Origin of the sequence: Aquimarina celericrescens (assembly GCF_042682765.1) — a bacterium.
GTDB classification, from domain to species: Bacteria; Bacteroidota; Bacteroidia; order Flavobacteriales; family Flavobacteriaceae; genus Aquimarina; species Aquimarina celericrescens.
This window is the reverse complement of sequence record NZ_JBHUHY010000002.1, coordinates 173,015-403,700: the sequence shown is the minus strand read 5'-3', so window position 1 is coordinate 403,700 and position 230,686 is coordinate 173,015. Positions and strand designations below refer to the sequence as shown.

Genomic DNA, 230,686 nt, shown 5'->3' with positions numbered 1-230,686 from the left:
CTATCGTAACAGGGGGAGCCCGCGGAATTGGAAAAGCAATTTCAACCTTGTTTGCCAAAGAAGGCGCTTCGGTAATTATCTGGGATTTATTGGATGAAGGAATTGATACGGCCAAAGCAATTAATGCAGATGGCGATACAGCAGAGTTTACCAAAATATCAGTAACCGATAAAGCCGCTATCGAGACGGAAGCCGAAAGAATCCATAAGAAATATGGTAAAATCGATATCCTGATCAACAATGCTGGGATTACCAAGGATCGTACGCTTCATAAAATGAGCGAAGAAGAATGGGATGCGGTGATCGATGTGAATTTGAAAGGGGTATTCTTATGCACCCAAGTAGTCTCAAAATATATGAAGGAAGCAGGATATGGCCGAATTGTGTCTGCAGCCTCTAATGTAGGATTGCGTGGTAATTTTGGACAAACTAATTATTCGGCGACCAAAGCCGGGGTGATTGCTATGTCTAAAACCTGGACGATGGAATTAGGGAAATACGGAATCACAGCCAATGCCCTGGCACCTGGTTTTACCCTTACCGAAATGACTGAGCAAATCCCAAAGGAACATCTAGAAGGTATGAAGAAACAAATACCACTACAAAAAGCAGCTACACCTATGGATATTGCCTACGGATACTTATACCTGGCATCAGATGAAGCATCGTATGTATCTGGAATATGTTTGACGATTGACGGAGGGATATCGAGGTAGGAGTGAGGGATGAGGTTTGAGGTTTGAGGTTTGAGGTTTGAGGTTTGAGGAATGGGAGATTGATATTGAGGAAGAGTGAGCAATTGTGAGGAGTGCAATATCAGTTGTGAGGAATATAATACACAGGGTTCGAGAGCCTCACCCCTCCATAATTACCCGAACCCTAAGGTGCCATACTGAGCTTGTCGAAGTGCTCTCGAACCCTGAGGTTCTCGAAGGGTGAGGTTCTCGAAGGGTGAGATTCTCGAAGGGTGAGGTTCTCGAAGGGTGAGATGCTAGAAGGTTGATATTAATCGAACCCTAAGCGGAGCGGAAGGGTGACTATTTGTAAACCGGGTCTCGACTACGCTCGACCTGACAGAGGATTAATTAATCATAAAGCTATAAAACAATGAACCAACTTATTTGCAAAAACTTTGAAGAGTTTAGAAAACATGAAGGTAAACCATTACCAACCGGCGATTGGCTTACCGTTACACAAGAGATGATCAATGCCTTTGCAGAAGCAACACAGGATTTCCAATGGGTGCATGTTGATCTGGAACGTATCAAAAAAGAATCCCCGTTTAAAAAACCCATCGCACACGGATTTTTATCGGTGTCATTATTGTCTAAAATGTTGATGGATCTTTTGGTGGTAGAAAGCTTTGCGATGGGGGTCAACTACGGACTTAACAAAGTACGTTTCCCACACCCGGTACCCGTAGATTGCCGCTTACGATTACATAGCAGTATCCAAAAGATCGAAGAATATGGGGATAACGGACTAAAAATTACCTGGGATTGCTCTGTAGAGATTGAAGGTATTGAAAAACCCGCTTGTGTTGCCGAGTTTATATCATTGATGTTCGAAAAGTAAGTTTTGAAATAGGAAGACAGCCCGGAAAATATTTCCGAGCCATTTGAATCCAGAATAGGTAGGCAATAGTAATAATACAACTATTCTCCTTTTTTTTCCAACTCATTAATTTTCTGTTCTTGTATTTCTTTTTGTTTCTTCTTGGCCTTTAAGTTTTCATTAAAACGCACTCCATCATCATGCATATCGGCTAGAATAACATCGTTAGTGTTTTTTTTCTTATTCATTTCGTTTTTTGTTTCTAAAATAGAAAAAGTCATTGCATCATGGCGTTAAATATGCGTTAATAAATTCTTGTGTAATTGAGATAGAAATTGACAACCGAAATGATTTTCAATTCTAATTGCTTTATTAGTTGGTCAGAATTGGATTCAAGTATCGTTATAGAATAGTATAATACTCTAAGTCTATTGAAGAGTATGGATAAACGTGTATATTTAACCCATGCAACACCAGGAATTCTTTTTTGAGCATAAAAAACAGCAACTTTTTGGTCAGTATTGGGTGCCTAACGATTGTAAAGCAATGGTGCTATTGGTGCATGGTATGGGGGAGCATTCGTCTCGGTATGCCGATTATGTGATCCCAGAGTTGTTGGCAAAGCATATCGGTGTGATTACTTACGATAATTTTGGACATGGCAAGAGTACTGGTAAAAGAGGGCACTGCCCGAATTATGATGCGCTAATGGAGGTAATGAATGGTATGTTTTCAAAAACAAAAGACCTTGCCAAAGACTTTCCTGTTTTTTTATATGGGCATAGTATGGGCGGTAACCTGGTAATTAATTATGTACTTCGTAATAAGCCAGTGATAGCAGGTTCAATTTTGACCAGTCCGTTTTTGCGATTGGCATTTCAACCCCCAGTCTGGAAAATGACCTTGGGGAAACTAATGCAAAAAATAGCTCCTTCGGTAACATTATCTTCGGGATTAAATGTAAATACCATCTCAAGAATCCCCGAAGAGGTCGAGAAATATCAAAATGATCCGTTGGTGCATGATAAAGTGAGCCCTAATTTTTCTTTTCCGATCATCGAGGCAGGGGAATGGGCGATCGAGAATGCTTCAACACTCGAAACACCCGTATTACTACTTCACGGTACCGACGATCAAATTATAGATTATAAAGGCTCTCAAGAATTTTCAGAAAAAACAAACCAAGCAGAGTTAGTACTTATCAACGGGGGGTATCACGAATTGCATAAAGACCTCGAAAAAGACAAAGTGCTAAAAATCATCACTAAATGGATGCAGAATAAATTATAGCCGAGCCCTTCGAGAACCTCAGGGCTCGGCTATAAATCGAACTCACATTAAAAAATAAATCCAAGATTTTGTGGCTAACTGATATTCATCATATTAATTATGAAAATATGTGTAGATATTAGTAAGGTTAACACAAAATCTATTGATCATGGAAAAACAGGAAAATATTCACTTTATTGATAAAGTAGCAGAAGCACTTAGAAAAGCAGCTGTAGAGTTAGAAGAATTTCAGGTGAAAGCAGCCTTAGGAAAGGCCGAAGCCCAGGATAAATATGAAGAAATCAAGAAGAACCTTGATTCGTTTATCCAGGAAAGTAAATCCAAAGTAAAAACAGGAAAAGAAAAGGTTGACGAAGTGCATACAAAGTTTGATGAGCTTCGCGTTCAGCTAGCGCTTGGGAAAGCAGAAACCTTAGACGCTTTTAAAAACCAAAAAAAGCAGTTGCTTACGGCACTGCATGAGCTCGAAGTAAAAATTAAGAACAATAAGGCGCTTAATGAAATGTATGCTTTTGTATTAATTGAGATCGAAAAATTTAAAGCGCAATTAGAGGTTTTGGAAGAGAAATTTGATAAAGGCAAGGAAGATGCAAAAGCATCCTTTGAAAAACGTAAGCAAGAATTTGATGACTTTATAGAGAAGTTTAAAGCAAAATATGCATCAAAAGAAGAGAGTAGATGGGAACATTTTCAAGACGAAATATCAGAAGCGTTTACTCATTTTAAAAGCGCTTTTAGTAAAGCTTGATAAAAACACTCTTTAACCCGGATTATGTATTAAAACTTCGTCATGAAGGTTGAAAACGCAATAAAACCTGGTATTTTACAAGTTTTTGCATAGCATCGCTCTGGTTAAACTTGAAAATGCAGCGGAGCGTTAGGTTTTGAAGCGGTTTCAAGCTGTAATACCTGCCCGCCTTGATGGTTCGAATAGGCAGGCGGGGATTTTTTAATGCATAATCCGGGTTTAATGTAATTGATGATATTATCTCTCAGGCACTCAATTAAATTTACCTAATGTCACACTGAGCTTGTCGAAGACTATTCAAAACTAATTATTTAAAACTTCTACAAGCTCAGACTGACATCTCTTTGATAATAGTAATTCGTGTTTTCAGTTTACATTCCTGTGTTTACCAATCGTCATAGTCTTTCTTTCTGATATCTCTTATCATTCCTATCGCCAACACTATTGTAATCATTAGTCCGGCTATGCCAATCACAGAAAACTCTTTCCATAGCGGTGGAATTTCAGAAATAATGAATAAAGAGGACCCTACAATTAGTGCAGCCATAATAAAAGCAGAAACCAATTGTTTGGTTACTCTGCGAATCGTATGTACCATAGGGTCGATGCCTTTGTGAGTTAGATCAACTTTTACTTTTCCGCTGTTTATTTTTCGGATGGCATTTTTTAAATCCCGTGGAAACTCTTCCATATAATTTCCCAGCTCATAAATAGAATTCACTGCTTTTTCTCCCATCTTAATGGGGTTGAACGTTTTAGAAACTGCTTTTAGAAGATAAGGGCGCACTATGGCATATTGATCCAAATCGGGGTCGAGTTTTTGAACAACACCTTCGAGAGTAACTAGTGATCGAGCAAATAAGAAAAAATGAGTAGGTACTTTTAGGCCGTGTGCAATGATAATATCTTTTAATTCTAGCAATACAGTACTCATTTCATTTCTATGAACGGATCTCACGTAATGTTTTTCAACAAACTCATTGATATCAAATTCTAAATCCCTCATATTAGTAATGGTCATATCGTTTGATAGTCTTTGTAAAGCCCTAATAATTTTATTAACGTCTCTTCGGGTTATTGCCAGAAAGAGTTTGCCAAAAATCTCTATATCTCTTGGTAGTATGCTACCCATCATTCCGAAATCCAGATAGCAAATATGTCTATTGGGAAGAATTAGTAAGTTACCCGGATGTGGATCGGCATGAAAAAAACCGTATTCAAAGATTTGTTTGTAGTAACTGATCGCTAATCTTTTGGCGATAACCTTGGTGTCGATGCCGTTTTCATGAATTTTTTTGACTCTATCAATTTTAATACCCGAAATAAATTCTAAAGCAAGAATTTTGCCTGTGGTAAAGTCCTGGTATACTTTTGGCGCATAAGCAAATTGATCACTGCCTTCGTCCTGCATAATGTTATTATAAAACCGCTGAACGTTTATGGACTCATTGATAAAATCAAGCTCTTTTTTAATAGATTCTTCAAAATTTTTGACCAGGCCAAAAAGATCAAAACTTTTTATAGAAGGGATTCTCTTTTCTAAGATATCAGCGATAGTGTACATTACCTTGATATCTTCTGAAATAATTTCTTTAACGCCAGGGCGCTGAATTTTTAAAGCGATACGTTTTCCAGAGTGTAAAGTTACTTTATGTACCTGTGCGATAGAAGCTGATGCAAAGGATTTAGGGTCAAACCAAGCAAATAGGTTGTCAACTTTGTCATTAAGTTCAAATTCTACTACCTCTTTGGCTATTTCTTCAGGCATGGGGGGTACATTGTCCTGTAATTTTTCTAGTTCGATCGTTAGGTCTAATGGAATTAAATCAGGGCGATTGCTTAAAATTTGACCAAACTTGATGAAGGTCGGTCCAAGCTCTTCACAAACCAGTCGCATTTTTTCCCATCTTGTATGCAAAGCGGCATGTTTTCTGGATGCCTTAGGAATGAGCTTCTGTACGAAAGTAAATTGCTTTTTTTCCTTAAGATATTGCACCAAGTCTTCGAACCCATATTTTACAAGCACTCGTAAAATTTGGTTATATCTGGTGACAGATTTGTATTTACGGCCTATTTTTGAGAAAATATCCATCTTATTCTTTAGTTTCAAGATGATTTAGCCGAGCTTCTAATAAAGCAATAGCACTATCAGATTTCTCAATCTTTTCATTTAGGGCCCTTATTTCATCTAGGTGAGCAATATTAATTTTTTTATAAAATTTAGCCACCGATTCCTCGATTTTTTGTTCAAGTTCTTCTTTTACCTGACTCGTTTTGTAGATGATTTTATCAATAAGTTCAAGTTCATTTCCATCATCGTCCAATATAGGGTCTGATGCCATTTTGTTAAGATTGTCTTTTCCTTTTTCAGACATTTCGTTGATTCTGTCCAGAAGATGCGTGTCCTTGGCCAAGTGGTATATGGCAGAGGATAGCGTAAGTAGCTCTAGTAACGTTTTAGTTTTCATAAGCTGAATATTTACTTTTCGATCTTTAGTAAATATATTACGAAACTACCTTACGTAAAATGACTTAAATCAGCTAATATTGAATAGATGTAAAAAGGAGGTATTATGATGGTTATGATAAAGATTCCAACTCTAATTCATAATCATACTGTAAATCTTCGTGTAAAAGTTTTACCTTTTTTTTAACGGCTTCTAATTCTCTAAGATAGATGTTTTTGAGCACATTGTTTCTTTGAATAGAAGGTTTGAAGTCCTTAAGTTTTTGACAAAAGTGGAGAAGTAGTTCTATCTCGGTTTCCTTATTTTTAGAATATCGAATATACTTTTTGATCGTTCGCAAGATTTTGCGAATACTCTTTTTGATGTAATAGTACGATACCGTATTAATAGCTTCGAATTGCTCATCAACTTCAGATTTTATATTTTCTATGTACCCTTCTTCGTGGGTAGATTCAAATAATAAATAAGTGAGTAACTCTTTATTTTCTTTTTTAAAGCGTGACAAACGTAAACATAACTCTATGATTTCTTGATGAGTACATTGCGAAAGTTCACTTTTTATCTCTTTTATGGTAGCAGTTTTCATCTGTTATATGTATTGTTATTAAAAGGTCAGATAGAACAGCCAATAACTATATGGGTAAATACAAACTCAATCTACATGGCATATTTCTACACGCAATTTAAATGAAAAAAGTATGCTGATCCAAGGGATAGAATGAAAAGGTGTATCTCAACGAATAGAAAAACTATGATTTTTGCATAATTACAATAGTCTTTCTGGTATTTCTTTGATTTTCACAGGTTATGAATGTGTTTCGGTCATCTAACAATCAGTGTTTATACAGTTTTTCAGAGTTATTAACATAGTTATTAACAATTATAGTAAGTTTTTACTTACTTAAAACTTAGTAATTATATAAATTTGTTATTTATATCGATATAAAATTGTTTTTCAACAAATTATTAACAATTAATAAACAATAAATTTGGTAATATGTTGATAACTTGTTACTTTAGTGTTTAAATAATCCTTAAATCACACAGTCATGAATAATTTAATTTCCATTTTAGGACTAAATTTTGCAAGTGTTGTAAATTTTTTAAGAGAACTCCCTGAAGCTTCGAAGTATGCGATGCGTAAGTAAATTTGTAAGTAATAGAGATATAACCAATTTTGGTTTTGTGTTTTTTAAATCGATTAAAGGGATTATTTTTTGGTAATCCCTTTTTTAGTAACAATCAAAACTTATATTGGATTGTTTTAGGAATTAAACTAAGTTAGCGTTTATCATCGTTTCTGCATTGTGTCGATACTATTTTGTATGTATAGCATAAAAAGAATATGGTATAATAATAAGGCTGGTTTGTACTACTCAACTGATAACCATATCATTATATTATAAGCTATTCTCGCAGCTAATCGTGCAGTACAATTGTCAAGATCGTATTTTGGATTTAGTTCTACAATATCAGCACTGATCATTTTTTTAGATTCACAAATCAATTGAATAGTTTGCATAGCAATATCTATAGAAAAACCAAGTGGGGAAGGAGCACTAACTCCTGGTGCATAGGCTGAAGAAAAACCATCGATATCCATGGTAAGGTATACAAGATCGACAGTAGCAATAAATTCAGATACAGTTTGAGCTACTTTTTCTTTATTTTGAATGGTAAACTCGGTATTGTATAGATACTTGACCTGTAATTGATCTGCTCGATTAAAAAGTTCGCGATGATTTGATTCTTTTTGAATGCCAAGGCACAAATATTGAAAGGAGTCATGTGCTTTCGCAATTTGATAGAACGGGGTTCCAGAGGTACCGCGGTCGATGGTTTCTCGCAAATCAAAATGTGCATCGAGATTAATGATTCCTATTGTTTTATTTGGAAATTGCTTTTTGATACCATTGTAATGCGCATACCCAAGATCATGCCCACCGCCTAAAACCATTGGGAACATTTTGTGCTTTAGCAGCAATGCAATGCTATCGGTAGTTTCATACTGCGTTTCTTCAAGATAATGATCCTTACAAGTTATATTTCCAACATCGAGAATACTAACTTCCTCTGAAAAGTGGTTAGAGAGCGATGATAGCATTTTCCGAATGGCATTTGGACCCTCGACAGCGCCAACTCTTCCTTGATTTCTTTTGACGCCTTCATCACATTCATACCCTAAAAAAGCAAAACTTTTTCCGTTTATTGTTAACAAAGTACTTTCTTCAAGAGTAATACAACGAATCTTTTCGTGCATATACAGTTGCTTTTCAGAAGAACGCCCTGTCCACAGGTCAGGATTTGGTTTTTGGTAGTTTTTCATGTTACAAATAATGAAGTATGTGCAAATTATAGAATTTCATTCAGTACAGAATCTTCAACGATATTTGGCAGGGTAACTTGTAACTCTGGTGTACGTTTCATTTCTCTTTTTATGGCAAAGAGAGCTTCCTTGTTTCTGGCCCAGCTTCTTCGGGATATACCATTGTTTACATCAAAAAACAACATTCGTTTTAGTCTTTCTGATGCATTTTCTGAACCGTCGAGCACTAAACCAAACCCTCCATTAATCACTTCGCCCCAGCCAACACCACCTCCGTTATGAATAGATACCCAAGTTGCTCCTCTAAAGCTATCCCCAATTACATTATGTATCGCCATATCGGCGGTAAATTTACTTCCGTCATAAATATTACTGGTTTCCCTATAGGGTGAATCCGTTCCACTAACATCATGATGGTCTCTTCCTAAAACAACAGGTGCAGAAATATCCCCATGATGTATAGCTTTATTAAAAGCTTCTGCAATTTTGATTCTTCCTTCGGCATCAGCATATAAAATACGAGCCTGCGAACCTACAACGAGCTTATTTTCTTTTGCTTCTTTTATCCAGGTAATGTTATCTTGCATTTGTTGTTGTATCTCTTTGGGAGATACTTTTTTGATAGATTCCATCACTTCTAATGCGATCTGATCCGTTGTATCCAAATCTTCCGATTTCCCTGAAGTACAGACCCATCGAAATGGACCAAATCCATAATCAAAGCACATGGGGCCGAGAATATCTTGTACATAAGATGGATATTTAAAATCGACACCATTTTTGGCCATTATATCCGCTCCGGCACGTGAAGCTTCCAAAAGAAAAGCATTTCCGTAGTCAAAAAAATACGTACCTAGTGCAGTATGTTTATTGATTGCGGCAGCATGTCTGCGCAGTGATTCTTGTACTTTAACTCTAAAGGTTTCGGGATGGTTGCTAATCATAATATTCGATTCTTCATAGCTGAGCCCCGCTGGGTAGTAACCACCCGACCATGGGTTATGTAAGGATGTTTGATCGGATCCCAAATCGACATAAATATTTTCGTCGTAAAATCGTTCCCAAACATCAACGATGTTACCCTGATAGGCTATCGAAACTATTTCTTTTTGATCAACAGCTTTTTTCACTCTGTCGATCAAATCATTCATAGTATCCAGAATTTCATCAACCCAACCTTGTTCGTAACGTTTTTGAGCTGCTTTTGGATTTATTTCAGAACAAACCGTGATACATCCTGCAATAGTACCTGCTTTGGGTTGTGCGCCACTCATGCCACCCAAACCAGAAGTTAGAAAGATTTTACCAGAAGAGGATTCATTAGGTTGCAATGTTTTTCTAAAAGCATTCATTACAGTGATCGTTGTGCCATGAACAATTCCCTGTGGACCGATATACATGTAACTTCCTGCGGTCATTTGTCCGTATTGCGTTACCCCCAGGGCATTATATTTTTCCCAGTCATCGGGTGCCGAATAATTTGGGATCATCATTCCGTTGGTCACCACTACGCTAGGTGCATCCTTTGACGAAGGAAACAATCCCATTGGATGTCCAGAATACATATGTAACGTTTGTGTTTCGGTCATCGTTGCCAGATAATACATGGTAAGTAAATATTGCGCCCAATTTTGAAAAACAGCACCGTTACCCCCATAGGTAATTAATTCATAGGGATGCTGGGCTACTGCTGGATCCAAATTGTTCTGAATCATCAACATAATTGCAGCAGCTGATTTTGCTTTGGCAGGATATTCATCAATAGGCCGAGCATAGATTGGATACGATGGCATAAAACGATACATATAAATACGACCATATTGATTTAGTTCTTCTAAAAACTCTTTAGCAAGTTCATCATGCCAATCTTCAGGGAAATAACGCAGGGCATTTCTTAAAGCTAGTTTTTTTTCTTCAACAGAAAGAATTTGTTTTCGTTTTGGCGCCCGACTTACTTTTGAATCCATAATTTTCTTTGAAGGTAATATTTCTGGAATTCCTTGAAGTATTTGTTCTTTGAAGGTCATGTTTCTTATTCTTTATGCTTTACATTATATTAAATCACCTCGTTTCCATACTTGTGACGGAGTGAGTTTTCCCTGATGATAAAAGATTTCGTTAAAATGATCGGTTTGAAACAAATTGAAATCAGCCAGCATCCCTGAAGAAAGCCGTCCTCGGTCTTTAAGATTAAGTGCTGCTGCAGCTCTAAAAGTTATTCCGGCAAGGATTTCTGCATTAGATAATTTTTCAAAGGTTCCTAAGATACACGCTTGGGTTAGCAGATCTCCCATGGGAGCAGATCCGGGATTCCAATCACTTGCAATTGCAAGGGCTCCACCTGCATTTAATATTTTTCTCGCAGGCGTAAAATCGCACCCTAATCCAATAGAAGCACCTGGTAACGCTACTGAAATTACATCGCTATTGGCTAACATTTCTATTTCATTTTTTGTGCTGGCTTCCAGATGATCGGCGCTAATAGCATTTAGTTTTACGGCTACCTCACTACCTCCTACGCTAAATTGATCGGCATGAACGGTTATGTCAAACCCCATAGCTTTTGCCTTTTTGAAATATGGGTAAATATCAGAAGGAAGAAAAGCACTTTTTTCTATAAAGGCATCAATTCTGTTTGTGAGTTTTTCTTCTTTTAGAACAGGAAATAGTGAATTACTAATCGCATCGAGATATGTTCTATGATCACCATCAAAATCCCTGGGCAGCATGTGTCCTGCAAGACATGTTGAAATAAGATCAGCCTCAGTACTATCTTGGGCATTCTTTATGGCACGTAACATTTTTAACTCTTCTTTGGTAGAAAGACCATATCCGCTTTTCACCTCTATTGTAGTTATTCCTTGGTTTAATAGTGTGTTTGCTCTTTTAATCACTCCATATGTGAGTTCTTGTTGGTCTGATTTTCTTGTTTGGGTTACCGTATCCCATATACCCCCACCAGCTTCTGCAATTTCTAAATATGACTTACCAGCATTGCGCATTGCATAATCTCTTGCTCTGGAACCTGAAAAACAAATGTGAGTATGGGCATCGATAAACCCTGGGACACACACATGATCTGCATGCAATTCTATAATTTCAGCATTTAGATCTTTAGCTTTCTTACCTAATTCTGAAAATATACCAATACTATGAATTCGTTCTCCTTTAATAAGTATACCGGCATTTTCAATACTATGAAGTTCTTCATCTTCAATTGAACCTTTAAGGGAAAGATCTTCCATGGCAAGCAGTTGTTTGATCGGGCCTATTAATTTATATTTCTCCATTGATTATAACACTATAAATTCATTCCTTAATATACTTCAAAATCCTTAGAAAATAAGGTTTCCAGAGATAATTCTTCTCTCTCAGATACTTGATTTACAATATTGATTATTGTTTTTTCTTTGATCATTTTAACACCTTCTTCAATATCATCTGCAAATACTCTATCTTCTTTTGCAAAGGATACTTTGGTTCGAACTTCTTTATAAATTTCATCGAGAATTATTCCTGATTTCAATGGCTTTCTGAATTCAAAAGCTTGTGCTGCGGTTAAAAGCTCAATGGCTAGTATTTTTTCAAGATTTTCAACTACATTAAGAGCTTTTCGACCACCAATAGATCCCATACTAACATGGTCTTCTTGACCTAGAGAAGTTGGTATACTGTCTGCGCTCGAAGGAAAACATAAGCCTTTATTTTCGCTGGCCAATGCAGCGGTTGTATATTGTAGAATCATGTATCCAGAATTGATTCCGGTATTTTCCATCAATAGCTTAGGAACACCAGGGGAGTTGCCTTCTAAAGCCAAATATATTCTACGATCCGAAATATTACCAAGTTCTGAAGCGGCAAGACAGGCATAATCAATTGCCATTGCCAGGGGTTGCCCATGAAAACTACCTCCACTAATAGTCAAATCCTCATTAATAATTATTGGGTTGTCTGTCACAGAGTTGAGTTCGACCTCAAGTAATTCTTTGAGATGCAGCCATGCATTTCTTGATGCACCATGAACCTGTGGAATACATCGTAAAGAATAGGGATCTTGAACACGATCACAATCGATATGATCTTCCATAATTTCTGAACCTTTTAACAAGGATTTTACTCTAGAAGCCACATGAATATTTCCTTTAAAAGGTCTAAGTTGGTGTAGTTCTCTAAAAAAAGGCTTTACAGAACCCTGTAATCCTTCTATCATCATAGCACCAATAATATCGGCTTGAGAGAGGCAACTATGCAACTTTTCGATGATCTTTATAGCATGTGCAGCAATAAATTGAGTGCCATTGATGAGAGCAAGACCTTCTTTAGGCCCTAAATCAAGTGGATTTAGTTTAGTTTTTTTGAAAAGTTCAGCAGTGCTGATCATCTCTTTTTCGTACATCACTTTTCCTAAACCAATAAGCGGCAGGAAGAGATGAGATAGAGGAGCTAAGTCTCCAGAGGCGCCTACAGACCCTTGGCTTGGTACCACAGGGATTGCATCATTATCTATATGCCAGAGAATTCGATCTAACGTTTTTTCAGAGATCCCTGAATAGCCTTTTGATAGTGACTGTAGCTTGAGAATCATCATTAACTTTGCTATTTCTGAATCAATAGGTTCTCCCACACCCACACTATGACTTTGTAAAATGTTGCTTTGAAGAATTTTCGTTTCTTCTTTAGATATTTTAGTGGTGCATAAGGGCCCAAATCCAGTATTAATTCCGTATACCGGATGCCCTTTTTCAACTATATTTTCTACTACTTGTCTGCTTCTAACAATGTTTTTTCGTGATGCTTCAGAAATAATACCTTTTATTTTCCCACGAGCGATTTTTATTGCCAGTCCTGCGGTTAAATAGCCTTCTCCGTATAAAAAATGATCTGATGTAGTGAACATTGGTTTTTTTTATTGATACTACTAAATTAATGCTTACTTTTAATAATTAGAAATACTTATTTAGTCATTAATTAATAACTATGAGTTATAAGTTAGAATTGCGACACTTTACATATTTTTTGGCTGTCGCAGAAGAATTGCACTTTAGGAAAGCAGCAGACAGACTATTCATTTCTCAACCTGGTTTAAGTCGTCAGATAAAGCAAATGGAAGAAATAATAGAGGCAAAATTATTTATCAGAGATAAAAGAAATGTTCGTTTAACTATTGCTGGTCAATATCTTAAAAAAGAACTGGACTATATTTTTAATCATATCAATTTTACCATTAAGCAGACTCGTTTACTTGATTTGGGCAGTGATGGCGAGATACGAATAGGATTTTTAGGATCTGCCATGCAAACTGTAATTCCTGAGCTTCTGGTTAGTGCAAATAACACATTTCCAAACATACGATTTAGTTTGGAGGAGATGTCTAATTATTTGCAGGTAGATGCAATAGAAAAAGACCAATTAGATTTAGGATTTGTGAGATTAGCTAGAGTTCCAAAAGGTGTAAAGATGAAAACCATACATACTGATACTTTTTCTTTGGTTTTACCCAAGACTCACCATCTGGATGTGCAATCATTTAAAAATATTGGCCAAGTATCTAATGAAAATTTCATTCTATTTTCATCTGATTATAGTTCACTCTACTATAATAAGATCATGAGCATTTGTGAGGATAGAGGTTTTAAACCTAAAGTTTCCCATAGGTCTGTTCATGCACAAACTATTTTCAAATTAGTAGAAAGTGGATTGGGAGTTGCAATCGTGCCAACATCCCTACAATTTGGATTTGATCTTGAAGTTAAGTTTCTAGAGATTCCTAAAATTAAACAAACCGCTGTCTTATCTGTAATTTGGAAAGAAAATAATCGTAATCCCGCCTTGCAAAAGATTAGCACCTTGATAGATTTATAGTGAATAGGGATGGCTATAATAGCTTATAAAGGTAGATTTTTTTTTATTTCTGGATACTGTTGTTTACTTTTGGTTGCATAATTTTATCACTTTTTCTGAGTTTTAAACTTTGAAGGACTAATAATATTAGCTTTAAATAGTAATGCTCCAAATTTATAAACTATGATTAAAAAGCTGTTTTTTGTTACCGTATTTATGGGATTGTTTTCTCATGTTTCCAATGCACAGGTTGAAGACTTTGAGATTGGAATCAAATTGGGCCTTAATATCGCAGATGTAAGAGGTGATGAAGTTGATGATTTGGATCCAAGGACCAGTATTCATATAGGTTTGGCGGCAGAAATACCAATTAATGAATACATAGGGCTTCAACCAGAATTATTATATTCTTTTCAAGGATTTAGTGCAGAAAGTCTAGAGCCTAATTTTCAAGAAGAAAACCTAAAATTAGATTACATCTATCTTCCAGTAATGGTTAAATATTACCCATTTTATGTAGTTCCTGGTTTTAGTATAGAAGCTGGTCCTCAAGTTGGATTTTTAACCTCAGCCATTTTAGAACGTAAAAATGTGTTCGAAGGTGGCGTGACGGAGACCTCAGATGTAGATTATGAGGATTTTATATCTAGTGTTGATGTAGCTATAAATATTGGGTTAGGTTATCAATTTGAGATGGGAGCCTTTTTTCAGGCACGTTACAACATCGGGGTTACTGATATTGTTGAGGTAGATGATTTAGAAATTTCCAGACAATTTTCGATTTTTCAGTTCTCTACGGGGATAAAATTTTAATCAAAAAGCTGGTTCTCGATATCCCAAATCAAGTTGGGGATAGACTATTACGTCTCCATTTTATGACAACAAAACACTCTCGAACCTACGTTTTTTAATTTACGAAACCAAAATTTTCAAGGCGTAGTGTAGAAGAATTGCTCCTCTGTAATTTTTCCGTTATTAACGTGATAAACGGCTAATTCCTCTATTTGCATACGGCCTTGTCCTTTGAATGTGCAATCTAATTTCATAGCACAACTAAAATGATTTTCTGCGACTTGAGGATTTGAAATTTCACTCCCATGAAATTCTTCAACAGTAGCGAACCAATCTTCACTTTTTTTAATAACTTTATCTTTACCGATTACTACTGGATTAGGATCTTCAGGCATTTCTTTACTTATTATATTATCGTCATACAGCTCTTTTATGGCTTGCATGTTTTCACCGATACGACATAGTTCTATTAATCGATTTGCAACTTGCTGCGTATTCATTTTGAATATAATTTATTGATTATAATACCATTTCTCACATGAAATTACCGTATAAAATTGTCTCTTTTGACTTGATGCTTCGTTATAAAATTGATCGATAGCTATGGCTATCCATAAATTTTTTGCCTTGCCTAAAATCAAAATAGTTCAATTCGTATATCAGTAACTTCATATAAGAACTGGTATAAAACAATTTCACACTGTAAATTACAAAAATACTTCGACTTGAAATTTTAAAAAATTGTTATAAATGGGGCGTTAAGCTACTGCTTCTTTGTAGGTTTTTAAACAACGTTCACGAGCTTCTTTGTGATCTACCATTTTTTCAGGGTAGTTGTCGGTATCATATTCTGATATCCATTTTTTAATGTATTGCCTATCTTTATCGTATTTTTCAATTTGAGAGGTTGGATTAAATATTCTGAAATAAGGAGCGGCATCAACACCTGAGCCTGCTGCCCATTGCCAATTGCCAACATTTGAAGACATATCATAATCTAGCAATTTTTCAGCAAAATAAGCTTCTCCCCAACGCCAATCAATCAGTAAATGTTTACATAAAAAGCTGGCAACTACCATACGCACTCGATTGTGCATATATCCTGTTTGATTTAATTGACGCATGCCTGCATCTACTAACGGGTATCCTGTTTCGCCATTTTTCCATTTTTCAAACTCATCTTCGTTATTTCTCCATTCAATACGATCATATTTGGATCTAAAGGCTTTGTCTTTGGTTTCAGGATAATGCCATAGAATTTGCATAAAAAACTCCCGCCAGATAAGTTCTGACCAGAAGACTTCGTTTTTCTCGGCAATTGCTTTTTTTACCATTTTTCTTATACTCACTGTTCCGAAACGCAAGTGTGGCCCCAATCGCGAAGTTCCGTTTTCTTTTGCAGGATAATTACGGGTATCTTCGTAGTTTTCAATGAGTGTTGGAGTTACTGTATACTCAGGAATTTTTATGGAAGACTTTTCAAACCCCATATCACTTAGCGAAAGATTAGGAAGTCTTGTGTTTTTAACTAAATTGTGCAGGTACTGAGACGTATAGTGTATCTTTAATTTAGATTCATCAAAAATTTCTTTCCATTTGTTTTTGTAGGGTGTATAAACCACATAAGGGTCTCCATCTGATTTGACCACTTCATCTTTCTCAAAAATTACCTGATCCTTAAAGGTGTTGAAGCGAATATCTTTTTTTTCAAGAAGTTCCTTTATGTTTTTATCTCGATTACGGGCATAGGGTTCATAGTCGTGATTTGTAAAAACATTCTTAATAGAGTATTGAGATATTAAATCTTCAAAAACAGCTTCAGGTTTGCCATAAAAAATCGCAATTGAACTATCATGTTCTTTTTGAAGCTCATTTCGCATTGACTGAATATTTTCAAAGATAAAAGAAACCCTGGCATCATCTTTTGGAAGTTCATCTAGAATATTTTTATCAAAAATAAAAACAGGTAATACGGGAAATTCACTTTTAAGAGCCTGAAGAAACCCGATATTGTCATCTAATCGCAAATCTCTTCTAAACCAAAATATGGATACTTTCTGTGACATTTCAATTCACGTTTAAAGTAGACATTCCGCCATCGACACCAATTACCTGACCCGTTATCCAACTACTATCTTCGCTTAATAAAAATCTCGCAATGTTCGCTATATCTTCTGCCTGACCCACACGTTTAAGAGGATGACGATTATCCATCATTTCTTTCTTCTTTTCGTTTGCCAAAAGTCTTTCGGCTAACGGAGTATCTGTTAATGAAGGAGCAATTACGTTGACCCTGAATTGGGGTGCATATTCTGCGGCTAATGCCTTTGCAAAACCTTCTATAGCGCCTTTGGCCGCGGCTATACTGGTATGAAAAGGCATTCCTACTTTTACTGCAACGGTACTAAAGAAAACGAGACTCGCCTGATCGGCATTTTTCAGTTTAGGAAGTAGACTATGCACAATCTTAACTAAAAACATGAAATTGATCTGCATATCGTCTTCAAACGCTTTTGGACTAAGCATTTTGAAAGGTTTTAGATTGATACTACCCGGGCAATACACAAATCCGTCAATTTTTTCTGGTAATACGGATGCATCAATTTCATCTTTTGAAGCATCATAAGGTATATGGGTTACTTCCAGGTTACCTAAATTTTCTGAAGTTCTTGAGGCAATAAATATGTTATGGTCTTTGTAAAGTTTTAAGGCAATCTCGAAGCCTATTCCATGACTTCCTCCTATAAGTAAAATATTCTTTCTCATCATTATTTATATAAATACAATCTTAGATTTTGTTTCTGTTGCTATTTCTGTTTCAAAATTTCCAAATAACTCGATCAATTTCTTTTCTCGATATTGAAAAATTTCTTTCAATTTAGGCTTTACCAATATGGGGTGTACAAGCTGTCCCAAAATACCAAAAGGTACTTTGTAATCGATAATATCTTCCATTTCAACACCTCCAGGGATTTCTTTTAAAAAATGTTTATGATGCCATAAGGCATATGGCCCAAAACGTTGTTCATCTACGAAGTATTCTTTATCTTGAACATGAGTAATTTCAGTGACCCATTTACTTTTAATACCAGCAACTGGTGTTACAATATATTGTATAATTTGTCCAGAATACATTTCACGGTCGGCACCAGATATGATTTGGAATCCCATATAGTCTGGAGTAATAGTTTTCAGATTTTTGGGATCCGATAAGAATTTCCATGCCTTGTCTACTGTTATGGGAAGTTTTTGCTTTGCTTTCAGCGTATAAATCTTCATTACTTAAACCTATTTTATGTAAAAGTACAATCATTTTGTTTAACTTTAATATTAAAAATGTTAAACAAAAAATAATTTTTAAGAATTAAAAATATCCTTTAGCCCAGGATTTTGCATCTTCAAGGCAAGAAAAAAAGACAAATGATTTCTCATATAGAGGCTGTTCTATAATGGCTTGATCTCGTTCTTCATCGTTACTAGAGACCACTGCAAGTCCTTTCATATTAGGTAGTAAGCCTTGTTTGTAAATTTCTGGAGAAACTTTGTGTTTGTGTTTTCGATAACTGATCATTAAAAAATCGGCAGATTCGTAATAACTGCTAAGTTTATTTCTTACTACTGATGCTTTTTCCAGAGTAAAATTAACATTTTCGTTTACTGTAAGCACAACGAATCGCTCATATAGCTGCATTTGGCAAAATTCGTTAGAGAAGTCCTCCATAGGGGATGATTTATTGAATAATAAAGATATATCAAAAATAATATATTGTGCAAGTTCTGCTAAGATGGAATCTGAATATTAACAATTATCACAGCAATTATCGGACTTTACAATCTTACAGGTTAGCACCGCTAATAATGCGCCAATTATAGGTGCTGTAAAGTATAACCATTGATGTTCCCAGTGACCAGATAAAAGAGCTGGCCCCAGAGATCTGGCAGGATTCATAGATGCTTTGGTAATGGGTCCTGCAAACATAGCTTCTAATAATACCACTCCACCGATTGCAATGCCGGCCATTGTTCCGATTTCTTTAGAACCTGTAGATACATTAATAATAACTACCATAAGAAAGTAGGTGAGAAGTAATTCTAGAACAAAGGCTCTTAAGCTATCCACGGTAGGCAATGTTCCTCCTAAAAATTCACTTTCGGGAAACAGAAACAGCAAAATTGCACTTGCTACTATAGCGCCGAAGCACTGTGCAATAATATATTTAGGAACTTCTTTCCATTTAAATTTCTTTGCATACGCAAAAGCAATGGTTACTGCAGGGTTAAAATGTGCTCCGGATATTTCTCCAAAAGCATAAATCATCGCCATGACAATGAGTCCCCATGTGATCGCAATTCCTACATGGGTGACATCTCCTCCTGTAACTTCATTGACAGTCATTGCTCCAGTACCACAGAATACCAAACTAAAAGTCCCAATACCTTCTGAAATATATTTTCGCATCATCGAATATAATATGTCGGCAAATATACCATTACTTAATTTAAGTTTTTGTTAACTTTTAATGTGTGTGTAATCGTTAATTTCGTTATCACGAATTAAAACAAACTAAATCAAACACAATGAAAAAAATCGTCTTATTTCTTTCTGTGGCTTTACTCTCTTTTGGTATTGAAGCCCAGGTAAAAGCTCCTCAACCTAGTCCAACTTCTAAAATTGAACAGGTGATTGGATTAACGGATGTTTCGGTAGAATATTCTCGCCCTAGTATGCGTGGAAGAACTATTTTTGGAAATTTGGTACCCTATGATAAACTTTGGAGAACTGGTGCTAACAAAAATACCCAGATTAGTTTTAGTGATGATGTGAAAGTTGCGGGTACAGAACTAAAGAAAGGTAGCTATGCTATTTTCACAAAGCCAGGTAAAGAGAATTGGGAAGTTATTTTCTACAGTGATACGAATAACTGGGGTACACCAAGAAAATGGGATGACACAAAAGTTGCAGCAAAGGTCACTGTAAAGGCTACTACTATTCCAATAAATGTTGAAACGTTTACGATCATGTTTAGTGATTTTACGATGGATTCTGCCGTTCTTAGTTTATTATGGTCAAACGTCGAAGCTCCTGTGAAAATAGAAGTTCCTTCTAAAAAGATGGCTTTGGAAAGTATTGAGAAAACAATGGCCGGTCCATCTGATCAAGATCATTATCAGGCAGCAGTATTCTATAAAGATATTGAAGACTATGCTAAGGCAAAGCAACACATTGACAAAGCAATTGCTATGCGCAAAGAGCCTGCTTTTTGGTATCATAGACAACAATCTTTAATTTACGCTAAGACTGGAGATAAGGATGGGGCAATAAAAGCAGCAAAAACTTCGTTAGAATTAGCAGAGAAGGCTAATAATGCCGACTACGTAAAATTAAATAAAGATTCCCTTGCAGAGTGGGGAGCTAAATAGACACTCTTTTTCACACACAAATCATTTGAAAAACGTTCTGATTCTATCAGAGCGTTTTTTGTATCACCTAATAATATAATCCGATTTTTTCTCGAACCGTATCCAGTAAATTGATAAGCTCGAGACTTTTATCAAAAGTCATTATTGTGCTTTCTGTTCGATTTTGCAGTAACATTTGATTTACATGCGTCGCCTCATAACTATATCCATTAGTATCTACTGGGAATTCATATACTTTTGATTTGCCATCTTGGTAAATGGTTATGGAAGTAGGTTCATGAAATCTACTATTAATGTTAATGATACCATTTTCTAATTCAATGGTAGCTTCTGTACTTGTTTTTTTGGTGATGGCACTAAATAAAGAGGCTGTGATTCCATTGTTGTAATGTAAGCCTATAGAACAAGTTTCGTCGACGCCGGTTTTTCCGATTGTAGCTTTTGCTTCAACTTTATCTGGATATCCTAAAATGCTTAAAGCTGCAAAAAGTGGATAGATACCTACATCTAATAGACTTCCTCCACCCAGTTGTTTGTTAAATATTCTACTGGTGGCGTCAAAGTTAGTCATAAAGCCAAAATCTGCTTTCAGACTTCTAATAACGCCTAATTCTTTAGATTCAATTAAATCCAAAACATATTCATAATGAGGTAAAAAATAAGTCCAAAGTGCTTCCATTAGAAAAACTTCATTCTTTTTTGCGGTCTTAATCATTTCCTTTACTTGAAAAGAGTTCATTGCTAATGGTTTTTCACACAAAACAGCCTTTTTATGGGTAAGACACATTAAAGTGTTTTCGTAATGAAAAACGTGAGGGGTTGCAATATATACCACATCAATCTCTACGTCGTTACTTAACTGCATATAGCTTCCATAGTAAAAATCTGCATCATATTTACTTGCAAAATTTTTAGCTTTTTGAATATCCCTACTTCCAACTGCGTGAAGTTTTGCATTGGTAATGGTAGTCAAGTCTTCTGCAAATTTATGAGCGATTTTACCGCAACCTAAAATTCCCCATTTTATAATTTTATGTTGTTCCATACCGTCATTATATTATGATGATTGATTTCAAAAGTAGGTAAAAGACAGGATTTACGAACTTCTCTATGTAGTTTATACAAAGCTTGTCTTTTAAATATATAAATGAATATTATAGACTATTTTTTGATTTTTTATCAGAATAAAATCTTTTTTTTATGATTCTTTAATAAATTAACAATAATAGTATTTTTTCTTGTGTTTATGGGGGTATTTTCTTATATTAAGATACGTACTAATTAGAAACCTGCCACCATGAAAACCAAAAACACCACAAGAACTTCACTAAAGAGACAACCAGATTTTATGAAATTAAGCCTTATGGATAATGAGCTTTCTAGCATGCTTTCTAAGCTACATTCTTATCGCTGCGAACCTTGCACTTCTGAAATGTATGATGAGTATTTAGAATTAAATCATGATGGTCGAGCATTAAAGAAGACTATTGATAAAGCTAAAACAAGAGCCCAGGATCCTGTAAAGATTTCAAAAGGTATTGCAGAAGAAATCAATGAAGTTATGAGAATGTATTACAAATTTCAAAAATCCCTTTCTTCTTATCTTACAGAAGCTATTGCACACCATTAGGTTTACTGAACTTGTTTTGTAATAGTATTATTTGACCCTGATCGAATTATGAGCTGTAAAATCATTGCTATTACTATAACAAGCGAGCATCCAAATAGATTGAGCCATAAGTACGGCATCCAATCATAATACCAACCAATAATTACTATTGCCTGTGTAATGATAGCAGCCACAAAAGTAGCATTACTATGAACAAATTTTATAAAAAATGCCAGCAGAAAAATCCCTAGTACGTTTCCATAGAAAATAGAGCCAATAATATTAACTAATTGAATGAGATTGTCAAAAAGGTCAGCAAAGCAAGCCACCAAAATAGCAAGAACTCCCCAAGCCAACGTAAAAAGTTTTGAGGCATTTACATAATACTTTTCAGTCTTTTCTACATTAATATTTCGCTTGTATAGGTCTACCACTGTAGTAGAGGCCAATGCATTTAATTCTGAAGCTGTAGAAGACATGGCTGCAGATAAAATAACGGCTAATAACAATCCAATTAATCCTCTTGGCAAGTTATTCAATATGAAATGTATAAAAACATAATCCTTATCATTAGTTTCAACGATAGGATCTACTTTTTCGATAAGTGTTTTGGCTGTATTACGTATGTTTACTTCGGAGGCATTTAAGATTTCTAAATTCTTTAACGTTTCGTCACTAAGTTTTGGTTTGTTATTTGATGCAAAACTCTTATTAATGACCTCTTTTTTTTCGTTTTGAATTTTAATCAATTGGTTTTCAAGGGCTTTATATTCTTCGGTGAATTCAGAATTTTGAATTACTTCTTTTGCTTTCGGATTAAAATTTATAGGAGCAGGATTGAATTGATAAAAAACAAAAACCATGACTCCAACTAGAAGAATGAAAAATTGCATGGGTACTTTAAGAAGACCATTAAAAAGTAATCCTAACTGACTTTCTTTTACAGATTTACCTGATAAATATCGTTGCACCTGACTTTGATCTGTGCCAAAATAAGATAATGCCAGGAAGCTTCCGCCTATAATTCCACTCCAAAAGGTATAACGGTTATCCAGGTTAAAAGAAAAGTCTAAAACTTCCATCTTTCCGCTGGCGCCAGCTATATCTAAAGCTTTAGAAAAGGTAATTCCTTCGGGCAAATAACTTATAATTAGAAAGAAAGCTATGAACATACCCGTAAAAATTATAGCCATTTGTTGCTTCTGAGTAACATTTACAGCTTTAGTTCCACCAGAAACCGTGTAGATGATTACCAAAATACCTATGATAATATTTAATTTGGTAAGATTCCAACCTAAAACGGCTGATAGGATAATAGCAGGAGCAAAAATAGTTATTCCAGCAGCTAATCCTCTTTGTATTAGAAATAAAATAGCGGTAAGACTTCTAGTTTTCAGATCGAAGCGGCTTTCGAGATATTCATAAGCTGTATAGACATTTAGTTTGTGATATAACGGAATAAAAACCATGCAAATGATTACCATCGCTATTGGAAGTCCGAAGTAAAACTGTACAAAACCCATACCGCTATGAAAAGCCTGACCTGGAGTAGAAAGAAAAGTAATCGCACTGGCCTGTGTTGCCATGACTGAAAGTCCAACGGTCCACCATTTGGCTTGATTACCTCCTCTGATATAATCCTGCACGTTCTGACTCCCTCGGGTTTTCCATGTTCCGTATAGCACGATAAATAATAGAGTTCCGATAAGTACGATCCAATCAATGGTTTGCATAGGGTATAGTCTGTAAATTAATTTTTAGTACAAAATAGCGGTTGAATAGTTTTGATTATAAGTAAGCAGTGGTGATCAAATAAAATAGTACTATGTAGATAGCATTAGCGATTAAAACTGCGGAATATAATTTTTTCCAAACAAATTTTTCTTTTGAAGCTTCCATAATAATTATCCTTTATTTTCCTAAAGATAGCATATTTGCAAAAAGGCGATAAGCTCCCGGGACTCCTGCAGGGAATTCTCTAAAGAAGCTTAACCCTGTATATACATAGTATCCTTTTCCGTATTGTGCAATAAGTAATGGTCCTTTCTTTTGTGATTCACCTATATCATTTGCGGCCAGAATCGCAGTATATTTCTCTGACCATTCATTTGGGAAATACAAACCACGTTCTTGTACCCATCCTTTAAAGTCATCTTCGGTGATTTTGTTTGGTGAGTTTAGCACTTGGTGATCGGGCACTAGAAATGTGATTTCTGCATTTTCATCGGTCACACGATCTCTGGATAATTTAAAAGGGTAGGGGCCTAAATTATCTTCTACTTTTAGTCTTCGATTCGTATTATACTGAATCACTAAATTCCCTCCATTTTTAACATAATCCAACAAATACTGTTGCTTAAATTTTAATTGCTCCACGGTATTATATGCTCGAATACCAACCACTATTGCATCGTAAGTATTCAAAGTTTCAGCAGAAATAGATTCTGGATCGATAATAGTTACCTTATAACCGATTTGTCGCAAGCTTTCGGGAACTACATCTCCTGCGCCTTCGATATATCCAATATTCTGTCCTTTCTTCTTAATGTCTAGTCGAACCACTTTAGCCTCCGATGGTAATACGACAGTTTGAAAAGGGATATGATCGTAATCGATCGTTATCACTTCTTTAGAATATGTGTTACCGTTAACGGTTATAATTGGCGAAATGTAACCTTCACTTTGACTTTCTGGTGCAGTTAATGTAAATAATACAGTTTTTTCTTCTCCCTTTTGTTTAAGATTAATATTTACACTTTCAGGAGACACCTTCCATTTCTTGGGGTGCGCTAAACTAACAGTGCCATTAACATTAGCTTCTCCTGCTTTTATAGTCACTGGAATTTGTTTTGCGGGACCATTTGCATAGATAATCACTTTGTCCTTAATACTGGCCGAAACTACAGGTACGATCTCGAAAGGTTTATATACTTCACCCTTTACCGGATCGTTGGTTTTATAAATTATTTCCTTTGAAAAGAGAATAATTGTTCCTTCTATATCGACAGAGAAAAGCGCCTTGATTTTACGTTCAGTTTCTGGTTTGCCAATTAATTTTTGATCATCAACGCTATACATACCCAGCGTTCCTTTATTGGTGAGCCAGTACGGATTGGTATCGTCAAAATCTACAGGGATTTTACCTTTACATTCGAAACTTTGTTTTATATTATTTTCTAGCAATTTTTCAGTAGTTTCGTTAATACCAACAGCTCCTATTTTTATAGATTTTAATACCATTTTACTGGTACTTCTGTTAATGGCTTCAATTTTAAGGTATATTTCACTTCCTGTGGTAGAGGTAGGTTCAGAAGAAACGGCCTCAAGATATAAACCAGCCGCAGCGGGGATAATTTTTTTAATTTCATCAGACTTGACAGTTTTCCAGTGATCGTCTTCTAATTGCTGAATACCTTGATATGCCTTTACTAATTGGGGCAGAGAAGCAGCAGGATTTCTAAAATCAAAATCTTTTTCGACTTGATATAAAATGTCTCCTATAGCTTTTCCTCCCTTAATGCGATTCCAGGAAGTGTCTATTCCCTCAAAAATGTTCAATTTATCTTTGGGTAAATCTCCTTTAATCAATTCTATATATTCGCTTTGTTTTCCTCTATTACCAGTGCTGCCAAATCCTTGTGACTTATGCTGACTGCGACTTAGAGATGCTATTTCGGTGTTAGACATCCCAGAAAATGGGTAATATACACCCGTATCAAATTCTAAAAGATTTGACTTATCGGCTTTGTCAAAATTTTCTCTGCTACCATAAAACCACCATGAGGTATTAAAAAACAATCGTTTTGGCTGCCATGTATCAAGATATTTTAGTTGATCTGGATAAACGTTCTTCTTGTTTGCTAAATCAAAAGCTTCTACGCTAAGCATTGCAGATGAAGTATGATGTCCGTGGGTTGATCCCGGGGTTCTATGATTAAAACGGTTAATGATTACATCTGGTCTGAATTTTCGAATAGCCCAAACTACATCACTTAGCACTTCTTTTTTATCCCAAATGGCAAGAGTTTCATCAGGATGTTTTGAATACCCGAAATCGTTTGCACGTGTAAATAGTTGCTCACCACCATCGATTTTACGCGCTGCTAATAACTCTTGTGTTCTTATGACCCCCAAGAGTTCTCTTATTTCTGGTCCTATAAGATTTTGTCCGCCGTCGCCACGTGTCATAGACAAATACGCCGTTCTCGCCTTGACATGATTTGACATATATGATATAAGCCTAGTGTTTTCATCATCAGGGTGAGCAGCAACATATAAAACAGAACCTAAAAAATTAAGTTTTTTAATAGCTTCATGGATTTCAGAAGCATTTGGTTTGTCAGGTTTTTGGGCATTAGAAAGAAAAGGAATTAGCAAACCAAAGCCAACTACAAGAAGTATTTTTCGCATAATATTCGAAGCAATTTTAATGTAATGCCTCAAATATATGAAAGTAATACTCTCACTATTGTGGTTTAAGGATACTTTAACAAGAAGAATTAGCTAAGTAATTAAACAAGGATTACCTCTTTTTTCGTTCTACAAACTCCAGTTGTTCTACGGCCACATTTGTAGTGAAAATACCATAATTGACCACAGCCTTTCCTTTTTCAAGAATGTCTATCGTACCTACTGATTTACCATCAATCATCCGTACACGATCACCAATTTTTAATGCAACTTTTGGTTTTTTCTCTTCTATAAGTTTTTCTTTCTTTTTTTCCTCTTTCTTTTTTTCTCGAATAACCTTTACTTTTTTTTCAACCTCATCAACCACTTTTTTCTTTTTTTCTTTTTGTATCGTTCGTTGTTTTGCAGACTGTTTTTTTCGTTTAGAATTTTCGACTTGTACGATTTTCATAAACTCATCGATCAATTCACGCTTCTTTTTGTTGTTGAAATATTTTTCGTTCAGGTCATCAATTTTTTTTCCGAGATAGATCATACGTTGATTACTATCGTAGAGTTCTTGATAGCTCTCTAGTTTTTGTTGTACACGCTCGTTTATTTTTTCTAATCTCTCTTTTTCTTCTTCGGCTTTTTGCTCCTTTGTTTTTAGGATAGAAGTCGTTTTTTGAAGTTTTGACCGTTCTTTTTGAAGATTAGCAATACTCTTATCGAACCTGATTTTTCCTCGTTCTACCTTTTTCTTTGCTTTATTGATTAGACTATAAGGAATTCCATTTTTCTGAGCAACTTCAAATGTGAATGAACTACCGGCTTCCCCAAGGTATAATTTAAATAAGGGTTCTAGAGTTTTTGCGTCAAATAACATGTTAGCATTAGTCATATTTGGTAGTTCATTAGCAAGCATTTTTAAATTTGCATAATGTGTCGTTATTATACCAAATGATTCACGTTCATAAAAAACCTCGAGAAAGGCCTCGGCAAGAGCACCACCTAGTTCTGGATCGCTACCAGTCCCGAATTCATCTATTAGAAACAATGTTTTATTGTTACATTTCCGTAGGAAATAATTCATGTTTTTTAGACGGTAACTATAGGTGCTTAGATGATTTTCAATAGATTGATTGTCACCAATATCTGTCAATATAATATCAAAAAGGCACATTCTACTATACTCATGAACAGGAATAAGCATGCCACTTTGTAGCATCAGTTGTAATAAGCCTATGGTTTTTAAAGTGATACTTTTCCCCCCGGCATTAGGCCCAGAAATTACAATAATTCTGTTGTTTTGATCTAAACTTATAGTTTGCGGAAATGTTTTTTCTCCTTTATTTTGATTAGAAAGGTAGAGCAGGGGATGATATGCCTCGTTAAGTGTAAGTTCTCTGTTTTTTGTAATCTTCGGAAGAACGGCGTTTAACTTGGTAGCATATTTTGATTTGGCTGAAACCAAATCAATATGACTTAGATATTCTTGATACTGCTGTAACAGTTCTGAGAATGGACGTAATTGATTAGTGAGTTCTTTTAATATTTTTACGATCTCTTCACGCTCTTCATATTGAAGATTACTTAACTCCCGACTAAACTGCAAAGTAGCTTCTGGTTCAATATAGACGATGCTTCCGGTTTTAGAGTTACCCATAATCGCACCCTTTACTTTACGGCGATACATAGATTTAACGGCAAGTACTCTACGATTGTCAACAACACTTTCTTTGATATCATCCAGATAACCAAAACTATTATAGCGAGTAAGATCTTTTCCAAAACTACCGTTTAGCTTACCCTGGACGCTATTAATTTGTTTTCTTAAACTTAATAGGGTAGGAGATGCATTATCTTTTATCTCTCCAAACTTATCCAGTACAGCGTCTATAAGGCTAATGATCCCTTTGGTAAAAGGAACCTTTGTTGAAGTTTGATATAAAATAGGGTACAATTGCTTATTTGCTTTAAAGAAAGCTAACAATTCATTATTCGTGCTACTTATAGCAATCAGTTTTTTCAGATTTGATGCTTCGAGAAACGTATTCTCTATATTCAATAGTTGAATTTCTTTATTAATACTATCAAATCCATGATTAGGAATTTTTGCGTCATTAAGGTAAGAAGACTTATATTCGTATACCTCTTGTAAAGCTATCTCCAGTTCTTGTTTACTTTCAAAAGGAACCACCTGCAGTGCTTTCGATCTTCCATAATCGGTATTGCATAACTCTGCAATATGATTAAGTATAGCATCAAATTCAAGGTCTTTTAGTGTTTTTTCAGAAATACGAATCATACTTTTTTTACCCATTTTTTTGGGTTATATTCCGTCATTTTTAGAACGAGACAAAAGTACATAATTACAGCAATTTTTTGTTAAATATATGAATGTAAATATTGAATCCGGTTGGAAAGAACAACTTAGAGAGGAATTTGAAAAACCATATTTTTCTGAATTGGCTAATTTTGTAAAGCAGGAATACAACAAACATACATGTTATCCCAAAGGATCAGAAATTTTTGCTGCATTTGATCATTGTAGTTTTAATGATGTGCGCGTAGTCATTATTGGTCAGGATCCATATCATGGTGCAGGACAGGCCAATGGATTATGTTTTTCTGTTAATGATGGTATTGCAATGCCACCTTCGCTGATCAATATTTTTAAAGAAATTGAAGCAGATTTAGGAAAACAGTTTCCATCTAACGGAAATCTTAAACGTTGGGCGCAACAAGGGGTCTTGTTATTAAACGCTACTTTAACGGTAAGAGCAAACCAAGCGGGGTCACATCAAAACAAGGGCTGGGAGCGTTTTACTGACGCTGTTATTCAAGCGGTATCCAGTGAAAAAGATAATGTTGTGTTTTTGTTGTGGGGAGGCTTCGCAAAGAAAAAAGGATCGAAGATAGATAAAACCAAGCATCATTTGCTCACAAGTGGACATCCATCGCCTTTAAGTGCCAATAGGGGTTACTGGTTTGGTAACAGACATTTTAGCCAAACCAACAAATACCTGGACGAAAACGGTTATAACAATATTGATTGGTAGTTAGGCCGCGTTAGGTATCTCGGAAGATTTAGACTTTGAGGTAGCTTTCTCAGGCATGTGATTGATCTGAACTTTATTGGTTCTTGACTTCTTCTTAGTATCTACTGATTGCATACTAAATTTTAGCAGAACAAAATTAAAGGCCACCAGACCCAATAGTATTAGTAAAAATGTGATCATAAATAGATTTGTTTGTTTAATTATTAGATGCACTCATAACGATATGGTTGCTTATGCGTTAATAATTAGTTGTGGGGTAGGCTTGGCAAATGTACAAAAATATTTTATTCAGCAAAATACTTCATTAAAGTATCTTCGAGAATTCGTTATTTTATAAATTTTTTAATGTAAAACGCTAACATCCACAGTGTTGATCTTAAATTTTTAAAAGATTCTTTATTATGTAACGTTTTAATTAATGCAAACCCTACCCCACATTTAGAAAAAATCGTGCCAGAAAAATATATAATGAAGTTCTAAACCTTGAAAATCAGATCTTCATAAGCTGCTTTTTTATCGATAATGTTTAGATTATATAGTTGCTCTTGAATGGCATTTAGTGTTTCTTTTTCGATCATAGATTGACCCCATTCTGTAAGTTGTAGCCATTTTTGGATATCTTCAAGTTGTTGGTTATATCTATGGGACAAGGTTTTATCTATGCTTGGTGTTTTTTTAAAATCTATTGTAGTGGCATTAATGATATTAAGGATTGTTTTAATTTCTTTATTGTTAAATTTGAGTATGTCTTCTCTAACCGCTATCACAAAACATGGCCATGGAGTCGGGCAATCTGCGACTCTTCTAAAAATACCATTATCTACAATAGGTTTTGTTGTAAAATGTTCCCACATAAAATAGTCTGCAGTTCCATTTGTTAATGCTTCAATAGCGCCATCAAGGTTTTTAACTACTTCAAAATTCAATTTGGAAGTATCCCAGCCTTGATTTTTGGCGTTAATAAAAGACATTAAATGAGAACCAGAGCCATATCTGCTAATGGCAGCTTTTTTATTTTCTAAATCTGAAATGCTTTCATATTTAGAATTTGCACCTACATGAACACCCCAAATCAAAGGCGTTTGAATATAGGTTTGAACTATTTTACTGGGATTACCCGCAATGATATCCTTAATAATTCCCTCTACTAGAATTATTGCCATATCAATTTCTTGTTTCCTTAGAGCCTCACACATGGCGCCGGTTCCACCGGGATAGTCTTTCCATTCTAACTTAATATTCTTTTTTAAAAAACTTTCACCTTCTATTAGAAGGTGCCAAGGTAGATTAAAATGTTCTGGGACGCCACCAATTTTTATAGTAGTCATGTTTGATAAAAGTTAAAAAAATAAGTATTTCATCGATTATTTATGTTTTTTGGCGACAAAATAAAGTAAAAGTGTTTATATTTGACTTATTATTCTTCCAACTTTACTTATGTTTGAATAATTTTCAACACAAAATAAAAACAATATTGTTATGAAAAAGAATTTTCCCCAAAAAAAGAATGCATTCGTAAAGGTTGCTAAGCTAAAAAACAACCCGATCGAAAACGGAATTGTTGTTTTTATTGTCGTTTTGTTACTAACAAATTTATTGATAAGTCTAAAGATATTGTTTGGATAACTCTATCTTTTGTTTAAAATAGATATCTGCTAAAAATTTTTAATGATACTATACCAAAGGATAAAATCAGCTTTTCATCTTTTTTAAGGTACAACTTTTTATTCTTTCATAGCTATTATTTTATCTAAAGTATATTTTATTAGACGTTCTACAGTTTCTTTTGGGTTTTTACTGAATTTTCCAGTGGCTCGATTGGCTAGAATTCCATTCATGGATACAGCACGATGTCCAAGTAGTTTTGACATTCCATAAATACCTGCGGTTTCCATTTCTAAATTGGTGATTTTCTTTTTTTCATGACTAAAAGAGGCCATCTTGGCATTCAAATCATTGTCCTGCAAAGATAATCTTAAAACTCTACTTTGAGGACCATAAAAGCCTACGTTAGTAACCGTGATTCCTGTTCGTATTGTATCACTTCGCATGAGGTTTACCAAATTATCATCTCCTGAAACTGCATAGGGCGTAGACTTGTTGTGATCCCATTTTAAATGCTGCACCAGATAATCTGAAATTTTATGGGACAGAATATGTTGGCTATCATAAAAATGAAGAAGACTATCAAAGCCAATAGCCATTTCCGAAACAAGAAAACTGTCTATGTCAATATCACTTTGTAATGCTCCTGAAGTACCTATCCTAATAATATTAAGAGAACGATGTTTTTTTTTCACTTCACGTGTTTCAAAATCGATGTTGACCAACGCGTCTAACTCGTTAAGTACAATATCAATATTATCTGTACCAATTCCAGTAGAAATTACAGTAATTCTTTTTCCTTTATAAGATCCTGTTTGTGTCTGAAATTCTCTCTTCTGAATTTTAAATTCAATATGTTCAAAATATTTGGTAACCTGATCAACGCGATCGGGATCACCAACAGTGATTACCGTTTGTGCCAGGTGTTCTGGTTTTAGATGTAGGTGGTAAATACTACCGTCTTCGTTAAGAATAAATTCAGATTCGGCTATTGGCATATCAAAGTTTTAATAAAGTGTGTGATTCATCATTGTATAAGTAATCATACTTTTTGGCGCCTCCGTAATACCAGTCTAAAATCTGGGTGTTGTAAAAATTCTTTTTTTGTTGTAGGGCTAATTTACCTCTTTTTGATAGCGTTAACCGATCTTTTGTTTGATCTAAAAATTGAAAAAGCCTAGCCAATACACGTTTCATTTGCATGTCACCATATCCATAATATCCTTGATATTCTAAGGCATAGCCCATTAATTGTTTTACATTTTTTATCTGATACGTATTTACCATTTCCAGTATATTTTGTTCTAAGACATTGAGCCCTGTTAACATATTGGGGAAACGTTGTAAATGCGCACGAAGACATATAGAAAGATACTCAAAAGAAGAATGCTTTTTGATCTGCCCTGCAATCTTTTTTGGGTTTGATTCACAATATAACGTCCAAATATGTTGTGCCAGCTCCAGATCGTCAATAGTTAATTTAATTTTATTGTTGTAATGTTCTTTTAGTTGAGAATCTGATAGTTCACATAGCCCATAGAGTTTTTTTTCATGTGCAATTCTACCACTACAAACCAGATAAACTGGGGTGTCGTTGATTCCTTTATTTAACAATAAACTAATGGCCGCGATCATATTAATATGACAAAACAAGTCATATTCGAACCAAAGAATTACTTGGTCATACTCTGCCAGATGATCTAGTTTCTTTAGTTCTGAAACAAACTTTTTTTCATAATCTGCGGCACTGATTCGGTAATATTTCTTTAAAAAAGCTTTGCGCTTTTCAATGGAATCTTTGGTTTCTATACGGATTTCTGTAGGACCTTCACATAGCATTTCACGCCAAGTTAGAATTTCTCCTTCTACAAGCTTGAGTTCTGAAATTCTTTGAGTGAGACTATCCCCATTAGTTATATGTAATGTATTTATCCCCAAAATTACTATGAATTAATTAACCCCCTACACGTTTTACATTGAATCCTTTTTCTTTAAGGATGCTCATGATCTGATCTCTATAATCTCCCTGAATAATAATACTGTCATTTTTAAAACTGCCTCCAACACTTAATCGGGTTTTTAGTTCTTTGGCTAATTTTTTAAAATCTGTATCCGCTCCAGTATATCCTTCTAATATTGTAATTGGTTTTCCTTTGCGTTTTTCATATTTACAAATGATTGGATCTTCCTGGATCCATAGTTTTTCTTGACTCTCCTTAGTGTCTGGAGACTCTTCAAATGAATGATCCGGAAATAGATTTTTTAATTGATCTTGTAAATCCATGCGTAAAATCCTATTTTTTAATGAGTCCAATCTCTACCAGTCTTTGATGTAAAAATTCTCCTGCTGTTATATCCTCATAATGTTTAGGGTTATCCTTTGTAATGCACTCTTCAAGACAGTTGAGTTTCATATCACTTCTAGGATGCATAAAGAAAGGGATCGAGTACCTTGGTTTACCCCATTGTTCTTTTGGAGGATTGATTACTCGATGTATCGTTGACCTAAGTTTGTTATTGGTATGACGCTCAAGCATATCACCTACATTAATTACCAGTTCGTCTTCTTGAGGTATGGCATCAATCCATTCCCCATCTTTTCGTTGTACTTGCAATCCTCCGGTTGATGCTCCCATTAACAAGGTGATAAGGTTGATATCGCCATGAGCACCAGCACGAACTGCTCCTTTTGGTTCTTCTGTAATAGGGGGGTAGTGAATAGGTCTAAGAATACTATTGCCATTGCTGGCCCAATGATCAAAATAATGTTCATCTAATCCAATGTATAATGCCAATGCCCGAAGTACGTAAATTCCTGTTTTTTCAAGCATTCTGTAAGCTTTCATGCCAGTTTCGTTAAAATTACTGAGTTCTTTAACAACGACATTAGCAGGATATTCTTCTTCAAGATTGGCATCGGAATCAGGTTCTTGTCCAAAATGCCAAAATTCTTTCAAGTCACCTTCTTTCTTTCCTTTTGCATGTTCTTTTCCAAAAGAGGTGTATCCTCTTTGGCCGCCAAGCCCTTCAATTTCATATTTTTCTTTGGCATCAACCGGTAGTGCAAAAAACGCTTTTACTTCCTTATATAAATCTTCTACGAGCTGATCACTCAAAAAATGATTCTTTAAAGCAACAAAACCAATTTCTTCATAAGCTTTTCCTATTTCGTTGACAAACTTCTGTTTTCGTGACGGATCTTCAGACAAAAAATCTGCCAGATCAACGCTGGGTATGTTATTCATTTGTGTGGTCTTAGAATTGAAGAACTAAAATAGGTGTATTTCAATTAAAAATACCTCATTGTTCTCAAAAAATTTAACAATATTTAATATCAGTCAAATTTATTATTCCAGAATATAAATTCTACTAATAATAGTAAATTTAATTATTTCGCAGAATTGTTTGCGATAAATTAACAACTACTTAATAATATTGTAATTGTTGTTTAGATTCTGAAGTAAAAATAAGTACATTTACCTAACAAATTTTCTTTTATGGAGCACATTTCAAAAGAGAAACCTCAACTAATTTTCGATAGAAAGGATTATAGCGATGATCAGCTTATTTCACTATATGTGAGTATGCTTAAACCTCGTATGATTGAAGAGAAAATGCTTGTTTTATTAAGGCAAGGTAAAATATCCAAATGGTTTAGTGGTATTGGTCAAGAAGCTATATCTGTAGGTGTTACTAAGGCGTTAGAAGAAACCGAGTACATACTACCGATGCATCGTAATCTTGGCGTATTTACAACTAGGGGTATTCCTTTGTATCGACTTTTTGCACAATGGCAGGGGAAGGGAAGTGGATTTACTAATGGTCGTGATCGTTCGTTTCATTTTGGTACTCAAGAATACAATATAGTGGGAATGATTTCTCATTTAGGTCCGCAAATGGGTATTGCCTGTGGCATTGGTTTGGGTAATCTACTAAAGAGAAACGACAAAGTTACCGCTGTTTTTACTGGAGAAGGAGGGACTAGTGAAGGTGATTTTCATGAAGCACTTAATGTTGCTTCGGTATGGGGATTACCTGTTTTATTTTGTATTGAAAATAATGGATTTGGTCTGTCTACACCTACCAATGAACAGTATAACTGTAAAAATCTAGCAGACAGAGGGATTGGTTATGGTATTGAATCACATATTATCGACGGGAATAATGTTCTTGAGGTTTACGATGTAGTATATAAACTTACTCAAAGTATTCGAAAAAACCCAAGACCAATCTTGTTAGAATTTAAGACATTTAGAATGCGTGGTCATGAGGAGGCTAGTGGCACCAAGTATGTTCCTCAAGATTTAATGGATCATTGGGCGGCCAAAGATCCCCTAATGAACTATAAAAAATATCTAATCGATCATGGTATTATTTCTGAAGAGAAAGATTTAAATTTGATATCTACAATTAAAGAAGAAGTAGATACTCACTGGGAGCGCGCAAGTAGTGAAAAAGAGATTGATGTTGATCTGGATAAAGAGTTAGGTGATGTGTATGCAAAATTTGACTTTGAAGAGATTAAACCGATTCAATCTACAAAAGAGCTTAGATTAATAGACGCTATTTCTGAAGGGCTAAATGAATCTATGAAGCGATATAAGGACTTGGTAATTATGGGTCAGGATATTGCAGAATACGGGGGAGTTTTCAAAATAACCGAAGGTTTTTTAGAAGAATTTGGTTGTGATAGGGTAAGAAATACTCCTATATGTGAATCTGGAATTGTTTCTGCGGGATATGGACTTTCGATAAACGATTATAAAGCTGTTATAGAAATGCAGTTTGCTGATTTTGTATCTTCAGGATTTAACCCTATTGTCAATTTATTGGCTAAATCGAATTATCGATGGGGGCAATCTTCAGATGTAGTTATTCGAATGCCTTGTGGGGCAGGTGTTGCTGCTGGACCATTTCATAGTCAGACCAACGAAGCATGGTTTACCAAAACACCTGGTCTTAAAGTAATTTATCCTGCTTTTCCGTATGATGCCAAAGGGTTATTGGCATCAGCAATAGAAGATCCTAATCCTGTGTTATTTTTTGAACATAAGGCATTATATAGAAGTGTAAGGCAAGAAGTTCCCAAAGGGTATTATAATTTGCCCATTGGTGAAGCTTCATTACTAAGAGAGGGAAATGATATAACCATTATTAGCTACGGTGCAGCGGTTCATTGGGTGATAGAAGTATTAGAAAAACATCAACAGGTCTCTGCAGATGTTATTGATTTAAGAACATTGCAACCTTTGGATACAGAGAAGTTATATAATTCGGTTAAGAAGACCGGTAAAGTCATTCTGGTACAAGAAGATTCTATGTTTGGTGGTGTCGCCTCTGATATTTCTGCATTAATTATGGAAAATTGTTTTGAGTCTCTTGATGCGCCAGTAAAAAGAGTCGCCAGTTTAGAAACACCTATTCCATTTGATTCAAATTTGGAGATCCAATATCTAGGTAAAAACAGGTTTGAAGAAGAATTGCTTGCTTTATTACAATATTAATTCTAATGTTAAATTAAGAAAACGTTATAGTTAATAAAAATATATTTAGTATTAAAGTGTTGATATTTAGTTATTTGTTTCTTATTTATTGCGATTATTAAGCTTTTTTAATCAGTTGTTATCAAACGAATGCTAAATAGGGGCAAAATCCCCATGCACTTATGTTGTATGTTCTATAAGTAAATCTTAATTTCGCGCTGTCTATGAAATTTTTATAGGCTTTGGGGGTATAAAATAGGGAATTAAAAAGAATTTATGAACGCTAACCAACTAGAACAACTTCGTTCTTCGAAGATTCTTGTTACCGGTGCTGCTGGTTTTATAGGATCTAATCTATGCGAGGAACTTATAGAGATCGGTAGTACAGTTGTGGCATTGGATAATTTTGCTACAGGGCATAAGAAAAATCTTTCGGCGATAATTGAAAATCCTAATTTTACCTTTATTGAAGGTGACATCAGAAACCTTGATGATTGTCATAAAGCTTGTGACGGTGTAGATTTTGTATTGCATCAGGCGGCATTAGGATCTGTACCAAGATCCATTAATGATCCTATTACAAGCAATGATGTTAACGTGAGCGGGTTTTTGAACATGTTAGTGGCTTCGAGAGATGCAGGTGTTAAACGGTTTATTTATGCGGCTAGTTCTTCTACATATGGGGATTCTAAAGCATTACCAAAGGTTGAAGATAAAATAGGGAGACCTTTATCTCCATATGCGATTACCAAATATGTTAACGAATTATATGCAGGTAATTTTAAAAAGACCTATGATTTAGATACTGTAGGATTGCGTTATTTCAACGTATTTGGTCGCAAACAGGACCCAAATGGTGCATATGCCGCAGTGATTCCTAAATTTGTAATGCAGTTTATGAAACATGAATCTCCGGTCATAAATGGCGATGGCTCATTTTCCAGAGATTTTACGTACATAGATAATGTGATTCAAATGAATTTACGGGCTATCGTTTCAGATAATAAAGATGCTCTTAATACTGTCTATAATACTGCTTTTGGAGAAAGAACTACTTTAAATGAATTAACAACTTTATTAAAAGAATATTTATCTGAGTACGATAATGCCATTGCAAGTGTTAAAGTAAAATTTGGTCCAGAACGTAAAGGTGATGTACCACATTCTTTAGCCTCTGTTGACAAAGCAAAGAGATTACTTGAGTATAATCCTGAATATGACATTAAATCTGGATTAAAAGAAGCCGTTAAATGGTATTGGGAGAACCTAAAATAAATAAGTGAACACCATGCAAAATGTTAGGATTGCTATTATTGGATTAGGATATGTGGGATTACCCTTAGCAAGGTTATTTGCAACTAAGTATTCTGTAATAGGATTTGATATTAATCAAAATAGAATACATGAACTTCGTTCTGGTAAAGACACAACATTAGAAGTCGAAGATGATGTCTTGAAAGATGTCTTAAAAGATTTACCGAATGCAGATATAGGTTTATTTTGTTCTGCTGATCTGGAGGATATAAAAGATTGTAACTATTTCGTAGTAACTGTTCCTACACCAGTAGATAAAAACAATAGACCAGATCTAACTCCTTTGTATAAATCCAGTGAAACTGTTGGTCGGGTTTTAAAGAAAGGAGATATTGTTATATATGAATCAACAGTATATCCTGGAGTTACTGAGGAAGAATGTATTCCCGTATTGGAAAAAACAAGCGGTCTAAAATTTAATAAAGACTTTTATGCAGGATATTCGCCAGAGCGTATTAATCCTGGAGATAAAAAACATACCGTTGAAAAAATTCTTAAAGTAACTGCTGGATCTACTCCTGAAATTGGAAAAAAGGTAGACGCCCTTTATGCTTCAGTTATTACTGCAGGAACGCATTTGGCACCTACAATAAAAGTAGCAGAAGCAGCAAAAGTTATAGAAAATTCACAAAGAGATATTAATATAGCTTTTGTTAATGAACTTGCTAAGATTTTTAATTTGATGAACATAGATACCAGTGCTGTGTTAGAAGCTGCTGGTACAAAGTGGAATTTTTTACCATTTAAACCAGGTCTGGTCGGGGGGCACTGTATAGGGGTTGACCCATATTATTTGGCACAACGTGCACAAGAGTTTGGATACCATCCTGAAATAATTCTTGCAGGTAGAAGATTAAATGACAGTATGGGTCAATATGTAGCTTCAGAAGTTATTAAATTAATGGTAAAGCATGATATACATATAAAGGGTGCTAAAGTATTAGTACTGGGAATTACCTTCAAAGAAAACTGCCCCGATGTCCGTAACACTAGGGCTGTTGATGTAATCAATCATTTGAAGGATTTTGGTACCGATGTTACTGTTTACGATCCGTGGGCTAACTCGCAAGAAGTAAAACATGAATATGACTTGGAAACTTTGACTCAACTACCAAAGGGTACTTTTGACGTCATTGTTTTAACCGTAGCTCATAAAAAATATCTTGATCTGAACCTTAAATCACTATTATCTCCAAACGGAATAGTATATGATGTAAAGGGAATTATTAAAGAAAATGTACACGGAAGATTATAAAATAGCATTGCAATTAAATACCCTGCCAAATTGAGCCAAATAAAAAAAGGAGCGTTTTTAAATTATATTACCATCTTTCTTATCAATACTGTAGGTTTGGTGATGACCCCTTTTATATTAAAAAATTTGGGTAAAGATCAATATGGAATTTATTTAACTATAGGAGCACTAATAGGTACAATATCATTATTAGATTTTGGCCTTAATAACACTATAGTTCGTTTCGTAGCAAAATACAAAGCAGAGAAAGATAAAAAAGGAGAAGAAAATTTTCTAGCTACTACTATGTTAATTTATTCAATGATTTCATTGTTAGTAGTTATAGTGGGAGCAATATTTTATTACGGTTATTTTGATTCCTACTTTACAAAAATGAGTCCCGAACAAATTAAAATTGCGAAAACGATGTTCGTTATTTTAATTTTTAACCTTGCTATTAGTCTACCGGGAGGGGCTTTTACAGGTATATGTTCTGGTTATGAACAATTTGTCTTTCCGAAAACCTTAAAAATAATACGCTATGTGCTACGGTCATTTACAGTCGTTTGTGTACTCTTGATGGGTGGAGAAGCTATTGCGCTTGTTATTGTTGACACAGTGTTTAGTGTAAGCGCTATAGCGATTACCGCATATTATGTATTTATAAAATTGAAAGTAAAATTCAAACTACATTCTTTTAAGAAGAGTTTTATTAAAGAGATTTTAAAATATTCTGTTTGGATTTTTGTATTTGCTTTAACCGGGATTTTTCAATGGAAAGCTGGCCATTGGGTCTTAGGAAGAATAAGCGTACCATCTATACTTGCTATTTATGGTATAGGAATAACTTTAGGTTCGTATTATGGAGCATTTTCTACCGCGATATCAAGTGTTTTTTTACCCAGGGCTACTCAGATGTCGGTAGGAAATGCTACTGGAGAACAGCTTACCGATATGATGATCAAAATTGGTCGAATATCTTTTATTGTATTAATGTACATATTTATCGCATTCACACTTTATGGATATCAATTCGTTTACCTTTGGGTAGGAGATGAATTGGGAAGAGATGGGAGCTTACAATGTTGGATTATAGCCATGATGATTATGATAGCTTACACGTTGCCGTTGGTTCAAAATTTTGGTAATTCTATCTTAGAGGCAAAGAATAAACTGTCTTTTAAAGCAATTTTATATCTTTCTTTTATGATCATTGGTACAATACTGGGAGCTTGGTTGGCCAAAGATTATAGTGCAATAGGGATGATTTCTGGCTCTGTTATAGGTTGGTTGATTGTGCAAAATGTGATGAATTTCTACTATCATAAAGTGATTAGCCTTAACATTTTAAGATTTTTTAAAGAATTGGCCCACAAGATTATTTTTACTTTAATACTTATTTCTATTATGGGATATGGTATTACTCATATTCCAGGGTATGGATGGAGCAACTTTTTGCTGAAATCATCATTATTTACCATTATTTATGGCTTTTTAATATACTATCTGGGAATGATAGAGTTTGAAAAGAACTTAATAAGAAATACGATACAATCTGCTAGTACAAAAATAGCTAAGTTATGGAAAGCATAAGACTCAATAATGTATCATTTGTAGACGATGGGACAAAGATTCATTATGATTATCAGGTTAGCAAGGGTATTAAGAAATATTTTGATTTAGAAAATAAATTTTATGTAAAGTATGGCCAAAAGGTGGAAGATACTCCATTAGGATTAGCGGTAATCCCATTTATTTCCAATATCATGCCTATTGCCTGGTTTTTAGACGCAGACGTAATTATTGAAGAACTTGACACAAAATTTTATGATGCAGTATTAAGTCTCAAGGAAAAATTTAAAGAGTATTTCCCAAATAGGAGATTTAAAGGAGACCTTGAAGTAGAGAATTTAATTAGTGATAATATCGACGGTGAGGAAACAGCTCTTCTTTTTAGTGGCGGTTTAGATTCTTTTGAGTGTTATACTAGGAATTATAATTTAAATCCTTTTCTAATCTCTATACATGGAGCAGACGTTGGGATCGGCGACACCAAACGATGGAATGATTTTGTTCGGTATAATAGTGAAGAAGAAATTGTGAATAATGAACGGCTATTTTATATTGAATCCAATCTTAGAGAATTTTATACCTACCAGGTAGAATTATTGGTAAATCTGGGATGGTGGGGCAAAGTACAACATGGTATGGCTCTTTTAGGTGTCATTGCTCCTTTGGGATATCAATTGGGAATTGATAAGATCTTTATAGCTTCATCGGATACTGAAGGAGAAATAGATTTGAATAGCAGTTGGGGATCAAGCCCTTTTATTGATGAAAAGATGAGATGGGCCAATAGTAAAGTGATTCATGATGGATATCAATTTAGTAGGACAGACAAAACAGATAATTTGGTTTCCTATGTAAAAACCACTGGTATTCCAATTAAACTAAGAGTATGTTATTCTGAAAAGCGAGATGGGTATAATTGTAATGTTTGTGAAAAATGCCAACGAACTATTTTTGGTTTAATCCTTTCGGGAGCTGATCCAAATATATACGGATTTAATGTGCCAGATAATATATATGAGTTGATTTTAGGTAATTTCACAGTTAATCGAACTATGGATACTGCCGTAAAGTACCTTTGGAAAAGCCTTCAGGTAAAAGCAAAAAGTGTCGATTCATTGTTCATTTTAAACAATAAAGAAAAAGAAGAAAAACAAGTCCAAGAATTTATTAATCTTGATCTTGATCAAATTATTAATACCGAAGGAGATGAAGTAACAGGGACACAAAAGATTAAATTTGTTATAAGAAATAGGTTCCCATGGTTGCTTAAATTATACAAGAGCATAAAATAAGACTATAAGCTTTATAAAAGATATTATTTGTTAATGAAATACGCACTACTTAAATACGATGAAAACAAACGGTTTTTTAATGTTGGAGATAACATTCAAAGCTTAGCCGCTAAACAATTCTTGCCAAAAGTTGATGTTTTTTTGAATAGAGAGAGATTGGCCGATTATCAGGGAGATCCGGTGAAGCTTATCATGAATGGATGGTTTACCCATAATATTCATAATTGGGTACCCTCAGAACAAATTGATCCAATATTTGTTTCATTTCACATGAATAATACAGCAGCTCCTGCTATGTTAAGTGAAAAGGGAATTGCTTACTTGAAAAAACACGAACCCATAGGTTGTAGAGATCAGTTTACGGTAGATACTTTAAAAGCTAAAGGGATAGATGCCTATTTTACAGGCTGTTTAACATTGACCCTGGATTCTTATAAAGTAGACGATGCTGAAAGAGGAAATCAAATATATATTGTAGATCCATTGTATAGTTATCCCAGACCAGAAAAAGTGTTTTATAATACTAAGATAACTGTAAAGAATATACTTAACGGAGCCGCTTTTAAGCTAAAGAAGAAAAACAAGCATCTTAAAAACTTTATTAGTGAAGAACTGTGGAATACTGCAGAATTTATTAATCAGGAACCTCCCTCAAATCAATATTCAGATGAAGAGAAGTTTGACATGGCAGAAAGCCTCCTGAAAAAATATGCGAGAGCAAAACTAGTAATTACCTCTCGTATTCATTGCGCTTTGCCTTGTCTGGCACTAGGAACTCCCGTAATTTTTGTAAATGGTTTTGATAGTTTTGTAGATTCCTGTCGTTTTGATGGGATTTTAGAGTTATTTAATCGTATTGATGTCAATAGCAAAACAGGAGAATATACTGCGAATTTTCAGTTAGAGGGAAAAATAGATTATAGTACCATGGTAAAAAACCTTGAAAAGCATCACGAATTAGCATCAGCACTAAAAGAGAAAGTAACCAAAAATATATAGGTAAAAAACAACCAACCATGAAGAACACCATAAAGAAACTTTTTAAGGAAACTTTCTATTCAGCTCCAAAAAAAATGCAGCAAAAGCATACGAAGTTCACAAAGGAGCAATTGGATGAGTTAACCAGTTCTGTTAAAAAGAACTATATAGATAGAGGAAATACTAAAAGCAGATTGTCTCAACAAGAATACGATGAAGCCATTAGCGGCCAACTATATGATCGACTGGCTTATAACAGAAACCGTATTGCGCCCTGGCTTAATCAAGTAAAAGATTTAAACGGCGCACATATTTTGGAGATTGGCTGTGGTACCGGAATTTCAACATTAGCACTATCAGAACAAGGAGCAAAGGTTGTGGGGGTTGATGTAGACGCAGGAGCTCTTGCTGTTGCAAAAGATAGAATGAAGATTGCCGGTTACGAAGCAGAATTACATTTGGTTAATGGTGATGATATCCAAGAAAATTTTAAAGACAAGAAATTTGATTTCATTATATATTATGCAGTACTAGAACACATGACTGTACACGAAAGATTAGCTTCGTTAAAACAGGCTTGGGAAATGCTTCCAAAAGATGGATTTCTAGCGGTAATAGAAACACCAAATAGGTTGTGGTTTTATGACTCACATACTGCAGCATTACCATTTTATGATTGGTTGCCTGATGATCTTGCTTTTTATTATTCTAAATTTTCTGACAGAAAGAACTTTAAAGACTCGTATAGAGAATTAAACGATGATCAACTTAATAAGTTTTTGAGATGGGGTAGAGGAGCCAGTTATCATGAATTTGAAGTTGCTATTGCTCCCCTGAATGAATTAAATGTAGTAAGTAATCTTATAAAATTTGAGAAAACTGCATTTTTAAAGCTTGGTTTCAAAGGATTAAGATACATTAAGTTCTTGAGATCGCTACACAAAAACCTTCCTAAAGGTTTTTGTTATCCGTACTTGGATATTATTATTAAAAAATAGTGTCGATATACCCCGGTAACTTGAATGAGATGATTAAAATATAAAGCTAAGTTAATGGATAAAGGTGTAAGTAATAAAATACGGATTTTATCATTCTACTCCATTTTTATGGTGGTTGTTTGTCATGCTTATAATTTAACAAGTCTTGGTATAGAAAAAGAAAGAAATGTAGTTTATTATATTGAGTATTTGTTTGCTTTAGAAATGTCTAACATTTTTATACCCATGTTTTTTTTCATTTCGGGTTACCTTTTTTTTAACAACCATGATTTATCAGTGTTTACTTTCAAGCGAAAGATTAAAAATAGATTTAAAACACTGGTAATTCCTTATATTTTATGGTGTGGCCTTTGGTTTTTAGTGGTGTATGTTATCCAATTTATTCCTCAGTTATCGCATTTTTTTGACGAACCTTTACATACAATGCCTTTCTGGAAAAAGATCTGGTTAGCTTTTGTAGATCCTATTAATTATACATTCTGGTTTATCAGAGAATTGATTTTTTATGTATGGTTAACGCCTTTAATTTATTTGGGGATTAAATATTTAAAATTTTATTTTTTAATCATCTTGGCGGCTCTTACATTTTTACAACAACCAAGTTTATTATACTTAAATAATATATATTTATTTCAATATCTTGGTTTGTTTTCTTTTTCTTTTGGTGCGTATGCTTCAATTTCAAAATTCAATATAGTTTCAAGTTTTAAAACTTCGACATATTTGTTTTTATTGGTGCTTTGGTCAATTTTTATTCTTTTCAATTTTTATGTTAGGGAAACCTTTGAAGAAAATTATTGGTTGGCAATTTTATGTAGAAGAGTTACTATGTTTATTGGCTTTTTTACAGTTTGGTGTTGGTATGACTTCATAAATAAGAAATATGAGCTTCAGAATAAACATTTGTATGGCTATCGTTTTTTTATATATGCAGCACATGGTGTAGCATTAACTTATTTTACTAAAATATACGTGAAATATATAGGGGAGAATGACGTGATTCTACTACTGTTATTTTTTGTAAGTCCTTTATTAGCAACATGGGCATGTGTAGTTTCTGCAAAGCTACTTCAAAGAATAACTCCGAAAGTGTATGCGCTTTTAACTGGAAGTAGATAGCACCAAACGAATGTGAAAGAATGAAACAACTTAAAGAATGATAAACAACCTCGAAAATAAGAAGATTTGATGAAACTACTTTATATAACAAATAGAGTAAGCGGCCCCGGTGGTCTCGAGCGTGTGTTATCAATTAAGGCTAGCTATTTGGCAGATCATTTAAATTACGAAGTACACATTCTCACCTTAAATCAGAAAGAAACAGAGCTGTTTTATGATTTTAGTACTAACATAAAGTTTCATAACATAAATACCGAAGGAAGATCGATAAAGTCTTTTCCTAAATATGTAAAAGGACTTAAAAAAGTGGTTAAAGATGTTAGGCCGGATGTAATTTCAGTGTGTGATGATGGTTTGAAAGGTTTTTTTGTTCCGTTATGGATAGGTAAACCCTGTCCAATGGTTTATGAAAGACATGTTTCTAAAAATGTCGAGGTTAAAAAAGGAAAAACTTCTTTTTTTAATAAACTGAGTACTGCCATAAAATACCGTTTTATGAATTTTGGGGGTAAATACTATGATTATTTTGTAGTACTTACTAAGGGAAATACCAAAGAATGGAATTTAAACAACTTAAAAGTAATACCAAATCCGCTATCATTTTATCCTGAAGAAGAGAAGGTTAGCAATCTGATGCAAAAAAGAGTCTTGGCGGTAGGTAAGCAAAGCTATCAAAAAGGATATGATCGGTTATTAAAAGCATGGAAACCAGTTACAGAAAAGTATCCTGATTGGACTCTAGATATTTATGGTACATTTAGTGAAAGTGAAAAACTGGAAGAACTGGCAAGCAGATTAAGCATATCTGATAAGGTTAATTTTTATGCACCAGTAAAAAATATAGCAAAAAAATATCAGGAGACTTCGATTTATGTTATGTCCTCTCGCTATGAGGGTTTTGGAATGGTATTAACCGAAGCTATGGCATATGGTGTGCCATGTGTGTCTTTTGATTGCCCTTATGGTCCATCAGATATTATTTCTAGCCAAGAAAATGGTTTATTGGTAGAAAATGGTGACATCGATGGATTATCTACGTCAATCTTATCTCTTATACAAGACGAAAAATCCAGAATAATGATGGGGAAAAATGCACGAAAAGCTGTACAGCGGTATTTTCCTGAAAAAATTGCCATCGAATGGGATGATTTATTCACTAACCTAATACATACAATGTCTACATGAAAATAGTTTTTGTCATTGATCAGGTATATCTGCATGGAGGTATTGAAAGAGTACTTTCTATCAAGGCAAACTATTTTGCTTCACAGCCAGATTATGAAATTTATATTCTAACCACAGAGCAAAAAGATAAATCCCCTTGCTATGAGTTCAGTGCTAAGATTGTTTTTCAGGATTTGGCAATTAATTATAATAGACAAAAATCGTATTTCCATCCCGTAAATTTATTAAAGCTTCCTAAGCATATAGGTAAGACGCGATCAGTCATAAAAAAAATTCGTCCAGACGTGGTAGTTGTTTGTAGTCATAGTATGGACACTTATTTCATTCCTTTTATTAATAGAAAGATTCCAAAGGTAAAGGAATTCCATTATTCAAAATTTATTGAAGAGGATAAACGTAAGAACCCAAGCCTCTTTAAAAGAATATTTTTCAAGTTTACAGATTATGTAGAAAAGAAGTATGATAAACTTGTAATTCTAAATAGAGACGAAGCAGGATATTATAAAAGCAATAATACAGTTGTTATTCCCAACCCTCTGACATTTTCTCCCAAATCAGTTTCAAAATTAACCAATAAGGTTGCGATTACAGCAGGAAGAGTAGCTCATGTAAAAGGATATGACATTTTAATTGATATATGGAAAATCATAAATAAAACAGAAAAAAAATGGCAACTTCATATCTATGGTGATGGAGATTCGAATTATGTGCATAAATTGCAAGATAAAATTAATGAATACGGCCTTCAGGATACTTTAATACTCAAAGGATCTACCAACACTATAGAAGAAGAAATGCTAAATTCATCAATTTTTGTAATGACATCTCATAATGAATGTTTCCCCCTTGTTTTATTAGAAGCACAAGCTTGTGGTTTACCTATTGTTTCATTTGATTGTCCTCATGGTCCAAGAAATATAATTAATGAAGAAAATGGTGTGTTGGTACCTCATTATGATAATGAAACTTTTGCAGAAAAGTTAATCAACTTGATTCAGAATAAAGAAGAATTAAAAAAGAAGGGTAAAAATGCGAAAGAAAATTCTTCAAAATATGAATTGGAGATCATAATGAATCTTTGGAGCAATATGTTTCAGAGTTTACAAGTAAATTAGAAAAATAGGATGAGAGCATTATTTATAAATATTTATAAGATTTTTTTATTACCACATGTTATTCTGTATAAGTTAAGTAAGAATAAAAGTGATATTGATAAAGATATAGATAGATGGGCCATAGCCAAGGGTGTGAATGGTAGTAAAATAAGATTGTTACTTAATTTTCTTGCTAATTCATCTGATTTTAGAACGGTTTTTTATTTCAGAAACAGAGGAATTATTTCAAAAATTCTAAATATATATTGTAGAAGAGAAAAGTACTTTATAATAGACACTACAACAAAATTAGGAGGAGGGATTCTTACAGGACACCCATATAGTACAATTTTAAATGCTGAAAGTATCGGAGAGAATTTTTATGTAAATCATCTGGTTACTGTTGGTGAAGTGGAAGGGAAGCGGCCAACAATTGGTAAAAATGTATCTATTTATACTGGTGCTATAGTTATAGGAAATATCACTATTGGAGATAATTGCATTATTGGCGCAGGTAGTGTTGTCACCAAAAGCATACCAGATAATTGTACAGTTGTAGGTAATCCTGCAAGAATACTTAACACGTAAAGAATGAATTTAAAAGTAAGTTCAAAAATATAACATATGAATACTTTAGTTCCTTTAGAGTTATATTTTCCGGTATACATAAACCTCTTGCTTTTTCTAGCGGTGTTTACATTACTACATACTGGCATATTAAAAATGGAGGATCATAGAAATGTTACTTTTATTAATATTTCAGGATACATCCTTATCGTTTTTTTAATCCTTTATCTGGGACAAAGACCATTAAGTGGTCGGTATTTTGGAGATATGCGTACCTATACCCGGTATTTTGAATGGTATCAAAACGGAGGTGAAATATTGGGTTCAAAAGATATCTTTTTCCATATGTATATGAAAGGATTATCAAGCGTGGTTTCATTACATACATTTTTTACGATTTGTGCTGCTATTTACATATTACCGTTATATAGAGTTTCAAAAAAACTTTTCAATCAATATTGGTACTATGCTTTTGTTATGTTTGTGGTTTCTTTTTCTTTTTACACGTATGGAGTGAATGGTATTAGAAACGGAATGGCTACTTCTCTTTTTTTGTTAGCCATAAGTAATCACAAGAACAAAGTAATTATGGGGCTTTGTTTTTTACTTTCAGTATCATTTCATAAAACCATGTTTTTACCCACAATTGCATTTTTAATCACATATCTCTATAATAACCCAAAAACATATTTAAAAGGATGGTTAGTTTGTATTCCTCTTTCTTTGGTGATGGGTAGTGTTTGGATAGCTTTGTTTAGTAGTCTGGGGTTTGCAGATGACAGGCTTTCTGGGTATTTAACTGCAGAAGTTAAAGAAGGAACTTTTGCTAGTACTGGTTTTCGTTGGGATTTTCTATTTCATAGTGCTTTTGCAGTATTTGCAGGTTGGTATTTTGTTTACAAAAAGAAATACGAAGACAAACTATATTTTCAACTTTTGAATACATATTTGATAAGTAATGGATTTTGGGTTTTAGTTATCAGAGCAAATTACTCGAATAGATTTGCATATTTATCATGGTTTATGATGGGACTGGTAATTATTTATCCTTTTCTTAAAGAACGTTTTTTTAGAAACCATCATTTTATGTTGGGTAAAGTAATATTGGTTTATTTTTCGTTTACGTATCTGATGTTTTATTTATATAGCTAACCGTTATTTAGTACACAAAAATATGAAAACTCTTACTGTATTTACACCAACTTATAATCGTGCTTATTGTTTGCATAAGTGTTATGAGAGTTTAATAAAACAACCAAATCAAGATTTTGTATGGCTTATTATTGATGACGGCTCTACAGATAATACCAAAGAATTAGTTGCTTCCTGGGTTAAAGAAGAGAAAATTGATATCATATACCATTATCAGGAAAATCAAGGGATGCATGGAGGCCATAATGCAGCATATAGACTTACAGAAACGGTATTAAATGTATGTATTGACAGTGATGATTGTATGGGAGAGAATGCTGTTCAAAAAATTCTGGATGCCTGGGAAATTATTAAAGATAAACCCCATTATGCTGGAATTGTAGGATTAGATGCAGACCCAGATGGCAATATTATAGGAACTTCTATTCCTGAAAATATAGAGGAAACCACACTGTATGAATTATATCATACACATAATGTTCTGGGTGATAAAAAATTAGTGTATAGAACAGAGGTGGTAAAAAAATATCCACCGTATCCAATTTTCGAAGGAGAACGTTTCGTACCCTTAGGGTATTTATATCAGCTTATTGATCAGGACTATAAATTGTTGCCGCTTAACGAAGTGTTGTGTGATGTAGAGTATATGCCCGATGGATCCAGCCTGAATATTTTAAAACAATACAGGAGGCATCCAAAAGGTTTTGCGTTTTCAAGAAAAAGTAGAATGCAGTTGGCCAAAAATTTCAAGGATCGCTTTAAGAATGCGATTCATTATGTTTCTAGTGCTATATTTACTAAAAACTTCTCTTTTCTTAAGGAGTCTCCCAAGAAACTTACCACATTTCTTGCAATACCATTTGGGGTATTGTTGAATTTATACATTAGATATAAAACAAAAGACGATTTTTAATGGCGGCAATACGAGTTTTACAAGTTTTTACGATCATGAATCGAGGAGGAGCCGAATCTATGATCATGAATTATTATAGGCAGATTGATCGTGAACAGGTACAGTTTGATTTCTTGGTACACAGGCAAGAAAAAGCTGCTTTTGATGATGAAATTGAAAGCCTTGGAGGTAAGATTTACCGTATGCATCCTATTAACCCATTAATGCCTGGTAAATATTGCAAACAACTAAGAGCTTTTTTTGAAGAGCACAATGAATATAAAATTATACACTCACATCTTAATACTTTTAGTTCTTTTCCTTTAAAAATAGCCAAAGAATTTAAAATTCCATGTCGAATCGCACATGCACATATCGCAATTAATGATATAGGTTTTTCTTCTCTTTTTTCTCAAAAAGAAAGCCTTAAAGAAACTTTTAAGAAGTTGATTAAACTTCACCTAAAAAGAAAAGTAAAGAAAGATGCAACCCATTTTTTCTCTTGTGGAGAAAAAGCAGGAAAATGGCTTTTTGGAGATGATACTTCATTTACAATGATGAATAACGCTATAGATACCAAAAAATTTAGATACGACGTATCTATATCAAGTGCGTATAGAGAACAGTTCTATCTTAAAAACAAGTTGGTAGTAGGGCATGTAGGTCGTTTTGCCAGTCAAAAAAACCATTCCTTTCTATTAAAGGTTTTTGTTAAACTAGTAAAAGAAAAACCCGACTGTGCTCTAGTGATGGTAGGTGACGGCCCATTAAGAAAAGTAATTGAAAACGAAGTTATGGGTTATGGTGTAGAGGATAAAGTACATTTTTTAGGAGTTCGAGCAGATATCCCTCAGCTATTTCAGATGTTTGATGTGTTTGCTTTTCCTTCGTTCTACGAGGGATTACCGGTAACATTAATTGAAGCACAGGCTGCTGGAGTTAAAATTGTAGCATCAGATTCAATCACTAGAGAAGTACATTTAACAAACGATATTCAGTTTCTTTCTATAGATGAATCTCCAGAGTTTTGGGCAAAAGCAATACTGGGAATGGATCTATCAAAAAAAGGGGATAACACCGGTGAAATTGTCAAAGGAAACTACGATATTGTATCTAATACAAAAATGATAGAGGAGTTTTATAAGAAACAAACTTTGATGTAATTATGGGTAAACTACAAGAAAAGATATATAACAGTATGCCTTATGCGTTGAAGTTTATACTATTGAATATAAAAGCATATCAAAATTCTAAACAACGATATACCAAAGAATTTGAACAATATCTAGATGAGTATATTGGTTTGTGGAATGCAAATGCTGAAGTGATCAACAAATATCAAAAGCAACGGCTCATATTACTATTGTCTGAATCCCTGGAATATTCTGACTGGTATAGTCGAATAATGAACGAACTGGGGATCAATAAAGAAGAGATTACAAAAGACCCTTATGCCGTTTTGGGTAAAATGCCTATTCTCGAAAAGATTGACCGAAAAACCAATCCTGAAATAATAGTTAATAAAAAACGAAATACAGATGGTGTGGGCTACACTAGTGGGACTTCAGGTGCTCCAACAATTAATTACTTAGATTCTGAGTCTATACATCGATCTTTTGCATTATGGCGTAGATTTCACAAAGCCATAGGTTTAGAGACGAAAAGAGTAAAACAAGTTCGTTTCTCTGGAAGGTTAATCGTACGACCTGATGCCGAAAAGTCACCATTTTGGGTATATAATTATTTTGAGAACCAATTATTGATGTCTACTTACCATCTGAAAGAAAGTAATCTGAAACATTATATCAAAAAGCTTAATAATTTCAAACCGGTATTATTAGACGGTTACCCGTCTGCCATCTATATAATGAGCAGGTACATTAATGAAAATAATATAACACTGGATTTTACTCCAAAAGCTATCGCAGTAACTGCCGAGACCTTATATGATTATCAACGTTTTGAAATCGAGAAAGCGTTTAATTGTCATGTGTATAACCAATATGCATCTAGTGAAGGAAGTCCTTTTATAACAGAATGTATAAAAGGCAACTTGCATTTAAATACAGATTCAGGAGTATTTGAATTTATAAATACTGTAGGAGAAAAAGCAAAGCCTGGCGAAGTGGCCCAGTTAGTAGTGACCAGCTTCACCAATCTAAAAACACCATTGATTCGATATAGTATTGGTGATACAGTTTTACTTGCCAAAGAAGGGAAAACATGTGACTGTGGATGTGTCATGCCAATAATTGAAAAACTTACAGGTAGGGAGGATGACATTTTATGGACACAAGAAAAGGGGTATGTTGGTCGTATGGATACGGCCTATAAAGGGCTACAAGGAATTGTGAAGAGTCAAATAATACAGGAAAGTCCAAAGGAAATTGTGGTTAATGTCATAGCGAATGATGAATTTAGTTCGGCTATGCAAGAGATGCTGTTACATAACTTAAAAGATAGACTAGGACATAAAATAGATTATCAAATCAATCAAGTCGATGAAATCCCTTTGGGACCTAATGGTAAATTTGATGCAGTGAAAAGAAATTTTCCAATCGAATTGTAATAAAAAGTAAGAGGTGTCTAGATACAAAAAAGCCAGAGAATTGTTGTGTTCTCTGGCTTTTGTTTTATAATTAATCTAAAGATTTAGATACAAGTATTACCACTTTCAGTAATAGCTGAAGGGTTACTAGAATTATTATTGATACATTGATATCTGTCACCACCGGTTGGCTCTGTAATCGAATTATTCAAAATAGATACGTTCGAATTACTACCAAATATTCGTATGCCATCACTACCATTAGGTTGGATTTTTGTATTTGCAGATATAACGATATCATTTGAATCTCCAATTTCGATACCACCTACAACTGAGTTACCACTAAATGTTACTCCATTTACCCTGGAAATAGTGATTTTATTTGCATTTAAGAATGTATTATCAGTTACGGTTGCCTTATACTTTAAAGACTCATCTGTTTGATTTACACCTGTAAAGTACACATGAAATCCACCACTTGCTGTAGTAATTTCATTACCTCTAACTTCACCATTATTGATAAATGTGTTTGTTGCAGTAATTCCTTTTTCGGTAACATTTAATACATTATCGATAACTCGGGTATCATTTGGTTTACTTAATTGTATACCATTATCGGTATTATTGATAATATTATCATGTACATACGCTTCGTTAGAACTAACCACTATTCCGGTTTTGTAACCAGAGATCTCATTACCACCTATTTCATTATTAAAAACAGTCTCACCCCCGCCTGCAGCAAAGATTGCCCAGCTCTCGGTACCAATTCCACCGGCATCAGCGTTGAATCTATTATTAAGAAACTTGGTTCCATTTGTAAGTGAGTATACCGCTCGAGTACCAATGTCGTTATTTTCTACCGTGATATCTTGTCCGATAGTCACAGTGATAAATCCACCTCTACTATTGGTTTCGGTATTTCCTCGAATATATGCATTAAATACTTTCTGTAATTCTAAGAGCTCTCCGGTATTCGCATCTCTTCTTCTGGCAGGCTCGATATTTATAGAATAGCCTACTTCACCTCCATCAGAGTTAGAAGATGGTTGGCCAGAGTTGATAAACGTATTATTTTCGATAAAAATTTCTCTACCATCTGTAAGAGAAATACCCATTCTTCTACTGTCTTCAAACAGACAATTTTTTATGGTCACATTTGTTGAAGGTTTATAATCTGCGGGATTTGTTGAAAAACCTTTAGAGTATATGGTAAGTCCACCTTTAGATCCTTCTATAAATTTAACACCGTCGACAACTACATTTCTTCCAGATTGGATATGCATACAATGACTTCCTTCTAGGCCTACATCATTAGGAGAATATTCACGTAGATCTCTATCGCCAATAAGATTCCCTCCTCGAACGACAACATTATCCACATCATTGATTGCTATAATTGCTCCGTTTTCTACTCCAGCTTCAGCCGGAAATGTTCTAAGGTATGTATTATCGGTCATCTCCATAGTAAAGTTCGAGGGTACATTGATTCCTTCTTTACTTGCTCTAAATGTTGTTATAGCCGGAGGGGTAATTTTAGTTATTTCGAAATAGGCGTCAAACTTGTCGATTTTAAAAGTATCTCCTCCTAACTCCTTTATAAAGAACATGAGATCTTCTAACTTTTTATTATTCTCTAAAGCGATGTCTGAAGTTGTAGTACCTTCTACAATATCCCATCGAGAGGCAAAAAACTTGAAAGTTGGACTAATTAATTGTATATCACCTTCTACTTTAAGTGTAGAATTAAGTAATTGTCCTGCAATTTTACCACCAGTACCAAAGTTGATGGTTCCGTTGATAATATCTCCTTTATCAAACTCAAGGGTAACGTTTTCAGGAACAGTAAAAGTTTCTCCTTCTAGATCTAAAACACAGTCGATAACTTTTGTTTCGTTAGCTGTAAGATCAGATAGTTTAAAATCACACGGCGTTGTTGCTGTATTATCCGGCGTGTCTGGATCTGGGTCTGGATTGGGATCCGGGTCTGGATCAGGATTTTCAATTCCATCAGGAACGACTTCTTCAAAATTTTCGTTGCTGCAGGATATGAAACAAAATGTCAAAAAAACAACAATGAGGTAATTGGGGGGCATAATCCTCTTCATAATACTAATAAATTTGGTTATAGAATTTAGTTTAAAAGTAGTACTCCTGCCATATATTATTTTTTGGTATTTGCAAATAAACGTAATTTCATCGGTACTATTGTGTGTTATATCGATAAAAATATGTTAAATAATTATTAAAAATAGTTATTTAACTGCCAATATACCAGCAAATTACGGAATAACCGTAAAATTTATACCAATTAAGGGGTTTTTCCCCGTATTCTTTCAATTCATTTAAGTTTATTTTTGAAATTCAATAATTCTTGATTTTTTATATGATAAAAGGTTATAGACTTCATGACAACTAGAAGTTATATCTATATTTGCAAACGAATTATTAGCGCAAAGATTATTTATACCGTTTGATTATTAATATGTACAAAATTATTCGTGTAACTACGATTCCCAAATCATTAGGAGGATTACTTAAGGGGCAACTTAAATTTATATCTCAGTATTATGAAGTATTGGGAATCTCTGGCAAAGGTGGAGACCGGTTAGAAAGAATCTCTAAAGAGGAAGGGATCAAAGTAATACCTGTAGAGATGACACGTAAAATAACTCCTATTCAAGATCTTAAGGCGGTCTATCAATTGTACAAGATTTTCAGAAAAGAAAGGCCAGATATTGTTCATAGTCATACTCCAAAAGCGGGAACTCTATCCATGATTGCTGCCAAATTAGCGGGCGTTCCTCATCGACTACATACCATTGCGGGACTACCTTTACTAGAAGCCAGAGGTAGTAAAAGAAAATTATTAGACGTTGTAGAGAAAGTTACGTATCGATGTGCTACCATGATTTATCCAAATTCATTTGGTTTAAAAGATATTATTATTCAAAATAAGTATACAAAAAAAGAAAAACTAAAAGTTATTGCCAATGGCAGTTCTAATGGAATAGATACTTCATTTTTTGATCCAGCAAAATATTCTAATGAGGAGAATCTTAAATTGCGAAAAGAACTCAACATATCATCAAGCGACATTGTCTTTATTTTTTTAGGTAGATTAGTAAAAGATAAGGGGATTAACGAATTAATAGTGGCGTTCAAAGAATTAAACCAAGAACATTCTAATTGTAAACTTCTATTGGTGGGTATCTTCGAAAATGAACTGGATCCTCTACTACCAGAAACAAATCACGAAATAGAAACCAATCCTAATATTATCTTTGCGGGATGGCAAAATGATGTAAGACCTTATTTTGCAATATCAGATATTTTAACCTTTCCAAGTTATAGAGAAGGTTTTCCGAATGTTGTTATGCAAGCAGCTTCTATGGGGTTGGCAAGTATTGTTACCGATATTAATGGATGTAATGAGATTATTAGAGAAGGAGAAAATGGGTTGATTGTACCTGTTAAGGATGAAAGGGCTCTATTAGAGAGTTTAAGGAGATTGGTAAATGACAGGGAATATAGAGATTCATTGGCTGCAAATGCAAGGGAATCTATTGTTAATAGATATAAGAATGACTATGTCTGGAACGAATTATTAAAAGAATATAAGTCACTTACAGACTAATACATTTATATCCTTGGGTATGAAAAGAAAATTAAAGTCGCTAAAAAACAGAATTGCAATTGTTATTAGTGATGATGATAAAAAGGGAGGTTTTCAAATTTTGAGGGAAGCTATTAATTTTTGGATTGTTAAGGGTGAGTTTCCCTACTTTTATTTTGGTAAATTTTTGTATCGAAAAGAGGTAAAGAATTATAAGGAGTATCTAAGTAGCAAAGAAGTAGATAAAATAACACTTTCTAAAAATCTTCACCATTTTCAATACGCGTCTCTTTTGAGAAATAAATTAGCTTTTGCCCTTCATATGGAAAGGAATAAAGTAGCTATTCCTTTATTGATCAGTTATAATTTGGGTCATAGGTTTTTCTATCAATCCAGTATGCACATTGTTAAAAATGTACCTAGTCTTATAAGTTATTTTGAGGGTATTTTCGATAAGACTGGAAAACATAAGGTTTTTGTCAAGATAATGGCCGAAATGGGAGGTAAGGGAGCTTATTTGATTACCAAAGAAAATCTAAAAAAAGAAATAAACGCTTATGCAGATCATATATTAAACAATGATTGTATTCATCAAGATGTTATTGAACAACACCAAGATATTAATGTCATCTATCCCCATAGCATAAATACAATAAGATTTGATAGTTATCTTGATAAAAAGGGCACTATTCATATACTTTCAGCATTTATGCGTTTTGGGGCTGGTGGCGCTGTGGTTGACAATAGTAGCTCTGGTGGGATGTTTGTTCGCGTGAATCTTGCAACTGGAAAATTACAAGGTAAAAGCTATCGACAATTGAAATATGGAGGTAGAAGATTAGCAGCGCATCCCGACACAAATATGGTGTTTAACGATTTTCAAATACCATATTTTCTTGAAGCATGTGAGCTTGTAAAAAATGCTGTTTCTGTAATTCCTGATCGATATATTGGCTGGGATATTGCTATTACACCTTCAGGTCCTGTGATCGTAGAAGGAAATGATAATAATTCGCTAATTGCACCAGATATTGCATACGGTGGATATTTAGGACATCCCTTATATGCAGAAATCATGGATGAAGCTTGATAAATAAAAAAAACCAAAATGAATTTTTTTGAATTACTAAGAAATAAAATGTTCTGGTGGATCGACAGAATAAAAGGAGGTAAGAAACGAAATCATTATGATGATATTAAGTTCATTAATGAAAACCCTACATCTTCAGAAGCAATCGATCTTAAAAAGAAAAGACTACAAAATATCTTAAATCATGCGGTGAGATCTACATTGCATTATAGAGAATTACAAAACTTTGATTCTATTCAGGATTTTCCGGTAGTAAATAAAAATATAATTAGAGATAATTTTGAGAGATTTCAGTCAGAATTGTATAAAGATAAACCAAAATTTACTGTTAGTACAAGTGGGTCTACAGGTACGCCATTTAAAGTGCATCAAAATATAGACAAACGTATTCGTAATATGGCAGATACCATATACTTTTCAGAAAAGGCGGGATTTACTATTGGCAATCGACTTACATATTTCAGGATGTGGAATGCATTTGAAAAGAAAGGGTTTATCACGCAGATGTTACAGAATATTGTACCCGTTGATGTGTTCGAAATGAAAGAAAAGAACCTGATCGATGGCATTGTAAGGGATTTGTCAAAAAGTAAGTCTACCAATAGTTGGTTAGGATATGCATCTGCGTATGAAGAAATATGTAAACACTTAGATCGCAAAAAATCGTCTTCAATCTCGTGTAATCTCAAATCTGTCATAGCAATGTCAGAACGGTTGAATGATTATACCAAGGAAAGTATATATAAATATTTTAGTGCCGAAGTAGTTTCGAGATATTCTAATGTAGAAAACGGAATTTTGGCACAGCAACCGCTGGGAAATAAAAGGCATTTTGAAATCAATGAAGCGAGCTATTTCATAGAAATTCTAGAAGTAGACTCAAATAAAAGGGTAGAAGATGGCAAATCCGGAAGAATAGTAATTACCGATTTGTTTAACTACAGTGTGCCAATGATACGATATGATACTGGGGATATTGGAGTTAAAGACACTTTGGACTCTAAGAATATATTGAAGGAAGTAAATGGTAGAAAAATAGATCAAATCTACAATACAAAAGGAGAGATCATATCTATTAATCTTGTTTTGTTGGTCAACAATTATCCAGAGTTAAAACAATGTCAACTTATTCAAAAAGCGGCTGGTACATATCACTTTAAACTGAATACTGACCATAAATTTGAGAGGGAATATGAGTTTATTAACGAATTTAAGGAGTATTTGGGCGAAGATGCTCAAATCACTATAGAATATGTTGATGAAATTCCGTTACTTGCATCGGGAAAAAGAAGGGTTATGGTCAACGAAATGATAAATTCATAAGTAAGTAAATAGTTCAAGTTGTGTATAGATTATTTATCAAAAGGAGTTTGGATTTTTGTATATCATTAATTTTATTAATTATTATTTCTCCTATATTTGTACTTCTTATTATTTTTCTTGCTTTTGCCAATAAAGGAAAACCATTTTTTATTCAAAAAAGACCAGGCAAAGACGAAAAGATATTCAGTATAGTAAAGTTCAAGACCATGAATGATAAAAAAGACAAGCATGGAAACTTACTCCCTGATAAAGAAAGGTTTACAACTGTGGGAAATTTTATAAGAAAAACATCGTTAGATGAAATCCCCCAATTGATTAATGTATTAAAAGGCGATATGTCTTTAATTGGTCCCCGCCCATTAATCATAGAATATCTCCCCATTTATAATAAAACACAAAAAAAACGTCATAATGTGCGACCTGGTATTACGGGTTGGGCCCAGGTTAATGGTCGTAATTCTATAGCCTGGAAAAAAAAATTCGAATATGATGTGTGGTATGTAGAACATTTCAACTTTTTGCTTGATCTTAAAATAATAGGCTTGACACTTAAAAAAGTTTTGCAAAAAGAGGATGTAAATCTTTCTGAAGAACAAACTTCAGAATATTTTAATGGTAATAATTAGTGTATTGTAGATTAAATAAATGGCAAACCTTGAAGTAATTGGCTTGACAAAAAAAATGTTACGCCAGGCAATCGACCAAAATACATATTGGGAAGATACCCTTGCTCCTATGCCAAAGAGCAAAGCATTGTGGTTAATTTCTAATAATCGTATAGAAGATAATGATTATTGCGGTGTGATAGGGTACGAAGACAAAAAAATGATCTCTTTTATCTTTATGTTTCCGGATATAGTGAATACAGGCTTTAATAAAACCAATAAGGCATACTGGATGATCGCTTGGTGGGTGCATCCTAAATTTAAAGATACCGTATTGGGAACCTACATCTATAATGAAGCGGTAAATTTTGCAGATCAACAAATACTTATAAAATCATATGCAGAAAATGTAACTACTTTTTATCAAAAACAACCGTTTACAGTAATAGCTTCCAGATTGAGACATACTATATTTTTTAGTCTGGATTCAACAATGCTTATAGGAAGATTTAGATTCCTAAAATCTTTCAAGTTTCTATTGGAAAGAGTAGATGCATTGACTTACTCTATGATAAAATTACTTAATAAATCTAGATTTAAGAAAAACACAAAGACCCTTTCTTATGATTATATGTCTCATATAAATAATGATACTTGGGAATTCATAGAACCTCTTTGTAAAAAAGATCTGATCCATAAAACCAAAGATTATATCAACTGGCAAATTGATAATAGTCAGTATATGCAAACTCCTGTTTCTAGTAAATTTCCTTATAAAGCATTACAAACCGGGATTAGTAATAACATACACATTCATAATTTAAATGTGATTAAAGACAGTGAGATCATCGCTTTTATCTCTTACATCATTAATTTTAATGAATTCAATGTGAAGTATTTTCTGGTAAAGGAAGAGGATAACTATGACCTTTGTGTTGACGCGTTGATGGAGAATTTTTATAAGGTAAAAACAAAGTTTATCTTCACAGATGACACCACACTATCAGACAATATAACTAAAAGATATAAAACCATTTTTACACATAGAGTTCTTAAAAAAGGATTAGCGCATAACAAAACTAGATTAGATCCTGAGAATTATACAATGTTGAATAGAGATGGACATTTTTATTAAACCAATTGTTGAACCAACCACACTATGAAATTTGTAAAGAAACTACAAGAATCTATAGAAAAACATTATGATCATAATGTTTTATGCATTAATAATACATTTTATACGTACAGAGATTTTGCTCTCGAGGTATCTAAGATTAGGAACGAGGTCGATAGAACAACTAATGATTCTGCAAAATTAATTGGTTTGGTAACCAATGACGATATTCAAACATATGCTAGCATTATTGCACTGTGGTTAGAAGGAAAAGCCTATGTGCCTGTTAATCCAGATACACCAGTAGAGCGTAACACGAAGATTTTTGAACTGACAGAAACCAAATATGTTATAGACTCATCTAAAACATCGGTTTATAATGAGTACGAAGTTATTGTTTCTCATTCTATTCCAGAAACAACCATAAATTTAGAACCTAAGAATATTTCTGGTGATGATTTGGCCTATATTTTATTTACTTCTGGTACCACTGGTTTGCCAAAAGGAGTGCCTATTACATTCAATAATGTTGCTGGTCTTGTAGATGCAATAGAGGCTGAACCTGAATTTAATTTGGTTCCTTCAGACCGCTGTTTACAAATGTTCGAGCTTACCTTTGATTTTTCGGTGGTTACTTATTTATTTCCGTTGTTAGCGGGCTCATGTATCTATACAATACCCAAGGGAGCAATCAAGTACTTTTATATTTTTAAATTGATAAAAGAGCAAAAACTTACGGTACTTACCATGGTGCCATCAATTATCAATTATTTACGTCCGTATTTTCCCGAGATTGATGCTCCAGATGTAAGATATTGTAGTTTTGGAGGAGGAGCATTGCATAGTGATATAGCAAAAGAGTGGAGTAACTGTCTTCCAAATTGTAAGATCTTTAATTATTATGGCCCTACAGAATTTACAGTGTATAGTGGATTTTATCCTTATCATAAAGAAACACATACAAAAGCACACAACGGTATAATAGCAATTGGTACACCACAAAAAAATACGTCATATCTTGTTGTAAATGAAAATAATGAAGAAGTACCAGTAAATGTTTCTGGTGAGTTATGTCTTGCAGGTCCACAAATCACTCCTGGATATTGGAAAAATGAGGAAAAAAACACTCAAAGCTTTTTTACCATAGAACAAAATGGAAAAGAAGTAAGATATTATAAAACAGGGGATCTTTGTTTCAAAGACCAAGAGGGAGATTATCTTTATGTGGGAAGAGCAGATTTTCAAGTCAAAATAAGAGGATATAGAGTAGAACTTACTGAAATTGAGTTTCATGCAAAGGCGAAATCTGACAAAAAAGTGAATATGGTCGCTTTAGATATCATCAACAAATTAGGTAATGCCGAATTAGGATTGGCGATTGAATCTGAAGAATTTGATACCAAAAAAATATTTGATCATATGAAAACAAAAATGCCCGATTATATGATACCGATGCATGTGAGATTTGTTAAAGAATTCCCGCATAGTATCAACGGAAAAATAAATAGGAAAGAATTAAAAACATATTTTGACATTAAATAAACGATCAATAATGAGTAGAGAAGAAATTTTGTCTAAAGTTAAGGAAGCCTTTATAACAGTATTAGAACATGATAATTTTGAACTTAGAGATGAGACCACGGCAGATGACGTAGATGGATGGGAATCGGTTACCCATATGATGATAATTACAGAGGTAGAAAAGTCATTTGGTATAAAATTTAAATTAATGGATTTGATGAATATGAATGATATTGGAGATCTTTTGAATACTATTAAATCCGAATTATAAGTAATTTGATATTAGTCATATTCTTTGTTTCCTAAAAATCATATACTTGATGAATTTTTAAGATATAAAAGATGGATAAAGTCCTAATCATAGGTGCATCTGGTCATGCCAAAGTAATTATTGAAGTGGTAGAATTTAATAAACAGTATAAGATCTTTGGTTTAATTGATTCTTTTAAAGAAAAGGGAGGAAAATTAATGAATTATGAAATTTTGGGGTCAGAGGATATTATTCCCAACTTAGTCAAACAAGGTGTAACCAAAGGAATAATAGCTATCGGAGATAATTGGACTCGATATCAATTGCATGCCAAAATTAAGAAATTGGCTCCAGATTTTGAGTTTGTTACCATAGTTCATCACTCTGCAACCATTAGTGTAAGCGCAAAAATTGGTAAAGGAACTGCGATCTTGGCTGGAGTAAAGATTAATACGCATGCCCAGGTGGGAAACTTTTGCATTTTAAATACAAATTCAAGTTTTGGTCATGATTGCAAAATGGAAGATTTCTCTAGTATCGCTCCTGGTGTAACTGTGGGAGGTAACGTGAAAATTGATTTCTGTACAGCAATTTCCTTAGGAGCAAATATTATTCAGGGGATCGATATTGGTAAACACAGTATAATTGGTGCGGGTTCATTAATAGTACACGATGTAAATGATTTTAAATTAATTTATGGTGTTCCAGGGAAGGAAATCAAGACCATTGAAAAAGGTGAAAAATATATATCCAAATCATAGAATAGAAGATATAAATCTGTTTCAGCTTAAAGAAAAAAAGAATAGAAATGTTATTACATTCAAATTTTAAAAATAACCCATGTATAATCCATTTTTAAAACGTTTATTGGATTTTATCGCTTCATTTACCGGGATCTTATTGCTCTCCCCAATTATTATTGTGCTTATTATAGTATTGGCTATAGTTAATAAAGGAAAACCTTTTTTCTTTCAGTCTCGTCCCGGTAAAAAGGAAAGGATATTTAAGATTATAAAGTTTAAGAGCATGAACGATAAGAAAGATGAACATGGAGAGCTGCTTCCTTTTGAAGAAAGGATTACAGGCGTTGGGAAATTTATTAGAAAATATTCTTTAGATGAGATTCCTCAATTGTTCAATGTATTGAAAGGAGATATGAGTCTAATCGGTCCCCGTCCACTTTTAGTGAAGTATCTACCACTTTATAATGATTTTCAAAAGAAAAGGCATAATGTTAGACCTGGAATAACGGGGTGGGCTCAAATCAATGGAAGAAATACAATATCGTGGGAACAAAAATTCAAGTTAGATGTTTGGTATACAGAGAATATAAGCCTTAAGGTCGATGTTAAAATTATTATTTTAACCATTAAAAAAGTAATTTTTAAAGAAGATATTAATAGTGGTAAAAACTTGAATATGCCTACTTTTACAGGAAATAATTAATCATATGAAATTTTAATCACAAAAAACTTAATTTTTGCAAGTGAAAAATGCAGTAATTATCGGGGCGGGAACACAGGGACAAGTTTATGCTTCTTACCTTAAAGAAGCTGGTGTTGATATCATCGGTTTTATTGATGATAATCCGGACCTGCAAGGAAACATGGTATTGGGTATTCCCGTTTTAGGTAAATACAAAGACTTATTTCTGAAAGAGTTCAAAGATAAAATTCAGGATGTATATTGTCCAATCGGAGTAAACTCTGTTAGAGTAGAATATTTATCCACATTAAAAAAAGAAGGATATGGAATTCCAGGATTTCTACACCACACTGTATCCATTGCACCAGATGTTACCATAGGAGAAGCAGTGTATATGCTTGCGGGTAATATTGTTATGCCGCATACTACTATAGGTAATTATATTATGATCAATATGGATAGTACAATTGCACATCACGTAACTTTGGAAGATGGCGTATTTATGTCTTCTGGTGTCAATATTGGTGCTTTGATACATGTTAAAGAAAAAGCATATATAGGAATGGGAGTTACCGCTATGACGGGTATAAACGAAATAGGAAAAGATACTTTAATTGGTGCTGGAACTGTTATAATTAAAGATGTTCCAGACTATACTACAGTAGTGGGTAATCCTGGAAGAGTCATTAAAACCAAACAATTATAATTCATGGGGGCTGAAATTAAAACCAACACATCTGATATTACTTTTATTGGTTCGGGAATCTCATCATCGTTTACGATTTTACATTTTTTAGATGGTATTGAGGTCAACAATGAATCAAAAAAGAAAATAAGTATAACTGTCATAGATAAGTCTCAAGAGTTTCATACGGGGATACCATATGGTGTTCGATCTGGGTTTTCAGTACTTCTAATAACATCGTTGAAAAACTTTTTGCCAGAACCAGAATTAAGTAAATTCGTTAAATGGCTTAATAATAATAAAAAGTGGCTATTAGAAGAGTTTAAAAAGGATGGTGGGAAATTGTCTCTTAATTGGATTTCTAAACATGCAGAGAAAATAGAAAACAATGATTGGGAAGACCTTTTTATCCCCAGACGATTTTTTGGATGCTATATCGATCAAAAAGTCAAAGACAGATTAGAAGCGTTTACGAAGACGGGGCAGGTACAGGTAAATTATGTTACGGGAGAGGTTCTTGATCTGGAAAAGGATAAAGATAAATATATAGTGTCTTTAGAAGATGATAAGACTATTTTATCAGAGAAAGTAATTCTTTCTGTAGGATCACTTCCTGTTAATTATTTATGGAAAGATGAAACTCTTATAGAAGAAGATAGTTTATTGTTTGTAAACGATCCTTATCAACCAGAACTAAAAGAGGTTTTGAATAAAATTGAAAGTTTCATTGAAAAAAATATAAACAAGAAACCAAATGTTCTCGTGGTAGGAGCAAATGCCAGTGGGCTTGAAATGCTGTATAAATTAAATGATAACCATAAAATAAAGTCAGGTGTCAATAATTTTACTGTCCTTTCTACACAAGGTTTGATGCCGGATGCTGTAATTGACTTTGAAAAAAGAAAAGAGTATACTCCCTTCAACTTGCAAGCTTTAGCCGGTAAAAATACTTTAACAGCAAAGACTATTGCAGAGGCAGCCTTTAAAGATCTTGATTATGCAGATGAAATTAATTTGGGAGCTGCATCTACCGTAGAAATTATTTCAACAGCTTTTGGGTCATTATTGGGTAAGCTTGATCATGAAGAACTAAAAAAATTCGCTTGTCTTTATGGTAATGAGATCGGAAGAAGACAGCGTTGCGCTGGATCTCATTATTCTAAAATCATAGACGATCTTCAAGAAGAACATCGTTTTGATCATATTGCAGGAAGATTTAGCAATATTAGAAAAAATGAAAATGATGAATACTTGTTGGAGTATCTAGATACAAAATCAGGAGAAAATATGATCCTGGAGAATCCCGTCCATTTGGTCATTAATTGTATTGGCAGCACTAATTTGTCTAAGGATAATGTTCCTATACTATTAAAAAAATTAATGGAGAAGGGATACTGCAAATCGAATGAATCAAAAATTGGTTTCGAAGTAAATGAATCTCTCGAATCTTCAGAAAACTTACACATCATAGGACCTTTACTGGCAGGAAATATTTTTGAAGGAAAGGCAGTGTGGCATTTAGAACATTGTGGTAGGATTATTTGGTTATCACGTGTATTGTCTGAGAAAATGAACAACTATTTTTTTAAAAAAGTAAATTAAAACTAACCCCTAGTCATAATTTAAGAACCTTTGTCTAACAAACCTTTCTAACAATTGAAGCAAAACTATAGACTACTTATTAAAAACCTTGATGATAGTTCGGATGTATTGGAATACAAAGCACTTCTTCAAAAGGAATGGGATAATAATGTTTACTATTCTATAGAACATTTAAAATATTTTGAAAAGGATTCTGATAGGTTGAGATGTTTTATACTTGAGAAAGATGAAACTCCTATTATTCTGATGCCTTTTATTCTAAGACAAATAGAAATTAAAGGTAAAGAAACCTCTTATTTTGATGTTATCAGTCCCTATGGATATAATGGACCTCTATTTAATGATGATATTTCTAAAGATGATATTATTCAATTTTGGGAACAGGCAGATCATTGGTATCGAGAAAACAATGTTATAAGCGAATTTGTGCGTTTTAGCTTAAATGATAACCACTTGGGGTACTCTGGGGATTTAATTCAGACATTATCTAATGTGAAAGGGAATCTTTTGGATAATTTTGAAGATCAATGGACTTCATTTGTCTCGAAGGTTAGAAATAATTTTAGAAGAGCAGTTAATTATAATTTGGAATTTAAAATATTTCACAAAACTTCAATTACTAAAGAAGTTATAGAGATTTTTAATGATATTTATGTAGAGACTATGAAGCGTAATAAAGCTGATAGTATATACTTTTTCTCTTTTGAATACTTTGAGAGCCTAATACTTTCAAATATTAATAATTTTTCAATCGCTATAGCATATTTTGAGAAGATCCCAATTTCTGTAGAACTCATTATTAATTATAAAGATACTGTTTTTGCATTTTTAGGAGGTACAAATGCAGAGTATTTCAGTCATAGACCCAATGATTTTTTAAGAGTTAAAATTATTGAATGGGCTATTAAAAATGGCAAGAAATACTACGTGTTAGGAGGTGGTATGAAAGATGGAGATGGCTTGTATAAGAGTAAGAAATCCTTCTTCCCAAAAGACAATGATTTGATTTTTTATACGGGTAGGAAAATAGTCAATGAAAAAATCTATAACGAACTTTGCTTATCGGTTAATAGCGATTACATCAATACCGATAAAAAGAACCTGAAAAATTATTTTTTTCCATTTTATAGAATGAGTAGATGAGAAGAGAGAACATCGATTACTTTTTTGAATTGTTTGAAAGAGGGATAATACCCAAGATATTTTTGAAAGTTAATACAGTAAATGATAGCGCTTCGATAATCAATCCTGATTATGATAAAAAAGAGGCTGAAAATTTAAGTAAAATCTATTCCGTTTTTTTTATTCCAGACTATCTGAAGCCATCTATCAATAAAGATGTTTTTTCTGTAAAAAAGGTGAGCCAGTTTTTTAAAGGATATGCTATTTTTCTCAATGGCTTTTCTAGTGCCGATGCCTATATAAAAAATCGTTTCAGAGGCAATGCCAAAGGTATACGAAGAAGAATTAAAAGATTGGAGTCCTGTTTTAGGATATCATACAAAACATTTTATGGAGACATAGAAAAGGAAGAGTATGATTTTTTGATGGATTGCTTACGTAAAATGCTTATTAGAAGATTTGAACAACGTAACGATGTTAGTCAAAGTCTTACACAATGGGATCGCTATCAGAAAATGTATTTTTCTTTAATAAATAAAAAAAAAGCATCACTCTTCGTAGTTTTAGAAAATAATACTCCAATTGTTGTCTCGCTTAATCATCATTTTCATGGGAAATTATTTAGTGCGATATCTTCTTATGATATTGATTATGCTAAATTTAGCTTAGGCAGCGTAGAGATCTACAAGAAACTCGATTGGTGCATTTCCAATAATCACGATTCTTATGAGATGGGGATGGGAGATCTTAGTTATAAACGCGAGTGGTGTAATCATATCTATAATTTTGAGCATCAAATTGTCTATCCCAAAGGGTCTGTTGCTGCATCTTTAAGTGCTGTTATTGAATATTTTAAAATAAGTATTAAAGAATTTGTTTTCAAAATTGCTTATGTGCGGTATAAAAAATTCAAGGCAAGCCGAAAAATCAATACTAATTTTGAAATACCTTTAAAAAGTTTTCCAATAGAAGAGCTTCAAAATGATTTAGATTATGCTACAGTTGATTATAATAGTGATGAATATCTCTTTTTAAGAAAAGCTACATTTGATTTTCTGTATTTGGCTATAGAGCATGTTTCTAATGTTAGAGTATTAGAAGTTTCAAAAGATAAAAAATCGTATTTGATTACTGGAAAATCTAAAATGCAGAAAATCAATTTTTAATGTGAGTTTTAGGTATTGATCTTTATGGTTTTGGGATTTGAAATTCTTTTTTGCTTAAGTACTCTGTAATTGCTCTGGCAATTAATTCTCTTCCATAATTATTCCAATGTCTGTCATAAATTAGGGTAGTGGGACGATTAGTCGCTTCAAAGGTATCAGCGAAATCTATATAATTAAAATTATTTTTTTCTAAGTATGAAAGAAAAACAGGACTGGTAATTCTAGAATCCAGCAGTAGCGTATATCGTTCTTTATCATAGCCGTATGTAGAGATTAAGCTTTCAAAATTTGTTAAATATTGCTTCTCTTTTTCTTTCTTGATTCTTGAGATTTCCTCGTCACTTTTAGTTGTAAACTTTTGTTTCGATTTAAAAAGGGAGATGAAACGATAGATCAGTTCCTGAGGTGGATCTAAAATCCCAATACTTTTACAGTAGACCAATAACCTACTTTTTTTTAATAATCTATTTTTTGGGGATTCTAGTGCTAATCTACTGTAAACCACATTATATGCTCCACGATCAAGATCGTTGGAGAACTTTATGCCTAATACTATGTGATCAATAAGTTGGAATTGCTCTTTGTATGAATGTACCAAATGCAACTGATCTGCAAAATCATAACCCGCATAGCCATATTCGTAAACTTCAATATTTGGGAGTTTATTTTCAATCTTTTTTCCAATAGAATTGTAGTAATCCTGATGAAATCCTTCGATAAAGGAATCGCCCACCAAAGCAACTTCTATTTTGTTTTTTGTAGGGTTAAATTCTCGATAAGAATTGTATCCAGAGTTATTAATATTATATTCAGAAAAGTTTTGCCTACGATTGCCCGTAACAGAAAAACCGTTTTGATTTGGAACCCATTTTTCAACTTCATGCTCATCAACGAACCGAGCAGGAGTGTCTTTACCTAAATGAAAAATACGGACCAATACTTCTAATAGAATTAGTATTAGAAAAAAGTATAAAGCACTTTTGAGGATTAATTTTTTCATTTTTACGTGATGCGGTTACTCAAATTTTTCTATGTATTTTAAAATTGAAAATAGATAAACGACCGGTCGATATTGTCATCAAAGAAAAGGAGCATCCCTAAAATTACTAAAGTATACATTACAAATCGTACAACTTTTGACTTAAATTTAAAAGGTGAGCGTTCATCTCTCCTTATTATGAATTCATAAACGACAAAAAGTGCCAATAAAATAAAATAATCGATCATTCTATAGCCCAATGGATGCTGATAGGTGTCATATGTGAAATTTGTAAAGATCTGTTGCAAAAATCCAAAAGCATCAGTAATCGATTCTGATCTAAAAAACACCCTTGAGAATGTGACTAAGGCGAAGGTAAGTAAGATTTGTGAGATTTCAGTTATAGTAGGAAACCATCGATTTTCTGCCACGACATTATTCATATAAATTCGATTTCTTCCCATTAAAAAAACGGGTATGTAAAAAGCTGCATGAACGCCTCCCCATACAATAAAGGTCCAATTTGCACCATGCCAAAAACCACTTACCAAGAAGATAATGATAATATTTCTAACCGATTTGAGTTTACTTACCCTGCTACCGCCTAAGGGTATATATACATAATGTCGAAACCAGGTTGATAAAGAAACGTGCCATCGCTGCCAATATTCGGCAACGTTTCTTGAAAAAATAGGGAATTTGAAATTAGACATTAACTCAATCCCGAATAATTTGGCAGTACCAATAGCGATATCAGAATATCCGCTAAAATCTCCATACACCTGGAAACTAAAAAGAGACACGCCAAGTACTAATGTTGAAGCAGGATATTGAGTATAATTAGCAAAAATATCATCAACAATTGGTGCAATAGAATCAGCGATTACAACTTTCTTGAACAAACCCCAAAGGATAAGTTTTAGTCCTTCACTACTTTGATTATAATTAAAAATTCTTTTTGTAGTGATTTGGGATAAAAGGTTAGATGCTCGTTCAATAGGACCTGCTACCAGTTGAGGGAAAAAGCTTACAAAGGTCGCAAAAGCTATAAAATCTTTCGTTGGCGTTAGTCTTTTATAATAAATGTCAAGTGAATATGACATAGTTTGAAACGTATAAAAAGAGATTCCGACAGGTAAAATAATCTGTAGAGTCCAGGTACTTTTTAAGTCATATCCGAGAATTGAAATAAAATCTACCCACGAACCGATGAAGAAATTATAATATTTAAAGAAACCTAAAAGTCCAACATTGAAGATAACACTCACCCATAACCATGCTTTTCTTGTTTTATCAGAAGTGCTATGGTGAATAGTTTGGCCCACGAAAAAATCGACAATTGTACTAGCGAGTATAAGGAACAAAAACCTCCAATCCCACATGCCGTAAAAAAGATAGCTCGCTACTAGAATAAAAGAGTTTTGGATCTTAATATTTTTGTAGAAAATAAACCAATAGATAATAAAAACAACCGGTAGAAATATGAAAAAATCTAATGAATTAAATAACATTCAGAGTCAATTGGTTTATAAAATACTGGGGAAAATGTTGCTCGTGAGTCAAGAAAATCGACTCAATACATTTGTAAAGCTATAAATTTTATGTATTTAATTAGATAAATCAAAATTTATTTGGATAATTTTTATTCGCCAAAAGAAATCAATAGGAGCATGTGAGAAAGTGCTTTTTAAACTAGGGGAAAATACCCCTTAAAATATTAGTGATTAAACTCTCATATTTGGTAGAATTATAGGTTATCATTGTAATGACTAAAGAAAGCACATAATTTCAATGAATGTTTAATTTCGTCTTTGTAGTAGTATTATTTGATGTTTTTAGGCAGATTTTAAGATAAAATGGAAAGATTTGATAAGTAGTACTAGTAAAATTTATCTGGTATTATCATACTTTTCTTACGGCAATCACGTATTGTAAGTAATTATGAGGGAAGTACATAGCCATTAAACGGAGTTTTTAAGTATTCTGTCTAAAAAATAAAATTTTAAATTGATAATTGATTTAACTGAACTATTTTAGCATTGGAAAATAAGTATTAGAATAAATTCAATATTAGGAAGTTTCTACCCCCCTTCTTCCAGCGTTTTTTTTAGATTGTCATGAAAAAGAATTTGGTTAATAATCCTAAATAGGATTTGTAATCAGTAGAAAATTATTGTTCATTTTTAATGGGAGAATATGAATATAATTGATTCAAAAAGGATATGGCTTTCTTCGCCGCATATGGGTGGAACAGAGCAAGATTTCGTAAAAGAAGCCTTTGAAACAAATTGGGTAGCACCCCTGGGGCCAAATGTAGATGGATTTGAAAAGGATATCGAATCCTATTTGAATACTGATATACATGCAGCAGCATTAAGTTCGGGAACAGCAGCATTACATTTGGGGTTAAGACTTTTAGGAGTTACTACCGGTGATGAAGTATTATGTCAAAGTATGACATTTGCGGCTTCAGCAAATCCAATCGTATACTTAGGTGCTAAACCAGTATTTGTAGATAGCGAGAGTTATACCTGGAATATCTGCCCAGAACAACTCGAAATAGCAATAAAGGATAGAATTTCTAAAGGTATAAAGCCGAAAGCTATAGTGGCAGTACATTTATATGGAATGCCATACAATGTAGAGGCTATTCACAACGTTGCATCAGAATATAAAATTCCAGTATTAGAAGATAGTGCAGAAGCTTTAGGTAGCTCGTATCATGGTGTTCAGTGTGGTACTTTTGGGGACATCGCAATTCTTTCATTTAATGGTAATAAAATAATTACCACTTCTGGTGGTGGAGCTTTAATCTCTAAAAATGTAAAACATAAAGAAAGAGCCATTTTTCTTGCTACACAGGCTAGAGATAATGCTCCTCATTATGAACATTCAGAAGTAGGATACAATTATAGAATGAGTAACATTACTGCAGGTATTGGAAGAGGCCAAATGCAAGTTCTGGATAGTCATGTAGCAAATCGCAGAAGAAATTTTGATTTTTATAAAAAGCATCTTGAAAATTATTCAGAAATAAGGTTTTTAGAAGAACCAGAAGGATATAGTTCTAATAGATGGCTTACTTGTATAGAAACAACTTCATACCAACTAAGGGAAGGATTACGACTTTCACTAGCTGAAGAAAACATAGAATCGAGACCGTTATGGAAACCCATGCATCAACAACCCGTATTTGCAGATTGTGATGCATACCTCAATGGATTTTCTGATGATCTATTTGATCGAGGCCTTTGCTTACCTAGCGGGTCTAATCTTGAAGAAGATGATTTATATAGAATTGTATCAGTAATTAAAAATGTATTGAGATGATCAAAAGTTACCTAATTAATAATTCGCATAAGCACGCTTCAAAATGGCTGGTATTGATTATAGATGTATCAATAACAATTTTTAATTTCTTTTTGGCGTACGTTATAAGATTTGGGATTACATTAGATTTTGATATTTCTAACATGCTATATCAACTACCAATTGTAGCTGGTTTGGCAACATTGAGTTTTCTAGTAATAGGGTCCTACAAGGGTGTGGTTAGACATACGGGAATGAGAGATGCCTATAACCTATTCCTTGCAGTTACTGTTTTGATAGCTCTTACCGGAGGGTTGATGCTATCCAGTAGAGCATTTTTGATGCCAGAATTGTTAAATATTCCAGTATCCATAATTTGTATACATTACATGTTGAATATTATTACACTTACTACTAGTCGTTTAATTTTCAAATATTGTTATTATTATATTAAATCAAAAATAGGAGAGACTTCAAGAATTTTAATTTATGGAGCCGGGGATTCTGGTCTAATTACTCTTGCAGCGGTTACTAACGATTCGAATAGCTCATTATCCGTTGTTGGTTTTATCGATGATAATCCCCAGAAAAAGGGAAAGACCATCAACGGTATTAAGGTGTATGCTTCTGATTCTTTGACCCAGAGTTTTATTACTAAAAATAATATTAAAGAAATTGTAGTATCAATTCCTCATATAAATAAAAAACGTTTATCAGAGATTTCAGACAATTTATTAAAACTAAGAGTAAAGGTAAAAATTATACCTACGGTAAATGACTGGATTGACGGTAAATTAGAGATTTCTCAGATAAAAGAAATTCAAATTGAAGATCTTTTAGATAGAGCTCCAATTAATATGGATAATCAAAATATTACAAAAGAACTTCATAACAAGATAATTTTGATTACGGGTGCAGCTGGATCCATCGGCAGCGAGATCGTTAGACAGGCTTCTTACTACAATTATAAAAATCTAATTTTGGTGGATCAAGCCGAATCGGCCTTATATGATTTGCAACAAGAATTACTGAGTAAAGGTGTAACCAATTTTGTTCCGATCGTAGCAGATATAAGAGATCACCAAAGGATAGAGACCATATTTGAAAAATATAGACCAAATATGGTTTTTCATGCCGCAGCATATAAACATGTACCATTAATGGAGTCTAATCCGTGTGAAGCCATAAAAATAAATGTTTTGGGAACTAGAAAACTGGCAGATTTGTCATCAGAGTTTGGAGTTGATAAATTTGTTTTCGTATCTACAGACAAAGCCGTAAACCCTACCAATGTAATGGGAGCGACCAAAAGAGTGGCAGAGATGTATATAAAATGCCTCCATAATACAAGTAAGACCAAATTTATTACGACTAGATTTGGTAATGTTTTAGGATCTAATGGTTCTGTAATACCATTGTTCAAAAAACAAATACAAAAAGGAGGGCCACTAACCGTAACTCATAAGGACGTAACTCGTTTCTTTATGACCATACCAGAAGCATCGCAACTTGTTATAGAAGCAGGTACTATGGGTGATGGAGGAGAGATATTTATTTTCGATATGGGAGAATCTGTAAAAATATTTGATCTTGCGAAGAAGATGATAAGACTTTCGGGGCTTAATTATCCTGATGATATTGATATTAAGATCACAGGGCTTAGACCTGGAGAAAAGTTATATGAAGAACTGCTTGCTGACACCGAAAACACAATGCCTACCTATCATAAGAAAATTATGATCAGTAAGTTTGATGATAGTAATTGTCCCAATGTGAAGGATAAAATAAATGATCTTTGTATCATGAATTTATTGAATCAAGACCATCAAATAGTTGGAAAACTTAAGGAAATTGTACCGGAATATATTTCTAATAATTCTACCTTTGAAAGTATTGATAAAATCAACAAAGAAACAACCCAAAAAAAACCAAAAGTTTTGGTTTGACATGTGCAATAAAATAACATTGCCAAACTAAATAAAATTTTATTTTTGTAACTCAATTCAATGAGTTATTTGTAAAGTACTATAAATATGCAAGGTAGATTTCTCCTTTTATTACTATTGACTCTTTTAATTTTTTCGTGTAAAACTCCTACGGATGTCGTATATTTTCAAAATGCTTCCGATCTAGAGAAAATAACTTCGACTAACTCTTTCACGCCTACTTTGAAGGTCGATGATGTTGTAAGTATATTGGTTTCTGCATCTGATATGGACGCAGCTAGACCTTTTAATCTACAAGGCGCATCCATAAGTATGGGTGAAAATGGGGGAGAAGGCGCTCCTAATGCAGGAAGGGTAGCAGAGCCTACTTACCTAATCGATGAAGAAGGAAATATCGAATTCCCGGTATTGGGTAAACTAAAATTAGCAGGGCTCACACGTATTCAGGTGAAAGAGATGATCAAGGAAAAATTGAAGATCTATATCAACGATCCTATAGTTAGTGTACGACTGAAAAATTTTAAGATTACCGTAATTGGAGAGGTCAATAGCCCGGGTTCTTATGTCATACCTAATGAAAGAGTAACAGTAATTGAAGCACTTGGTTTAGCTGGTGATTTAGCTATAAGGGGAAAAAGAAAAAATGTTATGGTGATAAGAGAGAATGAAGGTGTGAATACATATCATCGCTTAGATCTTACTTCGAAGTCTATTTTCGACTCACCGGTTTATTATTTGGCGCAAAATGATGTGCTTTATGTAGAACCTAATCCATCTAGGATTAGAGAATCGAGAACCAGCAATAATTTGTTAGGAATTGTCTTAAGTGTAATAGGCGTAGGTGTATCTGTAGCAGCGCTACTCATAAGATAGTTAAAAATATGACTTCTAATAATAACGCCACGGGCAATAGTAGTAGAGCAATTAAATCTTCAAGTTTTAGTTTTAATCTACGAGAAGCACTTATTCGATATCTGAAAAAGTGGTATTGGTTTGTGTTAAGTGTGATCTTGTTTTTGGCTTTGGCATACCTAAAAATACGATATACTATTCCGCAATATAATGTGTCCTCGACCATCATGATTTCTCAGGATGAGAATATTAGTGAGTCAGAACTTGCTGCATTTAAGGATTTAGGGTTACTAGATAATTCGCAAAACCAAATTGAAAATGAAATACAAATATTAAAGTCGAGAACATTAATTACTAATGTTGTAAAGAATTTAAAACTTAATGTTAGGTATTTTTCAGAAGGAAGAATCCTAGAGACTGAGAATTATCCGAAATCGTTGGTTGAGATTAATTTTTTATCTGATGATTCTATTGTACATACAAAATCTGCAACTTTTCATGTTAAAATTAATTCAAACACGTCTTTTTCTTTATTAAATAAAAAGGGTGAAAAGTTAAGTGATCATTCTTTTGGTAATACTGTTAGTAGTAGTGCTGGTGACTTTGTAATTACTCCGAATTCTGAAAATTTAAAAGATAATTCAAGTGCTATAATAAAAATTCAAATTACTCCTGTTAAGTTTGTTGCAGAGGGATATAGAAATAGATTGGCAATATATCCAATAGGCGGGTCATCATTGGTAGGGATATCTTTAAACGATCAAGTACCAGAGAAAGCAAAAGATATTGTAAATAATCTCGTTGATGAATATAATAAATCTACGATCGAAAACAAGAAGCAAATGTCTGCCAGAACTGCCGAATTCATTAATGAGCGTTTGGATCTTATATCCGGCGATTTATCTGAAGTCGATGATGAGGCTGCAGGCTACAAGTCAAAATTTGGGTTAACCAATGATGTAGGAGCCCAAACACAAAGGGTTGCAGATATAGACTCAAGAAATGTTCAGGAGATTGCTCAACTTAGTACACAGCTGAGTCTTATCGAGTCAATGCGAAGATTTGTTTTGAGCCAGGAAGGAAGATATGATTTAATCCCAGCAAATCTTGGATTTGACGATCAAACCATAGCGAATACTGTATCTAGATATAATGGATTGATTCTTCAAAGAAAACGGTTGCTAAAAACTTCAAGTGAGCAAAATCCGGTTGTGGTAAATATTGATCAACAGATTGATGGTTTAAGACAAGTGTTAATAGGCAGCTTAAATAGTTTAAGAAGTTCAATTAACATTAGACTGAAAAGTCTTAGAACACAGGATCAATATTTTAGCGGTAAGTTGTACAATGCACCAATACGACAAAAAGATTTGAGAGTTATTGAGCGTGAACAAACAATTAAAGAAGAATTATATCTTTATTTACTTCAAAAAAGGGAAGAAGCCGAAATAACAAGTCACATTACTTTATCTAACGCAAGAGTAATCGATCGTGCTTCTACGATAAATTCTTATCCTGTTTCTCCAAATAAAAAAGTTATTTATGCCGGGTCATTGTTTGCAGGGTTGATTATTCCTTTTTTAATTATTTATTTATCAGATTTATTGAATGTTAAAATAACTTCAAGAGAAGATTTAGAGAAAGCACTCACTATGCCTATAATTGGTTCGATCCCAAAAGTAAAATCTAAAAATAAAGTTGTTATTTCAAAGCACGATCGGTCTGGTGTTGCAGAAGCATTTAGAATTTTACGTACCAACCTAGATTTCCTAATGGCGGGTACTAGTAAAGATACCGGAAGAGTGATTTTCGTAACTTCAACTATCTCAGGCGAGGGGAAAACGATGATTTCTTCAAATCTAGCCAGAACACTTTCAATAACAGGTAAAAAAGTTGCCTATTTGGGTACAGATTTAAGAGATCCTAAATTTCATCAATTTCTAGACCTTCCTGAGGGTAAGGATACTAAAGGACTCACTAACTTCATAATGAATAGTGAATTACATCCTAAGGATGTTATTTATAGGGAAAAGAACGAAAGTTCTTTTGACTTTATACCGTCTGGTGCTATACCCCCAAATCCCGCAGAACTATTAATGCATGAAAGGGTAACAACAATGTTTGAGTATCTTAAAGAACAATACGATTATATTATAGTAGATACTTCTCCCGTTAGTTTGGTGGCAGATACTTTATTAATTGGTCATTTCGCCGACTTATGTATTTATATCGTAAGAGAGAACTATTCTGATAAAAGAATTTTGCAAATGCCACAGAGTTTCTATACCGAGAAACGGTTGCCAAATATTGCTGTACTTCTTAATGCAGCAGGAAGTCAGTCAGGGTATAATTATGGATATGGATATGGTAGCAAGGACTAAGAAAAGATTGAATTGTTTTTCATTAGGTTCGTTACTTTTTCTGCGATATTAGGGAGGAAACCTTTTTCCAGTACTTCTAAGTGGTGATAGTTATGAATGTCTGTGCCAGTAAAATCGATGTAGTTTTGATCCACTAATTTTTTTGCTACTGCTTTTACTTTATCTCCATAATGTCCCGATAATGATAATATATTGAGTTGAAATAAGAAACCCGATTGTTTCAATTCGTCAAATTTCTTTAGATCATTTTGATAATAAAAAGAATATCTTTCTGGGTGGGCAAGAATGGGAGTATATCCTGCAACTTTAATTTCAAAAAGGATTTCACTTAAGTTGATAGGAGGGCTAAAGGTTGACATTTCTACCAGGATATAATTTTCATGTAAAGGCAAAATATCATCTTTTTTTATGCGCTCATAGAATAGGTCATCCATCATATATTCTGCACTAGCGTGTACATCAATTTTTGATATTCCTAATACAGGGAGTACCGTTTGTAGTTTTTTAAGATTGCCGGTAATCAAATCAGAGGAGTTAGGCCAGATTTGTTGCATGACATGAGGAGTCGTAATTACTTTTTTAATACCCCACTTTTCAAATTGTTCTAAAATATATGCCGATTGATATATTGTTTTCACTCCATCATCAATTCCTGGAAGAAGATGTGAATGAATATCTACATAATCATAGGGGATAATTTTTGAAAAAGGAACTTTTTTTTTAGATAAAAATGACAATGTACTTGTTGTTTGGGGTGAATTTTAAGTATAAATTGTTTATATCATAAAGATACTAGTACAATTTTATTAATAGGTATAAAAGTAAAGATTATTATACATAAAAAAAACTGTTTGAAAAGCTTGCTTCTCAAACAGTTTGAAGGAATAGATATTTTTATTTTATTGCCTTCTTATGTCACCAGAACCAGAGACTTTTTTATCTTCTCTCTCTGGATTCCCTTTGTAATTAATGTCACCAGATCCAGTAATTCTTGCTTTAATAGAGCTCGTAGCCGTTACTTCAATATCTCCAGAACCTGTTATAGAAGCGATTACTTCTTTAGAGTTAAGGCCGAACGCCATAAGGTCACCAGATCCCGTCACTTTACAATCAAAATTGTTTGAGGTGCCGCTTAATGTAAGGTCACCACTTCCAGTAACATAACCTTCTGAGTTTTGTGCATCAATGATTAATTTTATATCACCAGATCCAGATATTCCAGTTTTAAAATTAGACGCTTTTATCACGTCACTGCTGTTAATATCTCCCGAACCCGCCAGTGTAACTTTAGTAAGATCTTCGAATGGTACAGTTACCAAAAGTTTTTTTCCTTTGGAAGGCTTTAACCAGTATTCTTTTTCTACATAAATTTTTAAAACATCTCCTTCAACTTCTGTGCGTATGTGTTCAATGAGATTACTTTCACCTTCGATAGATATCTGTCCTTCAGAACCAGATACTAATGATACATCTAAGTTTCCCTTAACTTTTACTTCATCATAATCAGAAGTACTTCTGTTTTTGGTAACCATATCACCATTGCCACTTACTTTTTTTCCGCCCCACCATTGTGCATTTACAGAAGTAATACTACACAATGCGATACTTAAAATTATTGCTGCTGCTCTCATTTGATTGAATTGTTAATTTATTTGTAATTAATTTTTTCTTAGTTTAATTCCTCCATAGCTTGAAGTAATATTAATGGTATTACCACTATTTTTAGTACCGTTATATCCTTGATAATCCTTTTTAGAATCTTTTACATACTTTTTCAGAACATTCATACTCTCATCCAGATTAATGCCGCCATATGAGGTTTTAATGGAAAAATCAAAATTGCATCCATTTTCGTAGCCAATATTAATTCTAGTATAATCGGTATCTACAGTTACACTTTTGAAAGAAGGTTGTAGTGCATATATTTCTAATGAACCATAATCTGATTCAATATCTAGCTCTTGGGACACGTTTCCTATTTTTGTACTTACATAGTCAGATGAACCAGTTATTTTACCACCGTTTTCTACTCTAATACCTCCGTAATCGCAATTAAAATTTAACCGCTTAACAGATTTAAATTTAGATTGTGTATAATCGGCATTAAGTTCTATTCGCTCGCTATCCCCAATTTCAAAATCAGAGTAGTCTGCATTTATTTTACCAGATTTCATGTAGGTGATACTACTGTTGTTGGTATAGTCAATATTGATGTAGTTATTATCGGCTAATAGTTCACCAAGTATAATCTGACCATAGTCACAATTTATTTTTGCACTGCCTTCAATTTTATCTAAGGTAATGTTCCCATAATCGTTATTGAGATCTATATTATTGGTTACGGGAACTTTAACAGTATAATTAATTTTCATACTTGTGTTATTATTCCAGCCGCTTGACCATTTACCCCACCACGAATCGCTATCTTTATTAAAAATAGTTTTGGCACTTACCATTTGGGGTGATGCATCAAATTCTACGTCAATAGATTCGAGTTTTTTAATTACTTTTTCTTCATTATTACCACTTACTTTGATGTTAATCTCCATTACGATCCTATTTTCATTCCAAGACGTTATATCAAGGTTTCCATAATCATTGCTGATTTTGAGTAATGCATCTCGGTTTACACTAAATTCTTTCTTTAGCGTTTTCTCTTTATTATATTTTCCTTTTAAATCACCATCATTGGCAAAAATAAGTGTCGGAACTAATAATAGTAATAGTATATTATAGTATAGAGTTTTCATTTTCTGTTAATTTAAATTCATTAATATCATTAATCTTTTGTTGCACTTCTTCCAAAAGTTTTGCACGTTTTTGAAAGTTCTTAATCATAGCACTGATTACGCGTTTATCATTTCCACTATGAACCAAATCCTTTTTTAGTTTTTCATAATCAGATTCAAGTTTTTCTAATTGTTTCATTGCATCAGCCACCAGTTCTCGAGTTTCATTAGAAGAAATTTTGCCAATCTCTTCTAATTGCACCTCAATTGCAGAGGTAAAAAAACTTTGAGTTTCTTGCATTTGTGGTGAAACACTCGCCAGGTCTGCTTCCACAGTCGAATTAGACATAAGAGAGAATGCTGCAATACCTATTACAATGGCTATAGAAGCTGCAATCGATAGGGGTTTGTACCAGTTACGTTTTTTAGCAGGTAGCGTAACAACTTTATTTTGTTGCTGTAGCTTTTCTAAAAATCGTATTTGATGATCAGCAGATGGCTCATGTATGTCTAATTTATTCTGCATGTTTTCAAATATTTTTTTTACAATGTCCTCGTTTTTCATACTAATTCTAATTTTTTTCGTAAACTCTCTTTTGCTCGCGAGACGAGTGTACGACAATTTGAATACGATATATTCATAATTTGACAAATCTCCTCATAATCATATCCCTCAATGAGGTGCAATGATAATGCTGTGCTATAGCTATCTTTTAGTTGATTTAGTGTACTCAATATGGTATCTGCTTTTATACTGGTCAAATCCTCTTCCGCAATTCCATCAACATCAGTAAGAGCGTATTCTACAGTTTCTAAATTTACCTCGCGATAAGAATCGTTTTTACGTGATGCCGTCAAGCTAGAATTGATTACAATTTTCTTTAACCAGGCGCCAAACATATTATTATCTTTTAGCATTGACAATTTGGTAAAAGCGGTTAAAAAAGCTTCTTGCATAATATCTTCTGATTCTGCGGTATCTTTTATAATTCTCAAAGCTGTATTGTACATTGCTTTATAATATCGATTATAGATCTCGAGTTGCGCATTTTGATCTTGCTCGCGACATTTCTCTATTAACTGCTCTGTATTTAGTTGGGTTAGTGACAAAAAAAACAATTTAACTTTTACATAAAGATATATATAGAAATGTTTTGTTACAGTCTTTTACTTTTTTTTTGAATGTTTATGGCATAAGAATTGAAATACATATGACAAATACATCCTTAATGCCCTATATTATTTGGTAGTTTAGGGATTTTCATTGAGTTAACATTAATTTAAAAAAAAAGAATGTTTTTTGTCTTAATGACAAAATGACTTTTATATATAACTATGGCGAAAACCAAATTTACGACACTTGACAGTTTGTCATTTCAAGGAATTGATGAAGATGCAGAATTAATTCCTTTATTGACACCTGAAGATGAGGAAGAGATAGATAGAGAAGAATTACCTGATATATTAGCTATATTGCCATTACGGAATACAGTATTGTTTCCTGGCGTTGTTATCCCAATAACTGCTGGTAGAGATAAATCCATAAAACTTTTGAATGAAGCCAATAATGGTAATAAGACTATTGGTGTGGTTTCCCAAAAAGAAGAAGGCATAGAGAACCCTTCTCTTAAAGATATAAATAGAGTAGGAGTTGTAGCTAAAATCTTGAGAGTTTTAAAGATGCCTGATGGCAATACAACGGTAATTTTACAAGGAAAAAAACGCTTTAAGATTGATGATATAGTAGAAGAAATTCCTTATATCAAGGCAAAGGTTAAAGAAGTGCCAGAGGCAAGACCAGCTAAAGAAAATAAGGAATTTGGGGCAATTATAGATTCGATAAAGGATTTAGCGTTAGAAATTATTAAAGAAAGCCCTAACATACCTTCTGAGGCTTCTTTTGCAATTAGGAATATAGAAAGCAGTTCCTTTTTAATCAACTTCGTATCGTCCAACCTAAACCTACCTGTAGAAGAAAAACAAAAACTATTAGAGATCAATGATCTTAAGGAAAGAGCATTGGCAACTTTGAAATTTATGAATGTTGAGTTTCAAAAATTAGAACTTAAAAATGTCATACAAAGCAAGGTTCAACATGATATGAGCCAACAACAACGTGAGTATTTTCTACATCAACAGATGAAAACAATCCAGGAAGAACTTGGTGGTGTTTCTCATGAAGATGAAATAGAAGAAATGCGTGCACGCAGTAAAGGTAAAAAGTGGGATGAAAGAGTTAAAAAGCATTTTGATAAAGAGCTTTCCAAAATGCAACGTATGAATCCGCAAGTTGCAGAATATTCTATTCAGCGTAATTACCTGGATTTATTTCTGGATTTACCATGGAATGAATATAGTACTGATAAGTTTGATTTGAAACGGGCCAAAAAGATCCTAGATAGGGATCATTATGGATTAGATAAAGTGAAACAACGTATTATTGAGTATTTGGCGGTCTTAAAACTTCGCAATGATATGAAATCTCCAATTTTATGTCTTTACGGACCTCCTGGTGTGGGAAAAACTTCGTTAGGTAAATCTGTTGCTGAAGCATTAGGGAGGGAATATGTTAGAATCTCATTAGGAGGACTTAGAGATGAAGCCGAAATACGCGGACATAGAAAGACCTATATTGGGGCTATGCCCGGTAGAATTATTCAAAGTCTTAAAAAAGCAGGAACAAGTAATCCGGTTTTTGTATTAGATGAAATTGATAAATTATCTGTGGGCAGTCAAGGTGATCCATCCTCGGCATTGCTTGAAGTTTTAGATCCTGAGCAAAACTCTGAGTTTCATGATAATTTCCTTGAAATGGGATTTGATCTATCCAAAGTTATGTTTATTGCAACATCAAATAGTTTGGGAACTATTCAACCAGCACTTCGTGATCGTATGGAAATCATTAATATGACAGGATACACCATCGAGGAAAAAGTTGAGATCGCAAAACAGCATTTGTTGCCAAAACAACTAGAAGAACATGGATTAGATAAATCTCATCTCAAAATAGGAAAACCACAACTAGAAAAAATAGTAGAAGGATATACCAGAGAATCAGGAGTAAGAGGCCTTGAAAAACAAATAGCCAAAATGGTGCGTTTTGCGGCCAAAAATATAGCTATGGAGGAAGAATACAACATAAAAGTGACTAATGAAGACATCATTGAGGTATTGGGAACTCCAAAATTAGAGCGTGATAAATATGAAAATAATGAAGTCGCTGGTGTGGTTACCGGGTTGGCTTGGACCAGTGTGGGAGGTGACATATTGTTTATTGAGTCTATCCTATCCAAAGGAAAAGGAAATCTTACTATTACTGGAAACCTGGGTAAAGTAATGAAAGAATCGGCCACTATTGCGATGGAGTACATAAAAGCGAATGCAAGTAACTTAGGAATCAATCCTGATATTTTTGAGAAGTATAATGTTCATATTCATGTTCCCGAAGGAGCTACTCCAAAAGACGGCCCTAGTGCCGGAATAACAATGCTAACATCGTTAGTGTCTTTATTTACTCAGCGTAAGGTAAAGAAAAGTCTAGCCATGACAGGAGAAATAACGCTACGAGGTAAAGTCTTGCCTGTTGGAGGAATTAAAGAAAAGATTCTGGCGGCCAAAAGAGCACATATTCGTGAGATATTGCTTTGCGAAGATAATAGGCGTGATATTGATGAGATCAAACCAGAGTACCTAAAAGGGCTTACTTTTCATTATGTAAAAGATATGGACGATGTTTTGAAGTTGGCTTTAACAAATACGAAAGTCAAAAATGCAAAGAAATTGTAATTCAAGAAGGTGGTTTGAAAATGATGTTTATTTACATCTTTTCAAACCACCTCTTTCTTTAATCTTTATGGTGTTAACGTCTGTCCTGAACTAATACACTATTATAATGTTCCAAATTTTTTAATACAATATCGCTTCCCTTTACAACCGTTTCCAGAGGTTGTTCTCCCAGATGTATAGGGAGTTCAGTAGTTCTAGATAATCTTTCATTAAGTCCTCTTAACATAGATCCTCCTCCAGTTAAGTATATCCCGGTATTGTAAATATCTGCCGAAATCTCAGGAGGGATTTCAGAGAGTGTTTCCATTATAGCGTTTTCTATTTGAATGATGGATTTTTCTAAGCTCTTTGCAATTTCTTTATAAGACAGTTGTATTTGTTTTGGTTTACCGGTGAGTAAATCTCTTCCCTCTATATGCATTTTTTCTGGAGGAGATTCTAAGTTATCTATTGCAGAACCTATTTTTATTTTTATTTTTTCAGCCATAGATTCACCGATATGCAGATTACGAGATTCACGTATATACTGGATTATATCTTCGTTAAAAACATTTCCTGCAATTTTTACAGATTGACCACTAATGATTCTACCTAGAGAAATTACGGCAATTTCGGTTGTTCCTCCGCCAATATCAACCACCATGTTGCCTTTTGGTTCCAATACATTTATACCACCACCAATAGCCGCTGCAATGGGCTCATGAATAAGAAATACATTTTTTGCATTAAGTCGTTTTGCAGACTCCTGTACTGCTCTCATTTCAACTTCAGTACTTCCACAAGGGATAGAGATTATCATATTATATGAAGAGCTAAATACTGAGGCATTAAGAGAAGACAGTTTTTTAATAAAAGTCTTTAGCATTTTTTCCGAAGCATCAAAATTGGAAATTACACCATTGTTAAAAGGGTAGATAGTCTTTATATTCTTATTAATTTTTCCTCGCATCATACCTGCTTCTTTACCAACAGCAATAATTTTTCCGGTAATTTGATTTATGGTGATGATAGAAGGATGATCTACTGCTATTTTTCCTTTATAAGTAATTAGCGTATTTGAGGTGCCTAGATCTATTGCAATTTTTTCATTTAAAAAATCAAAAAAGCCCATGAGTTGTGTTTACTTTAGGTTAATATGTGTTGATTCAAGGTGTAAAAAAGTATCTTCTAGTCATGCATTAGGGTTTAATGGTAAATAACTCCGATTAAGTGCAATTATTGTATATTTTTTAGGGTTTTTTACTTGTATTGTATTTTTCTTTCTGGCTTGGAAAAATTGCAATTCACTGTACCCTCAGTAATTACTACATTTCGTGCTTTTTTAAAAAGAATTTTTAGAATAATCTTCACTTTCCTTAAGTATCATAATTTTTAATAGCTTACTAGTGGTTTATAAATAGTTTCATTTATTTTTGAATTAAATAAAGTCATTCTTGATATTAAAGATCACAATTTGGAAGATAAAAAGATAATCATTGCTATCGACGGGTATTCTTCAACGGGTAAAAGTACCGTTGCCAAACAATTAGCCAAAGCATTAGGATATATTTATGTAGATACGGGTGCTATGTATAGAGCAATTACTCTGTATGCAATGCGTAAAGGTTATATTGATGAATCCCAGTTTGAGCAAGAAAAATTAGAAAAGGCTCTTCCAGAAATTCAAATTAAGTTTGAGATCAACCCAAAATCCGGATTAGCAGAAGTCCTGCTTGACGGAGAAAATGTAGAACGTGAAATAAGAACATTAGCCGTTTCTAATCAAGTAAGTAAAATAGCCGCTGTATCTGCAGTACGTAAAAAACTAGTAGAACAGCAGAACCAAATGGGGAAAGATAAAGGAATTGTGATGGACGGTAGAGATATAGGAACAGTAGTTTTTCCTAATGCAGAACTTAAACTATTTATGACCGCTACCGCCAAAGATAGGGCAGAGCGCCGCTTTCTAGAGCTCAAAGAGAGAGGAGAAGATGTCACGTACGAAGACGTATTAAAAAATGTAGTTGACAGAGATCATATTGATAGTACTCGAAAAGATTCTCCATTAAGACAAGCTAGTGATGCCGTAAAAATAGATAACTCTAATCTTACTCTAGAAGATCAATTTAAGCAGATTTTGGGACTTGCTAAAGCAACTATTAAAAAGGCCTAATCCTTTGTAGATAGAAGGTAATTAGCTATTTGATCCTCTTCAAGTTTAAAGTCAATTACTTCTGGGTATTCATAAAATTTTACATCTTTATCAGACCACTCTACAAGTTTAATAAATTCATCATTACTTTTTAAAACTAGAATTCGACTTAGCGATAGTGTATAATCCAAAACTTCAATATGTTGTTTTGCTGAAGAATCTGAGACTTCATAAAAATCTGTTTTTGCAAGTATTTGATATTGCTTACCATTGTTCATGATAATCTGATCTTTCGACTCATAAATAATATGAGTTTTAGATAAAGATTGTGCATAATTGCAAATTGACATCAATAAGGAAAGTGAGAGTAATATTCTTTTCATAAAAGCAGATTATAAATTTAAAACAGCGGCAAAAGTAAGGTAAAACCGTAAAAAAATATTACTTAAGTGGATGTTTTTTTATTTTTTATCCGGATAAAAGACGAAATTAAGGGTTGTACTACTCAAATAACCTCTATTTTGAAGTCTTTCCTAAAAAGAGTATGAATAAAAAAGACCACTCAATTGTGGTCTTTTTTATGTGAAATAAACAATACTTTATAGATTAGGGATTACAAGTTCCTGGTCTGGGTGAATGATGTCTGGATTTTTAAGAATACTGGTATTGGCATCAAAGATTGCCTTATACTTCATTGGATCGCCATAATAATGTTTGGCAATTTTACTTAATGATTCCCCACTTTTTACTACATGTCTATGATACACCGATGTATCTGCCACCTTGATGTCTGCTTCAATATCAGAAGGAGATTCACCACCAATTTCTTTGATCTTATCCCATAATATGTTCTTTTCATATTGGGTTTGTGCTATACCTTTTATCTTTAAAGTTCCGTTTTCCTCAGAAACATCACCATCCTGAATATTCAATTTTTGTCCAAGATCTAATACATCTTGATATTTTGCTTTAACCATAACTAAGTTGATTTTAAATTATTAATTAGCTTTACTCAAATATAGCGAATTACCATGTTTTTTTTATATAGTTCTTTGACCAAAAAAGATCGTTTATCGATGAAATACATAATTTGTCTATATTCGAACAACTTTTGAAAAATTAGTATATGTTTAGAAAACGGTTCTATTATCTAATTGAATTGCAATATCTTGGATTTAGATATCATGGATGGCAAAAACAACCTACCGTAAACACATTACAAAGAATGGTCGAACGAACGGTTACTTATGTTTTAGAACATAAAGACTTTAAAGTTTTGGCTGCTGGAAGGACCGATGCTAAGGTGTCTGCAAATCAGGCGTATGTTGAACTTTTTGTGGACCATGAAGCATTGGATTTAAAAACATTTTTCCCCTTGCTCAATCAAAATCTTCCTCAGGATATTAGAGCTTTGGACATAGAAGAAACTGACGAGGAATTTAATATTATCCAGTCTCCAAAGATTAAGGAATACTTATACTTATTTTCATGTGGAGAAAAATTTCATCCTTTTTGCGCTCCTTTTATGTATAATGTTTTTGAAGAGCTGAATATCGCAATTATGCAAGAAGCAGCTTCATTATTCATCGGAAAACATAATTTTAGATCCTATTGTCATCGACCTTCAGAGAATACAATACTAGAAGGAGAAATTATAGATTGTTGTATACAAAAAAATGATGTATTTACCGCTAATTTTTTTCCAAAAGATAGTTATCTTTTGCAAGTAAAAGGGCAAGGATTTAAGAGAAATCAAATTCGTTTAATGATGGGAGTATTGCTTGATCTGGGAAAAGGTAAAATAGATTTAGATTTCATTAAACAAACTCTTGATCCCGAAGCAGAAGAAATTATCTTAGAGCACATCGTTCCGGGTTCTGGCTTAATACTTAATTCGATTGAATTTAAATAACAGGCTTATGAAAGTAGTATCCACAAATATTTCTGAAGGAAAAACAATTCTTTGGAGAGAAAAAGAGGTAATAACTGGAATTTATAAATATCCTGTTGATGAACCTATATTTCTGGATACAGAAGATGTAAAAGAAGACCATGTAATTGATCGAAGATATCATGGTGGGGTAGATAAGGCCTGTTATCTATACTCTTTAAACCACTATGAATTTTGGAAAGAAAAGTATCCTGATTTGGAATGGAACTATGGAATGTTTGGAGAAAACCTCACTGTTGACGGGTTTGATGAGCATAGTATTAAAATTGGTGCTATTTATACATTGGGTGATGCAACCGTTCAAATCTCTCGACCCAGACAACCTTGCTACAAGTTGGGGATACGGTTTGGAAATCAGGGGATAATTAAGCAATTTATCGATTCACTTCTCTCTGGAGTTTATGTTAGAGTTTTAGAACCAGGTCTGGTAAAAGTAGGACAGGAGTTTACTATTAAAAAAGAGCATGCCAACGGTATCAGCATAGCCGAGTTGAATACGCTGATGTTTCATTATGATAAAGAGATTCATCGTGAGCTTTTAAAAAGAGCACTTGATGATGATTTAGTTTCTGATAGCGATAAAAAGTATTTGAAAAAACATCCAATTCAGTAATGAACTATGGAGAACCCGCTATTTTAGTGGTATTAAAATCTAGTTGAATACACCTTACGGAATTGGGACAGTCTTTATCGAATCTTTAATGACACTGATACTGTCAACGTGCACATTATCTATAGTATCCAATGTTTTTTCAGTAGTATAAAAATCTAATAATTTGTACTTATCTGCAAATCGACCACCTAAATCTTGATCAAAAGGTGTTTTTACCAAAACTGTATTGTATTTACCTTCTATCCCGATAAAAAATTGATCAGTATTCTCTAGACTCATACCTTCAACACATGCTTCAATTAAGGTAATCAGTTGCTTCCTGGATTTAGCCTCTATTTTTTTGATATCTCTTATTTCGAGTAAGATTAGCAATTTGTTTTGATTGCGCTTTGTTAAATATTTAATAGTACTCTTATCTATTTCGGGATTTAAATAGCCTGTTATGCAGTTTCTAAGAAAAAGGGTTGTAGAATCAGATTCGAATACTCTACTCTCAGACAACTTATCTATATCATTATCTAGTAAAGTTCTCCTATTGTCTAAAGGCGCTGCAGTTGACAATGGTGCATCATTAGTAGTATGATAAATTAAAGAAAATACAATTAAACCTATGATGATCAAAATTGGAATTATAAGTAGCATACACCCTATGCCATGCCATAAGGGTCGCTTTGCTGGATTGGTTGAATTCGCTCTAATTAATGAATTCATCATATCTTCTGAAAACTCTTTTTCAGCATATGTTTTTTTACAATGAGAACATTCGGCGACAGATGTTTTTGATATTGGGATTATAGGGATCCAAAAAAAATGAAAATACTTACCAAAAGTGGTTGCGGTAAATGAATTCTCTTTTTGACAATAAGGACATTTAGTATTGCTTAATTTTCTTTCTTTTAGTTTTGAAGAACGAAGTCCGTAAAAAAAGATCATAAAATTTGAATTTTAATAAAATAGGGGTTAGATAGTTAATTATTTTTATTGCTAAGGAATAAATTCCTATGGACTTTGATATGTATAGAATTATTCATCATTAACAGAAACAGTACCCTGTTCTAAAACAGCGAGGGCTAATTTAATGGTATTATAATCAATAGCACCTTGAAAATGCTCAAAATAAGGTTTTAAACCTTCTGGATTATCAAGATGTTCTTTTGCTTCTTTTATAGATTTTATATCTTCGGTATTTACAAATTTCTTCAGATCAATATCTTCTCCTTCTTCATATAATTTTTGGATGTGAGAAAATATCGTTGAAGATGCCAATTGCCTTTTAATGGCTATTTCTTCTATAGATAACCCTTCCTGATACAAAGCCAATGTCTCTTTATGAGTCTTGCCTTTTTTCGAACTCTTCTTCTTCTTTTTAGTTTTTTCCTGGGAAAAACTAATAATCTCTTTTATAAACTGATATCCATAATTTTGCATCTTTTGTCTTCCTACACCATTGATTTGTATAAACTCTTCGTCGCTCATTGGGCGAAACTTTTCCATTTCCCGTAATGTAGCATCACTAAAGATCTGATAGGCGGGTATCCCAGCTTCTTTGGATAGCTCTAATCGAAGCTGTCTTAGTTTTTCAAACAAATCAGGAGCTACTCCCTGATCCATTTGTATTACTACAGGTTGTTTTACTTTTTCCAGTTCTTTTAAGTGAGCCAGACTCACTTTTTCTCCTTCAAACAAGACCTTTTTAGATAAGGATGTTAATTTTAACTTGTTGTTTTGATGAAATGCAATCTCGAGATATCCTTGATTAATCAGCTGAATAATGTATTGTTGCCAATCACGCCAAGCAATATCTTTACCAATACCATAGGTTTTTAAATTTTGATATCCTTTATCTTGTATCGCAGTGTTTTGAGCACCTCTTAAAATATCAATTACAGTACCTATCGGTTCTTGTTCTTGGGTTCGGGTAACGCAAGACAATGTTTTTTGAGCGATAACAGTTCCATCAATAAACGTAGGAGGATCTTTACACACATCACAGTTACCGCAGTCTTTTTCGATCAGTTCTCCAAAATAACTGAGTAGTATTTTACGTCGGCAACTTAAGGACTCTGCATATTGCTTAATACGATCAAGTTTGGCCAATTGAACCTCTTTGTTTCCAGACATATCTGCAAACTTTTGTAATTGCACTACATCTGCATAACTGTGAAACAGTAGGGTCGAAGAAGGGAGGCCATCTCGTCCGGCACGGCCAATTTCCTGGTAATAGCCTTCAATATTTTTGGGGAGGTTATAATGAATGACCCAGCGTACATTGGATTTGTCTATTCCCATCCCGAAAGCAATCGTTGCACACACAATCTGCAGGGTGTCGTTAATAAAATCTTCCTGCACTTGCGATCTTTTTTGATGATCAATACCCGCATGATAAGCTTCGGCACTAAATCCTTTGTCCTTCAACTTCTCAGCTAATTTTTCTGTGGTCTTTCTACTCAAACAATAGATGATCCCGCTATCATTTGGTTTATCAGATAAAAAAGTAAAGATCTGTTCAATTCTTTTGTTGCCCGGCCGCACTTCTAGACTTAAGTTTTTTCGATCAAATGATGCCAGGTGCTGTATTGCTTTTGGGATATTAAGCTGATTACAAATATCCTGTCGTGTCGCTTTATCGGCCGTTGCCGTGAGTGCAATAATCGGTGTTTTTGGAAATTTATTTTTCAAATATCCCAATTGCGTATAGGCAGGCCTGAAATCATGGCCCCAAGCCGATATACAGTGGGCTTCATCGATAGCGACAAGGCTAATTTCTATTTGCGAGAAAATTGTATCTAAAAACGATAAGCTCTCTGGAGCTACGTACAGCAATTTGATTTCTTTATCCAGAAGTTTTTTATAGATATCCTGTTGTTCTTCCTGGTTTTGACTACTGTTTACAAAAGCAGCTGCGATCCCATTCGCCAGAAGCCCATCTACCTGGTCTTTCATTAGTGCAATAAGTGGCGATATGACTAATGTAATACCCGGTAATAAAATACCGGGCAGTTGATAACAAATCGATTTACCACCACCGGTAGGCATGATTACAAGGTTATCATTACCGGCAAAGACAGAATCGATGATTTCTTGTTGTAATGGGCGAAAAGTATCATACCCAAAATATTCTTTTAAGGTCGCTAAAATTTGTGGTTGCTCTGGCATAAGTACAAAAGAACAAAAATAGGATTAGAAAATAAATAAACGATACGATTTACGCTAGTTAAATTTTCAGATGCTATGATCGTGTTTTAAAATTATTAGTAGGTGCAATTATAAGATGTTTCAGTTTCATTTTTTGAAACCGGGATTTTTTTGTTGATTATTTGGGCTACGGGAGTACTTGGATAAGCTCAGTAGGCAACTTGAAATAGTAGTTATTCTAAGAATAGTTCAGGAATCTGCTGAAATTAGCAAAGTGATAAAAAGATTAATTCTCTTTTAAAGGCATATCTTAATAATGTGAATTTGTTCTTTTTGAGGCAAGTTTCACCATTGTGGCCTTAAAATGTTGCATAAGAGATCTAAAGCCGTCTAGGACTTCATCATTATATCTCGGATTAAATATTATGTTTTTAAAAAGCATGGTTTAGATCGTCGATTTTCTAAAAGGTTTTGCTTTTTAGGAATTTATACAATGGTTATCTTAATTACTATTATTAGTTTTTTCAATTTTCAAAGCTTCTTTAAAAGAGTTCACAGAGCCTATAATATCTTTCTCTGTTGTAGCCCAAGAACAGATACTAACCCTAATAACTTTTTTACCCTTCCAGATTGACCCGCCTAACCAACACTCTCGAAGTTCTTGGATATTTTTTAATACATTTTGAGTAGTAGTGTCATTTTCACAACTCACAATCACTTGATTAAACACTACATTGTTTTCTACAAAAAAACCATTTAAAGAACTTATCTCTTCAGCAAATTGCTTTGCCCTATCACACATTATACCAATCATTTCATTAATACCTTCCCTGCCCAAATATTTCATTGTTGCCCAAAGTTCAATTATTCTTGCTCTTCTTGACATTTCTGGCGTATAATACATCCCATCTCTATCATTACTTTTGTTTAAGTAAGCTCCAGAAGTTTGCATAGCTGTGGTAAGTGCTTCATTATCTTTACATAAAACAATGCCACAATCATACGGTGTGTTTAATGTTTTGTGACCATCGACTGCCCATGAATTGGCCATGTTGCAACCTTTTGTTAAATACCTCAATTTATCAACTACATCTGCCCATAATCCAAAAGCACCGTCTATATGGACCCAAGAAGTAGCTTTCTGAGCCTTTTTACATATATTTTCAAAAGGGTCGAAAGAACCACTATTTACATTACCTGCTTGAAGAATGATAATTGTACTTTCATCTAATTCAGGTAAGGATTCAGGAATTATTCTTCCTTGATTATCAACTTCTGCCCATTCTATATTTTCCTGTCCAAAACCTAATAGTTGCAGAGCTTTGATTATAGAGGAGTGTGCTTGTCCTGTAACTATTCTTATCTTCGGTGCAGAGTAAAGTCCTTTTTGATTAATGTCCCACCCTTTTCGTTGTAGTATTCTATATCTTGCTGCAGCCAATCCACATAAGTTAGCAACAGTAGTTCCACTCACGAATCCTGCAGAAGTACCAAGAGGCAGATTGAATAATTCAATCAACCATTTTTCGACTACACTTTCGAGTTTTGCAGCAATTGGTGACAAAGAGTGCATAGTGGGGCATTGGTCCCAATAGGTTCCTAAATTTTTTGCAGCTATTGCGACTGGTAAAGCACTTCCACACACAAAACCAAAATAACGACCTCCAAGAGTTGAAACTGTAGCTGGATTCCCAAATTCATTAAGTAATTCTATAACTTTTTCTGCCTCAATTGAATTTTCAGGAAAGGTCTCGTCAAAGACCAAAAGGTTGTTAAGTGCCTCTTCGGTGGGATAAACATTTCTATCAAAAACATTTTCAAGGTATTTTATGGAGTAATTTTGAGCTTTTTCAAAAATACTTTTTTCCTTTAATTCCAAAAACATTTTGTCTTGAATGGTAAATTCTTTCATTTCATTCTTTAATTACTGCAACAAATTGTATAAATCCAATTTGATTTATTAAGTATAGCAGGAGTATTGTGAAAATAGCACTTTATTTTGAAATCGTTATAGGGTGTTGCTATATTTTAATTAGAACGCACAGATATGAGAAAACTATTGATGACACTCCCAAATACCTTGTATTAAGGGGATAAACTCCTCCTGTTAAGGGATCGAGATCGCACCAAGTTAGTTCGAAGCCATACTTTAATGGTTCTAGGCCACACAACATCACTTATTTTTCATAAGATGCCCCTTCTGATCTATAGATAAAGGCTTCGAGGCTATAGAAGAGGTGTTATTATTGATAGCGAGATAGGGGAAGACCCTAAAAATGGTAGTTCGAGCTACCTTCATATAGCTTCGTACTAGCTATTTACTACTCGAGACCACCTAAGTAACTACTTCGAAAGATGATATTGATCCTTCGAGTTGCATGTTCAAGGATTGGAAGTACCATGATAAGTCAAGGAGAAGTTAAGTCTTAACTAAGTTATAGACCCCTGAGGCTCTCGCAGGGGGCTATCATTTGTGTTGTTTTGGTAAATGCATGGATTGTTTATGCTATTCGGGCTTCGAGAGCCTCAGCCCACCTCGAGAGTACTTCGACTGTGCTCAGCATTACACCTCAGCCCTCATGGAGAGTACTTCGACTACGCTCAGCATCACACTTCAGCCCGCTTCGAGAGATAACGTTCGAGGTAGGGGTCATAAGTTTTGGGTACAAAGATGTCACCTGTAATTTGTACGTTTGTTTATAATTACATTTAACAGTTTTATGAAAAAGGGAAAACATGCAAAGAAAAAAATAAAAAAGCCCTGGCCCACCAAAGCTGCTATGGAGCAGGTGTATGAAATGAACCTTTGGGGAGGTAATACCTCTGATTTTTATTCGGGTACAGGATCACATGATCCTGAAATCGTAAAACCCTATGTGGCTACTATAACTTCATTTTTAAATTCTTTTGAAACGCCACTTACCGTATGTGATTTAGGTTGTGGAGATTTTAATGTCGGAAAAGAGTTGGTGCGGCATACTCAAAAATATATTGTCATAGATATAGTGGCAAACCTCATAGCGCATAACAAAGAAAAATTTATAGCAAAAAATTTAGAATTCCAGTGTTTGGATATCGCCGTAGATGATTTGCCTTTTGGGGATTGTGCTTTGGTACGACAAGTACTACAGCATTTATCGAATTAAGAAGTACATCATGTATTGAGCAAGTTAACTACTTTTAAGTACGTTATTCTTACAGAGCATCTACCCGAGGGACCTTTTGTACCCAATAAAGATATTATTTCGGGTCAAGGAACCAGACTAAAAAAACAAAGTGGTTTAGATGTATTAGCTCCACCATTTACTTTTAAGGTTAAAGAAGAAAAAGAAGTATTGTCTATTGTTTTGAATAATGGGAAAGGTGTTATTGTAACTACTTTGTATACATTGTTTTGAATTAAGTCTTTTGGATTATACGTGTCATTGCGAGGGACGAAGCAATCTTTTTACTAGGAGTTGCAGTGTCGTTTTTTAATGGACAGACTACTTCGTCGTACCTCCTCGTAGTGACGGAGTGTTGGTCATTGCGATTCGCCTAAGCGAAGAAGTAATCTTTTTACTATAAGTAGGAGTATATGGTTTCATAGTGGGCAGACTACTTTGCCGTACCTCCTCGTAGTGACGGGGTGTTTGTCATTTCATTCGAACTTGCTTTATTTAGTTTGTAATTCGAAAATGCACAACGACTAAAATAGTAATTAAAATTTTAGAAACTTATTCGAATAAATCAGAGCTAAGGTATCGATCTCCACGATCGCAAATAATCGCAACAATTACACCGCTATCCAGAGTTTTAGCTAATTTTAAAGCAGCCGTTACCGATCCGCCGCTACTCATCCCAGAAAATACACCTTCTTCTTTGGCAAGTCTTTTTGCCATAGCTGTGGCTTCTTCCTGGCTTACTTCAATAACCTGATCGACTTTTGAAGGATTAAATATTTTGGGTAAGTATTCTTTAGGCCATTTTCGTATACCAGGGATTCTGGAATCATCGGTGGGTTGAACACCTACAATTTGCACAGCCGCGGATTGTTCTTTAAGATAGGTTGAAGTCCCCATTATGGTACCCGTGGTGCCCATCGAGGATACAAAATGTGTGATTTTACCTTGAGTATCCTTCCAAATCTCAGGTCCTGTCGTTTTATAATGTGCTTTCCAGTTATCATCATTGGCAAACTGATTTAGCATTACAAATCCTTCATTATTTACTTTGGCTTCAGCATAATCACGAGCTCCTTCAATTCCTATATCTTGCGAAGTCAGTGTAACTTTGGCTCCGTAAGCACGCATGGTTTGTACTCTTTCTTTGGTAGAATTTTCGGGCATGACCAATTCTATATTCAGTTTAAAAACACCAGCAATCATAGCCAGGGCAATACCTGTGTTACCACTGGTAGCTTCAATAAGTCTAGTGTTTTGGTTGATATCTCTACGGTCTAATGCAGATTTTATCATATTGTAAGCGGCACGGTCTTTTACGCTTCCACCAGGATTGTGTCCTTCTAATTTTAAATATAATGTAATATTAGGATTGTCTATCAAGGAAGTCGCCTTTACTAAAGGTGTATTTCCGATAAGGTCTAAAATGCTATGCGACATTAAATAACTTTTTTGATCTTAATTTCTGAAGTGTTTGAGATAATCGAGTTTTCTGGAACCGAAGATGTTATCCATGCATTACCTCCAATAGTACTATTGGCTCCTATAATTGTATTACCGCCTAAAATAGTTGCATTAGCATAGATAGTAACATTATCTTCTACGGTGGGGTGGCGTTTTACATTGCGTAGTTTTCGGTCCACATATAATCCGCCTAATGTTACTCCTTGATATATCTTTACATTATCTTTTATGATCACCGTTTCGCCGATAACAATTCCGGTGGCATGATCAATAAAGAATGAATCTCCAATTTCTGCTCCCGGATTAATATCAGTTCCTGATAATCGATGGGCATATTCTGTCATTAAACGAGGTACCAAGGGTAATCCAAATTTTAGCAATTCATGACTTAATCTATAAATGGCAATCGCATAAAAACCGGGATATGCCATATATATTTCTTCAATAGAATTTGCCGCAGGATCACTTTGCATAAACGCCTGGGCGTCCCTATTTAACTTTTCTAGGATACCGGGTAAGGTTTCCAGATAGGCCTGCCAGAGTTTACTACACGGTTTTTCGGTTTCCCAACATGCGAGATCGATCAGTTCTTGAAAGGTTTGCTCAAGAAGATCTATGTTTTTTGCTACTTCAGTATCGGTGTCAAACAGCGTATAAAAAAGTAAGTTTGTAAAATACTCTGTTCTTTCTTTTAATTTCAGCTTTAGGTTAGGATTCTTTTTTTGCTGCTCTATTTTAGCTATAATCTGCTCTCTTTCTTTAGTCATCACGATAGTTTTGAAAACTCTAGTAAATATATAGAATTAACCATATAAAAGTCTTAATAAGTCATAATTACTTACATTTTTAAAATAATTATAACAAAGATCTATTGTAAGTTATTATTTATCACGAAAATCATAGAGATGTGATATAAAAAAATCATATCATTTTGACTCGAAATTCTTTTTCTCGAATTCAAAATCTTTCAGTATACCAGTGCTGGTTGATTTTATTTATTTGATATGAATACAACTGATATTTATCATAATTTTTTTAAGAATACGATCCTACATTTGATACTAATTTTAAATGAATTCAAATGAAAAAAAGAACTCCCGTATCCAAAATTATGACTTCTGATGTAATCACTTTAAATAGCACTAATGGTTTAGAGACAGCAGAAATGCTATTCAAAAAAAATAAGATTCGACACATTCCTGTAGTTAAAGGTGATGCTATTGTTGGTATGTTAAGTTATACTGATTTACTTCGTATTAGTTTTGCAGATACCGTAAATGAACATGAAAGTGAGGTGGATACCGTAGTCTATGATATGTTTACTATTGAACAAGTAATGGCAAAAAACCTGGTAAGTGTAACTTCTGATACGACGATCAAAGAAGTTGCAGAAATATTGTCTGAAAGAGAATTTCATGCACTGCCAGTAGTCGATCATGGTAAATTAGCTGGGATTGTAACTACGACAGATTTAATAAACTACCTCCTGGATCAATTTTAAGATATTTTTATTTCTTTTGGGACTTTACTCGACAATCGAGATTTAAATGCCTCGTGGCTTGCCGCGAAATCAAAATTAATTTCCTACTAATGCATAGTGGGCCCATCTTGTAATAGTACTAGTTTATCATTACATAAAAGCTAATGGGATATTATATTCCATTAAATTTAAGTTAAACTTCGATTCGAAAAACAGTTTTTAGTAATTTTAGAATCAAAGTAAAATTTATGAACACCATACCAAAATCGGCATTCGAGTTTTTAAAAAAACTAAAAAAGAATAATCATAAGGATTGGATGACCGAAAATAAAAAGGAATATCAAGCCAATGAAAAGGCTTTAAAGGCTTTTTACGCAGCTGTCGTTGAAAGATTAAATGAGAGTGATGAAATAGAAAAAACTAAAGTTTTCCGGATTAATCGTGATATTAGATTTAGCAAGGATAAAACACCCTATAATGTTCATCGAAGTGCTAGTTTTAGTAGGGCGGGGGCACAAAGAAGAGGAGGGTACTACTTAAGGTTAGAGCCCGGAAATTCATTGATGGCAGGCGGTTTTTTCAGTCCAGAACCTGCTGATTTGTTACGAATTCGTAAAGAATTTGAAACAGATGATCAGGAAATAAGAGAAATATTAGCGAATCCGGATTTTAAGAAAGCTTTTGACGGTTTTAATAGTGATTATCAAGTAAAAACAGCACCTAAAGGTTTTAGTAAAGACCACCCGGCAATCGATTTAATAAAGAATAAATCATTTTTTGTTTCTCATAGTTTTACTGATAAAGAAGTTTTTGCACCAGACTTTCTGGACAAACTTGTCTATCATTATGAACTATTACGACCTTTCTTTGATTATATGAGCGATGTATTGACTACAGATTTAAACGGAGTTTCTTTAATAGATTAAACTTATTTACATTAGTAAAATATGAAAAATAAGAAGCTGAATAATTTGTTTCTCAACTTAAAATTCAGCCTCTTATGATAAAGAATAGTTTTGTATTTTAGATTTGACTTAATCCGCCATCAACTTCTAACTCTACACCATTAATATAAGACGCATCATCTGAAGCTAGAAATAGTGCAGCTTTTGCAATTTCTTCGGATGTACCAAAACGTCCAAGTGGTACTTGTTGTGCAAATCCTTTACCCATCTCCTCTACAACATCTTGAGGTAATCCCATCTTACCATAAATCGGAGTATCAATGGGACCTGGAGCGATTGAATTTACTCTAATTTTTCTGGATTTCACTTCAGAGGTTAACACTCTCTGATAGGCTCTAAGTGCACCTTTGGACGCTGAATACACTCCTAATCCATCAAAACCTTTCTGGTGCACGATAGAATTCGTAAATAAAATAGTTCCTTCATCATTGATATGTGGTAAAGCTTCTTTGGTCGCCAGAATTGGTCCTTTTACATTGATATTGAATACTTCATCATAGTGACCCTCATTTATTTGATCTGTTGGAGTTACTGGTGCGATACCAGCGTTTAAAAAAAGTATGTCAATCTTTCCATACTTATTTGTCGCCTCCCGAATTAACTTTTGATTGTCTTCTGGTATAGCCACATCTGCTTTTACGGTGATAAAATCTCCTTCGAGTTCGCGAGCTACCTGGTCAAGTGCTTCTTGACGTCTTCCAGAGAGCACAACTTTTGCGCCTTCCTGTAAGTATAATTTTGCTGTAGCTAAACCTATTCCACTATTAGCACCGGTGATAACGGCTACTTTGTTTTCTAACTTTTTCATATGTGTCGTTTTTAGATGTATTTATAAAAATTATTTAAGTATCAATTCGTTTATTTCTGTTTTTACCTGGTTTAGAATTTTTTTGGCATCTGTCATGATTTGATCTGAGTTTATAAACTCTATATCCGTTATACCAACAAAATTTAAAAATGTGGTCATATAACCCGATACATAATCTACATCGGTTCCAAGTTTGGTGCCACCAGTAGTAATAATAACATAGGCTTTTTTTCCTTTGAGTAATCCTTCAGGACCATTTTCAGAATATGTAAAGCTTATACCAGAACGGGCTATAAGATCTATGTATGCTTTTAATCCTGCAGTAATACTAAAATTATACATTGGCACTGCAAAAATAAATGCATCGGCCGACGCAAACTCAGCAGAAAGTATGTTTGAGGCCTTTACTGCTTCTTTTTGGGCTGTAGATTGTTGCTCCTCTGGAGTAAAGTATGCAGAAATACTATCTTCATTACCTAGTTTTATTAGCTCATCATAGTAAACGTCTCTGTGAGTGCTTGTATAACCGACTTCAGTTTCTAGTTTTTCCTGTAAGACATCTGCAAGTTGTCTGCTTAATGATGATTTTTTTCTTGGGCTGCTGTCTATTCTTAATAATGTTTTCATGAGTATAGTATATTTATTTGAAACAATCGTTTCAAAATAGGTTAAAAAAAATTGTCTTAATATAGTATTTTCAATACCATGTTGATTAAATTTTTAAGTTCTTCTCTATTAGTATTTAGTATTCCGGTCATTCTTAATCCTTGTATAGCAGAGTAAAGGTATAGTGCATACTGGCTTGCCGTTTGATCTTCATTGAATACCTTTTCCATTTGCCCATTATGAACTACATCTTCAAGCATAGCAATAGTTTGTTCTTGATTTTGTTCCATAAAGGATTTGATCATTGGTTCTTGATTTGCCATCTCAGACTTACAATTCACGATCAAACATCCTTTTCTGTCTTGATCTGTAAGAATATCGTTAAGATACATGTCGAAGATAGCCTCAATAGTATCTTTAGCATTATGGGAATGTGCTAGTTCTTTTCCCATTTGATCTTTATTGGTAGATTGATAATAAGAAAGAACCTCCATAAACATGGCTAGTTTACTTCCAAATGAATTATAAATGCTTGATCTATTTAAAGAAGTAGCATCTACTAGATCTTGCATAGAAGTACCATTATATCCCTTTTGGTGGAATACTGCTGTGGCTTTTTGCAAAACTTCTTTTCTATTGAATGTTTCAGTTTTTGGCATCTTAATTGAAATGAACGTTTCAAAATTAAACAAAATTTTTCTTCGCTAATGTTATCAATATCATAAAGTTTTTTGAAGGAATTATAACGCTAACTTCATCATCATATCGGTTTGCATATCAGTCCCTAACATAAATGTATGCTTATCAAAGATTTTGAATCCGTTTCTTTTATAAAATCGAATAGCACCTGGGTTTTGATCCCAAACGCCTAACCATATAAAATCTACTTTTTTTTGTTTAGCTACTTCTAGCGATGTATCCAAAAGCACCTGACCAATTTGTTTGCCTTGATGTTCTTTTACTACGTATTTCTATCTCTATGCCATCGCCATTAACGGCTTCTGTTTGCGCGTCTTTAGAATTTAATTTTATATAGCCTACAATTTCATTGTTGATTTTCGCAAAATAAAATTCAGAGTGTGGATTTTTAAGTTCTTTAGAAATGATTTCCAGGGTAAACTTTTCTTTTAAATAACTTTGAATATTTTCTTCAGAATTTACAGGTGGCCCGAAGGCATCATAAAATGTCTTGTAACCAATGTCTAATAATTCTTGATTATCTTTAAGCTGTACATTGACTATTTCTACTTTCTCCATAATATTTATAAGAATTTAGAAACTAAATAATCCGCTTAATCACTCTAAGGTTATGTGTATGCATTCTCTTCTCTGCATTATAGATGCCAGAATGATCTATACGATCCACGCGCACCTTACCATGCGCATGGATGATATAGTTATCTTTCATCATGATACCTACATGTATTATCGTACCTTCTTCATTATCAAAAAAAGCAAGATCTCCTGGTTCGCTTTCTTCTATAAAACTTAACGGTTCACCTTGCGTAGCTTGTTGAGAAGCATCACGTAATAATTTGTGCCCATTCAATTTATATACCATTTGGGTAAAACCGCTGCAATCGATACCAAAGCTTGTTTTACCTCCCCATAGATAAGGGGCGTTCAAGTACATAAATGCGGTATCAATCAAATGTTCTTTGGTTTGTTTTTGAATGATTTTGTGGCCTTCATAGGAGTGCTCTAAAAAATCCAAAGCTCCTAATGAAGCTCCCAAAGGAATGGCTAGTAATTGATTTTGATCACCACTTATAAACTCAACCAAATCTCCTGCCAGACACAACTCTTGTTGATCAAATTTTTTGTATTGCTTCTCGGTAATTTCAAGGTACTGTTTATTGTCAATCCAGCCTTCATAATTGTCAAAGGCCAGACGAATCCTGCTCCATTTTTTTCGTTGTTCAAGTACTTTGAAATGTTCACCATAGAGCACCTGAGAAACCATTTCGCTGGGGTCGCTGGGTTCTGCACGTAAAGGCACAATACTTAAATTGCAAATACCATATTGCATTATAGAGATTAGTTGTTAGTTGTTAGTAATCAGTAGTTAGTACATGAAAGCTTTTTCGATAGATATTAAAAGTAACTTCATGAAGCTCTTAATAGTGGTTAGGTGTATAACTTTAAGTAATATTTCCTATTCTTACTAAGAGTGCCTCATATCTCACATCTAATCTTTACATTAAACGCGCTCAATGACCATAGCAGATGCACCACCACCACCATTACAAATAGCCGCAGCACCAATCTTGGCATTATTTTGTTCTAGTACATTAATAAGAGTGATTAGGATTCTTACACCAGAGCATCCCAATGGATGTCCTAAAGATACAGCGCCACCATTAACATTGGTATTCTCATCGCTTAGCCCAAGGATTTTAAGATTAGCCAGTCCCACCACAGAAAAAGCTTCATTAAACTCGAAGAAATCTACATCATCCAGAGTAATACCCGCTTTTTCGATTGCCTTTGGTAATGCTTTTGCAGGAGCTGTAGTGAACCATTTTGGTTCTTGTGCAGCATCTGCGTAGCTTTTTATTTTAACTAGTGGTTGTAAACCGAGTTCTTTGGCCTTATCAGCACTCATGACCACTACGGCACCTGCACCATCATTGATGGTAGAAGCATTAGCGGCTGTTACCGTACCGTCTTTACTAAAAGCGGGGCGCAAAGCTGGTATTTTCTCCATCTTTACATTTTTGAACTCTTCATCTTCAGTAACCATAACAGGTTCACCTCGACGTTGCGGAACTGCAACGGGAACAACTTCATTGTCGAATTTTCCTTCTGCCCATGCCTTGGCAGATCTTTCGTAGGATTGAATTGCAAACGCATCCTGATCTTCTCTGCTAAACTCATATTCATTTGCGCAAAGATCTGCACAAACTCCCATTGCATGACCATCATAAACATCTACCAGTCCATCTCTTTGCATTCCATCCTCAAGTGTTTGTGGTCCAAATTTATGACCAGTCCTTAGACGAACATAATGCGGAATCAAACTCATACTTTCCATACCACCGGCAATAACAATATCGGCATCTCCTAGTGCAATTGCTTGTGCTGCATGCATAACCGCTTTCATTCCACTGGCACATACTTTATTTACCGTAGTACAAGGTACAGTATCACTAATTCCTGCTGCTAAAGCTGCTTGTCTGGCAGGAGCTTGACCGTTTCCTGCCTGTACGACATTACCCATAAACACCTCCTGCACAAGAGACGGATCCAGATTTATTTTATCTAATGCACCTTTAATTGCTGTAGCACCCAACTCGGTGGCAGGTACAGTTGACAAACTTCCCAGAAAACTTCCAATCGGTGTTCTTGCGGCAGATACAATTACTACTTCTTTACTCATTATGTATTATTTAAAATGTGTGTATTGTTTGTGCGAATTTAATGATTTTTCAAAGATATATTATGTTAGAATCACGTTTTAAGAACTTGGAGTTTCTAATCTAGAATACCCGAGATATATGAGCATATATTCAGTAAGTTTTTTGGTAGACTATAATTTGATTTTTCTCTATTTACATTTATTTAGTCTAAAACTCACTAATCAATTAAGTAGTAAGTCTATCAAATATTGTTTAGTAAGTCTATCAAATATTGTTCATCTAAATTTATAAATTCTCAGTACTTCTAACTTTGATTTAGTACTTTTGAAAAACTTATATATCATTGTTTTGAGAAGATTTTTGGACACAGTATATAAAAAGAAATCCACTATGTATAAGATTTTTCTTTTTATATGTACCGCAACACTTATTGTGTATTTATTTCCTAAGGGAGGAATTTTTAAATATGAATTTGCTAAAGGAAAGCCTTGGCAGTATGAGAATCTGTATGCCCCTTTTGACTTTGCTATTGCAAAGACTGAAGAGGAAATAGAAACTGAAAAAAAACGTATCACCGATAATATCATTCCGTATTTTGAGTATGATACTATTATTGCCAATACTGCCAAAGAATCTTATGATGAAGCTTTTGTGAGCAATCTTAAAACATTAAGCCAAAGCAGTTCTCGAGACCAAGCTAAACTTTTTGGAAGAATTTTACTTAATGATATCTATAGATACGGAGTATTACAAGAGGCATACTCTTATGGAAATAAACGACAAATATTCTTAAATAAAGGAAACAAAGCAGAGGCAATTACATTCGGACAAATACTCACACCAGATGCAGTTACAAAACTTATTAATTCGAGAATTGACAAGAGTGAGTATATTAAGTTTAAAAGTGGATTTGTAGCCTTATTTTTTGATCTGGTAAAACCTAATGTTAGGCTAAATGATAAATTAACTGAAAGTACACTGGAAAACGAGTTGGCCAAAGTATTGACTACTAGAGGAGGAGTTTCTCGTGGAAGCAGAATTATTGCTAAAGGAGAAGTGGTTGAGGGGGATAAGCTTCAAATTCTGAATTCTTTGAAGGCTGAGTATGAATCACAAGTTTGGAGCGATAAAAATTTCTACTGGATAGTCTTGGGGTATTGTTTGTTGGTTTCTCTTGCACTGATGATGTTGTTATTGTTTATTAGAAAATACAGAGAGGAAATTTATGCAAATAATGCTCAGGTAACTTTTATCTTTTTTAATATCATTTTTATGGTATTGGTTACCACCTTGGTAGTTAAATACAGGTCAGATTATATCTATGTAGTGCCCTTATGTATTCTTCCATTGGTGTTAAAAGCGTTCTTTGATTCAAGACTGGGGTTGTTTACCCATGTAGTAACCGTTCTCATATTAGGTTTTGTAGTGCCAAATAGTTATGAGTATACTTTTTTACAAATTATTGCAGGGATTGTAACTATACTAACTATTTCGGAGTCATTCAAGAGGGCAAACCTATTCATTTCGGTTGGACAAATTACCTTGATCTATATCATTGCGTACATCGCTTTTCACGTCATTCATGAAGGTAGTATAAGTAATATAGACTGGACAACTGTTGTCTTGTTTGTTATCAGTGGATTTGCCACGCTAATTGTTCATCCTTTAATTTATGCCTACGAAAAACTTTTTGGATTAATCTCTGATGTATCCTTACTGGAACTTAGTGATACCAATTCGGTTTTACTGAAAGAATTATCAAATAAGGCCCCAGGAACTTTCCATCATTCATTGAATGTAGCGAATATTGCAGAGGCAGCGGCTAATGAAATTGGAGCTAATGCAATGCTGGTAAGGGTAGGAGCATTGTATCATGATATTGGAAAAATGGTTAACCCTACGTATTTCACCGAAAATCAATCTGCTTCGGGTAATGCTCATGATGTTTTGTCTCCAAAAGAAAGCGCCAAAATCATTATAAATCATGTTATAAGGGGAGTAGAAATTGCCAAAAAATACAAGTTGCCAGATCGTGTCATTGATTTTATCAGAACCCATCATGGTACTAGCTCTGTATATTATTTTTATTCGAAAGAAAAGGAAAGTAATGAAAATGCTAATATTGAAGATTTTAGGTATCCTGGACCAAAACCGTTCTCTAAAGAAACAGCAATTTTGATGATGAGCGACAGTGTAGAGGCGGCTTCAAAGAGTTTAAAGAATCCGACTAGTAGCCTTATTGATACTTTCGTAGAAAAGATTGTTACAAAACAAATGGAAAACGACCAGTTTATTAACGCAAACATAACTTTTAAAGAAATTCAACAAATCAAAAAAGTATTTAAACGCAAGCTCACCAACATTTATCATTTAAGAATAGAATATCCTGAGTAGTGATTGAGTTTGTTAGTAAGTGAGTAGTTGAGTTAAGATCAAGACTAAATAATTGTTTTTCTTACTCACACACTCACACACTCACACACTCAAATACTTCTTATCCATCCAAAAAGTTCCAAAGGGTATGATTGAGCAAAGTAATATAATACCTAGGGTTTTATTGTTCCATTGTTTTTCTGGTCGTATTACAAAAGCGAATACGATATAGAGTAGAAATAAAAAACCATGCGCCATACCAATTACTTTATTTGGTTCTGGAGACTCGAACATATATTTCAAAGGCATGGTTACGAATAAAATAAGTAAATATGAAATGCCTTCTAGGTAACTAATTAATCTAAAACTTGTAATCATAAATTTAATACTGATTTATATAAATTAATTTTCTGTAGTATAATTTAATTCGAATACTTCTAAATTGAAATATGGTATTGCAGATAATAAATGATCGAAAATATCGGCCATTATCCTCTCATAATTTTTCCAAACTTTGTCATTGCTAAATGCATATATCTCTAGTGGAATTCCCTGAGCAGTTGGTTCCAATTGCCGACTCATAATGGTCATTTTTTGATTGATATACGGATGGTTTTCTAAGTATGATTCTACGTATTTTCTGAAAACACCCATATTTGTGAGGTTTCTACCGTTTATAGGAATTTCCTTATTGATACTATTTTGGGTGTTAAAAAGATCTATCTCTTGCTGGATACTCACTAAATAATCATGAATAAGTGCTACTTTTTTAAGCTTAACAATATCTTCGTTTGATAAAAATGAAATACTGGATGTCTTTATTAATAAAGACCTTTTTATTCTTCTTCCGCCAGAATCCATCATTCCTCGCCAGTTTCTAAAAGAATCTGTAGTTAGGTAATAGGTTGGGATTGTGGTAATGGTTTTATCGAAATTCTGCACTTTTACCGAGGATAAATTTATTTCAATTACATCTCCATCTGCTCCATATTTATCCATAGTGATCCAATCACCAATTCTTACCGTGTCATTTACGGCTACTTGTACACTGGCAACAAAACCTAAAATAGTGTCTTTAAATATCAAAAGAATTATGGCAGACATAGCTCCCAATGCCGTAAGAAATGTCCAGATCGGTTTTCCAGTTATTGAAGAGAATATCAAAATAGCCCCAATAGACCATGCAAAAATCATAAATACCTGTACATAACTGTCTATAGGCTTATCCTTAAAAGATTTTAAGGATTTTAAAAAGTCTCTAAATGTTCTTAAAACACTTCTCACAATCCAAATAACCAAAACTATAGCCATGATATCAAATAGTAATTCGAGATATCTTTCTGCTGTTGGAAAAGCGATAAACAATTCGGGTAAAATCCAGATAATTAGTGAAAGTGGTATAATATGAGCTAAATAATCAAAAGTTTTATTTTTGACCAGGTAATCATCAAAAGTGTTTTTAGATCTTGAAGCATAGGCTTTAAAAATTGTGACAAACACTTTTTTTATTACTAGATCTAAAACTAAGATACTAATTACCAGAATAATAACATCAATTATTAGATTCAAGTATTCTGCAGTACTTTCTGAAAATCCTTTTGATACAAAGAGATTATAAAAATAACGGGTTAATTCTTTCATGAATGTGGTCTACAATTAATTTTAATGCAAAATTACGTTGCATAAACCATCTTTTACAAATAAAGAAAATCATTTGTGAAAACTTTTGTAAATAGCGTATATAAAAATGCCATCATCGTTTCCGAAATGGCATTTTTTATGATGGGTATAGTTTTTTTAGAAATTGAAATCTAACCTGGCATAATAATACGCTCCGCTAAATCCCATTTGCACAGCATCCCAATATCCTCCCGCTTCGGTTTCTCCATCGTTTTGTTGGTCTGGATACTCGTTAGTAATATTGTTTCCACCTATTGTCAATTTCAGATTATCGGTTAGGCTATAACCAAGATTGAGATCGGCGACAATTTTTGCACTGTAATTATCTTCAGTATCTGCAAAATCTATGAGAGTGATTTCGCTAAAACGAGTTAAAGCAATACCAGCATTAAATTTTTCCTTGCTATAGGTTGTATTGAAGGTAAATTTACTTTCTGGAGCAGAAGCCAATAGAAAAGCTTTTTCTCTTTCTCCAAAGAAAATACTTTCATCCAGGTCACCATTCTTAACCTCTTCAATCGTCATATCATTAATGTTACCAGCCAAAGTTGCAGAAATATTTCCAAAATCATAGTTTCCTTTCCATGAAAGTATGATATCCAGACCAATGGTTTCTGTGTCCACACCATTGGCAAAAAATTGCGCTTCATTAACATTGGGAATTTGAGGCGCAGCAAACGTACCCGTTAATACTATTCTATCTTCTACATTAATCAAATAACCGTCTACAGTAGCTGTAAAATTGCCAATATTTGCGGTAACACCAATAGCAGCGTTTATAGAAGTTTCTTCTTCAAGAGCGTCAATTCCAAAGGATGCTGTAACAGGACTGTTATTAGGTGAAAGTAAGGTTTCTGTAGCCGTACCCCCTTGAAAGTCTGTAAATCTCAGATTGTAATAGATTTGTGCGAGAGAGGGAGCTCTAAAACCCGTACTCACAGATCCTCGAATATTAATGTCCTCAGTTGCTTTTATTCTAAATGCTAGTTTACCGTTGATGGTGCTTCCAAAATCACTGTAGTTTTCGAACCTTGCCGCACCTCCTAGTAAAAAACTATCAGTAATGTCCAGTTCTGCATCTGCATAAATCGACAAATTCGATCTCGAACGATCCACTTCATTAGCCGGGCTGTATCCAGGAAAACCTTGTGAACCACCGGGTCTTTGAATAGCAAGTTCATCAATTCTTTGTCGGTCGTTAGGGTCTGTAACAACAACTAAAGGTCTGTTTCCGTTAGCATCATCTACTGTAGCTCGAGCCACATAATCTCCATTAGAATTTTGAGCTAAACCATCTGCATCAATAAATAAATCGGTTTGAAAACCATCTCCAGATGCATCAAAATCTGTTGTGATGAAATTTCCGTTAGGTCTAAAATAAGGTAGATCTAAAAAATTGGTATTAGAATTAACTGCCGTACCATTAGAATCGAAGGTAGCATATGACCCTTCTTCACCAGCAAAAATGGTAAAGTTTTCTGTCCTGTACTCTGTACCAAAAGCTATATTTAGTCCTTTTAGAATATTTGGATGGTATTTAGAAAAATCAAGACTAGTTGTATTTTGACTTAAACTATGGCCACCAGCATCAAAATCGGTTGGAGAAACAGCTTCCAGAGATGCGTTTAAAGTTCCTTTTATGAAATAATGGAAGTTGTTCTTACCCCAGGTATTATTTATATCAATTTTCCAGCCACTATCTGTCTCTGTTCTAATACCCGCAGAAACAGAATTGTCGATGATATTGGAAGTAATTCTTGGAGTAAAGCCATTAGGATATATTTCTGTAACAACGCGCTCACCACCATTACGGGTAAATGCGAATGCGTCTGTATCACGATAGTTTCTACCACCAAAAAGATATAATTCTGTTTTTTCTGATAGCGGTATACCCGAATTAATAAAAATATTGAAGCCATCTATGGCCGCTTCACCAAACCCCCTTCTAAAATCGAAACCAGGCCTAAGTGTTTTATTTTTACTTAAAAACTCTGTAGTAACGTTAGCAAAACCTCTTTCACCAATTTCGACCCCATAATTTGCAGTTATTTTTACAGATCCTCCGTCAAAATCCTGGTCATCGCCAATACGATTTCCATCAGCATCAGTATCTAAACGGTTTCCATCCGTATTGGGAGTCCCATCGGGAAAATCTCCTTGTGCATTTGTATTGTATGCACCATAACTAATACTTCCTGTAAATTCATCGATATTATCTTTTAAAACAAGGTTAATAACGCCCGCAATGGCGTCAGATCCATATTGTGCTGCTGCACCATCCCTTAAAACTTCAATTCTTTTAATCGCCGAAGCTGGAATTGCATTAAGATCTGTTCCCGAATTTCCTCGTCCCCGAGTACCAAAAATATTGATCAAAGAAGAAGAGTGTCTTCTCTTACCGTTAATTAATACAAGGGTTTGGTCTGGCCCCAGACCTCTTAAAGTAGCAGGATCAATATGGTCGGCACCATCAGAACCCGACTGTTTATTTGCATTAAAGGAAGGAGCAGTATATTGTAGGAGTTCATTAATTTCTATCTTACCACTTTTGGTTATGATATCCTGCATATCTATGATGTCTATAGCGACAGGAGTATCAGTGGCAGTACGTTTTGGACTTCTCGAACCAACAACAACAATAGTGCTTAGAGCCTCTCCTTCTAATAGCGTTACATCAATTTTTTCTTGAGTTCCTACTTGTATTTCTTGAGTTTGAAAACCTATAAAACTGAAAATAAGGGTTGCATTGGCATCTACCGCTATGGTATAATAACCTTGGTCGTCTGTGGTGGTTCCTTTTTCAGAACCTTTTTCTAAAATATTGACAAAGGGTAGCGGTACCCCTGAAGCATCTGTAACTGTACCACTAACTATTTGCTGACCTAGACAAATATTAGCACATAAAACGAATAAAAGAATAGTGAGTTTTTTCATGTAAAGAGTGTTTATTTAGGATGATTGTGATGTTAAAGATATTTAAAAGTTAATTATTTAGACATTTTTTTAGTGGAAATGAACATAAATAGAAAACAAAAAAAGAGCCTTTTTGGATAAGGCTCTTGTAACTTTAGTTAAAATAATTAAATTTTAAAGGCAGACTGAATCAATAGGTAACCGGCATAATGGAGCACCCCATTCACCACCGCAGAGAATACAATCTCTTTCATTGGTTGGCCATCCACCACCATGAATTTTTTGTTGCTTTTTTCTGTTTAGTTTTTCAACTCCTTCTAGTTTTAAAATACGTTGTAACATAATTTAAGGTTTTAAGATTATTCTTGCTAATATAAGTAAGAATTACCCTAATCATATCGAATCTAATAAATAATTAACAGTATACTTATTTATTGTGATTTCAAAAGTCAAATCTTACAGATCCAATCGTAATATTATGGTAAAAGCTTTTTAATAGAAGACTATTTCACTTTGTAAACCGTAGTTATCACTTGATCAGATTTAGGATCATATCTTTCTAAAATAAGGTTTTTCTCCTTATCGAAATGTCCAAGACAGTTATCTGTTTCCCCCATATTTATGATGTAATATCCACTACTTACAGGTCTTGCTTTTGATACTTTGTTTCCGGATTTACTTAAAAGAGTAATACGATATCCGTTGCTCTCTTTGATCAAAGTGTATGAATCTTGATCAGAAGAAGAATGTGATTTTTGTACTTGGACCTCTGCATCTGTATATGTTGCCGCCTGATTTGTTTTATCTTCATCGCCTGGATTGAGTTTGATTTTACTCTTTTTAGTAATAACTTCCTGTTTTTTTATAACCTTTTCCTCACCATTTGGCCCTTTGATCCGAATGATCTTAGTCACTGTTTCTTTTGATGAATTTTCCTTGGATTTACCTTCTTCGGTTTGTGCAACCACTATTGATGCACAGCTCATAAATGATACTAAAGTTAGAATTCTAAAAGTTTTCATTGTGTTTACTTGTTGGACTTTAAAATTACAAAAAAATGAAAATATGATATAAAATTCTGTTTTTCAATACATTACAAACAAGGCGCGATTTTTCAATCTTGTGTATCTGTACTTGTATGATACGCAATAATACTGTTATCTTTGCACTCTTAAAAAATGAGATAACTAAAATGTGTCTCAAATACTATTTTACAATTATTATGAAAGCAGGAATCGTAGGATTACCAAATGTAGGAAAATCAACTTTATTCAACTGTTTGTCAAATGCCAAGGCGCAGAGTGCAAATTTTCCTTTCTGTACTATTGAACCAAATATTGGTGTGGTAAATGTTCCAGATATAAGACTGGAAAAATTAGAAGAACTTGTGAATCCAGAGCGTGTCATTCCGGCAACAGTAGAGATTGTTGACATTGCGGGATTAGTAAAGGGGGCGAGTAAGGGTGAAGGTTTAGGGAATCAATTTTTAGGTAATATTCGCGAAACCGATGCTATTATTCACGTTTTACGATGTTTTGATAATGATAATATTGTTCATGTAGATGGATCTATAGACCCAATAAGAGATAAAGAGACCATAGATATTGAATTACAATTGAAAGATCTTGAAAGTGTAGAAAAGAAACTCGATAAGGTAAAACGCGCTGCAAAAACCGGTAACAAAGAGGCGCAAAAAGAAGAAGCAGTTTTATTAAAACTAAAAGAAGGACTGGAAGCCGGGGTCTCAGTAAGAGCAATTGATATCTCTGATGATGATCGGTTGGCTTATGTTAAACCGTTGCAGTTTATTACTGATAAGCCAGTATTATATGTTTGTAATGTAGATGAAGGATCAGCAGTTAGCGGTAATGAGTATGTAAATAAGGTGAAAGAAGCTGTAGCTTCAGAAAATGCAGAAGTAATCGTATTAGCCGTAGGTACCGAGGCAGATATAACCGAGCTTGATGATTATGAAGAAAGACAAATGTTTCTGCAAGATATGGGACTAGAAGAACCTGGAGCTTCTGTATTAATTCGCGCAGCATACAAATTACTTAACCAGCATACATATTTTACCGCAGGAGTCAAAGAAGTTAGGGCATGGACTGTAAATATAGGTGCGACAGCACCGCAAGCTGCCGGGGTAATACATACAGACTTTGAAAAAGGTTTTATTAGAGCCGAGGTAATCAAATATGATGATTTTGTAAGTTATGGTAGTGAAGCCAAAGCAAGAGAAGCCGGAAAATTAGGAGTAGAAGGTAAGGGGTATATAGTAAACGACGGAGATGTAATGCATTTCTTATTCAACGTTTAGGTAATTTTAAAAGTATTTATATAGCCTCTTTTGAAATTACTCAAAAGAGGTGTTTTTTTGAAATTATTATCTTTTTCACAATACCACAATACAGAAAAATAGTATACAATAAGAGATATCAATGCTATTTTAAATACTTTTTAATGTTTTTTCCTTAATTTAAACAAATAATTAAAAGTTCTCATTTACTTGGGGGTATAAATTTTTAGTAATAAAGTATTCGATGGAAGCATTGAATAGTATAAATTTATAATTTGGGGGCCTTAAGGATAATATTTGTTTTACATTGCTTTATAGGTAGCGTATGCTTTGCTTATAGTCAGGACTTGGCAAACGAGACTATAAATGATAGTTTATTAGCTTATAAAAAAAGGTCTAGTGATTTTCTTGCTCAATATAAAATTAAAGAATCACTAGATTATGCTATTAAGATAATAGATCTTGCGTATCAAATAGATAGTGACACCTACAAAACTATTGGTCACTATTTGATGGCAAGTAATTATGAGATCGTTAAAGATTTTAAAAATGTAGAAATTCACTATAAAGAATCCCTTAAATATTCAAAACAAGCCAACGATTCAATTAGAATATTACGTAGTTTAAACGGATTGGGTAATGTATATTCTGAAGGATATAAAAATATTGATAAAGGCCTTTACTACTATAATCAGTCTCTACAAATCGCAGAAAAAATTAATGTCGAATCAGAAAAACTTGCACCAATATTAAATATTGGCTGGACCTATATAGATGAAGAAGAGTTTGACATCGCATACCCTTATTTGAAAAGGGCTGAAAAACTAGCCAAAGATTCTGGAGATATTGTTGCTATTTGCGATGTTAAATATTTATTAGGCAGATATTATGTTGGAAAGAATGAGATGCAAAAAGCAAATAAATTATTTAACGAAGTTATAGAAGATGTAGAAGAAAAAGAAATACTTTCTGTACTTACAGATACATATAAGGCAAAGTCTGACGCTTTCAAAAAACAGGATAATATAGACTCTGCATATTATAATATTAATAAATATTTGTATTACAAGGATAAGCTATTTGATGAAGAAAAATTGAAACGAATAGAAATTGCAAATGCAAGTTTTAGTTTAGACAAATTTCAAAGAGAGTTAGAAGTCACTACAAAAGAAAAAGAGTATCTAGCAAAAATAGCAAAGAGTAATAAATTAATTACTATAATTTCAATTGGTCTTATGCTGATGCTTGCCGGGATATTTTTCTTTTATCGAGGCTATAGGTCAAAGAAAAAACTTAGTAAAGTTTTAGAAGAGAAAAATGAACAATTAATTCAGGCAAAGATTGAAGCTGAAAAATTAACCAGTATTAAGTCTCAATTTATTTCAACAGTAAGTCATGAGCTCAGGACTCCACTCTATGGCGTAGTGGGGATTACTACATTACTACTTGAGGATAATGAAATTCAAGCCAAGCATAAAAAATTGCTTAATTCCTTAAAATTTTCGGGAGATTATCTTCTTGATCTAATTAACAAGGTATTGAAAATAAGTAAAATAGAATCTAATGCTGAAAAACTTACAAAAACTCCAACCAATCTTCTTCAACTTTCTCAAAACCTATTATATTCTTTTGAATATCAGGCAAAAAATAGGAACAATGAACTTATTTTAGAAGTGCAAAAAGAACTTCCTGAAGTACTTAATGTGGATTCTCTTAAATTATCTGAAGTGCTTATTAACCTAATCGGAAATTCAGCCAAGTTCACAGAAAATGGAAAAATATGGCTTAGAGTAAAAATTCTGTCAATTGATAAAGACCAGATTACTATTCGTTATGAAGTCGAGGATAATGGTGTAGGCATTCCAGAAGACAAAAAGGAATTCGTCTTCGAGAAGTTTTCGCAAGTTGGAAGAGAGTTTAATAAATCAGAAGGAACTGGATTAGGATTGTCTATTGTAAAAAATCTTTTAGAGATGATGAATAGTGAAATTCATCTCGATAGCAAGGAGGGAAGAGGTACAAAGTTTTATTTTGACTTAACATTGGAGGTTATCGATGAAAGAGGGGAAAATGAACTAAATCTGGAAAATAGTGGTATTAACCAAAAATTTAGAAGGATTTTGGTTGCCGAAGATAATAAGATCAATCAAATAGTGACTAAAAACCTGCTAAATCTTATTGGATATGAATGTACCATTGTTGAAAATGGCTTCAATGCCTTACAAATGGTTCAAAAAGAAGATTTCGACTTGATTTTAATGGATCTTAATATGCCGTATTTAAATGGTATTGAGGCTACGAAACGAATAAGAGAATTTGATCAAACTACGCCAATAATAGCATTAACTGCATCAGAACTAAGTGAAGTAAAGGAAGAGTGTCTGGAAATCGGGATGAATGATATTATCAATAAGCCATTGAATAAAAATGACCTTAGAGATATTATTGCCAAAAATCTTTTGCCTTAAAAAAGACTATAATTATTGTTGTCATAGTCTTTTTTAAGTGCACTATTTAATTAGTTCCTTGTTGTTTAGGACTCTTCTTGTTCTTGACATATTTTTCTAACCATTGATCTTGCTCCCATAGCAAATGAAGAATCGACTCTTTGGCTCTATATCCATGGCTTTCTTTGGGAAGCATAACTAATCTAGTTGTTGCTCCCAACCCTTTTAGGGCATTAAAGTATCGTTCACTTTGCAAGGGATATGTTCCCGAATTATTATCAGCATGACCGTGAATCAATAATAAAGGAGTCTTCATCTTATCTGAATGCATAAAAGGGGACATATTGTAATACACCTCTGGAGCTTCCCAGTAACTTCTTTCTTCGCTTTGGAAACCGAAAGGGGTAAGAGTTCTATTGTAAGCCCCGCTTCTGGCAATACCTGCAGCAAATAAATTAGAATGCGATAGCAAATTAGCGGTCATAAATGCTCCATACGAATGGCCTCCAACAGCTACTCTATCTCGATCAATATATCCTAATGAATCTACTGCATCTATAGCAGCCTTACCATTTGCGACTAATTGTTTTCTAAAAGAATCATTAGGTTCTTCATCTCCTTCTCCAACAATAGGGAAAGATGCACCATCTAATACAACATAACCTCTTGTAACCCAATATAGCATAGAACCCCAAAAAGGATAAGTAAACTCATTTGGGTTCGAGGTAGATTGTGAAGCGCTACTTTTATCCTTAAATTCTCTTGGGTATGCCCAAAGAATCATGGGCATTTTTTCTTTTTTAGTTTTATCATATCCAACGGGCAGATAAAGAGTTCCTGATAATTCTAATCCATCATCTCTTTTATATTTGATTACTTCTTTATGTACATCTTGTAGACTAGCAAAAGGGTTCTCAAAAGACGTTATTTGAGTAAGTTCATTTTCTTTTTTAATGTTGCGAATATAATAATTGGGGTATTCATTAGGAGATTCTATTCTTACCAAAAATTCCCCTTTTTTTAAATCAATAGCCGTATAAATATTCTCTACTTTATCAGTATATTTTGATTGATATGCGCGAGAGGAGGTGTTGGACTTTAAACTAAATTTATCTATAAATGGGAATTGCCCTTCTTTGGTATAACCATCTCCAATCATATATATGTTGTTATTTTCGATGTTAATCACAGAATATCCGTACTTATTTTTTATGGTAACGGGGCTTCCCGGATCGCTATATCTGTCTTGATAATTTCGATCGTGAATTATATTCGGTTTTTGACCAGGTTTTGATGGATTAAAAATATAAGTTTTAGTGTTTCGGGTATTCCACCAATAATCATAGGCAACGGCCACTTCCTCATTGGTCCATTGAATACCTCTAAAACGATTGATCATTTTTAAAATAGACTTTGGACTTCCTGTAAATGGGGCTTCAAGCTGAAACACTTCATCTCGATATTCAACTTCAACTTCGGGATCGCCTTTATCCAAAGCTTCTGTCCAAACTAACGTTGCCGGTCGATCCGAACGCCATGTCATAGATCTTTTTCCGGTGCGTGTTGCCATAAATCCTTTCGGTAGCACTTCTGTAAGAGGTACCTTGTTTACAGTTCTAACGATTTCGCCAGTATGTTTATACAGTTTGGTTTCTTGCGGAAAACGTCTGTAAGGGACTATGTACGAAAATGGTTTTTGAATTTCGGTAGCAATAACATATTTACCATCTGGTGAAAATGAAAAATTACTGTACATTGCGGCTGGAGCCCAATTTTCCGTTTTTCCATTTAGGGTAACTTTTTTAATTTCAGAAATTGCTAACTGTTCAAAATTATATTCATCATTTGGATTTTTCAATAGATCTTGATAAGTCCTATTTTGAGCTTTTTTTCCATCACTCATTGTAATTGTAGGTCCTACCGGAATAGCTTTTTGAGCATCAATAAGAGGTTTTCGGGTACTTGGTATAAACTTCACCAATAAGGCCGAGTTATCTCTAAACCATTTAAAGGGATTTCGCATGTTTGCATTAATAATGGCATCAGTGATTTTTGTCGCTTTCGCTTCTGAAATATTCAAAATCCAAAGTTCGACTCCACTTTTGGTGGTGTTGGTAAATGCAGCTTTACTCTGATCCGGAGACCAAACGAAATTTGTTATTCTTGGATTTTCAGGAAGTCCTGTAACTTGTTTTGCTTCTTTATCCAAAGTCCTTTTAACTTTTACATCGTTAAAATAATTAGCTCTACTAGAAATATTTGTTTTGGGATTAATACGTAATCCGGCTAATCGCATTTCTTTTTCTGATAATTCTGAAATTGTTTTGTAACTATCTCTGTATAAGAATACCAGATTTGCCCCTTTTGAATCTACTCTTACTGAAGGAGCTAACTTAACATCTACAAGTTCTAAAATTTCTTTTGGAGGCTTTTGATATTCGAGTTTTTCTTGAGCATTACAGACAGACATAATCAAGAATAGCAAAAAAGTTGATTTGATGAATTGCATAGTGAAATGATTTAAAGATAATTGTTACAAGTTTTTAAATAAATATCAAGAAATATAGAATTTATCAATTCTTTAACATGATATACCGATTTTGCGTAAAAATTGATTGACTTTTTCAATTACAATTTGGGGATTTTCCTTGTGCGGAGTGTGGCCAATGTTTTTGAGTATTAAAGAGTTAGACTCTCCTGTGGTTTTTTCAACAATGGAATAGACTTGTTCCAGAGTGCCATACTCGTCATTTTCTCCCTGAATAATAAGAGACGGGCATTTTATTTTAGGAAGATATTTCTCGATGTTCCATGATTGATAAGAAGGAGAAAGCCAGGTTTCTGTCCACATTTTAAAAACAGCGTCTGTCTTTTCACCATGATATTTAAATAGTCGCTCTTTTAAATTTGTATTTTTAAACAATCGTACTGCCTCTTTGATTCCTTTGATTGTCTTTTTTTCAACAAACACATGAGCTCCTTCAGTGATAATACCAGTTATTTTTTCTGGGAATAGAGCAGCCGCCAACAAAGCTATACTACCGCCATCACTATGACCAAATAAAACTACTCTAGAAAGGCTCAATTGATCCAGAATTTTTCCTAAGATCATAGCTTCTTTAAGAAGATAGTCATTATTTCTTTGAATAACTGTAAAAGGAGAGGATTTTCCATACCCATGTCTATCGTAAGAAAGTACATTACAATTACAAATTGATTCTATACTCTTTGGGAAATCCCTCCAAAGTTCTACACATCCCAGGGAGTCATGCAAGAAAATGATTGTAGTGTTATCTGGAGGTAAGGAATTAGTATCTCTAGAAAAATGCAGTGTATATTTGTCAATTATTAAATTCAAAAAATGTAAGCTTTTATAATTAAAAAGTGCTAAAAGTAAGCCAAAGTCTATACAAAATGCATATTTTGCGTAACGAAATTGTAACACACGTTTCTTTTTAGAGTTTAGCATAAGTAAATATAGATTTAGATCAAATGAAAAATACATTAGCCAGGATTTCTATTGGTTTATTGTTGGTAGGATGTGGAGTACAGAATCCTTCAAATGATATTTCGACCAATGTTCCTGTAGCAACAGTTATGGATTTAACCCAAACAGCAGATGATAAAGTACCTGTTACCATTAATCCTGGACGATTTGTACAAGACACAGTAAAATATTATCTGCCAAAAGTGGTTCAGGGGACTTATTCAGTCAGCAATTTTGGAAAATATGTGGATGATTTTAAGGCTTTTGATTATGAAGGAAATGAAATCAATACAGAAAGTCTCGATGACAATACATGGTTAATAGCCAATGCAAAGCAACTCGATAAAATTGAGTATAAAGTAAATGATACCTACGATATTGAAAATGTAACGATTGGCGCTCCTTTTTCTCCTTCAGGCACCAACATAGAGCCTGATAATTTCGTGCTCAATCTTCACGGCTTTATAGGTTATTTTGATGTTTTGAAAAATAATCAATATTCGTTAGAAATTAAGGCGCCTACTGCAATGAAAAGAACTTCTGCTTTGCAAAAAACAGGTTCTGAGGTCAGCGAAGATGGATCAAATACAACTGATAAATATTTTGCGACTCGCTATTTTGAAATTACAGATAATCCCATGATGTATGGTAATCTGGATATCGAAGAATTTCAAGTCGGAGATATAAAGATTGTATTAAGTGTTTATTCTCCTAATAAAGTACATACAGCTTCAAAAATTAAAGAAACTGTATTTAAAATGATGAAAGCACAAAAAGCATATCTTGGTGATATTAATAGTACTCCTAGATATGATATCTACTTATATTTAGCTTCTGGTGAACAAAATTCCCCCTCTGGATTTGGGGCTCTAGAACATCATACTTCTACAGTTGTAGTACTGCCAGAACAGATTCCTGATGATGCATTAGCTTCAGCAATGATCGATGTGGTATCTCACGAATTTTTTCATATAGTTACTCCGCTTAGTGTACATTCTGAAGATGTGCATTACTTTGACTATAATGCTCCAACATTTTCTAAGCATTTGTGGATGTATGAAGGAGTGACAGAATATTTCGCAACGCTTTTCCAGATTAATCAGGGATTGATAGATGAGCAAGAATTTTTCCTTAAGATACAAGCTAAAATCGAAAACGCTACAGCATATGATGATGCGATGAGTTTTACAGAGATGAGCGAAAATATTTTAGACAAACCCTATGCGCCTAACTATGCTAACGTTTACGAAAAAGGAGCATTGATAGGTATGTGTATTGATATTTTGATGCGTGAGGCAAGTGATGGAAATAGAGGGATTTTGTCTTTGATGAAAGAATTATCTCTTAAGTATGGTGAAAATAAACCTTTCGATGATGATAAAATCATAGCAGAAATTACAGAGATGACATATCCTTCTGTGGGAGAATTCTTGAAGACCCATGTTGAAGGGAGTACTCCAATCAACTATCAAGAGTTTTTTAATAAAGTAGGATTAGAGATCAAAACACAGAAAATAGAAACAAACTATGTCCAGAATGGAAGGGAATTGATTTTTGCAGGAAATATGGCTGCAGGTACCATATTTTTTACCGAGCAGGTCGAAGATAATAGCTTTTGGGCGGATAACGGAGTGAAACCTAATGACGATGTTATTGAGCTTAACGGTACTAAAGTAACCATTCAAAATGTAAATAAGGTTCTTGGTACTACTCTAGAATGGGAGGAAGGTGATAACTTAGAAATTAAGTTAAATAGAGACGGAGAGGATGTGGTGATAAAAACTAAAGTTACAAAGTCTTATACAACAGGGAAAAAACTCACAACAGTCGAAAATCCTACTACAAAGCAGTTGGAATTGAGAAATGCCTGGCTTAAAGGTTAAGCTTTTGTTTGAAAAATCAATTATCTGTAGGGAATAGTATTGAGAATATATTGTATAGCTTCAATTCGGGCTTTGGTTTTTCGATCTGCTTCAATGACGATCCATGGCGAAAGTTCTGTATTCGTATGCTCAAACATTTTGACTTTATACTTTGTATACTCATCCCAGAGTTCTTGCGCACGTTCATCAACAGGAGTCATTTTCCATTTTTTAAGAGGGCTAGTTTTGATATCATTAAACCGTAGTTCTTGCTCTTCTTTTGTGATAGAGAAATATAACTTGATCAAATGAGTATTTGATTCCAGAATCATTCTTTCAAATTCATTTACCTGCCCCATAAACGTACGATATTGTTGTTCTGTACAAAATCCATTTACGGGTTCTACAACAGCACGATTGTACCAACTGCGGTCAAAAAGAACCATTTCACCAGGCTTTGGCAATTGGTTCACATACCGCTGAAAATACCACTGGCCTTGTTCTTCGCTAGTAGGTTTCGGTAAGGCTACTTTACGAAAATGTCTTGGATTAAGATGTGCTGTAAGTCTTCTTATAGCGCCTCCTTTTCCTGCAGCATCACGACCTTCGTAAAGAATGACAATTTTTTTGTTGTTTTGTATGTACCAGTTTTGAAGCTTTATAAGTTCTATTTGTAGCTCTCTTAACTCTAGTTCATATTTTGCCATTCTTAAAGCTTTAGAAACATCTGTCTTTTTATCATTAAATAGATACCTAAGCCCAATGGGTGAGTTTAATATTTGTAAATCTTCGTCGCTTATGTTCAGGATTTCTTTTTTTTTGGCTGTTGTCATATTATATGTCTATTTGTTCTATGTGTCGGTGGTATCTTACTATAACATTTGGATCTGGTAACAGCGTAGTTTTAGCTTTTGATTTACCTATATAATCAAACATAGAGAGTACATATCTGATACTTTCCAAGCGAGCTGTTTTTTTATCATTTGTTTTAACAATAATCCAGGGACTAAAAGTAGTATGGGTTTTAGAGAACATTTGTTCTTTGTATTTGGTGTATTTATTCCATAGATGCTGACCTTTCATGTCTACCGGACTAAATTTCCATTTTTTTAATGGATTTTGCATTCGGGAATCAAATCTCTTTTTCTGTTCTTCTTTTGATATCGAAAACCAGAATTTGATTACAATTGCTCCGTCTTCATATAACATGTGTTCAAACCCCGGAACCTGAACCATAAACTTATTGTACTGTCTTTTTGTGCAAAAACCCATAACGGGCTCTACGACTGCCCGGTTGTACCAACTGCGATCAAAAAACACTATTTCACCCGGATTAGGTAATTCTTTTATGTATCTCCTAAAATACCACTGTCCTTGTTCTTCTTCTGTTGGTTTAGAAAGTGCTACAATACGCATCGATCTGGGATTTAGGTGCTCGGTGAACCGTTTAATAGACCCCCCTTTACCAGCGGCATCTCTTCCTTCGAAAAGAATAGCCACCCTAAGCTTCTTTTTGGCAACCCATTGCTGTAGATTTACAAGTTCTGCTTGTAAGGCTCGAAGCTCATCTTCATATCTTAAGCTTCTTTGGATCTTAGAAATATCAATGTTTTTTTGATCTGCAATATGAATTAATTGTTTTCTTTTTTTGATATGCGCCAGATCTTCGAGTGTGAACATAGAGTAGTATAATTTATTTTTTAGGATAATCATTAAAGGTAAAAAAAAGGAAATTAATTATTATGATATTTATCCTAGACTAAGAAATTTTTGGTATTATTCGATATTTGGATGTGGCTTATTTTATTTAACCAATCGGTTATCGCATTTAAGAATCCAACACATCTTGTCCTAGGCATGTCATTATTTTGAAACTCATAAAAACCTCCTGTTTTGCATGGATATAAATTGTGATTACGGTTCGGCAATGATTTGACGGTCAAATCTGTATTTCTGCTTAGTGTCTTTTCGTATAAAGGTTTGGTTTTCTTCCAGTCAACATTCATATCATTTTCGCCAAACAAAGCCAAAACAGGAAAATTTATATTAGATAATATAGAATCAAAATTCTTGATGTAAACTTGTAATACAGTTTCTTCATCAAGTTCTTCTTTCATAAAAGATTTTTGATATTTATAGTAATCTTCTTTTGTGTTAACAGTATTATTATTAAATCGTTTTAAAAACTTATTATTTCTGAGGTTTTTAGTAGCATTCATATTTCAGGACGGATCATCTTTAACGACAAAGGTCTGGCTATGATTTTTGGGATAGTATCCACCTTAAGACTATTTTGCAGAGAAATCAAGTTGGTTTATGTTTAATTTTTTCTTACGCGCCTCGTCACACTTAATTATAATCATTGTTGCCATTTCGTTGCTTAAGTCTGTTCGTATTTGATTCAAATTTATCACAGTTACTATCTAAACACCTTACTAGAGCTCAAAAACTTATTATTAAGGCGGTTTGCATGATATGTGATATTATACTATATTAAAAAATAAAGGCAGTTTTAGATCAAATACTTTATAAAGTATTGTATACCAAATAATCAACAAAAGTCGTTATAGATTTGTTAATTACTTTGTAGGAAGCTTGTTTTAATTCTGTACCTGATACCTTATATTAGCAAGCATTCTACCCAAAAATTTTATGAGCAAGGAAACCAAATATACCGAAGATAATATACGATCCCTAGACTGGAAGGAGCATATTCGTATGCGACCAGGGATGTATATTGGTAAGTTAGGCGATGGATCATCTGCAGATGATGGGATTTATATTTTGCTAAAAGAAGTACTCGACAATTCGATCGATGAGTATGTAATGGGAGCTGGTAAAACCATCGAGATCTCCATCCAAGGCGATAAAGTGGTGGTGCGAGACTATGGTCGTGGCATTCCACTAGGGAAAGTTGTAGATGTAGTATCCAAAATGAATACCGGTGGTAAGTATGACTCCCGTGCTTTCAAGAAATCGGTAGGACTTAACGGTGTAGGTACTAAGGCAGTTAACGCGCTATCTACATATTTTCGTGTTGAATCTACGCGTGACGGTAAATCGGCAGCTGCAGACTTTGAACAAGGAAACCTAACCAATCAGGATTCTTTAGAAGAAACAACTCGTAGACGTGGTACCAAAGTAACCTTTGTGCCCGATGATTCGATTTTTAAACACTACAAATATCGCACAGAGTATGTGGCCAAGATGCTTAAGAACTATGTGTACCTTAATCCGGGTTTAACCATAATTTTTAATGGAGAGAAATATTTTTCAGAAAACGGATTAAAGGATTTACTTTCCGATACTATCAACGAAGATGATAGATTGTACGATATTATTCATCTTAAAGGTAATGATATAGAAGTAGCCATCACCCATAGCAAAACACAATATAGCGAAGAGTATCATTCTTTTGTAAACGGGCAGCACACTACACAAGGAGGGACACACCAGGCTGCTTTTCGAGAAGCCGTAGTGAAAACCATACGAGAATTTTATGGTAAAAACTATGAAGCTAGTGATATTAGAAAATCAATCGTGTCGGCGATAAGCATAAAGGTGATGGAACCTGTTTTTGAGAGTCAGACCAAAACGAAACTGGGATCTACTGATATGGGAGGTGGATTACCTACGGTGAGAACCTACATCAATGACTTTGTAAAAACAAATTTGGATAACTTCTTACATAAAAATGTCAATACTGCGGAAAGCTTACAACGTAAAATCCTGCAGGCAGAACGTGAACGTAAGGATCTATCTGGAATTCGCAAACTGGCACGCGAACGTGCCAAAAAAGCTAGTTTACATAATAAAAAACTTAGAGATTGCCGTGTTCATCTTACCGATAGTAAAAAGGATCGTAATCTTGAGAGTACGCTGTTTATTACCGAGGGTGATTCTGCAAGTGGGTCGATTACCAAATCTCGTGATGTAAATACCCAGGCTGTTTTTAGCTTACGTGGTAAGCCATTGAACAGCTATAATATGAGTAAAAAGATTGTTTATGAGAATGAAGAATTTAATCTTTTACAAGCAGCATTGAATATCGAAGAATCCCTTGAAGATTTGCGTTATAATAATATTGTGATCGCGACCGATGCCGATGTCGATGGGATGCACATTAGACTTTTGTTAATCACCTTCTTTTTACAGTTCTTTCCTGAAGTGATCAAAGAAGGACATTTATATATCTTACAAACACCACTTTTTAGGGTAAGAAATAAAAGAGAGACTATTTATTGTTATTCTGAACAAGAAAGAAGAGATGCGATTACCAAATTATCTGGCAAACCTGAAATCACTCGATTTAAAGGTTTAGGTGAGATTTCTCCAGACGAATTTGTACACTTTATTGGTGATGATATTAGATTGGATCCAGTAATGCTGGATAAAGAAAAGTCTATCGAAGAGTTATTGTCTTTTTATATGGGAAAAAATACTCCGCAACGACAAGAATTTATTATCGATAATCTAAAAGTTGAATTGGATACTGTAGAGGAAGAAGTATAAAGAATCGCGATCTATGAATTCTAAGGAAGGATTAAATTCTTTGATTGAGGTTGCTTTGGAGAATTTGTAACTCTGCAACTTTGAAATTGATAAAATAGCCCCAATAATTATATATGGATTTGGAAAACGAAAACGAAAACGAAGAACTACATGACGAATCAATTCCCGCAGATCACCAACCACAAGAAGTGATCACCAAAGTTACGGGAATGTACAAGGACTGGTTTCTGGATTATGCATCGTATGTAATCCTGGAGCGAGCCGTACCCGCTATTGAAGACGGGTTAAAACCAGTACAACGGCGTATTCTTCATTCTATGAAAGATTTAGATGATGGTCGATATAACAAAGTTGCCAATATTGTGGGGCACACCATGCAGTATCACCCTCATGGTGATGCCAGTATATCGGACGCTATGGTACAAGTCGGTCAAAAGGAACTACTAATCGATATGCAGGGAAACTGGGGGAATATCCTTACAGGTGATAGAGCAGCAGCATCTCGATATATAGAAGCGCGTCTTTCTAAATTTGCACTAGACGTTGTATATAATCCTAAGGTAACCGAATGGCAATTGTCCTATGATGGTCGTAAAAAAGAACCGATTAATCTTCCTGTTAAATTTCCATTACTATTAGCACAAGGAGCAGAAGGAATTGCAGTAGGATTAAGTACAAAAATTCTTCCGCATAATTTTATTGAGCTTATAGATGCTTCAATTAAACATCTGCAAGGAAAACGATTTACTATTTTACCTGATTTTCCGACATCTGGTATTGCTGACTTTACCAATTATAACGATGGTAACCGAGGTGGGAAAGTACGAGTACGTGCCAAAATATCGCAGTTAGACAAAAATACACTGGTGATTACAGAGATTCCATTTTCAACCACTACCACTACGTTAATAGATTCTGTTCTTAAGGCAAATGACAAGGGTAAAATCAAAATCAAAAAGATAGAAGACAATACTGCTGCCGAAGTAGAAATATTAGTACATCTTCCGTCTGGTATTTCACCAGATAAAACAATTGATGCGCTTTATGCATTTACGAATTGTGAAGTGTCTATCTCGCCATTAGGATGTGTGATTGAAGAAAATAAGCCCAATTTCATTGGGGTTTCAGAGATGCTTCGTCGTTCGACAGATAAGACCCTAGAATTGTTAAAACGAGAGCTCGAGATTCAGTTAGATGAGCTTCAGGAACAATGGCATTTTGCATCGTTGGAAAGAATTTTTATCGAAAATCGTATCTATCGTGATATTGAAGAGGTAGAAACCTGGGAAGGTGTTATCGAAGCTATTGATAAGGGACTACAACCTCATATCAAACACCTAAAACGTGCTGTTACCGAAGAAGATATTGTAAGACTAACAGAAATTCGAATTAAACGAATTTCAAAATTCGATATCGATAAAGCGCAACAAAAAATTGAAGCGTTAGAAGAAGATATTACTAAAGTAAAACATAACCTGGAACATCTTATAGCGTTTGCTATAGATTATTTCAAGAGATTGAAAACTACTTATGGTAAAGGTAAAGAGCGTAAAACAGCGATTAAGATTTTTGACGATATAGAGGCTACCAAGGTAGTGATACGCAATACAAAGCTTTATGTAAATCGGGAAGAAGGATTTGTTGGTACTTCATTACGAAAAGACGAGTATGTTACCGATTGTTCTGATATAGATGACATTATTTGTTTTACTTCAGAGGGTAAATTAATGATCACCAAAGTAGATTCTAAGACCTTTATAGGTAAAAATATCATTCATGTAGCGGTCTTTAAGAAAAAAGATAAGCGTACGATCTACAATATGATTTATCAGGATGGCAGAGGAGGAGCATCGTATGTAAAGCGCTTCGCAGTTACAGGCGTTACGAGAGACAAGGAGTATGATCTTACTCAAGGAAAGAAAGGCTCTAAAGTGGCATATTTTTCTGCCAATCCGAATGGAGAGGCAGAGGTAGTGACTATTTTCTTACGTCAGGCGGGAAGCATTAAGAAACTCAAATTTGACCTGGATTTCTCCGATTTGATGATAAAAGGACGCGGAGTTAAAGGTAATATAGTGACCAAGTATAATATTAAACGAGTAGAATTGAAGGAACAGGGAGTTTCTACCTTAAAACCTCGCAAAATATGGTTTGATGATACAGTGCAACGTCTTAACGTGGATGGTAGAGGAGAGTTGCTAGGTGATTTTAGAGGAGAGGATCGTTTACTGATTATTGATCAAAAGGGAGTTGCGAAAACCATTATTCCTGAGATGACGTTACATTTTAATACTGATATGATCGTTTTAGAGAAATGGAAGCCTAAAAAACCAATTTCGGCAATCTATTGGGATGGTGAAAAAGAGCGATATTATGTAAAACGATTTCTTATAGAAAATCCTGAAAAGGAAGAAGTATTCATTTCAGAACATCCAAAATCATTCTTAGAAGTTGTTTCAACAGATTATAGACCAGTAGTAGAGATAGTTTTTAATAAACTTCGTGGTAAAGATCAACGCCCAAATGAAGAAGTAAGCCTAGAGGAATTTATTACTATAAAGGGAATTAAAGCTCTTGGAAATCAGCTAACTACTCACAAAGTAAAACAAATTAACTTGCTGGATTCGTTACCTTATGAAGAACCAGAACCGCCTGCTACAGAGGAAATAGAAGTGATAGAAGAGGAGAATGTCTCTGCTAAACCTTCTGGAGATAAAGATGATGAAAATACCGGAGATGGAGAGCAAGCTAGTTTATTTTGATACTTACATTATAAAACATAAAATCCGTTAGGTATTTTAGCGGCTTAACAGCTATATCATTTTTGGATTGGTTAATTTTCTGACTTTATAATCAAGACTTTTTTACAAATTTGGTAAGAATTACGATATGTTGTCCATTTACTCTGCCTTCAATGTGTTCTGGATTGTCGTGCACTAAAGAGATATTTCTTACGGCCACTCCTCTTTTTGCTGTAAAATTAGCTCCTTTTACATTCAGATCTTTGATGAGTACGACATTATCTCCCGCGTGTAGGACGGTGCCATTAGAATCAAAATGTTTGACTGTATCTTCATTTGCTTGACCTTCTCCTGTGGCTTCTGCCCAGGCCATTGTTTCTTCATCTAAATACAGCATATCGAGCAAATCCTGTGGCCAGCCCTCAGCCCGTAAACGATTAAGCATTCTCCAAGCCATTACCTGTACAGCAGGTACTTCACTCCACATACTGTCATTAAGACAACGCCAGTGATTTGGATCTGTTTTCTCAGGATTTTTTATTTGTTCAAGACAAACTTGCGAAATAAGAATGTGGGCACCTACGCCTGTTACTGGTGATTTTGGAACCTCATAAGCTTTTAGGTTTTCAGTTTCTCCTGATAATTCACATACTGATCCACTACGAGCATATAGTTGTTTTTCCAGATTCATGGTTTTGGTTTAGAATTCTTCTGCGAATTTCGGGATAAAAAAATAAAAAAAACAGCATTAAATTGATAAGAACTTTCTTGAACTACATTTTCTCTATTTCTATATGATCTGAAGTGTAAATATCTCCCTGATCGTCAATAATAATACATTCAATTTTTGGTAATTGATTAATTCTATCAAGTCCTGCATCTTTACCCATAACAAAAATTGATGTAGCGAGAGCATCTGCAAGTTCTGCTTTCGCAGCAAAAACGGTGGTGCTTATGATTCCGCTAGAGGGGTATCCTGTTCTGGGATCGATAATATGTGAGTATCTCTTACCATTAAAAGATACATACTTTTCATAATTTCCTGAAGTGACTACTGCTCCCTCATGTATTGGGAGTAAACCAAAAGCTTTTGTCTTGTTCATAGGATTAGTAATGGCTACTTTCCATGCTTCACCATTGGGCTGTTTACCCCACGCATTCATGTCTCCCGAGGCATTAATAATGCCTGCATTTACATTTTTTTGTATCAATAGGGCTTTTGCTTTATCGGCGGCATAGCCCTTGCCTATGGCTCCAAAACCAATTTTCATTCCCGGGACTTTTAAGAATACGGTAGTGTTTTTTTTGTCTAATACTATGTTTTGATATCCAACTTTGGCAACAGAAGCTTTTATCGCTTCTTTTGACGGGAAATTTGTCATGCTTCCATCAAATTTCCAGATGTTGTCCATCGATGCATAACTAATATCAAATGCTCCATCGGTGAGATTTGAAATGCTAATAGAACGGTTAACAAGATCAAACAATTCCTGATCAACTTTTACAGGTTGGATGCCTGCGTTTCTATTTATTTGTGAAGTTTGAGAATTTTGATCCCAGGAGGAAATGAGTTTTTCAATCCGGGTTATCTCTTTAACAGCCAGATCTATATATTGATTAGCTTGGGTGCTGTTTTTTGCGACTACCGTAATCTCAAAATCACTTCCCATAAGGAAGAGTGACCGCTTATAAGGCTTTTGGGCATGGCAGACTACCCAAAATAAGAGAAGAATAATAAGAATAAGATGGTTTTTCAATTTAATTTTGTTTTAGTAAAGCTTACGAATATCCAAAGGTATTGAAATAAGTAACTCAATTTTAAATTATATAAGAACCAACATTACTAATGTCTTAATTCAGGATCACTTATAAAATGACAAAATCATTTAATAGGAATCCATACCTCTTCCTCAGACTTTGGATGAAAGGGGCCATGATATTTTTCTCCCATGACCGTAAATATATCTCTTGTGTCTAGTTCATAATCAGAGTTGGGTAACCATAACCTAAGAATATAGTCCATTGTTTTTTGAAATGTACTTACAGGACCTTTATGCATAAAGACTGCATATTTCCCTTCTGATAGACTATATGAAGACATCCCATTAGGAATATGGTCAAAATCTGGAACTTCTATCGCTGCCCATTTTTCGAACAGAATATCTTCTGTAAAAGTATCAAGCGTAATAGTATCATTATGAACTTGCACCGAGTAATATCCGGTATCTCTATTATTTTTGATTTCATGTCTTCTGGGCATAAACTCCTGCCACATTGCGGTTGTTGTGTCATTAGAAAGACTGGTTTCAATTTTTAAACCTACTAATTTTCTTTCTTGGGCATTAATAATATGGGGTGTCGCGGTTGTAAAGTCCTTTTGTAAACGATCAAAATCGCTGGGTGATAAAGTATAACGATCAAAAGGAACAAGTCGGTGTCCTTTCTTTCTATATTTTGCCGGACTAATTTCAAAAACAGATGTAAAAGCACGGGTGTATGACTGTTGAGAATCAAATTGATACCGCTCAGCAATTTCTATGATGGGCTGTTTAGTGAGAATTAATTCATGAGCAGATTCAGAAACCCTTCTTTTTCTCACATAGTCTCCAACAGTTTCGCCTGTTATTGCGGTAAAGACTCGACTAAAATGATATTTAGAATAATAAGCTTGCTGTGCAATACTATCTAAAGTAAGTTCACTTTTGAGGTTTTCCTCTATAAAGGATATGGCTTTTGAAATTCTGTTAAAATAAGAATCATTTGAGTGTTTAGGCATAATTCACTTTTGAACTATACAATATTACAATGAAAATCCGATTAGTTTTTAACGAATATTGCTATAATTAATTTCGATTATACATGTCGAACAAATAATTTATTGTATTAAAGTATAAGTGTCAATTATTTATTATAAAATAATGATTATCAAATATTTACAATAAAAGTAAATGATTTCAGTATTTAAAATACATCTGATTAAGATCAAAAACGAATGGTAAAGCATCTAGACAGAGATGCAAATATTTCGAACATTATTTTATTTTTTTCGCGGTTCCGCGCTGTTTATTTGATGAGCCTACCAGCGCATACTCAAAAGTATACGTATCGTTGTTGGTCGATAAGATTTTCATGTGAATAGCTTTCTCTTCGGCCATGCTATTTGGGTGTAGTTTCTGTACGATATATTCACAATCATTAATCCATCGGACACTAGATGTGTCTGTTTTTCCCTGGAAATAATCAACCTCAATAGAATCGTTTCGAATAAAAGTTGTTTTAACTAACTCGCCATTAAGTAAGGTTTCAAATTCGAAAGTACCCATGTGAAAATCAGTACAGTTTCTTTCTGGCTGATAGCAACCAGAAAGTAGTAAGATACACAGGAGTATAAAAGCAATTCTCTTCATATAATAGTTTAACTGAAAAACGAAAATAGATTTATTTCCAGAAATTTGATAACGACACATAAAAAAGTTGTTAAGATTTTTTCATTTCATACGAATTGAAAGTGCCATCTGAATAAAAAATGACGATACGATCAATAGCGTGTTCTGAAGAATGAACTTGCGAAATCTTTTCTACAGAAGAAATTGATTGTTCGACTATTTCTTTTTCACGTGTTGCTGATTGTGAAAATAGATCTTGTTCGGACGAAATAGTAGGAGTAGAAGTTGCTTTTGAAATAGCTTCAATTTCTTGTACGTCTGTTTTTTCTTGAATCGTATTTTTAGATCTTGGAAATGTGCCTTTACCGTATAATAACCATTCCAGATCTACATCTGTATATGCGTCTACAATCTTCATTACAAAGTCGAGACTGGGTTTATTTCTACCCGAAAGTATATGCGAAATAGATGAACGGCCTACACCCATGTAATCAGCAAAGGATGAGGCAGATACAGCATAATAATCCATAATTTTTTGGATTCTTTTACCAAAATCTTTATTGTTTACCATTGTAAACGAGTTAGAGTATTCATATTGGTTACAAAGGTAAACAAATTCTATGACAAAACCGTTTTACAATTGTAAACACCACTAATTATGTGTTAAAACAAAACTTTATATAATTAAACTTATAACTCTGATATATAGTTATTTAAATAAATAGCATGCATCTATTTAAATAATTGTTAATAACTAGAATACATTTGGAAACTTGAAGTTTTGTGCTGTTTACATTTATATACAAAAATTAAAACTTTAGTTGTTTACAAATGTAAATAAAGGTAAATTACAATTGTAAACTATTAAAGAGTTTACAGATGTAAATAATCTTTTCAATTACTATGATTACTCAATAAACTATGGTAATTTCGTAGCTTTATCATGCTAATTTATGAACATTACTACGCTAAAAAATTGGTTCGCCAACTATAAAGAATCATCTTTATCTGGGCGTTATATTCATGGAGATCATATTGCTCCTCTACTTGATTTGCTATCTGCGAAAATTGAAATAGATCAAATCGGAGTCTCAGAAAATAATGCTTCTATCCATCTCATAAAAATTGGTACTGGTCCAAAGAAGCTTTTATTCTGGTCACAGATGCATGGTAATGAAAGTACCAGTACAAAAGCTATTTTTGACCTTTTAAACCTACTTACCGATTCTAAAAATTATATCACAAATGAAATCTTGAAAGAGTGTACTTTATTTATAATTCCAATACTTAGTCCAGATGGAGCTAAAGCATATACCAGGCTTAATCATAATAAAGTTGATCTTAATCGAGATGCTCAGGAGCTTACACAAAAGGAAAGTAAGGTACTTCATCATCTAATTAAACAAATAAAACCTGACTATGCATTTAATCTTCATGGACAACGGACTATTTTTAGTGCAGGAGAAACGAATAAAAGTGCTACCGTATCCTTTTTGTCTCCAGCAGGCGATATTGAACGAACAGTTACTATGAGTCGCAAAATAGCTATGGAAATTATCGCTAGAATCAACACTGTACTTCAAGAATGTATTCCAGGGCAAGTGGGGCGTTATGATGATGGATTTAATATTAATTGCATAGGTGATACTTTAGAGTACAATAGAATTCCGACAATTTTGTTTGAAGCCGGTCATTATGCTAATGATTATGACCGTGAAATTACAAGAGAGTATATTTTTTATTCGTTAATTACAGCAATTCATTATATCGCTAAGAATAAAATTACTGGACAAGGGTATAAAGATTATTTTCTAATTCCCGAAAATAGAAAATGCTTTTATGATGTAATTATAAGAGATGTAGTTTTGGATGGAAAAAGTGTCGATATAGCCGTGCAGTATACTGAAGAATTGATTGAAAATTATGTGAAATTCGTACCTAAAATTGTTAAAATTGAAGATTTACGAAAATTTTATGGACATAGAGAAATTATCGGTAAAAAAAGGACGATACGTAACGAAATCGTTACAGTAGAGATAGTTCCAGAGATTGAGATGTTAAAATTCTACCTTGATTCTGAATTATTCTCAATAGAATTGACAAAAAGATAAAATAAAATGTGTGAATGCTTTATTTTTCTGTTATTTTTGCAATGTAAATAATCGGGAAAAAATAATACGAATTACTATGGCAAAGTTTAAATTAGACGAAGTTGATCACCAAATTTTGGATATGTTGATTGAAAATACCCGTACGCCTTTTACGGATATTGCAAAAAAACTATTGATTTCTGCCGGTACCGTACATGTACGTGTTAAAAAAATGGAAGAGGCAGGGATTATCGAAGGATCCTCTTTAACGTTAGATTACAAAAAATTGGGATATTCATTTATCGCGTATGTAGGTATATATCTACAAAATACTTCGCAAACCAAATTTGTTTTACAAAGAATCAATGAAATACCATACGTGACCGTAGCGCATATTACTACCGGAAAATTTAATATTTTCTGTAAAGTGAGAGCAAAAGATACAAATCACGCAAAAGAAATTATTTTCAAATTAGATGATATCGATGGTGTTTATCGCACCGAGACCATGATTTCTTTAGAGGAGAGTATCAACGATAAAAAACGGTTAATGCATTCAATTTTTCAGGAATTGTAAAGGGTATTCCATAAAATATTTAATGAGCCCTTTAGGAAATGTTCTTAAAGGGTTTTTTTATATAAAAAATACCTGTGTCATTGATTATAAATTAACCATAAACCACAATTACCACCACAAAAATGGCTAGAAAACCAAAAATCGAACGTTTTAATGAGAACGTTCTGGCGAAATACCAAATATACAATAGTATACTTATTACATTACCTTTTGATACGGTAACCAATACCGGGGTATTATTACCACTCTTCAAAGAAGTATGCGAAAAAGGGTATGAACAGCATAAAAACCCAACAGAGATTGTAGAGGGCTTCTTCTCTTTATACCAGGATAATCCATCTCAAAAAGAACGTCATGATCTCCTATTCCGATTCATTCAGTATATAGAACGGCAAGTTGTATTATTTGATGCGATTGAAGATGCCGCTTTCCCTATCGTAAATAATATGGATGGTCGCGGTACCTTAAGAAGTATAAAGGAAGAAGCACAAGCAAAAGGTCAATTAGAAGAACTTAAAGAGTATTTAAGGCGTTTTAAGATTAGACCTACTTTAACAGCGCATCCAACCCAATTTTATCCGGGTACCGTGTTGGGAATCATTCACGATCTTGATGATGCCATACGGCGCAATGCTTTATCAGAGATAAAAAAATTACTAGCTCAATTGGGTAAAACCGCTTTTTTTAAGAAAGAAAAACCCACTCCGTTTGATGAAGCGGTAAGCCTGATTTGGTACTTAGAGAATGTATTTTACCATTCGGCAAGCAAGATTTATAATTACGTTCAACAAAATATTTTTGAGGGTGAAGATCTAGATAATGACCTTATCAATTTAGGATTTTGGCCGGGAGGTGACCGAGACGGAAACCCTTTCGTGACCACTGAAACTACTCTAAAAGTTGCAAAAAGATTACGTAAAACAATATTGATCAACTATTATCGTGATATTCGTGATCTAAAAAGAAGAATTACTTTCGGAAATCTTCAGGATAAAATAGGGGTATTAGAAGCTGCATTGTATGATAACTTTTACTATGCCAAGACGGCAGAACCCTTATCTGTAGAAAGCCTGATGAAAGGCTTGTTAGAGATTCGAGAAGAATTAATAGCAGAACATCAATCTCTCTTCCTTGAAGAACTTCAGGATTTGATTAATAAGGTTAAGGTTTTTGGTTTTCATTTTGCAACACTCGATATCCGTCAAGATTCAAGAATACACCATAAAGTATTAATCGATGTTGTTAAAAAAACGACAAAACTAGGATTAAATATTTTCCCAAAAGATTATGAAACGCTTTCAGAGTCTGAACAAATTGACATTCTATCTACAGTAGCGGGAAAACTTGACCCTTCTATCTTTGAAGAAGATATTACTCGGGCGACTTTAGAGTCTGTGTACGCTATAAAAACAATTCAAGAAAAAAATGGCGAACGTGCTGCTCATAGATATATCATTAGTAATAATGGAAGTGAGCTCAATGTGATGGAAACATTTGCTTTAATAAGACTCTGTGATTGGGAGCTTCCTACTGTAGATGTGATTCCGTTATTTGAAACTGTCCCAGATTTAAGGATTTCTCATGAAGTAATGGAGTCATTATATAGTAATCCGGTGTATATGGCACATTTAAAACGCCGTGGCATGAAACAAACCATTATGCTTGGTTTCTCTGATGGTACAAAAGATGGAGGATATTTAATGGCCAATTGGGGAATCTTTAAAGCCAAAGAAGCATTAACTGAAATTTCCAGAAAATATGATGTGAAAGTCGTATTCTTTGATGGTCGAGGTGGGCCACCTGCAAGAGGAGGAGGGAATACTAACCAGTTTTATGCTTCATTAGGACCAACAGTAGAAGATGAAGAAATACAGATAACCGTGCAGGGGCAAACTATTAGTTCTAATTTTGGTACGCTGGATTCCTGCCAATATAATCTCGAGCAATTACTAGGTGCCGGGGTAGAGAATGAATTGACCAATAATGAAAGTAATCTTTTTTCTGTAGAGAACAAGAATACCATGCAGGAGCTTGCTGATATTAGCTACCAAACGTATGTCGATTTTAAGAGTCATCCTAAATTTCTTCCATATTTGGAACATATGAGTACCTTAAAATACTACGGGAAAGCAAATATTGGTAGCCGTCCTTCGAAGCGTAGTAAAAGTGCTACTTTAGATTTTGGAGATTTGAGAGCCATACCATTCGTAGGTAGCTGGAGTCAATTAAAACAAAATGTACCGGGTTTTTATGGAGTAGGAACCGCTTTAAAAAACTTTGAAGAACGTGGAGACTTTGATAAAGTTATAAGATTGTACAAAGACTCTGCTTTTTTTAGAGCACTAATAGGTAATAGTATGATGAGTCTTACCAAGTCATTCTTCGAGCTTACGTCTTATATGAAAGAAGACGAAGAATATGGAGCGTTTTGGGATATTATCCATGACGAATATCTACTTACCAAGCGCTTATTATTTAAGTTAACTGGATATTCTGAATTAATGCAAAACGAACCAGCAGGAAAGGCTTCTATTGCTATTAGAGAGAATATTGTTTTGCCATTATTGACTATACAGCAATACGCCCTCAAGAAAATCCAGGAAATTCAAAGATCTGATAATGTAGATGCCAAAGATTTGGATGTTTATGAGAAAATGGTGACCCGCTCATTGTTTGGCAATATAAATGCAAGTCGTAATTCTGCGTAATAATGATAAAGTACTGTTAAGAATATATGTGAAGCAGTTGGGAATCACTAAATTTCTATCGTATTTTTTATTAATTATATATGTTGGCTCAAGTAAAAGAAGAGGAGTTTAATCCTTATTATCGTACATACATTTCAAAAGCAGAATATCCCGATATTGTTGAAGGATTACAAAAGAGCAAGAAAGAATTTATTGATTTTATGAATTCACTTCAAAGGGAAAAATTGACCTATGCTTATGCTGAAGGAAAATGGACAATCGCTGAAGTATTACAGCATTTGATTGATACCGAACGAATCTTTGCTTACAGAGCATTGCGATTTGCACGAAATGATAAAACTCCGTTAATGGGGTTTGATCAGGATGCATATGTACCAAATTCTAATGCCAATGATTACAGCAATACAGAGCTTATTGAAGATTTTGAAGCGGTAAGAAATAGTTCGATTACTTTGTTTAAAGGTTTTGATGATGAGATGTTATTAAAGGTAGGAGAAGCTAGTGGAAGTCCTATAAGTGTAAGAGCAGTAGGCTACATATTGGCGGGTCATCAAAAACATCATTTAGAAGTTATAAAAGAGCGTTATTTGTAAATTTTTTAAAGGAATTCTAAATATTAAGTATAGACAAAACTAATTATTTTAAAGTGATATTTAGAAAAAAATCAATTGAAGTTACTTGCAGCCTATGTGCAAATACTTGTGCTACAATAACATTATCAGAAAGAAAACCATACTCTCTTTTTATTGAGGGCTTTTTGGGCAATGTAACATTTAGGATTGATAGGCTTATCCGTAATCATCTAATAAAATATTATCAGAGTAAAGACTTTCATAAAATTCAAGAAATCGATAACGAGTATGCTCCCTTTTATTGTAAGGAATGTAAAATGTGTTATTGCATAGCGCATTGGAAATATTGGGCCGTATATGACGATGGTTTTTACGATGCGACAAGAGGTGTTTGCCCAAATGGGCATGAAAAAACTTTAGATGATTAGCAGCAATATGAGTGTAAAAGAGATCGTTCAAAAATATCTTTTTTATCTTGAAAAAGGAGAGATAAATAAAGTAATTGATCTATTTACCAAAGACGGAATAGTAGAATCTCCATTATATGGGACACAACCAGCCAGAATTTTTTATAAGGCTTTGGCCGAAGATACCAATAGTTCTAAATTGAAATTTGGCGGTTTGTTTTTTGAAGACAACACAAATCGTGTTTCGTTACTTTTTGATTATGATTGGGAGCTCAAGGATGGTGGTCGCGTTGTATTTAAAGTAGTGGACATTATAGAGTTTAATACCAATCATAAAATTAAGAAACTCACTATTATTTATGATACAGTTCACAGCAGAGACGCTTTAGAAAGACTTAAATAATATGAGTTAAAGTTTTTATATTTAATTCATGGCCTCCTGGATGTGTTCTAAATTCAATTTGAGGTAGTATCTCTCGCACCCGTTCCTTTTCGGCTTCAACTTTTTCTATTTCAAAAAAAGGATCCATTTCACCCACAATGTGTATGATTTTTGTGTTTTTAGGTAAGAAATCAAAGTCTTCTTTATGTAATTCTTTTGGAAAACCTCCAGATATCATAACAAGAGCATTGCAATTAATTTTGCGACTGGCTATCCATCGGCTTGCAATACTGACTCCTTGAGAATATCCTAAAACAATGAAGTTTAAATCTTGAGGAATTCTTTCTTTTGCAATAATAGCATCAATATATCTTAATACATTTTTAGTCTCAACTTGAGTATTTTCCTTGGTTAACCAGCTAGAGCCAACTTTTCTATAGTCATTTCCCTTGTAATATTTTGAAGGAGCTTGTGGAGCGATAAAATAGTTATCTTCCTTATTAAGGCTATCAAACAATCTAACAAAATAACGGCTTAAATATCCTATCCCATGAAAAACCAACCAAATATTTTTTGTTTTTGTTGTTAGTGTATTTAACGTTGAGTAGGTATTAGTAGTTTGATAAGAGATTTCTTTTTCTTTTATATTCATAAAGTGAGCAATAAAAACTAATAATTTTGGTCTGATAGCTGAGTTTAATTGAGTTCAAACCATTCAGAGACAATTGGCCACAAGATATCTTGATTTTTCTTTCTAAAAAAATCAAAATGACCAATTTCTTTTAAATTATAATCGCTAGGGTTTAAATGCTTTCTGGTCACCAGAGCATTACTATATACACGTTTTCCTAGGATATCTACCGATTTCTTTGGTGCAAAAAGATCATCTTCTATACTTACCAGAAGCATAGGCTCCTTTATGTTTTCATAAAAAGTGGTGTTGCTTTCTTTTGTGAAACTTAACATCGAATCGGGATGGAGTAAAAATTTTGCCCAGTCCTTTGCAACTTTGGTGGTTAATGGTTTGCCTAAACCAAACCACCCAGAAGGATAATATCCTAATATAGATGTGGTTACAGGTACGAATATTCCAAAATTGATGAGTATTAGTAGTTGCATTTTCAGTTTGAAATGTTTATAATATCCAAATTGGGAAGCGATAGTAAGATATTTGTCATAGTATTGATAAACGTCACTAAAGCCCAAGCTGTTACCTCCGTAGCTATGGCCAATTGCATATTGTTTGTTATTGGGAAACTCTTCTTTTGCATATCTAGAAACTTCTTTAAAATCTCCTGCCCAGGAAAAATAACCATGATCTTTCAAGGACTGAATACTTTGTGACATAGAACTGCCAATACCGCGATAGTCAAAAGTGAATACGTTACAACCTTTTTGGGCTAAGTGTTCTGCCAGGTGGAAATAAAATTTTTGTGGTACCGCAACGGCTGGAGCAAAAACGATCGTCTTATTATTAGGAGATTTTGGTGTGAATTCGTGAACAGCGATAGGGAATCCATCAAAAGAGTGAATAGTGTATGATTCCATAGGTGTATTATTTTAAAATTATTTTTTCCATCCTGGAAACGGCATTTTTTATATATTTTTGATCATTATAAACTTGCGCCAATAAAATACCTCCTTCTATATCCTGTACTATCTGTTCTGCAAGTTCCAGTGATTTTTTAGAAGAGTAATTAGGTGCTAACAATCGTTGTAACCCTATAATGAAATCTGAAAAAAATAACTGTATTTCTTTCTTGTAAATAGGGTTAAGATGAATGGTTTCCAGTGCTGTATTAGCCATGATACAACCTCCATCTGAAACCTGGAATATTTTTTTCATGAGTTGCTTCATTTTTATAATCTTCTCTTGTAAGGGTAAGGAGGTACTATCAATGATTTTAAAAAGGTTGTAATTGAAGTAACTATAAACAGTTGAAAGCACCTCCTTGATTAATTCTTCTTTATTATTGAAATAGTAATAAAAATGAGATTTTTGAATACCACATGCTTTTGCCAATTCGCTCATGCTACTGTTTTGAACGCCACGAAGCCGTAGTATCGGAATTATTTTATGCAATACTTCTTCTTTTGATGTTTTTATTTTTGGCATATTTTATTGAACGTTCGTTAAAATAATGATTAAATATAGTTATAATATTTAAACGCCATTGTTTATTTTTACTTAAAATTTAAAAATTCCATGAGTTTATCAGAAAAAGAATTGCTTAAGAGATGTGATGAAATGTGTAAAAATACATTAATGGAGACCCTGGAAATCTCTTTTTGCGAGGTAGGGAAAGATTATTTAGTTGCAAAAATGCCTGTGAACCCAAGAGTGCATCAACCCGATGGAGTATTACATGGCGGAGCCATGGTGGCATTAGCAGAAAGTGTGGGTAGTGCAGCTTCGCATATGTTTCTTGATGCAAATGAATTTTATATCAGGGGAATAGAAATCTCTGCAAATCATGTGAAAAGTATTCGGGAAGGACATGTTTTTGCTAGGGCAGAAGTTGTTCATCAGGGAAGAACTACACAGCTATGGGATATAAAAATTCGTGATGAAGAAAATAATTTGATTTCTATAGTGAAGTTAACCACCATCGCACTTCCCAAAGCCAAATAGTATGAGCATATCCGATGTTTATGCTAAAATTAAAGAGCAATTAGATGAGCAATTACCATTTGTGGTATACAGGAAGTCAGATTCTTTAGAGTTAAATGTTTTTCTTCAAGAGAATGACATTAAATATTTGGTAGAAGATTATGATATTTCAGGATTTGTTTTTGCACCATTTGATAGTAATGAGCCTATACTTCTTATTCCCTCTGAACATAGTAAGAAACTAACGGCTAGTCTTTCAGATGAACTTGAATCAAATGATAAAAATTCAAGTCATAATCGAATAACTTCTTCAGAAAATTTAAAAGATAAAGAAACTCACAAACGACTTATAGAAAAAGGGATTCAGGCTATTGCATCCGGGAATTTTAAAAAAGTAGTGTTGTCTCGCAAAGAAGAAACCTCTCAATTTGAATTTCTTAACCCTTTACTATTGTTTCAAAGATTACTTGATAATTATCCAACAGCTTTTGTGTATTATTGGTATCATCCTAAAGTAGGGGCATGGTTAGGCGCCACTCCAGAGACATTACTGCATAGTAAGAATAATGAAATTTTCACAATGTCTCTTGCAGGGACTCAGCCATACCAAGAAGATACACCAGTAACCTGGGGGAGCAAAGAAATAGACGAACAAGAAATAGTTACTCAATACATTTTGAAGAAACTAGACCCGGTGCTAAGTAACATTACTGCTTCAAAAGCGTACACATATCGCGCAGGTTCTTTATTACACTTACGAACAGATATAAAGGGAACACTTAATTCTGAAGTACAAGGTGTAGAAGATATAATTAAAATATTACACCCTACACCTGCTGTTTGTGGTTTGCCTAAAGAAGAAACACAATCATTTATAAGGCAATATGAAGGATATGATCGAAAGTTCTATACAGGCTTTCTTGGTGAATTAAATATGAGTCATGGTGCAGAAATAGAATCAAACCTGTTTGTAAATCTTCGTTGTATGGAGGTGAAAGGAAATACAGCAATTCTTTATGTGGGTGGCGGTATCACAAAAGACTCAATACCAGAGAAAGAATGGGAAGAGACGGTAAAAAAGACAGAAACAATGAGAAAGGTATTGTTTTAAAATACTTTTAAAACATTGGGGTAAATTATTACGATATTGTACTTTAGCCATTCGAATGAAAACACGATTATATTCCAAAATCCCTTTAGCACAAACTATAGTTACCTTATGCGAAGCAAAAGGTATTCATCATATTGTTATTTCTCCTGGATCGCGTAATGCTCCTCTTACCATTGGTTTTAGTGAACATCCTGGTATGCATTGTTATAGTATCGTTGATGAGCGGTGCGCAGCATTTTTTGCCTTGGGAATTGCGCAGCAAATTAAAAAACCGGTAGCTCTTGTCTGTACCTCGGGTAGCGCTTTATTAAATTACTATCCTGCAATTTCAGAAGCTTTTTATAGTGATATCCCTTTGGTAGTACTAAGTGCCGATCGTCCCATAGAACGCATTGATATTGGAGACGGACAAACCATTCGACAGAAAAATGTATTTGAAAATCATATTCTATACTCTGCCAATCTATATTCTGAAGTAGTTGCAGAGACTAAAATAGAGGATGACAAGGTGCGTCAAAAACAACGTGAAGCACAAAAACATAATGAAAGAGAAATAAATCTTGCCTTAAATAAATCAATAGAACAAAAAGGCCCGGTTCACATTAATGTGCCTTTTTATGAACCTTTATATGACAAGTTAGAAAACCCGACAATTGTACCAAAAAATATACCAGTAGAATATCCAATACATCATATTTCAGATGGTTTACAGGCAGAAATGCTATCAGTCTGGAATTTGGCAAAACGAAAGATGGTATTAATTGGTGTAAATTCACCTGGAATAATTGATCAAAAATGGATTAGGCATTTGGCAGATGATCCTTCGGTATTGGTCCTTACAGAAACTACTTCAAATATCCACCATGCATCGCATATTAATTGTATTGATCAATTAATTACGTCCTTAACAGATGATGAATTTAAAGCTTTGCAACCCGATGTTTTATTAACTATTGGAGGTATGGTAGTTTCAAAACGAATAAAGGCTTTTCTACGTAATTATCAGCCACAATCACATTGGCACATTGATGAGAAAAAAGCATATGACACTTATTTTTGTCTTACCGAACATATAAAATTACATCCAAATGTATTTTTTTCAGAATTTTTACCCAATACAAAATCTAATCATAGTGATTATAAGTCCTTTTGGATTTCTATAAGAGACCAAAGAAGAAAAAAACATCAAGAGTATCTTAACAAAGTTTCATTTAGCGATCTTAAAGTATTTGAAACTATTTTTGATAAAATCCCTGGTGGGCAGATGATACAGCTAAGCAATAGCTCTACGGTACGCTATGCACAGTTATTTTCATTAAATCCATCATTCAAAGTTTTTTGTAACAGAGGGACCAGTGGTATTGATGGTAGTACTTCTACTGCTATAGGTGCTGCAATAGCTTCAAAAACTCCAACTACGCTGATTACGGGAGATCTAAGCTTCTTTTATGACAGCAATGGATTATGGAACGAGTATATTCCTTCTAATTTTAAAATTATTATAATCAATAATAATGGAGGAGGTATATTTAGAATTTTACCGGGTAAGGAAGAAAGTAGCAATTTTAGCACTTTCTTTGAAACTACGCATGATTTATCCGCGATACATTTATGTGAAATGTTCGGTTTCGAATATCATGCAGCTCATAGTTTGGAAGAGGTTGTTCAACACATTCAAGTAATGTATCAAAACAATAACTTACCCCAATTACTAGAGATTTTTACTCCCAGAAAAGAGAACGATAGTACTTTAATCGATTATTTCAAGTAGTTCGTCTAATAATGACTTCTTATTATACTTTATAGACGATTTAATCATTTATAATTCATCTATATTTGGATAACATTAAGAATTAACTAAAAACCTAAAACATTTATCATCTTATGAGTAAAAGAGACGAACTAATAACTAAGTACGCAGCCGACATTAAGGATAAAATTGGTCAAACTCCCGACATGGATCTTTTAACAAAAGTTACCATAGGCTGTGGCCCTTCAATTTATAATGCAGATGCAGCTACGGTATCAGGAAGTGATCAAGGCGAGCTGGATACAGTAAAGAAAAATTTCTTAATCAAAAAATTAGGACTTTCTGATGGAGCAAAATTAGATGAAGCTATTGCTTCAGTAATGGATGCTTATGGTAAATCAAATCGTAATAAATACAGAGCAGTCGTTTATTATTTATTAACGAAGCACTTTGGAAAAGAAGCTGTTTACAAATAGTAAAGAAGATTTTTAAAATTTTGAAAGGTGTTTTGATCATAAAAACACCTTTTTTGTTTAAAATAATTAAGAAAGAATGAACTCATCTTGGCTTTTTCTATTTCCTAAAAAATGACTAAGATTCACCAATGTTTCGTTCTTGTTCTTAACCTTAGCGCTGCTAGGGCTTTCAAAAAGTGCCTCATTTGATTAAGTTTTAGCTCATTTTCGGTTAAACACAAAAAGTCAAGATGAGTTCAATATTAAAGAAGTATCTTTGCGCAAAAATTACAAAGAATGCTTGCGTTAGGAGTTTATAATACATTAGAAATATTAAGAGATAGAGAACCAGGACTTTATCTTGGTGATGATGACGGGAATGAAGTGCTACTTCCTAATAAATACGTGCCCGAAGAGTTTGAAATTGGGGATAAATTAAAGGTTTTTGTGTATTTGGATAGTTCAGAAAGGGTAGTAGCTACTACGCTGGAACCCTATGCTACTGTAAAATCTTTTGCCTATTTGAAATGTACCAGCGTTTCAGACATTGGAGCTTTTTTAGATTGGGGGTTAGAGAAAGATCTCTTTGTCCCTTTTAAAGAACAGGCTTCAAAAATGAGAGTTGGGAGCTGGTATTTGGTGTATGTGTATCTTGATGAAGAAACCAACCGTTTAGTAGCGTCAAGTAAAACTAATGCATTTCTAGATAATTCGTTAGTACTACTTTCTTCATATGACGAAGTGGACTTAATAGCTTCCCACCCTTCTCCTCATGGATGGAACATGATTGTGAATCAAAAACATCTGGGGTTGGTATACTCAGACGAAATTTTTCAGAAAATTACTCCAGGCGATCAATTAAAAGGTTTTATAAAAAAGGTTAGACCAGATGGTAAAATCGATCTTACCTTGCAACGTCATGGTTATAGAGGAATCGAGCCAAATGCTCAGCAAGTTCTAAATGAATTGAAAGTGAGTGGTGGTTTTATAGATTTGAATGATAAATCTGATCCCGAAGATATCAAAGAAGTTTTTCAATTAAGTAAAAAAAGCTTTAAAAAAGCAATAGGTTCTCTTTATAAAGCAAGAAAAATTAGCATAGAAAAGGACGGAATTAGATTACTGGATTAAACCCGGATTATTCATAAAAAATCCCTGCCTTTGCCGGCAGGCAGGTATTACAGCTTGAAATCGCTTCAAAACATAGCGCTCCGCTGCATTTTCAAGTTTAACCAGAGCGCTGCTATGCAAAAACTTGTAAAATACTAGGTTTTATTGCGTTTTCAACCTTCATAACGAAGTTTTAATGCATAATCCGGGTTAAACCAAATAGTCTATAATAAATTCAATTAAAATAGGTTAAGTAACAGAGAGGCAATACTATAATTTAATATTTTTTTAAATTTAAAGTCTCAAAACTAAATAATAACAACAACTTAACCTTTTTCTTACATGGTGGCACTATGCAAAAAGATTGCTCAATCTAAGTGGTTTCAGAATTTTATTATTTCAGTAATTATCCTTGCCGGAATCATGGTTGGGATACAAACTTATGGAGAAAAAGTTGATCAATGGACTCCCATTATAGATGTTATTGATTGGATCATTCTAATCATATTTACTGTAGAGGTTTTTATTAAAATCACAGCCGAAGGAAACCAACCGCAAAATTATTTTAAAGATACCTGGAATTTATTTGATTTCTTCATTGTAGTTGCCTGCTTCGCAGGCCCATTTCTTGGAGATAATGCAGAATTTTTACCCGTGTTAAGACTCATACGAATTCTTAGGGTATTTAAATTGGTAACAGCACTACCTGAGTTACAACTTATTGTGGGAGCACTTCTAAGGAGTATTCCTTCAATGGCATACATTAGTCTTCTGCTTGGATTGCTGTTTTATATTTACGGTGCTATGGCTGTATTTTTATTTGGACCTAATGATCCTATACATTTTGAGAATTTACAAACGGCAATCTTATCACTTTTTAGGGTTATAACTCTCGAAGACTGGACTGATATCATGTATATTAACATGTATGGTTGTGATAACTATGGCTACGGGGGAAATGAAGCTTTATGCACTAATTCTTATGCTTCACCCGTTTTAGCATCTTTTTTCTTTGTTTCTTTTGTTTTAATCGGAACAATGATAGTGCTCAATTTATTTATAGGGGTTATCATGAACGGTATGGATGAAATGAAAGCCGAAACAGAGGTAAAAGCGAGGGTTCAGAGAAAGAAAAAAGAAAGCGGTACAGATCTAAAAAATGAAATCCATCTTTTGGTAGATAAAGTTGATGCACTGAAACAGGAACTAAGTTTGCTTACTCATCTTTACGAAGAAGAGAAAAACATAAAACCATTGCTAAAAGACCTGAATACACAAGTAAACGGAAGTGCAAAGAAAGTTTTTAATAAGCAAGCCCGGTAATCGGGCAGAAAGCTCCACTATATAAACTAGCATCTTTATAAGCGGTGTTTTTAATTTCTCCTGTGCTATTTACATTAGCATTGTAACCATTTCCTGAAACACTAAACCCTACATTTCCTTTCTTTGGCTGTGGAAATGAAAAATTGTATTCAGATTGTATAGATTTATTGTCGGGCAGTAACATCATTGGTGAGGCATTTTTTTTCAAATATTGTTGCCTGAGATCAACACTTAAATCTACTTCGAGTAATTGATATGTATTGATATTCGAGTTGTCATTAACAAGGGATAAAGGAGCGCCTAGTTGCTCCCATGCTATAGTAATGGATTTTATATTATTTTCTTGTCCGTATGACAAGAAACTAATGCTACCAATAAGTATTACTACTAAGCTCTTCATGATCGTAAATATATTATCAATTCACATAAAAATTATCAAAAACTATGCTAAAATTTTTTCAGAACTAAATATTAGGGACATTTACCCTATAAATCATATGGCAGGATATGCTATATTGTATTATTTTTGATGAATTAAAAAAAATACAATGAGTTCAATAGACTGGAAAACTGCAAAAGAATATCAAGATATTACCTATAAAAAATCAAATGGAGTTGCGCGTATCGCATTTAACAGACCTAATGTACGTAATGCTTTTCGCCCCCAAACGACAAGTGAGCTTTATGATGCGTTTTATGATGCACAAGAAGATACTTCAATCGGAGTTGTATTACTTTCTGCTGAAGGACCTTCTACAAAGGATGGGGTATATAGTTTTTGTAGTGGTGGTGATCAAAAAGCCAGAGGGCATCAGGGATATGTTGGCGAGGATGGAATGCATCGATTAAATATTTTAGAAGTTCAAAGGCTTATTCGATTTATGCCTAAAGTTGTAATAGCAGTAGTGCCAGGATGGGCAGTAGGAGGTGGGCATAGTCTTCATGTGGTTTGTGATCTCACGTTAGCGAGCAAAGAACATGCAATTTTTAAGCAAACCGATGCAGATGTGACCAGTTTTGATGGGGGATATGGGTCTGCATATTTGGCAAAAATGGTGGGTCAAAAAAAAGCACGAGAGATTTTCTTCTTAGGAAGAAATTACTCTGCTCAAGAGGCCTATGAGATGGGAATGGTCAATGCGGTTATTGCTCATGATGATCTTGAAGAAACTGCATATGAATGGGCTCAGGAAATTCTAGAAAAATCTCCCACATCTATCAAGATGCTTAAATTTGCAATGAACCTTACCGATGATGGAATGGTCGGACAACAAGTATTTGCAGGAGAAGCAACACGATTAGCATATATGACAGAAGAAGCAAAAGAGGGAAGAAATGCATTTCTTGAGAAGAGAAAACCAAACTTCAAAGATATTAAGTGGATTCCTTAATTTGCATATTCTTCATTAATAGTTTTGACTGCAAGGGATTAATCGTTTTATAACATGGATAAAAAAGAAGAAGAAATCTTATCAATGCATTATCAGATTGAAAAAACTGATATAAAGCAACAAAAAATGGAAGATCGGCTTATGTCGATCTCTAAAGAACTAAAAAAAAGTAAGAAGATAAGTAATTTATATTTTTTTTTAATAGTTGGACTTATTGTATTAATGGCTACAGGAAGTTTTTATTTAATTGAGAATGATGCATCTTTTTCTTCTGAGAATGCCAATGAAATTGAGAAATTACAGGTAATTAATGATTCTTTACAAAAAGAATTGACAAGACTTAGAGTAGATATTTCTGAACAAAGAGAAGGTTCAGCGATACTACAAGATTCATTAGAAATGGCAAAAGAATTAGCCACTGATACACTGGATGGCAAAGCAAAATTAAAGTTTGAAAGACAATATTGCTATGTAAAGAAAGCTTTTAAAAGTAATGATGCAATTTTTGTTGAAGCTGATTTTATAGAATATTATGAGGGTAGAAAAGCAGTAAAAAAGGCCAAAGAATATGGGGAAGCCGAATATGATATAGATAAAAACGGTGATACATTGTATTTTTTGTATAATAATTATTATATTCATAACCAGAATTCTTCATCAAGAATTTTAGAACTTGACGATAAAGCGAGAGTGAGAATTGAAAGTATAAATCAAATCTCTAGTGGTTTTCCGTTAAAAGCTTTTCAGAGAATAATTAAGGACAATCCAATCTTAATTCTGGAGATCAATAATGGAATTGTTTATAGAATAACCCAGCAAAAACTCCTTTAAGCGTGGTGAATTTATCTTTAAAATAACTATAACCCCACAAACTACCCCAACATGAAGGTTATTAAAGATGAGGATCTTTTGTCATTACATAGTCAGATAGAAAAATCCGAGATTAAACAACAAAAGCTTGAAGAAATACTCGAATTAGAGATCGAAAAGCTTAAAAAGAGTAAAAAAACGAATAGATTGTATGGGTCATTCTCTGTGATCTTTTTATTAGTAGCAGTTTTTCTCGTTGCTAATGCGTTCTATTCTAGTAAATCTTCGTCCGAAACGATTTCAGAAATTGATCATACTGAAGAAATATCTTTGATTCAGAGTGAATTGGAATCGGCAAAGAAAGAGTTAGACCTGTTAAAAGCAGAAAACGCTAAGATTGAAGAAATTGAGAACTTATATCTGTACAGGAGCCTGATCAATAAAGACACGGTCTATTCGGTTCAGATAAAAGCGCTGAACGATAGCAAAATTCTTTCGGTTTCTGAGAAGTTCACAAATACATTAGTGTACAATGATGATTCTCTATATAAGTTGAGTCTGGGAATCTTTGAAACATTATCTGAAGCGCAAGACTTTAGAAAAACTCTTATACAATCGGGTTTATTGGACAAAAGAATATTTGTGATATCTTATAAAGACGGCAAACGCATCAAAATTGAAGATTTTCAATAAGGAATTATCTTAATTCTGGATAGTTTGTTGGGTCGGCTTCTGCTAGTATAGCATAAGTTTTCTCAAAAATATCTTCTACAGAAGGTTTGCTAAAATAATCTCCGTCGGTTCCAAATGCTGGCCTATGGGGCTGTGCACTTAATGTTTGAGGCTTACTGTCTAAATATTGATATACATTTTGTTCGTCGATCAATTTATGTAAAATATATCCAGTTGCTCCTCCTGGAACATCCTCATCTATGATTAATAATCTATTGGTTTTGGAGACACTTTTCACGATATCATGATTTAGATCGAAAGGAACCAAAGATTGTACGTCTATAACTTCGGCATTAATACCAACAGATAATAATTCTTTTGCTGCTTGCTCTACCATTCTTAATGTAGAACCATAAGATACAAGGGTAATGTCTGTTCCTTCTTTAATGGTTTCAACCACACCTATAGGGGTTCTTATTTCAGATAAATTAGAAGGCATTTTTTCTTTTAGGCGATATCCATTTAGACATTCTACAACCAGTGCTGGTTCATCACTATCTAACAAAGTATTATAAAAGCCCGCCGCTTTTGTCATGTTTCTGGGGACTAAAATGTACATACCTCTTAACAAATGAACAAGTCCTCCCATTTGAGAGCCAGAGTGCCAGATTCCTTCTAGTCGATGTCCTCTTGTTCTTACAATTAAAGGTGCTTTTTGTTTTGCAAATGTACGATAGCGTAGTGTAGCCAGATCATCACTCAATCCCTGTACACAATATAATATATAATCAAGATATTGAATTTCTGCTATAGGCCTAAGTCCGCGCATGGCCATACCGATACCTTGTCCTATAATTGTAGCTTCACGAATACCTGTATCAGAAATTCTTATTTCTCCGAATTTTTCCTGAAGACCTTCTAATCCTTGGTTCACATCACCAATTTTGCCACTATCTTCACCAAAAATAAGTGTTTCAGGGATTTTGCTAAATAAATTTTCAAAATTATCTCTTATTATAATTCTACCGTCTACAAGCTCAGAATTCTCATCATATTCTGCTTTTACTTCTATGATGTTGGTAGCTTTAGAATCATATTCATTGTATAGGTGATCGCTATATTTTGGTTGTATCTTTTTAAAATACTCATTTATCCAATTCTGAAGTGTAGATTTTTCAGTAAAATTTTCTTTGGTTATATATCTTAAAGTTTTTCTTGTTGCTTCAAGAATATCCTTACGTACTGGATCTTCTTTGGAAGAGAGTGTATGAACTAGTGGTGATATAAAATTCTTATTTGCACTTTTGCTTTCTATTACTTTTAGAAGAGTTAATGCTTCCTGTTGCTCTGATTTTATTTCAGAAAGATAAGCGTTCCAAGCATTATTTTTTCCTTGTCGCACTTCTTTTTTGGAAGTTTTTTCAATATCAAGAAGTTCTTCTTCTGTTGCAATATTATGGTCAATAATCCATTCTTTGAATTTCCGATTACAATCATGCTCTCTTTCCCACTGTAATCGTTCTTCACTTTTATATCGTTCATGAGAACCAGAAGTAGAGTGTCCTTGAGGCTGTGTAAGCTCTTTTACGTGAATAATAACAGGAATATGTTTTTCTCGTGCTAATTCATCTGCAGTTTTGTACGCATCAATTAATGCAGGATAATCCCAACCGTTAACTTTAAGGATTTCATAACCCTCATGCTTTTCATCACGCCTAAAACCTTCTAGGATTAAAGAGATATCCTCTTTTGTGGTTTGGTGTTTTGCATGCACAGAAATACCATATTCGTCATCCCAAATACTAATAACCATCGGTACTTGTAATACACCACCCGCGTTTACTGTTTCCCAGAATAAACCTTCACTGGTACTCGCATTTCCTATAGTACCCCAAGCCACCTCATTTCCTTTATCTGAGAAATTTGAAAAATCAGCGACACTCTTCTCGTTACGATATACTTTAGAGGCTTGAGCAAGGCCAAGAAGTCTTGGCATTTGACCAGCAGTTGGGGAAATATCTGAACTTGAATTTTTCTGTTGAGTTAGATTTTTCCAGCTACCATCTTCATTTAAACTGTGGGTCGCAAAATGACCTCCCATTTGTCTTCCTGCCGCAAAAGGTTCTTTATCAATATCTGTATGCGCATATAATCCGGCAAAGAACTGTTCTACGTTATATTGTTCAATTGCCATCATAAAGGTTTGATCTCTATAGTACCCAGATCTGAAATCACCGTTTCTAAAAACTCTCGCCATCGCTAGCTGCGGTAATTCTTTTCCATCTCCGAAGATCCCAAATTTGGATTTACCTGTCAATACCTCGCGTCTACCCAAAAGGCTACACTCTCTACTGATACATGCTATTTTGAAATCTCTAAGTATTTGATTTCTATATTCTTCAAAGGATATGTTAGATGAACTTATTGTTTCAGGTTGCATACGAACGACAATTTTAGGTTTGCAAATTTAACTAAAATACAAACCAATTGCAAGGTGTAAACTCTTAAATTTATTGAATATATGTTACTTAAAATGGACTTTTGTTGAGAATTTGTCTTTTTTAACTCTTAATTTAAGGATTGGTTAACAAATATTCAAAATTTTCACATTTGTTTTCTGGTAAAGAATTTGGGGTTATTAATACCATTCTCTGGTGAAGAGACCAATCAAAGTTTCGGGACTTAGCGTTATAATAAATCTAATTTGCTGGTCATAATTTGGTTGTGCTATTTCCCACCCCTTATTAGAAACTACAGGAAAAAAGACTTCGAAGTAATCAGCAACCAAACTTAGTCTAATACCAGCATCAAACACATATTTTGCTGAAACACCTTTATTTTTTACTATACCCACGTCTCCATACGCATAAATCCAATTCCAGATATTCGTATTTGCATTAAGCGTGGTAATCCATTGATTAGCAAACGGAAATTCTAATTGAGATTTAAAACCTCCTTCTGCAATAATAATTTGTTGACTCACTAAGCCAGTGTCCTCACTACGTCCTAAATAATTAAAGTCGAATAAATAATCCGTAGGTCTATCTAATGCAAAACTAAAGAAATCCCCATCTTTTTCTGTATCGTTGAAAATAAACGCACCTGCAAATAATCGAAGATTTAATTGACGATTGTTAAGAAACAATTTTCTGTAATTTATGGTCGTAGAAAGTTTACTAAAGTTTTTAGATATTTGATAATCTACAGAATAGCCTAAAAAATTAATAAGATTGAAATCTGAATATCTGTAGCGAGCGTTAAAAACATTATAATCAGGAGTTGCTACTGGGTTTTCTTCATTTCTTTCTCTAAAAACGTTCACATTTCTAAGTGTGAGTCTTTGTTTCACGTTTGACCGAAGATTTTCTGGCCTAAAAAGAAAGCTAGCCGAAGTAGAAAATCTTCTAAACAATAAATCAGGGGCATAACTAAACATATTTGCATTTATACCATATCTAATTTGATAGAGTCCGTGTTCTGCTATTTGATCTCTTAAGAAAAAAGCCGCCGACCCAAGTAATTTATTAGACTTGAGTCCGTATGCAGGCGATATATTGTATTCAAAATCACGTCTAATGATTGATTTGTTATAAAACTTTCCTGCGATCACAAAGCCATCATAAACATTAAACTCAAACTCGGGAATCACAAATAATTGGTTGTACCTTGGATCTTCAACATCTTCTAATACTCTAAATTGAATGGGTTTATTGAATATCCATTTTAGATTCCTGTAGTTATTACGTCTATTAACTTCTGGTATATTTTGGTCGTAGTCTAAAACAAGTTTTGTTATATCCTCATTTGCAATTTTGACTTTCTTTGTGCCTGTAATATTAGTAACCCAAGTTTTTGAAACAACATCCTTTTTTCTTAAGCCAACAAGGGAAACCGGCATTGAATTATTTCTTTTATTCTTTATAGTTACTTCTATCGAATCTTTTCTTTTTTTAACAGATTTGATCTTAAAATCTATTTTTTCGTTTGTTTTTACAAAATCCTCAAAAAACCATTCTACATCCTTATCAGAGATAGATGTCAAGATTTCTTTATATTTTTCAGAGCTTGTATATTGCAATACATTTTGAGTGTAGTACTTTTTAATACTGGTGTCTACAATATTATCATCTCCAAGATAATCTTCAAGGTATTTGAAGCCTACACCAGCTTTATAAGCATTTGCTATATTTTGGTTAAACTTTACCAGCTTGTCGCGTGGCGTAGATAATGGTTGATCCAGAAATAATCGAGCCATATTTTTGTAGGCGAGAAAATACTGATCATTAAAGTCCAGATCGGCCGCGTGAAACCAACGTATACCTATTACTTTGCTTAGTTTTCCTATAATTTTCATCTCTGGATAAAATTGCTCAGTGTAAGACATCATGAGATAAATATGAATAGCATCCCTTATCCAGGAATCGTTTCTGGGGTTAATAATTAGTGTGTTTTCAAGATATTTTTCAGTAATTGCTTTGAGTTGTTTTATTTCATATTGAAAGCCATCAGGAAAGGGTCTTAAAATATCAGGAAGTTGGTTTAAACCGTATACAGGATTGTTTTTATAGTCACTTTCAGAGACCAGAATTTTATCAAACGGGTACTGCCCTAATTTTTTATGTAAAAAGCTCAGTATTCTTTCGGTCGCCACAATTTTCATCTCGGGCATTAAATCATTATCTTCTATATTACTTATAAATTCGACACCATTTGTTGGAAAACTATAAAATCTGCCTGTTCGTTCTATGTATAGATTTACCTCATTTCTGTTGTTACCCTTGAGTTGTATCGTTTTTGTTTTTTCTTCTTCAGCAGAAAGAATAGTTTTCTTATTTAATTCACTAACAACATGATAACCATGGGGTACCGTTATATTTATTTGGTAATTAGATATTGGAGCATAAAGATCGTCTAGATTTTTATGGCTGTATATATTCCATTTAGTATCGTAAATAGCAGGAATAATATACCAATATTTAAGATCAAAGTTTCCATTAGGGTGATACCCATATCTTGTAAATTTACTACTGGCAACCTTTATTTTATATTTTAAAATAAAGGTTTGGCTCTCTCCTGGGTAAAGTGGTTTAGAACTTTCTATCCACATAATGTCTGGTAAACCTTTGTGGCGTCCCCATTTTAGTGACTTTGCTGTTTTGTCGGTAACATTTTGAATGATGGTGCTTCCGCGTTCATAATCCTTTGCAAAATAAAATCGTTTCAAAAAATCTTCAGAAAATCGTTTGCCAAGAGGCGTGGTTTTACTGGAAAAACTATTGGCCCAATCATGAAAAAACACTTCATTTAATGTGTCATTAGAAGAGTTTGTATAAGTAATCTCTTGTTCTAAAGATAATATTTTCCTTTCAACATCAAGGCTGGCATCTATTCTAATATTGTTTTGCGCGGATGCGACAAACACTGTAAAAAGTGAAATTATTATATGATAAATGAGTGTGGTTTTCAATTTTTGTAAGAAAAAGTTATGTTTTTAAGCGGCCTTTAACATTAATAACTCTTTTAGCGATTCAATGTTTCAGAAATTTGGACTCAAATTATACTGAGCATAGAACTTATCTAAGATTTGTAGTACTTCTTCTGGTGTATCTACTACATGAATAAGATCTAGGTCTCCAGGACTTATATTTTCAAACTTGCTCAACAATGTGTTTTTTATCCAATCGATAAGACCACTCCAAAAGTCTGTACTTACCAGGATAATCGGGAATTTTGCTATCTTCTTTGTTTGTATTAGAGTCATTGCTTCGAAGAGTTCATCCAATGTACCAAAACCACCCGGCATTACAACAAATCCCTGAGAATATTTTACGAACATTACTTTACGAACAAAGAAGTAATCAAAATCTAGACTTTTATCATTATCTATATAGGGGTTGTCATGTTGCTCAAAAGGTAAATCAATATTTAACCCTACCGAAGTTCCTCCTCCTAAATGTGCTCCTTTGTTACCTGCTTCCATGATCCCAGGACCACCGCCAGTAATAACTCCATATCCATTATCAACTATTTTTTTGGCAATATCTACAGCTAATTGATAATATTTATTTTCGGTCTTAGTTCGTGCAGATCCAAAAATAGATACGCAAGGGCCAATTTTGCTCATTTTTTCGAATCCATTTACGAATTCTCCCATGATTTTGAAGATTGCCCAGGAATCATTGGTTTTTATTTCATTCCACCCCTTGTGATGTTGTTGTTCTCTCATTTGTATGATATTCTTTAATTTAAAACGCCGAGTTCTCTTTTTAGAAACCTCGCGGTATAACTTTTCTTATTTTTTATAATTTCTTCTGGAGTACCCTTTGCAACGACCTGCCCACCATTTTTACCTCCTTCATAACCAATATCAATTATATAATCTGCCATTTTGATTACATCTAAATTATGTTCAATGATTAAAACGGTGTTTCCTTTATCTACCAATTTATTTAAGACTTCCATTAAGACCCGTATATCTTCAAAATGAAGCCCGGTTGTGGGTTCGTCAAGAATATAAAACGTATTTCCTGTATCTCTTTTTGATAATTCTGTGGCTAATTTAATTCGTTGCGCTTCGCCGCCGGATAATGTAGTTGATTGTTGTCCTAAGGTTATATATCCTAAACCTACATTTTGAATAGTTTTGAGTTTTCTTGAAATTTTTGGGATATGTTCAAAGAAAACACAGGCTTCATTCATTGTCATTTCAAGAACATCGGATATCGATTTCCCTTTGTATCTAATCTCTAAAGTTTCTCTATTAAATCGTTTTCCCTGACATGTTTCGCATTCTACATATACATCTGGGAGGAAATTCATTTCAATTACTCGCAAACCACCACCTTTACAGGTTTCACATCTACCACCGGTTACATTGAAGCTAAATCGTCCGGGTTTGTAACCCCTGATCATTGCCTCTGGTGTTTTGGCAAATAAACTTCGTATTTCAGAAAACACGCCAGTATACGTAGCCGGATTAGACCGTGGTGTACGACCAATGGGAGATTGGTTGATATCAATTACTTTATCTGAATGTTCAAGTCCTTTTACACTCTTATATGGCATAGGTTTTTTAACCCCATTAAAATAGTAGGCATTTAGAATGGGGTAGAGTGTTTCATTAATTAAAGTCGATTTGCCACTTCCGGAAACCCCGGTAACTGCTATCATTTTTCCTAGTGGTAAATCTACAGAAACATCTTTTAGGTTATTCCCTGTAGCTCCTTTTAGTGATATTTTCTTTCCGTTTCCTTTTCGACGTATCGACGGAATTTCAATTTGTTTTTTACCACTTAAATAATCGGCAGTAAGTGTGTCGTGTTCTTGTAATTCTGATGGTGTGCCTTCGCTAATAATCTCTCCGCCATGTTTACCCGCAAACGGACCAATATCGATAACATGATCAGCTCGCGCTATCATATCTTTATCATGTTCTACAACAATAACCGAATTACCAATATCCCTAAGTTGAATTAGAGAATTGATCAGTTTTTCATTATCTCTTTGATGCAAGCCAATGCTTGGTTCATCCAGGATATAAAGTACACCAACTAATTGTGATCCTATTTGTGTTGCCAATCGTATACGTTGTGCTTCGCCACCAGAAAGAGATTTACTACTGCGGTTTAAAGAAAGATAGGTAAGACCGACATCCACCAAAAACTGAAGTCTTGCATTAATTTCTTTTAATATTTCACCAGAGATCTGTTTTTGTTTTTCACTCAACTGCTCAGGAAGGGCCTTGAACCAATCGGCAAGTTCAATAATGTCCATCCCGGCTAGTTCTGCAATATTCTTTTCATTTACCTTAAAATATAAGGATTCCTTGCGTAATCGTGATCCATGGCATTCTGGACATTGAATATTGTCCATAAAATCTCGCGCCCATCTTCGCAAAGAGGTAGAATCGTTATTGTTATAGGTATTTTCTATAAACGTAGCGACTCCTTCAAAATCAATTTTATACTCTCGGGTGACGCCTAAAGTCTTGCTATTTATACTAAATTTTTCATTCCCTCCATGAAGTATAACATGCATAGCTTCTTTAGGAATCTTTTTTATGGGATCGCTAAGCTTGAAATCAAAACGCTTAGCAATAAGTTCTAGTTGCTTAAAAACCCAGTTATTTTTTTGTGGACCTTGAGGTGCCAAACCACCGTTTTTGATAGATTTTGAAGTGTCCGGAATGATTTTTTTAAGGTTTACTTCATAAAGGTTTCCAATACCATTACACTTGGGACAAGCTCCTTTTGGAGAGTTGAATGAAAAGTTATTAGGTTCTGGATTGGGATAGGAAATTCCGCTGGATGGACACATTAAATTACGACTAAAAAAACGCACCTCCTGGGATTCTTGCTCAATTACCATGAGCACGTCGTCTCCATGGTACATAGCTGTATTAATGGTTTCCATGAGACGTTTAGAATTTTCCTGATCTTTGGTGACCATAAGCCTGTCAATTACAATCTCAATATCATGAGTCTTGTATCGATCAAGTTTCATCCCTTTAGTGATGTCCTTTATTTCACCATCTGTTCTAACTTTTACAAATCCTTGTTTTGCGATTTGTTCGAAAAGTTCACGATAGTGACCTTTTCTGGAACGTACAATGGGAGCCAGTATATTTATTCTTTTTCCATTAAAATCTTTTAGAATTAGATCTTTAATTTGTTCGTCGCTATAGCTTACCATTTTTTCTCCGGTATTGTAACTATAGGCATCGCTTCCCCTGGAATATAATAGTCTCAGAAAATCATAAATTTCTGTGATAGTCCCAACCGTACTGCGTGGACTTTTACTGGTAGTTTTTTGTTCTATTGCGATTACTGGTGAAAGTCCATCAATTTTATCTACATCAGGACGTTCTAATCCGCCCAAAAACTGGCGTGCGTAGGCAGAAAAAGTTTCAATATACCTTCGCTGTCCTTCTGCATAAATAGTATCGAAGGCCAGAGATGATTTACCAGAACCCGATAATCCTGTTATTACAACTAGTTTTTCCCTAGGAATAGTAACATCAATATTTTTTAAGTTATGCACTCGTGCTCCTAAAACCTCAATATTTTCTTTTGATACGACCATAAAATTTTAACCAAGATGGCAAAGGTAGTTATTTGATTGCGTTTTGTGAAATAGGTTTAGTCTTGGTTTTGTGAATTACACATATTTTTTAATTAAAGAATCAAAAAACTATAAAAAATAATGGTTAGGGAGTATCCTATCTGCGGTCCACTTAAACCAGAAAACATTTATTGCTCTGCGTTTACAAGGGTAAAAACCCTATGTCGAAAAAGGGTTAAATCCGGTAGCACTTATTTCAAAACTTTTTCTTGCAATTGTGATTATTCATTCCAGGCTTTTAAGTTAGAAATCGGAATATTAAAGCCAAGTAATTTATGTTTTTGCGACAAATAGGCTCCACTTTGTGTGATTGTCCAGCCTTCCCAGGTTGCTTCAATACCTCCAATCGGAATAATTGAAACCCACATTTGAAAACTGGTGGGTAAGTAATTCTTGTCAACTTTCCATAAATAAGAGTCTCCGGGAGTAGTTCCGCCAGAGCGATAGGTAACCAATAAACTCTTGCTATCATCATCAAGAGTAATCAGGCTTCGTGTAACTCCTTTATCAAACAACTTATGTGGAGCTACAATCCAAAATGAATCGTTGTTAAAATACCCTTGTGCAGTATTTATAAGCTCTTTTACCTCCTTCTGAGTATGATCTTTATTCGCTAAAAAACTATGATGAGGTGCATTAAGATCTAGATGTGCGGTATGTTTCTCCCATTGTACCTTCACTGTATTTTGTCTTCTATCCCATAAATAATGATGTTTATTTCTAAAACTCCACTGTATGTAATCAGTATCCAGATATAGATCGTGTTTGACAGCTTCTTGAATTCTTAATGCAAAACTATCTGCTTCTGGCCCAGTTTTTCCTTCAGGAAGTTTCTTGTTCAACGAAAAATATACGAAAGCAATTGCTAAGATTGTCAATGTAAAAATGCTTACTAAAAAGATTTTCACGAGCTTAAAAAGTTTCTTTTTCAATATTTTTTTTTGAAGTTTGTAAATGGTTTATAAAAGTATAACAATTATGAATTAGAGGGAATTGTAATATTCAAAAGCCTTTATGATTAGTTCATCTGACACTTGACAGTTGTATTTTGCTTCTCCTATTGTATTTAGCAAAACAAACAATATAATTCCTTTTTCATTCTTTTTATCATGAATGAGAAGTTCCATGATTTTCTCATAATCCTTAGAAGCGATTTCAATTTTTGGGAAAGTAGCCAAGATTACATCACTTATATGTTGAAGGTCTTCTTGAGTCACAGAAAGTAATTCTGACGATATAAAAGCCTCCATAATCATTCCGATAGCGATGGCTTCACCATGCAAAAATGTAGGCTTCTCAGGATGTGTAAGGTAAAAGGACTCTATAGCATGACCTATTGTATGCCCGAAATTAAGATATTTTCTGATGTTTTGTTCTGTAGGGTCTTTCAAAACAATATTATTTTTGATAACTACAGAATCATAAATCATTTGATCTAGGTCGTCTAATTCTAATTGCGATAAATCACTTAATTTTTCCCAGTATTGTCTGTCTTGTATAAGTCCGTGTTTAAGCATTTCAGCAAATCCGCTGCACATTTGATTTACCGGAAGGGTTCCCAAATATTCTGTATCCACCAGAACCATTTCAGACTCACTAATCACTCCAACCATATTTTTTAGATTGCCAAGATCTACACCGGTTTTTCCGCCAACAGAGGCATCTACCATAGCTAATAAAGAAGTCGGAACATTAATATAGTTAATTCCTCTTTTATAGGTACATGCAACAAACCCACCAAGATCCGTCACGACCCCACCACCAAGATTAATGAGTAAACTTTTTCGATCAAAACCTAATTCTGATAGTGCGTTCCAGATGCCACTACAGGTTTCAATATTCTTGTAAATTTCGCCTGCTTCAATTTCTATGATTTCAATATCGTATTCCTTTTCAATTTTGCTCATCAATAGGGGCAAACAAAGTTCATGAGTATTGCTATCCACCAGGATACCGATTTGAGAATGATTTGCTTTTTCTAGATAAGAATTTAATCTCGTATAGCATTCCTGGCCGAAATATACTATCGAATCTTTTGAAACTATAGGCTTCATACACTACTTGAATTATGTGGGACGAAATTAAGCAGAATTTAGATCAAAATAAACTCGCATGTTTTATATTTGCAGATATGATAAAATTATTATGAAGTTTTTATATAAATTGATCACATTATCATAAAAGTACATTCAAACCTGAAGATTCCTAAAAATTAATTGTTGATGGTGCAAAATAATTTATTCGATAATACTAAGACAGCATTCGCTTTAAAAAGTGATTCTGAGTTAGAAAGGGCCTATTTTTTGTTTAAAATGATATCAAACGAACCTTTGGTAAGAATTGGTACTGCGGTTACAAACTTTGCGATAAAAGCACATCTGCCGGTACAAGGATTGATACGAGCCACAGTATTTGATCATTTTTGTGGAGGTGTAAGTGAGGAAGATTGCCTGCCCGTTGTAGATAAGATGTATGATAAGAAGGTTTGCTCTGTATTAGATTATTCTGTAGAAGGGAAAGAGGAAGAGGCTCAATTTGATGCGGTTTTGGAAAAAACGATACAACTTCTTGAGTTTGCCGATCAAAAGGAAGCAATGCCTTTTGGAGTTTTTAAGCCAACAGGATTTGGACGCTTTTTGCTATGGCAAAAGAAAACCGAAGGTACCCCCTTAACTGCAGAGGAAGAGGAAGAATGGAAGCGAATAGAACAACGTTTTGATAAAGCATGTAAAAAGGCTTATGAATGTGATGTTTCTTTATTAATTGACGCAGAAGAAAGCTGGATGCAAGATGCAGCAGATGAACTTGTTTCTAAAATGATGCGTAAATACAATAGAGAAAAAGCTATTGTGTATAATACATTGCAAACATATAGGCATGATCGTTTAGCATATTTGCAAAAATTGCATGAAGAGGCCAGGGTTTATGACTTTAAGATCGGTGTAAAAATTGTACGTGGGGCTTATATGGAAAAAGAAAATGAGCGTGCAAAAGAAAATGGATATCCTACGCCAATTTGTAAAGACAAAAATCATACAGACGAAAACTTTAATACGACTATGAAGTATATTTTACAGAATATAAAGGATATTTCAGTTTTTATAGGGACTCATAACGAAGCAAGTAGTTATTTGGCGATGAATTTAATGAGAGAACTTGGTATAGTGCGGAATGATCCGCGAGTCTGGTTTGGTCAGTTATATGGGATGAGCGACCATATAAGTTTTAACCAGGCCAAAGAGGGCTATAATGTTGCGAAATATGTGCCCTTTGGACCCGTAAGAGATGTAATGCCGTATTTGATTCGTAGAGCAGAGGAGAATACTTCTGTAGCGGGGCAAACGAGCCGGGAGTTAAATTTACTATCTCAAGAGAGAAAACGAAGAAAGTTATAAATGAATTTAAATCAGGTAACTGTACCTTCAATAGATGTAGAAAATTCTATTTCTTTTTATAAAAAATTAGGTTTACGTCTAATTGTAGAAGCATTACCGCATTATGCACGCTTTGAATGTATAGAAGGAAATGCAACTTTCTCGATACATCAAGTAGAAACCTTACCCAAAGGGGACGGAGTTTATATATACTTTGAGACAGAAAAATTAGATCAGGAGGTAGATAGATTAATTGCTGAAGGTATACAGTTTGATCATTTACCAAAGGATCAAACCTGGCTTTGGCGCGAAGCAAGACTCAAAGATCCCGATGATAATCAAATCATTTTGTATTTTGCCGGGGATAATAGAAAAAACCCGCCTTGGCGAGTTGAATAGTTAGCTCAAAATTACACTCATGAGTAACCTTGCCATAAATCAAACTTATGAAAATCAAGATTTCTCTGGTAAAAGACTACCAGCCAGAGAATACGACAATTGTATTTTTATAAATTGTGATTTTACAGAAACCAATATGTCTGCCGTTACCTTTTTAGAGTGCACCTTTGATACTTGCAATTTTAGTTCAGTAATGATGAAAGAAACTTCATATCAGGAAGTGTTATTTACAGAATGTAAGATGTTAGGGCTAGATTTCAGTAATTGCAATGATTTTATGTTTTCTGTTAAGTTTTATACATGTAATTTAGAATATACGTCATTTTCTGAATTTATTCTTAAAAACACCGTATTCAATGCTTGTAATTTAAAGGAAGTAGATTTTACAGAGGCCAATCTCATGGGTTCTATATTTAATAATTGTAACATGTCCCATGCTATTTTTGAGGGAACCAATTTAGAGAAAGTAGATTTCAGAACAGCTGAGAATTTTATAATTGATCCCGAGAATAATAAACTCAATAAAGCAAAGTTCAGTAGATCCGGGCTTTCTGGATTGTTAGCAAAATATAATTTGATCATAGAGTAAGATTTGATTTCACAGATTTTTGAAAACCTTTTGTATTCGATCAATAACCTCGTGAATTTCTTCTTCATCCAAAGATGCAAATCCCATTCGAATACCATTATGCCCTAGATTATTAGGATCGTATCGTTGCCATTCTGGATTTAACTCTAAATTATGATTATAGGCTTCATTAACCACATTATCCCAATGGTATTTTTTGTTCAGTTTTACCCAAACAGCCATACCACCATCGGGGATTTCAAAATCAAAATAATCACTAAGTCTTTCTTTTAATAAAGAACAAAATAAGTTGCGGCGAGATCTGTAAATCTTCAGTACTTTATTGCAATGCCGTTGTATATCTCCGGCAGTGATCATGCTAGCCAACGTTTGTTCAAGTAAGGTGTCGCCTTGTCGATCTATAATACGTCTTAATTTGGCTGCTTCATCTATGAAGTCTTTTGGACCAACCATGTAACCTACCCGTACTGCCGGAGCTATAATTTTGGTAAAACCACCTATGTAGATTACATTTCCGTTGTAATCATTACTTGCCAACGGCAGGATAGGAGCATTACTATAATGAAAATCATAGTCATAATCATCTTCTATAATTGCGAACTTATATTGTTGCGCTAATTGCAGTAAATGCATGCGTCTCTTGGCAGAAAGTGTTACAGTGGTAGGATGGTGATGATGAGAGGTAACATATACGGCAGTTACATTTTTAATTTTACATATTACTTCAATTGCATTTGTATCTATTCCGTTAGCATCAACTGGGACATTTTCTATTACCGCATTTGCATCTTCAAAAGTGTTGTCGGCGGTCAGGTAATTTGTGACTCCCGTAATAACCCTGGTTTTTTTGGTAAATAGTAATTGACTTGCGAGGTAGATTCCCATTTGACTGCCTCTGGTAATTAAAATATTGTCTATGTCAAGATGTAACCCTCGGGTTTGGTTAAGATAGGTTGCCAAAGCATTTCTTAAATCTTCATTACCATAAGTCGAGCCATAAGAAAGTAAATTTTGGCTATATCTTTTTTTGGTAATGTTTCTATAAGTTCTGGCAATTTCTTGAATAGGAGCTAGACGATGATCTGGTGACCCATCATTCACTTTTATTAGTTGTTCGGTATTTTTAGGCGTTCTTGAGGAACCACAAAATAGATTTGGCCTGGAGATAAACAAAAAGTTGCTCTTAAGCTTGAGCTTGTTTAAACTATCGGTATTTGAAAAGCTACTTGGATTAATAATGGGTAATGAATTTGATACAAATGTTCCTTTAGATGGAAGCGTTTCTATCCAACCCTGAACGATAAGTTCGTTATAGGCAGCAACTACTGTTTTACGATGAATATTTAAATCTTCTGAAAGTCTTCGGGAGCCAGGTAATTTTGCAGATGGGGATAATTTGCCGGATTTAATAAATCCTATGATTTGATCAGATAATTGAAGATATAAATTTCGATTTGCTTGGCGGTCTAATACAATATTATTTTTGAGAGGAAACATAACCGGACTATAATATATTTAAAAACTGGATCACTACAACGATCCATAAAACTAGTATTTTTGGAAGAGAAATAAAAGAAATACCGTTTCGTAAATATTACGTTACAATTATATCGGAATATTAGCGGCTGTCTTGAGAATTGAAGCAATCATTTTGACTTTAAGTTGATGTATGCAGAGTACTTTACTGTTCATTAATGACATTTTTGATCTTTTTCAGCCTCTGTAAGTCAATAAAATATCTAATTTATAGTACAATGACAGAATTTCTAAAATCAGAGTTAAACAAAGTAAAAAGAGGACCCAAAAGAGCTAATTATGATGTAGCCACATTATATGCAATTTTGGATGATGCTTTTTTATGCCATGTGGGATATATTTTTGAAGGGAAAGCCATTGTTATTCCTACAGCCTATGCCAGAAAAAATGATAAAATTTATATTCATGGCTCTTTAAAAAACCGGATGATGTTGAGCATATTGAGCGCTGGTGAGGCCTGTGTATCAGTAACACTTTTAGACGGATTAGTGCTTGCCAGATCGGCTTTTCATCACTCTGCAAATTATCGATCTGTAAATGTTTTTGGTACCGTAAAAAAAGTTGACAATCCAAAAGAAAAAATGGATGCATTAGCTTGTATATTGAATCACATGGTTCCCGGCCATTGGGATAACGTGAGACAACCAAACGATAAAGAGTTTAATGCTACTTTGGTTTTAGAGATCAGCATAGATTCAGCATCAGCGAAGATTAGGGCAGAGGGTGTGAATGATGAAGTTGAAGATCATAAGTTACCTATTTGGGCGGGAGTAGTGCCCATCAGACAAATAGCTTTTGAAGCAATTTCGGATAAAGATTTACCAGAAGAAACCGAAGTACCTGAGGCTGTTTTAAGGTATGTTGAAAATAATAGATAAAGCGAAGTATATGTTGGAAATAAGGCCCACATGTGAGAATTGTAACAAGTCTTTGCCTAATCATAGTAGTGAAGCTATGATTTGTTCTTTTGAATGTACCTTTTGTAAAGATTGTGTAGCTGTTATTTTGCAGAATGTATGTCCTAATTGTGGTGGCGGATTTGAGAAAAGACCAACGCGACCAGAAAACTGTTTAACTGGTAATTGTGTAGAAAAATATCCTTTAGGTTCAAGAATAGTTCATAAGTCCGTGGATGAAGATAAATTCCAAAAGATTCTAGAAACTTTTAGAGATATTGAACCAAGAAAAAGATGAGTATGATTACTATTAAAGTAGCAACTCTAGATGATGCAGAAAGTATTTCGTTTTTAGGAAAAAAGACCTTTGACCAGTCTTTTGGGCATCTTTTTCATGATCGAATTGATCTTACGAGTTATTTGAATGAAACGTTTTCTTACGAAAAGATATCAAATAGCATTAGCAAGACGCACAATATTTATTGGATAGTTTATAAAGGAAATCTATCTGTTGGATATGCTAAATTGAAACTTAATTCATCATCTAAATTTATTAAAAGTGATAAGATTTGTAAACTGCAAAAGATTTATTTATGCAGAGGCACTTCCTCAAAGGGGATTGGAAGTGTGTTGCAACAAATAATCTTCGATAAAGCCATAGATCAGGGCAATGAACACCTTTGGTTATCTGTATTGAAGCAAAATAAGAGAGCTATTACTTTTTACGATCGAAATAAATACCAGATCGTAGGAGATCATTCCTTTATAATTGGAAAACAAAAGTTTGATTTTTGGGTAATGAGTAAAAAACTAATTAATTAGTGAGTCACATCGAGGCTATTGATTTTGGCAATAGAATCACAATTTTCGATCGACATTGATATGGTCTTTTCTTTTATGATTCCTTCAACAAAATAAGTTCTACAAGAATCTAGTTGAGTATTACTTTTCGAGAAATCAACTGTCCCTTTTAAAAGTAAGGAGGATACATCTGCGGTGTCAACTTTATAGGATTCCATAGTAGCCAAAGCTTGTTCAGAGAATACTCTTTCTTTTGATCTGATGTTTTTAAGAACCCTGGAGGTTGGACTATAATCACAAGAAGTTTTTTTTCCGCCCAAAAAGAAAAATAATAGAATGAGTCCAATTGCAAATCCGCCCAAATAATAAAACAAACGCTGCGCTAATTTCATACATCAAAAAATTGTGAAGCCAAAAGTAAGTATTTTTTAAGTTTTAGGGATTCAAAGTTTCAGAGTTTTGCAATTTCAAAAAAAAATCGTTAGTAAAATACTTTGAGAAAATTCTCGATAAAAATTGAATGAATTTGATACTATTATCGCTATTATAATGAAATCAATAAATGACTTTGCTGCTTTGAAATTGGTTTTACAATATTAGCAAGTTAATATCTCTATGCGATAGATCAAACCAGTCTGCAATAGGCTTACTGGTTAGAATTCCGTGGTAAAAATATAATCCATTTTTTAGACCACGATCAAAACGCACAGCATTCTCTATGCCTCCCTCATCTCCAATTTGCAATAAATATGGTGTAAATATGTTACTAATTGATAATGAAGATGTTCTTGCATAACGAGATGGGATATTAGGGACACAGTAATGCACTACTCCATGCTTTTCAAAAGTAGGGTGATCATGTGAAGTAACTTCACTGGTTTCAAAGCAGCCACCCATATCGATACTTACATCTATAACTACAGCGCCACTTTTCATTCGTTCTACCATGTTTTCAGTGACTATAACAGGCGCACGATTTTTTCCTCTCACAGCACCAATAACAACATCACAACGTCTTAGAGCTTTCAATAAATTTTTTGGTTGTATTGTAGAGGTAAACAGAGGTCTTCCTACATTAGTTTGGATACATCTAAGTTTAGTAATTGAATTATCAAATACTTTTACATTGGCTCCTAGTCCGATCGCTGATCGGGCAGCAAATTCTCCTACAGTTCCTGCACCTATAATAACGACCTCTACAGGAGGAACACCACTTATGTTGCCCATCATTAATCCTGATCCTTTAGAGGTGGTTGCGCTACTCATCAATTCTGATGCGATAAGCACAGCAGCCGTTCCTGCGATCTCGCTTAACGCCCGAACTGCCGGATAAGCACCGTCTGAATCACGAATAAATTCAAATCCTAATGCGGTAATTCTTTTCTTGGCCAAGGCCTTAAAATATTCTTTGGATTGTGTTTTTAGTTGTAATGCTGATATTAAAACAGTTTGAGGGTTTATATGTTCTAATTCATCCAGTGATGGTGGTTCTACTTTAAGAATAATTGGGCATCCAAAAACTTTACTTTTGTCATTGGTAATCTCTGCACCGGCTTCACTATAATCGCGATCGGTAAACCTTGCTCCAATTCCTGCATTGGCCTCAAGCAAAACTCTATGTCCATGAGCTGTGAGTGCTGCGACAGCATCAGGAGTTAAGCATACTCTTCTTTCTTGATAACTTGTTTCTTTTGGGATACCAATGAAGAGTTTTCCTTTTTTTCGTGCTACTTCTATCATTTCCTCCTGAGGCAGGAGTTGCTCTTTTGTAAAAGGAGATTGTGGTTTACTCATTTGTGTAAAATTCTGTAATTCAAATTACGAATAAAAAAGGCAAGAAAACAAATTGCATTGAATTATTTAAAATCGGTTATCATTTCGAGTGTTTGTAGGTAAGAATCCTTTTTTGATTATCAGACAAGTCAATTTTGATAATACTAGCATCTGCAGGCAATAGATTTGATACTTTTTCTGGCCATTCTATGAATATCCATGCCCCCGAGTCAAGGTATTCTTCAAATCCAATTTGATATGCTTCTTCTTCCTCTTTAATTCTATAAAAATCGAAATGATAAATAACTCCTTGATCTCCTAGATATTCATTTACTAAAGAAAATGTGGGGCTGGAAATAACATCTCGAACACCCAATTGTTTACAAATTTCTTTAATCAGAGTCGTTTTTCCAACTCCCATTTCAGCATCAAAGAGTAAAATTTTACTTTTGACATTTGATATTAAATATTGAGCTACTTCAGGGAGGTTCGTCAAAGTGTATTCTATACTCATCAGCGACAATTATAATCAAAAAACAATTTAAAAAACTTTAGATTATCTTGGATTTAAAACTACAAAGGGTATAATCATTTCCTCAAGTGATACACCCCCGTGCTGATAGGTGTTTCTGTAATAACTCACATAATGGTTGTAGTTATTAGGGTATGCAAAGAAAAAATCTCCTTTTGCAAAAATAAAAGAACTACTCATGTTTATCGAAGGTAAATATATGTTTTGAGGGTTAGTGGCTTCCAAAACTTCTTTTTGTTCATAGGTAAGACTTTTTCCTGTTTTGTATCTTAAGTTGAGGCTGGTGTTTTTGTCGCCAATAACTTTTGAAGGATTTTTTACATTAATAGTCCCATGGTCTGTAGTGATCAATAATTTAAACCCTAATTGTTGTGCTTGTTGTATCATTTCTAATAGAGGAGAATTCCTGAACCAACTTTGTGTCAAAGAGCGATATGACTTATCATTAGATGCTAGTTCTTTGATTACCTCCATTTCGGTTTTGCTATGCGAAAGCATGTCCACAAAATTATATACTACAACGGTAAGGTCATTGTCTTTTAACCCTTTAAAGTTGGCTGCCAGAGTTTTGCCCGACCTTTCATTAGTGATCTTATAATATTCATGTTTGATGTCCAAGCCCAATCGTTGCAGCTGTGCAGTCAGAAACTCATTCTCATGCATATTTTTACCACCTTCATCTGTATCATCAAGCCATAGATCTGGATGCCTTTTTTTCATCTCTGATGGCATCAAGCCAGAAAAAATGGCATTTCTTGCATATTGAGTTGCCGTTGGTAATATGCTGTAATATGAAATTTCTTGTTCTTTTTTATAATAATTATTTATAGTTGGTTCGAAGGCTTTCCACTGGTCATAACGCAGATTGTCAATTACAACAAGTAAGGTTGGTTGGTCTTTACTAATTTCGGGAACTACTTTTTCCTTAAATAACGTATGTGACATTACAGGAGCATCCTCTTTACCGTCAAACCAATCAGGATAATTTTTATCGATAAATTTGCAAAATTGCGAATTCGCTTCAACTTTTTGTGATTCTAAAATTTCAAACATCCCCGTATCTTCGATCCCTTCTAATTGTATTTCCCAGTAGATTAACCTTTGATATAATTCTGACCATTCTTCAAAAGTGTTCACCATGGCCATGTCCATGGCTATTTTTCTAAATACTTGCTGATAATTAGAAGTAGTTTTTTCTGAAACCAAGCGTGAGTTATCAAGGTTTTTCTTTAGACTTAGTAGTATTTGATTAGGATTTACAGGTTTGATTAAGTAGTCAGCAATTTTACTTCCAATAGCCTCTTCCATAATATATTCTTCTTCACTTTTGGTAATCATGACTACCGGAATACTATCTTCTTTTTCCTTAATTTCTGATAAAGTTTCTATTCCCGAAAGACCCGGCATATTTTCGTCTAAAAAAATAATGTCAAAGTTGTCTTTATCCAAAATGTCCAGAGCTTCGGTACCACTTTGGCATTTGGTAACTTCATAATTTTTCTTTTCTAAGAATAATATATGAGGTTTAAGTAAATCGATTTCATCATCCACCCACAATATCTTTATTTTACTCATCAATTCTGTATTTTTATTTATCCTATTATAATATAAATTTATTTCCTTTCTTTTAAAAACTAAAACAAGATTTAATTTTATTTTGAAATGTCCTTTATGAACACCATATATGTATATTTGCTTTTGTAAAAGTAACGTAAACTTGAAAAAAAGAAATAAGCTTAAAATATTAAACGACCCAATTTACGGTTTTATTACGATACCCAATGAACTAATTTTTGATCTGTTAGAGCATAGATATTTTCAAAGGTTACGTCGTATTTCTCAAATGGGTCTTTCCTATTTGGTTTATCCTGGAGCACACCACACACGTTTTCATCATGCCTTGGGTTGTATGTATCTTATGCAAAAAGCAGTTAGAGTCCTTGGCTTTAAAGGAGTTACCATTTCAGAAGAAGAAGAAGAGGCGCTTTATGCTGCTATTTTATTGCATGATATTGGTCATGGACCTTTTTCTCACGCAATGGAACATAGCATCGTTAATGAGGTAAATCATGAGTCAATTTCCTTAATGTTTATGGAAAAGATTAATGAAGAATTTAACGGTAGTTTAACGCTTGCCATACAAATTTTTAAAGGAGAATATCATCGTAATTTTCTACATCAATTAATCTCTAGCCAACTAGATATGGATCGGCTGGATTATTTGAAGAGAGATAGTTTTTATACAGGTGTTGCCGAAGGTAATATAAATAGCGAACGTTTAATTACTATGCTCACCGTGGTAAACGATGAATTAATGATTGAAGAGAAGGGAATTTATTCTGTAGAAAAGTTTTTATTGGCCAGAAGATTGATGTATTGGCAGGTATATTTGCATAAGACGAGTATAGTTGCAGAGAATCTTTTAATTAGAGTGTTGCAAAGAGCTAAAGAACTTGTAGAGAAAGGAACAGAATTGCCAGCAAGTAGAGCATTAGCTTTTTTTTTAGAAAATATAATTACTCCTGATAATTTTACACCAGAGGTTTTGGATACATTTTCTAGACTAGATGATTATGATATTGTATCTGCAATGAAAGAGTGGATGAATGTTGAAGATTTTGTGCTGAGCAAACTTTCATCAATGATTATTGATAGAGATCTTTTGAAAATAAAAATTAAAAAGAAACCTTTTGAAAAAGAGAAAGAAAAAAAACAAATTCATAAAATCAGCAAAAAGTATAAAATTTCTAATGAAGACGCTCGTTATTTTGTTTTTGGAGGAACAATTTCTAATCAGGCGTACCATCAAAACAAACAAAATATAAATATTTTGTATAAGTCGAAAAAAATATTAGATATAGTTAAAGCGACAGATGAGTATAATCTTGAGGCGTTATCAAAACCAGTCACCAAATATTTTATGTGCTCTCCAAAGTACAAACATTAACACATTTTTTATACTTTTGCTAGAATGATTTTTACAGCCACACAAATTGCGGGTATTCTTGATGGTGAAATCGAAGGAGATGAAACTGTCGAGGTGTCCAAATTAGCTAAAATAGAAGAAGGAACTGAAGGTTCATTAACCTTTTTGTCTAATCCTAAATATACCCAATTTATTTATTCTACAGATGCATCGATAACTATTGTAGATAAAAACTTTGAAGCAGAATCAGATATCAAGACAACGTTGATACGTGTCGATGATGCTTATAAAGCATTTTCTCAGCTATTAGAGTACTATAATATGGTAAAAATGAATAAAAACGGAATTGAACAACCGAATTTTATTTCAGAAACTGCATCTTACGGTAATAATATATATCTTGGGGCATTTTCTTACTTAGGAGAGAATGTGAAAATTGGCGAAAATGCAAAAATTTATCCAAATGTGTATATAGGAGATAATGTTACCCTGGGTGATAACGTAATTGTTTTTTCGGGAGCCAAGATATATTCTGAAACTATCATAGGAAATGGATGTGTAATCCATAGTGGAGCTATAGTGGGAGCAGATGGGTTCGGATTTACACCTAATGAAAAAGGAGAATACAGTAAAGTTCCTCAAACCGGTAATGTAATTATTGAAGATAATGTAGACGTAGGTGCAGGTACTACTATTGATAGAGCAACATTGGGATCTACAATTATTCGCAAAGGTGTAAAGCTTGATAATCAGATACAAATTGCTCATAATGTGGAAATAGGCGAACACACTGCTATTGCTGCTCAAACAGGTATTGCAGGATCTACCAAGATAGGTAAGCATTGCTTAATTGGCGGACAAGTAGGTATTGCCGGACACCTTATAATTGGTGATAAAGTGAGGATACAGGCGCAATCAGGAATTGGAAGAAATATTAAAGATGGGGAAGCAATACAGGGATCCCCTGCATTGGCATATTCAGACTACAATAAATCTTATGTTCATTTCAAAAATCTCCCCAAAATAGTTGACAGGGTTTATAAACTAGAGAAAAAGATAAATAATAATGAGTGACGTTGTTGTAAGCAAACAAAGGACCATTAAACAAGAAGTGAAACTTACTGGAGTAGGTTTACACACTGGAAAAGAAGTAACATTAACTTTTAAACCTGCTCCTGAGAATCATGGTTATGCCTTTTGTAGAATAGATCTAGAAGGAAACCCTATAATTGAAGCAGATGCCAATTATGTGGTCAATACGCAGAGAGGTACCAATCTAGAGAAAAATGGAGTAAGTATTCAAACATCTGAACATGTGCTTGCGGCTTGTGTTGGTTTAGAAATAGATAATCTTCTTATAGAACTTGATGCTTCAGAGCCTCCCATAATGGATGGCTCCAGTAAGTTTTTTATAGAGGCTTTAGAAAAGGCAGGTATTGTAGAACAAGAAGCAGAACGAGAAGAATATATTGTTAAAGATGTTATTTCTTATACAGATGAAGAATCTGGTAGTGAAATTATTGTAATGCCATCAGATGAATATCAGGTTACTACCATGGTTGATTTTGGCACCAAAGTTTTAGGAACCCAGAATGCATCATTAAAAAGACTTTCCGATTTTAAACAAGAAATAGCTGATGCAAGAACATTTAGTTTTTTACATGAATTAGAGATGTTACTAGAGCATGGACTAATAAAAGGAGGAGACCTAAACAATGCTATTGTATATGTAGACAAAGAACTTAGTCCTTCTACCATGGAAAAATTAAAGGTTGCTTTCGGAAAAGATTCGATAGCGATTAAACCCAATGGAATTCTAGATAATTTAACGTTACACTATCCTAATGAGGCTGCCAGACATAAATTGTTAGATGTGGTAGGTGATTTGGCATTGATAGGGACAAGAATTAGAGGAAAGGTAATAGCCAATAAGCCTGGTCACTTTGTGAATACTCAGTTTGCTAAGAAACTTTCAAAAATTATCAAAATAGAGAAACGTAATAAAGTTCCTCAATTTGATCTTTCTAAAGAGCCATTGATGGATATCAACAAGATTATGGGTATGCTTCCGCATAGGCCTCCTTTCTTATTGGTGGATAGAATCTTAGAAATGTCTGATAATCATGTAGTTGGATTGAAAAATGTAACTATGAACGAACCTTTCTTTGTTGGTCATTTTCCTGGCGCTCCCGTAATGCCGGGAGTTCTTCAAGTTGAGGCTATGGCACAAACAGGAGGAATACTAGCATTAAGTACAGTGCCAGACCCTGAAAATTATCTTACTTATTTCATGAAAATAGATAAGGTGAAATTTAAGCAACAAGTATTACCTGGTGATACCTTAATATTTAAATTAGAATTGATAACACCAATTCGAAGGGGTATTTGTCATATGCAGGCCTTTGCCTATGCCAATGGAAAATTAGTTACTGAAGCAGAACTAATGGCACAAATAGTAAAATCAAAATAACAAATAAGACTAATGAATCAACCTTTAGCATATGTTCATCCGGGAGCAAAAATTGCAAAAAACGTTGTAATAGAACCTTTTACTACAATTCATAATAATGTAGTGATAGGAGAGGGAACTTGGATAGGCTCGAATGTGACTATAATGGAAGGTGCACGTATCGGGAAAAATTGTAGTATTTTTCCTGGAGCAGTAATTTCTGCAACACCCCAGGATAAGAAATTTAATGACGAAGATACTATTACAGAGATTGGTGATAACACCACCATTAGAGAGTGTGTTACTATAAATAGAGGAACTGCAGATAGAATGAAGACCAAAATTGGCAAGAACTGCTGGATCATGGCCTACTGCCACATAGCACATGATTGTATTGTTGGTGATAATTGTATATTTTCTAATAACAGTACGCTGGCGGGACACATAAATGTTGGTGATTATGTAGTATTAGCAGGTATGGCAGCTGTACAACAATTTTGTAGTATTGGTAATCATGCTTTTGTAACTGGTGGGTCTTTAGTAAGAAAAGATGTTCCTCCATATGTTAAAGCTGCACGGGAGCCTTTGTCTTATGTAGGAATTAATTCTATCGGACTTCGACGTAGAGGTTTTACCACTGAAAAAATTCGAGAAATACAGAATATATATAGAATATTGTATCAACAAAACTATAATAACTCTCAGGCAGTGGCAATTATTGAAGCTGAAATGGAAGCAACTCCAGAACGCGATGAGGTTCTCGAGTTTATAAAGAATTCTCAGAGAGGTATTATGAAAGGATATTTTTCAAATTAAACTTGAAAAAAATAGAGTATAAAGATTAAGAAAAAAGAATATTAAATAATGGCAAGTACAAGTGATATTAGAAATGGATTGTGTATAAAATATAACCATGATATATATAAAATAATTGAATTTTTACATGTAAAGCCAGGTAAAGGACCTGCTTTTGTACGCACAAAATTAAAGAGTGTAACCACTGGTAAAGTTATAGATAATACGTTTTCGGCAGGTCATAAAATTGATGATGTGCGTGTGGAGACCCATAAATTTCAATATTTATATGCTGAAGGGGATACGTATCACTTCATGAATACTGAAGATTATAATCAAATTACATTACAAAAATCCACACTAGATGCACCAGGTTTATTAAAAGAAGGAGAAGTAGTAACTGTAATTATAAATTCTGAAGATCAAATGCCACTTTCTGTAGAGATGCCAGCAAGCGTTATTCTTGAGGTTACTGCAACAGAACCTGGTGTAAAGGGTAATACTGCAACAAATGCTACTAAACCAGCGACTGTTGAGACAGGAGCCGAAGTGATGGTTCCTCTTTTTATTAATGAAGGAGATAAGATCAAAATAGAAACAGAAAAAGGTACATACAAAGAGAGAATCAAAGAATAACTAACGTTCCTAACTTTTATAATGAAATTTCCTCAAGCACACACTTTACAACAGATAGCTACCATTATATCATCAGAATTTGTTGGAGATTCAGACTTTCCCGTTTTAGGAATGAATGAAATTCATGTAGTCACTCCTGGAGATATTGTGTTTGTGGATCATCCTAAGTATTATGATAAGGCACTTCAAAGTGCAGCTACTGTTATATTAATTAATAAAAATGTAGAATGTCCAGAGGGAAAAGCATTGTTGATTTCAGATGATCCGTTTAGGGATTTTAATACTCTTACTACATATTTCAAACCTTTTGAATCTGCCAAAGCAATAATTTCTTCAACAGCAAAAATTGGAAAAGATACGGTTATACAACCAGGAGCATTTATTGGTAATAATGTTGTTATAGGAGACCATTGCTTAATACATGCAAATGTAAGTATATATGATAATACGGTTATTGGTAATAATGTGACCATACACTCAGGAACAGTTTTAGGCGGAGATGCCTTTTATTATAAGAAGAGACCAGAGGGTTTTGATAAATTGATTTCCGGCGGTAGAGTAGTTATACAAGATAATGTTGATCTGGGAGCGCTATGCACCATAGATAAAGGGGTGACTGGAGATACAACCATAAAAGAAGGTTCAAAGATCGATAACCAGGTTCATATTGGTCATGATACTGTGATTGGTAAAAAATGTCTTATTGCCTCTCAGGTGGGGATTGCTGGTTGTGTAATTATAGAGGACGAAGTTACCATTTGGGGGCAGGTAGGAATAACAAGTGATGTAACCATCGGGAAAAAGGCGATTATCTCTGCTCAATCAGGAGTGAGTAAATCGTTAGAAGCAAATAAAAGTTATTTTGGAACACCTGCAGATGATTTTAGAAAAAAGTATAAAGAAATTGCGGCTATCAGACAGATTCCGGATTTAATAGAAAAATTGAAAAAGAATGAGTAATATAGCAAAGGATGTTGTAAGATCCTTTTATGAAACAGATTTAATACATGATTCCGAAGCTTTTTCGAAGTATTTGCATCCAGATATTGAACTATTCTGGAACAGTAGTTTTGGTTTTAATAAAAAAGGTTTTGAAGATATTGTAGCCATGTTTAGTCAAATGGCTTTGTCTTTTGAAACTTTTAGATGCGAAATAAGCCACCTAATTGCAGAAGGAGATCAGGTGACTGCACGATATACCTATTTTGCGAAAACCATAGAGGCGCCAGAAAAAGAAGAAGCGATTGCCCATTTTATTACAATTTGGGAACTTAAAGATGGTAAATTATATAAAGGATATCAAATAAGTCAACAAGGAGATAATACTCCAGAAAGTATGATGTCCTTTATTTCAAAATAATAAGACAAAATTGATTCTGGTATTGATAAGGACTTACATTCAATTTTGTCTTTCCTATATAAGCAGTAGTATTCTAAAGAAAAATAAAAATTATTTTTTGCTTTTCATTTTAACTATAGTATCCAAAAGCTTACTTTTGGAGCTTTAAAAAAGAAATAAAAAAATCATAACGCAATGAGTGTTTTAGTTAATAAAGATTCAAAAATTATTGTTCAAGGTTTTACAGGTAGCGAAGGTACCTTTCATGCCGGTCAAATGATCGAATACGGGACCAATGTTGTTGGTGGAGTTACTCCCGGAAAAGGAGGACAAACTCATCTGGATAAGCCTGTTTTCAATACCGTAGAAGATGCAGTTAGAGAAGTGCAGGCAGACACTACAATCATTTTTGTACCACCAGCATTTGCTGCAGACGCAATAATGGAAGCTGCTGATGCAGGAATAAAAGTTATCATAACCATTACAGAAGGTATTCCTGTTGCTGATATGATTACCGCTGCAAATTATATTAAAGACAAAAATTGTAAACTAATAGGGCCTAATTGTCCAGGAGTTATTACCCCAGGAGAGGCAAAAGTTGGTATTATGCCTGGTTTTGTATTTAAAAAAGGAAAAGTGGGTATAGTTTCAAAATCTGGGACACTTACCTATGAGGCGGCAGATCAGGTAGTAAAACAAGGATTAGGTATTACTACTGCAATAGGTATTGGTGGAGACCCAATTATTGGTACTACAACTAAAGAAGCAGTAGAGTTATTGATTAATGATCCAGAAACTGAATGTGTTGTCATGATTGGAGAAATAGGAGGGCAATTAGAAGCAGACGCAGCACGCTGGATCAAGCAAAGCGGTACTTCAAAACCTGTTGTAGGATTTATTGCTGGTGAAACAGCGCCTGCAGGTCGTACTATGGGGCATGCAGGAGCAATCGTTGGTGGTAGTGAAGATACTGCAGCGGCCAAAAAAGCGATCATGAGAGAATGTGGTATACATGTAGTGGATTCTCCAGCAGAAATAGGTAAAAAAGTAGCAGAGGTACTTACTTAAGAGTAGCTCATTTAATTTCGTATAAGACCTTTCGACCCTTAGTATCGAAAGGTTCTTCTTTTTTCTAAAATAAGGTAATTGCCAATATTGTAACAGAATTACCTATTTTGCGTCCTTTAGAATATTGTAAACTAAAATTAAAATAAATCTATGAAGATTTTTAAATCGGCTTTACTATTGCTGTTAATAACTGTTCTTAGCAATTGTAAAGATTCATCATTAGAGACCGGCAAAGCACAAGAAATTAGTGTTGAGCAGCATACAGATGCAGCAGGTTTTACGTATGAAACTGTTACCAATGACCCAACAGGTTTGAGATTGTATACATTAGATAACGGACTTAAAGTATATTTAGGAAAAAATGAAGAAGAGCCTAAAATTCAGACCTTAATAGCTGTTAAGGCTGGTTCAACTTATGATCCTGCCGATAATACTGGGTTAGCTCATTATCTTGAGCATATGGTGTTCAAGGGAACAGATGAGATAGGAACTCTGGATTTTGAAAAAGAGAACAAGCTGATCAAAGAAATTTCTGATTTGTATGAACAGCATAAAAAAGAAACTGATCCCGAAAAGAAAAAAGAAATTTATAAAAAGATTGACGAAGTTTCTCAAGAAGCTTCAAAATTATCAATTGCCAACGAATACGATAAGTTAGTAAATTCATTAGGCTCAGAAGGGACGAACGCGTTTACCTCGAATGAACAAACGGTTTATGTAAATAAGATTCCATCAAACGAGTTAAACAAATGGCTTACCGTAGAGAGTGAACGTTTTAGTCAACTGGTACTCCGTCTTTTTCATACAGAACTAGAGGCGGTTTACGAAGAATTTAATCGCGGACAAGATAGTGATGGACGTAAACAATATTTTGCAGTTTTAGAAGGATTGTTCCCAACACATCCCTATGGCACACAATCAACCATTGGTAAATCAGAGCATTTAAAAAACCCTTCAATGGAAGCTATTCATGCCTATTTTGATAAATACTATGTACCAAATAACATGGCGGTAATTTTGGTCGGAGATATTGATTTTGATGCGACTATTAAAAAAGTGAATGAAGCTTTTGGAAAATATAAGAAAAAAGAAATCACATATCCTGAATTTCCAGAAGAAGAACCGATTACAGCACCTGTAAAAAAAGAAGTTTATGGCCCAACAGCAGAGTCTGTATATGTGGCATTTAGAACAGATGGCTTTGGTTCTGAAGAGGAAAAAATGGTCACCCTTATAGATTATATGTTGGCCAATTCTCAAGCTGGATTAATAGATTTAAACTTAAATCAACAACAAAAGGTACAGCAGGCATCTTCCTTTACCAACTTTAATAAAGACTATGGATTTCATATCCTTTTCGGAATGCCAAAGGCAGATCAGACATTAGATGAAGTAAAAGAGCTACTCCTAAATGAAATAGAAAAAATAAAGAAGGGTGAGTTTGATGATTGGCTTACAGATGCTGTTGTGAACGATTTAAAGTTATCCAGAGTGCGTCAGTTTGAAAATGCTAGCGCAACTGCTTATGCATATCTAGATGCGTTTATCCATTTCGAGGACTGGAAGGATCGCTTAACAATGTTAGACGAAATGAAGGAGATTACCAAACAAGATATTATTGATTTTGCTAATATCCATTATGGTAATAACTACGTAGAAGTCCATAAGATTAAAGGAGAGGATAAAAACATTGTAAAAGTAGAAAACCCTGGTATTACTCCGGTTGAGTTAAACAGAGATAAGGAATCAGAATTTATCAAGGAGTTTAAGAAATTAGAATCTCAACCATTGCAACCTAAATTTGTGGATTATAAATCGGCTATCAAAGAAACAAAAATGGCCAACGGAATTCCCATATCTTATATTGAAAATGAAACTAATGATTTATTCAATCTAAGTATCATTCTGGATATGGGTCTGGATCATGATAAAAAATTATCCTTGGCTGCAGGTTATTTGGATTATCTGGGAACAGATAAATACTCTCCCGAAGAGCTTAAAAAAGAATTCTATAAATTAGGAATCAATTATTCAGTTGCTTCTTCTGCAGACAGAACACAATTGAGTCTCTCTGGTCTAAAAGAGAATATGGATCAAGGTTTGGTGTTATTAGAACATTTAGTTCAAAATGCTGTTGCAGATCAGGATACCTATAATAAGTACATTCAAAAAATAGATAAAGGAAGAGCAGACGGAAAAACTCAAAAGGGCAATATCATGTGGAATGGATTGATGAGTTATGGTAAATACGGAGAAAACTCAAGACTTAGAAATATCTATACTATTGCAGAAATGAAAGCTATTAATCCGCAAGAGTTGGTTGATATTGTGAAAGATCTTCTTAACTACAAGCAACGTATTTTTTACTATGGGAAAGATATAGATGAAGCTATTGCTTCACTAGATAAGAATCATAAAGTAAGTGCAGATTTGAAGGAATATCCTGAGAAAACAGCGTATGTAGAAAAAGAAACAGGAGGTAATGTTTACTTTGTAGATTACGATATGGTTCAAAGTGAAATGTTATTCTTGGCAAAGGGTGCAGAATTTGATCCTAAAAAATTAGCTGCTTCCAGTTTGTTTAATACTTATTTTGGTAGCGGTTTATCTTCGATCGTTTTTCAGGAAATTAGAGAATCAAAATCATTAGCGTATTCTGCTTTTTCGCAATATAGTAATGCAAGCGAAAAGGGAAAGTCGAATTATATTTATGCCTACATAGGTACACAGGCAAATAAAATGCCAGAAGCTGTAGATGCCATGATGGATTTGATGACCAATATGCCAGAGGCAGAGCAACAATTTAATCAGGCAAAAGAGGCTACGTTAAAAAAAATTGCAGCTAAACGTATTACAAAATCAAATATTTTCTGGTCCTACGAAAACCTAAAGAAAAGAGGAATTGATTATGACAACAGAGAAGAAATGTACAATACAATTAAGGATATGACATTGGCAGACCTTAAGACATTTTTTGACCAAAATATTAAAGGTGAAAATTACAACGTGTTAGTGATCGGCAATAAAAAGGACGTCGACATGAAAGCTTTATCCAAATTAGGCGTAGTTAGAGAAATGGATATTGACTATCTGTTTAACTATGAAAAGAAAAATGAGGATGTGAAGTTGTAAAAACTTAAAACATAATTTATTACTAAACCCTGTGAGAAATCACAGGGTTTATTGTTGGTCACCTCCCTGTAATGCTTATATTTGAATTACAATATACAAACACAAAATAATAGATCTAATGAATCTCTTACAAGGTAAAACAGCCATTATAACGGGGGCGACACGAGGTATTGGTAAAGGAATCGCAGAAGTTTTTGCTCAGAACGGAGCTAATATTGCATTCACTTACAGTTCTTCTGTAGAAGCAGCAGAGCAATTGGAAAAAGAACTAAACGATTTGGGAATCAAGGCGAGAGGGTATCAAAGTAATGCTGCCGATTATGATCAGGCACAAGAACTCGTCAAACAAGTGTTAGAAGACTTCGCGAGTATAGATGTTTTAGTAAATAATGCGGGTATTACCAAAGATAATCTTTTGATGCGTATGGGAGAAGAAGACTTTGATAAAGTGATAGAGGTAAATCTTAAGAGTGTATTTAACATGACCAAAGCTGTACAACGCACCATGCTTAAACAGAGAAAAGGAAGTATTATTAATATGAGTTCTGTGGTTGGTATTAAGGGTAATGCAGGGCAAGCAAATTATGCTGCCTCCAAGGCGGGTATCATTGGTTTTTCAAAATCTGTTGCTTTAGAGCTTGGCTCAAGAAATATAAGGAGTAATGTAGTCGCACCAGGCTTTATTGAAACTGAAATGACTGCTCAACTTGATGAAAAAGTAGTAGATGGATGGCGCAATGCGATTCCACTTAAAAGAGGAGGCACGCCAGAAGATATTGCTAATGCTTGTTTATATCTGGCATCCGATTTAAGTACATATGTAACCGGACAAGTATTGAATGTAGACGGAGGAATGCTCACCTAAATGACGATTTGAGGTTTTGGATTTACGAATTTGGAAAATTAATCTTGAACCTGAAGTCGCACGCTGAACACCGTAAATCGTAACTATTATAAATGCAGACGCAAACTATTTTATTGATAATAACAGCTTTTATAATCGCATTGATCGTAGCGTTTTATCAATATTTATATAGAGCAAAGAACAGGCAAAGGAAAAGTTTGTTCTTTGCTTTTTTACGTTTTTTAAGTGTTTTTGCTCTACTTGTGCTATTGATCAATCCAACTTTTAAAAAAAATACGTATTTTTTAGAAAAGCCTACTTTGGTTGTTGCTGTTGATAATTCTGCTTCGATAAAGCATCTCGAACAAGACCAAAATGTTGTTCAATTTATTGATAAGATAAAGAATAGTGATAAACTTAAGGAGAGATTTGATGTTAATTATTACTCTTTTGCTGAAGATCTAAATGATTCTTTGAGCCTTTCTTTTGATCAAAAACAAACCAATATTGCTAAAGTATTAGAAGATATTGATCAGATTTATAAGAATGCGGTTGCGCCTATTTTATTAATAACCGATGGAAATCAAACTTATGGTAGAGATTATCAGTTTAGTAGTAATAGATTTAAGCAACAAGTTTTTCCTGTTATTACTGGTGATTCAACGATAATGACTGACACCAAGATTCAGCAGCTAAACGTGAATCGCTATGCTTATCTAAAGAACAGATTTCCTGTAGAAGCTATTCTCACATATTCTGGAGATCAAAATATAAATACCAGATTTGAAATAAGATCAGGAAACCTCACGATTTATTCTAAAGAAATTTCTTTCTCTGGCGAGGAGAATTCTAGAATAGTTAATCTTACTTTACCGGCAAGTAGTCCGGGGGTGGTTCAATATAACGCTAGATTAGTTCCTGTAAGCAACGAAAAGAATACAGTGAATAATAATAAAGCATTTGCGGTGGAGGTATTAGACCAAAAAACTAGTGTATTAGTAGTCAGCGATATTATTCACCCCGACTTAGGCGCGATTAAAAAAAGTATTGAGAGTAATGAAAGACGAAACCTGACAATAGCTAAACCCTCAGAAATAGTAGGTATAGAAGATTATCAAATGATTATTATTTATCAGCCAAATTCGAGGTTTACAAAGTTATATGAAGAACTAAATACACTTAGAAAAAATTATTTTACAATAACGGGATCTAAGACAGATTGGATTTTTCTTAATCGTGTACAGGCTAAGTATACTCAAGAAATCACAAGACAAACAGAATATTACCTCCCAAGATTTAATAGTAATTATGGGGCTTTTTTATTTAATGATATTGGTTTTCAGAATTATCCTCCGTTAATCGGTACTTTTGGTGAGATTAGGATAAATACAAATTATGATCCACTGCTGTATCGTACTATAAGTAATATAGAAACTCAAGAACCCCTCTTGCTCACCATAGAACAAGAGGGTATTAGAGAAGCATTACTGTTGGGAGAGGGCGTATGGCGCTGGCGCGCACAAAATTATTTGGATGAAAAGAATTTTGAGAGTTTTGATGATTTTTTGGGGAAGATAATTCAATATCTTGCATCAAGTAAACGAAAAAGTCGACTCAATACAATTTCTGAGTCATTTTATTATGGAAACTCTAATATTAAGATCAAAGCAGAATATTTCACTAAAAATTATGAGTTTGATCGTAGAGGAAATTTAAGAATATCAATTAAAAATAAGGAGACTGAGGCTATTCAAACTATTCCTATGTTATTAAAAAATAATTCATATGACGTAGATTTGAGTAACTTAGATGCTGGTAATTATGACTTTACAGTTACGGTCATAGGTGAAAATATTTCAAAATCAGGGAGTTTTACAGTACTTGAATACGATGTAGAACAACAGTTTCTTAATGCAGATGTAACAAAACTTAAGCAAGTCGCTACTACTACAAAAGGCAAGCCCTACTATTTTAATCAAAACGATTCGTTAATTAACAACTTATTGGCAGATCAACGATACCAGGTTATTCAAAAGAGCAAAGAAAATGTGGTATCTTTAATAGACTGGAAATATCTTTTGGCAATAGTGATTTTATTACTTACAATAGAATGGTTTGCAAGAAAGTATAACGGACTAATATAAAATTATAAACACAAATTAATATGGAAAAATTACCAAAAATAGGATTACCAATTCTTATCGCAATTGTTTTAGTAATTGTTTTTATTTCAAAATCTACAGAAACTATCGGCTCAGGAGAGGCAGGAGTACTTTATAAAACCTTTGGAGGCGGAGTTGTTACCGATGAACCTCCCTTGGGTGAAGGTTTTCATATTGTTGCACCATGGAACAAGGTCATCGTTTATGAGGTGAGGCAACAAGAGGTTTTTGAAAAAATGCAAGTACTTTCTTCTAACGGATTAGAAATTAAACTAGATGCATCTGCATGGTTTCAACCAGATTACAATAAGCTAGGTTTACTTCATCAGCAAAAAGGAGAGAATTATGTTGAAAGGGTTTTGTTACCAACGATACGATCTGCCGCACGTAGTGTAGTAGGTAGATATACTCCAGAACAGTTATATTCTAGTAAACGAGATGCTATACAACAAGAAATTTTTGAAGAAACTAAAAAAATCGTAGCAGGTCAATTTATTCAACTCAATGAAGTTCTTGTGCGTGATGTTACGTTACCTCCAACTATTAAGGAAGCAATTGAACGAAAACTTAGACAAGAGCAAGAGTCTTTAGAATACGAATTTAGGTTAGAAAAGGCAAGCAAAGAGGCAGAAAGACAAAAAATTGATGCAGAAGGTAAAGCTGTAGCTAACCAGATTCTTAGTGCTTCATTAACTGATAAAATTCTAACGGAAAAAGGAATACAAGCTACCCTGGAGTTGTCAAAATCTCCCAATGCGAAAGTGATAGTAATTGGTTCAGGAAAAGATGGAATGCCACTAATCCTGGGTAATCAATAGATTAAAAGATTTAATAATCTGTAAAAAACCGTTTATAGAATTCTATGAACGGTTTTTCTTTTTTTCATAAAAACAGAGTACAAGGGAGAGATTTCATCTATTTTTTATTATATATGTTAAAAAACAGTTGTTGAAATGTTAAAATTAGGTTAATAAATGTAAAAAACATATTTTTAGCCCTCAAACTCAATTTATATACATGAAAAGAAGATTTATTCGCCCTTTAATACTGGGCTTAGGCTTTATTACGTTGTCTGTTTACTTATTAAACCCTTCCAAAAAACAAGAAAACAAAAAACATAATAATAAGCAAGAAATTGTCAACCTACGAAAAAAACATGCTGAATATTTGAAAAATAGTCCGTTTAAAGAGACTTTAAAACTTTCAAAAAAAGAAAGAAAGGCTCAAGGGCTTCCGCCAAACAGATATTTTGAACAAATGTGGGAGTTAACTATAAATCCCAATTCAGGAAAGACACATCCAGAAAATATTTATAAACTTCAGAAACAATTAAAGCAGAAGTTTTCGAAAAGGGCTCCCGGAGATGATATTAACAATCCTTGGGTAGAAAGAGGTCCAAATGATATTGGTGGCCGCACCAGAGCTATCTTGTTTGATCCTAATGATGCTACCAATAGAAGAGTATATGCTGGAGGTGTTAGTGGTGGTTTATGGGTAAATAATGATATTACTTCTTCTACTTCGCAATGGAGTAGGGTTCAAAATGTTCCTGGAAATCTTTCGGTTACTTCGATAACAGTCGATCCAAGAAATTCTAATACTTGGTATGTTGGTACTGGTGAACAATACACGGCGGGAGATGTAGTGGGTAATGGTATTTATCGTTCTACTGATGGTGGTGCTAGCTGGCAGTCATTGAATATTCCAGCTGCAGGGGATGCCTCATTTAATTTTAATGCAAGTAATCTATTTTTATCAGGTCTTTTCTATGTCAATGATATTGCAGCTTGGAATAACACCACTCAAAATCGTACAGAATTATTTGTTGGTATTGGGGCGCACGTTTATGGTGATGCTTCAAGCCCTTCAAACTGGTTGGGTTTACAAACTGCTGGATTATATAGATCCATTGATAATGGAAATACCTGGAATAGAATAGAAACTGCAAATCTGGCTTTTGATTTTAGTGGTAAAAATTACTATTACATTCCAAACGATTTTGAGATTGGTGCAGATAATACTTTATGGATGGGAACCATTACAACTCCTGGAATCGGAGGGAATGGAGGAGGGAGAGTATTCAGCTCTACCAACGGAAGCACCTGGACAGAAGCAACAGCTTCACCATTAGTCGACTCAAACAGGGTAGAACTAGAAGTTTCTTCTACAAATTCGAACAAAATGTACGCACTTACTCAAGGATCTACTGCTCCAGTACACATTTATCGAACTACTGATAAGTTTACAACAGTTACTGAAACTACTTTACCAAATGATGCAGATGCAGGGATTCCTGCTAATGATTTCACCCGAGGACAATCATTTTATGATTTAATGATAGAAGCTGATCCTACAAATGACAATATTGTATATGTTGGTGGTATTGATCTTTTCAGAACTACAAACGGAGGAAATTCTTGGAGTCAGATTTCAAAGTGGTCAAATAATTCTGGATTGGCAGGACTACCGGTTTCTTTTGTCCATGCTGATCAACATGCAATGACATTTAGGCCAGGAAACTCAAATCAAGCGATTTTTGGTAATGATGGAGGAGTTTTCTATGCGTCGAATCTTTCAAGCGCTTCGACTTCAAGTGTTTTTGGAGCTAGAAATAACAACTACAATGTTACACAGTACGTTAAAGCAGGAATAGGGCCAAATGGTGTTGGAGATACCAACGGGATTTTTACTGCCGGAGCACAAGACAACGGTTCTCAAGCATTTAGAAATACAGTGCCAGGAATAAATGGTTCTGAAGAATTATCTGATGGAGATGGGTTCTATACCTTTGTAGATAAAGACGGTCAATATATGACTGCAACTTTTACCAACAATCGTATTTATAGATTCAGTTTGCCATGGGATGGAAGAGGAAGGAGACAGGGAGGAGCAACTACGCTTGTTAGTGAAGCTACAACCGGTGATTTCGTAAACCAAATGGGGTATGATAGTGATGCCAATTATTTATTATCCAATGCTTCTTCGGGAGGAAGTTTTGCCGTAAAAACTATTAATGTTGCAGCAAATAGTAATGCTAATATTACAAATGCAGCGTTAACTAGCAAACCAACTGCTTTTATTGCCTCACCTTTTGCCAACAACACTTGGTATGTTGGTACCGCTGGGGGAGGTTTACTAAGACTTACTAATGTAGGTCTTGGTACTGCTACATGGACAGAAATTACTACACCATTTGTTGGGTCTGTTTCTTCGGTTAGAATGGGAGCTACAGCAAACGACATTATGGTGACTATTCATAATTACGGTGTAACCAGCGTATGGTTTTCTTCTGATGCTGGTGCTAGTTGGGTAAATAAAGAAGGAGATCTTCCCGATATCCCTGTTAGAGATATTCTTCAGAATCCTTTGGATAGAAATGAAGTAATTCTGGCTACGCAATTAGGGGTTTGGGTATCTAAAAACTTTAATACTCCTAATCCTAATTGGACTCAATCATATAATGGAATGAGTGATGCAAGTGTGACTTCGTTTGACTATTGGGCGATTAACGGAAATGATAATAACAATAAAATTATCGCTTCTACTTATGGGCGTGGAGTATTTACAGGATCATTTACAGCAAACATAGTGGCTGACGATCAAGCACCTTCAGCGCCTACTAATCTTATTGCTTCAAATATTACACAGACGACTATTGATTTAAGTTGGACTGCAGCTACCGATAATGTGGGAGTGTCTGGGTATGATATATATCTCGATAATGCATTACTTGGTACAATTGCAGGTACAACAAGCAGCATTACTGGATTGACGGCAAATACTTCATATTCGTTTTTTATAAGAGCTAAAGATGCTGCAGGTAATATATCGGGAAATAGCAATACTATTAATGTAACTACCAGTACTGTGGGAGGAAACACAGGATGTTCTGGAGGAATTACGTCCTTTCCTTATACCGAAGGATTTGAAAATGGTTTTGCAGGTTGGACACAAGGATCGGGAGACGATTTTGACTGGATTCGTCAATCCGGCGTAACACCATCAAATGGTACAGGACCTTCTGGAGCAGATCAAGGAAGCTTCTATGTTTACGTGGAAACATCCAATCCAAATAATCCAAACAAGTCGTCTATACTGAATTCTCCTTGCTTTGATTTAAACGGTGAAACGTTAGCAAATTTTGCCTTTAGATATCAAATGACAGGTACAGCTGTGGGGAATTTGAAATTAGAAGCAAGCAATAATAACGGAAGTACTTGGATAGAGATTTGGAGCCGATCAGGTAATCAAGGTACCTCTTGGAATAGTGCAGAAGTAGATTTAGCAAGTTATACAGGAGGCACCGTTCAATTTAGGTTTGTAGGTACTTCAGGAAATTCTTGGTCAGGGGATATGGCTATAGATACTGTTGCACTTACTACTGGTGCTGCACCTGGTGGTGTTACAGGATGTTCTGGCGGTATAACTTCATTTCCGTATGGAGAAAGTTTTGAAAGTGGTTTAGGAAGCTGGAGTCAAGAATCTGCAGATGATTTCGATTGGATTCGTCAATCAGGAAGTACACCATCTAGCAATACTGGGCCATCTGCTGCGCAACAAGGAAGTTTCTATGTGTATGTAGAAACCTCTAACCCAAATAATCCAAGTAAGACAACAATTTTGAACTCTCCATGTTTTAATTTGAGTAGTGCTTCTTCCGCAGTCTTTGCTTTTAACTATCAAATGACAGGTAATGCTGTGGGCGAGCTTAAATTAGAAGCGAGTAACGATAATGGTAGTTCATGGTCTCAAATATGGAGTAGGTCAGGTAATCAAGGAAGTGCATGGAATGCCACAAATATTGATCTTTCTTCATATATAGGAAACTCTTTACAGTTGCGTTTTGTTGGAACTTCAGGAAACTCATGGCAAGGGGATATGGCTGTAGATAATATTTCTTTAACTACTACCAATTTAACGGCAGTAAATAGTAATCTATCTGACCTTACTTTAGATAGTCAGGAACAAGATCTTTTTGAGCTAAGTTTATATCCAAACCCGGTGCCAGGAAGTACAATTTACATTAGCTCTAAAATTACATCCATAATCAATTACCAAATTTACAATGTAGTTGGACAGGTTGTAGGAATTGGTGTTGTTTCTGATAATGGTATTAACATTCAGGAGTTATCCAACGGCTCCTATATAATGGAGTTGAAAATAGAAAACAGTAAGCCTATTATGAAGCGATTTATTGTAAAATAAGATATAAAATGCTGCTATTTATTATAATGTTGTTTTCAACAGTTATTTAAAAAAGAAAGCCGGACCTCGAGGTCCGGCTTTCTTTTTTAAATATAGTTAATAAGCATTTCTATTTTTGATCTTTAAGCTTGTTAGCTTGTTTTGTCCATTGATCCCTTTCTATACGTCCTGGAAAGAACTTAATCAATTCAGTAACTGTATCAATGTCTTCTTTTGTAAATCGGCTTATTTGATCAAAAGTAAAAATGCCAATCCCATTTAATTTTTCCTCGATAAAAGGGCCAACCCCGCTTATTAACTTTAAGTCATCCTTCTGAGAAGCATCAGCCTTACCAAAACTATCAAAATTCAATGTGGGAGCTTCTTTTTCAGTAATATCATTATTGGTTACTGCTATACCGCCATGATCTCTGGTTTTTATTGCTTTGATTTTATTACCAGGTTGTTGGTCATCAGAAACAGAAGGAGAAGAGAAGATAGTTTTTGCTTTTGCATTTCCCGTATTTCGTAATCGCGTGTTCTCTCTATTACATTCTTCAAGCTCTGACTTATATTTATTCTTGAGTGTCCATTTTGATAAGAACCATCCTAGTAAAAAAACTAGAATTAATAATAATAATAGACACCACCAATTTGCTTCATTTAAAAAATCTAACATAATTGTATTTTGTTTAGTTTACCGTTATTTCTATTCTTCTGTTTTTTGCTCTGTTTTCTTCACTATTATTTGGAACCAGTGGACTTGACTCTCCACGCGATAAGGCAATAATCTTATTGTTCTTTATACCTTGGGAAATAAAATAGTTTTTAACGTGAATTGCTCTTTCTTGCCCATACCATAGATTAGCTTCTTCTTCTCCAATATCATCAGTGTGACCAATGATCTGGATTTTTTTATTAGGATATTTTGAAAGGTAATTTTTAAGCTCTAAAACATAATTCACTAACATAGGGTCTGGTTTAAAAGTTTTTTGGCCAAAACTAGAGTATAGTGTTCTATTGGCGACACTTTTTTCTATCTCTTCTATTCGAGATGTATCCAGGGTTTTGAAGTTCAATAAAATTCCGCCTTGATATTTACCATCACTATTGTACTTAAAATCGTTTGTATAAGCTTTGGAAACAATGCGATTGGGATTAACTCCAGAATTAATAAGAATATCCTTTATAGTATTAGCTCTAGATAATCCAAAGCCGGATTGATTTTCCTTTTCTGAAAGACTTTCATAGCCTGAAATGATCAGTTCTTGGTTTTGATATTGACCTAAATAATCTATAATATGATCTTTAAACTCGGCTAAAGAATCAGGAATAAACACATCTGCATTGTTTTGATTAATCCGAAAATTATCAGAGAATGAGAATAATTCTTGATTACTACTACCTTTCACAACTAATCCAGCGGTAATTTTACCAGTTTTTGCAATGCTATCTTCGTATGCTTTTTTGGCGAGAGTCTTAGCGTCTGGATTTGATTTTCCTTTAACTATAGTAGTCTCTTCATCTATATTTTTTGCACACCAATTGCAAGAATAATACCACCACAATCCCAACCATGCAAACAATAAGAAAATGAGTAAAGAGATAAAGTTTTTCATATAGCAATGATTAGTGTTAGTTACTTAAAGTTATGAAAATCATTTATAATCAAATCATTATAAGATTCAAATTCTAAAAATTTATCTAGAAAAAAAGATTAATTGCAAAAAGTTAAGATGAAATGCGTTTCAAAAAAAAATTTTTTATAAATTCGCAGTGTATTAAAAAATCCAATGAGAACTTTATTTATACATCATCATCATTCTTATATTTTCGCTCAGGCGTGGTAAGTTTGGTATGTGTATAATACAACTATAATTTATAACCCGTTTGAGATACTCAAACGGGTTTTTTGTTTCAATTGGACCTGTTTGAATGGATCAGACTCAACAACAAAAAATAACATGTCAAAAATTAAAATTGCTATACAAAAAAGCGGTCGTCTTAATGAAGATTCTGTAAAAATTCTAAAGGACTGTGGTATCTCTATTGATAATGGAAAAGATCAATTAAAAGCTCAAACCAGAAATTTTCCAATGGAGGTTATGTTTTTACGCAATGGTGATATTCCTCAATATCTTAGAGATGGTGTAGTGGATATTGCAATTATTGGTGAAAATGTACTTATCGAAAAAGGGAAAGATATCTCTATTGCAGAGCGACTTAACTTTTCTAAGTGTAAAGTTTCCCTGGCAGTACCAAAAGATTTTGAATACAACTCGATTGATGATCTCGATGGGAAAAGAATAGCCACTTCGTATCCTAACACAGTAAATGAATATTTGGATCGACAAGGAATTTCGGCAGAGTTACACCAAATTTCAGGATCTGTAGAGATTGCACCAAATATTGGATTGGCAGATGCTATCTGTGATATAGTTTCCAGTGGGAGTACGTTGTTTAAGAATAATCTAAAAGAAGTAGAAGTAATGCTTACTTCAGAAGCTGTACTTGCGGTCTCTCCAAAGATTTCAGAAGAAAACAAAAAACTCCTTGAGAAACTTCAGTTCAGGATCAAAGCAGTGTTAAAAGCTCGTAATTCTAAATATGTACTGCTTAATGCTCCAAATGATAAGATCGAGGATATTGTAAAAATACTTCCAGGGATGAGAAGCCCAACAGTTTTACCATTGGCAGAAAAAGGGTGGAGTTCTATCCATACAGTCGTAGAAAAGAATAAATTTTGGGATATTTTGGATGAATTAAAAGCAGAAGGCGCCGAGGGAATTTTGGTTTGTCCTATTGAGAAAATGGTGTTGTAATTTTAATGATAAAAAGAGAATGAAAAAGATATATAATCCCAAAAAGGATACCTGGTCAAAATTATTGGAAAGGCCAACCCAAACGGTCGCCGATATTGAAGAAACTGTATTATCGGTTTTCAATGAAATTAAAACTGAAGGAGATTTTGCCGTTAAGCGCTACACCAAAAAGTTTGACAAGGTAACTCTTAAGAACATTTTGGTTTCTCAAAATGAGATTGAAGAAGCATCTAAACTAATAAGTGAGGAGTTAAAAAAGGCGATACGTATTGCAAAGTCGAATATTGAAAAGTTCCATGCTGCTCAGAAAACCGATAAAATTTTTGTTGAAACTACAAATGGGGTTTCTTGCTGGCAGGAAAAAAGACCAATTCAAAAAGTAGGTTTATACATCCCTGGGGGGACTGCACCCTTGTTTTCTACCATTCTTATGTTGGCTGTACCGGCTAATTTGGCAGGCTGTAAAGAAATTGTTTTATGCTCGCCACCAAATAAAGAAGGAAACATCGATCCGGCTATTTTGTATACAGCAAATCTTTGCGGTGTCACAAGAATTTGTAAGGTAGGAGGTATTCAGGCAATAGCTGCGATGACTTTTGGTACAGAAAGCATTCCGCAAGTATACAAAATATTTGGACCCGGAAATCAATTTGTTACTGTAGCAAAACAATTAGCAACCAAATTTGGGGTAGCCATTGATATGCCAGCGGGACCTAGTGAATTATTAGTCGTTGCAGATGATACGGCCAATGCTGCTTTTGTAGCTTCAGATTTGTTAAGTCAGGCAGAACATGGCAAAGATAGTCAGGTGATTTTGGTCTCTACATCAAAAGAACTGATCGATACGGTCGAAAAAGAGGTAGAAAAGCAACTTTTGGCCTTACCTAGAAAAGAAATTGCAACGGCTGCGATAGCAAATTCAAAGCTTATTTATGTAGAAAATGATCAGGAAGCTTTAGAAATAATAAATGAATATGGTCCTGAACACTTTATTGTTTGTGTAGCTAATGAAGATTTTTATGTTGAAAATATAGCAAATGCAGGATCAGTTTTTATAGGAAACTACACTCCTGAGAGTGCAGGAGATTATGCTTCAGGTACAAATCATACACTACCAACAAATGGATACGCAAAACAGTACAGCGGTGTCAATCTGGATAGTTTTATGAAATCAATGACATTTCAGAAGATATCAGAAAAAGGAATCCAAAATATCGGCAACGCTATAGAACTTATGGCAGCCGCAGAAGGTTTGCAAGCACATAAAAATGCGGTAACCTTGAGATTAGAAAGTTTAAAATAATCTTGTTGCGTCACCTTGAACTTGAAACATTGGAAATCTAAAGTAATAAGATCCTGAAACGAGTTCAGGATGACTTGAATTTATGAAAACAAAACAATTCGACATAAAACAATTAGCCAGAGAAAGTATATTAAGGCTAAAGCCATATTCATCTGCTCGGGATGAGTATGTAAGCGATGGATCAAAAATGATTTTTCTGGATGCCAATGAGAACCCATTTGAAAATGGCGTAAATAGATATCCGGATCCGCAACAAAGAAATCTTAAAAAGGTTTTAGCAGAACAAAAAGGAGTTTCAATAAATAATGTATTATTAGGCAATGGAAGTGATGAAGTACTGGATCTTATTTTCAGAGCTTTTTGCGAACCAAAAATTGATAATATAATCACGTTGCCACCAACATACGGAATGTATAAAGTGTTGGCAAATATTAATAACGTAGCCGAACAGGAAGTTTTATTAACCAAAAGTTTCCAACCTAATGTCGAAGCTGTTCTGGAGGCTGTAAATCAAAATACTAAAATTATTTTTCTGTGCTCACCAAACAATCCAACCGGGAACTCTTTTTCCATCAAGAATATAACACAGATTTTAAAAGAATTTAATGGGTTAGTAGTGATCGATGAGGCATATATTGATTTTTCAGATAAAGAAAGCTGGCTTAAAAAAATAAAAGAGTATCCAAATCTTGTAGTTACGCAAACATTATCAAAGGCCTACGGGCTTGCAGGAATACGATTAGGAATATGCTATGGATCAGAAGAAGTAATCGATATTCTTAATAAAATAAAACCTCCTTACAATGTAAATGAGTTAACTCAAAAACGAGCGTTAGAACGTGTCGTGAATCAAGATCAAATAAAACTGGAAGTTTCTGAGATTTTGAGAGAAAGAAAAAATCTTTCAGAGGCACTACGAGACATATCTTTTGTAAATGAAATTTATGAAAGTGACGCAAATTTTATTTTGGTAAAGGTTGATAACGCCAGTAAACGGTATAATCAATTGCTCGAAAAAGGGATTGTGATCCGAAATCGTAGTACCCAGCCTTTATGCGAAAACACACTTAGATTTACCGTGGGTACCGATGAAGAAAACAAGATTTTAATTGAAGCTTTAAAAAACTTGTAATTGTCATTCCGGACTCGATCCGGAATCAAAAAGTAATTGAAAGTATAATTTAAAAAATACTCCAGCCGGAGTTTATCCTGAGCGAGAGACGAAGGGCTGGAATGATAAAATAATGAAAAAGAAAGTACTATTCATAGATCGTGATGGAACGATGATCAAAGAAACGGCAGACGAACAGATAGATGCCTTCGAAAAAATGATTTTCTATCCCAAAGCATTTACATATTTGGGGAAAATTGCTCAGGAGTTAGATTATGAACTCGTGATGATCACAAATCAAGATGGATTGGGAACTGAATCTTTTCCCGAAGAAACATTTTGGCCTGTACATAATTTTATAATGAAATCTTTCGAAAATGAAGGGGTAGTTTTTGACAAGGTTTTTTTGGATAGAACATTTCCGCATGAAAAGGCCAATACAAGAAAACCTGGCACGGGATTATTAACCGAGTATTTTTCTGATGAATATGATTTGGCAAATTCATTTGTAATTGGTGATCGGCTAACCGACATGGAGCTGGCTAAAAATCTTGGCGCTCAGGGAATTTTTATAAATGACAATACCAACTTGGGTACTGGTGAGATTACTCTTAAAAAAGAAGAATTAAATGGTCACATTGCACTAGAAAGTAACGATTGGCAAAAAATATATGAGTTTTTGAAACTTAATGATCGTGTAGCCGAGATTTCAAGAAAGACCAATGAGACTGATATCTACATTAAACTAAATCTTGATGGTACTGGGAAAAGTAATATTGAAACAGGACTAGAATTTTTTGATCATATGTTGGATCAAATCGCTCGTCATGGCCAAATGGATCTGGATATAAAAGTAAAAGGAGATCTCGAAGTTGACGAACATCATACTATTGAGGATACCGCTATTGCACTTGGAGAAGTTTTTAGTAAAGCAATGAATAATAAGTTAGGAATAGAGCGCTATGGGTTTTGTTTGCCTATGGATGATTGCTTAGCACAAGTAGCTATTGATTTTGGTGGTCGTAACTGGTTAGTCTGGGAGGCTGATTTTAAAAGAGAAATGATTGGGAAGATGCCTACCGAAATGTTTTATCACTTTTTTAAATCTTTTACAGACGGAGCTAAAGCCAACTTAAATGTAAAGGCAGAAGGAACTAATGAACACCATAAGATTGAAGCCATATTTAAAGCCTTTGCCAAGGCAATTAAAGTTGCTGTAAAACGCGATCCGGAAAAAATGATTTTACCAAGTACAAAAGGAATGCTGTAAAAACTCTTTTGTCATTCTGGTGAAGGCCGGATCTACAATATAAATAAAAGATCAATCAAAAATATGCAGCCTATGCTGCAATGAAAAATAAAATGAAAATAGTAATTATAAACTACGGAGCAGGAAATATCCAATCCATAAAGTTTGCAATACAAAGATTAGGATATGAAGCTGTGTTGAGTAACGATCCATCAGTCATCAAAGCTGCTGATAAAGTTATTTTTCCAGGAGTAGGAGAGGCCAGTAGTGCCATGCGAAAATTAAAAGCTTCAGGATTAGATACTTTAGTTCCTCAATTAAAACAACCTGTTTTGGGTATTTGTTTGGGCATGCAACTAATGTGTAATTATACCGAAGAAGGGGATACCAAAGGTTTAGGGATTTTTCACACAGATGTTATGCGCTTCAATCAAGGTGTAAAAGTCCCCCAAATAGGTTGGAATCAAATAGAGTTCCTAAAATCGCCTTTGTTTAAAGGAGTGGAGGAAAAAGAATACATATATTTAGTCCATAGCTATTATGCTCCTGTAATGGAAGAAACAGTGGCGCAATCCAATTATGGAGTTGACTACAGTACAGCATTGCATAAAGATAATTTTTATGGAACCCAATTTCATCCGGAGAAGAGTAGTGTGGTGGGAGAAAAAATTCTGAGAAACTTTCTTGAAATTAGAAATTAGAAAAACGAAATTTGGTATGGAAGACATGAAATCGAGAACGAAAAGATTTACTATTGATTGTTGGAATCTATGCGCTAAACTTCCTAAAAGTAGAGAATACAACAATTTAGTTTTTCAATTGTTAAAAAGCTCTAGTTCTGTAGGTGCGAACTGGAGAGCTTCGCAAAGACCCAAATCGAAGGCAGACTTCATTAATAAATTGAAAATAGTTGAAGAAGAAACAGATGAATCCTGTTTTTGGCTAGAAATTCTATTAGAGATTATTGATAGCGATAAAAATGAAATTGAACGCCTTTGGAAAGAGGCAGATGAACTGTTGAGAATTGTTGTGGCTTCAATTAGAACAGCAAAAAATAAATGAATATAAATATTTTGTAATTCAACTTTCAAAATTTCAAAATAATAAAGAATAGATAAATTATAAAGGTTTATTGTAAAATCAAAACAGCAAAAAAGATGAATATAAATATTTCATATTTCAACTTTCAAAATTTCTAATTTAACACATGAGAATAATACCCGCAATAGATATAATAGAAGGTAAATGTGTACGTCTTTCTAAAGGAGATTACGATTCAAAAAAAATATATAATGAAAATCCATTGGAAGTTGCCAAGGAGTTTGAGGATCACGGAATCCAATATTTACATTTAGTTGATCTTGATGGAGCAAAATCAAAACATATTGTAAATCATAAAGTCTTGGAGCAGATTGCGGCCAAAACTAATCTTAAAATTGATTTTGGAGGTGGGCTCAAAACAGATGACGATCTTAGAATAGCTTTTGAGAGTGGTGCCAGTCAAATCACAGGAGGGAGTATCGCTGTTAAAGATCCGGATATTTTTAAATCCTGGTTGCAGAAATTTGGTCCTGATAAAATTATTCTTGGCGCCGATGCTCATCATGAAAAAATAGCAGTCAGTGGCTGGCAGGAAGAAAGTGATAAAGAAGTAATACCATTTATACAGGCGTATCAGAAAGAGGGGATTTCGTATGTAATTTGTACAGATATTGGCAAAGATGGTATGTTACAAGGACCTTCTTTTGATTTATATAAAAGAATTCTAGCAGAAACCGATGGCATAAAGCTTATTGCTTCTGGAGGTATCTCAACTTTTGATGAACTACCACAATTAGCCGACTTAGGTTGCGAAGGAACAATTATAGGAAAAGCTATTTATGAAAATAGAATCAGTTTAAAACAGTTGGAAGAGTATATACTTTCTAAAACTTAAAAAATGACCGAAGCAATAGCAAAAGAATTTGTAGAACAAATCAATTATCGATTAGATGAAAGCACCAGAATGATTGTATTAAGTTTTGATCAACTTTCAGAGGAAGATATTTGGAAAAGACCCAATGCTAATTCTAATAGTATTGGTAATTTGATTCTTCATTTATGTGGTAACATTACACAATACGCCATTTCTTCGTTAGGATGTTTGGAAGATGAAAGAGACCGGGATTCTGAATTTTTAATCATCAAAGGAATTTCGAAAAAGCAACTTTTAGAAAAAATGCAGTCTACCGTAAAAAAGGCCAAAGAAATAATTAGTGCTATTTCTGTCGATGAGCTTCTTAGAAAAAGAGAAGTTCAGGGGTTTAATTTTTCTGGGATTGGAATTGCGATTCATGTCACAGAGCATTATTCATATCATACTGGACAAATTGCATTTTGGACTAAGCAATTAAAAGATAAAAAGAGTTTAGGTTTCTATGATGGAATAGATTTGAATATAAAAAACAAAAACAAATAATGCTTACAAAGAGAATAATACCATGTCTTGATATCAAAAATGGTCGTACGGTCAAGGGAATCAATTTCGTAGACCTTCGGGATGCGGGAGATCCGGTCGAATTAGCTGATGTTTATTCTAAAGCGGGTGCAGATGAATTAGTATTTTTAGATATTTCGGCAACCGAGGAAAGACGTAAAACTCTTGCGAATCTTGTGCTTCGTGTAGCCGAAAAAGTAAATATACCTTTTACTGTTGGTGGAGGGATATCTTCTATTGAAGACGTAGACATTCTATTGCAAAATGGAGCAGATAAAGTATCTGTAAACTCTTCTGCAGTAAAGAATCCTCAATTGATTAATGATCTTGCTGCAAAATTTGGAAGTCAATGCATAACAGTGGCTATAGATGCAAAGCAAATTGATGGCGAATGGAAAGTACATTTGGTGGGAGGAAAAGTACCTACAGAATTAAATTTGTTTGATTGGGCAAAAGAAGTAGAAGAGCGCGGCGCAGGCGAGATTCTTTTTACATCTATGGATCATGACGGTACCAAAGATGGATTTGCCAATGAAGCTTTGGCAGAGCTATCAACTACACTAAATATCCCGATAATTGCTTCAGGAGGAGCAGGAAATACTCAGCATTTTGTAGATACATTTAAAAACGGAAAAGCGGATGCAGCATTGGCTGCCAGTATTTTTCATTTTAAGGAAATAGAAATTAAAGATGTAAAACAGGAATTGAAAAAGAACAATATTCCAGTTAGGATATAATCAGCTTGTCTTTTCTGCGTACGCAGGAATCCATAAACAAATAATAGGTCTAATTAAAAAGATTCCAGCCTACGCTGGAATGACAGAAAAAATGAAAATAAACTTCAATAAAAATAACGACGGACTTGTACCAGCAATAATTCAAGATGCTTCAACAAAAAATGTTTTGATGCTTGGGTATATGAATAAAGATGCTTACGAAAAAACTGTAGAAACCAAAAAAGTCACATTCTATAGTCGTACCAAGCAACGATTATGGACAAAAGGCGAGGAGAGTGGTAACATTTTAGAACTTGTCGACATAAAGAATGACTGTGATCAAGATACGTTGCTTATTACCGTCAACCCTGTTGGACCAACTTGTCATAAAGGTTCAGATACATGTTGGAATGAAAATAATGAGCAAACTTTTGGATTTTTATCAGAATTGGAGTCAGTCATTAAAAATCGAAAAGAAAATCAAAATAAGGAAAATTCATATGTTGCGTCTTTATTTAAGAAAGGAATTAATAAAGTTGCTCAAAAAGTAGGCGAAGAAGCGGTGGAAGTAGTCATCGAAGCAAAAGATGATAACGAAGAATTATTTTTGAACGAGAGTGCAGATTTACTATTTCATTATTTAATATTATTACAAGCAAAAGGATATATGCTAAAAGATATTGTTAAAGTTTTAAAATCAAGACATTAAGTAATATTTTAAAAAATGTTATAAAGATCTAAAAGCGTTAAAGTTTTATGATCAACGATTTATTTTTTTAATTTAGCGCGACTTAAAACCAATAATTTTGAAAACAAAAAGAAATCTGCCTAGGATTTTTAAGGAAATTTTGGCAATTGTACTTCTTGTATTCTTTCCCATTTGTCAATCTTATTCTCAATGTGACCTAGGACTTATCACAATAGAACAATGTGATATGGAAAATATTGATTTTGATACAGATGGTAATCCCGACGGTATCATAAATATCTATACAGAAACAGGTACTACTGTTGCAGACGGGACGTGGATGATTGATCCAAAATACGACGCGGCGTTTGATGCTGCTACCGGGCAACTCTCGACATGGGAATTGAAAAATTCTACGACTCCAGCTACACTTGATGAATATTTCTTTGAATTGCGAAATACTACCTGTGGTGATGATCCGGTAAGGACCGCAAGACTCATTTTAGGGCCTTATTCTGGAGTAGCGTTACCACCATCGGGACCGTTGAATGTTAATGCTACAGGTTGTGATAATGATGGATTGGAAGGTTTCGATCTGTTCAATGCCTTTGCTATCAATGATGAGATCCCTTCTCCCCATCTAAATGGTGTATGGACCTACAATGGGTCCAGTTCTAGTTATTTGGGTGTTTCAGAGAGTAAACTTTTTGTAAGAATTCCTTATCAACCCGGTATACCTTTGGTTGATCAGGAAGTTTTCGAATTAACATATACGGTTTCAGGAGCAGAGGGTTGTGCTACCCCGCAACAAACCACGGTGAGAGTCGCCATGGTGAGACAAGTCGATTCCGGGAACCCGACACCAATAGATATTTGTGAAGATGATATGCTGGCCGGGATTTATGATACAGAAATTGATCTTCGGGATGACCAGTATTTAGAAGAAGAAGATATTGAAGGCAGCTGGTTATCAGAACCTACTGGCGAAATAGAAGACGAACAGGATTCTATGATCAACCTCAGAACGATCTACGATAGACTAATTAATAATGGTAATAACCTTAGGTTTGGTTGCCAATCCTACAATTTTGTATATGCTGTAGAAGACCGATCAGCAGTTTGTAGCGATCAAAGTAGTACGATAGCTGTTACATTCTATGAACAACTAAGACCTTTTAGTCAGCCTGATCCACCACCACAGATTTGTGCTAACGATGTTCCTGGAGATCTTAATTTGTTTGATTTATTAGAATTTACAAACATTAATGGTTTAGATTTTACATATGCCAATGATAATTATGTAAACTGGAGATTTGTTTCTGGTCCATCGCCAACATCAGGAGATTTAGGACTTCTTTTAAAACCAGTCGAATTTGTTGCACCACCCTACGAATTTTATTTAGGGCGAATTAATACATTAGGAGCTGAACCTGGTAGATATATATATGAATATGCAGTAAGCCCCAAAATCAATTGTCAATCTTTTGGCGAAGTTTGTGATCCTTATGCCTTATTGGGGGCTACTGGGTATTGTGAACATCCCTGTGATGTATTCACTGCCCGAGTAGAGATTGTTGTACTTGGATTTGATTATGCAGGAGAAGATACTACCGATATCAATCTCTGTGAGTCTGACCGACAAGTTGATCTAAGAAGCTTGCTTACTTCTAATGGTAATCTTATCGCTACTACTGGAGTTTGGACCAATACCGCAGGAGAAGTTATTAATAATACTTTTGTGTTTCCAGATAGTGATACCTCACAAACATTTACATTCGTATATACTACTACCAGTAGTGATGGGTGTGTAGATGTCGCGAATCTAACATTTACTGTAAATACATTACCCGATGCAGGAGAGAATAATAATATAGCATTATGTTCTGATGATTTAACGATTACTCTTTTCGATCTTTTAGGAGGGACTCCTGATATCACAGGAACCTGGGCAGGACCTTTTGGGTACACATCTGTAGATCATTTGGGTGTTTTTGATCCTAATGATGAGATGTTGCCTATTTTAGGTGAAGGTGTGTATACTTACACTGTTGAAGGTAACGAAGGTTGTTCGACCTCAGATGACGCTTCGGTAACAGTTACCATTATTGAGCCTCTAACGATAGGAGATGACAGAGCAGATACATTTTGCAAATTGGAGGGAAGAGTTAATCTATTCTCTCTTTTAGATAGAGATACGCCACGTACTGGAATTTTTGAAGATACAGATAACACCGGAGCATTATCTTTAGACGGAGTTTTGGAGTTTGAAACATTAACAAACGAAATTTATGAATTCAGATATGTCTTAACCAATGTGGCACCTTGTGATGAGTCTTCTCTAGTGGTTTCGGTTCAAATAGTCGACTTACCCATTCCAGATGTTCCAGATCAGGAATTTTGTATTCTGGATGCAGTACGCCTAGATGATGTTGAAGTAGATGTTTTAAATTATAACTGGTATGATACGTTAGAGAGCGAAACGCCAATAGTTGACAATCCGATTTTGCTAGACAATCAAATATACTATATCGCAAATGTTGATGCCGATAATTGTGAGTCTGAAAGACTCCAGGTTTCGATCAATATTTTGAATACAGGAGAAAGATCTTCTGAGGGTGAATTATGTACTTTAGATTTTCAGGATGGAGTTTCTCCCAACGGAGACAATCAAAATGACACTTTCGATCTTCTAATAGAAGAAATATATAATATTCCAGAGGCTTTTCCTGATTTCGAATTACAGATATTCAACCGATACGGAAGCCTTGTATATGAAGGAAACAATAACACAGAGGAATTTAGAGGCGAGAGTAACACATCTGTGCGACTAGGAGATGATCTGCCAACCGGGACATACTTCTATATTTTCACTCCTAATTTTGAAAATAATCTACCAATTCAAGGAAGTTTTTACCTAAGCAGATAAACAATGATAAAGTTAAAATTAGTTTTTATAATTGCTATAGTCTTCTGTACGGTAACCTATGCACAGCAGCAGCCACAATATTCACAGTATATGTATAATATGAGTACTGTTAATCCTGCATATGCTACAGGCCAAAGTGGATTGATTTCAACGGGATTATTATACAGACAACAATGGACAGGTATTGAGGGAGGTCCCCGTACAGCAAATGTTTTTGGAAATATACCGATAAGCGAAAAAATAGAACTTAGCGTTAATTATGTTAATGATAGAATTGGCGATGCGATACCAGTAAATAATGACTATGTTAATATAGACTTTGCATACGTAACCAGAATCTCTGATCGTGCTCGATTATCCTACGGACTTAAAGCAGGTATCAATAGCTTTAAAATTGATCCCTCGGGTTCTGATGTGGCTAACGACCCAGCGTTTTCCGACAATACCGCTACTACAGAACTTAATATAGGTGCAGGATTGTATTTATTTACCAGCAATTTTTATGCAGGAATTTCTTCACCTAATGTACTGCCTGGCGATGTAGATATAGATGGGGTTGGCGTGTCTGAAACCAAAACACATATATACGGAGTTGCTGGATATGTTTTCGATTTTATAGATGAAGTTCGACTAAAGCCATCTGTGGTTATTAAACAAGTAATAGACTCTCCTCTAACTTTTGATATCTCGTTAAACTCTTTGATGTATGATAGATTTGAATTGGGAGTTTCTTACCGATATACAGATTCATTTATTGCTTTGGCCGGATTTAACATCACACCAGGTCTTAAAATAGGATACTCTTATGATTTTAGTGTAAGCGATTTAAGTGGATATAATGATGGAAGTCATGAAATCGTGTTATTATATAATTTTGACCTTCTAAAATTTGGCAATAAACATACCTCTCCAAGATTTTTCTAGATGATAAAGATAAAAATAGTATCGATTTTATTACTACTGGCAACTCAATTTACCTTCGCCCAAAAGAAAAGTAGAGCAGATCGTTTTTTTGAACAAGGCGATTACATTAACGCGGCTACACAATACGAAGAAGAGCTTAACCAAGAAGGATATACAAAACATATTTTAGAAAATATAACCACTTCATATTATAATACTTTTCAATTTAGAAAGGCTTATCGTTACCTAAAGTATCTAACTTCAGGTAAGTTTTATAACCGGGATAAATCATATAATAACAAGTATAACTTCATGATGTATCAGGTACTTTCTGCATTGGGGGAGTATGAGAAGTCGGTTGATTTTTTGGAGTTGTATAATTTGAATAATTCAAATGAAGATTTTGATAAATCTGAAGCGATTGCAACCATCGAAGATTTTAAGCTTAAAGATGATGATTATAAGATTACCGAGATGAGTTTTAACTCTGATGCGTCAGAATTTGGTGCTGTAAAAAGGGATAGTACAATCTATTTCACAACAGATAGGTTTCCACATGGTGTTTTAGATAGAAAATATAAATGGACACATCGACCATTTCTCGATATCTATAAAGTTAATGTCAATAAGAATAATAATCATGTTTCAGAGATAGAAACTATTTCAGGAGAAATCAATTCTAAACTTCATGAAGGTAATTTTTGTTTTACCCAAGATGGAAACACGATGTATCTTTCAAGAAGTAATTCAGAAAAAGGAAAAAAGAAATTTGATAGTATAAAGAATAATGCTATTCATCTTTATAAAGCAACCAAGGTTGATGGAATATGGTCAAAACCTGAAAAATTAGCCTTTAATAATGTCAATTATTCTGTCGAACACCCTTCTTTATCCAAAGACGAAACTAAGCTTTATTTCGCTTCAAACATGCCTGGTGGATATGGAGATTTTGATATTTATTATGTAGACGTAAATCTTGACGGTACTTACGGGAAACCGATAAATCTTGGTTCTGATATAAATACGAATAATAGAGAACAGTTTCCTTTCATTTCGGATAAAGGCCATTTATTTTTTTCTTCTAATGGACATTTGGGATTGGGGATGATGGATATTTTTGTTTCTGAATTGAGACGGGAAGAATTTACCCGTCCGATTAATCTTGGAGCGCCGATCAATTCAAGTTTTGACGACTTTTCATTTGTATATTACAATAAAACAGATGGTTTATTCTCTTCTAATCGAAAAAAGGGAGGAGACGATATCTTTTCATTTTCACAAATAGGAGAAATTTTCCCTAGAGCGTATAGGACCAGATTTGAAGTAAGGGATTTTGCAAGCGATGGTTACATTGCCAATTCAGATGTAATTTTATATGATAGTGATAATGAAATTCTATATGAAAGTCAATTAGATTCTATTGCCGGTTTTGATATCGAGATATTTCCTGGGAAATATAATTTTAAAGCTTCTGCTGAACGGTATAAAACTAAAACCAAATCAGTTTTGGTAAAGGAAAAAGACGAAGCTGTTTACGTAATTTATCTTGATAGAGATAAAAAGAAAGAAGATGTCGTAGTGTCGACTGAAAATTCTAAGGATCGCAGTACCAATAGGGTAAGCGATAGGAATAGGAGAGCAGACGAAGTTAATATTACAAACATACATACAGAAACAAAGAAAAAGACACAGGAGGAAACCGTCAACACAAGACTTCGTGAAATTCTTCTTGCAGATAAGGATGGGCCACCGGTAATAGAAAAAAACGGAAAACTCTATTTTAAAATGCCTCCTATTTATTTTGATTATGATAAATGGAATATTCGTTCAGATTCTAAGAAAGTTTTAGATGAGTTGGCGATCAAACTAGAAAAATATAAAACAGTTTATATTAAAATCAGTTCGCATACCGATAGCAGAGGAACAGATTCTTATAATCAGGTATTATCAGAAAAAAGAGCAGAATCTACGAGAAATTACCTGGCACTTGTTGGTTATGTGAATGCCCGAAGAATGACATTTATTGGGTTTGGTGAATCTCAACCGCTTATTAATTGTGATGACAAAGTTTGCACAGAAGAAGACCATCAGACGAATAGAAGAAGTGAGTTCGAAATTGTGAAGTATTAGTGAGCGTTTGAGTATTTGAGTAGGTGAGAAGTTGCTGATTTCGGTCATAATGTTTAATTATTTGAAGTTCTGTAACTCACAAACTCAAAGTCTCAGTAACTCATCTGCTTAAAAATTGTTTTCTAAGAATTTAAATTGTACTTTTGCACTCCTTTTTAGCGAATAAGAGAATATGAAAGGGAGGTATAATAATTAATTTTAACGCTTCTGTATAATTTTCGCGTTGATTCTCAATAATATATAGAATACAAATTTTATCTTCAATGTCTGAAGAAACAAAAAACACAGACGTTCAGGAAGTGGAAACTAAGAAAGCAGCTCCAGCTGTATCTCCACAACAAGAAAATCCTGAGCAATTTTTAAAAGAATTTAACTGGCACAACTACGAAGAAGGGATTGATCCTATTGCTGACTCAAAGCTTGAAGAATTTGAGAAATTAGTAGCAGAAAACTTTGTAGATACTTTAAATGACGAAGTAGTAGATGGTACTGTAATCAATATTACAGATCGTGACGCTATTATCGACATTAATGCTAAAAGTGAAGGCGTTATTTCGTTAAACGAATTTCGTTATAACCCGGATCTTAAAGTTGGTGATAAAGTAGAAGTATTGATTGACGTGCGTGAAGATGCTACAGGTCAATTAATCTTATCTCATCGTAAAGCTCGTGTAATCAAAGCATGGGACAGAGTAAATGCAGCACATGATACTGGTGAAATCGTAAATGGTTTTGTAAAATGTAGAACCAAAGGAGGTATGATCGTTGATGTATTTGGTATCGAGGCATTCTTACCTGGTTCTCAAATCGATGTGAAGCCTATTCGTGATTATGATGCTTATGTTGGAAAAACAATGGAATTTAAAGTGGTGAAAATTAACCACGAATTCAAAAATGTTGTAGTTTCTCATAAAGCACTTATCGAGGCAGATATCGAAGAGCAGAAAAAAGAAATTATTGGTCAATTAGAAAAAGGTCAAGTATTAGAAGGTACTGTTAAAAACATAACTTCTTATGGTGTATTTGTTGATCTTGGAGGAGTTGACGGACTTATACATATTACAGATCTTTCTTGGTCAAGAATTAACCATCCAAATGAGATCGTTGAGCTTGATCAGAAGTTGAATGTGGTTATCTTAGACTTTGATGAGGCTAAAACACGTATTCAATTAGGTCTTAAGCAATTGAAGCCACACCCATGGGAGGCTCTTGACAAAGAACTTAAAGTAGGTGATAAGGTTAAAGGTAAGGTTGTTGTAATTGCAGATTACGGTGCTTTTATAGAAGTTGAAGAAGGCGTAGAAGGATTAATCCACGTTTCTGAAATGTCATGGTCTACACATTTGCGTTCTGCACAAGACTTCGTAAAAGTAGGAGATCAGGTAGAAGCTGTAATTCTCACTCTTGACAGAGAAGAGCGTAAAATGTCTCTAGGAATCAAACAATTAACGCCAGATCCTTGGACAGATATTACTTCTAAGTATCCTGTAGGTTCGAGACACAGTGGTATTGTACGCAATTTTACAAACTTTGGTGTATTTGTTGAACTAGAAGAAGGAATTGATGGATTGATTTATATCTCGGATCTTTCTTGGACCAAGAAAATCAAACACCCATCAGACTTTACCAACGTTGGCGATACATTAGATGTTGTTGTTCTTGAACTTGATGTGGAAGGACGGAAACTAAGTTTGGGTCACAAGCAAACCGAGGACAATCCTTGGGATAAATATGAAACTGAATTTGGAGTAGGAACCAAGCATACTGCAAAAATTGCAGATATTGTTGATAAAGGTGCTACTATCGAGTTTAATGATGATATTGTTGCTTTTGTACCATCTCGTCATTTAGAGAAAGAAGATGGAAGTAAAATAAATAAAGGAGAAGAAGCAGAATTCCAGATCATTGAATTCAGTAAAGAATTCAAAAGAGTAGTTGCCTCTCATACCGCTTTATTTAGAGCAGAAGAAGCTAAGATCGTAAAACAAGCTGCTAAGAAAGCTGCTGCTAGTTCAGCAGAAAAGACCACGCTTGGTGATATCGATGCATTGGCAGATCTTAAAGCTAAAATGGAAAAAGGAGGGAAGTAATTGTAATTCTCAAACTTTTCAAATAGTAAAAGACCGTTCGAAAAGAACGGTCTTTTTTTTGTTTTTGACGCCAAGATTATTTCATTTATGTAATCTCAAAAACTTATAAACGCCAACTACAGTAAAAATTCTAATTTTTCATTACTTTTGTACACCAAATATCCATTTGGAGATTATGAGTCAAAAATTACTACTTAGTGCAAAAGAGATAGATATTATTCTGCACCGTTTGGCTTGTCAATTAATAGAAAATCATACTCATTTTAAAGATACGGTCCTTATCGGTATTCAGCCAAGAGGTACATTTCTTGCAGATCGAATAAAGCAAATTTTAGTAGATGACTATCAGCTAGAAAATGTAAAGCTTGGTTATTTAGACATCACTTTTTACAGGGATGATTTTAGAAGAGGAGAGAAGCCACTAGAGGCTAATACCACCCATATAGATTTTGCAGTAGAGGATAAAAGAATTGTCTTTATCGATGATGTATTGTATACAGGGCGTAGTATTAGAGCGGCGTTAACAGCTGTACAGTCTTTTGGCAGACCACAGGAGATTGAATTGTTAACGTTAATTGATAGAAGATTTAGTAGGCATTTACCTATACAGCCTAATTATAGAGGACGACAGGTTGATGCCATAAATCAAGAAAAAGTTAAGGTACTTTGGATAGAAAACGAAGGGGAGGATGCGGTATATTTAGTAAATAAATAGATGCCTGATATTTTAGATTTATATAAGATTGTAATTTGAAAATTAAGAGATGAGCGAACTAAGTGTAAATCACTTACTGGGAATAAAATATCTAAATAAAAAAGATATTGATTTAATCTTTGAAACTGCAGATCATTTCAAAGAAGTAATTAATAGGCCCATAAAGAAAGTTCCTTCACTTAGAGATATAACCATCGCTAATCTCTTTTTCGAAAATAGCACACGAACCAGATTGTCTTTTGAGCTGGCTGAAAAAAGACTTTCAGCAGATGTTATTAATTTTTCGGCAGCATCGTCTTCAGTTAAAAAAGGAGAGACTCTTATAGATACAGTTAATAATATCCTATCCATGAAGGTAGATATGGTGGTTATGAGACATCCAAATCCCGGGGCAGGAGTTTTTCTTGCTAAGCACGTAGAAGCTAGTATAGTAAATGCAGGAGATGGAGCACATGAACATCCTACGCAGGCACTTTTGGATTCGTATTCAATACGAGAAAGACTAGGTGAGGTGGCTGGAAAGAAAGTAGTCATCGTTGGGGATATTTTGCATTCAAGAGTTGCGCTTTCAAACATATTCGCACTAAAGTTACAAGGAGCAGAAGTAAAAGTTTGCGGACCTAAAACTTTAATCCCAAAATATATTGAAAAGCTTGATGTTCAAGTAGAAACAGATTTGAGAAAAGCCCTCAATTGGTGCGATATCGCAAATATGTTACGTATTCAAAATGAAAGGATGGAAATAAGCTATTTTCCTTCGACAAGAGAATATACTCAACAATTTGGGGTAAATAAAAAAATATTGGATAGTCTGGATAAGGAAATTATAATTATGCACCCAGGACCCATCAATCGTGGAGTAGAAATTACGAGTGATGTTGCTGATTCTAATCATGCCATTATATTAGATCAGGTACAAAATGGAGTTGCAGTGAGAATGGCAGTTATATATCTTTTAGCTTCAAAAATTAAACGATAAGCTTATGATTTTTAATAAAGAAGGTTCTACGACTATAATTACACAAGAAAAAACAACAATTGTCAAATTTGTAAAAGGCATAGAAGACAAGTATGAAACACTTAAAAACGATAATATTATCATCAATCTCTTTTCGTTAAAGAAAATTTCTGCCGATGATATTAATGAGTTCTTAAGAATTTCTAATACTCATAAGGCATCCAGGCGCTCTTTTGTTATTGTAACAGATAAAGTGTCTTACGACGATGTTCCAGAGGAAATATCTATCGTTCCAACTTTACAAGAAGCCTACGACTTAGTAGAGATGGAAGAAATTGAAAGGGATCTGGATTTTGAATAAGAGGATTTCCTCCTGATCTCGTGTGTTATTTTCATTATCAAAATATGTGTTGTACTATAGTCCACTGATACGAAGAACTATCTATGCTTAATATAGGTAGCACTACATTTTGGTTCTTATGGCGGTTATTGTTTGTAATAGATTGATTTATAAATAAGATTAAGTTATATTCACATCCAGTAAACTAAGAGGAAGCATAATTTTGAAACTTACAATCCTAGGCTGTTATTCGGCAACCCCAAGAACATTTACGAATCCTACTTCTCAGGTTTTAGAAATTAACAACCATATTTTTCTTATAGATTGCGGAGAAGGAACACAAGTAGAACTAAGGCGTAATAGAATTAAGTTTTCTAGAATAAAACACATTTTTATTTCTCATTTGCATGGAGATCATTTTTTTGGCTTAGTGGGATTAATATCTACTTTTAGGTTGTTGACCAGAGATACGCCGCTTCATATTTATGGCCCTAAAGGGATAAAAGAAATAATTACGTTACAACTAAAACTTTCTAATTCCTGGACTGATTATCCTTTGCATTTTCATGAACTTATAAGTAAAGATTCTGTAGTTGTTTTTGAAGATGAAAAGATAAAAGTGAGTACAATACCATTACAACATCGAGTATATTGCAACGGATTTTTATTTCAAGAAAAACCAGGAGATAGAAAACTGTTAATGAGCAAAGTCCTTAATTATGATATTGATGTAGCGTATTATCGATCTATTAAAAAAGGAAATGATGTTATTTTGGATGATGGGACTGTGATTGCAAATGAAGAATTAACTGACGATCCAAAACCAGTAAAAAGCTATGCATTTTGTAGCGATACCAAGTATGACGAAAATAAAATTCCGCTAATTAAAGGTGTAACTGTGTTATATCATGAATCTACCTTTCTTGAAAGTCATCAGCACCTATGCGCAACTACAGGACATAGTTCTGCTAAAGATGCCGCCACTATAGCAAAGAAAGCAGAAGTTGGAACCCTTGTTTTGGGACATTATTCAACGCGCTACAATGACATAGAGCTATTTAAAGAAGAGGCGAAGACAATTTTTAAAAATGTTGAAATTGCTGATGACGGCAAAGTATTTGATTTTTAAACTATAAAATAGATAAATTTGAATAATAGTTATTGTCATGAATAGAGATCTTACCAATTATAGAAAATCTTACGAAAAAAGTATGTTACTTGAAGAGAACCTGCCTAATTCGCCTTGGTTGCTTTTTTCAGATTGGTTTAAAGAAGTAGAGGATTCTGGTGGTGTTGAAGAAACTAATGCCATGACAGTTACTACTATAGGTTTGGATGGTTTTCCCAAAAGTAGAGTGGTATTATTAAAGCATTATGATGAAAATGGTTTTGTTTTTTATACAAATCATAAATCAGAAAAGGGAAAAGCCATTGCTCATAACAACAAAGTATGTTTGTCTTTCTTTTGGCCAAACTTAGAACGACAAGTAATTATTAAGGGAGAAGTAGAAAAGATTGGTCAAGAAGCTAGTGCCGAATATTTTAAATCCAGACCTAGAGGAAGTCAGCTTGGTGCGTGGGCATCAAATCAAAGTAATGTGATCCAGTCTCGAGAAATCCTTGAGAAACAACTTAAATCGTTAGAAAATAAATATAGAAATAAAGAAATACCTAAACCTCCTTTTTGGGGTGGATATAGAGTAAAACCTATTTCAATAGAGTTTTGGCAAGGAAGAGCAAATCGCTTACATGATCGTATTCGGTTCTCATCTCGAAAAAATCAATGGCAAATAGATAGACTGTCTCCGTAATAGATATATGATTATATCACATGATCACAAAACTAGATCTTCTGTTTTTCTGATATTCATCTTCAGAACAATCCTCACCGTCTTTACAGTTGTTTACAGGTCTACTTTCACCAAAACCAACATAAGACAGAATTCTGTTTTTTGAGATATTTTTACTTAATAAATAGTTATATATTGACTCGGCTCTTTTTTGAGAAAGGTCTAGATTGTAATTCTCACCTCCACGACTATCAGAATGTGTTTCTATCTTGATCACCATCTCAGGATAATCATTATTCATTAGATGAACAACGCGATTTAATTCGGTTTCAGCTTTTTCAGTAATATCCCATTTATCAAAATCGAAGTAGATTTCATTTAGATTAATAAGATCATTTATCGTTTTTGTTAACTTTAAATCGGATTTTAATGAGGATTCCGGGACTTCATTATTTTTTACAATATCCCCGGGATTCATACCACCACTTTCAGTATTATTAGACCTTTTAGTCTTATCAAAATCTCCTGGACCGACCTGTACCAGATGACCATCTAATTTCTTTTTAGGAATCGCTACAAGGCTACTAGCGTTTGGACAATTAAGCTCACTAATATCGATTGCTAATTTAAATTGATAAAAATCAGGTAAATCACACTTATTGATGTGGTTGTATCCCTCAGAGTATTTTGTAGTCTCATTTAAAGTCCCATTAAATTCAGCAGTAACAGGTTGATCTACGACCATAATATCATCTATGGAATCTATGGATTCGCAACTTGTGTCTACAATAACATTATAGCTTACTTTAAATGGTTCACTATCAGTCTTTACCATTTTGTTAGGTACTGTAAGGCTTAACGTTCTAGAAGCTTTGTCAAACTTCGCTTTTATCTTTTTTGAAGGTAGAACCAATGATTTTTCTGAAAAAATAACATTTTTAGGAAGAATATCTTTAATTATTGTATTCTTTGCATCATCATTTCCGTCGTTATAGATAGTGAGATTATAAGTAATTTCTTGTTTTGGAGATAAAACATCCTCAGGATGAACATAGCTATTATCTGCATATTGTGATCTCTTAATTATATGAATGGCGGGTTCATATATTTCAACACTAAAGGCTACAGCCATTACAGAATATCCGTCATTATCTGTAGACAATCTAAACTTGGCTTCGGTTTGGTTGTTACCGATAATGCTATTTCTTATATTTTTGATATCAAACAAGTCAGCATCATAGCCTAAAGTATTTGAGCTTGCCGGAACTCTTGTTGTTACATTTCTACCATTTTCTGTAATATTTGCATTGAAGAAGTTGTTCATAGGATTTGTACCATCTGCAAGGCTTTTGTACTTGTTCGTTTCATTCGACATCACCTGAAAACGATCTCCCCTAATCCCTTTATCACCTTCAAAAGCAATAACTCCAATTTTTCCATGCACGGCCCCGCTAGGAATCGTCTGAAAATTATCAAAAGAAAAGGCTACAGGTTTAGCTTTTGAATCGATATTTACAAAACCATCATACACATAGAATCTTTTTCTGGGCTTTGTATCGTCTTCGTAGATTACGACCATTGTCCAACCTCCGGTAAGACCATTTCCTAGCGTTGGGTCATTATTGATTTCAGAAGTAGTAGCCGGAATATTTGCTAAAGTATATGTTCCTAATGGATTATCTAAGTTTAAAACTTCCTCAGTGATATCCTTAAAACAAGAATACTGTTTAAATAGGGCATCATCATCATTGTAGTAATCATGAATGATTTGTCCTCCTGTAATTTCAGAATAAGATTGGTGTCCAGGATATTTTATCTTAATAGTTGTAATATCATGTTGGCGATTTTCATCTGCATAAGCAGCTGTCCAATATAATCCTACGTGTTTAATTGCATTACATTCTGAATCAATAATAAGGTCTGCACTGCTGGAATTAAAGGTCGAAGGATCATTGTCGATATCAATAAATCCCATTTGGAACTGATTGTTCAGTCCTCCGTCGTTATAACTCTTGTTAGGATCAAAAGTTCCTGATCCATCATCGTTACTCACTTTTCCCAGAATTGTATTGGATACAAATTTGAAATCTCCTTTAAAAGTAAACTCTGTTCGTTTTTTTAAAGGCACTTCAACTTGACTATATGCTATTGTAGAACAAAGCATGCATATAATAAGTAGGTATAACATTTGAAACCGGATAAGATTTCTTTTTTTGATAATAACTTTTTCCACTTCTTGTTTTTTTAAGCCCTAAAATAATTATGATAGATTGTGATCATAATGCTGTTGGGAAACATCGTAATCTGAGGGAAAACTGTATGTAAATTTAGATTTTAACATTTGATTTTTTATGAAAAAATTTGGTTTTTCGATGTAAATACTATTTTTATCGATTAAAAACATTGACATATGGTGTTCATTTTCAAATATTTAGAGACGTTGCTTTGTGCATGAATTATCATTGTTTTACTGATTTTAAACAGTTAAAAGTTTTTATCTTTTTATAAATACTATTTTTATATTCTAAATATTTAGAATTGTAAAAGCTTATTCTTAAACTTGTATTATATAACTTCATTTTATAGATAATAGTATCAAATCCATGAAAACATTATATATGATTAGGCATGCAAAATCCTCATGGGAGTTTGATGTATCAGATGAAAAAAGACCACTTAATAATAGAGGGTTAAAAGACGCTGATTTGATTGGAAAAGAGCTTAAAACCCATGTAAAATCAATAGATAAGGTGTTGAGTAGTCCTGCAGAGAGAGCACATACAACTGCCAAGATTGTTCTAAGTCACCTGGATCTTCCTGAGAGTATATTTAGCTTAGAATCAAATCTTTATGATTTTGGAGGAAGTCAAGTTATCGAAGTAATAAAAAATTGCGATGATGAAATTAATAGTTTAATGATTTTTGGACACAATCATGCCTTCACATCAATTGCTAATATGTATGGAAGCGAAAGGATTGATAATGTGCCCACGGCAGGTGTGGTTGTTATTCAATTTGATGTAGAAGAATGGAAAAAGATAAAGGTAGGAAAAACCTTGTTAAAAATTTACCCTAAATCTTTGCGATAATGGTAGAAATTATTACGAATCAATATGTAAATAGAGAATTAAGCTGGCTGCAATTTAATGCGAGGGTACTTCAGGAGGCTGCAGATGACACTGTACCCTTATTGGAAAGATTAAGATTCATAGGCATATTTTCAAATAACCTGGATGAGTTTTTCAAAGTTAGATATGCTACAATAAAAAGGATAGATCTTGCTGGTAAAGATGGGAAGAATGTTTTAAAAGGAACAACAGCGAGTGATTTATTAGAAAAAATCACAAATATTGTAATTAAACAACAATCAGAAAGTCTTGAAACCATTGAAACTATAAGAAATGAACTTAAGAATCATAACATTTTTATAATTGATGAAAAAGAAGTAACACAAGATCAGGATGCTTTTATACGTAATTACTTCATAAGTAAAGTTAGTCCTGCACTGGTGACCTATATACTTAATGATCTTGACCAGTTTCCACACCTCAAAGACAGTGTAGCTTATTTGGCAGTAAAACTTGTTTTAAAAGAAAAAATTCCTAAAGAAGGCAGGATTTCTAAAATATTGCAACAGACGACCAAAGAACGAATATATGCTTTGATAGAAATACCAAAGGATACAGAACGGTTCGTTGTACTTCCAGAAAAAGATGGAAAACAATTTATTATTATTCTTGATGATTTAATTAGATATTGTATGCATGTTAACTTTAGTATTTTTGATTATAATAGGGCTTCGGCACACATGATTAAAATTACTAGGGATGCGCAGTTAGATTTTGATAATGATCTTAGTAAAAGTTTTATTCAAAAAATATCCAGTAGTGTAAAATCTCGTAGAGATGGTGAACCGGTTAGATTTGTATATGATAAAACTATCGAGAAAGACACTCTTGATTTTCTCATGGAGAAAATGGGAGTGGATAATACAGATAGTATAATTCCTGGTGGTAGATATCATAATCGCAGGGACTATATGAACTTTCCTGATTTAGGAAATAAGGACTTAGTATATCAACAAATCACACCATTAGCAATACCCGGGCTTGTTTTACAAGGAAGTCTTCTTGATAAAATTGCTAAAAAAGATTTTTTACAATATACGCCATACCATACCTTTTCTTATACAGTAAAATTTTTAAGGGAATCAGCAATCGATCCTAAAGTAAAGAGTATAAAAATCACAATTTACAGATTGGCCACTATTTCTCATATTGCCAGTTCACTTATCAATGCTGCCAAAAATGGCAAAAAAGTAACCGTTCAAATTGAGTTGCAGGCACGTTTTGATGAAGCAGCCAATATAACATACGCAGAACAAATGCAAAGAGAAGGTGTAAACCTTATTTTTGGAGTCCCAGGATTAAAAGTGCATTGTAAAGCTTGTATAATCGAACGAGAAGAAAAAGGAAAATTAAAAAGGTATGGATTTATAAGTACCGGAAATTTTAATGAGTCTACTGCAAAAATTTATACAGATTATACCTTGTTTACTACCAATGAGGCTATTTTGAAAGAGACAAATAAAGTCTTCAAATTTTTTGAAATAAACTATAAAATAAATAGGTACAAGCACTTATTGGTTTCTCCTCATTATACCAGATCTGCATTAGTGAAATTGATCGATAATGAGATAAACAATAGTAAAGAAGGTATTCCTGCCGCTATTAAACTAAAATTAAACAGTCTTAGTGATTACGACATGATTGATAAGTTGTATGAAGCTAGTCGAGCCGGAGTAAAAATAGATTTGATTATACGAGGTATTTGTTGCTTAATTCCTGGTGTTCCGGGAATGAGTGAGAATATACGCGCAATAAGCGTCGTAGATAAGTTCTTAGAACATCCCAGGTTGTTTATTTTTGAAAATGGAGGAGAGCCAAAAGTATATATTTCATCGGCAGATTGGATGACCCGTAACCTGGATAGGAGGGTCGAGATTTCTTGTCCGATTTATGACGAAGATATTAAATTAGAGTTAATGGAAACCTTTGACATCAGTTGGAATGATAATGTAAAAGCCCGAAGGTTTTCTAAAGATCAGGATAATGCGTACATTCGAAACGATAAGGAAAAGGTGAGATCACAAGTTGCTACTTATGATTATTATTTAAAAAAACTAGGAAATTAATTATTTTGTTGACTATAGAAAAATATGGAGCCATAGATATTGGTTCTAATGCTGTTAGATTATTGATAAGTAGCATTCACGAAGAGGAAGGACAAGCTACAAGATTTAAGAAAACTAGTCTCGTTCGTCTCCCAATTCGTCTAGGTGCCGACGTTTTTAAAACCAAACGTGTTTCAGAAGAAAATATCACGAGAATGATCGACACTATGCAAGCCTATCAGTTGCTTATGAAAACTCATAAAGTGGTAAGGTACAAAGCTTGTGCTACCTCGGCAATGCGAGAAGCAGAGAACGGAAAAGACGTAGTGGCGCTCATCAAAGAAAAAACAGGGATACAAATAGATATTATCGACGGAAAAAATGAAGCAGCGATTATAGCAATGACAGATCTTCATGAGCTCATCAACACCGATGCTACATATTTATATGTCGATGTAGGGGGTGGAAGTACCGAATTTACATTGTATCACAATGGAAAAACGATCGTTTCAAAATCATTTAAGTTAGGAACGGTAAGACTTTTAGATAATCTAGTGGCAGATGATATTTGGAATACTGTTGAAAAATGGATAGTACAAAATACTCGATATTATTCGAGAGTTTCCCTTATAGGATCTGGAGGTAATATTAATAATATATTCAAGAATAGTGGAAAAACACCTGGGAAACCTCTATCTTTTCTATATTTAAGTTCTTATTATAAATTATTGAATTCACTTACATACGAAGAAAGGATTTGGCAGCTTAACCTAAATCAGGATAGGGCAGATGTTATTGTTCCTGCAGCGCGTATATATCTTTCTGCCATGAAATGGAGCGGAGCCAAAGATATTTATGTTCCAAAAATAGGGCTGTCTGATGGAATTATCAAATCATTATATAATGAGAAGCTTAAAGAACATTAATCAAGTATCATCTGTTTAAGTTTTTTGGGTTGTCATATTTCTACAAGCTTAACACAGGTATGGAATCGCCCAATCATCATTTAAATGGGTATTACCTTTTTGTTATGGCTTATTTTATAAAATCAGTATATTTACGCCACACCCTTAAATCATTGTGCTAGATATTAACCAAAATAACATACTATGAAAAAAAAATTACTTCCTACTTCTTTACTTCTAGTTTTTACATTCTTTTTTACACAGGCTCAAGAAGCTTCTTATGGAGTAAGACTTGGTGCCAATCTTAGTACCATTAGTTCAGACGATATTCCCGAGAATCTAGAAGATAGTAGATTTGGTATTGTTGTTGGATTTTTAGCAGAGTTTCCTATTACTGAAAAAATAAGTATGCAGCCAGAATTTCAATATTCTGCACAGGGGAATGATGACGAGTCGTTGAGAGTGGATTATCTTCAGTTGCCTGTACTATTAAAATACAATTTTACCGACAAGTTTAATATTCACTTAGGACCTCAAGTTGGACTAAAGATCTGGGAATGGGAGCAAAATGGAATCATTGAAGCCGATTTTAACACATTTGATTTTTCGGTTGTGGCAGGATTAGGAGTAAGTCTTACCGAGAATTTTTTTGCAGACCTACGCTATGGTTTTGGTTTATCTAATATTGTTGATGATAAAGATATCCCCGAGGGATTTGAAGGAAATAATAGAAATATTCAACTTTCTTTTGGCTATAAACTTTGATGAATTGTATCACGATCACGAAGTTCCAGTTTTAATGTAATCTGTTTAGAAGTTACTTAAAGTTGAATGATAGCTAATACTTCTCTCGTCAAGAAGTCTTTTTAGACAGATTTTTCTTTATCCATGTATGGTTTCCTGTTTGCTTAAATCTTCCATGATTTGTGCTTCATAAGTGAGTAATTCTTGCCATTTTTTGTCAACTTCTTCTCGCTCGCCATATTGTCTTGCAAAATTTAAGAACATCGTATAATGATTCGCTTCACTAACCATCAAATCCCTGTAAAACTTAGCTAATACTTGATCTTCTAGTTCTTCAGAAAGTAATTTAAAACGCTCACAACTTCTGGCTTCAATCAATGCGGCATATAACAAGCGATGAACCAGCTGAGTAGTTCTGCTACCTCCTTTAGGAAAAAAAGTAACTAACTGAATAACATAATCATCTTTTCGATCCCTACCTAAAATCCAACCTCTTTCAATAATTTTGTCGTGAACCATTTTGAAGTGACTGATCTCTTCTTTTACCAATTTTGTCATTTCCTGTACAATTTCTGTGTACTCTGGGAAACTAACTATTAACGATATTGCTGTAGAAGCAGCTTTTTGTTCGCAATATGCGTGATCAGTAAGAATTTCTTCAATATTTTTTTCAACGATATTTACCCATCTGGGGTCCGTAGGAAGTTTTAAACCAAGCATCTGTTATTGTATTAGAGATCTTTTTACAAAGATATTATAATATTGTATTACTGGTTATGTTTGTTAGAATCAATCTTGGCAGCTTTTACTATATGTCTAAGTCAAACGATGATCTTAATTTATCAATGAGTGGGTTTTTTTCTCTTAATTTTTCATACTTATCCTGAGGAGTAAACGCATATTTTTTCGAAGCTTCTTCGTTTACGGTAATAACGAGTTCAACACTATAATTATTTAATTTTTTATATAAGAATTGAAAAAAACCAGGAAGAGCATTCTCAAGATCAACTTTCATAGATTGATTTGGTAGTTCTAAATGAATCTTATCATCTTTAAGTACCGGAATATTCATAGCAAACATAGACCCTATAATTCGTTCCCCTTTTTTATCCTGTATTTTACCATATTCAACCCATGCGGCTTGCATTTGAGATTCGGTAAAATCTTCCATAGGGAGATTCTTAGGGTCTACAATACTATCTACTTTTTTCTCTTCGTGTTCTTTTTTCTTTTTAATACTACTCAAAGAGAGCCCAGAAGTTTTTCGCTCTCTGGCAATCAGCACTGATTTTTTTTCTATAACGGCAGGTGCTTCAATTATGGCAGTATTTTCAGAAATAATAGGTGCTTCAACAATTTCTTGTTTTTCTTCTTGAACTTTTTCAGGAGGAGTTATGTCAGATTCTTTGTGTATTTCCCTATTTTGTTCTACTGCAACCGTTTTTTCTTCTTTAGATTTATGAATTGCTTTCTCTTTAGTTTCCCGAGAGATTTTAAAAGCTTTAATACCCTTTTCCTTAAAATATGAAGGAGAAATTATGAAGGGTTGATCATTTTTTTTTTCTCCGTCCGGTTTAAGAAGGACAGAGGCAAGTTGCATTAAACATAATTCAACCAACAGTCTTTGATTGCGACTGGTTTTATACTTTAGGTCACAATCATTTGCAAGATCAATTCCCTTAATTAGAAAATCACTGGAAGCTTTTTGTGATTGCTCCAGATATTTTGCTTTAGTCTGTTCGCCTACTTCTAAAAGATTAATCGTTGCCTGATTTTTACAAACTAATAAGTCCCTAAAATGCGAGGCTAATCCGGCGATAAAATGATGTCCATCAAATCCTTGGGCAAGAATTTCATTAAATTCTATAAGTAATTGCGGGATATTATTTTGGAGAATTAGATCTGTCGTTATAAAATAGGTTTCATAATCAAGAACATTAAGATTCTCGGTTACGGCCTGACGCGTAAGGTTTTTACCACTAAAACTTACGACTCGGTCAAAAATTGACAATGCGTCTCGCATCGCACCGTCTGCTTTTTGCGCTATGATCTGCAATGCATCTTCCTCTGCAATGATACCTTCTTGCTTAGCTACCTGCATCAAGTGGTTTTTAGCATCTGTAACAGTGATTCTTTTAAAATCAAAAATCTGACAACGAGATAATATAGTAGGGATAATTTTATGCTTCTCGGTAGTGGCTAATATAAAGATAGCATGCTTTGGTGGCTCTTCTAATGTTTTTAAAAATGCATTGAATGCTGCTTGAGACAACATATGTACTTCATCGATAATATATACTTTATATTTCCCTACTTGTGGAGGAATACGTACCTGATCGATAAGGTTTCTAATATCATCAACAGAGTTATTGGAAGCAGCATCGAGTTCAAAAATATTGAAAGCAAAATCTTCATCAGGATGTTCATTTCCATCCTGGTTAATAGTTTTTGCCAAAATTCGCGCACAAGAAGTCTTTCCTACACCACGAGGCCCGGTGAATAATAGTGCCTGTGCCAAATGATTATTTTCTATAGCATTAAGCAATGTATTCGTTATAGCCTGTTGTCCTACAACTTCTTTGAAAGTTTGGGGTCTATATTTACGTGCTGATACTATGAAATGTTCCATTACTACAAAGTTAAAAATTGCATCCAAATTGAGAATTCTGTGGGATGGTTTTTATGCTGTAGTTATTAACAATATCAAATATTTGTCGTATCGAGTAATTTGGTACATTTATTGTTCTATTTTTGTGCCAAGCAGATCACCTTATCGCGGCTTTTAGTCGAGGAAAGTCCGGACACCGAAGCACAGTATAGCGGGTAACGCCCGTCCGTCGCAAGACGAGGACAAGTGCAACAGAAAGAATGTACAGGTAATGCTGTAGTGAAACCAGGTAAACTCTATACGGTGCAACGCCATGTAAACCAGCTTTTGAGGGTTGTGCGCCCAACGTTGGAGGGTAGGCGGTTAGAGTCAATAAGTAATTATTGGCCTAGATAAATGATAAGGATCTTGATTTTTCAGGAAACAGAATCCGGCTTATGATCTGCTTTTTTTAAAATTATTTTAACAAATATTGCTATTAATTTTCTTGTACCTTGTGAACCAAGAAAATTAATTGGATGAAAATTGCTATCGTTTGTTATCCTACCTTTGGGGGTAGTGGGGTTGTGGCTACAGAGCTTGGAATTGCTCTTGCCAAATTAGATCATGAAGTACACTTTATTACTTATAAACAGCCTGTGCGGTTGGATCTATTAAATCCCAATATTCACTTTCATGAAGTTAATGTTCCTACGTATCCACTTTTTCATTACCAGCCTTACGAATTAGCATTATCAAGTAAATTGGTAGATACTATAAAAAAGTACCAGATAGACGTACTTCATGTGCATTACGCCATTCCCCATGCTTATGCAGGGTATATGGCAAAAAAGATGTTAGAAGAAGAAGGTATTTATGTTCCCATGGTAACTACGTTACATGGTACAGATATTACACTAGTAGGAAATCATCCTTATTATAAACCCGCAGTTACTTTTAGCATTAACAATAGCGATATTGTCACTTCGGTATCCCAAAGTTTGAAAGAAGATACGTTGCGTTTATTTGATATTCGGAAAGACATACAGGTCGTTCCTAATTTTATCGATGTAAGTCACCAGAAAACTAGTTTCACAGATTGTCAGAGAGAGCTAATGGCTACTCCAGAAGAACGTATCGTAACTCATATTAGCAATTTTAGGGCAGTAAAGCGAATACATGATATTATTGATATATTTTACAATATCCAGAAAGAGATACCTGCTAAACTATTAATGGTGGGAGAAGGGCCCGAACGTAAACCTGCAGAGAAGAAGTGTAAAGAGTTGGGAATAAAAGACAAAGTGATTTTCTTTGGAAATAGTAACGAAATAGACAAGATTCTTTGTTTCTCAGATCTGTTTTTGCTCCCTTCAGAAAGAGAAAGTTTTGGTTTGGCGGCATTAGAAGCTATGGTAAACAAAGTACCTGTGATATCGAGTGATGCCGGTGGTATACCAGAAGTAAATAATCATGGTGTTTCTGGATATTTAAGTAAAGTTGGAGATGTAAAAGATATGTCTGAAAATGCTATTAAGATATTAGAAGATGACAACATTCTTGAGATATTCAAACAAAATGCATACAAAGAAGCCAAAAAATTTGATGTAAATGAAATCGTTCCTAAATACATTGCATTATACGAAGGTGCATTAGCAATGTCTTAGGAACGATTTATATAAGTACTGTCTTTTGTTTAGAATTTGTACCGAACAGATAAACCCCAATCGATTTCAAGATCATCTGTATCATCAGTTATTCCAAATTCAGGTCTTATATCAAAGGACAATTGTAGAGGAATCGCAAAATTATATTCAATTCCCACATTTCCTGCAATAAATACGTCAAATTCACTATCTACTGCGTCAGAATCAAAAGTAAGGTATCTTAATGAAGCACCTGGGCCTACATACCAATAAAGACCTTTGTTAATACCAAACATCCAATGATATAATCCTGTAAGCTTATACAAATCGAAATCTAAACCTCCTGCATCTTCGTTACGCCACCCAAAATCAATTTCAACTCTATTATCACTACTTACCAGACGCTGATAAGTTGCTTCTAGACCAAGTCCTGTATCATCTTCATCTCCTAATCGAAGACCTATTGCATTTTTGGATAAGCTTTCCTGAGCTTGTAGAACTCCCGAAAATGCCATGGAAAAAATCATAATTACTAAAATTTGCTTAATCATAATAATAAATTTAGGTTTGTTGTTTAACGAAGCTAATATAACGTCACTATGATATTATTGTTGTGAAAAGTACTTAAAATTTTGTTAATTTCGATCAATTGCGTCTTCTATTTACATTTGTACTTTCGAAAATCTTATCGGCAGAATTAGCAATAAAACCTGCAAAAAGATTACCTTCTGCTGTTGGATATCGCAGTGCGAATTCATAATAGCATGATGTTACTTTTTTGACCTTTTCTTTAAATTCTACCTCGATTTCATCTGCTAATATGCTAGACTGTTCTAAGAACAAAGAGGGATTACCTTTGATCTTGCCACCAGAAGAATTTAATTTAAATCCATTGGTTTGTAGAAATTCATTAACCTGAGCTAAAGATTCAAATGACTTTAGTTTATTCACATCTACAGTAAAATGATTCGAACAAAAACCATTAACATACATCCATGCCGCATATTCAGATTCTTCCAGAAGTTCTTGGTAGATCTTTAATGACGGCTTTGGCCAAACTCGTCCTTTTAAGATCAAATCTTTTGCATTAAATGTATTGGGTTGAACTTGATTTAATATAACATCAATAGTCTTTTGTAGTTTCATCGAAAATTCTTCCAGCAATAACTCGCTTATAAAAATTTTTGGTGCATTAGCTTCTGTTTTATGTTCAAAGTGTTTTGCAAACAATTTCTTTTTCTCAAAATGATATTTCCCCTTGGCTTCATATCCCATTGCTTTAAAAGGTTTCGCCAAAACATCAATATTGATTCTAGTATCATTAAAAGTACGTATAGCAATGTGATCATTGAATACGGTATCCCCTTTTTCTTCAAATAAAGATTTTACTTTTGCTGCTGAGGGTGTTTTTGCTGTGTATTGTTCCCAAAGCTGTTTAAAAAAATAAGTAGAATCCATTTTAATTATGTTTTAATTTTGATGTAAAATTACTAGTTTTGACCGTTATTGCTGCACATTAATACTTATTTAGTTTTATTAAAGGCAATTTTATGTCAAATTAATCTTATGGCATATTGCAATAGAAAATTTGATCTTGGATCTTTAAAGTTTATAATAATTATGCATCATTTTGATTATATAGATCAACAAATACTTCTACAGATACGAGAAGATGCCAGAAAACCGTTCTCTCAGATAGCTGATGACCTAAAAATTTCTAATTCTTTAGTGCATCAAAGAATTCGAAAATTGAAACAACATGGAGTAATACAACAGGCCGAGTTTGTGGTGAATGAAAAAAAGATAGGCTTCAGAACAAAATCTTATGTTGGTATTCGATTACGTGAAGCGAGATATGCAGAAAAAGTAGTAGAAGGATTAAGAAATATACCCGAAATTTTAGAATGTAATTATGTATCGGGTAATTATGCCATTTTCATTCTTATTTTTGCATATGATAATCAACATTTGCGAAAGATTCTATACGAACAGGTACATCATATTGATGGTGTAGCAGGAACCGATAGCTTTATATGTTTTGATACTAATTTTAAACGAACAGTTTCATTGGACTCTTTGGTAAAGAAAGATAAATATGATCAATAAAGAAACATGGTTATCCTTGAAGAGTCAACTTGAAGGTGAAATAAAATCTGATCAACTTAGCAAGGTCTTATATGCTACTGATGCTTCCGTATATCGAAGAATCCCATTAGCAGTTGCATTTCCTAAATCGGTTAATGATATAAAAAAGATCGTAAACTTTGCCTTACAATACAAAGTAGGTCTTATTCCCAGAACAGCCGGTACATCTCTAGCAGGACAATGTGTAGGGGATGGTATAGTGGTCGATGTTTCTAAGCATTTCACCAAAATAATATCTGTAGATCCAGAAAGAAAGACAGTTATTGTACAGCCTGGAGTGATTCGGGATGATCTTAATCGTTTCTTAGAACCTTATGGTTTATTTTTTGGACCTAATACCTCTACCTCAAATCGATGTATGATTGGAGGCATGGTGGGCAATAATAGTAGTGGTACAACTTCGATTCAGTATGGAGTGACTAGAGATAAAGTGTTAGAGCTGCATACTATTTTATCTGATGGGAGCGAGGTCGTTTTTTCTGAAATTTCTTTATCTATACTTGAAGAAAAGAAGAGATTAAATACGCTGGAAGGTAAAATCTACCAGCAAATCTATGAAGAACTTTCTTCAGACTCAGTACAACAGCAGATTAAAGATAATTTTCCGAAACCCGAAATACATCGTCGAAACACTGGATATGCCATTGATGAATTGATAGATTCTGAAGTTTTTTCAAAAGATAGTGTACCTTTTAATATGTGTAAACTGCTTACAGGAAGTGAAGGCACCTTAGCCTTTACTACCCAAATTAAGTTACAACTGGATGAACTTCCTCCTAAGGAATCACTCATGATTGCGGCACATTTCAGTAGCATTGATGATTGCATGAAAGCAGTAGCACCAGTGATGAAACATTCATTGTTTACCTGCGAGATGATGGATAAGACTATTTTAGATTGTACTAAAAATAATATCGAACAGTTAAAGAATCGATTTTTTATTGTAGACGACCCAGAAGCAATCTTAATGTTAGAGTTAAGAAGTGAAAATGTTGGTGATTTGGAAAAGCAAAAAAAGAGTCTATTAGAAACGCTGAACAATTCAACAGCAAGTTATTCTCATCCCATTTTAATTGGCAATGAAATCAATCAAGCATTAGAACTTCGCAAGGCCGGATTAGGCCTGTTGGGAAACATTGTTGGTGATAAAAAAGCGGTTGCCTGCATTGAAGATACGGCTGTTGCAATTCCAGATTTGGCAGAATATATCTCAGAGTTTACAAAAGTAATGAATTCTTATAATCAAAAAGCGGTATATTATGCTCATGCCGGTGCTGGAGAGTTGCATTTAAGACCTATTCTGGACCTAAAGAAAAGTGGAGATGTTATTCTATTTAAAAAAATAACCGACGATGTGGCTTCTTTAGTAAAAAAATATCAGGGATCTATGAGCGGTGAGCATGGCGACGGAATTGTACGAGCAAGCTATATTCCTTTTATGATAGGAGAAGAGAACTATGAAATTGTAAAACATATAAAGAAAACCTTTGATCCTTATAATATCTTCAATCCCGGAAAGATTGTGGATGCATACCCAATGGATCAAAAATTACGATATGAAATTGATCGAGATGAACCAGAAATAAATACTTTACTCGATTTTTCAGATTCCCTGGGAATTTTAAGAGCCACTGAGAAATGTAACGGAAGTGGAGATTGCCGTAAATCTGCAGCCGCAGGTGGTACTATGTGTCCTAGTTATAGAGTAACAAAAAATGAGAAGGACACCACCAGAGGTAGAGCTAATGCATTAAGAGAGTTTTTAACCAATAGCGATAAGTCGAACAAATTCAATAATAAAGAGCTTAAAGAAGTTTTTGACTTATGTCTGAGTTGTAAAGGATGCGCTAGTGAATGTCCCTCGAATGTAGATGTCGCCACATTAAAAGCAGAATTTGAGTATCAATATCAGCAAGAAAACGGGATTTCATTAAGAACAAAGCTTTTTGCGTATAATAATAAGTTGAATGAACTAGGCAGAAAGGCAACGGGATTAACTAATTTCTTTTTTAGAAATAAACTTACTTCAGGTATTATTAAATCTGTATTTGGTATTGCAAAAAAACGAGATTTGCCACAATTAAGTAAACAATCATTACGAAATTGGTGCAAAGATAATCTTAACAATATTCAGCCTGCAACCCCTGTTAAAAGTATCTTTTTCTTTGTAGACGAATTTACTAATCATCTAGATACTGGGATAGGTATTGATGCTATAGAACTATTAACCAGTTTAAATTATGAAGTAAAGGTTGTACATCACAAGGAAAGTGGACGTAGTTTTATTTCAAAAGGGTTATTGAAACCGGCAAAAGAATTGGCTAACTATAATATAGATGTCTTTAGCAATTTGATTTCCACTAAATGCCCATTAGTTGGTTTAGAGCCTTCAGCTATTTTAACTTTTAGAGATGAATATCTGCGATTGTCAAAGGATAAAAAAAGAGCAAAATCCTTGTCTGAAAATACTTTTTTAATCGATGAATTTTTAGCTTCTGAAATAGAAAAGGGAACTATAACTTCAAGCCAATTCACCTTAGAATCTAAAACTATAAAATTACATGGACATTGCCATCAAAAGGCTTTATCTAACATACATGATACTTTTTCAATACTGAATTTACCAGTGAATTTTAAGGTTACCATTATTCCATCGGGTTGCTGTGGTATGGCAGGGTCTTTTGGGTATGAAAAAGAACACTATAATATAAGCATGAAAGTAGGAGAACAAACTTTGTTTCCTGCGGTTAGAAAAGCATCTGAAGATACCATAATTTCAGCTGTGGGTACCAGTTGCAGGCATCAAATAAAAGATGGGACAGACCGCACGGCGTTCCATCCCATTACTTTGCTAAGAAAGTCTCTTGTTATATGATCTTGTTACCAGCTTGTTTGAGTAAAGCAAGTTCCTGATAATAAGAAAGATAGATCGCTTCTGTAGGTTGCAATTAAAGTTCCACTACTTCTTGGAGAGATATCTTTTATCCAGCTATATTTTTCTACATTACCTGGACTGATGACCTCATTGTGTACTCCGCTAACTGTGATCTCAGCATGTCGCTTATCCCAATTCTCCCAGCATCCTATAAAACATACAATTTTATAATTTCTATGCGTCGCTTCTAATCGAGTATTTATATAGTTGTATCCTCTTAAAATATTTCTATAATATCCTCCTGTACAACTTTCATAGCAATCTTCAATATCTATAGGTGTCGGACCATCAAATTCACCATTACCCTCTTCCTCTAAACCTGGACAGATAGTTTCGCATACTCGGGGAACCCAAACTCGATCATAAATTGGTACAACCGTATTAATTACTTTGGTATTACCTGTTAATTTTTTCTTAGAATCAAACTGAGTGGAACATCTATCTGCATATTCTTGTGTTTGTGATGATTTAGTAGAAACTTCACTTTTTGCAGCAAAATTAAAGACATGTATCTCTTCTTTTTCTTCTTCTTTGTTAGATTTTTTTGCTAAAGCTTGCTCTTGAAAATTAGGAATAACCGTAAGGCTTTCTTCTGTATATTGAAGCTTTGAGCCCCCAACATATACATACCCCTCTTTTGTTGTTAATCGGGAAATAATAGGATCATACGTTTTCATGCCTATTACGCGGCTGTTTTCAAAATGTATATAGTTTTGATACTTTTCCTCAATATCACTTCTACTTTTTTGAAAAAGAGGAATATTATTAGCAAATTTTTCTTTGAAATCAGAAATTTCCTGATCTGTCTCCACATTCATCATAGAGCTAATAAGTTCGCTAAAGTCCTCCATCATTTTTTCTTCTTCAGATAAAGCTGTCATATACAAACTGTGCAAGGATTCAAATCCTAATTCTTCATTCCATTCTAAAGCCTCATCATCGGTTACATTTTTAATCCATAAGATGGTTTTTTGGAAGTCTTCCATAGTATCGAAATTCAGAACACCATCTTTAGAAACATATATTCCTGACTTAGCCCCTTCAACTTCTATTTCTTCTATTCCATTAACTAATTCTTCTTCAAAATCTGATTCGTTTTGACAGGCATAGAATAAGCCCATTACGGCCATGATCACTACGAATTTAAGTATGTTTTTCATTGTGCTTAAATAATAAAAAGGTTAAAAGTTATTTTTTGAATTATGACTATAAGGAAACTGTATCTCTATACTTATGTCATTAATTCGGTAACAGTTTCACTATATAGTTATTACCATAAAGATTTCTTACCCAGCTAAAAGAGCTTTTTTTGAAACTTTTAATTCTTTATTGTTTTGGTGATGATATTCGGGGAATTATCTACTGCTAAAAAGCCAGAATTTATTTAAGAAATGAAGTAATATCTGTAATTATGTTTTCAGGAATACTTAATAAATTTTCAAGTTCTTCAACAGGCTCAACAAATACTTCTAATTGTTCTTGTTGATAATATACTAGCTTCCATTCTTGGTTATGGTATTCTAGCGAAGTTAGATTTTCTATCCAATCCCCAGAATTTAGATAGAAGCAAGAGCCATTTTTAGTTGTATGTTCTCTCATCTGTGGTTGATGGATATGTCCACAGACCACATATTGATAGTTGTTTTCTATAGCTAGCTCTGCCGCAATTTCTTCAAAATCATTAACATATTTAACTGCTTTCTTAACGCTGTTCTTGATTTTCTTAGATAAGGAGAACTTTTCTTTACCCATACTTGCCAAAAACCAATTAATGCCTTGATTTAAAAGGATAAGCATATCATACCCCCAACCTCCTAATTTTGCCAACCATTTTGCACTTTGAATAGAGACATCAAAAACATCTCCATGAAAGAACCAAGCTTTCTTACCATCTAATTCTAATACAAGTTTATTTACCAATTTAAAATCACCAATCTGGGTATCACTAAATTTACGAAGCATCTCATCATGATTACCGGTAATATAAATTACTTCGGTACCTTTTGAAGCGAATGAAATGATCTTTTTGATGACTTTAAGATGGGATTTTGGAAAATATCGCTTTCTAAATTGCCAGATGTCTATAATATCCCCGTTAAGAATAAGTGTTTTTGGTTTAATGCTGTTTAAGTAATGAAGAAGCTCTTTTGCCTGGCAACCGTAAGTTCCAAGGTGGATGTCTGAAATAACAACAAGGTCTACAATACGTTTTTTCATAGAATAAACTTATTCCTACAAAGAAACTATTCCTTGTTTAAGAAGCAATTAAGGAATTATAACATCATTGTTATCAGTAATTAAAGATTAAACTGAAGTATTACCTAAACATTAAGAATATACTACTTTCAAGAACTTGTGAACAATCAAGAAGTTTGAATTGATATCATAATTATTGCATTTATAAGAGTTCAAAATCAAGTTTTTCAAACTCATTGCCATTAATGATCAATGATATTTGATGCGTTCCTGAATACAATTTACGGGTAGTAATTATTTTAAAAGGTTGTTTTCTTTTGATTGTCGTGATAGAATTTGCTAAATATTCTTTTTCACTAATTTTAAAGACTTTTCTAGAAAGGATTCCGTTGGCTTTTTTATAATAAATACCACATTCTAACCTGATTTTTGATGTGGTTTTTGATTTGTTTTTGAGTACGAAAGAAAATTCAAGTGAATTACCCACCTTTATTTTTGGAGTTAAAACTTGAAAGTCTGAGATTTTTATCTCTTTTATCGTTCTAAAACCAAATAATTTCATAATCTCACGATTTCCTTCTTTTAATAGCGTTCTGCAAGCGTGTTTTATAAGTTTATCAGTTTCTTTAGATTTTCCTTTCCATTTTATTGCTAAACTAATCACTATTTCGGGATTGTCTTTTGAAATGTCATTCAGATTATTTGCAACACTGCGACGAACCATTTCTGAAGGGTCGTTTTTTAAGTTTTTTAAAATAGGAATAATAGGAGAGGGGTCTTTTTGAAAGCTTGGTAACCTCATTGTCCAAGGTAGCCGGGGTCGGGATCCTTCTGAAGCCAGACGTCTTACCATAGGATGCGCATGTTGAGACCACTCTAAAAGCTGGGATCGCATTTGTTCTGGATACTTGAATATGAAGGGTCGTACAGCAAATTCACAACTAGTAAATTTGGTAATTTCTTCCATTGCACTAATTGAAGTTTGGTAGTTATCCAAACCATACTTTTCAATATAATCGGCCAGAAACATGTACTCAAAAGACATACTTTCTTCTTTGGTTTTCAGTACTTCTGTCATTTGGACGATGATCTTAGTGGCTATAACAAAATTATTAGGTAAATGTTTAAAAAGGACAGAAGAGATATGATACATCCGTTGTTTTAGTTCTTTTTCTTTCCAATGATCCTTATATATATCAGAAAGAAACTT

The 230,686-nt window shown here is 34.0% G+C and carries 199 protein-coding genes, 1 other RNA gene and 1 pseudogene (2 of these 201 cut by a window edge); 114 read left to right on the top strand and 87 right to left on the bottom strand.

What is annotated here, in order from left to right:
• Both fabG (ACFSJT_RS01800) and ACFSJT_RS01795 read left to right on the top strand, forming a co-directional pair.
• A protein-coding gene (fabG, locus tag ACFSJT_RS01800; protein WP_378318485.1) for a 3-oxoacyl-ACP reductase FabG crosses the window boundary here: on the top strand, positions 1-716 show its 3' portion. Its footprint begins 22 nt before the window's first position; the window shows 716 of its 738 coding nt (coding positions 23-738); its start codon lies beyond the left edge, outside the window; the stop codon is at positions 714-716.
• A 391-nt stretch (positions 717-1,107) separates the two neighbouring features.
• Entirely contained in the window at positions 1,108-1,575 is a 468-nt protein-coding gene (locus ACFSJT_RS01795; protein ID WP_378318483.1) for a MaoC family dehydratase, read from the top strand.
• Between the two features lie 80 nt (positions 1,576-1,655).
• Here the strand turns inward: ACFSJT_RS01795 and ACFSJT_RS01790 are convergent, their stop codons facing one another.
• Complete coding sequence (locus ACFSJT_RS01790; RefSeq protein WP_378318481.1) at positions 1,656-1,802, bottom strand: hypothetical protein; 147 nt, start codon at positions 1,800-1,802, stop codon at positions 1,656-1,658.
• 217 nt (positions 1,803-2,019) lie between these two features.
• Here ACFSJT_RS01790 and ACFSJT_RS01785 point away from each other — a divergent pair, with 217 nt between their 5' ends.
• Positions 2,020-2,844 (top strand): alpha/beta hydrolase, encoded by an 825-nt coding sequence (locus tag ACFSJT_RS01785; protein ID WP_378318479.1) that lies wholly within the window; start codon positions 2,020-2,022, stop codon positions 2,842-2,844.
• A gap of 148 nt (positions 2,845-2,992) precedes the next feature.
• Complete coding sequence (locus tag ACFSJT_RS01780) at positions 2,993-3,592, top strand: hypothetical protein (protein WP_378318477.1); 600 nt, start codon at positions 2,993-2,995, stop codon at positions 3,590-3,592.
• Between the two features lie 385 nt (positions 3,593-3,977).
• On the opposite strand, the gene ACFSJT_RS01775 is transcribed toward ACFSJT_RS01780, so the two are convergent.
• The 7 genes from ACFSJT_RS01775 to hutH all read right to left on the bottom strand — a co-directional run bounded on the left by ACFSJT_RS01775 (position 3,978) and on the right by hutH (position 13,283).
• Positions 3,978-5,684, bottom strand: a complete 1,707-nt coding sequence (locus ACFSJT_RS01775; protein WP_378318476.1) for an ABC1 kinase family protein — start codon at positions 5,682-5,684, stop codon at positions 3,978-3,980.
• A 1-nt stretch (position 5,685) separates the two neighbouring features.
• Positions 5,686-6,060 (bottom strand): hypothetical protein, encoded by a 375-nt coding sequence (locus ACFSJT_RS01770; RefSeq protein WP_378318475.1) that lies wholly within the window; start codon positions 6,058-6,060, stop codon positions 5,686-5,688.
• 112 nt (positions 6,061-6,172) lie between these two features.
• A complete protein-coding gene (locus ACFSJT_RS01765) occupies positions 6,173-6,646 on the bottom strand; it encodes a hypothetical protein (RefSeq protein ID WP_378318474.1) in 474 nt (157 codons plus the stop codon).
• A 786-nt stretch (positions 6,647-7,432) separates the two neighbouring features.
• Positions 7,433-8,386 carry a formimidoylglutamase gene (gene hutG / locus ACFSJT_RS01760; protein ID WP_378318473.1) on the bottom strand — a complete coding sequence of 318 codons (954 nt, stop codon included), beginning with the start codon at positions 8,384-8,386 and terminating at the stop codon, positions 7,433-7,435.
• Positions 8,387-8,412: 26 nt separating this feature from the next.
• The gene (locus ACFSJT_RS01755; protein ID WP_378318472.1) at positions 8,413-10,413 is read right to left on the bottom strand and encodes a urocanate hydratase; all 2,001 of its coding nucleotides are present in this window, start codon (positions 10,411-10,413) and stop codon (positions 8,413-8,415) included.
• Positions 10,414-10,437: 24 nt separating this feature from the next.
• Positions 10,438-11,676, bottom strand: coding sequence for an imidazolonepropionase (gene hutI, locus ACFSJT_RS01750; RefSeq protein WP_378318471.1), 1,239 nt, complete (start codon positions 11,674-11,676; stop codon positions 10,438-10,440).
• Positions 11,677-11,702: 26 nt separating this feature from the next.
• Positions 11,703-13,283 carry a histidine ammonia-lyase gene (hutH, locus tag ACFSJT_RS01745; RefSeq protein WP_378318470.1) on the bottom strand — a complete coding sequence of 527 codons (1,581 nt, stop codon included), beginning with the start codon at positions 13,281-13,283 and terminating at the stop codon, positions 11,703-11,705.
• A gap of 80 nt (positions 13,284-13,363) precedes the next feature.
• Between hutH and ACFSJT_RS01740 the strand changes: the two genes are divergently transcribed.
• On the top strand, positions 13,364-14,248 hold the full coding sequence (locus ACFSJT_RS01740; RefSeq protein ID WP_378318469.1) for a LysR family transcriptional regulator: 885 nt from the start codon (positions 13,364-13,366) through the stop codon (positions 14,246-14,248).
• 162 nt (positions 14,249-14,410) lie between these two features.
• On the top strand, positions 14,411-15,040 hold the full coding sequence (locus tag ACFSJT_RS01735) for a porin family protein (RefSeq protein ID WP_378318468.1): 630 nt from the start codon (positions 14,411-14,413) through the stop codon (positions 15,038-15,040).
• 116 nt (positions 15,041-15,156) lie between these two features.
• On the opposite strand, the gene ACFSJT_RS01730 is transcribed toward ACFSJT_RS01735, so the two are convergent.
• The 6 genes from ACFSJT_RS01730 to ACFSJT_RS01705 form a co-directional block, all read right to left on the bottom strand.
• A complete protein-coding gene (locus tag ACFSJT_RS01730) occupies positions 15,157-15,519 on the bottom strand; it encodes a SnoaL-like domain-containing protein (RefSeq protein ID WP_378318467.1) in 363 nt (120 codons plus the stop codon).
• A 258-nt stretch (positions 15,520-15,777) separates the two neighbouring features.
• The gene (locus tag ACFSJT_RS01725; RefSeq protein WP_378318465.1) at positions 15,778-17,085 is read right to left on the bottom strand and encodes a cryptochrome/photolyase family protein; all 1,308 of its coding nucleotides are present in this window, start codon (positions 17,083-17,085) and stop codon (positions 15,778-15,780) included.
• A gap of 1 nt (position 17,086) precedes the next feature.
• Positions 17,087-17,785, bottom strand: coding sequence for an SDR family NAD(P)-dependent oxidoreductase (locus tag ACFSJT_RS01720; protein ID WP_378318464.1), 699 nt, complete (start codon positions 17,783-17,785; stop codon positions 17,087-17,089).
• Positions 17,786-17,791: 6 nt separating this feature from the next.
• On the bottom strand, positions 17,792-18,298 hold the full coding sequence (locus ACFSJT_RS01715; RefSeq protein WP_378318462.1) for an SRPBCC family protein: 507 nt from the start codon (positions 18,296-18,298) through the stop codon (positions 17,792-17,794).
• A gap of 85 nt (positions 18,299-18,383) precedes the next feature.
• Positions 18,384-18,740 carry a hypothetical protein gene (locus ACFSJT_RS01710; protein WP_378318461.1) on the bottom strand — a complete coding sequence of 119 codons (357 nt, stop codon included), beginning with the start codon at positions 18,738-18,740 and terminating at the stop codon, positions 18,384-18,386.
• A gap of 78 nt (positions 18,741-18,818) precedes the next feature.
• Positions 18,819-19,478: an MIP/aquaporin family protein gene (locus tag ACFSJT_RS01705; RefSeq protein WP_378318889.1), complete on the bottom strand. Its 660-nt coding sequence runs from the start codon at positions 19,476-19,478 to the stop codon at positions 18,819-18,821.
• A 119-nt stretch (positions 19,479-19,597) separates the two neighbouring features.
• Here ACFSJT_RS01705 and ACFSJT_RS01700 point away from each other — a divergent pair, with 119 nt between their 5' ends.
• Complete coding sequence (locus ACFSJT_RS01700) at positions 19,598-20,440, top strand: DUF2911 domain-containing protein (protein ID WP_378318460.1); 843 nt, start codon at positions 19,598-19,600, stop codon at positions 20,438-20,440.
• A gap of 67 nt (positions 20,441-20,507) precedes the next feature.
• Here ACFSJT_RS01700 and ACFSJT_RS01695 read toward each other — a convergent pair whose 3' ends face one another.
• Complete coding sequence (locus ACFSJT_RS01695; RefSeq protein WP_378318459.1) at positions 20,508-21,485, bottom strand: Gfo/Idh/MocA family protein; 978 nt, start codon at positions 21,483-21,485, stop codon at positions 20,508-20,510.
• Positions 21,486-21,737: 252 nt separating this feature from the next.
• Between ACFSJT_RS01695 and ACFSJT_RS01690 the strand changes: the two genes are divergently transcribed.
• On the top strand, positions 21,738-22,070 hold the full coding sequence (locus ACFSJT_RS01690) for a hypothetical protein (protein ID WP_378318458.1): 333 nt from the start codon (positions 21,738-21,740) through the stop codon (positions 22,068-22,070).
• 2 nt (positions 22,071-22,072) lie between these two features.
• On the opposite strand, the gene ACFSJT_RS01685 is transcribed toward ACFSJT_RS01690, so the two are convergent.
• From ACFSJT_RS01685 to ACFSJT_RS01675, 3 genes are all read right to left on the bottom strand, one after another.
• Positions 22,073-23,782, bottom strand: a complete 1,710-nt coding sequence (locus ACFSJT_RS01685) for a sodium:solute symporter family protein (protein ID WP_378318457.1) — start codon at positions 23,780-23,782, stop codon at positions 22,073-22,075.
• 178 nt (positions 23,783-23,960) lie between these two features.
• Positions 23,961-26,459, bottom strand: coding sequence for a PIG-L family deacetylase (locus tag ACFSJT_RS01680; protein WP_378318456.1), 2,499 nt, complete (start codon positions 26,457-26,459; stop codon positions 23,961-23,963).
• A 112-nt stretch (positions 26,460-26,571) separates the two neighbouring features.
• The gene (locus ACFSJT_RS01675) at positions 26,572-28,746 is read right to left on the bottom strand and encodes an endonuclease MutS2 (RefSeq protein ID WP_378318888.1); all 2,175 of its coding nucleotides are present in this window, start codon (positions 28,744-28,746) and stop codon (positions 26,572-26,574) included.
• A gap of 88 nt (positions 28,747-28,834) precedes the next feature.
• On the opposite strand from ACFSJT_RS01675, the gene ung reads away from it, so the two are divergent.
• The gene (gene ung / locus ACFSJT_RS01670) at positions 28,835-29,500 is read left to right on the top strand and encodes a uracil-DNA glycosylase (RefSeq protein WP_378318454.1); all 666 of its coding nucleotides are present in this window, start codon (positions 28,835-28,837) and stop codon (positions 29,498-29,500) included.
• Here ung and ACFSJT_RS01665 read toward each other — a convergent pair whose 3' ends face one another.
• From ACFSJT_RS01665 to ACFSJT_RS01640, 6 genes are all read right to left on the bottom strand, one after another.
• Positions 29,501-29,680, bottom strand: a complete 180-nt coding sequence (locus ACFSJT_RS01665; RefSeq protein WP_378318453.1) for a hypothetical protein — start codon at positions 29,678-29,680, stop codon at positions 29,501-29,503.
• Positions 29,681-29,976: 296 nt separating this feature from the next.
• Positions 29,977-30,828, bottom strand: coding sequence for a substrate-binding domain-containing protein (locus ACFSJT_RS01660; protein WP_378318452.1), 852 nt, complete (start codon positions 30,826-30,828; stop codon positions 29,977-29,979).
• Positions 30,829-31,224: 396 nt separating this feature from the next.
• Entirely contained in the window at positions 31,225-32,103 is an 879-nt protein-coding gene (locus tag ACFSJT_RS01655; RefSeq protein WP_378318451.1) for a nucleoside phosphorylase, read from the bottom strand.
• 1 nt (position 32,104) lies between these two features.
• The gene (locus ACFSJT_RS01650; RefSeq protein ID WP_378318450.1) at positions 32,105-33,043 is read right to left on the bottom strand and encodes a DUF1835 domain-containing protein; all 939 of its coding nucleotides are present in this window, start codon (positions 33,041-33,043) and stop codon (positions 32,105-32,107) included.
• A gap of 16 nt (positions 33,044-33,059) precedes the next feature.
• The gene (locus ACFSJT_RS01645) at positions 33,060-33,389 is read right to left on the bottom strand and encodes a translation initiation factor (RefSeq protein WP_378318449.1); all 330 of its coding nucleotides are present in this window, start codon (positions 33,387-33,389) and stop codon (positions 33,060-33,062) included.
• A 10-nt stretch (positions 33,390-33,399) separates the two neighbouring features.
• Positions 33,400-34,350: an isopenicillin N synthase family dioxygenase gene (locus ACFSJT_RS01640; protein WP_378318448.1), complete on the bottom strand. Its 951-nt coding sequence runs from the start codon at positions 34,348-34,350 to the stop codon at positions 33,400-33,402.
• A 252-nt stretch (positions 34,351-34,602) separates the two neighbouring features.
• Between ACFSJT_RS01640 and ACFSJT_RS01635 the strand changes: the two genes are divergently transcribed.
• The 15 genes from ACFSJT_RS01635 (at position 34,603) to ACFSJT_RS01565 (ending at position 52,554) form a co-directional block, all read left to right on the top strand.
• The gene (locus ACFSJT_RS01635) at positions 34,603-36,609 is read left to right on the top strand and encodes an alpha-ketoacid dehydrogenase subunit alpha/beta (RefSeq protein ID WP_378318447.1); all 2,007 of its coding nucleotides are present in this window, start codon (positions 34,603-34,605) and stop codon (positions 36,607-36,609) included.
• A 255-nt stretch (positions 36,610-36,864) separates the two neighbouring features.
• Positions 36,865-37,863, top strand: a complete 999-nt coding sequence (locus ACFSJT_RS01630) for an SDR family oxidoreductase (protein ID WP_378318446.1) — start codon at positions 36,865-36,867, stop codon at positions 37,861-37,863.
• Between the two features lie 13 nt (positions 37,864-37,876).
• On the top strand, positions 37,877-39,157 hold the full coding sequence (locus tag ACFSJT_RS01625) for a nucleotide sugar dehydrogenase (protein WP_378318445.1): 1,281 nt from the start codon (positions 37,877-37,879) through the stop codon (positions 39,155-39,157).
• A gap of 30 nt (positions 39,158-39,187) precedes the next feature.
• Entirely contained in the window at positions 39,188-40,729 is a 1,542-nt protein-coding gene (locus ACFSJT_RS01620) for a lipopolysaccharide biosynthesis protein (protein WP_378318444.1), read from the top strand.
• The gene (locus tag ACFSJT_RS01615) at positions 40,717-42,000 is read left to right on the top strand and encodes a hypothetical protein (protein WP_378318443.1); all 1,284 of its coding nucleotides are present in this window, start codon (positions 40,717-40,719) and stop codon (positions 41,998-42,000) included. Before ACFSJT_RS01620 ends, ACFSJT_RS01615 begins: the two co-directional genes overlap by 13 nt.
• Before the next feature lie 33 nt (positions 42,001-42,033).
• Positions 42,034-42,999, top strand: coding sequence for a polysaccharide pyruvyl transferase family protein (locus tag ACFSJT_RS01610; protein WP_378318442.1), 966 nt, complete (start codon positions 42,034-42,036; stop codon positions 42,997-42,999).
• Between the two features lie 17 nt (positions 43,000-43,016).
• Positions 43,017-43,976, top strand: coding sequence for a class I SAM-dependent methyltransferase (locus ACFSJT_RS01605; RefSeq protein ID WP_378318441.1), 960 nt, complete (start codon positions 43,017-43,019; stop codon positions 43,974-43,976).
• Positions 43,977-44,030: 54 nt separating this feature from the next.
• On the top strand, positions 44,031-45,095 hold the full coding sequence (locus ACFSJT_RS01600) for an acyltransferase family protein (protein WP_378318440.1): 1,065 nt from the start codon (positions 44,031-44,033) through the stop codon (positions 45,093-45,095).
• Between the two features lie 69 nt (positions 45,096-45,164).
• Entirely contained in the window at positions 45,165-46,280 is a 1,116-nt protein-coding gene (locus tag ACFSJT_RS01595) for a glycosyltransferase family 4 protein (protein WP_378318439.1), read from the top strand.
• Positions 46,277-47,395 carry a glycosyltransferase family 4 protein gene (locus ACFSJT_RS01590; RefSeq protein WP_378318434.1) on the top strand — a complete coding sequence of 373 codons (1,119 nt, stop codon included), beginning with the start codon at positions 46,277-46,279 and terminating at the stop codon, positions 47,393-47,395. The genes ACFSJT_RS01595 and ACFSJT_RS01590 overlap by 4 nt, the downstream gene beginning before the upstream one ends.
• Before the next feature lie 9 nt (positions 47,396-47,404).
• Positions 47,405-47,962, top strand: coding sequence for a serine acetyltransferase (locus ACFSJT_RS01585; RefSeq protein WP_378318433.1), 558 nt, complete (start codon positions 47,405-47,407; stop codon positions 47,960-47,962).
• A gap of 36 nt (positions 47,963-47,998) precedes the next feature.
• Positions 47,999-49,093, top strand: a complete 1,095-nt coding sequence (locus tag ACFSJT_RS01580) for an EpsG family protein (protein ID WP_378318432.1) — start codon at positions 47,999-48,001, stop codon at positions 49,091-49,093.
• 22 nt (positions 49,094-49,115) lie between these two features.
• Positions 49,116-50,006: a glycosyltransferase family 2 protein gene (locus ACFSJT_RS01575; protein ID WP_378318431.1), complete on the top strand. Its 891-nt coding sequence runs from the start codon at positions 49,116-49,118 to the stop codon at positions 50,004-50,006.
• The gene (locus ACFSJT_RS01570) at positions 50,006-51,148 is read left to right on the top strand and encodes a glycosyltransferase family 1 protein (protein ID WP_378318430.1); all 1,143 of its coding nucleotides are present in this window, start codon (positions 50,006-50,008) and stop codon (positions 51,146-51,148) included. Before ACFSJT_RS01575 ends, ACFSJT_RS01570 begins: the two co-directional genes overlap by 1 nt.
• A 2-nt stretch (positions 51,149-51,150) precedes the next feature.
• Positions 51,151-52,554, top strand: coding sequence for a phenylacetate--CoA ligase family protein (locus tag ACFSJT_RS01565; RefSeq protein ID WP_378318429.1), 1,404 nt, complete (start codon positions 51,151-51,153; stop codon positions 52,552-52,554).
• 83 nt (positions 52,555-52,637) lie between these two features.
• Here ACFSJT_RS01565 and ACFSJT_RS01560 read toward each other — a convergent pair whose 3' ends face one another.
• Complete coding sequence (locus ACFSJT_RS01560; RefSeq protein ID WP_378318428.1) at positions 52,638-54,641, bottom strand: right-handed parallel beta-helix repeat-containing protein; 2,004 nt, start codon at positions 54,639-54,641, stop codon at positions 52,638-52,640.
• A 377-nt stretch (positions 54,642-55,018) separates the two neighbouring features.
• On the opposite strand from ACFSJT_RS01560, the gene ACFSJT_RS01555 reads away from it, so the two are divergent.
• The 13 genes from ACFSJT_RS01555 (at position 55,019) to ACFSJT_RS01495 (ending at position 68,052) form a co-directional block, all read left to right on the top strand.
• Positions 55,019-56,170, top strand: coding sequence for a glycosyltransferase family 4 protein (locus tag ACFSJT_RS01555; protein ID WP_378318426.1), 1,152 nt, complete (start codon positions 55,019-55,021; stop codon positions 56,168-56,170).
• 19 nt (positions 56,171-56,189) lie between these two features.
• The gene (locus ACFSJT_RS01550; protein WP_378318424.1) at positions 56,190-57,239 is read left to right on the top strand and encodes a sugar-transfer associated ATP-grasp domain-containing protein; all 1,050 of its coding nucleotides are present in this window, start codon (positions 56,190-56,192) and stop codon (positions 57,237-57,239) included.
• An 18-nt stretch (positions 57,240-57,257) separates the two neighbouring features.
• Positions 57,258-58,562 (top strand): phenylacetate--CoA ligase family protein, encoded by a 1,305-nt coding sequence (locus tag ACFSJT_RS01545; RefSeq protein WP_378318423.1) that lies wholly within the window; start codon positions 57,258-57,260, stop codon positions 58,560-58,562.
• A 20-nt stretch (positions 58,563-58,582) separates the two neighbouring features.
• Positions 58,583-59,188: a sugar transferase gene (locus ACFSJT_RS01540; RefSeq protein ID WP_378318422.1), complete on the top strand. Its 606-nt coding sequence runs from the start codon at positions 58,583-58,585 to the stop codon at positions 59,186-59,188.
• 19 nt (positions 59,189-59,207) lie between these two features.
• On the top strand, positions 59,208-60,302 hold the full coding sequence (locus ACFSJT_RS01535; protein WP_378318421.1) for a hypothetical protein: 1,095 nt from the start codon (positions 59,208-59,210) through the stop codon (positions 60,300-60,302).
• A 24-nt stretch (positions 60,303-60,326) separates the two neighbouring features.
• Positions 60,327-61,823: an AMP-binding protein gene (locus ACFSJT_RS01530; protein ID WP_378318420.1), complete on the top strand. Its 1,497-nt coding sequence runs from the start codon at positions 60,327-60,329 to the stop codon at positions 61,821-61,823.
• A gap of 10 nt (positions 61,824-61,833) precedes the next feature.
• Positions 61,834-62,073, top strand: a complete 240-nt coding sequence (locus tag ACFSJT_RS01525) for an acyl carrier protein (protein ID WP_378318419.1) — start codon at positions 61,834-61,836, stop codon at positions 62,071-62,073.
• A gap of 71 nt (positions 62,074-62,144) precedes the next feature.
• Positions 62,145-62,813 carry an acetyltransferase gene (locus tag ACFSJT_RS01520; RefSeq protein ID WP_378318418.1) on the top strand — a complete coding sequence of 223 codons (669 nt, stop codon included), beginning with the start codon at positions 62,145-62,147 and terminating at the stop codon, positions 62,811-62,813.
• A 79-nt stretch (positions 62,814-62,892) separates the two neighbouring features.
• A complete protein-coding gene (locus ACFSJT_RS01515) occupies positions 62,893-63,498 on the top strand; it encodes a sugar transferase (RefSeq protein ID WP_378318417.1) in 606 nt (201 codons plus the stop codon).
• 40 nt (positions 63,499-63,538) lie between these two features.
• On the top strand, positions 63,539-64,183 hold the full coding sequence (locus tag ACFSJT_RS01510) for a NeuD/PglB/VioB family sugar acetyltransferase (protein WP_378318887.1): 645 nt from the start codon (positions 63,539-63,541) through the stop codon (positions 64,181-64,183).
• Between the two features lie 3 nt (positions 64,184-64,186).
• The gene (locus ACFSJT_RS01505) at positions 64,187-65,764 is read left to right on the top strand and encodes an FAD/NAD(P)-binding protein (RefSeq protein ID WP_378318416.1); all 1,578 of its coding nucleotides are present in this window, start codon (positions 64,187-64,189) and stop codon (positions 65,762-65,764) included.
• A 54-nt stretch (positions 65,765-65,818) separates the two neighbouring features.
• Positions 65,819-66,907: a GNAT family N-acetyltransferase gene (locus ACFSJT_RS01500; RefSeq protein WP_378318415.1), complete on the top strand. Its 1,089-nt coding sequence runs from the start codon at positions 65,819-65,821 to the stop codon at positions 66,905-66,907.
• Positions 66,904-68,052, top strand: a complete 1,149-nt coding sequence (locus ACFSJT_RS01495; protein WP_378318414.1) for a GNAT family N-acetyltransferase — start codon at positions 66,904-66,906, stop codon at positions 68,050-68,052. The genes ACFSJT_RS01500 and ACFSJT_RS01495 overlap by 4 nt, the downstream gene beginning before the upstream one ends.
• A 22-nt stretch (positions 68,053-68,074) precedes the next feature.
• On the opposite strand, the gene ACFSJT_RS01490 is transcribed toward ACFSJT_RS01495, so the two are convergent.
• A complete protein-coding gene (locus ACFSJT_RS01490; protein WP_378318413.1) occupies positions 68,075-69,052 on the bottom strand; it encodes a hypothetical protein in 978 nt (325 codons plus the stop codon).
• A 38-nt stretch (positions 69,053-69,090) separates the two neighbouring features.
• A complete protein-coding gene (locus ACFSJT_RS01485; RefSeq protein WP_378318412.1) occupies positions 69,091-70,134 on the bottom strand; it encodes an MBOAT family O-acyltransferase in 1,044 nt (347 codons plus the stop codon).
• 1,093 nt (positions 70,135-71,227) lie between these two features.
• Between ACFSJT_RS01485 and ACFSJT_RS01480 the strand changes: the two genes are divergently transcribed.
• From ACFSJT_RS01480 to ACFSJT_RS01465, 4 genes are all read left to right on the top strand, one after another.
• Entirely contained in the window at positions 71,228-72,361 is a 1,134-nt protein-coding gene (locus tag ACFSJT_RS01480) for a DegT/DnrJ/EryC1/StrS family aminotransferase (protein WP_378318411.1), read from the top strand.
• Entirely contained in the window at positions 72,358-74,286 is a 1,929-nt protein-coding gene (locus tag ACFSJT_RS01475) for a polysaccharide biosynthesis protein (RefSeq protein WP_378318410.1), read from the top strand. The genes ACFSJT_RS01480 and ACFSJT_RS01475 overlap by 4 nt, the downstream gene beginning before the upstream one ends.
• An 87-nt stretch (positions 74,287-74,373) precedes the next feature.
• Positions 74,374-75,159: a polysaccharide biosynthesis/export family protein gene (locus tag ACFSJT_RS01470; protein ID WP_378318409.1), complete on the top strand. Its 786-nt coding sequence runs from the start codon at positions 74,374-74,376 to the stop codon at positions 75,157-75,159.
• Between the two features lie 8 nt (positions 75,160-75,167).
• The gene (locus ACFSJT_RS01465; protein WP_378318408.1) at positions 75,168-77,519 is read left to right on the top strand and encodes a GumC family protein; all 2,352 of its coding nucleotides are present in this window, start codon (positions 75,168-75,170) and stop codon (positions 77,517-77,519) included.
• On the opposite strand, the gene ACFSJT_RS01460 is transcribed toward ACFSJT_RS01465, so the two are convergent.
• The 5 genes from ACFSJT_RS01460 to ACFSJT_RS01440 all read right to left on the bottom strand — a co-directional run bounded on the left by ACFSJT_RS01460 (position 77,516) and on the right by ACFSJT_RS01440 (position 81,358).
• The gene (locus ACFSJT_RS01460; protein WP_378318407.1) at positions 77,516-78,256 is read right to left on the bottom strand and encodes a tyrosine-protein phosphatase; all 741 of its coding nucleotides are present in this window, start codon (positions 78,254-78,256) and stop codon (positions 77,516-77,518) included. The genes ACFSJT_RS01465 and ACFSJT_RS01460 overlap by 4 nt on opposite strands.
• 162 nt (positions 78,257-78,418) lie before the next feature.
• Positions 78,419-79,150, bottom strand: coding sequence for a head GIN domain-containing protein (locus ACFSJT_RS01455; protein ID WP_378318406.1), 732 nt, complete (start codon positions 79,148-79,150; stop codon positions 78,419-78,421).
• Between the two features lie 27 nt (positions 79,151-79,177).
• The gene (locus ACFSJT_RS01450) at positions 79,178-80,269 is read right to left on the bottom strand and encodes a DUF4097 family beta strand repeat-containing protein (protein WP_378318405.1); all 1,092 of its coding nucleotides are present in this window, start codon (positions 80,267-80,269) and stop codon (positions 79,178-79,180) included.
• Positions 80,250-80,813 (bottom strand): hypothetical protein, encoded by a 564-nt coding sequence (locus ACFSJT_RS01445; protein ID WP_378318403.1) that lies wholly within the window; start codon positions 80,811-80,813, stop codon positions 80,250-80,252. The genes ACFSJT_RS01450 and ACFSJT_RS01445 overlap by 20 nt, the downstream gene beginning before the upstream one ends.
• Positions 80,810-81,358: an RNA polymerase sigma factor gene (locus ACFSJT_RS01440; RefSeq protein WP_378318402.1), complete on the bottom strand. Its 549-nt coding sequence runs from the start codon at positions 81,356-81,358 to the stop codon at positions 80,810-80,812. The genes ACFSJT_RS01445 and ACFSJT_RS01440 overlap by 4 nt, the downstream gene beginning before the upstream one ends.
• Positions 81,359-81,583: 225 nt before the next feature.
• On the opposite strand from ACFSJT_RS01440, the gene lon reads away from it, so the two are divergent.
• The gene (gene lon / locus ACFSJT_RS01435; protein ID WP_378318401.1) at positions 81,584-84,034 is read left to right on the top strand and encodes an endopeptidase La; all 2,451 of its coding nucleotides are present in this window, start codon (positions 81,584-81,586) and stop codon (positions 84,032-84,034) included.
• A 73-nt stretch (positions 84,035-84,107) separates the two neighbouring features.
• On the opposite strand, the gene mreB is transcribed toward lon, so the two are convergent.
• A complete protein-coding gene (mreB, locus tag ACFSJT_RS01430; RefSeq protein ID WP_378318400.1) occupies positions 84,108-85,145 on the bottom strand; it encodes a rod shape-determining protein in 1,038 nt (345 codons plus the stop codon).
• A gap of 342 nt (positions 85,146-85,487) precedes the next feature.
• On the opposite strand from mreB, the gene cmk reads away from it, so the two are divergent.
• Positions 85,488-86,186 (top strand): (d)CMP kinase, encoded by a 699-nt coding sequence (gene cmk, locus ACFSJT_RS01425; protein WP_378318399.1) that lies wholly within the window; start codon positions 85,488-85,490, stop codon positions 86,184-86,186.
• On the opposite strand, the gene ACFSJT_RS01420 is transcribed toward cmk, so the two are convergent.
• Together ACFSJT_RS01420 and ACFSJT_RS01415 are read right to left on the bottom strand one after the other, a co-directional pair.
• Complete coding sequence (locus ACFSJT_RS01420; RefSeq protein WP_378318398.1) at positions 86,183-86,548, bottom strand: hypothetical protein; 366 nt, start codon at positions 86,546-86,548, stop codon at positions 86,183-86,185. The two genes, cmk and ACFSJT_RS01420, sit on opposite strands and share 4 nt — an antisense overlap.
• Positions 86,549-86,764: 216 nt before the next feature.
• Positions 86,765-87,142: a LysM peptidoglycan-binding domain-containing protein gene (locus tag ACFSJT_RS01415; RefSeq protein ID WP_378318397.1), complete on the bottom strand. Its 378-nt coding sequence runs from the start codon at positions 87,140-87,142 to the stop codon at positions 86,765-86,767.
• 149 nt (positions 87,143-87,291) lie between these two features.
• On the opposite strand from ACFSJT_RS01415, the gene ACFSJT_RS01410 reads away from it, so the two are divergent.
• Together ACFSJT_RS01410 and ACFSJT_RS01405 are read left to right on the top strand one after the other, a co-directional pair.
• Entirely contained in the window at positions 87,292-88,077 is a 786-nt protein-coding gene (locus ACFSJT_RS01410) for a tRNA pseudouridine synthase A (protein ID WP_378318396.1), read from the top strand.
• 7 nt (positions 88,078-88,084) lie between these two features.
• Positions 88,085-88,729 carry an MOSC domain-containing protein gene (locus tag ACFSJT_RS01405; protein ID WP_378318395.1) on the top strand — a complete coding sequence of 215 codons (645 nt, stop codon included), beginning with the start codon at positions 88,085-88,087 and terminating at the stop codon, positions 88,727-88,729.
• A 54-nt stretch (positions 88,730-88,783) separates the two neighbouring features.
• Here the strand turns inward: ACFSJT_RS01405 and ACFSJT_RS01400 are convergent, their stop codons facing one another.
• The 3 genes from ACFSJT_RS01400 to ACFSJT_RS01390 all read right to left on the bottom strand — a co-directional run bounded on the left by ACFSJT_RS01400 (position 88,784) and on the right by ACFSJT_RS01390 (position 93,776).
• Entirely contained in the window at positions 88,784-89,662 is an 879-nt protein-coding gene (locus ACFSJT_RS01400) for a zinc-ribbon domain-containing protein (protein WP_378318394.1), read from the bottom strand.
• Positions 89,663-89,752: 90 nt separating this feature from the next.
• Positions 89,753-91,885 (bottom strand): DNA helicase RecQ, encoded by a 2,133-nt coding sequence (gene recQ / locus ACFSJT_RS01395; RefSeq protein WP_378318393.1) that lies wholly within the window; start codon positions 91,883-91,885, stop codon positions 89,753-89,755.
• A 481-nt stretch (positions 91,886-92,366) separates the two neighbouring features.
• Positions 92,367-93,776: a pyridoxal phosphate-dependent decarboxylase family protein gene (locus ACFSJT_RS01390; RefSeq protein WP_378318392.1), complete on the bottom strand. Its 1,410-nt coding sequence runs from the start codon at positions 93,774-93,776 to the stop codon at positions 92,367-92,369.
• A gap of 808 nt (positions 93,777-94,584) precedes the next feature.
• Here ACFSJT_RS01390 and ACFSJT_RS01385 point away from each other — a divergent pair.
• Positions 94,585-95,262, top strand: a pseudogene (locus tag ACFSJT_RS01385) (class I SAM-dependent methyltransferase).
• A gap of 318 nt (positions 95,263-95,580) precedes the next feature.
• On the opposite strand, the gene cysM reads toward ACFSJT_RS01385, so the two are convergent.
• Together cysM and epsC are read right to left on the bottom strand one after the other, a co-directional pair.
• A complete protein-coding gene (gene cysM / locus ACFSJT_RS01380) occupies positions 95,581-96,465 on the bottom strand; it encodes a cysteine synthase CysM (RefSeq protein WP_378318391.1) in 885 nt (294 codons plus the stop codon).
• Positions 96,465-97,256 (bottom strand): serine O-acetyltransferase EpsC, encoded by a 792-nt coding sequence (gene epsC / locus ACFSJT_RS01375; protein ID WP_378318390.1) that lies wholly within the window; start codon positions 97,254-97,256, stop codon positions 96,465-96,467. Before epsC ends, cysM begins: the two co-directional genes overlap by 1 nt.
• 314 nt (positions 97,257-97,570) lie before the next feature.
• On the opposite strand from epsC, the gene ACFSJT_RS01370 reads away from it, so the two are divergent.
• Together ACFSJT_RS01370 and ACFSJT_RS01365 are read left to right on the top strand one after the other, a co-directional pair.
• The gene (locus ACFSJT_RS01370; RefSeq protein ID WP_378318389.1) at positions 97,571-97,990 is read left to right on the top strand and encodes a CBS domain-containing protein; all 420 of its coding nucleotides are present in this window, start codon (positions 97,571-97,573) and stop codon (positions 97,988-97,990) included.
• Between the two features lie 227 nt (positions 97,991-98,217).
• Positions 98,218-98,895, top strand: coding sequence for a DUF2461 domain-containing protein (locus ACFSJT_RS01365; protein ID WP_378318388.1), 678 nt, complete (start codon positions 98,218-98,220; stop codon positions 98,893-98,895).
• Positions 98,896-98,992: 97 nt separating this feature from the next.
• Here the strand turns inward: ACFSJT_RS01365 and ACFSJT_RS01360 are convergent, their stop codons facing one another.
• The 7 genes from ACFSJT_RS01360 to ACFSJT_RS01330 form a co-directional block, all read right to left on the bottom strand.
• Positions 98,993-99,742: an SDR family NAD(P)-dependent oxidoreductase gene (locus ACFSJT_RS01360; protein ID WP_378318387.1), complete on the bottom strand. Its 750-nt coding sequence runs from the start codon at positions 99,740-99,742 to the stop codon at positions 98,993-98,995.
• Positions 99,743-99,772: 30 nt separating this feature from the next.
• Entirely contained in the window at positions 99,773-100,369 is a 597-nt protein-coding gene (locus ACFSJT_RS01355) for an FMN-dependent NADH-azoreductase (RefSeq protein WP_378318386.1), read from the bottom strand.
• A 56-nt stretch (positions 100,370-100,425) separates the two neighbouring features.
• Positions 100,426-101,007: a TetR/AcrR family transcriptional regulator gene (locus ACFSJT_RS01350; RefSeq protein ID WP_378318385.1), complete on the bottom strand. Its 582-nt coding sequence runs from the start codon at positions 101,005-101,007 to the stop codon at positions 100,426-100,428.
• Positions 101,008-101,088: 81 nt separating this feature from the next.
• Positions 101,089-101,271, bottom strand: coding sequence for a GNAT family N-acetyltransferase (locus ACFSJT_RS01345; protein ID WP_378318384.1), 183 nt, complete (start codon positions 101,269-101,271; stop codon positions 101,089-101,091).
• On the bottom strand, positions 101,246-101,605 hold the full coding sequence (locus ACFSJT_RS01340) for a hypothetical protein (protein WP_378318383.1): 360 nt from the start codon (positions 101,603-101,605) through the stop codon (positions 101,246-101,248). Before ACFSJT_RS01340 ends, ACFSJT_RS01345 begins: the two co-directional genes overlap by 26 nt.
• Positions 101,606-101,627: 22 nt before the next feature.
• The gene (locus ACFSJT_RS01335; RefSeq protein WP_378318382.1) at positions 101,628-102,377 is read right to left on the bottom strand and encodes a C40 family peptidase; all 750 of its coding nucleotides are present in this window, start codon (positions 102,375-102,377) and stop codon (positions 101,628-101,630) included.
• A gap of 171 nt (positions 102,378-102,548) precedes the next feature.
• Entirely contained in the window at positions 102,549-103,727 is a 1,179-nt protein-coding gene (locus ACFSJT_RS01330; RefSeq protein WP_378318381.1) for an acetyl-CoA C-acyltransferase, read from the bottom strand.
• A 370-nt stretch (positions 103,728-104,097) separates the two neighbouring features.
• On the opposite strand from ACFSJT_RS01330, the gene ACFSJT_RS01325 reads away from it, so the two are divergent.
• On the top strand, positions 104,098-106,101 hold the full coding sequence (locus ACFSJT_RS01325; protein WP_378318380.1) for an HD family phosphohydrolase: 2,004 nt from the start codon (positions 104,098-104,100) through the stop codon (positions 106,099-106,101).
• An 81-nt stretch (positions 106,102-106,182) separates the two neighbouring features.
• On the opposite strand, the gene ACFSJT_RS01320 is transcribed toward ACFSJT_RS01325, so the two are convergent.
• The 5 genes from ACFSJT_RS01320 to ACFSJT_RS01300 form a co-directional block, all read right to left on the bottom strand.
• Positions 106,183-106,458, bottom strand: coding sequence for a DUF3817 domain-containing protein (locus ACFSJT_RS01320; protein ID WP_378318379.1), 276 nt, complete (start codon positions 106,456-106,458; stop codon positions 106,183-106,185).
• Between the two features lie 24 nt (positions 106,459-106,482).
• Positions 106,483-107,721 (bottom strand): mechanosensitive ion channel family protein, encoded by a 1,239-nt coding sequence (locus tag ACFSJT_RS01315; RefSeq protein WP_378318378.1) that lies wholly within the window; start codon positions 107,719-107,721, stop codon positions 106,483-106,485.
• A gap of 156 nt (positions 107,722-107,877) precedes the next feature.
• Positions 107,878-110,694, bottom strand: a complete 2,817-nt coding sequence (locus ACFSJT_RS01310; protein ID WP_378318377.1) for a TonB-dependent receptor — start codon at positions 110,692-110,694, stop codon at positions 107,878-107,880.
• A gap of 153 nt (positions 110,695-110,847) precedes the next feature.
• Positions 110,848-111,015: a hypothetical protein gene (locus ACFSJT_RS01305; RefSeq protein ID WP_378318376.1), complete on the bottom strand. Its 168-nt coding sequence runs from the start codon at positions 111,013-111,015 to the stop codon at positions 110,848-110,850.
• A gap of 161 nt (positions 111,016-111,176) precedes the next feature.
• The gene (locus ACFSJT_RS01300; RefSeq protein ID WP_378318375.1) at positions 111,177-111,695 is read right to left on the bottom strand and encodes a hypothetical protein; all 519 of its coding nucleotides are present in this window, start codon (positions 111,693-111,695) and stop codon (positions 111,177-111,179) included.
• Between the two features lie 200 nt (positions 111,696-111,895).
• On the opposite strand from ACFSJT_RS01300, the gene ychF reads away from it, so the two are divergent.
• On the top strand, positions 111,896-112,990 hold the full coding sequence (ychF, locus tag ACFSJT_RS01295) for a redox-regulated ATPase YchF (protein ID WP_378318374.1): 1,095 nt from the start codon (positions 111,896-111,898) through the stop codon (positions 112,988-112,990).
• A gap of 326 nt (positions 112,991-113,316) precedes the next feature.
• Positions 113,317-115,437, top strand: coding sequence for a tetratricopeptide repeat-containing hybrid sensor histidine kinase/response regulator (locus tag ACFSJT_RS01290; protein ID WP_378318373.1), 2,121 nt, complete (start codon positions 113,317-113,319; stop codon positions 115,435-115,437).
• A 46-nt stretch (positions 115,438-115,483) separates the two neighbouring features.
• On the opposite strand, the gene ACFSJT_RS01285 is transcribed toward ACFSJT_RS01290, so the two are convergent.
• Positions 115,484-117,925: an alpha/beta hydrolase family protein gene (locus ACFSJT_RS01285; RefSeq protein WP_378318372.1), complete on the bottom strand. Its 2,442-nt coding sequence runs from the start codon at positions 117,923-117,925 to the stop codon at positions 115,484-115,486.
• Between the two features lie 72 nt (positions 117,926-117,997).
• Positions 117,998-118,774 carry an alpha/beta fold hydrolase gene (locus ACFSJT_RS01280; RefSeq protein WP_378318371.1) on the bottom strand — a complete coding sequence of 259 codons (777 nt, stop codon included), beginning with the start codon at positions 118,772-118,774 and terminating at the stop codon, positions 117,998-118,000.
• Between the two features lie 134 nt (positions 118,775-118,908).
• On the opposite strand from ACFSJT_RS01280, the gene ACFSJT_RS01275 reads away from it, so the two are divergent.
• A complete protein-coding gene (locus tag ACFSJT_RS01275) occupies positions 118,909-120,786 on the top strand; it encodes a M61 family metallopeptidase (RefSeq protein ID WP_378318370.1) in 1,878 nt (625 codons plus the stop codon).
• A 20-nt stretch (positions 120,787-120,806) separates the two neighbouring features.
• On the opposite strand, the gene ppk2 (ACFSJT_RS01270) is transcribed toward ACFSJT_RS01275, so the two are convergent.
• From ppk2 (ACFSJT_RS01270) to ACFSJT_RS01260, 3 genes are all read right to left on the bottom strand, one after another.
• The gene (ppk2, locus tag ACFSJT_RS01270) at positions 120,807-121,598 is read right to left on the bottom strand and encodes a polyphosphate kinase 2 (protein ID WP_378318369.1); all 792 of its coding nucleotides are present in this window, start codon (positions 121,596-121,598) and stop codon (positions 120,807-120,809) included.
• Position 121,599: 1 nt separating this feature from the next.
• Positions 121,600-122,445, bottom strand: coding sequence for a polyphosphate kinase 2 (ppk2, locus tag ACFSJT_RS01265; protein WP_378318368.1), 846 nt, complete (start codon positions 122,443-122,445; stop codon positions 121,600-121,602).
• A gap of 74 nt (positions 122,446-122,519) precedes the next feature.
• Positions 122,520-122,984: an alpha/beta hydrolase family protein gene (locus tag ACFSJT_RS01260; protein ID WP_378318367.1), complete on the bottom strand. Its 465-nt coding sequence runs from the start codon at positions 122,982-122,984 to the stop codon at positions 122,520-122,522.
• 433 nt (positions 122,985-123,417) lie between these two features.
• Here ACFSJT_RS01260 and ACFSJT_RS01255 point away from each other — a divergent pair, with 433 nt between their 5' ends.
• Positions 123,418-125,277, top strand: coding sequence for a DNA topoisomerase IV subunit B (locus ACFSJT_RS01255; protein ID WP_378318366.1), 1,860 nt, complete (start codon positions 123,418-123,420; stop codon positions 125,275-125,277).
• Between the two features lie 113 nt (positions 125,278-125,390).
• Positions 125,391-128,039 (top strand): DNA gyrase/topoisomerase IV subunit A, encoded by a 2,649-nt coding sequence (locus ACFSJT_RS01250; RefSeq protein ID WP_378318365.1) that lies wholly within the window; start codon positions 125,391-125,393, stop codon positions 128,037-128,039.
• A 91-nt stretch (positions 128,040-128,130) separates the two neighbouring features.
• Here the strand turns inward: ACFSJT_RS01250 and ACFSJT_RS01245 are convergent, their stop codons facing one another.
• From ACFSJT_RS01245 to ACFSJT_RS01225, 5 genes are all read right to left on the bottom strand, one after another.
• Positions 128,131-128,709 carry a PhnA domain-containing protein gene (locus ACFSJT_RS01245; protein ID WP_378318364.1) on the bottom strand — a complete coding sequence of 193 codons (579 nt, stop codon included), beginning with the start codon at positions 128,707-128,709 and terminating at the stop codon, positions 128,131-128,133.
• Between the two features lie 82 nt (positions 128,710-128,791).
• Entirely contained in the window at positions 128,792-129,775 is a 984-nt protein-coding gene (locus tag ACFSJT_RS01240; RefSeq protein ID WP_378318363.1) for an FAD:protein FMN transferase, read from the bottom strand.
• A 125-nt stretch (positions 129,776-129,900) separates the two neighbouring features.
• Positions 129,901-130,794, bottom strand: coding sequence for a GyrI-like domain-containing protein (locus ACFSJT_RS01235; RefSeq protein WP_378318362.1), 894 nt, complete (start codon positions 130,792-130,794; stop codon positions 129,901-129,903).
• Positions 130,795-131,050: 256 nt separating this feature from the next.
• Complete coding sequence (locus tag ACFSJT_RS01230; protein ID WP_378318361.1) at positions 131,051-131,425, bottom strand: DNA topoisomerase IV; 375 nt, start codon at positions 131,423-131,425, stop codon at positions 131,051-131,053.
• A 70-nt stretch (positions 131,426-131,495) separates the two neighbouring features.
• The gene (locus tag ACFSJT_RS01225; protein ID WP_378318360.1) at positions 131,496-131,975 is read right to left on the bottom strand and encodes a helix-turn-helix domain-containing protein; all 480 of its coding nucleotides are present in this window, start codon (positions 131,973-131,975) and stop codon (positions 131,496-131,498) included.
• A 382-nt stretch (positions 131,976-132,357) separates the two neighbouring features.
• Between ACFSJT_RS01225 and ACFSJT_RS01220 the strand changes: the two genes are divergently transcribed.
• The 5 genes from ACFSJT_RS01220 to ACFSJT_RS01200 all read left to right on the top strand — a co-directional run bounded on the left by ACFSJT_RS01220 (position 132,358) and on the right by ACFSJT_RS01200 (position 138,161).
• Positions 132,358-133,515, top strand: a complete 1,158-nt coding sequence (locus tag ACFSJT_RS01220) for a M14 family zinc carboxypeptidase (RefSeq protein WP_378318359.1) — start codon at positions 132,358-132,360, stop codon at positions 133,513-133,515.
• A gap of 76 nt (positions 133,516-133,591) precedes the next feature.
• Complete coding sequence (locus ACFSJT_RS01215) at positions 133,592-134,071, top strand: Lrp/AsnC family transcriptional regulator (protein WP_210196926.1); 480 nt, start codon at positions 133,592-133,594, stop codon at positions 134,069-134,071.
• A gap of 122 nt (positions 134,072-134,193) precedes the next feature.
• Positions 134,194-136,779, top strand: a complete 2,586-nt coding sequence (locus tag ACFSJT_RS01210; protein WP_378318358.1) for a phosphoenolpyruvate carboxylase — start codon at positions 134,194-134,196, stop codon at positions 136,777-136,779.
• Between the two features lie 80 nt (positions 136,780-136,859).
• Positions 136,860-137,372 carry a DinB family protein gene (locus ACFSJT_RS01205; RefSeq protein ID WP_378318357.1) on the top strand — a complete coding sequence of 171 codons (513 nt, stop codon included), beginning with the start codon at positions 136,860-136,862 and terminating at the stop codon, positions 137,370-137,372.
• Between the two features lie 399 nt (positions 137,373-137,771).
• Positions 137,772-138,161 carry a nuclear transport factor 2 family protein gene (locus tag ACFSJT_RS01200; RefSeq protein ID WP_378318356.1) on the top strand — a complete coding sequence of 130 codons (390 nt, stop codon included), beginning with the start codon at positions 137,772-137,774 and terminating at the stop codon, positions 138,159-138,161.
• On the opposite strand, the gene ACFSJT_RS01195 is transcribed toward ACFSJT_RS01200, so the two are convergent.
• From ACFSJT_RS01195 to ACFSJT_RS01185, 3 genes are read right to left on the bottom strand one after another with little or no spacing between them, the layout of a single operon-like run.
• A complete protein-coding gene (locus ACFSJT_RS01195; protein ID WP_378318355.1) occupies positions 138,154-138,792 on the bottom strand; it encodes an alpha/beta hydrolase in 639 nt (212 codons plus the stop codon). The genes ACFSJT_RS01200 and ACFSJT_RS01195 overlap by 8 nt on opposite strands.
• Positions 138,793-138,836: 44 nt before the next feature.
• On the bottom strand, positions 138,837-139,688 hold the full coding sequence (locus ACFSJT_RS01190; RefSeq protein ID WP_378318354.1) for an alpha/beta hydrolase family protein: 852 nt from the start codon (positions 139,686-139,688) through the stop codon (positions 138,837-138,839).
• A 7-nt stretch (positions 139,689-139,695) separates the two neighbouring features.
• Positions 139,696-140,256, bottom strand: coding sequence for a TetR/AcrR family transcriptional regulator (locus ACFSJT_RS01185; RefSeq protein WP_378318353.1), 561 nt, complete (start codon positions 140,254-140,256; stop codon positions 139,696-139,698).
• A 90-nt stretch (positions 140,257-140,346) separates the two neighbouring features.
• Between ACFSJT_RS01185 and ACFSJT_RS01180 the strand changes: the two genes are divergently transcribed.
• From ACFSJT_RS01180 to ACFSJT_RS01155, 6 genes are all read left to right on the top strand, one after another.
• Entirely contained in the window at positions 140,347-140,772 is a 426-nt protein-coding gene (locus ACFSJT_RS01180; protein ID WP_378318352.1) for a PaaI family thioesterase, read from the top strand.
• A 1-nt stretch (position 140,773) separates the two neighbouring features.
• Positions 140,774-141,862, top strand: coding sequence for an isochorismate synthase (locus tag ACFSJT_RS01175; RefSeq protein ID WP_378318351.1), 1,089 nt, complete (start codon positions 140,774-140,776; stop codon positions 141,860-141,862).
• Positions 141,863-141,917: 55 nt separating this feature from the next.
• Entirely contained in the window at positions 141,918-143,633 is a 1,716-nt protein-coding gene (gene menD, locus ACFSJT_RS01170; RefSeq protein ID WP_378318350.1) for a 2-succinyl-5-enolpyruvyl-6-hydroxy-3-cyclohexene-1-carboxylic-acid synthase, read from the top strand.
• A 113-nt stretch (positions 143,634-143,746) separates the two neighbouring features.
• Complete coding sequence (locus ACFSJT_RS01165; RefSeq protein ID WP_378318349.1) at positions 143,747-144,088, top strand: DUF2853 family protein; 342 nt, start codon at positions 143,747-143,749, stop codon at positions 144,086-144,088.
• Between the two features lie 276 nt (positions 144,089-144,364).
• Positions 144,365-145,198, top strand: a complete 834-nt coding sequence (locus ACFSJT_RS01160; protein ID WP_378318348.1) for a CvfB family protein — start codon at positions 144,365-144,367, stop codon at positions 145,196-145,198.
• Between the two features lie 321 nt (positions 145,199-145,519).
• Positions 145,520-146,500, top strand: a complete 981-nt coding sequence (locus ACFSJT_RS01155; protein ID WP_378318347.1) for an ion transporter — start codon at positions 145,520-145,522, stop codon at positions 146,498-146,500.
• Here ACFSJT_RS01155 and ACFSJT_RS01150 read toward each other — a convergent pair.
• Entirely contained in the window at positions 146,481-146,900 is a 420-nt protein-coding gene (locus ACFSJT_RS01150; protein WP_378318346.1) for a hypothetical protein, read from the bottom strand. The two genes, ACFSJT_RS01155 and ACFSJT_RS01150, sit on opposite strands and share 20 nt — an antisense overlap.
• A 148-nt stretch (positions 146,901-147,048) precedes the next feature.
• On the opposite strand from ACFSJT_RS01150, the gene ACFSJT_RS01145 reads away from it, so the two are divergent.
• Genes ACFSJT_RS01145 through ACFSJT_RS01135 form a run of 3 tightly spaced genes read left to right on the top strand, consistent with a single transcriptional unit; the run spans position 147,049 to position 149,394 of the window.
• Positions 147,049-147,891: a 1,4-dihydroxy-2-naphthoyl-CoA synthase gene (locus ACFSJT_RS01145; RefSeq protein ID WP_378318345.1), complete on the top strand. Its 843-nt coding sequence runs from the start codon at positions 147,049-147,051 to the stop codon at positions 147,889-147,891.
• Between the two features lie 54 nt (positions 147,892-147,945).
• The gene (locus ACFSJT_RS01140) at positions 147,946-148,722 is read left to right on the top strand and encodes a hypothetical protein (RefSeq protein ID WP_378318344.1); all 777 of its coding nucleotides are present in this window, start codon (positions 147,946-147,948) and stop codon (positions 148,720-148,722) included.
• A gap of 51 nt (positions 148,723-148,773) precedes the next feature.
• Positions 148,774-149,394, top strand: coding sequence for a hypothetical protein (locus tag ACFSJT_RS01135; RefSeq protein ID WP_378318343.1), 621 nt, complete (start codon positions 148,774-148,776; stop codon positions 149,392-149,394).
• 4 nt (positions 149,395-149,398) lie between these two features.
• Here the strand turns inward: ACFSJT_RS01135 and ACFSJT_RS01130 are convergent, their stop codons facing one another.
• From ACFSJT_RS01130 to aroB, 6 genes are all read right to left on the bottom strand, one after another.
• Complete coding sequence (locus tag ACFSJT_RS01130) at positions 149,399-151,813, bottom strand: alpha-ketoacid dehydrogenase subunit alpha/beta (protein WP_378318342.1); 2,415 nt, start codon at positions 151,811-151,813, stop codon at positions 149,399-149,401.
• A 198-nt stretch (positions 151,814-152,011) separates the two neighbouring features.
• Complete coding sequence (locus ACFSJT_RS01125; RefSeq protein WP_378318341.1) at positions 152,012-154,840, bottom strand: gluzincin family metallopeptidase; 2,829 nt, start codon at positions 154,838-154,840, stop codon at positions 152,012-152,014.
• Positions 154,841-154,909: 69 nt separating this feature from the next.
• Positions 154,910-155,599, bottom strand: coding sequence for an LOG family protein (locus ACFSJT_RS01120; RefSeq protein WP_378318340.1), 690 nt, complete (start codon positions 155,597-155,599; stop codon positions 154,910-154,912).
• 14 nt (positions 155,600-155,613) lie between these two features.
• Positions 155,614-158,454, bottom strand: coding sequence for an excinuclease ABC subunit UvrA (uvrA, locus tag ACFSJT_RS01115; RefSeq protein ID WP_378318339.1), 2,841 nt, complete (start codon positions 158,452-158,454; stop codon positions 155,614-155,616).
• Between the two features lie 260 nt (positions 158,455-158,714).
• Entirely contained in the window at positions 158,715-159,371 is a 657-nt protein-coding gene (locus ACFSJT_RS01110; RefSeq protein WP_378318338.1) for a hypothetical protein, read from the bottom strand.
• A 105-nt stretch (positions 159,372-159,476) separates the two neighbouring features.
• Complete coding sequence (gene aroB / locus ACFSJT_RS01105; protein ID WP_378318337.1) at positions 159,477-160,547, bottom strand: 3-dehydroquinate synthase; 1,071 nt, start codon at positions 160,545-160,547, stop codon at positions 159,477-159,479.
• Positions 160,548-160,715: 168 nt separating this feature from the next.
• Between aroB and ACFSJT_RS01100 the strand changes: the two genes are divergently transcribed.
• Genes ACFSJT_RS01100 through ACFSJT_RS01090 form a run of 3 tightly spaced genes read left to right on the top strand, consistent with a single transcriptional unit; the run spans position 160,716 to position 162,855 of the window.
• Positions 160,716-161,888 (top strand): proline dehydrogenase family protein, encoded by a 1,173-nt coding sequence (locus ACFSJT_RS01100; RefSeq protein ID WP_378318336.1) that lies wholly within the window; start codon positions 160,716-160,718, stop codon positions 161,886-161,888.
• Complete coding sequence (locus tag ACFSJT_RS01095; protein WP_378318335.1) at positions 161,889-162,266, top strand: VOC family protein; 378 nt, start codon at positions 161,889-161,891, stop codon at positions 162,264-162,266. It abuts the gene before it with no gap.
• A 19-nt stretch (positions 162,267-162,285) separates the two neighbouring features.
• Entirely contained in the window at positions 162,286-162,855 is a 570-nt protein-coding gene (locus ACFSJT_RS01090; RefSeq protein ID WP_378318334.1) for a pentapeptide repeat-containing protein, read from the top strand.
• 9 nt (positions 162,856-162,864) lie between these two features.
• Here the strand turns inward: ACFSJT_RS01090 and pdxR are convergent, their stop codons facing one another.
• Positions 162,865-164,352 carry a MocR-like pyridoxine biosynthesis transcription factor PdxR gene (gene pdxR, locus ACFSJT_RS01085; RefSeq protein ID WP_378318333.1) on the bottom strand — a complete coding sequence of 496 codons (1,488 nt, stop codon included), beginning with the start codon at positions 164,350-164,352 and terminating at the stop codon, positions 162,865-162,867.
• A 257-nt stretch (positions 164,353-164,609) separates the two neighbouring features.
• On the opposite strand from pdxR, the gene ACFSJT_RS01080 reads away from it, so the two are divergent.
• Genes ACFSJT_RS01080 through ACFSJT_RS01070 form a run of 3 tightly spaced genes read left to right on the top strand, consistent with a single transcriptional unit; the run spans position 164,610 to position 166,109 of the window.
• Entirely contained in the window at positions 164,610-165,269 is a 660-nt protein-coding gene (locus ACFSJT_RS01080; protein WP_378318332.1) for a pyridoxamine 5'-phosphate oxidase family protein, read from the top strand.
• Positions 165,270-165,279: 10 nt separating this feature from the next.
• Positions 165,280-165,585 carry a DUF1272 domain-containing protein gene (locus ACFSJT_RS01075; RefSeq protein ID WP_378318331.1) on the top strand — a complete coding sequence of 102 codons (306 nt, stop codon included), beginning with the start codon at positions 165,280-165,282 and terminating at the stop codon, positions 165,583-165,585.
• 2 nt (positions 165,586-165,587) lie between these two features.
• Positions 165,588-166,109 (top strand): GNAT family N-acetyltransferase, encoded by a 522-nt coding sequence (locus ACFSJT_RS01070; RefSeq protein ID WP_378318330.1) that lies wholly within the window; start codon positions 165,588-165,590, stop codon positions 166,107-166,109.
• Here the strand turns inward: ACFSJT_RS01070 and ACFSJT_RS01065 are convergent.
• From ACFSJT_RS01065 to porX, 4 genes are all read right to left on the bottom strand, one after another.
• Positions 166,106-166,480: a hypothetical protein gene (locus ACFSJT_RS01065; RefSeq protein WP_378318329.1), complete on the bottom strand. Its 375-nt coding sequence runs from the start codon at positions 166,478-166,480 to the stop codon at positions 166,106-166,108. The genes ACFSJT_RS01070 and ACFSJT_RS01065 overlap by 4 nt on opposite strands.
• A 196-nt stretch (positions 166,481-166,676) precedes the next feature.
• The gene (locus ACFSJT_RS01060) at positions 166,677-167,882 is read right to left on the bottom strand and encodes an alanine dehydrogenase (protein ID WP_378318328.1); all 1,206 of its coding nucleotides are present in this window, start codon (positions 167,880-167,882) and stop codon (positions 166,677-166,679) included.
• A gap of 79 nt (positions 167,883-167,961) precedes the next feature.
• Positions 167,962-168,375: a tRNA (adenosine(37)-N6)-threonylcarbamoyltransferase complex ATPase subunit type 1 TsaE gene (tsaE, locus tag ACFSJT_RS01055; RefSeq protein ID WP_378318327.1), complete on the bottom strand. Its 414-nt coding sequence runs from the start codon at positions 168,373-168,375 to the stop codon at positions 167,962-167,964.
• Between the two features lie 42 nt (positions 168,376-168,417).
• Positions 168,418-169,968, bottom strand: a complete 1,551-nt coding sequence (gene porX / locus ACFSJT_RS01050; protein WP_378318326.1) for a T9SS response regulator signal transducer PorX — start codon at positions 169,966-169,968, stop codon at positions 168,418-168,420.
• A 142-nt stretch (positions 169,969-170,110) separates the two neighbouring features.
• Here porX and ACFSJT_RS01045 point away from each other — a divergent pair, with 142 nt between their 5' ends.
• The 13 genes from ACFSJT_RS01045 (at position 170,111) to ACFSJT_RS00985 (ending at position 188,949) form a co-directional block, all read left to right on the top strand.
• Entirely contained in the window at positions 170,111-171,340 is a 1,230-nt protein-coding gene (locus ACFSJT_RS01045; RefSeq protein WP_378318325.1) for an HD domain-containing protein, read from the top strand.
• Between the two features lie 24 nt (positions 171,341-171,364).
• Positions 171,365-172,393 carry a UDP-3-O-(3-hydroxymyristoyl)glucosamine N-acyltransferase gene (gene lpxD / locus ACFSJT_RS01040; RefSeq protein ID WP_378318324.1) on the top strand — a complete coding sequence of 343 codons (1,029 nt, stop codon included), beginning with the start codon at positions 171,365-171,367 and terminating at the stop codon, positions 172,391-172,393.
• Positions 172,386-173,789 carry a bifunctional UDP-3-O-[3-hydroxymyristoyl] N-acetylglucosamine deacetylase/3-hydroxyacyl-ACP dehydratase gene (locus ACFSJT_RS01035; RefSeq protein ID WP_378318323.1) on the top strand — a complete coding sequence of 468 codons (1,404 nt, stop codon included), beginning with the start codon at positions 172,386-172,388 and terminating at the stop codon, positions 173,787-173,789. Before lpxD ends, ACFSJT_RS01035 begins: the two co-directional genes overlap by 8 nt.
• Before the next feature lie 12 nt (positions 173,790-173,801).
• Complete coding sequence (gene lpxA / locus ACFSJT_RS01030; protein WP_378318322.1) at positions 173,802-174,584, top strand: acyl-ACP--UDP-N-acetylglucosamine O-acyltransferase; 783 nt, start codon at positions 173,802-173,804, stop codon at positions 174,582-174,584.
• 48 nt (positions 174,585-174,632) lie between these two features.
• Positions 174,633-175,199 (top strand): elongation factor P, encoded by a 567-nt coding sequence (gene efp / locus ACFSJT_RS01025; RefSeq protein WP_378318321.1) that lies wholly within the window; start codon positions 174,633-174,635, stop codon positions 175,197-175,199.
• Between the two features lie 21 nt (positions 175,200-175,220).
• The gene (locus tag ACFSJT_RS01020) at positions 175,221-176,159 is read left to right on the top strand and encodes a UDP-3-O-(3-hydroxymyristoyl)glucosamine N-acyltransferase (protein WP_378318320.1); all 939 of its coding nucleotides are present in this window, start codon (positions 175,221-175,223) and stop codon (positions 176,157-176,159) included.
• Entirely contained in the window at positions 176,152-176,559 is a 408-nt protein-coding gene (locus tag ACFSJT_RS01015) for a nuclear transport factor 2 family protein (RefSeq protein ID WP_378318319.1), read from the top strand. The genes ACFSJT_RS01020 and ACFSJT_RS01015 overlap by 8 nt, the downstream gene beginning before the upstream one ends.
• A 174-nt stretch (positions 176,560-176,733) precedes the next feature.
• Positions 176,734-177,606 carry a succinate--CoA ligase subunit alpha gene (gene sucD, locus ACFSJT_RS01010; RefSeq protein WP_378318318.1) on the top strand — a complete coding sequence of 291 codons (873 nt, stop codon included), beginning with the start codon at positions 176,734-176,736 and terminating at the stop codon, positions 177,604-177,606.
• A gap of 150 nt (positions 177,607-177,756) precedes the next feature.
• On the top strand, positions 177,757-180,738 hold the full coding sequence (locus tag ACFSJT_RS01005; protein WP_378318317.1) for a M16 family metallopeptidase: 2,982 nt from the start codon (positions 177,757-177,759) through the stop codon (positions 180,736-180,738).
• A gap of 118 nt (positions 180,739-180,856) precedes the next feature.
• Positions 180,857-181,603: a 3-oxoacyl-[acyl-carrier-protein] reductase gene (fabG, locus tag ACFSJT_RS01000; protein WP_378318316.1), complete on the top strand. Its 747-nt coding sequence runs from the start codon at positions 180,857-180,859 to the stop codon at positions 181,601-181,603.
• Positions 181,604-181,695: 92 nt separating this feature from the next.
• Positions 181,696-183,726 (top strand): VWA domain-containing protein, encoded by a 2,031-nt coding sequence (locus tag ACFSJT_RS00995; RefSeq protein WP_378318315.1) that lies wholly within the window; start codon positions 181,696-181,698, stop codon positions 183,724-183,726.
• 20 nt (positions 183,727-183,746) lie between these two features.
• Entirely contained in the window at positions 183,747-184,562 is an 816-nt protein-coding gene (locus ACFSJT_RS00990; protein ID WP_378318314.1) for a prohibitin family protein, read from the top strand.
• Between the two features lie 199 nt (positions 184,563-184,761).
• Positions 184,762-188,949: a fibronectin type III domain-containing protein gene (locus ACFSJT_RS00985; protein WP_378318313.1), complete on the top strand. Its 4,188-nt coding sequence runs from the start codon at positions 184,762-184,764 to the stop codon at positions 188,947-188,949.
• A 109-nt stretch (positions 188,950-189,058) separates the two neighbouring features.
• Here the strand turns inward: ACFSJT_RS00985 and ACFSJT_RS00980 are convergent, their stop codons facing one another.
• Positions 189,059-189,607 carry a hypothetical protein gene (locus tag ACFSJT_RS00980; protein ID WP_378318312.1) on the bottom strand — a complete coding sequence of 183 codons (549 nt, stop codon included), beginning with the start codon at positions 189,605-189,607 and terminating at the stop codon, positions 189,059-189,061.
• Positions 189,608-189,620: 13 nt separating this feature from the next.
• Entirely contained in the window at positions 189,621-190,547 is a 927-nt protein-coding gene (locus ACFSJT_RS00975; protein ID WP_378318311.1) for an OmpA family protein, read from the bottom strand.
• A 345-nt stretch (positions 190,548-190,892) separates the two neighbouring features.
• Here ACFSJT_RS00975 and hisG point away from each other — a divergent pair, with 345 nt between their 5' ends.
• The 19 genes from hisG to pdxH all read left to right on the top strand — a co-directional run bounded on the left by hisG (position 190,893) and on the right by pdxH (position 211,166).
• Positions 190,893-191,750, top strand: a complete 858-nt coding sequence (gene hisG, locus ACFSJT_RS00970) for an ATP phosphoribosyltransferase (RefSeq protein ID WP_378318310.1) — start codon at positions 190,893-190,895, stop codon at positions 191,748-191,750.
• Positions 191,751-191,769: 19 nt separating this feature from the next.
• On the top strand, positions 191,770-193,053 hold the full coding sequence (gene hisD / locus ACFSJT_RS00965) for a histidinol dehydrogenase (protein WP_378318309.1): 1,284 nt from the start codon (positions 191,770-191,772) through the stop codon (positions 193,051-193,053).
• 82 nt (positions 193,054-193,135) lie between these two features.
• Positions 193,136-194,185, top strand: a complete 1,050-nt coding sequence (gene hisC / locus ACFSJT_RS00960; RefSeq protein ID WP_378318308.1) for a histidinol-phosphate transaminase — start codon at positions 193,136-193,138, stop codon at positions 194,183-194,185.
• A 112-nt stretch (positions 194,186-194,297) separates the two neighbouring features.
• Positions 194,298-195,434 (top strand): bifunctional histidinol-phosphatase/imidazoleglycerol-phosphate dehydratase HisB, encoded by a 1,137-nt coding sequence (hisB, locus tag ACFSJT_RS00955; RefSeq protein WP_378318307.1) that lies wholly within the window; start codon positions 194,298-194,300, stop codon positions 195,432-195,434.
• A gap of 92 nt (positions 195,435-195,526) precedes the next feature.
• Positions 195,527-196,114, top strand: coding sequence for an imidazole glycerol phosphate synthase subunit HisH (gene hisH, locus ACFSJT_RS00950; RefSeq protein WP_378318306.1), 588 nt, complete (start codon positions 195,527-195,529; stop codon positions 196,112-196,114).
• Between the two features lie 16 nt (positions 196,115-196,130).
• The gene (locus ACFSJT_RS00945) at positions 196,131-196,475 is read left to right on the top strand and encodes a four helix bundle protein (RefSeq protein WP_378318305.1); all 345 of its coding nucleotides are present in this window, start codon (positions 196,131-196,133) and stop codon (positions 196,473-196,475) included.
• Positions 196,476-196,620: 145 nt separating this feature from the next.
• Entirely contained in the window at positions 196,621-197,349 is a 729-nt protein-coding gene (gene hisA, locus ACFSJT_RS00940; RefSeq protein WP_378318304.1) for a 1-(5-phosphoribosyl)-5-[(5-phosphoribosylamino)methylideneamino]imidazole-4-carboxamide isomerase, read from the top strand.
• 3 nt (positions 197,350-197,352) lie between these two features.
• Positions 197,353-197,871: a DinB family protein gene (locus tag ACFSJT_RS00935; protein ID WP_378318303.1), complete on the top strand. Its 519-nt coding sequence runs from the start codon at positions 197,353-197,355 to the stop codon at positions 197,869-197,871.
• Positions 197,871-198,626: an imidazole glycerol phosphate synthase subunit HisF gene (gene hisF, locus ACFSJT_RS00930; RefSeq protein WP_378318302.1), complete on the top strand. Its 756-nt coding sequence runs from the start codon at positions 197,871-197,873 to the stop codon at positions 198,624-198,626. Before ACFSJT_RS00935 ends, hisF begins: the two co-directional genes overlap by 1 nt.
• Before the next feature lie 91 nt (positions 198,627-198,717).
• A complete protein-coding gene (hisIE, locus tag ACFSJT_RS00925; protein WP_378318886.1) occupies positions 198,718-199,314 on the top strand; it encodes a bifunctional phosphoribosyl-AMP cyclohydrolase/phosphoribosyl-ATP diphosphatase HisIE in 597 nt (198 codons plus the stop codon).
• 97 nt (positions 199,315-199,411) lie between these two features.
• Positions 199,412-202,219: a gliding motility-associated C-terminal domain-containing protein gene (locus ACFSJT_RS00920; protein WP_378318301.1), complete on the top strand. Its 2,808-nt coding sequence runs from the start codon at positions 199,412-199,414 to the stop codon at positions 202,217-202,219.
• Positions 202,220-202,222: 3 nt separating this feature from the next.
• Positions 202,223-203,143 carry a PorP/SprF family type IX secretion system membrane protein gene (locus tag ACFSJT_RS00915; protein ID WP_378318300.1) on the top strand — a complete coding sequence of 307 codons (921 nt, stop codon included), beginning with the start codon at positions 202,223-202,225 and terminating at the stop codon, positions 203,141-203,143.
• Positions 203,144-205,252, top strand: a complete 2,109-nt coding sequence (locus tag ACFSJT_RS00910; RefSeq protein ID WP_378318299.1) for an OmpA family protein — start codon at positions 203,144-203,146, stop codon at positions 205,250-205,252. It abuts the gene before it with no gap.
• 263 nt (positions 205,253-205,515) lie between these two features.
• Positions 205,516-207,342, top strand: a complete 1,827-nt coding sequence (gene rpsA / locus ACFSJT_RS00905; RefSeq protein ID WP_378318298.1) for a 30S ribosomal protein S1 — start codon at positions 205,516-205,518, stop codon at positions 207,340-207,342.
• Between the two features lie 175 nt (positions 207,343-207,517).
• On the top strand, positions 207,518-208,057 hold the full coding sequence (gene pyrR, locus ACFSJT_RS00900) for a bifunctional pyr operon transcriptional regulator/uracil phosphoribosyltransferase PyrR (RefSeq protein ID WP_378318297.1): 540 nt from the start codon (positions 207,518-207,520) through the stop codon (positions 208,055-208,057).
• 49 nt (positions 208,058-208,106) lie between these two features.
• Positions 208,107-209,036, top strand: coding sequence for an aspartate carbamoyltransferase catalytic subunit (locus ACFSJT_RS00895; protein WP_378318296.1), 930 nt, complete (start codon positions 208,107-208,109; stop codon positions 209,034-209,036).
• A gap of 4 nt (positions 209,037-209,040) precedes the next feature.
• Positions 209,041-209,376, top strand: coding sequence for a ribonuclease Z (locus tag ACFSJT_RS00890; RefSeq protein ID WP_378318295.1), 336 nt, complete (start codon positions 209,041-209,043; stop codon positions 209,374-209,376).
• A 202-nt stretch (positions 209,377-209,578) separates the two neighbouring features.
• A complete protein-coding gene (locus tag ACFSJT_RS00885) occupies positions 209,579-210,484 on the top strand; it encodes a ribonuclease Z (protein ID WP_378318294.1) in 906 nt (301 codons plus the stop codon).
• A 37-nt stretch (positions 210,485-210,521) separates the two neighbouring features.
• Positions 210,522-211,166, top strand: coding sequence for a pyridoxamine 5'-phosphate oxidase (gene pdxH / locus ACFSJT_RS00880; protein WP_378318293.1), 645 nt, complete (start codon positions 210,522-210,524; stop codon positions 211,164-211,166).
• A gap of 16 nt (positions 211,167-211,182) precedes the next feature.
• Here the strand turns inward: pdxH and ACFSJT_RS00875 are convergent, their stop codons facing one another.
• Complete coding sequence (locus tag ACFSJT_RS00875) at positions 211,183-213,309, bottom strand: OmpA family protein (protein WP_378318292.1); 2,127 nt, start codon at positions 213,307-213,309, stop codon at positions 211,183-211,185.
• Positions 213,310-213,748: 439 nt separating this feature from the next.
• On the opposite strand from ACFSJT_RS00875, the gene ACFSJT_RS00870 reads away from it, so the two are divergent.
• The 4 genes from ACFSJT_RS00870 (at position 213,749) to ACFSJT_RS00855 (ending at position 217,988) form a co-directional block, all read left to right on the top strand.
• On the top strand, positions 213,749-214,234 hold the full coding sequence (locus ACFSJT_RS00870; protein WP_378318291.1) for a SixA phosphatase family protein: 486 nt from the start codon (positions 213,749-213,751) through the stop codon (positions 214,232-214,234).
• Entirely contained in the window at positions 214,234-216,339 is a 2,106-nt protein-coding gene (ppk1, locus tag ACFSJT_RS00865) for a polyphosphate kinase 1 (protein ID WP_378318290.1), read from the top strand. Before ACFSJT_RS00870 ends, ppk1 begins: the two co-directional genes overlap by 1 nt.
• A 5-nt stretch (positions 216,340-216,344) precedes the next feature.
• Positions 216,345-217,244 carry a Ppx/GppA phosphatase family protein gene (locus ACFSJT_RS00860; RefSeq protein ID WP_378318289.1) on the top strand — a complete coding sequence of 300 codons (900 nt, stop codon included), beginning with the start codon at positions 216,345-216,347 and terminating at the stop codon, positions 217,242-217,244.
• Between the two features lie 183 nt (positions 217,245-217,427).
• Positions 217,428-217,988: a porin family protein gene (locus tag ACFSJT_RS00855; protein ID WP_378318288.1), complete on the top strand. Its 561-nt coding sequence runs from the start codon at positions 217,428-217,430 to the stop codon at positions 217,986-217,988.
• A 117-nt stretch (positions 217,989-218,105) separates the two neighbouring features.
• Here ACFSJT_RS00855 and ACFSJT_RS00850 read toward each other — a convergent pair whose 3' ends face one another.
• Both ACFSJT_RS00850 and ACFSJT_RS00845 read right to left on the bottom strand, forming a co-directional pair.
• Entirely contained in the window at positions 218,106-218,687 is a 582-nt protein-coding gene (locus ACFSJT_RS00850) for a MiaE family protein (protein ID WP_378318287.1), read from the bottom strand.
• A gap of 88 nt (positions 218,688-218,775) precedes the next feature.
• Complete coding sequence (locus tag ACFSJT_RS00845) at positions 218,776-220,596, bottom strand: DNA polymerase III subunit gamma/tau (RefSeq protein ID WP_378318286.1); 1,821 nt, start codon at positions 220,594-220,596, stop codon at positions 218,776-218,778.
• 128 nt (positions 220,597-220,724) lie between these two features.
• Between ACFSJT_RS00845 and rnpB the strand changes: the two genes are divergently transcribed.
• Positions 220,725-221,028, top strand: an RNA gene (rnpB, locus tag ACFSJT_RS00840) — RNase P RNA component class A.
• A 65-nt stretch (positions 221,029-221,093) separates the two neighbouring features.
• Positions 221,094-222,221, top strand: coding sequence for an N-acetyl-alpha-D-glucosaminyl L-malate synthase BshA (bshA, locus tag ACFSJT_RS00835; protein ID WP_378318285.1), 1,128 nt, complete (start codon positions 221,094-221,096; stop codon positions 222,219-222,221).
• Positions 222,222-222,250: 29 nt separating this feature from the next.
• Here the strand turns inward: bshA and ACFSJT_RS00830 are convergent, their stop codons facing one another.
• Together ACFSJT_RS00830 and ACFSJT_RS00825 are read right to left on the bottom strand one after the other, a co-directional pair.
• A complete protein-coding gene (locus tag ACFSJT_RS00830; protein ID WP_378318284.1) occupies positions 222,251-222,751 on the bottom strand; it encodes an outer membrane beta-barrel protein in 501 nt (166 codons plus the stop codon).
• A 94-nt stretch (positions 222,752-222,845) separates the two neighbouring features.
• A complete protein-coding gene (locus ACFSJT_RS00825) occupies positions 222,846-223,658 on the bottom strand; it encodes a DUF1338 domain-containing protein (RefSeq protein ID WP_378318283.1) in 813 nt (270 codons plus the stop codon).
• Between the two features lie 108 nt (positions 223,659-223,766).
• On the opposite strand from ACFSJT_RS00825, the gene ACFSJT_RS00820 reads away from it, so the two are divergent.
• Together ACFSJT_RS00820 and ACFSJT_RS00815 are read left to right on the top strand one after the other, a co-directional pair.
• Complete coding sequence (locus ACFSJT_RS00820) at positions 223,767-224,306, top strand: Lrp/AsnC family transcriptional regulator (protein ID WP_378318282.1); 540 nt, start codon at positions 223,767-223,769, stop codon at positions 224,304-224,306.
• The gene (locus ACFSJT_RS00815; protein WP_378318281.1) at positions 224,296-227,220 is read left to right on the top strand and encodes an FAD-binding and (Fe-S)-binding domain-containing protein; all 2,925 of its coding nucleotides are present in this window, start codon (positions 224,296-224,298) and stop codon (positions 227,218-227,220) included. Before ACFSJT_RS00820 ends, ACFSJT_RS00815 begins: the two co-directional genes overlap by 11 nt.
• A 5-nt stretch (positions 227,221-227,225) precedes the next feature.
• Here ACFSJT_RS00815 and ACFSJT_RS00810 read toward each other — a convergent pair whose 3' ends face one another.
• The 3 genes from ACFSJT_RS00810 to ACFSJT_RS00800 all read right to left on the bottom strand — a co-directional run.
• Positions 227,226-228,440 carry a hypothetical protein gene (locus ACFSJT_RS00810; RefSeq protein WP_378318280.1) on the bottom strand — a complete coding sequence of 405 codons (1,215 nt, stop codon included), beginning with the start codon at positions 228,438-228,440 and terminating at the stop codon, positions 227,226-227,228.
• Positions 228,441-228,660: 220 nt separating this feature from the next.
• Entirely contained in the window at positions 228,661-229,497 is an 837-nt protein-coding gene (locus ACFSJT_RS00805) for a UDP-2,3-diacylglucosamine diphosphatase (RefSeq protein WP_378318279.1), read from the bottom strand.
• A gap of 181 nt (positions 229,498-229,678) precedes the next feature.
• Positions 229,679-230,686, bottom strand: partial view of a DNA alkylation repair protein gene (locus ACFSJT_RS00800; RefSeq protein ID WP_378318278.1) — the 3' portion only. 93 nt of this gene lie beyond the right edge of the window; only the last 1,008 of its 1,101 coding nucleotides appear in the window; its start codon lies off the right edge, out of view; its stop codon occupies positions 229,679-229,681.

Excerpts from the sequence above, each read along its gene's own strand:
- ACFSJT_RS01795 (WP_378318483.1), top strand. The coding sequence starts at position 1,108 with ATGAACCAACTTATTTGCAAAAACTTTGAAGAGTTTAGAAAACATGAA.
- ACFSJT_RS01790 (WP_378318481.1), bottom strand. The coding sequence starts at position 1,802 with ATGAATAAGAAAAAAAACACTAACGATGTTATTCTAGCCGATATGCAT.
- ACFSJT_RS01785 (WP_378318479.1), top strand. The coding sequence starts at position 2,020 with ATGCAACACCAGGAATTCTTTTTTGAGCATAAAAAACAGCAACTTTTT.
- ACFSJT_RS01780 (WP_378318477.1), top strand. The coding sequence starts at position 2,993 with ATGGAAAAACAGGAAAATATTCACTTTATTGATAAAGTAGCAGAAGCA.
- ACFSJT_RS01775 (WP_378318476.1), bottom strand. The coding sequence starts at position 5,684 with ATGGATATTTTCTCAAAAATAGGCCGTAAATACAAATCTGTCACCAGA.
- ACFSJT_RS01770 (WP_378318475.1), bottom strand. The coding sequence starts at position 6,060 with ATGAAAACTAAAACGTTACTAGAGCTACTTACGCTATCCTCTGCCATA.
- ACFSJT_RS01765 (WP_378318474.1), bottom strand. The coding sequence starts at position 6,646 with ATGAAAACTGCTACCATAAAAGAGATAAAAAGTGAACTTTCGCAATGT.
- hutG (WP_378318473.1), bottom strand. The coding sequence starts at position 8,386 with ATGAAAAACTACCAAAAACCAAATCCTGACCTGTGGACAGGGCGTTCT.
- ACFSJT_RS01755 (WP_378318472.1), bottom strand. The coding sequence starts at position 10,413 with ATGACCTTCAAAGAACAAATACTTCAAGGAATTCCAGAAATATTACCT.
- hutI (WP_378318471.1), bottom strand. The coding sequence starts at position 11,676 with ATGGAGAAATATAAATTAATAGGCCCGATCAAACAACTGCTTGCCATG.
- hutH (WP_378318470.1), bottom strand. The coding sequence starts at position 13,283 with ATGTTCACTACATCAGATCATTTTTTATACGGAGAAGGCTATTTAACC.
- ACFSJT_RS01740 (WP_378318469.1), top strand. The coding sequence starts at position 13,364 with ATGAGTTATAAGTTAGAATTGCGACACTTTACATATTTTTTGGCTGTC.
- ACFSJT_RS01735 (WP_378318468.1), top strand. The coding sequence starts at position 14,411 with ATGATTAAAAAGCTGTTTTTTGTTACCGTATTTATGGGATTGTTTTCT.
- ACFSJT_RS01730 (WP_378318467.1), bottom strand. The coding sequence starts at position 15,519 with ATGAATACGCAGCAAGTTGCAAATCGATTAATAGAACTATGTCGTATC.
- ACFSJT_RS01725 (WP_378318465.1), bottom strand. The coding sequence starts at position 17,085 with ATGTCACAGAAAGTATCCATATTTTGGTTTAGAAGAGATTTGCGATTA.
- ACFSJT_RS01720 (WP_378318464.1), bottom strand. The coding sequence starts at position 17,785 with ATGAGAAAGAATATTTTACTTATAGGAGGAAGTCATGGAATAGGCTTC.
- ACFSJT_RS01715 (WP_378318462.1), bottom strand. The coding sequence starts at position 18,298 with ATGAAGATTTATACGCTGAAAGCAAAGCAAAAACTTCCCATAACAGTA.
- ACFSJT_RS01710 (WP_378318461.1), bottom strand. The coding sequence starts at position 18,740 with ATGGAGGACTTCTCTAACGAATTTTGCCAAATGCAGCTATATGAGCGA.
- ACFSJT_RS01705 (WP_378318889.1), bottom strand. The coding sequence starts at position 19,478 with ATGCGAAAATATATTTCAGAAGGTATTGGGACTTTTAGTTTGGTATTC.
- ACFSJT_RS01700 (WP_378318460.1), top strand. The coding sequence starts at position 19,598 with ATGAAAAAAATCGTCTTATTTCTTTCTGTGGCTTTACTCTCTTTTGGT.
- ACFSJT_RS01695 (WP_378318459.1), bottom strand. The coding sequence starts at position 21,485 with ATGGAACAACATAAAATTATAAAATGGGGAATTTTAGGTTGCGGTAAA.
- ACFSJT_RS01690 (WP_378318458.1), top strand. The coding sequence starts at position 21,738 with ATGAAAACCAAAAACACCACAAGAACTTCACTAAAGAGACAACCAGAT.
- ACFSJT_RS01685 (WP_378318457.1), bottom strand. The coding sequence starts at position 23,782 with ATGCAAACCATTGATTGGATCGTACTTATCGGAACTCTATTATTTATC.
- ACFSJT_RS01680 (WP_378318456.1), bottom strand. The coding sequence starts at position 26,459 with ATGCGAAAAATACTTCTTGTAGTTGGCTTTGGTTTGCTAATTCCTTTT.
- ACFSJT_RS01675 (WP_378318888.1), bottom strand. The coding sequence starts at position 28,746 with ATGATTCGTATTTCTGAAAAAACACTAAAAGACCTTGAATTTGATGCT.
- ung (WP_378318454.1), top strand. The coding sequence starts at position 28,835 with ATGAATGTAAATATTGAATCCGGTTGGAAAGAACAACTTAGAGAGGAA.
- ACFSJT_RS01665 (WP_378318453.1), bottom strand. The coding sequence starts at position 29,680 with ATGATCACATTTTTACTAATACTATTGGGTCTGGTGGCCTTTAATTTT.
- ACFSJT_RS01660 (WP_378318452.1), bottom strand. The coding sequence starts at position 30,828 with ATGACTACTATAAAAATTGGTGGCGTCCCAGAACATTTTAATCTACCT.
- ACFSJT_RS01655 (WP_378318451.1), bottom strand. The coding sequence starts at position 32,103 with ATGCCAATAGCCGAATCTGAATTTATTCTTAACGAAGACGGTAGTATT.
- ACFSJT_RS01645 (WP_378318449.1), bottom strand. The coding sequence starts at position 33,389 with ATGGATTTACAAGATCAATTAAAAAATCTATTTCCGGATCATTCATTT.
- ACFSJT_RS01640 (WP_378318448.1), bottom strand. The coding sequence starts at position 34,350 with ATGAATAACATACCCAGCGTTGATCTGGCAGATTTTTTGTCTGAAGAT.
- ACFSJT_RS01635 (WP_378318447.1), top strand. The coding sequence starts at position 34,603 with ATGGAGCACATTTCAAAAGAGAAACCTCAACTAATTTTCGATAGAAAG.
- ACFSJT_RS01630 (WP_378318446.1), top strand. The coding sequence starts at position 36,865 with ATGAACGCTAACCAACTAGAACAACTTCGTTCTTCGAAGATTCTTGTT.
- ACFSJT_RS01625 (WP_378318445.1), top strand. The coding sequence starts at position 37,877 with ATGCAAAATGTTAGGATTGCTATTATTGGATTAGGATATGTGGGATTA.
- ACFSJT_RS01615 (WP_378318443.1), top strand. The coding sequence starts at position 40,717 with ATGGAAAGCATAAGACTCAATAATGTATCATTTGTAGACGATGGGACA.
- ACFSJT_RS01610 (WP_378318442.1), top strand. The coding sequence starts at position 42,034 with ATGAAATACGCACTACTTAAATACGATGAAAACAAACGGTTTTTTAAT.
- ACFSJT_RS01605 (WP_378318441.1), top strand. The coding sequence starts at position 43,017 with ATGAAGAACACCATAAAGAAACTTTTTAAGGAAACTTTCTATTCAGCT.
- ACFSJT_RS01600 (WP_378318440.1), top strand. The coding sequence starts at position 44,031 with ATGGATAAAGGTGTAAGTAATAAAATACGGATTTTATCATTCTACTCC.
- ACFSJT_RS01595 (WP_378318439.1), top strand. The coding sequence starts at position 45,165 with ATGAAACTACTTTATATAACAAATAGAGTAAGCGGCCCCGGTGGTCTC.
- ACFSJT_RS01590 (WP_378318434.1), top strand. The coding sequence starts at position 46,277 with ATGAAAATAGTTTTTGTCATTGATCAGGTATATCTGCATGGAGGTATT.
- ACFSJT_RS01585 (WP_378318433.1), top strand. The coding sequence starts at position 47,405 with ATGAGAGCATTATTTATAAATATTTATAAGATTTTTTTATTACCACAT.
- ACFSJT_RS01580 (WP_378318432.1), top strand. The coding sequence starts at position 47,999 with ATGAATACTTTAGTTCCTTTAGAGTTATATTTTCCGGTATACATAAAC.
- ACFSJT_RS01575 (WP_378318431.1), top strand. The coding sequence starts at position 49,116 with ATGAAAACTCTTACTGTATTTACACCAACTTATAATCGTGCTTATTGT.
- ACFSJT_RS01570 (WP_378318430.1), top strand. The coding sequence starts at position 50,006 with ATGGCGGCAATACGAGTTTTACAAGTTTTTACGATCATGAATCGAGGA.
- ACFSJT_RS01565 (WP_378318429.1), top strand. The coding sequence starts at position 51,151 with ATGGGTAAACTACAAGAAAAGATATATAACAGTATGCCTTATGCGTTG.
- ACFSJT_RS01560 (WP_378318428.1), bottom strand. The coding sequence starts at position 54,641 with ATGAAGAGGATTATGCCCCCCAATTACCTCATTGTTGTTTTTTTGACA.
- ACFSJT_RS01555 (WP_378318426.1), top strand. The coding sequence starts at position 55,019 with ATGTACAAAATTATTCGTGTAACTACGATTCCCAAATCATTAGGAGGA.
- ACFSJT_RS01550 (WP_378318424.1), top strand. The coding sequence starts at position 56,190 with ATGAAAAGAAAATTAAAGTCGCTAAAAAACAGAATTGCAATTGTTATT.
- ACFSJT_RS01545 (WP_378318423.1), top strand. The coding sequence starts at position 57,258 with ATGAATTTTTTTGAATTACTAAGAAATAAAATGTTCTGGTGGATCGAC.
- ACFSJT_RS01535 (WP_378318421.1), top strand. The coding sequence starts at position 59,208 with ATGGCAAACCTTGAAGTAATTGGCTTGACAAAAAAAATGTTACGCCAG.
- ACFSJT_RS01530 (WP_378318420.1), top strand. The coding sequence starts at position 60,327 with ATGAAATTTGTAAAGAAACTACAAGAATCTATAGAAAAACATTATGAT.
- ACFSJT_RS01525 (WP_378318419.1), top strand. The coding sequence starts at position 61,834 with ATGAGTAGAGAAGAAATTTTGTCTAAAGTTAAGGAAGCCTTTATAACA.
- ACFSJT_RS01520 (WP_378318418.1), top strand. The coding sequence starts at position 62,145 with ATGGATAAAGTCCTAATCATAGGTGCATCTGGTCATGCCAAAGTAATT.
- ACFSJT_RS01515 (WP_378318417.1), top strand. The coding sequence starts at position 62,893 with ATGTATAATCCATTTTTAAAACGTTTATTGGATTTTATCGCTTCATTT.
- ACFSJT_RS01505 (WP_378318416.1), top strand. The coding sequence starts at position 64,187 with ATGGGGGCTGAAATTAAAACCAACACATCTGATATTACTTTTATTGGT.
- ACFSJT_RS01495 (WP_378318414.1), top strand. The coding sequence starts at position 66,904 with ATGAGAAGAGAGAACATCGATTACTTTTTTGAATTGTTTGAAAGAGGG.
- ACFSJT_RS01490 (WP_378318413.1), bottom strand. The coding sequence starts at position 69,052 with ATGAAAAAATTAATCCTCAAAAGTGCTTTATACTTTTTTCTAATACTA.
- ACFSJT_RS01485 (WP_378318412.1), bottom strand. The coding sequence starts at position 70,134 with ATGTCATATTCACTTGACATTTATTATAAAAGACTAACGCCAACGAAA.
- ACFSJT_RS01480 (WP_378318411.1), top strand. The coding sequence starts at position 71,228 with ATGAATATAATTGATTCAAAAAGGATATGGCTTTCTTCGCCGCATATG.
- ACFSJT_RS01475 (WP_378318410.1), top strand. The coding sequence starts at position 72,358 with ATGATCAAAAGTTACCTAATTAATAATTCGCATAAGCACGCTTCAAAA.
- ACFSJT_RS01470 (WP_378318409.1), top strand. The coding sequence starts at position 74,374 with ATGCAAGGTAGATTTCTCCTTTTATTACTATTGACTCTTTTAATTTTT.
- ACFSJT_RS01465 (WP_378318408.1), top strand. The coding sequence starts at position 75,168 with ATGACTTCTAATAATAACGCCACGGGCAATAGTAGTAGAGCAATTAAA.
- ACFSJT_RS01455 (WP_378318406.1), bottom strand. The coding sequence starts at position 79,150 with ATGAGAGCAGCAGCAATAATTTTAAGTATCGCATTGTGTAGTATTACT.
- ACFSJT_RS01450 (WP_378318405.1), bottom strand. The coding sequence starts at position 80,269 with ATGAAAACTCTATACTATAATATACTATTACTATTATTAGTTCCGACA.
- ACFSJT_RS01445 (WP_378318403.1), bottom strand. The coding sequence starts at position 80,813 with ATGAAAAACGAGGACATTGTAAAAAAAATATTTGAAAACATGCAGAAT.
- lon (WP_378318401.1), top strand. The coding sequence starts at position 81,584 with ATGGCGAAAACCAAATTTACGACACTTGACAGTTTGTCATTTCAAGGA.
- mreB (WP_378318400.1), bottom strand. The coding sequence starts at position 85,145 with ATGGGCTTTTTTGATTTTTTAAATGAAAAAATTGCAATAGATCTAGGC.
- ACFSJT_RS01420 (WP_378318398.1), bottom strand. The coding sequence starts at position 86,548 with ATGAAAAGAATATTACTCTCACTTTCCTTATTGATGTCAATTTGCAAT.
- ACFSJT_RS01415 (WP_378318397.1), bottom strand. The coding sequence starts at position 87,142 with ATGGTTAAAGCAAAATATCAAGATGTATTAGATCTTGGACAAAAATTG.
- ACFSJT_RS01410 (WP_378318396.1), top strand. The coding sequence starts at position 87,292 with ATGTTTAGAAAACGGTTCTATTATCTAATTGAATTGCAATATCTTGGA.
- ACFSJT_RS01405 (WP_378318395.1), top strand. The coding sequence starts at position 88,085 with ATGAAAGTAGTATCCACAAATATTTCTGAAGGAAAAACAATTCTTTGG.
- ACFSJT_RS01400 (WP_378318394.1), bottom strand. The coding sequence starts at position 89,662 with ATGATCTTTTTTTACGGACTTCGTTCTTCAAAACTAAAAGAAAGAAAA.
- recQ (WP_378318393.1), bottom strand. The coding sequence starts at position 91,885 with ATGCCAGAGCAACCACAAATTTTAGCGACCTTAAAAGAATATTTTGGG.
- ACFSJT_RS01390 (WP_378318392.1), bottom strand. The coding sequence starts at position 93,776 with ATGAAAGAATTTACCATTCAAGACAAAATGTTTTTGGAATTAAAGGAA.
- cysM (WP_378318391.1), bottom strand. The coding sequence starts at position 96,465 with ATGTCGCATAGCATTTTAGACCTTATCGGAAATACACCTTTAGTAAAG.
- epsC (WP_378318390.1), bottom strand. The coding sequence starts at position 97,256 with ATGACTAAAGAAAGAGAGCAGATTATAGCTAAAATAGAGCAGCAAAAA.
- ACFSJT_RS01370 (WP_378318389.1), top strand. The coding sequence starts at position 97,571 with ATGAAAAAAAGAACTCCCGTATCCAAAATTATGACTTCTGATGTAATC.
- ACFSJT_RS01365 (WP_378318388.1), top strand. The coding sequence starts at position 98,218 with ATGAACACCATACCAAAATCGGCATTCGAGTTTTTAAAAAAACTAAAA.
- ACFSJT_RS01360 (WP_378318387.1), bottom strand. The coding sequence starts at position 99,742 with ATGAAAAAGTTAGAAAACAAAGTAGCCGTTATCACCGGTGCTAATAGT.
- ACFSJT_RS01355 (WP_378318386.1), bottom strand. The coding sequence starts at position 100,369 with ATGAAAACATTATTAAGAATAGACAGCAGCCCAAGAAAAAAATCATCA.
- ACFSJT_RS01350 (WP_378318385.1), bottom strand. The coding sequence starts at position 101,007 with ATGCCAAAAACTGAAACATTCAATAGAAAAGAAGTTTTGCAAAAAGCC.
- ACFSJT_RS01340 (WP_378318383.1), bottom strand. The coding sequence starts at position 101,605 with ATGGAGAAAGTAGAAATAGTCAATGTACAGCTTAAAGATAATCAAGAA.
- ACFSJT_RS01335 (WP_378318382.1), bottom strand. The coding sequence starts at position 102,377 with ATGCAATATGGTATTTGCAATTTAAGTATTGTGCCTTTACGTGCAGAA.
- ACFSJT_RS01330 (WP_378318381.1), bottom strand. The coding sequence starts at position 103,727 with ATGAGTAAAGAAGTAGTAATTGTATCTGCCGCAAGAACACCGATTGGA.
- ACFSJT_RS01325 (WP_378318380.1), top strand. The coding sequence starts at position 104,098 with ATGTATAAGATTTTTCTTTTTATATGTACCGCAACACTTATTGTGTAT.
- ACFSJT_RS01320 (WP_378318379.1), bottom strand. The coding sequence starts at position 106,458 with ATGATTACAAGTTTTAGATTAATTAGTTACCTAGAAGGCATTTCATAT.
- ACFSJT_RS01315 (WP_378318378.1), bottom strand. The coding sequence starts at position 107,721 with ATGAAAGAATTAACCCGTTATTTTTATAATCTCTTTGTATCAAAAGGA.
- ACFSJT_RS01310 (WP_378318377.1), bottom strand. The coding sequence starts at position 110,694 with ATGAAAAAACTCACTATTCTTTTATTCGTTTTATGTGCTAATATTTGT.
- ACFSJT_RS01305 (WP_378318376.1), bottom strand. The coding sequence starts at position 111,015 with ATGTTACAACGTATTTTAAAACTAGAAGGAGTTGAAAAACTAAACAGA.
- ACFSJT_RS01300 (WP_378318375.1), bottom strand. The coding sequence starts at position 111,695 with ATGAAAACTTTTAGAATTCTAACTTTAGTATCATTTATGAGCTGTGCA.
- ychF (WP_378318374.1), top strand. The coding sequence starts at position 111,896 with ATGAAAGCAGGAATCGTAGGATTACCAAATGTAGGAAAATCAACTTTA.
- ACFSJT_RS01285 (WP_378318372.1), bottom strand. The coding sequence starts at position 117,925 with ATGCAATTCATCAAATCAACTTTTTTGCTATTCTTGATTATGTCTGTC.
- ACFSJT_RS01275 (WP_378318370.1), top strand. The coding sequence starts at position 118,909 with ATGAAAAATACATTAGCCAGGATTTCTATTGGTTTATTGTTGGTAGGA.
- ppk2 (WP_378318369.1), bottom strand. The coding sequence starts at position 121,598 with ATGACAACAGCCAAAAAAAAAGAAATCCTGAACATAAGCGACGAAGAT.
- ppk2 (WP_378318368.1), bottom strand. The coding sequence starts at position 122,445 with ATGTTCACACTCGAAGATCTGGCGCATATCAAAAAAAGAAAACAATTA.
- ACFSJT_RS01260 (WP_378318367.1), bottom strand. The coding sequence starts at position 122,984 with ATGAATGCTACTAAAAACCTCAGAAATAATAAGTTTTTAAAACGATTT.
- ACFSJT_RS01255 (WP_378318366.1), top strand. The coding sequence starts at position 123,418 with ATGAGCAAGGAAACCAAATATACCGAAGATAATATACGATCCCTAGAC.
- ACFSJT_RS01250 (WP_378318365.1), top strand. The coding sequence starts at position 125,391 with ATGGATTTGGAAAACGAAAACGAAAACGAAGAACTACATGACGAATCA.
- ACFSJT_RS01245 (WP_378318364.1), bottom strand. The coding sequence starts at position 128,709 with ATGAATCTGGAAAAACAACTATATGCTCGTAGTGGATCAGTATGTGAA.
- ACFSJT_RS01235 (WP_378318362.1), bottom strand. The coding sequence starts at position 130,794 with ATGCCTAAACACTCAAATGATTCTTATTTTAACAGAATTTCAAAAGCC.
- ACFSJT_RS01230 (WP_378318361.1), bottom strand. The coding sequence starts at position 131,425 with ATGAAGAGAATTGCTTTTATACTCCTGTGTATCTTACTACTTTCTGGT.
- ACFSJT_RS01225 (WP_378318360.1), bottom strand. The coding sequence starts at position 131,975 with ATGGTAAACAATAAAGATTTTGGTAAAAGAATCCAAAAAATTATGGAT.
- ACFSJT_RS01220 (WP_378318359.1), top strand. The coding sequence starts at position 132,358 with ATGAACATTACTACGCTAAAAAATTGGTTCGCCAACTATAAAGAATCA.
- ACFSJT_RS01215 (WP_210196926.1), top strand. The coding sequence starts at position 133,592 with ATGGCAAAGTTTAAATTAGACGAAGTTGATCACCAAATTTTGGATATG.
- ACFSJT_RS01210 (WP_378318358.1), top strand. The coding sequence starts at position 134,194 with ATGGCTAGAAAACCAAAAATCGAACGTTTTAATGAGAACGTTCTGGCG.
- ACFSJT_RS01205 (WP_378318357.1), top strand. The coding sequence starts at position 136,860 with ATGTTGGCTCAAGTAAAAGAAGAGGAGTTTAATCCTTATTATCGTACA.
- ACFSJT_RS01200 (WP_378318356.1), top strand. The coding sequence starts at position 137,772 with ATGATTAGCAGCAATATGAGTGTAAAAGAGATCGTTCAAAAATATCTT.
- ACFSJT_RS01195 (WP_378318355.1), bottom strand. The coding sequence starts at position 138,792 with ATGAATATAAAAGAAAAAGAAATCTCTTATCAAACTACTAATACCTAC.
- ACFSJT_RS01190 (WP_378318354.1), bottom strand. The coding sequence starts at position 139,688 with ATGGAATCATACACTATTCACTCTTTTGATGGATTCCCTATCGCTGTT.
- ACFSJT_RS01185 (WP_378318353.1), bottom strand. The coding sequence starts at position 140,256 with ATGCCAAAAATAAAAACATCAAAAGAAGAAGTATTGCATAAAATAATT.
- ACFSJT_RS01180 (WP_378318352.1), top strand. The coding sequence starts at position 140,347 with ATGAGTTTATCAGAAAAAGAATTGCTTAAGAGATGTGATGAAATGTGT.
- ACFSJT_RS01175 (WP_378318351.1), top strand. The coding sequence starts at position 140,774 with ATGAGCATATCCGATGTTTATGCTAAAATTAAAGAGCAATTAGATGAG.
- menD (WP_378318350.1), top strand. The coding sequence starts at position 141,918 with ATGAAAACACGATTATATTCCAAAATCCCTTTAGCACAAACTATAGTT.
- ACFSJT_RS01165 (WP_378318349.1), top strand. The coding sequence starts at position 143,747 with ATGAGTAAAAGAGACGAACTAATAACTAAGTACGCAGCCGACATTAAG.
- ACFSJT_RS01160 (WP_378318348.1), top strand. The coding sequence starts at position 144,365 with ATGCTTGCGTTAGGAGTTTATAATACATTAGAAATATTAAGAGATAGA.
- ACFSJT_RS01155 (WP_378318347.1), top strand. The coding sequence starts at position 145,520 with ATGGTGGCACTATGCAAAAAGATTGCTCAATCTAAGTGGTTTCAGAAT.
- ACFSJT_RS01150 (WP_378318346.1), bottom strand. The coding sequence starts at position 146,900 with ATGAAGAGCTTAGTAGTAATACTTATTGGTAGCATTAGTTTCTTGTCA.
- ACFSJT_RS01145 (WP_378318345.1), top strand. The coding sequence starts at position 147,049 with ATGAGTTCAATAGACTGGAAAACTGCAAAAGAATATCAAGATATTACC.
- ACFSJT_RS01140 (WP_378318344.1), top strand. The coding sequence starts at position 147,946 with ATGGATAAAAAAGAAGAAGAAATCTTATCAATGCATTATCAGATTGAA.
- ACFSJT_RS01135 (WP_378318343.1), top strand. The coding sequence starts at position 148,774 with ATGAAGGTTATTAAAGATGAGGATCTTTTGTCATTACATAGTCAGATA.
- ACFSJT_RS01130 (WP_378318342.1), bottom strand. The coding sequence starts at position 151,813 with ATGCAACCTGAAACAATAAGTTCATCTAACATATCCTTTGAAGAATAT.
- ACFSJT_RS01120 (WP_378318340.1), bottom strand. The coding sequence starts at position 155,599 with ATGAGAGAACAACAACATCACAAGGGGTGGAATGAAATAAAAACCAAT.
- uvrA (WP_378318339.1), bottom strand. The coding sequence starts at position 158,454 with ATGGTCGTATCAAAAGAAAATATTGAGGTTTTAGGAGCACGAGTGCAT.
- aroB (WP_378318337.1), bottom strand. The coding sequence starts at position 160,547 with ATGAAGCCTATAGTTTCAAAAGATTCGATAGTATATTTCGGCCAGGAA.
- ACFSJT_RS01100 (WP_378318336.1), top strand. The coding sequence starts at position 160,716 with ATGGTGCAAAATAATTTATTCGATAATACTAAGACAGCATTCGCTTTA.
- ACFSJT_RS01095 (WP_378318335.1), top strand. The coding sequence starts at position 161,889 with ATGAATTTAAATCAGGTAACTGTACCTTCAATAGATGTAGAAAATTCT.
- ACFSJT_RS01090 (WP_378318334.1), top strand. The coding sequence starts at position 162,286 with ATGAGTAACCTTGCCATAAATCAAACTTATGAAAATCAAGATTTCTCT.
- pdxR (WP_378318333.1), bottom strand. The coding sequence starts at position 164,352 with ATGTTTCCTCTCAAAAATAATATTGTATTAGACCGCCAAGCAAATCGA.
- ACFSJT_RS01080 (WP_378318332.1), top strand. The coding sequence starts at position 164,610 with ATGACAGAATTTCTAAAATCAGAGTTAAACAAAGTAAAAAGAGGACCC.
- ACFSJT_RS01075 (WP_378318331.1), top strand. The coding sequence starts at position 165,280 with ATGTTGGAAATAAGGCCCACATGTGAGAATTGTAACAAGTCTTTGCCT.
- ACFSJT_RS01070 (WP_378318330.1), top strand. The coding sequence starts at position 165,588 with ATGATTACTATTAAAGTAGCAACTCTAGATGATGCAGAAAGTATTTCG.
- ACFSJT_RS01065 (WP_378318329.1), bottom strand. The coding sequence starts at position 166,480 with ATGAAATTAGCGCAGCGTTTGTTTTATTATTTGGGCGGATTTGCAATT.
- ACFSJT_RS01060 (WP_378318328.1), bottom strand. The coding sequence starts at position 167,882 with ATGAGTAAACCACAATCTCCTTTTACAAAAGAGCAACTCCTGCCTCAG.
- tsaE (WP_378318327.1), bottom strand. The coding sequence starts at position 168,375 with ATGAGTATAGAATACACTTTGACGAACCTCCCTGAAGTAGCTCAATAT.
- porX (WP_378318326.1), bottom strand. The coding sequence starts at position 169,968 with ATGAGTAAAATAAAGATATTGTGGGTGGATGATGAAATCGATTTACTT.
- lpxD (WP_378318324.1), top strand. The coding sequence starts at position 171,365 with ATGATTTTTACAGCCACACAAATTGCGGGTATTCTTGATGGTGAAATC.
- ACFSJT_RS01035 (WP_378318323.1), top strand. The coding sequence starts at position 172,386 with ATGAGTGACGTTGTTGTAAGCAAACAAAGGACCATTAAACAAGAAGTG.
- lpxA (WP_378318322.1), top strand. The coding sequence starts at position 173,802 with ATGAATCAACCTTTAGCATATGTTCATCCGGGAGCAAAAATTGCAAAA.
- efp (WP_378318321.1), top strand. The coding sequence starts at position 174,633 with ATGGCAAGTACAAGTGATATTAGAAATGGATTGTGTATAAAATATAAC.
- ACFSJT_RS01020 (WP_378318320.1), top strand. The coding sequence starts at position 175,221 with ATGAAATTTCCTCAAGCACACACTTTACAACAGATAGCTACCATTATA.
- ACFSJT_RS01015 (WP_378318319.1), top strand. The coding sequence starts at position 176,152 with ATGAGTAATATAGCAAAGGATGTTGTAAGATCCTTTTATGAAACAGAT.
- sucD (WP_378318318.1), top strand. The coding sequence starts at position 176,734 with ATGAGTGTTTTAGTTAATAAAGATTCAAAAATTATTGTTCAAGGTTTT.
- ACFSJT_RS01005 (WP_378318317.1), top strand. The coding sequence starts at position 177,757 with ATGAAGATTTTTAAATCGGCTTTACTATTGCTGTTAATAACTGTTCTT.
- fabG (WP_378318316.1), top strand. The coding sequence starts at position 180,857 with ATGAATCTCTTACAAGGTAAAACAGCCATTATAACGGGGGCGACACGA.
- ACFSJT_RS00995 (WP_378318315.1), top strand. The coding sequence starts at position 181,696 with ATGCAGACGCAAACTATTTTATTGATAATAACAGCTTTTATAATCGCA.
- ACFSJT_RS00990 (WP_378318314.1), top strand. The coding sequence starts at position 183,747 with ATGGAAAAATTACCAAAAATAGGATTACCAATTCTTATCGCAATTGTT.
- ACFSJT_RS00985 (WP_378318313.1), top strand. The coding sequence starts at position 184,762 with ATGAAAAGAAGATTTATTCGCCCTTTAATACTGGGCTTAGGCTTTATT.
- ACFSJT_RS00980 (WP_378318312.1), bottom strand. The coding sequence starts at position 189,607 with ATGTTAGATTTTTTAAATGAAGCAAATTGGTGGTGTCTATTATTATTA.
- ACFSJT_RS00975 (WP_378318311.1), bottom strand. The coding sequence starts at position 190,547 with ATGAAAAACTTTATCTCTTTACTCATTTTCTTATTGTTTGCATGGTTG.
- hisG (WP_378318310.1), top strand. The coding sequence starts at position 190,893 with ATGTCAAAAATTAAAATTGCTATACAAAAAAGCGGTCGTCTTAATGAA.
- hisD (WP_378318309.1), top strand. The coding sequence starts at position 191,770 with ATGAAAAAGATATATAATCCCAAAAAGGATACCTGGTCAAAATTATTG.
- hisC (WP_378318308.1), top strand. The coding sequence starts at position 193,136 with ATGAAAACAAAACAATTCGACATAAAACAATTAGCCAGAGAAAGTATA.
- hisB (WP_378318307.1), top strand. The coding sequence starts at position 194,298 with ATGAAAAAGAAAGTACTATTCATAGATCGTGATGGAACGATGATCAAA.
- hisH (WP_378318306.1), top strand. The coding sequence starts at position 195,527 with ATGAAAATAGTAATTATAAACTACGGAGCAGGAAATATCCAATCCATA.
- ACFSJT_RS00945 (WP_378318305.1), top strand. The coding sequence starts at position 196,131 with ATGGAAGACATGAAATCGAGAACGAAAAGATTTACTATTGATTGTTGG.
- hisA (WP_378318304.1), top strand. The coding sequence starts at position 196,621 with ATGAGAATAATACCCGCAATAGATATAATAGAAGGTAAATGTGTACGT.
- ACFSJT_RS00935 (WP_378318303.1), top strand. The coding sequence starts at position 197,353 with ATGACCGAAGCAATAGCAAAAGAATTTGTAGAACAAATCAATTATCGA.
- hisF (WP_378318302.1), top strand. The coding sequence starts at position 197,871 with ATGCTTACAAAGAGAATAATACCATGTCTTGATATCAAAAATGGTCGT.
- hisIE (WP_378318886.1), top strand. The coding sequence starts at position 198,718 with ATGAAAATAAACTTCAATAAAAATAACGACGGACTTGTACCAGCAATA.
- ACFSJT_RS00915 (WP_378318300.1), top strand. The coding sequence starts at position 202,223 with ATGATAAAGTTAAAATTAGTTTTTATAATTGCTATAGTCTTCTGTACG.
- ACFSJT_RS00910 (WP_378318299.1), top strand. The coding sequence starts at position 203,144 with ATGATAAAGATAAAAATAGTATCGATTTTATTACTACTGGCAACTCAA.
- rpsA (WP_378318298.1), top strand. The coding sequence starts at position 205,516 with ATGTCTGAAGAAACAAAAAACACAGACGTTCAGGAAGTGGAAACTAAG.
- pyrR (WP_378318297.1), top strand. The coding sequence starts at position 207,518 with ATGAGTCAAAAATTACTACTTAGTGCAAAAGAGATAGATATTATTCTG.
- ACFSJT_RS00895 (WP_378318296.1), top strand. The coding sequence starts at position 208,107 with ATGAGCGAACTAAGTGTAAATCACTTACTGGGAATAAAATATCTAAAT.
- ACFSJT_RS00890 (WP_378318295.1), top strand. The coding sequence starts at position 209,041 with ATGATTTTTAATAAAGAAGGTTCTACGACTATAATTACACAAGAAAAA.
- pdxH (WP_378318293.1), top strand. The coding sequence starts at position 210,522 with ATGAATAGAGATCTTACCAATTATAGAAAATCTTACGAAAAAAGTATG.
- ACFSJT_RS00875 (WP_378318292.1), bottom strand. The coding sequence starts at position 213,309 with ATGCTTTGTTCTACAATAGCATATAGTCAAGTTGAAGTGCCTTTAAAA.
- ACFSJT_RS00870 (WP_378318291.1), top strand. The coding sequence starts at position 213,749 with ATGAAAACATTATATATGATTAGGCATGCAAAATCCTCATGGGAGTTT.
- ppk1 (WP_378318290.1), top strand. The coding sequence starts at position 214,234 with ATGGTAGAAATTATTACGAATCAATATGTAAATAGAGAATTAAGCTGG.
- ACFSJT_RS00855 (WP_378318288.1), top strand. The coding sequence starts at position 217,428 with ATGAAAAAAAAATTACTTCCTACTTCTTTACTTCTAGTTTTTACATTC.
- ACFSJT_RS00850 (WP_378318287.1), bottom strand. The coding sequence starts at position 218,687 with ATGCTTGGTTTAAAACTTCCTACGGACCCCAGATGGGTAAATATCGTT.
- ACFSJT_RS00845 (WP_378318286.1), bottom strand. The coding sequence starts at position 220,596 with ATGGAACATTTCATAGTATCAGCACGTAAATATAGACCCCAAACTTTC.
- bshA (WP_378318285.1), top strand. The coding sequence starts at position 221,094 with ATGAAAATTGCTATCGTTTGTTATCCTACCTTTGGGGGTAGTGGGGTT.
- ACFSJT_RS00830 (WP_378318284.1), bottom strand. The coding sequence starts at position 222,751 with ATGATTAAGCAAATTTTAGTAATTATGATTTTTTCCATGGCATTTTCG.
- ACFSJT_RS00825 (WP_378318283.1), bottom strand. The coding sequence starts at position 223,658 with ATGGATTCTACTTATTTTTTTAAACAGCTTTGGGAACAATACACAGCA.
- ACFSJT_RS00820 (WP_378318282.1), top strand. The coding sequence starts at position 223,767 with ATGGCATATTGCAATAGAAAATTTGATCTTGGATCTTTAAAGTTTATA.
- ACFSJT_RS00815 (WP_378318281.1), top strand. The coding sequence starts at position 224,296 with ATGATCAATAAAGAAACATGGTTATCCTTGAAGAGTCAACTTGAAGGT.
- ACFSJT_RS00810 (WP_378318280.1), bottom strand. The coding sequence starts at position 228,440 with ATGAAAAACATACTTAAATTCGTAGTGATCATGGCCGTAATGGGCTTA.
- ACFSJT_RS00805 (WP_378318279.1), bottom strand. The coding sequence starts at position 229,497 with ATGAAAAAACGTATTGTAGACCTTGTTGTTATTTCAGACATCCACCTT.